This window comes from Gorillibacterium timonense (assembly GCF_001457415.1).
Lineage (GTDB): Bacteria > Bacillota > Bacilli > Paenibacillales > NBRC-103111 > Gorillibacterium > Gorillibacterium timonense.
The window spans coordinates 57,672-288,357 of sequence record NZ_LN881723.1 but is presented as its reverse complement, the minus strand read 5'-3'; the positions used below and the strand labels follow the sequence as shown (position 1 = coordinate 288,357).

Below are 230,686 nucleotides of genomic sequence, written 5' to 3'. Positions count from 1 at the left end.
GGAACCGTAGGCAGGGGCGGAACGGCGACATTGCGTTCGGTCACGGTATAATAATGCTGCGGAACCGGGACAAAATGATGACGGTTGACAATTTCCACCGGATGGATGACCGGTTGCGGACGCGGATGGTAGAAATCACGGACCACCACTTGCGGCTCACAAACAATCGGTGCGAAGCCCAAGCAGCCTTGTGTTGCCAATTCGGGTTTAGACACGGGCATGATCTCCTCTCTGTATTCTGGGTTTCGGGCATTTCCCTATACTCTATGCCCACGGCGACGATTGGGTCTGTACGGATGCCCGGGTACAGCGGCCCTCCGCGCTTTTTTTGCCCGGTTATTTTTTGGCTTTCATCGGAGCTTTCATCAAAAGGAAACGGGCAGATACCGGTGTTCGGTCGACTCTCCCACTCGTACCGTCATCAAGCTCTGTCGGAGTGGAAACGGATTGCTCCAGATTGCTTCGTAATTGGCTGAAGGGTTGTTCACCCAGCTCTCCATGATATGATAGCCGGGCGCGATGACATTGTCGCTTAGGCTTGCAGATACGGTGCTTCCCGGAATCCGGTTTCGGTTCAAGGCGCGGATGATCTCGTCTCCCGGCACTACGCCGACTCCATGGCCGAAGTAATACCCGTTGCCCATATCTACAGCGTTCTCTCCGATCCACCAAGGAGTAAGAGGGGATACGTCGGGATTGTTGAAATAGACGACATCTCCGGGCAATACGTTCGCCGGATCGATTCGCCGCAAGTTCAGATCGCGGTCATAGTTCCAGTCGTATAACGTCAGATTGGCAAAGCGATCGTTGAAGATGGCGTCTCCGACCGTTTCAATGATGGCCCGGTAGAGGACAATCACCATCGCGGTTGCGCATTCGAAGCTGTAGAGATTCCCATTCTGATAGATGTCCCGGATGGCGTCCGCAGGTGAAACATCCGGACGAAGCTCGAAGGCCCCTTTTGGGGTGCGCGTCCAGAACTGAGGATTGCAGGTAGATTGGGCGAAGGTGGAGAACCGCGCGCCGCTGCTCGCAAGAGCGTTCGAGCTGTGCAGAATATTGGCTCGCATGCGGAGCTCGAACAGCAGGGAAGTGGGGGAGGCGAACCGGAAGACGGTCGGGCTTGCCGACATCGTATCGAGGATCATGCGTTCAACGGGGGGAAGTCCAACCGGCGGGGAAACGGGGCTTCCATCCATAAATACAATCATGGGGTATCCCATCCTATCTGGCTGTGATACCCCATGATATGTGCGGAGGAATTCAAGCGTGTTTATCGGGCTAACGAGAAACCCTTATCGTCTCTCATCGTCCAAATAGCCTTTGAAGCAGGCGCGATAACGCATTTCCATGAGGAGCTTGAAGCGGCTGCTCTTGGCTGGTCGCTGCGGTGGAGGTGCCCGAAGCCGCTGCCTCAAGAGCGCGATAGACATCGATTTGTCCATACCCGTAATAATTGTCTTTGCCAGTGTCTCCGATGTCGGCTGCCGTGTTGCGCATGATGTCCATAACTTCCTTGTTGGTCAGCTTCGGATTGACCGACCGGATTAAGGCGGCGAGAGCAGCGACATGGGGACTCGCCATGGATGTGCCGGACAGCGAAGCGTATTGGTTGTTCGTGTAGGTGCTGGCGATATTGACGCCCGGAGCGGCAACGTCAATATAGGAGCCGTAATTGGAGAAGGACGCTTTGTTCCGATTATTGTCCGTCGCCGCGACGGCAAGCACTTCGGAATAAGCGGCCGGATAACCGGGATCTCCCGAATTGTCGTTGCCGCTCGCCGCAACGAGCACGACGTCATGGTTGTAGGCGTATTTCACGGCGTCATGCAGGAAGCTGGACTCGGCATAATTGCCGAGGCTCATATTGATCACCTTGGCGCCGTGGTCGGTCGCCCAGATGACCCCTTCGGCAACGTTGTAGGCATTGCCTGCTCCCGAATTGTCGAGCACCTTGACGGGCATGATCGGGTTGTTCCAGGTCAGGCCGGCAATGCCCATGCTGTTGTTGACGGTTGCCGCGATAATGCCTGCCACATGGCTGCCGTGACCTACATCGTCAAGGGGCTTCTTGGTTGTGTCGATCGCATTGTACCCCGAGATCAGACGATCCTTCAGATCCGGATGAGTCAGATCGGCGCCCGTATCCACGACGGCGACAATCACATCTCCGCTGCCTTTGGACAGCGTCCAGCCCGACTCGGCATTGATGAGCGGCAGGTTCCATTGATACTGGGCGAAAAGGGTATCGTTCGGCTCCCCCTCCGCTTGTTGTTGCGCCAAGGAACGGAAGTTTGCTGCAGGCTTCCGCTCGACAGGCACAACCGCGGATTCATTCGTATTGTACAGGTAGTGGGGTTCCGCATATTCGATATGATGCTTGCGGAAATAGCGGATCATCTGCTTCGTATCCATTTTTTTGGAGGTGAAGACATACGCATAGCCCATCTTCTCATAGGAACTGGCCTGAAGCTCTCGTTGAATCAGCTTCAGCTGTTTCTCCGTAGGGGCTTTCTTGAATTTCACGACGATTTGATTGTTGTAATAATGGCTCTTGCCCTGATTTTCCTCCGGCCCGGAAACTTTGGTTTCCTTCAGGTTGTTCGCATCCGCCGCCTTCATACCAGGCTTGCGGTTGGGATTCGGGTACGTAACGAGGCGCAGGTTCCGCTTGGATTCCGATTCCACCTTGGTCAGAATGTCCTGGCGGATGACCGCGACCAGCCCGTGTCCGTTTTCACCAGGGACCCCCATGACCGCTCGCAAGCCCATGCTGGTTGGCAGCGATGAGGAACGGTATTCGTTTCCGATGTGAATGGCTTGGATCGCTTTCTGAACTTCTGTATGCACCTGCTCGGGATAGTTCTGCAGCTTTATGCCTGCGGTGGAGAGAGCTGCGGAATCCGTCGCGTACCAGGCCAGAGCCTCGAGATGCGGATTGCTTTTGAGCGATCCGGATAGATGCCCAGGCATTTCTGAACGCGTGACGGACTTCATCCCCAAGGCCGTTTTGCGCAGGTCAGTCAGGCACTGATTACGACACAATTCCTCCGTCAGCTGGACATCCTGCTGGACAGTGAGCATTTTGGCCGACTTCTCTTGACTGGCGATCTTCTGATGTGTTTGACCGGCGGAACGGTCCAAGCGGTCATTGCGGGCAACGAGCAACACTCCGGCTAGCACCAGAATGGCTGCGGCCCAGGTCCATTTTCTCACAGGTGTCATTCCTCCGTTTCTTAAATCAGCCTTCAAGCGTTAGGGTTTGGCCGACGAAGCTGTTTTATGCAAAGAGGGACGGGTCTGGGTCCGCCAGCTTCAAGCCTGTTTCAACGGTACCGTTTCGGTTGAAAGTATGATAGGATGAGGAGGAATGAGGGTGGCGACCCACGCCGAGGAGGAACGGAGATGGCAGGCTCTGATGTCAAAAACTTGTGCGAATCCGCGCGCGTAAAGCTGAAGGAAGCAATTTCGAAGATGGAGCTATTCTTGAATCGGAATTCGCTCGAGCAATTGGTCCAGGGAAGCGGAGAAGCCGATCCTGCAATGGAAGACTTCTATCGCGATTATCTTCAGGACACCCGGCATCTGTTGGTCTTCAGCGAAGTGCTTTTTGAAAAGCTGGGGGTTAGCCTGCGCAGGGCACAGTTCCAGGAGGATCATGCCGAACGGAACCTTTATGACGCTTATCACCAATGCGTCAACCGATTCTTTTATCCCAAGAATGAATGCTATTCCGAAGACGGCCGTTACGCTTATACGGGACAAGATGCGATCCGCTTTCGCAAGAAGCCAAACCGCGATGTTCGCAACTTGACTGTGGAGCTCTCCAAAATTTTTGAAGAATTGAGAGAAGAGCTCTCCTACTACGAAACGGATTACATTAACCAGAAACGGATGCAAGGGGAAAAGATTTAAGGGGCGTCGCCAAACCCACAGCCTGAATTCGGGTTTGGAGCCAAGCTCAAGATGGGTCAGGGAAATGCAGGGGGATCAACAAAAAGAGAACCGGATGGAGCGCGGCTCTGGTATCCGGTTCTCTTTTTGTTGCTTCTCTCGCGGCATTCCGCACGGTATAGGACAACGGGGAAGGGGAAAGCTTGTGGTGGGAGGTGAATGACATTGAAGCCGATTGTCAAATGCAGTGTATCCAATTGTCAATACTGGGGACAGAACAACAATTGCCAGGCCGATGCCATCATGATCGAAATCGACAAGCATGCCAACATGAAGTATGACGCGGAATTTGCTGGTGAATCGTTCGACAGCGACCACAAGGACTTGGCTGACAGCAGCGCCAATACCTGCTGCCACACGTTTAAGCCGAAGGAGTAGCAAGCCGGAAAACACACGCTTAGAAGTTAGCCGTTTCCGGTGCCTGCAGGAAAGGGGGAACGTACCGTGGAGGAATGGAGTCCCGATAAAGGAAAGATCCCGGACACCCGGAAGGAATCCCGAAAGCTGGAGGAGTACCAGCGGCTGGAGCAGCGGATGGAAGGCGGGCTAGCTTCCCGGGAGGAAGCGGAATTCTCCGCTGAGCTTGCCGCAGGCGCACCGTTAACCGGTTCACCGGTGGCCATGCGCAAGGAGCTTGGCAGACAATCGGGCTTCTCGACACCTTCTCCGGAGACTTACGGGGCGGAACGCGTTCAGGTAAGAGATGCTGAACAGCAGGAATCCCGCAGTCGAACAGCGGATCTATTGGGATGGAGCGCTTTTGTGCTCGCTCTCTTGTCCCTGTTTGCCCTTCCCGGAATTCTCGGCGCCGCAGCGATTGTGCTTGGTCTTATATCCGTTTATAAGGGGAGCCGATCCCTCGGCGCATGGTCCGTATTGATCGGGATTGTCACAACGGTCACCAATCTGATCCTGATCCCACTACTGGGCTGAACCGAAATCCTGCCGTCATCCCGACTGGGACTTCGGCAGGATTTTCATTTTATAGTGGAAATTCGCGCTGTCCTCGGTGTACAATGACGATAAGTATCGTTTTTTGGAAAGAGGGCGTACTCATGAGCATGGACCCGCGGGTTCTCAGCCAGCTGATTCGCGCGCAATTTCTTGGAACCTCTAGTTGGTGGAATGCGAGCGACAGCTCTTCCTCAACAGGAGAAGGGAATAATCTCTTCAGCAACCTGCTGCAACCGCTGTTAAGCGGCGATAGCACGGGTATGGGAACGTCCAGTTCCTACTCCAATACAATACCGGCGGAATACGCGACCTATTCGACGGGGTATAACGGATTATTAGCTTCTTCCCAATTGTCTGGACAATCTTCCAGCAATCTCGGTTATTCCAGCAATCTCGCCTACTCTGGCTTAGGGTTATCTGCTGCGGCACTCTCGGGTCTATCTGGGGATAATAATTCCGGATATTCGGCGGTCAATGCCCTCTCCCGATTGAGTCAATACGGAATCTCCGGACTGACCGGTTCTTCCGCTTACGATCCCATTATTGCCGAAGCTGCGGGCAAGTACAACGTCTCCGTTCCGTTGATTAAAGCCGTGATCGACCAGGAATCCTCTTATCAGCCTTACGCGGTGTCATCGGCAGGAGCTAAAGGGCTCATGCAGCTGATGGACTCGACCGCTCGGGGACTCGGCGTCACCGATTCCTTCGATCCCGAACAGAATATTCACGGAGGGACACGGTTCCTCTCCGATCTGCTCACGAAATACGGCGGTGACGAAGCCGTGGCGCTCGCAGCATACAATGCCGGACCGGGCCGGCTCGAACGGCTAGGGATAACCAATCGGGCGGAGCTCACCAAGAATTTCCGGTCCTTGCCGCAGGAAACTCAAAGCTATGTCACCACGGTTCTCGGCAAGAAAGCCCAATACGAAGTCTGATTGGGTTGAATTCCAACTATATCCGCACGTAGGGAGAAAAGATCAGAGCCATGATCTTTTTCTTTTTTTTGGAGGGATACGATATGCTTTATTTGGATTATTGCGCCACGACTCCGACTCGTCCGGAAGTCATCCGAACGATTTCAGAGGTGATGGCGAACCATTTCGGCAATCCATCTTCATTGCACCGGCTCGGCTTGGAGGCGGAGCAGCTCGTTGCGAAAGCCCGGCGTGTCGTAGCGGGAACCTTATCCTGCAAACCGCAGGAAGTGATCTTTACGGGCAGCGGCTCGGAAAGCAACAATCTCGCCATCAAGGGAGCCGCTCTTGCTTATCAGGGCCGGGGCAAGCATGTGATCACGAGTCTCATCGAGCATGCTTCGGTGTATGAATCCTATCGTCAATTGGAACGGATGGGCTTTCAGGTGACCTATTTGCCGGTCGATGAGACCGGACAAGTGCGGCCGGAGGATGTGAAAGCGGCGCTCCGTGAGGATACGATTCTGGTCAGCCTGATGTATGTCAACAATGAAATGGGCCGGATTCAGCCCATTGCGGAGATTGGCAGGCTGCTTAAGGAGCGGCCTCGAACCTTGTTTCATGTCGACGCCATTCAGGCGTTCGGCAAGCTGGATTGCACGGTCGGACATCTGCATGTCGATCTGCTCAGCTTGTCTGCTCACAAGTTCGGCGGACCCAAGGGAACGGGCGTCTTGTACCGGCGAGAAGGAGTGGAGCTGGCTCCGCTCATCGCGGGAGGAGGCCAGGAAAACGGCCTTCGCTCCGGTACGGAGAACGTCCCTCTTCTCGTTGGCATGGCGAAAGCTTGTCGACTTGCCGCGGAGGAGCGAGAAGCCACGGTAAGGCAGCTTCGAACGATTCAGCGGCTGCTGCTGGAACGGCTAGCGGCCATACCGAGAGTTTCGCCGACGACTCCGTTGCAGGAGCTGGACGGTTATGCGCCTCAATTGGTTCATATCACCGTACCAGGGATACGACCAGAGGTTGTCGTCCATGCTTTGGAGGAAAGGGATATCTTCATATCCACCCGCTCCGCCTGCTCGTCGGGTCAGGAGGAGCCAAGCCGGGTGCTTCTGGCAATGGGCATGCCCCGTGAGCGGGCGGTTTCCGGGCTCAGGATCAGCTATTCGGCTGCTCATACGGAGGCCGATATGGAACGGTTTGCCGACGAATTGGAGCGAGTATTGGACCGAATCGGGAACGGTCGCTGAAGGTAGCATCAACGAAGGAACTGGAATGAGAGGAAGATGACCGCATGCAAGAGCCGGAAGCCATCATCATCAGGCTGGGGGAATTAACGCTTAAGGGGAAGAATCGCCGCCGGTTTGAGAAGAAAATGATGGAGCAGATCGCAAATTTGATGAAAGCCTATCCCAAGGCGACGACTCACGAGGAATACGCCCGGGTTTATGTGGTATTGAATGGTGAGCCGTATGACGAGATTGCTGCCGGTCTGAATCGCGTCTTCGGCCTGACCTCTTACAGTCCGGCTTTGACAGCCGGCCTCGACCTTGAGGACATCCGCCGACGAGCATTGGAATGGATGAGAGGAAAAACGCCTGCTCCAAAAACCTTCAAGGTTTCGGCCAAGCGTGCGAATAAGGCGTTCCCACATACCTCCCAGGAGATCGGCCATCTGGTCGGAGGCTATATTTTGAGGCAGGAGGATGGGAAGCTTGCGGTGGATGTGCACAAGCCGGATATGGAGGTGAAGATTGACATCCGTCAAAATGAGGCGTTTGTCTTCTCTGACAGCATACCCGGAACGGGTGGTTATCCGGTCGGATCGAACGGCAGAGCCATGCTGATGCTGTCGGGCGGCATCGACAGCCCGGTTGCCGGTTGGCAGTCCATGCGCCGCGGGCTGGAGATTGAAGGTGTGCACTTTCATAGCTATCCGTATACGAGCGAAAGGGCGCAACAGAAGGTCATCGATCTGACCCGGAAGCTCGCCCGATACACCTCGGATCGGATCGTGCTCCATATGGTGCCGTTCACGGAGATTCAGACGAGGCTCAATCAGAGCCGGACCGACTCGCTGCTGATCACGCTGATGAGAAGATCGATGTTTCGCATTACCGAGCAGCTGGCAGCCGAACGGCGAGCCGGTGCGATCGTGACCGGAGAGAGCCTTGGTCAAGTGGCCAGTCAGACGCTTCCGAGCATGCAGGTCATCGGAGACGGCATCCGTTTGCCGATTCTGCGGCCTCTCATCATGTCGGACAAAACCGAGATCATCAAGCAGGCCGAAGCGATCGATACGTTTAACCTGTCCATCCTGCCTTACGAGGACTGCTGCACCTTGTTCGTGCCCAAATCCCCGGCCACCAGCCCGAATCTGAATGTGGTGGAACGCATGGAGAAGTCGCTCGACTTCCTGCCGGAGCTGGAGCGGGAAGCCGTGGAGCGGACCGAGAAGCTGTTCATTCGGGAGCACGATGAAGACAAGTTCGATGAATATTTTTAGGACAAACCGAATAAAACAAAAGAGGAAGAAGGGAGTCGTCCTGCCCGCCGAACTTACATCAGCTTCTTGATCTGTTCGGCCAGGAGGAAGTCCTTGCCGGTAACCCCTCCGGCGGAATCGGTTGAAAGCCGGACAATCTGTTCCTCTGAAAGTGCAGTCATCGGGGCACACCTCTCTTCGATCGAAATGATCTACCCTAATCATTACCCGCAGAAGAGAAAGGGAACCCAGGAGGTGGGCGGATGTTTGGCGAATGGATCGTGCTATTTTTTCAGATCCTGCTGATCAACATCGTGCTGAGCGGAGACAATGCGATCGTGATCGCCATGGCGAGCCGGAATCTTCCGACGCATCAGCAGCGGCGCGCAGTCTGGTGGGGCGCAGTGGGCGCAGTTGGGCTGAGGCTCATTCTGACGGCCATCGCCGTAACGATCCTGCAGTTTCCCCTCATCAAAACGGCTGGTGCGGTCTTGCTCATCGCGATCGCAGTCAAGCTGTTGGCGGACGAAGGAAAGCATGAGCAGGTGAAGGAAGCAGGTACCCTTGGAAAAGCAATTGTTACGATCATCGCTGCCGACTTTGTGATGAGCTTGGACAATGTGTTGGCGGTTGCCGCAGCTGCCGACGGAAACTTCAAGGTCATCATCTTCGGGATCGGGATCAGCATTCCGCTCATTGTCTGGGGGAGCTCCCTTGTGATGAAGCTGCTGCATCAGTTCCCGATTCTCGTCTATATCGGCGCGGGCATACTGGGCTACACCGCTGGCGATATGTTTCTGTCGGACAAGGCCATGGTTCGGCTGCTTCCACTTGGCAGCTGGTCCCCTATCATCCCATACTTCCTCGCTCTATTCGTGGTTGCGGTGGGATGGGTCATGAAGCAAGCACATCGGGAAAAAGCGGCGTAATGTACGCCTTGTGTTCAAAAGACCCCCAAGCCGGCAAGGTGGACGGGGTCTTCTTGTCATGTCGGTATGGGAATAGGGTGCGGGGACCAGGGTTTAGAGTTGAAAGCGTACTGGTACGCTTTCAACCTTGATCCAGTGGATATGAAACGGCGTCAATGGGTATGGGGCCAGGGTGCGGGGACCAGGGTTTAGAGTTGAAAGCGTACTGGTACGCTTTCAACCTTGATCCAGTGGATATGAAACGGCGTCAATGGGTATGGGGCCAGGGTGCGGGGACCAGGGTTTAGAGTTGAAAGCGTACTGGCTATTCGGCTGGTTTTCGTATAAACTGGGAACAAGAAGGAGGAGTTGCTCCAGCGACTCCTGAGGGAATTTTCATTGGAGGATCATTCATGAGAAACGCCAAACTGCCTGCCATCGTCACCATCCTGGCTGTCATCCTGGTGCTCGTGCTGGGGAAACTCGGGGTTATCGGTTTTCTTTTTCGCATCTTGTGGCCTATTCTTCTCCTAGGTCTTGGGATTTTGCTGCATTACGGGTATTATCGCGGCAAGTGGATTGCGGCGGTTCTGCTGCCTGCAGGGATGATCGTCGTCTATGCGGTCCTGTTCATTCTGTGCACGATCTTCGGATGGGGAATCCTTCACGTGATGTGGCCGATCTTTATTCTCGGCGTCGCCGTCGGCTTGTATGAGTGGGCCTCTTGGGGACGCGGGCTCGGATGGGAGAAGGCGCAGCCAGTTGCGCTCTTGCTTGCGGCTTTCTCGGGAGTTTGCCTGATTCTGGCGATCCTGAGCACGAACCTGGTGTTGTTCTGCTTCATCCTTTTGGCTGCTGCGGTGGCTTATATCGCCTTTCGTTATCGGTTTCGATGATTCCTTTTTCTTTTCATTGCATTTTCAAAAATCCTGTTGTAAAATATACTGTAATGTTCAGCGTCGGATGATACCGGCGCTTCTTTTGTGGCTATCCTCAACCCAGAAAGGATCAATCATTTATGCAAGCAAGGGACACCATCCGCAATATCGCAATCATCGCACACGTTGACCACGGAAAGACGACTCTCGTCGACAAGTTGCTGCAGCAATCGGGCACGTTTCGCGAAAACGAGCATGTGCAGGAGAGGGCTCTCGACTCGAACGATCTGGAACGGGAGAGAGGCATCACGATTCTCGCGAAAAACACCGCCATTCACTATAAAAACAATCTGATCAACATCGTCGACACTCCGGGACACGCCGACTTTGGCGGAGAAGTGGAACGCATCATGAAGATGGTCGACGGCGTTCTTCTCGTGGTCGACGCCTTCGAGGGCTGCATGCCGCAGACGAAGTTCGTTCTGCGCAAAGCGCTTGAGCAAAAGCTGAAACCGATCGTTGTCGTCAACAAGATCGACCGTCCGAACGCCCGTCCGGCGGAAGTTGTTGACGAGGTGCTCGATCTCTTCATCGAATTGGAGGCCGATGACGAGCAGTTGGAATTCCCGGTTGTTTATGCATCGGCGCTGCAAGGCACCTCCAGCCTGAATGCCGAGGAGCAGGGAGCCAACATGGAAGCCCTGTATGAAACGATTCTCGACCACATTCCCCATCCGACCGAAAATCCGGATGAGCCGTTGCAATTCCTCGTTACCCTGATGGATTACAACGAATACCAAGGTCGGATCGCCATCGGCCGCATTAACCGAGGAACCGTGAAGCAAGGCCAGACGGTGGCCGTCATGACCCGCGATGGCGGAATCAAGCAAGCGCGGATTGACAAGCTGCTCGGCTTCCAAGGGCTGAAGCGGGTCGAAATCGACGCTGCCGTTGCCGGTGATATCGTCGCTATCTCGGGGATCAAGGACATCAACATCGGGGAAACCATCGCCGATCCAGCGAATCCAGAGGCACTTCCGGTTCTCAAGATCGACGAACCGACGATGCAGATGACGTTCCTCGTCAACAACAGTCCGTTCGCCGGCCGCGAAGGCAAGTGGGTCACCTCGCGGAAGATTCGCGAACGTCTCATGAGCGAGCTGGAGACAGACGTCAGCCTGCGCGTTGAAGAAACCGACAGCCCGGACGTCTTTACGGTATCCGGTCGCGGCGAACTTCACCTCGGCATTCTCATCGAGAATATGCGGCGTGAAGGCTATGAGATGCAAGTTTCCAAACCGGAGGTCATCGTCAAGTTGATCGACGGACAGAAGATGGAGCCGATCGAACGTCTGATCATCGACGTTCCGGAAGAGAGCATGGGCAACGTCATGGAGAGCCTCGGAACTCGCAAGGCGGAAATGATCAACATGGTCAACAACGGCAACGGGCAGGTCCGCCTGGAATTCTTGATTCCGGCTCGCGGCCTGATCGGATACCGGACACATTTCCTGACCTTGACCCGCGGCTACGGCATCATGAACCATGCGTTCGACAGCTACGGTCCCTTCCTCGGAGGGAACGTCGGCGGACGTCATCAAGGCGTGCTCGTAGCGAGCGAATCCGGCGTTTCGACGATGTATGGTATGCTGTCGGTGGAAGATCGCGGCATCCTGTTCGTTCAGCCGGGAACGGAAGTATATGAAGGCATGATCGTCGGGGAGCATACCCGCGACAACGATATCATCGTCAACATCTGCAAGGAAAAGCAGCTGACCAACGTCCGTTCGGCGACCAAGGAGGGCACCGTCACCATGAAGGTTCCGCGCATTTATTCCCTGGAGCAGGCGCTGGAATACTTGAATGATGACGAGTATTGCGAGATCACTCCGAAATCGATCCGCATGCGCAAGAAGGTTCTCGACAAGAACGAACGAGCGCGCTCCGAAAAACAACGCAAGGCAGCAGAGGCGTAAGACATTCGGTTGTCCAGATGAACAGCAAGGAGCGGCGCACAGGAGGCGCCGCTCCTTTTAACATGAGCCGCTTGCTGTCGGCATATGTATAACCAACCATTCTTGGTCGATCGGATGATCGGTCATCTGGGAGATGGAAGGAATGAAGCTTACGGATACTCTATTCCATTGGCTGCAGATCCGGCTTGTGGCGGATTCCCGCCCGGAGGATATCGCGGCAGCGAGGACGGTCGCTTTTTTTGAAGAATTGCTCGCAGCCGATCATCAGGTCGAGGAGATTTCCATAGTGGAGACGGACGCCACCATGGTGCATGTCCGCTATCAGCAGAATGGGCATGCCAAGCGCCAGCTTTATCACCGTGAAGCTGCCGGTCAGCTGTTGAGCGCCCTTGAAGCGGATACCCGGTATGGAGCATAGGGCGTGTTGTCAAACACGCTTTCGTCCATTGGTTCGTCCACCATCTCATGTGCTATACTGATGGTGTAGATCACTTCGTTATGACGAGGAGGAATTCATGCCTATGGCGGAAATGCCGACCGTACTTTCGGAGCACTTGTTCCCGCTCCTGCAGCGAGAGAAGCTAGTCTTGCTGTCAACGGTTGATGCAGAAGGCGGAGGTCCGCACACCAGCGCCATCTCCTGGATATTCGCTCCCGAGCCTGGACGTCTGCGTTTGGCCGTTGATCTGAAATCGAGCATCCTTGCGAATGTGAAAGCCGAACCGCAGGTGACGGCGACCTTCTTCGGCGCTGGGAAAGTAAATGTGATTTACGGCACCGCCCGGGTTGTCCACGAACCGCTGAGCGATCTTCCCTTGAAGCTGGCTTGTATCGAGGTGGAGATCGAGAGCGTCCGGGACGGCCTGTTCCATGGTTCCCGAATTACCGCTGAGCCTGAATACGAGAAGACGTACGATGAACGCGCGGCAAGCAAGCTGGACGACCAGGTATTTGCCGCATTAAAAAAAGCCTAGCTCTGTCGAGCTGGGCTTTTTTGTGCACAAGCTGGGCTGCTGCGGATAAACGGGGGAGCTCGTTCGGCGAATTAGCGGCTTCCGGGACCTTTGGAGGTTCCCTTCAGCTCGACGGCTCCCTTCCCCTGAGCTTCACCGGAAGGGTTGGGCAGCTCGCTTCCCGCTTGATCCTGGGAATGCGTATCCTGGGGAAGCTGAGGAATCAGCCGGCCGAGAATGTCACCAAGCTCGTCCGCGAAAGCGGCGACCGGATGGCCGTTCTGAACCTTGACGCTGATATCTCGGATGCTTTGGGCGAGGTCGAGATCCGCAGTGACCAGCGCATTCGCTCCTTCGGGGTCCTTTTTTAACGTTTCGGCCACGGTATATTTGATCGTGTCGATCCGGGAGCGTTCGAGATTCGCCGGAACGTCGATCCCTACGATAGCCAAATTGCCTAGCGACAGGCAGTACGCGTTATTGACGCTCGGTACGCTTTTGGCCAAGTCGGCGAGGTGAGTCGCTTTTGCGCTATACAAGGGATGGTTGTTAGCGGTATCCGGAAGGGCATATTCCACGGCTCGTCCGGTACGTTCTCCGGCTTGCTTCACTTGATTCTTCACCTGCATGCCTTGCTGCTTCCCCTGTGAGGTGCAGGCGGTAGCAGCTACGAGGACTAGAGCCAGCAGGAGAATGAGGTTCGCGCGCTTTGCTCTCATCATGATCTTCCCTTCGGTATGGGTTGGTTTGTCTTTAGTCTGGCCGCAGAGGAACCATCCTATGTACCGGAGGTCAGCATTAGAGTCCGTTTTCCATACAGCGACACGAGACGGGAGTGGTCACGGGTGAAAAAAATCTTCATACTGGATACCAACGTTCTTCTGCACGATCCGAATGCGCTGTTTGCTTTTGATGACAATGAGGTGATTATACCGGCCGCCGTGCTTCAGGAGATCGATTCCAAGAAAAGGCTAGCGGATGAGATTGGCCGCAACGCCCGCCGGGTGTCCCGGTTCCTGGATGGACTCCGCTCCGACGGAAAGCTTCATGATGGAGTGACGCTGGAGAGCGGCGGCATGCTGAAGGTCGAATTAAATCACAAGAGCTTTCAGAAGCTGCAGGATACCTTCGGGGAGCTAAACAATGACAATCTGATCCTCGCGGTTGCCCTCAATTATCATTTGGAGGAAAAAGATAAAGCGGACCCGAGGCCCGTCGTACTTGTCAGCAAAGATACATTGGTTCGGGTGAAAGCGGATGTGCTTGGAATCCGCTCTGAGGATTACTTGTCCGATCATCTGGTACCCTCCGACTCGGAATTCTACAGCGGCTGCGTGACGCTGCAGGTTCATCCCTCCGTCATCGATGAATTCTATTCGTTTCGGAAGCTGTCGGTCTCTTCCTTAAATTTGCGAACTCCCTTGAATCCGAATGAATTCGTCATTCTGCGAGATGAGCTTGGAACGACCAAGTCGGCTTTGCTAAAGGTCGACCGTGACGGCAAGAAGCTAGAGCCGCTCTACCTGAGCAACGATTCCGTATGGGGGATCGGCGCTCGCAACGCCCAGCAGCGGATGGCGCTGGAGCTTCTGCTGAATGACGATATCCCGCTCGTCACCTTGACTGGCAAGGCGGGAACCGGCAAAACGCTGCTGACTCTGGCAGCCGGTCTGCTCAAAACGGAAGACGAGCACAAATACAAGAAGCTGCTGATCGCGCGTCCCGTCGTTCCGATGGGCAAGGATATCGGTTATCTTCCCGGAGAAAAGGATGAGAAGCTTCGCCCTTGGATGCAGCCGATCTATGACAATCTGGAATATCTCTTCGATACGAAGAAGGCGGGGGACATCGACAAGATTTTGGCCGGAATGGGGAGCATTCAGGTAGAAGCCCTCACGTATATCCGCGGCCGATCGATTCCCGGCCAGTTCATCATCATCGACGAAGCTCAGAACTTGTCCCGCCATGAGGTCAAGACGATTGTTTCCCGTGTCGGAGAAGGCAGTAAGATTGTCCTGCTCGGCGATCCCGCTCAGATCGATCATCCGTATCTGGATGCGAGCAGCAACGGACTTACGCATGTCGTGGAGCGCTTCAAGGATCAAGCGATAAGCGGCCACATCACCCTGGAAAAAGGAGAACGCTCCAGCCTCGCGCAGTTGGCCGCCGATCTGTTGTAACTGGCGGGTTTGAGGGAAGCATTCCCTACCCATATTGCCCTTGCTGCGCGCGATTTGCAGCAAGGGCTTTCGGCATTAGGGGTCGCGTTACGCTCTAGTAAACCGTCATGGTTTCTTCTTACCCATTCCGCCGCTTTTTCTGCTATGATGAAGAGAAACAGACAGTAAAAAGAGACAAGCGAAAAAAGGGCGGAATCGTAAGCTGCAAAGGAGAGCTTTCGTTTGAATAAACGCAAAGGCTTATTTGTTCTTATTATGATTCTCGGATTATCAGTCCTGTTGGTTGGTCAATTTTCCGGAACGAAAGAGAAACGGCCAGTTAAGCTTGCCGGAGCGGAGGAAGAAGGCTTGGCTCCCCAAGGAGTCCGGGAACCCGGCGATGCGGCAACGGAGCTGCGAGTTTCCGTATCCCTTGGTGCGGAAGAATGGGAAAGCTTGCAAGCGCTCACCGATGAGTTTATGCGAACCCATAACGGCATCACGGTTCAGTTGGAGAATGTGCCTGCCGCCGAACGATACACGACTTGGAAAAAAGCCGGCCAATTCGGTACAGGCCCTGATCTCATGCTGCTGGATAACGGCTGGGTGCAGGAATTTGCCGCACTTGGATTTTTGTATCCGGTCAGTGAATTTTATACGACAGACAAGCAATCCCAATACTTGCCGGCAGCCTTGGACCAAGTGAAATGGAACGGGTACCTGTGGGGAGTTCCCAAGGATATCGATCCCTATATTCTGGTATGGAACCGCAGCACCGTGGAGGAGAATGGGTGGAAGAAGGCTCCGACGACGGGAGCGGAGATGATCGAATGGAACCGGAAGCTGATGAATCCCGACAAGGGTACATACGGAATCTACTTTGATCCGAGGGATTACATGTCTCTCTTATCCGTGTTCACTTCTTTTGTGGAGACTCTTCCAGAAGATTCAAACCCGCTGGCGTTGGCGGATGAACCGAATGCCCGCGAGGCGTTGCAGGATTTCCTTGTCCCGCAAAAAGAGGAATGGGACGCTGCACTATTCACTCGAAATTTTCCGTTGAAATCCGATAAATGGGACCCGTGGGCAATGCTTGCGGAAGGCAAGCTGGCCGCAATGGTGACCACAGTGTCGGAATACAGACGGCATTCCAGCTATGGAGTCGAATTATCCAGTCTACCGATGCCGGGCGGGGGAAAGTCCCGGACCGGATCCTGGCTCAAAGGACGGAGCTATTGCCTATCCTCGCATACAGTGAATTCGGCAGCAGCCATGGAGTGGGTGAAGGCCGTTACCGGCTCCGAGGCGGAAACTCGCGAATGGACCGACACAGGCATGCTTCCGGTGCTGCTAAGCAGCTATACCACCGTACCGCTACTGGCGGAGGAGAAATTCAAGTCCTACTCCTGGCTCGTTCAGGAAGGAAGGGCGCTGCCGTTCTCGATCGACTCGGCATCCCGCTCGGAGGCCGTTGTCTCGATGCTCCGCAATCTCGCGGAGGGCAAGCTGACTCTCGACCAGGTCACGAAGAATCTGGTCACTGTATACGAATAAGCAAGAAGCCCGGCTATGCGGCCGGGCTTCTTCTGTCTAGTGCGCCCGGCATGGGCGATAACTAGGTGGTGCAAGTCCACTACAGGCTTGGCAGTAGGAACTGTTAGCTAAAGGCAAGGGTATCGGCCGCGAGGCCGAATCTGAAGGAAGCCGGAGGCAAACCCTCGGTCTGACGAACAGAAATCACATACAAGGCATGGTGAGACGGACGAGCTTGCTAGCCAAAGCAAAGTCCAATACTGCCCGAATCTCATCATGTAAATGTGGCAGATAGATGAGGGGAAAGTTATCGCTCTTACCCGGGGAGGTCTCACAGACGTGGAGTAGGAAAAAAAAAAAAATCCGAAAGACGGAGTAAAGCTTGCTGTGAGAAGTCAGCAGAAGCCATAGTACCGGGAAGTTTTTTTTTTTTCGGGAAGGGCTGAACAATCGTAAGTCTCGAGTACAGTCTGAAAGGAGAATCGATGCGATGAAAGCAGAATACCGAAAGGGCTGCCTGCAGAGAGATAGCGTGGAACGCGAAGGGTATGCAGGAGCGCGGAGTATCGAAACTCGGGAAAGCAGAGAAAGAGACGGTGCAAACGACCTGCTGGAGCGGATACTGGACAGGCATAACCTGAACAGAGCGTACAAGCAGGTCAGAAGCAACCACGGGGCGCCGGGAATAGACGGAATGACCGTCGAAGGGGCACTACCGTGGCTGCAGGAAAACAGAGACGGACTTTTGCAGAGAATCCGGGAAGGAAGCTACAAGCCAAGCCCGGTGCGGCGTAAGGAAATCCCTAAACCAGATGGAAGCGGCGTGCGCAAGCTGGGCATCCCGACCGTCGTGGACCGAGTGATCCAGCAAGCGATCGCCCAGCAGTTGCAACCGATGTTCGAACCGCTCTTCTCAGATGGAAGCTACGGCTATCGTCCGGGACGAAGCGCGCAACAGGCGATTCGAAAAGTAAAAGCCTATGCGGAGCAGGGATACGGCTACGCGGTCGAAATCGACCTTTCGAAATACTTTGACACGTTGAACCATGAGCTCTTACTGAACCTCTTGCGCGAACAAATCCAGGATAACCGCGTCATCGAGCTGATCAAAAAGTACTTGAAAAGCGGAGTCATGGAAAACGGGATACGCCGCGCAACGGAGGAAGGTTCTCCTCAAGGAGGGCCGCTGTCGCCGCTTTTGGCAAACATCTACCTGAACGAATACGATCAGGAGATGGAAAGCCGAGGCGTAACGGTCATCCGTTATGCGGATGATATCGTGGTGCTTGCGAAGAGCAAGCGAGCAGCCATACGGCTGCTGGAAACCAGCCGGGCGTACTTGGAGCAGAAGTTAAAGCTCCAAATGAACACGCAGAAGAGCAGGGTCGTCAGCGTTGTGGCGCAGAAACACTTCAAATTCCTCGGATTTGCGTTGGGAAAGAACGGGAGTGGTGTATACATACGCGTGCACCGTCAGTCCCTCGCCAAGGCAAAGAAGAAGCTGAAAGAGCTAACGAGTCGAAGCCAAGGCAGAAAGGCACGACAGGTCATGGAGAACGTAAAAGTCTACATTCGCGGCTGGATCGGCTATTTCTACGTAGCCGACATGAAACGAATCCTGCAAAGCTGGAATGAATGGCTGCGAAGACGAATGCGCATGTACATCTGGAAGCAGTGGAAGAAGCCGAGAACGAAGGTACAGAACCTGCGAAAGCTAGGGATACCGGGGTGGCAAGCGTACCAATGGGGAAACAGCCGACTGGGCTACTGGCGAATAGCCGGAAGCGCGGTGTTGAATCGCTCTGTAACAAATGAAAAGCTCGCACAGGCAGGGTATTATGACTTCCCTGCCCAGTACGAGCGTCTACGTCTATTGCACTCAAGCGGTTGAACCGCCGTATACCGAACGGTACGTACGGTGGTGTGAGAGGTCGGCTGCTCAACTAATGGGTAGCCTCCTACTCGATTTCAGATGAATGCTTGTATCAAAATTTAATTTGAAAGCGGATGGACAGCAGACCATTGTCCGTTTTTACTTCCTTGGCATAGAGCATAGGGAGTACCAGACCGGGGGAGAAGCTGAGGTCATAGGTTTTCTCCAGGGAACGGTTCGTTGTTTCATCGAGCAGAAAGCCGTTGTATTCAAGTTTATCGACATGGAACTGGAGGCGGTTGGGATCCTCTTCAACCGTATAATGCCCGGTGATGATTGCTTTAAGCTCGCCCTCCTGGCTCTCCGCCTGGAACTGTCCGTCCGCAAAGGTCAGGACGAGATTCCCCAGCTCTGCCTTCTCCTCATGCAGCATACGAGTCAAATCGGCATCGCTGATATCCAGCGATGTGCCTTTGATATAGTGCTTCTCTTTGTCGCTGATGATTTTCTCCGGCAGCTTTTGCATGGCCTCCGACATGGCGCTGAAGTATTGCTGGAAGAGAGGAAGCCCTTTTTCCTTCCAGCTCGCCTGAACGGCGGCCATCTGCTGGGCGAGTACGGCTGCCGCATCGGGATGCTCCTCCAGCTTTCGGTCAATCTCCTCCTGAATGGCGATCATTCTCTCACGCTGGCGGATGAACTCGGCTTTCAGAGAAGCCAGCTCCATTTGAACGAGCTCCAGCTGGCGATGCGATTCCAGAAGCTTGGCGTATTCCTCCCGGTAGCCGACTAGCGCGGTTCGGTCGCTCCGGTACAGATAGGTCAGGTAATCATAGAAGGTGAGCATTTGCGAGAAGGATTTGGCCCGAAACACCAGGAGCCACAGCGACTCCCGATCTCCTTTATAATAGGCGCGCAGCACTTGGCCGAGTCGCTCCCTAGTCCGGTCCACATGGGCTTGCTGTTCTTTCATGTCGGCTTCGGCTTTTCGAAGGGATGCGGAAACCTTTGTTTCTTCTTCGCCGATCCGGGTGATCTCTGCGTCGATCTGAGTGATCGTCAGGCTCTTTTGCAGCAGCTCCCGCATTTCATCGATTTGCAGCTCGGCATGGGCGGCCGACATTCCGCTTATGGTCAGGAAAGCGGTCAGATAAGCCGCGAAGAGCAGCCGGGCCAGTCGCTTCATTCTCGTCCCCCCTGGAAACAGATCCATCTTCTCTCACTATAATACGAACCTGCCAAAGAGAACAGACCTTTCCTCGTCCAATCGGCTCATGCGGTGAGGCGCTGTCCACATAAAAGAGCTCCTCGCCATCGTAACGGGAAGCTCTACAAAAAAAGCTCCCCGCCATTGTGGCGGGAAGCCCGTGTAATCGGCATGCGCCGATTATTTGGTGCTGTTCGATTTGTTTTGCGCTTGCAGCAGCTTCAGAACGTCCTCGAAGGGACGAACGGTTTTTGGTGTTTCTTTTTGGAAGGCGGGAGCCTGATTGAGTCCATCGAACGATTGCGTATAGTGGATATGACGCTCCGCATTCGAGCCTGCGCTGTAATCGATATTCACCGTCTCCTTGCGAATGTAGCCCTGTTCGTCCAGAGTAAACGATAATTCGCCGCCTGTGACCGACCAGGTTCCGCTTGCTCCGGTCTTCAGCTTTTCGGATTGAGCGCTTGACAAGATTCCGTTCGTCTTCCAACCGTCGATGACCGCCGGCAGCTTGGCTTTCAGCTTCTCCGTCACGGCATCGCGATTCTTCTCAGTAACCGCCATGCGGATGACCGTTCCCTCGCCGCCTTCCTTCAAAGCAACGGTCTCCTTGTCCTTCTTAAACCAGGTAGCATCAAAATCTTCCATCAGCTGTTTCACAGACTCGGACATAGCCTTGTTGACGTTTTTGAGTCCGTCGACCGTCTGTGCCTCTTGATTAACTCCCGCCAGCTTGGCCGGATCGAAGGAAAAATATTCACCTGATTTGTTTAACAGCGGGACGCTCATATAGATCAAATTGTCTTTGAAGAGGACAGGCAGGGTGAACGAGGCGGAGGAACCTCCCGGCGTCAGCTTGTAATCAGCCTCCAGTCGAAGCGGATTGGCGGAGGTCAACCCGTTCCAGCTGATTTTGCTCGTGCTGAAGAGCGAGATCAGGGTAGAGGTCGCGGCATTGGCATCTGCTGCCGGGGCAGGCAGCCCCACATTCAGATCGGCTTCGCCAGCGAAAGCATATTGGGTGATTTCTGCTTGCTTGGTCAAAGCATTTGCCACATCATCCTTCCATTTCGGCGGCTTCGTGCAGCCGACTGCGGCAATCGAGAGGGCGAGGACAGCTAGAGCCAAGGCTTGGGTACGAGTCGTTCTTTTCATATCGAAAGGATTCCCCTTCTGGTTGGTTTGGTGGTAAGCTTTTTTTAGGGCTTCTTCCGTACTTACACAGATGTAGCCCCACTAAACAGACGAATTTCATTATAACATAGTTCCATCCGAGAGAGGAGAAATCCCGAATGGAAGATCATGACGAGATCGTACGGGTCATTCGGAGCCGCATGGAGGAGCACGGCAACGGCCGTATATCCTTCCGAGATTACATGGAAATCTGCTTGTATCATCCGCATTTGGGGTATTACATGTCTGATCGGGTAAAGATCGGACGAGAAGGCGATTTCTATACGGCAGCGGATGTCGGCGGAATCATGGCGAAGATCGTTGCGCTTTTTTTTGCCAAGGAAGCGGTGACAGCCCCCCATCTGCGCACCTTCGTGGAGTGGGGCGGAGGCACGGGGCGAACTGCGGGAGCGATACTCGACACATGGAGGAGAGAATGGCCGGAGCTGTACCCGCAATTGAGCTATATCCTCATCGAGAAAAGCCCTTATCATCGCACCGAGCAGATCGAACGGCTAGCGGCCCATGCGGATAGGATTGCCGTAATGTCGGAGCAGGAATGGGAAGAGTGGGGAAGACATAGCGGCATCTTTCATTTCTCGCAAGAGCTGCTCGACGCTTTTCCAATCCATCGATTGGTTTGGGAGAACAAAGAGCTGAAGGAGCTGTTCGTTGAGTGGGATGATACCCGAAGCGGCTTCCGAGAAGTGTATCAGCCTTGCACGAATTCCCTGATTCATGATTATCTTCGGCGGCATGGAATCCGTCTAGCGGAGGGGCAGCAGGTTGAAGTCAATCTCGAAGCCGAACAGTGGCTGATGCAGCGACTCCGTCCACTTGTTGATGGACGAATTCTGACGGTGGATTATGGGGATGAAAGTCGGTTTTTGTATGCGGAGGAACGTCACCTCGGCACCTTGATGGGATACCGGCAGCATCGGGCGATAGAGGATCCCTATCGATTCCCCGGGAGCCAGGATCTTACGGCGCATGTGAATTTCACGGCTTTGCTCCAAGCAGGCGTCACTAGCGGGGCGAGGGAAGCGAAGCTGTGGAACCAGCGAGATTTCTTATTGGAGAATGGAGCTCTCGACTTGCTCTCGGACATCTCCGATCCGGATCCGTTCCATCCTGCCGCGAAGCAAAATCGAGCGGTTCGCCAGTTGCTGCTGGCCGACCGGATGAGCATCGTGTTCAAAGTGCTGTACCAGAGCAAAACGAGCCGATAGGAGTAGCCGATAAGGCAAAATTCTTGAAACGATTCCGTTCCATCCGCATGACGCGGAGAGCGGGTCGTTTCTTTTTATTGGAAAGTTCGCATTTCTTTCCGAGACTTGCTCTTTGTGCGAGGGGGAGGTATGAGAGAAGCCTAACTTGGGAATACCGAATAGTAACAAATAGATTCTATGAACTCTACCATGGGCATAAAGATAAACAAACGGCAGAGTTGCGCCTCATCCGGCCATGCGAAAGGGTACCAATTCCTTTGTTCCATGACCCGTCCATCGGTTGCGGAAGGCTATTATAAACATGTAGGAGGAGTTAGCATGTCAGCAATCAGACAGGATGCATGGACAGAAGAAGATGACCTGATCCTCGCGGAGGTTACCCTTCGTCATATTCGGGAAGGCAGCACCCAGCTCATGGCTTTCGAAGAGGTCGGTGAAAAAATCGGACGAACGGCGGCTGCCTGCGGATTCCGCTGGAACAGCTATGTGCGCAAAAAATATGAAGCTGCCATTCAAATTGCGAAAGCTCAGCGGCAGAAGAGAAATCACTTAAAAAAAGGAGTCGTATCCGTTCCGGCGTTAAGCTCAGTCGCTGTCATGGAACCGGTGGAAAATCTGCTTCCGAAAAGCGAGAGCTACGGAGAGGAAGGAATCACCATCGATTCGGTCATCCGCTTCTTGCGCCATCTGAAAGGCGCTTTTCAAGAGCTGACCCGGCAGACCAAACTGATGGAGCGGGAAGTGCTCGACAATCGGGAAGAATTGCTTAGGCTCCGAGAAGAAAATGCTCGCCTCGGCAAGCAGGTGAACCATGTTGAGACAGATTATCGCGTAGTCAACGACGATTACAAAGCCCTCCTCCAGATTATGGACCGCGCTCGAAAGCTGGCCTTCTTGACGGAGGAAGACGAGGAATCGAAAGCGCGCTTTAAGATGGATGCCAACGGCAACCTGGAACGCATAGAATAGAAGAACGCATAGTGGATGCTTACTGGCAGATTGCTGCCGGCAGGCATCTTTTTTTATTTCGTTCCTTCTATATAATAGAAGAAACGAAAGGATGATTCAGGTGAAGATCGAAGTGATCGGCGGAGGCTCAATCGGCTTACTTCTGGCAGCGAAGCTGGGTCCTCTAAGCAGGCTGAAAATATCGGTGAGAACAGAAGAGCAATCTCGCCGCATCCGTGATGAAGGCATTGGGTATCTCCCAATGGAACGGAATCCGCAAACGGTTCGGGTCGATGACTCTGTTTTTGGACAGCAAGTGGGGCTTACCGATCGCGAAGGCTTCGCAGCGGATTGGATTTTGCTCACCGTGAAGCAAAAGGACATTACACCGGAGTTATGCAAGAAGCTCGCGGTCCGTATGGGGAGGAGTACCCGGTTACTCTGCTTTCAAAACGGGCTTGGCCACGCGGAACGGCTCTCGCAATCGGTTCCTAAGGAGAGAATCTGGCTCGCCGTTACGACGGAAGCAGCTCGAAGAGAATCACAGGCGGTCGTCCGGCATACGGGCGTAGGTTATACTATCCTAGGCAAGGCGTTTCCGGATACGACGTTTGCTGGTGATACCTCAGCAATAGAGGAACTGTCGGCGTTATTGGATGCGGCAGGCTTATCTAATGAAGTAAGACCGAATATTTTTACCTCGGTATGGGAAAAGCTGATTATCAATGCCGTCATTAATCCGTTGACCGCCGTTCTTCGTGTACCGAACGGAATGCTGCTTGAGCATCCAATGCGGCTGGGGCTAATGAAGGAGTTGTATCAGGAGAGTGCTCTGGTGGCAGAAGCATACGGCTATCGTCTGCCCGACAACTTCTGGGAACGAATCGTGAAGGTGTGCCAAGCGACCTCTGCTAACCGTTCTTCCATGCTCCAGGATGTGGAGATGGGAAGAGAAACGGAGATTGCTTGGATAAACGGGGCCATTCTGGAGAAAGCTAGAGAAAAATCCTTAAAACTCCCTGTAACCGAGTCCATAGTCCGGATAATGCAGGCAATTGATCCCTGGAAGAAATCGGATGAGCACGGTGATGCATCACTAGTGTAAAGCTGACACGCGGAGTTATCATAAATGTTTTTTTAAGGGGGTAAAAGAAATATCCATCGAAACAACCTGTAGATTTTATTAACCACTGGTTGTATAATGGGTAACAAGTTGCAGATGAAAACAGGCGAGTTTGTTTCATAGACTCGGGTAAAGGGTAAGCCCTTAGGTCGAGGGAGAGTTCGCCTGGGAGTCATTTTGTACAGAGAAACCATATTGTTGAATGGGGAGGCAATTTAATGAAGATCAACAAGGTTCTGACAACCGCTGTTGCCGTCACTTTGATCGGTGGCGCATTCGCAGGTTGCAGCAGCAAGAAAGAAGAAGGAGCTTCTCCTTCGGAAAGCCCTAGCGCTTCCGCCGCAGCGACGGACAAAGCCAGCACCGCTCCTGCAGCAGGTGAGAAGGCAATCAACATCCTCTTCTCCGCTGAGCCGCCCGATCTGGACAGCTCGAAAGCGACGACCAACGCCGCTTTCACCATGATCAACGCTTTGAACGAAGGCTTGTACCGTCTGGACAAAGACGGCGTAGCGCAACCGGCTCTCGCGGCTGAACTGCCGGCGATTTCCGCTGATGGCTTGACCTACACGATCAAGCTGCGCGACGGTCTGAAGTTCTCTGACGGTTCTCCTCTGACCGCTCAAAACTTTGTTGATGCTTACAAACGTACGGTTGATCCGAACACGAAGGCTCTGTATTCCTTCATGGTAGAATGGATCAAGGGCGGCGCTGCCGTTCACAATGCGAAGACGGATGACGAAATCAAGGCTGCCAAGGACGCGATGGGCGTAAAAGCAATCGATGAGAAGACCCTTGAAATCACCTTGGAAAAACCGATTGCCTTCTTCACGGCTCAGCTTACCTTCCCGCTGTTCTTCCCGCAAGATCAAAAGCTGGTTGAATCCGCTGGCGACGAATATGGCAAAGACCCAGACAAAGTTATCGGCGCTGGTCCTTTCGTCCTGAAGGAATGGAAGCATGAACAATCCCTCACGTTTGTCAAGAACCCGAATTACTGGGACGCTGCTAACGTGAAGCTCGATAAATTCACCGTAACGGTTGTTAAAGACCGCGCAACGGCTGTTAACCTGTTCGAAACGAAGCAAGCCGATCTGACGGACCTTGGCGGCGACTTCGTTCAGAAGTACAAAGGCAAACCGGAAGAACAAATCAAGCGCGAACTGACCAATGCTTACCTGATGCTTGAACAGAAGAAAGCTCCGTTCCTTGCTAACAAGAACATTCGTCAAGCACTGTCCTTGGCTATTGACCGTCAAGCTCATGTTGACATCGTTCTGAAGAACGGTTCTGTACCTTCCACTGGTCTTGTTCCGGTTGGTACCTCTGACGGCAACAACAACGAATTCCGTAAAACCGCTGGCGACACTCAACCGGCATTTGATGCAGCAAAAGCAAAAGAACTGTTTGCAAAAGGTCTGCAAGAGCTTGGCCTGAAAGAACTGCCGGCCTTTAAAGTAACGGCTGACGACACCGAAGGCGCTAAGAAGACCCTTGAGTTCATCCTGGCTCAATGGAAGCAAAACCTGGGCATCACCTCGGCTACCGCTGACCCGGTTCCTCACGAACTTCGTGTAGAACGTCAAGACAACAAGGACTTCGACGTAATCATCGCTCTGTGGGGCGCTGACTACAACGACCCGATGACGTTCATGGATCTGTGGACGACGACCAGCAGCTTCAACACGATGGACTACAGCAACCCGAACTACGACAAGCTGATCGCTGACGCTGGCAACGAAACCGACGCGGCTAAGCGCGCTCAGATCCTCGTAGATGCCGAAAAAGTCCTGATGGACGACATGGGTGTCATTCCGCTGTACTTCCGTACGAAAGTATACGCGTTGAACACCGCTGTACAAGGTCTGTACTTCCCGGCATTCGGAACCGAATGGGAACTGAAATACGTCGATGTTGTGAAATAATCATGAATCTGCCTGCATAATCAGGAAAAGGGGCCGTTCTCGCACCTTAAGAACGGCCCGTTTTTACTGAATCGACCCGAGTTTAAGGGTTTTTCTCTGTTTACTCGCTTCGATCAGACGAGCGGCCCTCACCCGATCAACAGGGGGAAGGAGCCGTTTGCGCGTGTCTATGGCAGCAATCATAATTTTGGCTTAGGTGGTGCCTTATGGTAAAGTTTATTGTTCGCCGATTTCTTTATATGGTTGTCACCCTGTGGGTTATCGTTACCCTGGTGTTCTTCCTGATGAAGAACCTTCCTGGCAATCCGTTCGGCGAAGCATCCATGAAATTGTCTGCGGATGCCAAAAAAATATTGATGGCTCAATATGGATTGGACAAGCCCGTTTGGGAGCAGTATCTCAAGTATATGTGGAATGCCCTTCACGGTGATCTGGGTCGTTCCTATCAATTCCCTACAACTCGGGTAACCGAAAAAATCTCTCAAGCCTTCCCGGCCTCTGCTGAACTCGGCCTGTGGGCCTTGCTAATTGCGGTCATTGTCGGTCTGTTCCTCGGCATTATCGCTTCCTTGAACCATAATAAAGGGCTTGATTACACGGCCATGTTCACCGCTGTTATCGGTGTATCGGTACCTTCGATGGTATTAGGCCCGCTTCTTTCTTACTATGTCGGCGTTAAGTTGAGCGTTCTCGGACTTCCTCCCGGACTGTGGAACGGGCCGGAATATCGGGTACTGCCAGCGATTGCGCTGTCCTTCGGTACAATTGCCGTTTTGGCTCGTCTCATGAGAGCTTCCATGCTGGACGTTCTCAGTCAAGATTATATCAAGACCGCGAAAGCGAAAGGGTTATCGCCGAATGCAACCGTTTGGAAGCATACGATTCGCAATGCGATTATTCCTGTTGTTACGGCTCTTGGAACCATTACGGTCAACCTGATCACCGGTACCCTGATTGTCGAGCAAGTGTTCGCGGTACCTGGTCTCGGCAAGCACTTCGTGCAAGCCATCTATTCCAATGACTACACGATGATCGCGGGACTCACGATCTTCTATTCTGCGATCCTGATGATAGCTTTGTTCATCGTTGACGTGGCATATGGGTTAATTGACCCTCGAATTCGTGTTTCGAAAGGGAGGGCGTAAACGATGCAGCAAATCAGCAAAGATCAATTCCTTCCGGTCGAACGGGAACATCTGGGCACCGAAAAGATTGTTCGTCCCTCTGTAAACTTTTGGGCGGACGCCTGGAGAAGGCTGCGGAAGAACAAGCTCGCCATGGGGGGCTTGATCGTCCTGATCGTCCTCACCTTGATGGCGATCATCGCTCCGTATTTTACGAATCACACGTACGACTTCCAGGATTACAGTAATCTTGACAAATCGCCGAGCAAGCAGTTTTGGTTCGGTACGGATGAATTCGGCCGCGATTTGTGGACGCGTGTTTGGTGGGGAACTCGCATCTCGCTCTTCATCGGCGTGGTTGCAGCTCTCGTTGACCTCGTGATCGGCGTCCTCTATGGCGGCATCTCTGCGTACTTTGGCGGCCGCGTTGACGATATCATGATGCGGATTATGGAAGTTATCTACTCGATTCCTTATCTCCTGGTAACGATTTTGTTGATCATGTATCTGGAGCCGGGGATCACGACGATCATCATCGCGTATTCCATTACCGGTTGGGTAGGGATGGCTCGGTTGGTTCGTGGACAAATTCTGCAAATCAAGGAGCAGGAATTCGTGCTTGCAGCACGGACCCTCGGAGCGAGCCCTTGGCGGATCATCTTGCGTCACTTGATCCCGAATGCTCTCGGGATTATCATTGTTCAAATCACATTTGTCGTCCCCAGCGCGATCTTTACGGAAGCGTTCCTCAGCTTCTTGGGTCTTGGGATTAAAGCGCCTTTGGCATCCCTTGGCGCCTTGATCAGCGACGGGATCAGCGTGCTTCAATTTCATGCCTACCGTTTGATCATACCGACGATTATCTTCAGCTTGATTCTCATGAGCTGCAACCTGCTCGGCGACGGACTGCGCGATGCGCTCGATCCGAAGCTGCGTAAATAAGGGGTGAAAGGAATGGCAACAACCAAAGAAACCAAACGGATTCTGGACGTGGACGACCTGCACGTTTCCTTCAAGACCTATGCGGGTGAAGTACAAGCGGTGCGCGGCGTTACGTTCCATTTGGATAAAGGAGAAGTACTGGCGATTGTCGGCGAATCGGGCTGCGGCAAATCCGTAACGGCTCAAACGATTATGCGCCTTGTACCGGCTCCCCCTAGCTTCATCAAGAATGGCTCCATCGTCTTTGACGAGAAAACCGACATCGTCAAGCTGTCGGAGCGTCAAATGCAAAAGGTGCGCGGCTCGGAAATGGGCATGATCTTCCAAGACCCGATGACTTCGCTGAACCCGACCATGACGGTAGGAAAACAGATCAGTGAAAGCCTGATCAAGCACCAAGGCATGAACAAATCGCAGGCGATGGCCCGTTCTCTGGAAATGCTCCGGCTCGTTGGAATTTCCAATCCAGAAGGCCGCTTGAAGCAGTATCCCCATGAATTGTCCGGCGGGATGCGCCAACGGATCATGATCGCGATCGCTCTCGCCTGTAACCCGAAGCTCTTGATCGCGGATGAACCGACGACGGCTCTCGACGTAACGATCCAAGCTCAAATTATTGAGCTTATGCAGGAACTGAAAGAAAAGACCGAATCCTCCATCATTATGATCACCCATGACCTTGGTGTGGTCGCGGAAATGTCGGATCGCGTTATCGTCATGTATGCGGGCAAGATTGTGGAAGAAGGCACGGTAGACGAAATTTTCTATGAATCTCGTCATCCGTATACCTGGGGTCTCCTGCGCTCCGTTCCTCGTCTGGATGCGGAGAACAAGAGCGATCTGGTTCCAATCCCCGGCACGCCTCCCGATCTGTTCGCGCCTCCCAAAGGCTGCGCGTTTGCCGACCGCTGTCCTTACGCCATGAAAGTATGTTTGGAGAACGATCCAGAAAAATTTGTCATCAAGGGCGAGCATCGTGCCGCTTGTTGGCTCTGCCATCCGGATGCACCGCATGTCGAGCGTCCGGTTGAAACGGGAGGTGCGGTTTAATGGCTGAACAGAAGTATATCCTTGAAGTTCAGGACATGAAAAAGCATTTTGCGATTGGCAACAAAAAGCTGAAGGCTGTCGACGGAATCACCTTCGGTGTTCGCAAGGGAGAAACCCTTGGGATTGTCGGTGAGTCTGGTTGCGGCAAGTCTACCGCCGGCAAGACGATCATCGGTTTGTACGGCATTACCGCCGGCGATGTTCTGTATAACGGCAAGAGCATCAAGAACATGAATCCGAAGGATCGCCGCAATTATACCCGCAGCATGCAGATGGTATTTCAAGATCCGTATGCTTCGCTGAATCCGCGGATGACGGTAGGGGATGTCATTGCCGAAGGCATCGACATTCACGGCTTGGTCAAAAACCGTCGGGAACGCGCGGAACGTGTTCACAGCCTACTGGAAGCGGTTGGCCTCAACTCCGAGCATGCGGGCCGGTTTCCTCATGAATTCTCCGGCGGTCAGCGCCAGCGGATCGGGATCGCCCGTGCGCTCGCCATCGAACCGGAATTCATCGTGGCTGACGAACCGATCTCTGCGCTTGACGTATCCGTTCAAGCTCAAGTTATCAACCTGTTCCAAAAGCTGCAGAAGGAACGCGGCTTGACATACTTGTTCATCGCGCATGACTTGGCGATGGTTAAGCACATCTCGGACCGCATCGGCGTTATGTACCTCGGCAAAATGATGGAGCTTACGACCTCCGCTAAGCTGTACGCCAAACCGCTTCATCCGTATACTCAATCGCTTCTGTCTGCGATTCCGATTCCGGACCCGGAAGTAGAGCGTACTCGGGAACGGATCATCCTTCAGGGCGAAGTTCCGAGCCCGTTGAATCCGCCGAGCGGCTGTCCGTTCCGGACGCGCTGCCCGCATGCGATGGATGTATGCGCCAAGGAAATGCCCCCGATGAAGGAAATTGAAGAAGGCCACTTTGCGGCTTGCTACCTGTACTAATTTCATAAGTTTTTGTTGGGTTTACTAAAACCCGTTTGACCTGCACAGCCAGTTTGACCTTGTTGATTGAACCTTCCCATTTTATAGCCGCCCCAGCCGGGGCGGTTTTTGTTTTTTTTCGAGAAGGAAAACCTAACAGTAAAGACGCACCTCGGAATGATCGAGTGGATCATTCCGAAGGTGCGTCTTTTTGCGAGAAGACACGGCGACTGTGGACTGCAAGGCAAGAGTACAAAGAAGATCCTTGAGAGGGACTGCCAAGCGATCTCTTATTGGATGCGGTACACCCTTGTGGCCGAGAGCTCGCCCAGCACCTGTGTTGTGATTACTTGAAAGCGCGGATCGTCAGCAATCAGCTTTTCAAAGTAAGGCAAGCCTGGTGCGTAAGCGAAGCAGCCTCCTTCTTTGAGGGAATAAAGGATGTTCATATAGGTTTGGGCATAGGCGGTTGCCTGCCCGCTATTCCGCAGATGATGATGGTGAAAATGATTGCTGAACGCCATATGCGAAATGACGGTTCCCCAAGCGGTAGTTCCATAATCGGTGAGTAGCCAGTCTCCATTCAAAATAAACGGATAGCGGCTGATTCCGCGCTCAAGGCCGTAGGCATCGATGTTGCGCCTTCGCAGCGATTGAACAAGATGAGCCTGCGTTCCACAGCCAATATCGAGGATGGGAGTAGCTAGAGCATCCGGTTCACCCAATCCAAGCACCCGCAATTGAAACTCTGCTGTATATTCTGCGTTCATGATTTGCGGAATCAGCGGGCTGCGGCTGTAGGAGCGGAACAGATCGGAGCCGTTGCTTCGAATCAAAAAGGATCGAAGTCGTTGATAGTGATTGCGGAAGCATTCGGTCAACAGGTGCTCCGTCGCAGACGATGAACTCAGGAGCTTGGAGTACATTTCTTGCATGGATTGCCGATACAAGTGCTCCAATTCGTTCTGGCTTTCTGGAGGAAGCTGAATAAACTGGTTCGCTTGAAAGAAGCTCGTCATGCAAGAACGTGCCAGTTTACCGAGCAAGTCTTTGATTTCCCCCGATGTAACGGCAGAACGAATCCATTCGGCCAAGTCGGAACGGTGCTGTTGCACAAAGCTCATGATTTGACGGGTAGGCGACAGCGGCGGACTCCCGTCTTTTTCCAGGTAAAATAGGCTTTTTCGATCATTGTGTGTGAACTGCTGCTCGATCAATTTATCGAAATGCAGTGCCATTTGCATGCAAATCGCCTCCTCGCTTCGGTAGCCATTCGTTACCATATGGGGCGTGAAATGAACTCTTGTGGGCGTATCTAATCAGTGTACCATAAGAACTGGGTTGTGAAAAAAGCCCAGATACCCTAGGACGAAGAGAGTCAAGGCACCACGGCAATTTGGTTGTTTTTTTGCAGAACCGCATGTACAATCAGAATGAACTGCCGACGGCGACCGCGAAGGAGCCGCCGGTTCGAATTGGGGGCTTGTTCATTTTGATATTGGAAACGATCACGCTCGCATCGGGGCAAGCCTTGGCGGAGGAATACCGCCGGGATTACGGACGAGTAAAGGACTTATATGCTTATAATCCTTGGGATTCGGCCGCATGGGAACTCCGGGCGGCAAGGCGGGATGATCGAACGGCTCCTGCTGCAGACCGCAAGCAGGTAGCGGACGCGCTGCTCGCATTCAATAAGAAGATCGGCAATGCGAATGAAGCGATTCGTCAAATCGAAAGGCTGCAGGACCCTCGGGCTTTGGTTTTGACCGGAGGTCAGCAGGCTGGGCTGTTTTCGGGGGAGCTTCTCGTCATCTACAAAGCGGTCACTATTCTCCATGCTGCGCGCGTTGCGGAAGCGAAGCTAAACCGACCGGTTATTCCCGTCTTCTGGATTGCGGGAGAAGACCATGATTTTGATGAAGTGAATCATATTGCTTATCTGAATCCTCGCTTGGAGACGGAGAAGATCGTTTTACCTCAGCCTGGTAAGAATCGGACTTCCGTGAGCCGCACGGTGATTCCGGATTGGGAGCCGGTGCTTCTGGATTTGGAAGCCTCTTTATTGGATACGGAATTCAAGACGGCCCTCATGGAAAAGCTGAAGAAAATCGCCGCCGAATCGCCGACGCTCACCGAATTTTTTGCTCGCATGCTGGCTTGGCAATTTGGTGAACAAGGGTTGGTGCTGCTCGATTCGGACGATCCCGCTCTTCGAGCTTGCGAACGGGATTTTTTCCGGGAGCTGCTCACTCGCCAGCCAGAATTGACGGATGCTCTACTTACCGGTCGGCAAGCGGTGGAACGGCTTGGCTATGCTCCGCAGGCGGATGTGAATCCGGACGGAGCTAATCTGTTCCTTTTCGATGAGGAGACAGGGGACCGTATTCTCCTCTATCGCAAGGATGGACGGTTTACCGACCGCAGAGGAGAACGCTCCTTCACGCTGGAGGAGCTGCTCACCCGTTTGGAGAACTCTCCGCAGGACTTCAGCAACAATGTCCTGACCCGTCCGTTGATGCAGGATTACCTTTTACCGGTGCTCGGATCGGTGCTTGGTCCCGGAGAATTGGCTTATTGGGGACTGACACGGTCCGCTTTCGAAGCGTTCGGGTTGGACATGCCGATCCTCATCCCACGCAAAAGCTTTACCCTGATTGAGGGAACGGTTGCCAAGCACATGCGCTTATACGATTTGTCGCTGGCGGATGTCTTCCAGCGTTTGGAGGAGAGAAAGCAGGCTTGGCTGAAGGAGCAGGATAACCTCGGAATCGAGGAGACATTCGCGCTAGCCAAGGAACGCCTGCGTGAAGACTATCGACCGGTGGTTGAGCTCGTGTCGAGCATCAATCCGGGGATGGCGAAGCTGGCCAGCGTAAATCTGATGAAAATCATGGAACAGGTTGAGTTTCTGGAAGCCCGATCGACGGAAGCCTACCGCTCGCAATTCGATGCTTCGATCCGGCAATGGGACCGCATTGGGATGTCTCTTTATCCCGGCGGGAAGCCGCAAGAGAGGGTCTACAACCTGCTCGCCTATCTCGTCAAATACGGCAATAGCTGGCTCTGGGAGCTGACGGACAACGTCACGGAGGAATGGGGAGAACATCGGGCCGTTTACTTTTAAGAAGGAGGCGAAAGCTTTGACTACCAAAGAAAGAAGCATTATCGCAAATCCCGCCCTCGCGGCGGAAGGTCATCTGAAGATCGATTGGGTGGACGCTCACATGCCGGTGCTGAACCGGATCAAGGAGCAGTTTGTGAAAGAACAGCCGTTTAAAGGGCTGAAGGTCTCCATCTCGCTACATCTGGAAGCAAAGACCGCTTATCTCGCCAAAGTCATTCAAGCTGGAGGAGCGGAAGTGACGATTACGGGCAGCAATCCGCTTTCGACCCAGGATGATGTTTGCGCAGCGCTTGTCGAGGACGGAATCACCGTTTACGCCAAATATAAGCCAAGCCCCGAAGAGTATAAGTCGTTTCTGATCAAGGCGCTGGAAACGGAGCCGGATCTTATCATCGACGACGGATGCGAACTGGTCACTTTGCTGCACACGGAACGCCCCGATCTGCTTAAGACCATTCGCGGCGGAGCCGAGGAGACGACCACCGGGATTATCCGACTGAAGGCACTGGAAAAGGAAGGTTCCTTGAAGATCCCGATGATCGCCGTCAACGACGCTTATTGCAAATACTTGTTTGACAACCGGTACGGAACCGGTCAATCCGTCTTTGACAGCATCAATCGGACAACAAACCTTGTCGTAGCAGGCAAAACCGTGGTTGTCGTTGGCTATGGTTGGTGCGGTAAAGGCGTTGCGATGCGAGCCAAGGGGCTCGGAGCAAACGTCATTGTGACCGAAGTGGATGCGATCAAAGGCGTGGAAGCCTACATGGACGGCTTTGCCATCATGCCGATGGCGGAAGCAGCCAAGCGGGGTGACCTGTTCGTTACGGTAACCGGCAACAAGTCGGTCATCCGCGGCGAGCATTATGAAGTGATGAAAGATGGAGCGCTGCTTGCCAACGCCGGTCACTTTGATGTTGAGGTCAACAAGCCGGAGCTGTTGGCACAATCCGTCTCGAAACGAACGGTTCGCAACAATATTGAGGAGTACAAGCTGAAGGACGGCCGCAAGCTGTATTTGCTGGCGGAGGGACGTCTCGTCAATCTCGGAGCGGGAGACGGACACCCAGCCGAAATTATGGATATGACCTTTGCACTGCAAGCCATGTCTTTGAAATATGTGAATGAACAATACAAGGCGATCGGAAACCGTGTTCTGACGGTGCCCTATGAGCTGGATGAGCAGGTGGCCCGCTTCAAGCTGGAGTCGCTCGGAACCAGCGTCGATACCTTGAGCGAAGAGCAAAAAGCATACCTGCAAAGCTGGCAGTAAATGGATCTCGTTCGAGAATCGAATGGATTTGGTTAACCGTGCAGCTCAAATATGAAATTTATTAAAAAAATCCTGCCGTAGAGGCAGGATTTTTTGCATTCAGTAAGAATAAATATTATAATGCGTGGAGAAAAGTGGGGCAAAGTGGAGGAAAGGGGTGCCTAAATCAATGTTCATGGGGGAACACCAACATAGCATTGATGAAAAAGGCCGCCTCACCATTCCGTCTCGGTTCCGGGATGAGCTTGGAACCACCTTTGTCATTACCCGCGGATTGGATCAGTGTCTGTTCGTCTATCCAATGTCCGAATGGGCAATCCTCGAACAGAAGCTGAAGGCTCTCTCCCTGATGAAGTCGGATGCTCGGGCGTTTACCCGCTTTTTCTTTTCCGGGGCGACTGAATGCGAGCTCGACAAACAGGGAAGGGTAAATTTACCGAAGAACTTAACGGAGCACGCCAAGCTGGACAAGGAATGTGTCGTGATCGGCGTCTCCAATCGGGTGGAAATCTGGAGCAAAGGCGTGTGGGAGGAGTACTCGCATAAATCCGAGGAATCCTTCAACGAGATCGCCGAGAAGCTGGTGGATTTTAATTTCGATCTTTAAAGGCAGTCAGGAGGATTCATGCAGATGTTTCATCATGTAACCGTCATGAAAGAAGAAGCGGTGAAGGGACTTCACATCCGTCCCAATGGGTTTTACGTTGACTGCACGCTTGGCGGAGCCGGGCACAGCGAACGGATCGCCGCCGAGCTCGGACCGGACGGCAGGCTGATCGCTTTCGATCAGGATGAAACGGCGCTTGCTCACGCAAGAGAAAGACTGGCTCCCTACATGGATCGGGTTATGTTGGTGAAAAGCAATTTTCGATACATACGCGAGCAATTGGCCAAGCTTCCGGTTCCTGAGCGAGAAGGCGTTCCGCAGGTGGACGGCATTCTCTACGATCTAGGCGTGTCCTCTCCCCAATTGGATGAAGCCGAGCGTGGATTCAGCTATAACCAAGACGCGGAGCTGGATATGCGGATGGACCGAAGCTCTCCCTTAACGGCTGAGGACATCGTGAATACGTGGGCGGAGAACGAGCTCGCCAAAATCCTTTTTGAATACGGGGAAGAGAAGTTTTCCCGGAGAATTGCTTCCGCTATCTTACGCGAGCGTGCGGTTTCGCCGATTCGGTCTACGGTGCAGTTGGCTGAGATCATCAAGGAAGCCATTCCGGCGGCAGCACGGAGAACCGGGCCCCACCCAGCCAAACGCAGCTTTCAAGCGCTGCGCATCGCGGTTAACGACGAATTGAAGGCGTTTGAGGATTCACTTGAGCAGGCCGTAGAATGTCTCGCTCCTGGAGGAAGGCTGTCCGTCATCACCTTCCATTCTCTGGAGGACCGGATTTGCAAGCAGACATTCGCGAAAATGCTCGGAACTTGTACATGTCCCCCGGATTTTCCTGTCTGTATCTGCGGAAAAAAAGCGAAATTGCGGCTCGTGAACCGCAAGCCGCTGGAAGCAACTAGCGAAGAGCTGGAGCACAACCCGCGCGCGCGATCGGCTAAGCTGAGGGTCGCGGAGAAATTAAACGAAGAGAAGGAGTAGATGATCTTGGCGTATACGTATGGCAACCTGGCGGTAAGAGAAGCGGAACGGCAGCATGAGACGAAGAAGACCCGCAATCGCCCGAATCCGGCTCCGGTCCGCAAAACGCTCAAGCTGTCTGCTCTGGAAAAGCTCGTATACCTTGTAGCATGCTTCGCTCTTATGGGAATGCTTGGCGGCTTGGTTCTGCTCAATTCGCAGCTCTATAACGCCAATCATCATATCTATCAGACGAAGAATGAGATGAAGGAACAAGACGAGAAGAATGCGGAATTGAAGGCCATGCTGTGGACGGTCAAAAATCCGGAGAAGCTCTCTTCGGAAGCGGTCGCCGGAGGTTTTAAACCTGTCAAGGAAGATCAGAAGCCGAGTCAAGACGACAACTCAAAATCGCGTGAGACGGCATCCCGATAGCCGGCGGGGAGAGTGAATAACACCAAATGGATAAAACCTTAAAAATCCGGTCCTTGTTGATCGGAGTCTTTTTTTTCCTGCTGTTTTTCATCGTGGTCGGTCGAATCTACTGGATTCAAGTCGTCGAAGCCGCCGGACTCCGAGAGAAGGCGGAGGAGATGTGGACGTCGGAAGAAATTCTCAAGCCAGTCCGTGGATCGATCACCGACCGCAACGGGCGGACGCTGGCCGAGGAAGCTCCCGCCTACACCGTGGCCCTTAACCCGCAGATCATCCACGATCGCGGAATCGCCAAGGACGTTGCCGAGGGCTTGGCCCAGGTTCTCAAGCAGAAGGACGATGCCACTTATGTAGCGGAACTGGAGGATCGCTTGTACCAGCTCGCCACGAAGAAGCGGCCAGCTCCCAAAGAAGACCAATACGCGATCGAGGTGGAGGTCAAGAAGGAAGGCTGGCAGCTGAACGCCGAAAAGAAGCGCACAGTGGAGGAGTTCATCACCAAGCTGCAGGCGCAATTAAAGGCACAGGGAAAGCTCTATTACAATTCGGTGGGCGTCTATCTGAAAGAAACCGAAAAGCGCTATTATCCGTTCGACCGCTTGGCCTCGCAAATCCTTGGCTATGTCAGCAAAGATGAGGGAAAGGCGGTCATGGGGCTTGAGAAAAGCCTGGATGATCAACTGACCGGAACGCCGGGCAAGCTCGTGAAGGAGAAGGACCTGAAAGGAATTGAGATTCCTGGATCCAAGGCAAGCCTCACGGCTCCTGTCGATGGGAATAACGTGCAGCTGACGATCGACCAGAACATCCAATATTATTTGGAGAAAGAGCTGCGACGCGCACAAGCGGAGTTCAATCCGAAGAGCATGACGGCGATAGCCGTGAATCCGAAGACGATGGAAATTCTCGGCATGGCAAGTACACCGGACTTTGATCCGAACGAGTATTGGCAGTATGATCAAGCCTCATACCGGAACCGAGCCATTGCCGACCAGATTGAACCGGGCTCCACATTTAAGATCGTGACATTGGCCGGAGCGATCGAGCAGGGCTTGTGGAAGCCGCAAGCCATATTCGAGTCGGGTGTCGTCAAATTTAAAGGAATGAAGGAGATCCGTGACCACAATTGGATCGGCTGGGGGCCGATCTCCTTTATGGAAGGCTTGGTCCGTTCCAGTAACGTTCTTTTTTCCAAGCTGGGATATGAAGAACTAGGCAAGGAAAAATTTAAATCCTATGTAGATAAATTTGGCTTCGGTCAGCGGACGGGCATCGACCTGTCCGGAGAAGCGGCGGGTAACACCAACTTCCGCTATGAGTCTGACTATGCGCGGGCTACGTTCGGCCAATCGGTGTCGGTGACCGCACTGCAGCAAGCGGCGGCCTTTGCCGCCATTGCAAACGACGGCAAGCTGATGAAGCCGTATATCATCAAGAAGATCACGGATCCGAAGACAGGTAAAGCGGTCCAAAGCAGCAAGCCGGAGGTGGTGCGGCAGGTTGTCAGCGCGGAGGTGGCTAGGCAGACATCGCTCGCACTCGAGCATGTCATGACGGACGAGCATGCAACCGGGCTTAGCGCCGCGATCAGCGGATACCGGATCGCGGGCAAGACGGGGACAGCGAACATCGTTCCCGAAGGGCAAAAGACTTATGCCGACAACCAATACGTAGTATCCTTCTATGGCTATGCTCCTCTGGAAGATCCGCAAATCCTGATCGGCGTCATTGCAGACCGGCCGCAGATCCCGACCTATCATGAAGGGGGGCTGGTCACCCTGCCTGTCTTCAAGAATGTCATGACTGAAACGCTGGCTTACCTCGGCATTCAATCGGCGGACAGCAAGACGAAGACCACTCAGGCACAGGCGACGGCTTCGGTTCCGGTGCTGACCGGACTCACGGTGAAGGAAGCGAAGGCGAAGCTGACGCAAGCCGGGCTTCATCCCGATGTGCTCGGTTCGGGAGACAAGGTCACGAAGCAGCTTCCCGCTCCGGGAACGGAGGTATCGCTTGGCCGAGGAGTCGTCTTGGTCGCCGGTGCCGTTGGAAATGCGAATGTGCCGGATCTGACGGGGATGTCGCTCCGCGATGCGGTCGAGATCGCCACCCTCCTGCAAATCGAATACAAGGTGCAAGGCGAAGGCTTCGTCGTGGTGCAAAAGGTTACCGGCCAAGGAGCGAAAAAAGTCCTCGAACTCACCCTTAAGCCGTTCAGCGAGCCGGACAGCAGCTCTGCGGCTTCAGCTTCGCCGTCTGGAGGCGAGACGTCGCCTACCCCGAATGGAGCGAACGAAACACCGGCAGGTGAATCGAATACCGGATCGGTTCCGGGCTCCGGTTAAGCGGATTCGAGCTGAGCGGCTCGGACACTGGACGCCATCTCTCATCATTTCGCTGCCGACTTTAGGTCGCTTCCCATCATGGGCATGTGCTGTCCATGAATGCCGACGGGTCGACAGGCTTGTTCTATCCGGCGGTTGTCCCGAATAGTCATGTGAGGAACCATACTTGACGAATTCGGAGGGAACTGCCATGAAGCTGTCATCCGTGACCATGCGCCGCCGGCTCTGGTTCGCCTTGCTGGGCGGAGCTTTTGTCTTCGCGGCGCTGATCTTTCGGCTGGCTTATGTCCAGCTGTGGCTTGGCCCCGAACTGACGGAGAAGGCGGAGGATTCCTGGCGGCGGGAAATCAAGCATGCCGACAAGCGCGGAGAAATTTGGGATCGAAACGGCGTTCGATTGACCTATAACATCAGCTCGCCTTCCATCTTCGCGGTTACCGCACAAGTGGAGGACAAGCGGGCGGCCGCTCAGAAGCTTGCCCCGATTCTCGAGATGCCCGAAGAGAGCATCTACAAGCAGATCAGCGTGAACAAGATGCTGGTCGACATCAAACCCGGCGGGCGCAAGCTGACCGAGGAAAAAGCCAAGCAGGTCCGGGCGCTCAATCTGCCCGGTATTGTCGTAGCGGAGGATAACAAGCGATTTTACCCCTATGGGCAGCTCGCTTCCCATATTCTTGGCTTCACTGGCGGCTACAACCAGGGGCTGACGGGGGTCGAGGCCAAATACGACAAGGAATTGACGGGAGTGAAGGGAAGCGTTTCGTTTCTGTCGGACGCCTCGGGGAAACGGATGCCCGGCTCATCGGAAGAATTCAACGAGCCGAAGGACGGACTCAATCTCCAATTGACGATCGATTACTATCTTCAATCCGTCTTAGAGCGGGAGCTCGACAATACGATGACCCAGACGCAGGCGCAGCAGGCATGGGCGATCATGATGGACCCGAACACGGGGGAAATCCTCGCCATGGGCAATCGCCCCGGCTATGAGCCCGAGAAATTCGGCGAATATCCCGCGGAAGTCTATAACCGCAACCTGCCGATCTGGATGACCTACGAGCCCGGTTCCACCTTCAAGATCATCACCCTCGCCGCCGCGCTTCAGGAGAAGAAGATCACGTTCAACGAGCCGTTCTTCGATTCCGGCAGCGTGAAGGTCGCGGGGGCTACGCTCCATTGCTGGAAGCGAGGAGGCCATGGCAGCGAGACGATGCTTGAGGTGGTGGAGAACTCCTGCAACCCGGGCTTTGTGTTGATGGGACAACGTCTCGGCAAAGAGAAGCTGTTCGATTACATCTCGCGTTTTGGATTCGGCAAAAAAACCGGGATCGACCTGAACGGAGAAGAAAACGGCATCCTGTTCAAGCTTCCGAAGGTCGGACCGGTCGAGCTGGCCACCACCGCTTTCGGACAGGGGGTGTCGGTCACGCCGATCCAGCAGATTGCCGCGGTATCAGCAGCAATCAACGGCGGCAATCTGCTGACACCTCATGTGGTCCGGGCCTGGTATAACCCCGAAACCGGAGAAAAGGTTAACTCCGTTGAACCGGAAGTCAAGCGGCAGGTTATCTCGGAGGAGACCTCCAAGCAGGTTCGCTATGCGCTTGAAAGCGTCGTCGCCAAAGGGACAGGGAAGAACGCATTCCTCGACGGGTATCGCGTCGGAGGCAAGACAGGTACGGCCCAGAAGGTCGTAGGCGGCCGCTATTCGGCCAGCGAGCATATCGTCTCCTTCATCGGCTTTGCACCGGCCGACAACCCGAAGGTGGTCATCTATGCGGCGGTGGATAATCCGCAGGGCGTCCAATTCGGCGGTGTTGTGGCGGCGCCGCTCGTCAAGAATATGCTCGGAGACGCCCTTCGGTACATGGGCGTTCAGCCCAGCAAGGATCAGCTTTCTCGTGAATATACGTATGGAGATGTGAAAACCGTGGAGGTTCCGAATTTGATCGGCAGAACCGTCACAGACATCTTCGAGGATATGCGGTCCGATTTCCGGCTCGTGAAGTCCGGCACCGGTACTGTCGTCACCAATCAGGTGCCGAAGGCGGGCACCCGCGTAGACGAAGGATCGACCATCCGCATCTATCTGACCGAGAGCAAGGCGAAATAGTAGGTTCTCATCCAACCCTTTTGGATGGATAAGTGCTCGTGTCCATGGGATGGGGAAGGAGTGCAGAATCCGCTTTTTTGAAAGGACAACGGACGGAGTAGTCCATTCCGTATGCACAAGTAGGAGGAAGATGAAAGGCCATCTTTCTCTGCGAAAAAAGCGGGGCATCACGGGGGAGAACCGGTTCTCCCCTGTTTCCCTTTCTCACGGAAATCCGCTCAGGCTTAGGGGTTTCTTGTTGATTAAAGCAAGTGTAGAATGGATATAAATGAAGGGACACTCCAGGAAGGAACGAAGAGGCTATGAAAGCAAACCTATCCTATACATATCTAGTGACGAAAGGGGGAAGGCCGGAATGAAACTGAGCGCTTTGGCCTCCCTTTTTCCGCATGCCGAGCTTACAGGTGGTGATCCGGAGATTACCGGGATCGCGACCGATTCGCGCAAGGTCGCCCCGGGTGATCTGTTCGTGTGCCTGCCCGGCTTCACGGTGGACGGTCATGACTATGCCGCACTCGCCATCGAGAGAGGAGCTGCCGCACTCGTTGTCGAGAGGCCGCTCCCCTTATCGATTCCCTCGATCCGGGTGAAGGATTGCCATTATGCCGTTGCAGTGATCAGCAGCCATTATTATGGATACCCGAGCGAGCGTCTGAAGGTCATCGGCGTTACCGGAACGAACGGGAAGACGACCACAACGGCCATCATCGATTCTTTGCTGCGGGCACAGGGACATGGAACCGGCCTCATGGGAACGATCCGGACGGTCATAGCGGGGGAGGTATTTGACACCCCGAATACGACACAGGAAGCCTTCGTGCTGCAAAAGAATTTCAACCGCATGGTGGAAGCGGGAGCGGATTACGGGATCATGGAAGTCTCGAGTCACGCCCTCGATCTCGGGCGGGTCAAAGGTGTTCGTTATCGGACTGCGATTTTTACCAATTTGACCCAGGATCATCTGGATTACCACAAGACGATGGAAAACTATCTCGCAGCCAAGGGGCTGCTCTTTTCGCGGCTCGGGAATGAATTCTCATCCGATCCCGAGCGACGTCAATACGCCGTTCTTAACGCGGACGATCCCGCTTCCGCCGCCTTCGCTGCGATGACGACGGCGCATACACTCACCTATGGCATCGACAACGAATGCGACGTTCGGGCCGAGAACGTCCGGTTGACGAACCGGGGGACGGAATTCCGGCTCGTCTCCTATGCGGGAACATCCGATATCTGCACGAAGCTGGTCGGCAAATTCAATGTCTACAATGCTCTCGCCGCCATCACGGCCGTTCTTCTGGAAGGCGTTCCTCTGGCCAGCATCCGAGAGCACCTGGAAGAAATGCCCCCTGTGGAGGGGCGGATGGAGATGGTCGAGGCAGGGCAGGATTTTCTTGCTCTGGTCGATTATGCGCATTCCCCTGATGGATTGGAGAACGCCCTGGCGGCCATCCGCCAATTCGCGGAGAAGAAGGTCATCACCGTCTTTGGCTGCGGTGGAGACCGGGACCGGACGAAACGGCCGATCATGGGAGAGATTGCCGGTCGCTACAGCGATTACGTGCTGGCTACTTCGGACAATCCGCGCACGGAGGACCCTGCTGCAATTTTGCGGGAAATCGAGGGGGGGCTCTCCCAAACCGGCGCCGGTCATTACGAGATTATCGAGGATCGGCGAGCCGCGATCAAAAAGGCGGTTGAACAGGCAGGCCCTGGCGATGTACTATTGATTGCGGGCAAGGGGCATGAAACCTATCAGGAAATCAATCGAATCCGCCATCATTTCGATGATCGGGAAGAAGTGCGGGACGCGATAAAGGGAGTACGAATCCAATGATTAAAAATTTGCAGCAAATTGCCGAATGGGCGGGAGCTCGACTGGAAGCGGCCGATCCGGAAGCGGGGAGCCTCGTGATCACCTCCGTTTCGACCGATACCCGGACCTTAAAGCCAGGCAGCTTGTTCGTTCCGCTCACGGGCGAGACCTTTGATGGGCACGACTACATCGGGCAAGCTGTGGCGAACGGAGCGGCCGCCTCCTTCTGGCAGGATGGCCGCGAAATTCCGGCAGGCGCTCCGCCTTTGCTCGTGGCGGACGATCCGCTTGCCGCACTTCAGCGCTTGGCACGTGCATATCGGCGTGAGCTTGGTCTGAAGGTCGTTGGCATCACCGGCAGTAACGGAAAGACGACGACGAAGGATTTGACGGCTTCCGCTTTGTCCGCTGCTTTCTCCGTCCATAAGACGCCGGGCAACCTGAACAATCATATCGGCCTGCCGATCACCCTTCTGCAGATTGAAGAAGGGACGGACGTGGCTATTATCGAGATGGGCATGAGCGGGCGAGGCGAAATCGCGCTGCTCACCAGCATCGCCGAACCGAATGTGGCGATCATCACGAACATTGGCGAATCCCATCTGCTTCAGCTCGGAAGCCGAGAGGAGATCGCCCGAGCGAAGACGGAGATTCTATCCGGTCTTGCTCCTGGCGGCTATTTCATCTATAACGGAGATGAGCCGCTGATCGAGCAGGTTCTGCCCGAAATGCCGCAGCCGCAAGGAATGACAACTCTCCGCTTTGGCGCGGGAAGGGAAAATGATCTGTATGCAGCGGAGATTCAGCAGGAGAGCGACGGAAGCCGGTTTCGCATCAACGCTTCGGGCGCACCGGAATTCCGGATTCCGCTCATCGGCCGTCACAACGTGATCAATGCCCTCGCCGCTTATGCGGCTGCGCGTTACCTGGGAGTTTCCGACGAGCAAGTCCGTCAAGGCTTCGCTTCCGCCGCCATTACGGGCATGCGGATCGAGCGGAAGATCGCCGCGTCCGGAGCCGTCATCTTGAACGATGCGTATAATGCCAGTCCCACTTCCACGAAGGCGGCGCTCGCGCTTCTCGCCGAAGCCGTAGGACAGGGGCCGAGCCGCAAAATCGCCGTGCTTGGTGATATGCTGGAACTGGGTAGCCGCGAAGCGGAGTTTCATGCGGAAGTCGGCCATGCCGCGGCAGAGGCGGGTGTGGACCGGTTGTATGTCTACGGCCCGTTATCGGTATCTCTGGCCGAGGCCGCGAAGGCTGGTCTTTCGGAGGAAAGTGTGCTTTATTATACGGATAAAGGAAAGCTGATCGAGGCTTTGCGGGCCGACGTCCGATCTGGCGATGTCGTGCTGATCAAGGCATCGCGCGGCATGCGGCTGGAGGATGCGGCTCAGGCGCTCCTTGCGACTTGATTATCCTTTTCCATATCTCAGCGGTTTGAAAGCACCTGACCCTCCATGGGAAAATGTTTGTCCCACAGGAATGGATCGGCCCGCCGAGGCATATCTGTTGTACTAGAATCGTTCTGCTTGTATCAGAGAAATCGTGAACCTGCTTGCTGTCCATGTTTCTCGTTCAGATGTTCGAAAGTTTGGATAAAGATTCCGCTAACGCCCCGGTTCCAAAAGGAAAGGCTGCTGCGAAAGCTATGGTAGCGCGTTATCGGCCCTTAATTGAATGAAGGTTATCGAATAGGAGTTGTCTACTTTGATGGAGTTGAAAGAAGTTCTTTTTCCTTTGGGCGTGGCTTTCGTGCTCGCGCTGCTCGTAGGTCCGCTGATCATTCCCGTCCTTCGCAAGTTAAAATTCGGTCAACAGATCCGAAATGAAGGGCCGGCTGCCCACCAAAAGAAAAAGGGTACTCCCACCATGGGCGGAATCATTATCTTACTCGCCTTGTCCTTGTCTGCGCTGCGCTTTGGAGAAAAGAACAATGAGCTCATCGTGCTTCTCGTGGCTTCGCTCGGCTTCGGTCTGGTGGGGTTTCTTGACGACTATATCAAGATTGTGTTCAAGCGGTCGCTCGGGCTCACGGCGAAGCAGAAGCTTCTCGGCCAACTGGTGGTCGCAGCGGCCGTCTGCTTCCTGCTGATCCAGAACGGGCATTCCACGGATCTGCCGCTTCCGCTGACGGGGTACAGCCTTCCTCTGGGCTGGCTCTATTATCCACTCATCGTGCTGTTTATGCTGGGGATGACGAACGCGGTCAATTTTACCGACGGCCTGGACGGTCTCCTCTCGGGGACAAGCGCGATTGCGTTCGGCGCCTTCATCATCATCGCCATGAAGTTTCACCACCCGGAGACGGCGATCTTCTCCGCCGCCATGGTGGGGGCCGTGCTCGGCTTCCTCGTCTACAACGCACATCCGGCGAAGGTGTTCATGGGTGACACGGGCTCGCTCGGCATTGGCGGAGGACTTGCCGCTGCCGCGATTCTGACCAAGTCGGAAGTGGTGCTCTTCATCATTGGCGGGATATTCATCATCGAAATTCTGTCTGTGGTCATTCAGGTTGTTTCGTTTAAGACCCGTGGAAAACGGGTATTCAAAATGAGTCCCATCCACCATCATTTCGAGCTGTCCGGATGGTCGGAATGGCGGGTCGTGATCACCTTCTGGGCGGTCGGCTTCCTTCTCGCGGGACTCGGACTCTATCTGATCGAGGTGTTCTAACGGTATGCGGCATCCGAGAGACTACAAAGACAAGGAGGTCGTCATCATCGGTCTTGCCCGGAGCGGCGTAGCGGTAGCTAAGCTGCTTCACGGCTTCGGCGCCAAGGTGACGGTCAACGATAAAAAAACGCTTGAAGAATGCCCGGAGGCGGAGGAACTAACGTCTCTGGGTGTTTCTGTGCTTTGCGGGGGTCATCCGGAGGGCATCATCCACCGCGGAGTCGAGCTCGTCGTTAAGAACCCGGGCATTCCTTACTCCGCGGACCCGATCCGGCAAGCTCTGGAGCTCGGGATTGAAGTAGTGACCGAGGTGGAGGTTGCGTATCAAATCTGTCCAGCTCCCCTTATCGGGATAACCGGGTCCAACGGCAAGACGACCACGACGACTTGGATTCACCGCATGTTGGACAAGGCTGGCATGTCGCCTATTCTCGCGGGCAATATCGGTCGCTCTCTCTGCGATGCTTGCTCGGAGGCGACAGACGATAACTACATGGTGGTGGAGCTGAGCAGCTTTCAGCTGAAGGGAACGAGCTCCTTCCGGCCGCACATCGCCCTTCTGCTGAACGTCTACGAGACGCATCTGGATTATCACGGCTCGATGGAGGACTACGCAGGGTCCAAAGCAAAGCTGTTTGCAAATCAAGGACCGGATGATTTCGCGATCCTGAATTGGGACGATGCTTACTGCCGTTCTCTCATCCCCTGGATTAAAGCTCAGATCGTTCCTTTCTCCATGACCGAGGAGCTTCCTCACGGGCTGTTCCTCAGCCGCAAGGAAGAGCGGGAGTGGATCGCTTGGCGCAGTCTCGACGGTACGGAAACGTTCCTTCTTCCTTCGGCGGAGGTGGGGGTTCCCGGCCGTCACAACATTCAGAATGCGTTAGCTGCCACCGCTGCAGCCCTGTGCGCCGGCGCGCCAGTTGCGGCGGTGATCGCCGCTCTGCGAGAGTTTCGTGGGGTTGAGCATCGGCTTGAGCATGTGCGCGACCTTAATGGAATATCATATGTCAATGGCTCCAAGGCGACGAATCCGGCGGCGACGATCAAGGATCTCGAAGCGTTCGAGGCGGAAGTCATCCTAATTGCAGGCGGGCTTGACCGCGGCATGGAATATGACGATCTGGCTCCTTACTTTCACGACAAGGTGAAGGGGTTGGTTGCCTTGGGGGAAACCAAGAGCAAGCTGCTTCGAGTAGCGAAGGAGGCAGGAGTTCCTGAGTTTCGGTCGGTGGAGACCTCCGATCCCCGGGAGGCCATGGCGGAGGCGGTGCGGTTTGCCGCCGAAATCGCCGTGGCCGGGCAGGTGGTGCTGCTGTCGCCGGCCTGCGCCAGCTGGGATATGTACCGCTCCTTTGAAGAGCGGGGAAGCATGTTTAAGGAGTCCGTGCATACCCTTTAACTAGGGGCATGTCCACAGAGTGATCGGCAGAACGTCCGCCCCTTATATGGATTGGCTAGGGGGACGGAGCATGACTCAACGACGTAAATCGCCGGATCTCATTTTGCTGACGGCCGCGCTCATGATTTTGACCATCGGCGTGTTGATGGTGTACAGCGCAAGCGCCGTTCTATCGTTCCACGATTTTGGAGACCGGCTCTATTACACGAAACGCCAGCTGCTCTTTGCTCTTCTCGGCATAGGTGGAATGTTTGTCACCTCGCGCACTGATTACGCGGTGTGGGGCAAGTGGTCCAAGTGGCTGCTCTTCGCTTGCTTCGGTCTCCTGCTTCTTGTCTTGATCCCCGGTATCGGCGTCGTGCGCGGAGGTGCGCGCAGTTGGCTCGGCATCGGTTCCTTCGGCATTCAGCCTTCGGAATTCATGAAGCTCGGTCTCTTGATCTATCTCTCCAAGCTGCTCGCGTCCGGACGGTTTGACCTGGCGAAATTCTGGAAGGGCTTGGTTCCTCCGCTCCTGCTTGTCGGGCTTGCCTTCGGACTCATCATGCTCCAGCCGGACCTCGGTACCGGCGTCGTGCTCTTCGGAGCAGCCTTGATGGTCATTTACACGGCGGGCGCCCGGATGTTCCATCTTGGGTTGCTCGGTCTCGGCGGACTCGCGGGCTTCGCCGGCCTCATCCTTGCCGCACCGTACCGCCTCAAACGGATCGCCGGGTTCTTGGACCCTTGGTCCGATCCTCTCGGCACGGGCTACCAGATCATCCAGTCGCTGTATGCGATCGGCCCCGGCGGACTCGCCGGGCTCGGCTTCAACCACAGCCTGCAAAAGCACAGCTACCTCCCCGAGCCGCAGACGGACTTCATCTTCTCGATCATCGGAGAAGAGCTCGGCTTTATCGGGGGAGCCTTCGTACTCGGACTCTTCGCCGTGCTGGTCTGGCGGGGCATCCGAACGGCGATGACGGCGTCCGATTCGTTCGGATGCCTGCTCGCCGTCGGTATCACCGGCATGATCGCCGTTCAGGTCATGATCAACATCGGCGTCGTGATCGGCATGTTTCCGGTAACCGGCATCACCCTACCTTTAATCAGCTATGGCGGCTCTTCCCTGACCCTGATGTTGACGGCAATCGGAATTTTGCTTAATATATCCCGACAGGCGAGGTGAACTCATGCGAGTCGTTTTAAGCGGCGGGGGTACCGGAGGGCATGTCTATCCGGCCTTGTCCGTGCTGGAAGAGGTATCCAGGGAAGAACCGGATTCAAGCTTTCTCTATATCGGGACGACGACGGGACTGGAGCGCGGCATTGTAGCCAAAGCTCATCCCGATCTTCGCTTTGAGGCGGTGGAGATCACGGGGTTTCGGCGAAAGCTCAGCTTCGACAATGTCCGAACCGTGGTTCGCTTCATGAAGGCGGCCGGACATTCTCGAATGCTCTTACGCGATTTCCGGCCTGACATCGTCGTGGGCACCGGCGGCTATGTATGCGGGCCGGTTGTGTACGCAGCAGCCAGGCTCGGAATCCCGACGCTCATCCACGAGCAGAATGCGATTCCCGGGCTCACCAACAAATTCCTGAGCCGGTACGCCGATACGGTAGCCGTCAGCTTCCGCGGCTCGGAGAAGAACTTCCCGTCCGCACGCCACGCCGTCTATACGGGGAATCCGCGTGCCACCACCGTGGCTTACGCCAATTCGTTCAACGGTATCCGCTCGCTGGGACTCAAGAAAGGCGATAAGCTGGTTCTGGTGGTAGGAGGGAGCCGAGGAGCGAAGGCGATCAACGAAGCGATGATCGGTTTGGCATCCCGACTGTCACGCACTCCGGGAGTCTATTACCTGTTCGTTACCGGGGAACCTTATTACGAGGAAACCTTGGCCCGGGTACAGGAGCTCATCGGCCCGCTTCCGGAGAGGCTCAAGATGAGGCCGTATTTGCACAATATGCATGAAGTGCTTGCCGCAACCTCGCTCATTGTCAACCGGGCGGGGGCGTCCTTTTTGGCGGAGATCACCGCGCTCGGAATTCCATCCATCCTCATTCCGTCTCCCAATGTGACCAACCATCATCAGGAAGCCAATGCAAGATGGCTGGAGAAGGAAGAAGCCGCGATCCTGCTAGCGGAAAAGGAGCTTAGCGGAGAGAGGCTGGCTCGTGAAATCGAGGCGATCATGGGCAATCCGGCCAAACGGCGCAGAATGGCTGAGAATTCCCGCAAGATCGGGGAGAGCGAGTCGGCGTCGCTCTTTTACCGGGAGATGGTCCGGCTGATCCGCTAACGGGAAGTTTCGTATGGCTTGCGCCTCTCAGACGCTCCGCTTTCGACTGTCTGCTCTCGGCAAGCACAGAAACAGAGCCTCTACAACCAGCAGTTCCTCCTTGCCGCTGACATTGGGGGAGGCTCGCCATCCGGCCCTCCCCGACCGGAACGTCCGAAATTGGACAAGCAGGCCGCAGGCCGTAGGCTTTCATCATTATTTCCGCCGTCCTATGGGCGGCTGTCACACTCTTACGCGTTTCACATACCATACACTATAACCGTGACAAACACCCACATTCCGCCATTCTCGGGGAAGGAGCTTCCGCTTCTTCCGGTGTTTGTTGGAGGAGGTTTCCGATGCAACAGCTCATAGCCGATCTTCAAACGGCAGATGCAGGCGTTATTCTGACCAACGAGCCGCTCAGTGCCCATACGACTTGGAAAATTGGAGGCCCGGCGGATCTCTTGGCTACGGTCCACAACCGGGATCAGCTTGTCCGGCTGATGCAGCTTCTGCATGCCCATGGGACACCTTGGCATGTGCTTGGGCGCGGCTCCAACGTTCTGGTCAGCGACAAGGGGGTGCGTGGAGCGGTCATCAAGCTGGCCGGAGAGCTGGCGGATGCCCGTTTTGAAGACGGGTTGATCCGAGCGGGCGGAGGATATTCCTTCATCAAGCTATCCGTACTGGCTGGCAAGCAAGGACTCACGGGTCTGGAATTTGCCGGCGGAATTCCGGGATCGGTCGGAGGAGCCGTCTACATGAATGCGGGAGCGCATGGCTCGGATGTATCGCGGATTTTGAAAGAAGCGGAAGTTGTGCTTGAGGACGGAGAAGTGGAGGTGTGGACCCGGGAAGACCTGTTGTTCCGCTATCGCCATTCGGTCCTGCAGGAGCGTGCCGGCATCGTGACGGAAGCGGTGTTCGCGCTTGAGCCCGGCGACCGCAAAGAAATCGCAGGAGCGATGGCGACGTATAAGGATCGCAGACTGCGGACTCAACCGCTGCAGCTTCCCTGTGCGGGAAGCACGTTTCGCAATCCGGAAGGCCATCACGCCGCCAAGCTCATCGAAGCGGCCGGCTTGAAAGGGCAACGGGTCGGAGGAGCGGAAGTATCAACCTTGCACGCGAATTTTATCATCAATACCGGTACGGCGACCGCCCAGGATGTTCTCGACTTGATTGACCTGATTCGTACTCGAATAGTTGCCCAATTCGGCGTTGTGCTTACACCAGAGGTTCTCATCATGGGAGAGATGGATTGAGGCTATCGCTTGCCGGTTAGCTGCGAAGCTAACAGGAGGTGAGTCTTTGGAAAAATTGGTGATCGAAGGCGGGAAACCTCTCTCGGGAACCATTCGGATCCAAGGAGCCAAGAATGCCGCGCTTCCCATATTGGCTGCCAGTGTCCTGAGTGATGGGAACCTGATCATCGAGAACGTTCCCGATCTCTTGGATATCCAGGTGATGCTGGATATCTTGACCTCGCTGGGGAGCAGGGCCGTCCTTACCGGACAAAAGGTCCATCTGGATATGAGCCGGCTTCATTCTTCCCATATCCCGGAAGAGCTGATGAAGCAGATGCGTTCGTCCATCTTCCTCATGGGACCGCTGCTCGCCCGATTCGGATCGGTAACGGTCTATCAACCGGGCGGCTGTGCGATTGGAGAGCGCAAGATCAATCTTCATCTCCAAGGATTAGAAGCGCTCGGGGCTGTCATCGAGGAAACGGGCAGCACCATTGTATGCCGAGCGGAGAAGCTCACGGGAGCCGATATTGTCCTTGACTTTCCAAGTGTAGGAGCAACGGAAAATATCATGATGGCCGCCGCAGCCGCTGTGGGCCGCACAACGATTCACAATGCTGCACGCGAGCCGGAGATTCAAGACCTTCAGCATTTTCTGAACGCGATGGGCGCTCGCATTTATGGGGCGGGGACCGATACGATCACCATCGATGGAGTGAGCCGGTTTCATCCTTGCGTCTATCGGATCATTCCGGACCGGATTGCGGCGGGAACCCTTATGGTAGCGGCTGCGGCTACCCGGGGGAACGTGACGCTTGAGCAGGTGAATCCACAGCATTTGACTTCCCTCATTCACGTTCTCAAGCGCGCCGGTGTTCAAATCATCTCTTCCGGTGATATAATGAATATACAATGCCATAACCGTCCGAGAAGGGTGGAACGGATTGTCACATCACCCTATCCTGCGTTTCCGACCGACCTGCAATCCCTCATCATGGTGTTTTTATCCTTGGCCGACGGGCTCAGCATCGTGAAGGAAACCGTCTTTGAAGGCCGCTTCAAGCATGTGGATGAGCTCGGGCGGATGGGGGCGGACATCCGGGTGGATATGAACGCGGCGTACATCAAGGGAGTTCCCCGGTTATACGGAGCGACGGTGGAAGCGACCGATCTTCGAGCGGGAGCCGCACTGGTCATCGCCGGTCTCGCTGCCCACGGCACGACGGTTGTGGAACAAATTCATCATATCGACCGGGGCTATGAGCAGATCGAGAAGATGCTCACCCGGCTTGGAGCGCGGATTCGCCGCAAATCCCCCGAAGGGGAAGAGCTGTCATCTCCACTCGATCGAATCGGATGAGATCTTGAGATTCATTTCAATACACGCGTTGGGTTACGGTTCTGCTGCCCCGATCCTGCACTTGCCGCCTATGGCCAAATGGATCGGGGGGCGGCATGACCCATCCCAAGCAAAGTAGGTGTCTTGCGTTTGCCCAAGGATCAAACCGTCCCCGCACTCAAAGCGGGAAGGCCGAAGAAGCGCGGCAGCCGCAGGCTGATCCTCGTGCTCCTCTTCTTTTTTCTCATTCTATTCGCTTACCTCTTCTTTCAATCCCCACTCGGAAAAATTTCCGAGATTCGCATAACCGGTAACGAGATCGCGGAGCTCTCGCAGCTTGGACAAGCTTCCGGTGTGAAGACGGGGGATTCCTTTTTCCTCGTTAAGGTAGAGGACGTCAAGAAACACCTGCTCACCGTCAAAGCGGTGGAGTCCGTCAAGGTGACGAAGACCTTTCCCGGCCTGCTCAACATTGAAGTGAAGGAATTCCCGAGGGCCGCGTACCAGTTGGGAAAAGACGGGCGACCGGAAGTGGTGTTGGCGGACGGGAACTCTTACGGGCTTAAGGACAAAGCCTTCCCGTCCGATCGGCCGATTCTTACCGGCTGGGAACAAGGGAAGGCGGAATGGAAGGAGCTTGCCAGGGTGCTCGCCGCGATTCCGGAAGAGCAGCTGTCCGACATCTCCGAAATCAAGCCGTATCCCAATGTGTTTTCGGACCGGATCAAGCTGTATACCCGGTCCCGTTTCGAGGTCGTCACACGAATCAGTTTGTTGGAGGAAAAGATTCCCAAACTTTCTTATTACACGAGCGAATTCAAGCGTAAAAATGGGACTACCGGAATCTTGACTTTGCTAGAGCAGGACCGGGGAATCCCGTTTCCGCAGGCGTCTTCATCGCTCGATCCGTGAACTGATTTTTCTGGAAAATGGACTACTCATGAAGCCCAAGAAATGTTAAAATTGTTTTCATGACCCGTCCGGCGGGCATTTGTCGTCCTTAAGGTAGTTCCTAGACGGGAATCGACAGCAAATCGTTAAAAATTATGGTGAATAAAAAAGGGATACCGCGAATCGTGTGGAATAAGTAAAAGGTTACACGGCTCTACATCGCAATTCGCTCAGGGAGGTGCCCCAGATTGGGCGGCAATGATACAATCGTCAGCTTGGATATCGGAACCTCTAAGGTTCGCGCCATCATCGGCGAAGTGAACAACGGTTCCATTCATATAGTCGGCGTTGGCGCGGCGGATTCGGAAGGAATCCGAAAGGGCGCCATCGTTGATATTGACCAAACCGTAGATTCGATCCGCAGCGCGGTCGAGCATGCCGAACGCATGGTCAGTATTCAAATTCATGAAGTCTATGTCGGAATATCGGGCAATCATATTTCTCTTCTCACCAGCCATGGGGTAGTAGCCGTTGCGAACGATGACCGTGAAATCGGCGAAGACGATATCGACCGCGTGCTGCAGGCGGCCAAAGTCATCGCGCTTCCTCCCGAACGGGAAATCATTGCAGTCGTTCCGAAGCAATTCGTAGTCGACGGTCTGGAAGGCATTCAGGATCCCCGCGGGATGATCGGCGTACGCTTGGAAGTGGAAGCGACGATTATCACGGGCGCGAAATCATCCATACATAATTTGCGTCGTGTGGTTGAGAAAGCGGATTTAAAAGTGATCGGTCTGATCCTTATGCCGCTCGCTGCCGGGAACCTGACTCTCTCCAAGGATGAGAAGACCATCGGGACGGTTCTGGTCGATATCGGCGCCGGTTCAACGACGATCGCCATCTTCGAGAACGGAACGATCACCGCTACCTCGACTCTTCCAATCGGGGGAGATTTGATTACGAGCGACATCTCCATCGGCCTCCATACCCAAATGGAGCATGCCGAACGGGTGAAGCTGAAGTTCGGCTGTGCCCAAACGGAGCTTGCCGCAAACGATCAAGTATTTAAGGTTCCGAGAATCGGCAGCAATTCCGAAAAAGAGTTTACACAGGTTGACCTCACCGGGATTATCGAACCTCGTGTTCAAGAAATCTTCCAATTGATTCGCAGCGAAGTATTCCATATGGGATACGGCAACGCTCCTGGAGGCTATGTTCTGACCGGCGGAACGGTTTCCATGCCGGGACTCCTGAGCGTCGCTCAGAAGGAACTCGCCACATCCGTCCGCGTCGCCTCTCCGGAATATATCGGAGTCCGCGACCCTTCTTATACCAGCGGTGTCGGAATCATCACGCAAATGATCAAGACTCACAAGCAACGCGCTACCGTCGGCGGCAGCACCAAATCCGGCGGAGCCAAGAAACAGCAACGAAACGATCAGCCGGGATGGTTCGAACGGTTTAAAAACTGGTTAAGCGAATACATCTGATCGGACTAAACGCCTGGAATCACGAGGCATTGGAACACGACCAGTGAGGAGGATAATAACGTATATGTTTGAATTTGATCTCGATGTTGACCAACTTGCAACCATTAAAGTGATCGGTGTAGGCGGCGGTGGCAGCAATGCCGTCAATCGAATGATCGAAAATGGCATTCAGGGCGTGGAGTTTATTACGGTCAATACCGACGCTCAGGCTCTGAACTTGGCCAAATCGGAACTGAAGCTCAAGATCGGGGAGAAGCTGACTCGCGGACTTGGGGCCGGAGCCAATCCGGACGTAGGCAAGAAAGCAGCCGAAGAATCTCGTGAGGCGATCGTACAAGCCTTGAAGGGTTCGGATCTCGTATTCGTGACCGCAGGGATGGGTGGCGGCACCGGAACGGGTGCCGCTCCGGTGATAGCCGAGATCGCCAGAGAATGTGGAGCCTTGACGGTAGGGGTTGTCACCCGCCCGTTTACCTTCGAAGGCCGCAAGCGTGCGATGCAAGCCGAGCAGGGTATTGCCGCGCTGAAGGAAAAAGTCGATACCTTGATCGTGATCCCGAACGATCGCCTGCTCGAAATTGTCGACAAGAAGACACCGATGGTCGAAGCCTTCCGCGAAGCGGATAATGTTCTTCGCCAAGGGGTGCAGGGTATTTCTGATCTGATCATGGTTCCGGGTCTCATCAACCTGGACTTTGCAGACGTGAAGACGATCATGACTGAACGCGGCTCCGCCCTGATGGGCATCGGGATCGGAACGGGCGAGAACCGTGCGGCCGAAGCAGCGAAGAAGGCGATCATGAGCCCGTTGCTTGAAACCTCCATTGAAGGCGCACGCGGCGTCATCATGAACATCACCGGCGGCTCCAACCTGAGTCTCTATGAAGTCAATGAAGCGGCTGAGATAGTGATCGCGGCTTCCGATCCCGAAGTCAACGTGATCTTCGGTGCGATCATCGACGAGAACCTGAAGGAAGAGATCAAGGTGACGGTCATTGCTACCGGCTTTGAGCACAAAGCACCGAGCATACCGGCTCAGAAACGCCCAGTAACCGGAGCGGAACCGCATTCCTCCGCTGCATCGGCACCGCAAGGTCAGACGACGGACAACCGGATGCCTCCGCTTCGTCCGTTCGGCAGCCAACCGTCCGGAGATCAGCTGGACATTCCGACGTTCCTGCGCCGGAAAAACAAAGAATAGCAATCGTCACGGAGACGACGGGACACCTGATCAAGGCGTAAGCCTTGATCAGGTGTCTTTTTCTATGCCATCGTTCAGGAAGAACCATAATTATGTCGTGCAGGCCTATAATTACATCCACGACTCCAAAGTGGATCATCTTCTATACTTGAAGCAAGGAGTTGAGGAGATGCAGAAAGTCGTCCACCCACAAGGAGCCGCTGAGCTAGAGAGAGCAAGCCGAGGTTTCCTTCGGAAAATCCCGGGAATCGGTCACGAGTTTCGAAAGAACAAAGTGCTATATTCTATGCTCATACCAGGTATCGCTCTGCTGCTCTTGTTCAGTTACCTTCCGATGTTCGGGGTTATCATTGCGTTCAAGGATATGCGGTACGGAGCTACGTTTCTCAAAAGTCTGCAGGACAGCCCCTGGATCGGGCTCGACAATTTCACCTTCTTTACCAGCACACCCGATGCCTGGCGAATTACCCGGAACACGCTTGGTTACAATTTTGTCTTCATCATTCTCGGGCTGATCGTCCCCATTACGATCTCCATCATGCTGTTCGAGCTGCTTCATAAGAAGATGGCCAAGTTCTATCAAAGCGTGATCTTCCTGCCGAACTTCCTATCGTGGGTTGTGGTCAGTTATGTCGTGTATGCGTTCCTTCATCCGACCAGCGGGTTTCTCAATAAGATGATCGAGCTCACGGGAGCGGATGCCATACCCTTCTATCAGGAACCGAAGTATTGGCCGTTCATCTTGGTGTTTATGAATCTCTGGAAGCATGCGGGCTACTCGGTCGTCATTTATCTGGCTGCTTTGTCGGGGATCGATGAGTCTTATTACGAAGCGGCGATGATCGACGGAGCAAGCAAATGGCAGCAGATTCGCAGCATCACTTTACCTCTGCTGGCGCCGATGATCTCCATCTTGACGATCATGGCGGTCGGACGGATTTTCTCAGCGGATTTCGGTCTCTTCTTCAACGTTCCGCTCAATCAAGGCAGCCTGAGAGAGACGACGGAAGTCATTGACACCTACGTCTATCATTCGCTCATGAACAGCGGCGATATCGGGCTCAGCTCCGCCGCGGGCCTCTATCAATCGGTTGTCGGCTTCATTCTGGTGCTGGGAGCGAACCTGTTCGCGAGAAAGATCGACGAAGATTATAAACTATTCTAGGAGATGGAGAACGTGGGATTAACGATATCCAAGAAAATGAACGCTGTCCTTCATCTGCTGCTCATGACGGTCGTCTTGATTTGCATCCTTCCCGTCATTCTCGTGATCTGCGTTTCCTTTACAGATGAGGGGACATTGAGAGAATACGGCTATCAATTTTTTGTCCGGCAGTTCAGTCTATCCTCCTACAAATTTATCTTTCAGGTGGGAGAGGGGATCGTTCAAGCGTACGGCGTCACCATCTTGGTCACGGTGGTTGGAACGTTGCTCAGCCTGCTTATCATCGCTATGTTCGCTTACCCGCTATCCCGGAAGGACTTGAAATACCGCAACAAGTTTATGTTCTTCCTGTTCTTCACGACCTTGTTCAACGGCGGCCTCGTATCCTGGTACCTGATCTGCACCCAATTTCTTCATCTGACCAATACCCTATGGGCGCTCGTCCTGCCTTATGTGATGAACGGCTTCTATGTCATCGTGCTGCGCACCTTTTTCTCCCAGAGCATTCCTGCGGAGCTGATCGAATCGGCCAAGATCGACGGGGCGGGTGAGCTGAGAACCTTCTTTCGGATCGTGCTGCCTCTGTCGCTGCCGGGTCTAGCGACCATCGCCATCTTCGCGGCGGTCGGCTTCTGGAACGATTATTTTCTGCCGCTCATGCTCATAACCGAGCCGCGCCTGTACAACCTGCAATATTTGATCTATCGGGTGATGACCAACATTCAATTCTTATCGGAAAATTCCGATAAATTGACGATGGCTCAAATTTCATATCAAGCTCCGAAGGAAAGCGCACGGATGGCGCTCGCCGTCATCACCATCGGACCGATCGTCGCCGTGTACCCTTGGCTGCAAAAGTATTTTATCAAAGGCCTCACCGTTGGAGCGGTGAAGGGCTGAGCTTTCGGCTTCTGCTATCGATGCGATAAGCACCATATGGAAATGGCTTCTACCGGCTTCATGCCGGGTAAGCATACATGACTTCATCACAACTTAGGGGGAAAACGAAGTGAAGAGCTCGTCTACCAAATTCGCTTGCACGCTGTTAACGCTCACGCTCGTCCTGTCCATGGTCGCCGGTTGCGGCGGCAAATCCGCAAGCAAGGCGTCGGAGCAGCCGAGCGCATCGAGCGGTGCGACAGCAGCGGCAACAGGAGCAACCGGTGTCGATGTATCGAAGCTGAAGCCGTATGAAATCAAATGGGTGATGGTCGGATCGGGTCAGCCCCGCGATACAGCCCGCATCGAAAAGCTTGCAAACGATTACTTAAAGGACAAAATCAACGCCACCATCGATCTCATGGTATTGGATTGGGGCAGCTGGGATGCGAAGACCAACGCGATGTTCTCCACCCGCGAGAAGTTCGATCTCATCTTCTCTCCTTCCTGGTGGGACCATGCCGGCAAAGCGAGAAAGGGGCTCTATTGGCCGATCTCCGAAGAGAACCTGACCCAATATGCTCCAAAGACGAAGGCTTTGTTCAAGCCGGACTTCTGGGAAGCGTCCAAGGTGGACGGCAAGCTATTCGCAATTCCCGGCAACAAGGACCGCGCACATGCCCGAGGTATCGTCTATCGCAAAGACATCGCGGAGAAGCTGAATCTGGATATGAGCGCAGTGAAGAGCTGGGCGGACATGAAGCCGATCTACGCAAAGGTTAAGGAATCCGGGTTGATCGATGGAATAGGCAAGCAGCCTCCGATGTATTCCGGGACCTTCAGCAAAGACAAGGAGCCTTACGAAATTTTGAGCTCGGGTACTCTTCTCGCCATGCCCAAGGACCCGAACGATAACAAGATCGTCTCCCTGTTTAACGAAGCTTACTTTGACGAGTATGCGACGATGATGCGCGACTACTACGATTCCGGTTATACCCGAAAGGATGCGCTGACTTCCCAAGACGACCAAATCAACCTGGGAACGGTGTTCTCAACCGAATTCCAGCTGAAGCCCGGCAAAGCCGACGAGCTTACGCAGGCGATGCATCAGTCCGGGCAGGTGGCGGCGGATGCCAAGTACGACCAAATCTATCTGACGGATTCGTATGTCGGCAACGACGATGTACTCGGCTCATCGCTTGCGATATCCAGCACCTCCGAGGATCCCGAACGAGTGTTGATGTTCTTGGAGCTGTTCTACAACGACAAATACCTGAACAATCTGCTCGTATTCGGTGAGGAAAACGTCGATTACACGAAGATCGATGACAACTTCATCAAGCTGATCCCGAACGCCGGCTATTCTCAAGCGGATGTGGCCTGGGAATACGGAAATCAATATTTGAACTATCTGATGGAAGGGGAAAACCCGGACAAGTGGAAGCTGTTCGACGAGTTCAACGAGACGGCCAAACCGGATAAAACCCTCGGCTTTCAATTTGACTCCTCCCCCGTTAAGCGCGAAATCGCTTCGGTCACGAATGTTTATAAGAACTACGAAGGCTTCTATTGGGGCACGATCGACCCGAAGGAAAAGCTTGCGGAATTCCGTTCCAAGCTGAAGGCGGCCGGTCTCGACAAAGTCATCGCAGAAGCCCAGAAGCAGTGGGATGACTATTCGGCTAAGAAGGGTAAGTAAATCGTGAGCGTCTGAGGAAAGGCAAGGAGACTTGAGTCGGCAGCGCCGTCGCAGGATATCCTTGCCTCCCTGTCCTGTTTGCGATCCACCACTTGCAGAGAGAAGGGAGGAGAGGCGGCGGGCTGTCACGAATACGTTCTTTAACGTGATCAAGAGAGTGTTTTAAACCGGATGCTAGATTGAACCTTGATCGGATGATGACCGTCCTTATCGTTCGTCTCAGCGGTTTGAACACACGCTCAAGCCCAAAGGAGAATGGGTATGCGATTCCATGAGAAGCTTGCCAAGCGAATGGGCTCCATGAAGATGCGTCAAAAGCTGATGCTGAGCTATCTGCTGATCTTTTTGCTGCCGGTAACCGTCATCGGGATCTATCTCGTTCGCAGCATGATAGACGTAGCGCTTGATTACACCATGCAGATTCACCGCAGCAATCTCGTTCAAATGAAGACGAATATCCGCAATGTGATCGATAAGTACGACCTGATCTCCGATGAGATTCTTTTGGATAAGAACTTGCTGGAATTCCTCAACCGGGATTATGCGGACGGAGCATTGACCCTTACGGAACGGTACCAGATGAGCTCTCTAACGGATCAATATTCCGCCAAGCTGATCGTATCCAGTCCGGAAGCTCGCTACCGGATTTATTCCGACGCGGTAAGCGGCTTGTCGTCGCCGCTCTTTTTCCACACCTCGGAAGAGGACCTCAAGTCCGACTGGTACAACGGAATCGTTCAAGCGCAGGGCTACAATGTGCTTGGTCCCGTCTTTTTCAACCAGGATCTGAATCGGCTCGAATTCACGCTTGGGCGGGTTTTGGTATCGGACATCAGCCATGGGGCGACGAATGTCCTTCGCATTGATATCCCGGAGAGCAGTCTCTCAGAATTTATGAAACAGGATCAGGGCAATGAGGAAGTCTACCTGTTCAACGGACAGGATCAACTGATCTCCTCGTCGGCGAACCGTAAATACATCGGCAAACACATGAGCGATATTCCGGGCTTTACCGATCGGATGCATACGGATCAAGGGCAGAAGCAGTCCTATTTGATCGCCGGGCTTGACAACAATCGGGAGCTCAAGGGCTGGAGACTGATCGTTCTTGTGTCGAACGAAAGCATCCTGCAGCAGATGAGTCGGGTGGTCGGCCGGAGCCTGACGGTGTACGTTGTATGCTTCCTAGTGGCCTTCGGGCTCATGCTGTTCTTCTCCAAGACGCTCTCGGAGCGATTAAAGCATTTGGTTCGCCATATGTCCGGCGTGCGGGAAGGCAGAATGGAAGTGACGGTGACGGACCTTCACAATGACGAGATCGGGGAGCTGAACCGGAGCTTCCGCAAGATGGTCGACCGGATCAACACCTTGATCCATGAAGGCTACGAGAAGGAAATCGGCATCAAGACCTTGATGCTGCAAAAAAGGGACGCCGAGCTGCATGCCCTGCAAAGCCAAATCAATCCGCATTTCCTGTTCAACACGATGGATGCGATCCGCATGCACCTCATCAAGAAAGGCGACCGGGAGACAGCCGACATCATCGGAAGCTTCGCCCGCTTGTTCCGAAACAGCCTCGATTGGTCCAGCAATCGGATTCCGCTCCGCCAAGAGCTCAGTTTTGCCGAATCCTACTTGAAGATCATCCAGTTCCGTAGAGGTCTGGAATACGTTATCGAGGTGGATGAACGGCTCTATGAAGTCGAAGTGCCGAAGTTCTCCCTGCAGCCCCTTGTGGAAAATGCCATCCAGCACGGAATCGAACGCGTCAAAACAGCGGGCCGCATCCGAATCACCGGAGTCATCGACGGGGATCGCGCGGTACTGTCCGTCATCGACAACGGGATCGGAATGACCGAAGAGGAGCTCCAACGGGTGCGCGGCAGAATCGAACGGCGTGAGCTTGGAGAGGACGGACGGGGCGTCGGGTTGATCAACGTCGTGGAACGGATCAAATCCTGCTTCGGAGAGGAATACGGGATGGAGCTGGAGAGTCGGCATCGGGAGGAAACCCGGGTGAGCCTTCGGATTCCCTATAGCAGCGGAGGGATGACAGATGTATAACGTTCTCGTTGTGGACGATGAAGAACGGATCACGGAAGGAATGGAGCTGCTGATTGACTGGAAGCAATTCGGTTTCCGAATCATCGGGACCGCCGGGGATGGCTTGACGGCGTTGGATTTCATGCAGAGGAATCCGGTAGACCTTCTGGTGACCGACATTCGCATGCCCGAAATGGACGGGCTTGAGCTCATCAACGCCCTTCGCAGCTCCGGCAGCCGGACGAGAGTGATGATTCTTAGCGGGTATGGTGACTTTCAATATGCCAAGAAGGCGATCGCGTACGGAGTCAACGATTATTTGCTGAAGCCGGTTGAGGTCGATGAGCTCGGTCGCTCGCTGCTGAAGCTGAAGTCGGAGTTGGACGAGGAGCGTAAGCTGCGCTTGGAAGAGCGGCAAACGCGGAATCTCGCTCGGGACAAAGTTCTGTCCGATTATACGGCAGGTGTGCTGAGCTCTTCCGAATTTCAGGGGTATGGCAGCCGTTGGGGAATTGCCTTGGAGGAGGAAGGCATTCGTATCGGCCTCGTAGAACTGACTCTCTTTCAAAAGCTGGCAAGCGACAGCCTGTATGATGCCATGCTGTATCGGTACGGCTTGCGCAACATGCTGGAGGAGACGCTCCAACAGCCGGGGCTTGGTTATGTCTATGAGGAAGCGGAGGGAATGATCGGGATCATCTTCCAGCCGGGGATGGATCAAGAGCGGGCGGAAGCGCTTCTGACCGGAGTTCTCCAAGCTGCCCGGCAATGGTTTCGTCAGGATGTCTTGATCGGAGTCGGTGATCCCGTACCAGTCGATAAGGCTCCCCTCAGCCGTAAACAAGCTTTGTATGTGCTGGAACGGAATGGGTCGCAAGCCCCCATCTGCTTCTATGACTCAAAGAACGGGCCGGATGAGCTCTTCTGGGATGTCCGCTGGAACAGCGATAGGCTGATTCAACGGATGGAGGAAGGCGATCTCGACAAGCTGGAGCAGGAAACCCGCGAGTTTGTCCGCGAGACGGAGACAAGACGTTTGCCGAAGCCGGTCGTGGAAGGCATCGTCTACAGCCTGTTCTCCAAAATCGGGCGTTTGATCAGCCGCTTCGAAGACAATCCCGCTCCCTTTCTCGCCAAGCTGGAACGGGAGTTCGAGGAACAGATCCGCTCCGGGCAGCCTCCTTTTACCGAGTGGTTTGCAGAGGCCATGTGCACAACCGGAAAGCACATATGCCTCCTCGCCAAGCAGAAGGAACCGGATCTCATTCAAGCGATCCTCCACTTCATAAACGGCCATTACTCTGAGAATCTGAGCTTGAAGCAAATCGCCGGGTTGTTCTACATGAACACGGCTTATCTCGGGCAGCTCTTCAAGCAGAAGACGGGGCAAAGCTTCAACGACTACTTGAACAAAACGCGGATATCGGCGGTCAAGAAGGAGCTCATGCAAAACCGGTATGCCGGGATGGAGAGCATCAACCGGGCGGGATTTCAGAATACCGAGCATTTCTACCGGCAGTTCAAACGCTATGAAGGCATCACGTTCAGCGAGTACAAGGATCGGCATCATCATACCACTTAGGAGGTTTCTCGATGAATAAGCGAATTCAACACGTGGTTATCGGAATCCTGATCATTTGCCTGGCGGCGGCCGGTATTCCTTTTGCGGGTGAAAGGGCGGCTGCGGCAGGCGCCTCCTCCGGTGTTTTGGAAGCGGATACATCCTATGAGTGGGGCACCGTACCGATGGGCGGCGGCGGTTATGTCACGGGTATGATCGCTCATCCTGCGGAGCCGGGACTCTATTATATCAAGACCGACGTTGGAGGCATGTACCGGTGGAACGCAGCGGACAGCTCCTGGGTGCCGCTGCTCAATCACGTAACCATGGCGGAGAAAAACCTGTACGGCGTAGACAGCATCGCCATCGACCCGTCCGATCCGGATGTGGTGTATGCCTCCGCCGGTAAATACGATTACTGGACGCCGAGCGATATCCTGAAATCGACGGACCGCGGGGAGACGTGGACCCGCACCGAGCTGAAGAACGGAACCGCGGATGTAAGAATGAACAGCAATGGGGACAACCGGGATGCCGGAGAACGCATCGCCGTCGATCCGAACAACAGCGCGATCGTCTACTTCGGGTCCCGGTTTGACGGGCTTTGGAAAAGCACGACAGCGGCAAGTCCGGGTTCCTGGACGAAGGTGACGGCGTTCCCCTCGACCGGAACGTCGCCTACCGGAATTACTTTCGTCGCGTTTGACAGGGCGTCTGGAACGAGCGGGACAAGCTCGTCTATCCTCTATGCCGCAGCCTGGGACAGCGGGTTATACAAGAGCAGCGATGCGGGTGCCACCTGGACGCTGATGAACGGAAGTCCGGTGAAGCCGATCCGCATCGCAATCGCCCCGGACGGAAGCTTGTATGTGACGCACACCGCAGGGGTGGCCAAGTATTCGGCGTCGACCTCTGCCTGGTCGAACATTACGCCTGCCGCTTCCCCGAACGTCCGATACACGGCGCTTGCTCTCGATCCCACCAATCCGTCCGTCTTGATGACGGCGACCAATAACGGGGGACACAATAACCCGATATACCGCTCAACCGACGGCGGAGCAACCTGGGCGGTCGTCCCGTATCACAAGGACCAGAGCGTTCCTTGGGCTCCGGGCTGGCACTGGTCCTCGGCAACGTCATCCATCGTCATCAATCCGTTTGACTCCAAGCAGGTTTGGTACACCGACTGGTACAATGCTTGGCGAACAGACGATATTACGGCGAGTCCCTCCACCTGGGTCAGCTATCCGAAGGGCCATGAAGAGATTGTAACCGTAAGCAACCTGACCAGTCCACCGAGCGGCAATGTCAAGCTGTTCAGCGGAGTCGCGGACGTCGGCGGCTTCGAGCACACATCTCTGGTGGCTCCTCCGGAGAAAACCTACTACACCAACAGTGGACTGACGTACATGCTGACTACAGGCGTCGACTTCCAGGAATCCAATCCGAACTTCGTCGTCCGGGTCGGAACGAACGGCTGGCAGGGCAGCGGCGACGGCGGATATTCCACCGATCAAGGCCAGACGTACACGAAATTTACCGGTAAGCCCTGGTCCACCGTATCTGGAGGGCGGGTCGCGGTATCCGCCACCAGCGAGACGATCGTGTGGCTTCCGAGGGGGTATGATGCCAAACCGCAGGTATCGACCGATCGGGGCGTAACGTGGACGTCATCGACTGGAGCGCCTTCCGGGGCTGTCGGAGGCGGCTCCAGCATCTTCAAATACAATCAGCCGCTCGCCTCGGACCGAGTGGACGGAGCCAAGTTCTACCTGTACAACAACGGCAAGTTTTACCTCAGCGACGATTCCGGATTGAATTGGTCCCAAGTCAATTCCAGCCTTCCCGTTAACGGAGAGAACCACAATGTTTACGCCGCACCGGGCATAGCTGGGGAGGTCTGGGTCAGTCTGGACCAGCAAGGCCTCTACCGATCCAGCAATGCCGGGACGACCTTCACCAAGCTGAGCGCCGTGAGCCGCGCTTTCCTGTTCGCCTTCGGGAAGAATGCGCCAGGACACTCCAATCCGGCTGTCTATGTCTATGGAACCGTGAACGGGACGGAGGGCATATTCCGCTCCGACGACATGGGGACAAGCTGGGTCAAGATCAGCTCCGATGATTACATTCCGGGCAATGACCCCAATATCATGGGTGCGGATCGGCAAGTGTTCGGACGGGTCTACGTTGGCACCAACGGCTCCGGCATTCTCTATGGCGAACCGGCAGGTTCTTCGGCCGGAGCCGATCGAGAAGCGCCAACCCCGCCGTCCGGTCTGACGGCTATGGCGATCGACGACAAGGAAATCGATCTCGCGTGGGGAGCGTCGACGGATCATGTCGGCATCGAATCGTATACCGTCTACAAGAACAATTCGGAGAAGCTCGGAACCGTTTCGAGCGGAACGTTCAGCTTCAAGGTGACGGGGCTGACCGCGAACACCGCCTACACCTTCACGGTGAAAGCGAAGGATGCCGAGGGACATTTTTCAACGTCCAGCAATCGCTTATCCGTCACAACCAACACGTACCCGAAAGAGCTGATGAAGAATCCGGGGTTCGAAGCGGATCTTACGAGCTGGAGCTTCGCTGCGGACAGCGGCTCCGTGGTCGCAAGCCCGGTTCACGGCGGAGCCAAGGCGCTCAAGGTCGAAGCGGGCAAGGGCGGGCAGCAGGCGGTCACCGGCTTCCAAGCGAACAAAGCCTATACCCTGTCCGCCTGGGGGAAGGCCGGCGCAGCCGGACAATCGACCAGCATTCAGGCTTGGGGTTCCGGCGTCAACAGCTCCTTGACCTTCACTTCCACGGAGTGGGAGTACAAGGAGCTCAAGTTCCTCACCCCTCCCGATATGAGCTGGCTGCAAATCAAGATCTACAACGGTGCAGGAGTCGGCTCGCCGTATTATATCGACGATATTTCCCTGCAGCTCGCGGCGACGGAATTTGAGCTGCCGAGCGTTCCTGCGAATCTTCAAGTCACTCAGCTCACAGATTCCGGCGTTCGCTTGGCTTGGGACGCATCTACAGACAATAGCGGCGTGGAAGGGTACGAAATCTATCAGGACAACATCCGTATCGGCTCCTCTGCGGAACCCTCTTATGCCGTTTCGAATCTGACGGCGAATACGCCCTATACGTTTACAGTCCGGGCAAAGGATACATCGTGGAACCTCTCTGACCCGAGTCAACCGCTTGAAACCGTCACGCTTCCTAGCGGCCCCAATCTGCTGAAAAACTCCGGCTTCGAGTCGGGAGCCAGCAATTGGAGCTTGTCGAATGCAACGGTTGTGGCGGGAGTCTATCATTCCGGCAATGCCTCGCTGCGGGTAAATCCGTCTGCCAATGGGCAGCAGGGGATAAGCAATCTGCTCCCGAACACGACCTATACGCTGAGCGCCTGGGGAAAAGCGACGGTGGGAGGCAGTCCGAACCTGTATGTGCAGGGACTGAGCGTTCCTTCGCTCACCTTTACCGGAGCCGAATTTGAATTCAAGTCGGTTACATTTACGACCTCGGCTGCCGTCTCCTGGATCGGCATCAAGTTTGCCAATGGAGGCTCGGCGGAAGGGTATTTGGACGACGTTCAGCTCATTGTTCAGGACACGACCGCTCCGACTGCTCCCGGAACGCCGTCAGCTTCCGTCCTGCAAGCTGGTTCGGTGCAGGTAGTCTGGTCGGCCGCCTCCGATGCGAACGGGGTCACCCGATATGTCATCTATGACAATGGGCTGGAGATCGGGACTACGAAGACGACTTCCTTCACGGTCTTGGGGCTTTCGCCGGGTTCTCACGTTTTTACAGTCGTTGCACAGGATGCGTCCGGTAATGCGTCGGAATCCAGTGGAACGACAGCTGTTGAGTTGAATTAACGAAATCCAGCTTGCTTGATTAAGATCGATAAACCAACAAGGCTGCCCTTCGTCATCGTTCGTGACGAATCGGCAGCCTTGTTCTTGCTTGGTGGAGCTGGGGAGATGCGTGTGGATAGTCAGGTTCTGAAGCAGCGGTCGGGCGGGCTTTCTGCTTGTATGGCCGGTTATCATCCCAGCAGCTCATCTTCCGAATCTGCACCGGCAGGATAATCCGGCTCCACATACGGTTCCACATACGGCTCACGGTCCTCCTCGTAGTACATCTTCCTCTTCACCTCCTCGAGTGGGTTCATGATCAGGATACCTGGCTTCCGTACGCTGGAGATCAACGGAAGGTCAACCTTATGTCAATTTCGAAGAGCGGAGTCTCGACAAAAAAACAGCCGGACGCGCGGCATATTCAGACAGACTTTGAGGGGGGGCTGGCTTATACTAGGTTCATCCTGCACAGCGGGGAAGGATGGTCGTGGTCGTCTATGTCGATCTGCTTTTCCTGATCAATCTTCTGATTGACGGAGCCTTGCTTCTGGTCACCGCCTGGACCATGAAATCCGCTTATCGGCTTTGGCGCCTGCTAGCGGCTGCCGCACTCGGCGCTTTGTACGTTGTGCTGATCGTCTTCCCAAGCGTTTCCTTCCTCTATTCGTTTGCAGTCAAGGCGATGATTTCGCTTGCGATGATTGGGATCGCATTCGGCTACGGAGGGCTCGGCCGGTACCTCCGTCATCTGGGGACGTTCTATCTGGTGAATTTTGCGGTTGCCGGCGGTGTATTCGCTTTATCCTATGTCATGCTGTCGTCGGATGATCTTATGAACGGCATTTTATTCTCCCGGCTTGGAGGGATGTCGTTCTCATCCGGGCTGCTTGGGGTTTTGCTTTGTTTTTTTCTCTGGTTGTTCTACCGCATCTTTCAGTCCGCGCGAATCCGGCAGCAGGTAGACTCGCATCTAGCAGAAGTTCAGGTCGAGCTCGGCGGGCATTCCTATCGCTGCATGGGGCTGGTGGATACGGGCAATCAGTTGTATGACCCGCTGACGCGCATTCCCGTGATGATCATCGAAGCGGCGGAATGGTCGGAGGTCATCCCCGAAGCCTGGCTGAAGCGAATTCGATCCTCGGAAGCGGACCGGATCATTTCCGCTATCGGAGAAGGCGATTTTCCTTGGCAGGATCGGCTGCGTCTCGTTCCGTATCGCGGCGTGAACCGGGGAACCCAGTTTTTGCTCGCTCTGAAGCCGGATCGAGTTGTCGTGCGCTATCAGGATCAAGATTGGGAGACCGCCCGAGTTCTTGTTGGCTTGGACGGGGGGAAGTTGAGCGCGGACGGCTCTTACCGGGCGATCATTCATCCGATGCTGCTGGAGGCATGAACGATTCGAACGTTGCTCATCCGCTCGATCGGCTCCCGGGTCGGTCGTAACCGAATGCCGGTATGGGGCTGGCATTCATTCCGTACCGCTCATCGCTCCATCCATCACTATTCCATCACTATACTACGGGAGGAAACTGCTATGCTGTTGAAGTGGAAAATGCAGCTGTTGTTGAACTACTACCGTCTTTTGCTGCTGCTCGGATTGAAATCGAATGAAATCTATTATATTGGGGGCAGCGAGGCTTTGCCGCCTCCCTTAACGAGGGAAGAAGAGGAATATTTGCTGCAAAAGCTGCCGAGCGGCGACGCGGCGATCCGCGCCATGCTGATCGAGCGCAACCTGCGGCTTGTCGTTTATATCGCCCGCAAGTTCGAAAATACGGGCATCAACATCGAGGATCTTGTCTCCATCGGCGCGATCGGCTTGATTAAAGCCGTGAATACGTTCGATCCGGAAAAGAAGATCAAGCTTGCCACCTATGCCTCGAGGTGCATCGAGAATGAGATCCTCATGTATCTGCGCCGCAACAGCAAAGTGCGGACGGAGGTTTCGTTCGATGAACCTCTTAATATCGACTGGGACGGCAATGAGCTCCTGCTGTCGGATGTCCTCGGAACGGAGAACGACACCATCTACCGCAACATCGAGGAGCAAGTGGACCGCAAGCTGCTCCACAAAGCGCTTGAGAAGCTTTCGGATCGGGAGCGGACCATCATGGAGCTGCGCTTCGGGCTGACGGACGGAGAAGAGAAGACCCAGAAGGATGTGGCGGATCTGCTCGGCATTTCGCAGTCCTACATTTCCCGCTTGGAGAAACGCATCATCAAGCGGCTGCGCAAGGAATTCAACAAGATGGTATGAAGGAGAAAGCGCCTGGTGATCCGCACCGCCTTTTCACCTGATTTCGTTCGCTTTCCAGAACCTGGATGAACCGCATAAAATGCCCTTCCCGGGAGATACTGAACAGTAATGTTCTCCTTGGGAGGTATTCGCTTATGACCCGCAACAAAGTCGAAATCTGTGGCGTTGACACTTCCAAGCTGCCGGTGCTGACCAATACGGAGATGCGCGAGCTCTTCACCCAGCTGCAAACCCAGAATGACCGGTCTGCCCGGGAAAAGCTGGTGAATGGCAACCTTCGGCTCGTGCTTAGCGTGATTCAACGGTTCAACAACCGCGGCGAATTCGTGGATGATCTGTTCCAGGTCGGCTGCATTGGCTTGATGAAGGCCATCGACAACTTTGACCTCGGACAAAACGTGAAGTTCTCCACCTATGCGGTCCCGATGATCATCGGCGAAATCCGCCGGTATCTGCGAGACAATAACCCGATCCGGGTATCCCGCTCCCTGCGGGATATCGCCTACAAGGCCTTGCAGGTAAGGGACAATCTGACCAACAAAAATTCCCGCGAGCCTTCCGTTTACGAAATATCAGAAGCGCTCAACCTCGCCAAAGAGGATGTCGTATTCGCCCTGGATGCGATCCAGGACCCGGTCTCTTTATTCGAACCCATCTATCATGACGGAGGAGACCCGATCTTTGTCATGGATCAGATCAGTGACGAACGCAACCGGGATGTCACCTGGATTGAGGAAATCGCTCTGAGGGAAGGCATGCACAAGCTGAACGAACGGGAAAAGATGATCCTGTCCATGCGCTATTACGACGGAAAAACCCAGATGGAGGTAGCGGAGGAAATCGGTATTTCGCAAGCCCAAGTGTCGCGTCTTGAGAAGTCGGCCATCTCTCAGATGCAGAAACATGTGAAATCCTAATGCTTCAGCCGCGAAGCGGCGTGAGGAAAACAAGCGGTTCAGGGCGCCAACGCCCGGCTGCTTGTTTTTTCGTTCTGCGACCTGCGACCATCCAATCGGTTGATGGATCACCCGCCTTGGTAAGAAGGTATGTTGTGGTCCGGCGACTGATTCCACCTGGAGCGTGTTTTCCACGCGGATTGCGAATGACGGATGGCGGGTCGAAATGGTTTCTCCTGTTTTTCCCCAAGAAGGCACGACTGGGCTAGCCGGGACATATAGTTAGTAATAACAAGCCCAGTGCAAGGGGAGGCGGAAGTTCGGGTGAAGATATCGGATTTTCAATCCAAGGACGTGATCAACATCGTAGATGGCAAAAAGCTCGGACAAGTCAGCGATTTGGAGCTGGACCTGCGGCACGGCCGAATCGAAGCGGTCGTCGTTCCGAGCCATTCGCGCTTCTTCGGCTTCTTCGGCGGCAATACGGACGTCATCATCCCATGGCGGAACATCGTGAAGATCGGAATGGACGTCATTCTTGTTCGTCTGGACGAACGGATCTATCGGCCGACGGAGGAGGAAGCATCATCCGACTATATCCGTCCCGCTCGTGAAAGAGAGGCTCGAGAACGGGATAACCGGGAGAGGGATAGTCGGAGCCGCGAGATGAGAGAACGGGATACCCGGGAGTAGCAGTCGAGGAAGCAGGCGCTGATGAACCCCGCTTGCTAGTGTGAACGGACCATTTTTTATCGAAGCATCGGGCATTCCCTCTTCTCTTATGGTAAACTTGCAAGAAGGAGGGGAACGATCTTGGAATCCTTTCAGTATGAAGCGGAAGCGGAAGGCCCGGGCTTGTTCCGCGTGAAAAGCTGGATGGATCGTTATCCTCAGCTGACTCTTGGAATGACCTCTCGAATCGGCGGGAAGAGCCGCGAGCCGTTCGGGACACTGAATTGCGGCCTGCATGTAGGGGATCTCCCGGCGGATGTGACCGCGAACCGGACAGCGGTTGCGCAAGCGTTGAACAGCGATTTGGATCATTGGGTATACGGGGAGCAGGTGCATGGAAGCACCGTGGCGTTGGTCGGCCCAACGGATAGGGGAAGGGGAACGCGGGAGCGGGAGACGGAACTGCGCGCTACGGATGCTTTTATTACGAATACGCCTGGCATCGTCTTAGCGGCTTTGTTTGCGGATTGCGTTCCACTCTATTTCTTCGATCCTGTGACCGGCTCGATCGGGCTGGCGCATGCGGGCTGGAAGGGGACGGCGGCATGTATTGCCGCCAAGACTATCGAAGCGATGGAGCACGAGTTCGGATCTTCTCCCAGCGATATCCAAGCGGCGATTGGTCCATCCATCGGAAAATGCTGTTACGAGGTGGATGACGGGGTGATCGGTCCCATCCGCGAAGCGCTTGCCGGACCAGATGGAGACCTGTGCGGGGAAGAATCGGATCGATATTACACGGCTATCGGCAGCGGCAAATACAAGCTGGACTTGCAACAAGTGAACCGACAAATTATGATAAAAGCAGGAATTTTCCCAGCTTCTATCGAAGTCACTGGAAGATGCACAAGCTGTACGACCGACTTGCTATACTCCTATCGCCGAGAAGGCGGCCAAACCGGCCGCATGCAGGCATGGATTGGATTGAAGCCGAGCGGAAGGCCATCATCGGAGGGTTATGAAGGCTCATGTTGAATGAACGAATTGCGGACGTGGAGCGGCGGGTGACGGCGGCATGCGCCAAAGCCGGCCGGAAGCGCGAAGAGGTACAGATCGTTGCGGTCACCAAATATGTTTCTCTGGAGCCTACCCTGGAGATTCTGAATGCCGGATTTCGCCATCTTGGAGAAAATCGCTGGCAGGATGCCAAGGAGAAATGGGAAGCCATTCAGGATCAGGCCATTTGGCACTTCATCGGCCATCTCCAGACGAACAAGGTCAAGGATGTCGTAGGAAGGTTTCCTTATATCCATTCCGTGGACAGGCTTTCTCTCGCGGAGGAGATCAGCCGGAAAGCCGTGGAACGGGAAACAACGGTTAAGGTATTTCTGCAAGTGAACGTATCGGGAGAAGAATCGAAATATGGACTTGCGCCGAAGGAGCTTCTGCCTTTTGCTGAAGGGATTCGGGGGCTGCCGGGCTTGGCTGTACAAGGGCTCATGACGATGGCTCCCTACGAGGCGGAGCCAGAGGAAACCCGTCCGGTCTTCCGGGGTCTGAGAGAATTGCGCGATGAATTGAACCGTGCTGCTGTTTTCCCTTATCCTGTACAAGGACTGTCCATGGGAATGTCCAACGATTTCGAAGTGGCCATTGAAGAAGGAGCGACCCTCGTACGCCTTGGATCGGTGCTCCTTCACAGCCAACCATAAGGAGGTACCGGCATGGGAGTCATGAATCGGGTTCTGAACTTCCTCGGGCTTAAGGAAGAGGAAGAGGGCGCTCAAGACAAAGAATACGACCAAGAAGAGACGGAAGATTTTGAAACCAATCCGTTCGAGCAACGTAAGATCAAAAGTAATGTCGTCAGCATTCATTCGCAAAAGAACGTTCGTGTCGTGCTGAATGAGCCTCACAACTACGACGATACCCAGGAAATCGCCGACCATTTGCGCAACCGGCGACCTGTCATCGTGAACCTGCAGCGAGTCCGTCCCGATCAGGCGATGCGCATTGTCGATTTTCTCAGCGGCACCGTCTATGCGCTGAACGGCAATATCTCCAAAATCGGCCCGCAGATCTTCCTGTGCACGCCCGATTCGGTGGAGATCCAAGGCACGATCAAGGAGATGACCGGAGAAGAACATTATAACTAACAGAGGTGACGGGTTTGGCACTTTACACGATAGTCAATTTGCTGGGCTATGCCTATCAAATCTACAGCTTTCTGATCATCGCCTATATTCTGATGTCTTGGCTCCCGAATGTTCGCGAGAGCCGGGTTGGTGAGATCCTCGGCAAGATCGTCGAGCCTTACTTGAAGCCCTTTCGCAAGCTGATCCCTCCGATCGGAGGCATGATCGATATCTCGCCGATGCTGGCCATCTTCGCGCTTTGGTTCATCTATCAAGGCATAATCGGCATCATCGTCTATATAGCTCGATGGTTGTGATCTTGCTATGACGAGAGACTGGCTGAATCATTTTCATCCCGATGAGCGCGGTTTTGCCGATAAAGCAGAGGAATGGATCGAACGAGCGGCCGAGCGCCATACCGTCAAGGTGACTGATTTTCTCGATCCGCGTCAAGCGGAGATCGTACAGTCGCTGGCGAACCGGTATAGCGGACAAGCCGCTCTTCATTTTAACGGGGGATATCCCGAAGCGGAGCGTAAACGGGCGGTACTTGTACCCGATTATCGGGACCCCGAAGCGGAAGATGCGGGAATCACCATCCTGGCGGTGACCTCGGCCGATGATCGCATCGCTTCCTTAGATCATGGCGATTACATGGGAGCTCTGCTTGGACTTGGCATCAAGCGGGAGAAGGTCGGGGATTTCCATGTCCGGCCTGACGGCTGCCATGTGCTAGTCGCTGCCGAGATCGCTGATTTTCTGAATCTCCAGCTTCGGCAGGTGGGACGAATTCACGTGCTGACGGATATTCTCCCTCTGAATGAGCTGCAGATCGTCCGGACCCAGCTGGAGGAGATGACGCTGTCCGTTGCTTCCATGCGTCTGGATGGCATCGTCAGCGATGTCTGCCGCCTCAGCCGGGCCAAAGCGCAGCTACCGATTCAAGCCGGGCGCTGCCGGGTGAATTGGAAGACGGAAGAGGACCCGAGCAAGCCGCTGAAGGCCGGCGATACGGTTTCCGTGCAAGGCTTCGGACGCTTTCGCATCCTGTCCGCCGAACCGACCAAGAAGGAGCGCTTCCGCGTCAAAGTTGGTAAATTCATTTAATCCCAAAAAAGAACGTCGGTTTATGCAGGAATTGCCCTGTAACCGTCGAATAGTTCTTGTTAACGGATAAGTAGAATTTACCTAAAGTGGAGGTGCGCCAATGCCGCTGTCGCCATTGGACATACATAACAAAGAGTTTAAGACTCGCATCGGACGCGGATACGACCAGGATGAAGTCAACGAGTTTCTGGACCTTGTCATCAAGGATTATGAAGCCATTATCCGGGAGAACAAGGAATTGCATGCGCAGATGGCTAATCTGCAGGAGCGGCTCGATCACTTCCAGAACATTGAGGAGAGCCTAAGCAAGACGATTATCGTCGCCCAGGAAGCTGCCGATGAAGTGAAGACGAATGCGAAGAAGGAAGCGCAGCTCACCATTCGGGAAGCGGAGAAGAATGCCGACCGCATCATCAACGAGGCGCTTGTGAAATCCGGCAAGATCTCGCTTGAGATTGAAGAGCTGAAGAAGCAGGCTTCCATCTATCGGACTCGCTTCCGCACCTTGCTTGAAGCTCAGCTTGAGCTGGTGAGCGGGGACAGCTGGGATGCTCTCGAATCGTCCAACTAAGGCGTGTAACCCTAGCCCTTGCAGGAACATTAGGAACCTCTATTTGATCGTTAAAGCGACCGGTTGCCCGGTCGCTTTTTTGACGTTGGAATCTCTTCTTGAAGCGGAAGTGAGAAGTGAGCGTTGCCGATGCGTTATCGATGCCACACGGCACAGCCGGCAGGTGGAATGGCAAGTCGGTGCAGACCGGGCGTAATCGTGACGACTTCATCCCGTACGAGGTCTCCCATGCAGTTGCGTACTTCCAGACGAATCGGCCCCTCCGAGCCAGAGGTCTCGAAAACCAATCGATCCAGAAGCGTTCCATTGACCACCAAGAGTCGAGGCGGCAGCGGCTCGTCTAGCCGCAGGATGACGTCTTGGTAGAAAGCGGCCAGCAGCTTGTCAGCTGTCCTCGAAACGACAAGGGGGTAAAGAAGCTCCGGGTGCTGCGGCTCCAACCGGCCGTCCAGCAGCACATCGCGGTTCTCTCTCCAGAAACCGAGCCAGAAGGCCAGCATCATCCGATGAGATTCTGGAAGAAGGTCGAGCCGTACGGAGATCTGAGGCACGGAAAACAGGACGTTGAGAAGCTGTAAAGCAGCGCACTCGGGTGTTTCCTCCAGATTCCACATGAGCATATCGGAGTGAACCGCCGTGTTGCCGGCAAGCAACCGCAGATCAATCGTGTGCAGTCGATTCTCGATGCCGTCATACGGACAATCGGCGGCACGGAACATGTTGCCGTATTTACGCATCAGCGGCCCGATGTAATTCTGGCGGAATTCGATCAGAACATCCGGTTTGATCCGGCCAAGGCTTACATGGATCCCCTCGAGCAGGCGTTCGACCGCTTCCGGAACCGACGGTGTATCCTTCCCGTCGCGACCGGCTGAGCTGTTGACAAGTGTGCCGTCCGGCAGGTGATAACCCCCATTTGCCGGTTCCTTGAACATGTCCATGAAGTCCAGCTTGAATCCATCCAGGTTCCAATCGATCAACGCACGTTCGTATAACCGGATGAGGTACTCCCGAACCTCGGGATATCGCGGATCGAGTACGCCCGCTGCCATCGACTCGTTGTAATCGAGCAGCTTATCCCGGAACGCCTCCCAGGCGGCGCTGTTTCTTCCGATGAACGGGACCGAATACCAGAGCAGATAGTTCATTCCGAGCTCATGAACTCGTTCGACATGAGCTCGCATATCGGGAATTTTGTCTGGGCTCACCCGCCAGTCTCCGCAATAGGCATACCCCCGATTCTGATCCGAGGTTTGCCATCCGTCGTCCACGATGACCGATCGACAGCCAAGCTCCTGAGCGAGCTTGCCTTGTTCCTCGACGGCTACCGGAGAGAGCTCCTGATGAAAGCTGTACCAGGTGGAGTACATCGGCTCGCGAGCCGCATCGGGAACGGGAGAGGCTTCGCAGCCCGGCAAGGAGCTCCACCAAGCGCCGACGGAATGAAGAGCGTCCGCATAGGGAACGGTCCGCGTGTCCAAGCGCAGCTCCGCTTCGTAATGCTTCTGTTTTGGTCCGGGTTCCTCGAACAGGATCACGGAGCAATGGAAGTGGGCGGACTCCTCATGGACACCGGCTTGCAGCGTTGTCGAATTCAACACGTCCGAGAAAGCGAAGGTCAGCCGATTCGCTCCTCGATTGTTGAACAAGCAGACAACCGGAGCGGAATAAGCGGCCATCGAAGGAAAGCCGTTTGACCAATCAGGCGGCAGACTGCGGTTGCGGCCCGCAGTTGGATGCCAGAGGCCGTGGATATCCATGGCGGGGAAACTCCACGATAGGCGTAGAGCCGGATAAACCTCGGCTTCTTCGGAACGAAGAGCGATCGAGATCCGATAGACACCGGGTACTTCTTCTTGAGTCGTGATTACCGGATTCAATGAATCGGGCGCACCGGCAAGGTGGACGGATATGCCACCGGCGTCGACGGCTAGTGGCTGGATAGATAAGGACATGGGATATCTCCTCTCCTACTTGGCTCTAGAAACGAAACAGGCTTCCCATTCACTATAAAAAATCGCGGGTAAAGGGAGAAGGCAGGTTTGTGTTGAGTTTGGATAGCTTTGTGTGCGACCGGTCGATTCCACCTGTGCCGCTTCTATACGAAGTCAGCCCCAGAAAAAAGAAGGTTTGAAACCTTTGGACAGCTTGATTATGATTAACCCAAGACGCTTCATCGTTCGGGACGGTTCGCGATCGAATCATTTGTATAAAGGTTCTCAGACATGGAGTACCGGGAGAGGAGAGGCGGCATGGGGGCCTTTACGGAGCATTTTTTGACCAATCGGCTGGAAAAGGGAGTCCGCCTCCTCTATTGCGGCCACGAGGGATGCGAGCCAGGACATGGCTGGGGTCCAGGAATGCGGGGACACTTTTTGCTTCACCATGTCGTGAAAGGGAAGGGAACCATGACGATTCCCGGAATGTGCTCCTCACGCGTTCGGGAAGGGGAAAGCTTCTGCGTCTTTCCCAACCTGCCTGTCTTGTATCGAGCGGATGAAGACGATCCATGGGAATACTACTGGGCGGGGTTCGAAGGAGAACATGTGGAAGACTATTTACGTAGGGCCGGGTTTTCGGAGCGAGCTCCCCTTCTATCCGGCTTGAAGCAGGAAGCTCTCGCCCGATGCTTTGATAAGCTGATCGAACGAAGCGCGGGCCGGCAGCTTGCCGATGAATTAGCTTGCACGGGACTCATGCTGGAACTTCTTGCGCATTATATGGAAAAAGGGGATCAACTCGTTGCCGCTAACCGAAGCGGCTCGACCGACGGCACCAATGGAGAAGAGACGGCGATGGAAGCCGTCAATTTCATCCGAGCCCATTATCAGCGCAAGCTCACGGTTTCGATGCTGGCCCGGCACGTGGGATTGGAGCGCTCCTACTTCACCAAACGGTTTCAGGCATGGGTCGGCGTTCCGCCGTATGAATTCATCACGCGATATCGGCTGGAACAGGCGGTGCACCTGCTGGTTCATACCGACCTGCCGATTGAGACCGTCGCTTATTCGGTCGGGTTTGAGGAGCCTTCGTATTTTGCCAAGCGCTTTTCCGAGCGCCATGGGTCCCCGCCTTCGGTATTTCGCCGGGAGAACCGCTGAGCCTATTGCAAACAAGCTCGCTGAACATGGAGCCTTCGGATCAACGTTCCGGGAGATGACTCCACGGACAGCTTCTCGCCCGTTCATTGACGGCGTTTCCATTATCCGCTATACTCCAAACAGAATCCCATATCGGAAAACGAAGATGGGCACCAGTACGGCGATCATGCAGGGTCAGCGAGTTAGGGAGTGGTGCGAGCCTAACCCCAGGCAGCCGCCGGAATATCCGCCCGGAGCATTCTCTTGAACCACACTTCGAAGTAAAGAGCATCGGCTGATCCCGTTATCGATCTCCAAGCGAATCCAGAGGCTTCTATCGGCCTGCCCGGATTCACGAGGGTGGTACCGCGAGAATCTCTCGCCCCTTGGTGGGCGGGAGTTTTTTTATTTTAATGACCAGGTTTGAGAAAAAGGAGAGAGTGGCGTATGGAATACAATAAAACCCTCAATCTGCCGGAGACGGGGTTCCCGATGCGCGGCAACCTGCCACAGGCGGAGCCGAAGCTGCAGGCTTGGTGGGATGAAGTGGACATCTATCGGCTCGTTCAGGAACGAAACCAGGATCGGCCTACCTATATTTTGCATGACGGTCCCCCGTATGCGAATGGAGACATTCACATCGGGCACGCCTTGAACAAGGTGCTGAAGGATTTTATCGTCCGCTACAAGTCGATGACGGGTTACAACGCCCCTTATGTTCCGGGGTGGGACACCCACGGGCTGCCTATCGAGCAAGCGATAGCCAACAGCGGCAAGGCGGACCGGAAGAAGATGAGCGTCTCCGATTTCCGCGAAGCGTGCAAGGAATACGCTCTCTCCTGGGTTGAACGGCAAAAGGGCCAGTTCCGCCGTCTCGGAATCCGCGGCGATTGGGAGCATCCGTATATCACGCTGAAGCCCGAGTACGAAGCGGCGCAAATTCGCGTATTCGGCGATATGGTCAACAAAGGGTATATCTACAAAGGCCTAAAGCCGGTTTACTGGTCACCATCCTCCGAGAGCGCTTTGGCGGAAGCGGAGATTGAGTACCGCGAGAAGACGTCGCCTTCGATCTACGTGGCTTTCGATGTGAAGAATGGCAAAGGCAAACTGCCGGAGAACACCGCATTCGTGATCTGGACTACCACGCCCTGGACGCTTCCCGCCAACCTGGGCATTTCGCTTCATCCCGATTACGATTATGCAGTAGTCGCAGTCGGCGATAAGCATTATGTGGTGGCGGAAGGGCTGCTCGCTGCCGCCGCCAAAGAAATCGGTTGGAGTGATTATAAGACCGTTGCTCTGCGGAAAGGGAGCGAGCTGGAATATACCGTGTGCCGCCATCCGTTCTATGAACGGGATTCCTTGGTCATCCTGGGCGAGCATGTGACGCTGGAGGCAGGCACGGGCTGCGTTCACACCGCTCCGGGCCATGGCGAGGATGACTTCATCGTCGGGCAAAAGTACCAGATCGGCGTACTCGCTCCCATCGACGATCAAGGGAAGTTCACCAAGGATGCGCCCGGTTATGAGGGAATGTATTACGAGAAAGCGAACGAACCGATCATCGAGCGCCTCGCCGCCTCGGGGCATCTCTTGAAGCAAGGGACCATCGTTCACCAGTACGCACATGACTGGCGTACGAAGAAGCCGGTCATCTACCGCGCAACGGAACAGTGGTTTGCTTCCGTGGCCAAGTTCCGCGATGCGATGCTGGAAGAAATCAAGAAGACTCACTGGACGCCGGAATGGGGAGAAGTGCGGCTGCACAACATGATCGCGGACCGGGGAGACTGGTGCATCTCCCGTCAGCGGGCGTGGGGAGTGCCGATTCCGATCTTCTACTGCACGGCCTGCGGCGAGCCCTATGTGACGGAAGAGACCATCGATCGGGTAGCGAACCGCTTCGCGGAAGAAGGCTCGAACGCATGGTTTACCCGGGAAGCGTCCGAGCTTCTACCGGAAGGCTCCGCTTGTCCGGCTTGCGGCCATACGGATTTCCGCAAGGAGACGGACATCATGGATGTCTGGTTCGATTCCGGCTCAAGTCACGCTGCTGTCCTGAAGCAGCGCCCCGAGTTGGCCTGGCCGGCGGATCTGTACCTGGAAGGCTCCGACCAATACCGCGGCTGGTACAACTCTTCGCTCAGCACCGGAACAGCCGTCTATGGCCAGGCACCGTACAAGGCGATCCTGAGCCACGGCTTTACCCTCGACGGCGAAGGACGCAAGATGTCCAAGTCACTCGGCAACACCATCGACCCGAACCAGGTCGCAGGCAAGCTCGGCGCCGATATCCTCCGCTTGTGGGTAGCCTCAGTGGACTATCAGGCCGATCAGCGTATTTCCGACGGCATCCTGACGCAGACGGCCGAGGTTTATCGCAAGATCCGCAACACGCTGCGGTTTTTGCTCAGCAATCTCGGCGGCTTCGATCCTGCTCACGACTGCGTACCGATCGAGCGGATGAATGAGCTGGACCGCTATGCGCTCATCCGGTTGAATCGGCTCATGGAGCGGGTACGCGCGGCTTATGAAGCGTATGAATTTCATGTCGTCTATCAAGCGGTGCATCACTTCTGCGCCGTGGAGATGAGCGCCTTCTATTTGGACATCACGAAGGACCGCCTCTATGCGAGCGCTCCTGATGACCCAGCGCGCAAGGCGGCTCAAACCGTATTATATAAAGCGCTTGGGGCAATAACTAAATTAATCGCCCCCGTCCTCCCCCATACGGCGGATGAGGTGTGGAAATGGATTCCCGGAGTGGAAGAACTCAGCGTCCAACTGACGGATATGCCTGAGGTGGACACCGGAGTGTATGATCCGGCGCTGGAAGCCCGCTGGGAGGCATTCATCGCCGTGCGTGAAGATGTCTTCCGCGCGTTGGAGGATGCCCGAAACGCCAAGGTGTTCGGCAATTCGCTCAGCGCCGCCGTCCAGCTGTATCCGGATGCCAAGACGCATGAGCTGCTCGCCGGCTTCGATCGGCTCGATCAGCTATTCATCGTATCCGAGGTGACGCTTCATCCGGCAGGAGCAGAGCGGCCCGAGCAAGCGGCCGTGTTCAAAACGTTGGCGGTTGAGGTTACCCCGGCGGACGGAGACAAATGCGAGCGCTGCTGGATCGTGACGCCGGAGGTCGGGACCCATGAAGAACATCCGACACTGTGCTCTCGCTGCCATGATGTGGTAAGCTCCCTCCCGGAAACGGAATAACCCGTTTCGGGAGAAGCTAGAGCCGAGATGCTGGGAGTGATCCGTTTGAAGGAACAACTGGGTGAGTATGACAGGGAAGTGTTGGAGGAAGTCAAACGGAAGATCGATCAGATTGCGGTGGATCTCGAGAGAGTGCAAATCGGTGATTACATTCAACTGATGAACAAGCCGTGGCGGCTGATCTTCAATAACATGCTCGGCGGCATTGCCCGAGGAGTCGGAATCGCCATCGGGTTGACGGTCTTTACGTCGACGATTCTCTATGTTCTGCAGCTGCTCGGAGCGCTGAATCTTCCCGTCATCGGCGATTATATCGCCAAAATCGTGGAGGTTGTTCAGGCGCGATTGGAAACGTGAGAAGCGAAGAGAAGAGCGTCACGCCATCGGTCAAAATGAATAGTCTGTTGAACGAATCATTGATCAGAGGGTTGGATGCCAAAGAGATTCTCTGCCAGAGTATTGGGTAAATTGCCCGGAAGGTATTACTGACAGGTTCGAATGACAAACAAGCCCGGACGCCGCCGTTCCGGGCTTGTTTCCCAATTGCTTCACTTCAGTCCCATTCCGATTGGACTGCATCAGGCTCCAGAAGCGGTTCTCCTTCCTCTTGCTGCATATAATCGCGATACGCTCGGTTGCGGATAACCTGCAGGTTATCGCCATAGATGTCGGTGGCGAGGAAACTCTCCAGATCCTCCACATACCCGACGTTCTCGTCGGCTTCCACAGCCATGTCCGCATAATCGTCCACTTCCGGATTCTCGGCAAACGCGGGGCTGTTGGAGGAGCCCCAACGCTCGACGATCTGCCAAGCGTCTTCGCCGTCAAACTCCGTTTCCTTCGACTTCTCATCGAGGCTGGTCCGACCGAAGGGAGGATCGAGCAGCTCCTCCTCGATGGGTCTGCGATTGGATACTTCCCGCTCCGGTGAATGCTCGTAACAGAAGGAGGTAGCGGGCAGCGCTTCAAGCCGGTCGTAAGGGATCGGTTGTCCGCAGCGAACGCAGGTTCCGTAGGTTCCTTGCTCCATTCGTTCAAGCGCGTCGTTAACCCGGCGGTATTCTTTTTCTGCTTCTTCATTTAAGGCAAGATCCTTGCCTCGTTCAAACATCTCCGTGCCGACATCGGCAGGGTGGTTGTCATAGCTGGACAGCTCGGATGTTCCTTCGGCAAGCGATTCACCGAGTCCGAAGTGGGCGTTCGCGGAGAATCGTTCCTCCAGATCCCGCTTTTCATCCAGCAGCAGCTTGGCAAGCCCGGCATGCTGTTCCGCCGTCAGTGGCTCCATAAGAGCGTTCCTCCTTGACCATGATGAGGTTAGTGTGGTCGGTTTCGGTCGGCTTCATGAGGGGAATGCCTGTGATGAAAGGCAACCATTCCGTTCAGACCGACGCCGCAGGAAGACAAGGGTTTTCAAAAGGAGCAAAAAGCGGATATACTGAAGCGTAGGAAAGTTATAGTAGGAGGGTACTCGGTGATATACTTTTTGCTCACACTGCTCGTCATTGTGCTGGACCAAGCGTCGAAATGGCTAATCGTTCACAATCTCAACTTGTATGACGAGGTGCCGGTCATTGGCGACTTTTTTGTCATCACCTCCCATCGCAACCGGGGTGCGGCGTTCAGCATTTTGCAGGATCAACGGATCTTCTTCATACTGATCACGACCGTCGCGGTCAGCGGCATCGTCTACTACATGACCAGGACGATGAGGCAGAAGCGTTCCCTGCTCACGTGTGGTCTCGGGGTACTGCTCGGCGGCGCTTTGGGGAATTTCATCGATCGACTCCGCCTCGGCGAAGTGGTCGACTTTCTGCAGTTCACCTTCCGGTTTACGTTATTTGGCTTCAAAGTCGATTATACGTTCGCCATCTTCAATATCGCGGATGCCGCGATCACCATCGGCGTCATCCTGATTCTGCTGGATACCTTCCTCGACTGGCGCAAAGAAAGGAAAAACCAAACTCATGTCTCAGAGCTCCCCGGAACCGAAAAAGTTGACTGAAACCGAAGAATGGCAAGCGGAGGCGGAGGCAGCCGGAGAGCGGATCGACAAGCATCTGGTGGATGCTCTCGAAGCCGATGTCTCGCGTTCGCAGGTTCAGCAGTGGATGAAGGACGGACTCGTCCGCATTAACGGCAATGTTGTCAAAGGCAGCTACAAGCTGGCGGAAGGCGACCGGATCGAAGTGACGATTCCGGAGCCGGAGGAACTGGATGTTCTGCCTGAGAATATCCCGCTCGAAATCGTCTACGAGGATTCCGACGTCGTTGTCATCAATAAGCCGCGGGGGCTCGTCGTTCATCCCGCTCCCGGACATGCTTCCGGGACAGTCGTCAATGCCCTGCTGTATCACTGCAAGGATTTGTCCGGCATCAACGGGGTGCTGCGTCCGGGTATCGTTCACCGGATCGACAAGGACACCTCCGGCCTCCTGATGGCGGCGAAGAACGATTTGGCTCATAACTCCCTTGCGGCACAACTGAAAGAGCATACGGTCACTCGCAAATACATTGCCATCGTCCATGGTAATATCCCGCATGACCAGGGGACCATCGACGCACCGATCGGACGGGACGCCGGGGACCGCAAGTTGTTCACCGTTACGCACAAGGGCAGTAAACACGCGGTCACGCATTTTGCCGTCATGGAGCGCCTGGGCAACTTCAGCATGCTGGAGCTCAAGCTGGAGACGGGGAGAACCCACCAGATTCGCGTACACATGAAGTACATTGGACATCCCCTCGTCGGAGACCCGTCTTACGGCAAGCCGAAGGATCACGAGATGCGCGGTCAGGCTCTTCATGCCGCGGTGCTGGGCTTCGTCCATCCCCGTACAGGCGAGTATTTGGAATTCCATTCGCCGTTGCCGGAGGATATGGAGCAGCTGCTTATCCGGCTGAGAAGCAAGAGGTAAGACAGATCAATCCTACAGAAGACGGAACGACCGGGAAAAGGGGAGGCCTGGAGCATGGCAATGGAATCGCTCATCAATCGGCGGGTTAAGGAGATCGAAATCTCCGGTATCCGTAAAATCGCCAATCTTGTCGCAAAGGTGCCGGGTGCGGTAACGCTGACCATCGGCCAGCCGGATTTTCCGACTCCCGGGCATATCCTGGAAGCCGCCAAACGGGCGATTGACGAGAATCGGACCGGCTATACGGCAAATGCCGGCCTGTTGGAGCTGAGGCAGGCGGCTGCGGGATGGGTGCAAGCCAAGTATGGGCAAACCTATGATCCGAACAGCGAAGTGATCGTTACCTTAGGAGCTACGGAGGCGCTGGAGATGGCCTTGCTCACTCTGCTTGAGGAAGGCTCGGAGGTCATTCTTCCCGCTCCGGTGTATCCGGGCTATGAGCCGCTTGTCCGGCTGTGCGGGGGCATTCCCGTTCTGGTGGATACCTCGTCCAGCGGGTTTCGCATCACGGCGGAGCAAATTCGCTCCCATCTGACGGAGAAGACGCGGGTCGTCATTCTCGGCTATCCTTCGAATCCGACAGGCCGCATCCTGGACGCAGAAGGTCTGGCCGAGATCGCAGAGCTTCTGAAGAGCCGCGAGGTTTTCGTCATCTCGGACGAGATTTACTCCGAGCTGGTCTACGAGGGAACCCATCGTTCCATCGCCCTGGAGCCAGGTATGCGGGAGAAGACGATCGTCATCAACGGCTTATCCAAGTCGCATTCCATGACCGGCTGGCGGATTGGCTTCACGTTCGCTCCCGAAGAGATCACGAAGCATATGGTGAAGGTTCATCAGTATCATGTCACCTGCGCCAGCTCGATCAGCCAATACGCTGCGCTCGAAGCGCTGACCGGCGGACCGGACGATGCGCTCCCTATGCGGGAAGAATACCGCAAGCGCCGCGATTACTCGGTGGGCAGGCTGGAAGCGATGGGGATGGAGCTGAACGGAATCCCAGAAGGGGCCTTCTATTTGTTCCCATCGATCCGTCCCTTCGGATTAAGCTCCGAAGCTTTCGCGTACAAGCTCCTGGAAGAGCAGAAGGTCGGCGTCGTTCCGGGAGATGCTTTTTCGCAATATGGGGAAGGGTATATCCGCTTGTCTTACGCCTATTCGATGGCTCAGTTGGAAGAAGCCTTCAACCGCATGGAGCGATTTGTTCAAAGCTTGAAGGGGTAATCGACACTCGTCTACATGAGCTGGCAGTTTAATAAACAAGGGCTGCATTTCTCGATGGAGGAATGCGGTCTTTGTTTATTACGGAGGATTCACATCGTGAATTCGGATTCTCCTCAGCAGATGATTCCCGCGCTTCGACAAGCTGTTGTGATTAGATGTGATTATTGTGATGAAGGGAAGCTATCAGATGAACTGCTTGAACGAACAGACGTTTCCTTTTTTCGGGGTTGGGACTATAATAAAGGAAAGTTTTGCATGACCATTTGGACAGGAGGATCCCCGCATCATGAAACCCGAACTCATCACGGCTTTATCCCTGCTAGCGAATGTCGTCATTCTGGTGCTGGTTCTTCTGCTGCTGGTACGTAAGCCTCCGCGAGATGAAAGCAAGACGGGATTCGCCCTTCTCGAGAAGCAGATCGACCGGCTGCAGAGCAGCTTAAATGAGCAGTTTTCCTTGAACCGCAAGGAGAGCCAAACCTCCGAGAAACGAATTCGGGATGAGCTGTCGACGAAACTGGAGAGCTTTAACGGCACTCTGCTTGCTTTTATGGATAATCTGTCGAGGCTTCAAACGAATCAGCTTGGGTCGACTGAGAACAAGCTGGACAAGCTGCGGGAGACCGTCGAGGCCCGGCTCAAGGATCTTCAGGAAGACAACGGCCGCAAGCTGGAGCAGATGCGGGCTACGGTCGACGAGAAGCTCCACGCTACCTTGGAGCAAAGGCTCGGGGAGTCGTTCAAGCTGGTGAGCGACCGGCTGGAGCAGGTTCATCAGGGGCTCGGCGAGATGCAGGTGCTGGCTTCCGGGGTCGGCGATTTGAAAAAGGTGCTGACCAACGTGAAAACGAGGGGAACGTGGGGAGAAATTCAGCTAGGGAATCTGCTTGAGCAGGTATTCACGCCCGAGCAATATGAGAAGAACGTGGCGACCAAGAAAGGCAGCGCGGATCGGGTGGAATTCGCCATCAAGCTGCCGGCCAAGGACGGAGCGGGGGGAGTCGTTTGGCTTCCCGTCGATTCCAAATTCCCGACGGAGGATTATCAGCGGCTTGTTGACGCCCAGGACGCGGGGGATGCGGCAGCCGCAGAGGTCCATCTGAAGCAGCTGGAGGCGAGATTGAAGGCCGAAGCGAAGGACATCCGGATGAAATACATCGATCCGCCCCATACGACGGATTTCGGTATTCTGTTCCTGCCTGCCGAGGGCTTGTTCGCCGAAGCGCTGCGTCGGCCGGGGCTTAGCGAATGGCTGCAGCGTGAATACCGCGTCGTGCTCACCGGACCGACGACCTTGTCTGCCTTCCTGAACAGCCTGCAGATGGGCTTCCGCACTCTTGCCATCGAGAAGCGGTCGAGTGAAGTTTGGCAGCTGCTCGGTGCGGTGAAGACCGAGTTCGGCACCTTCGGCGACCTGCTGGACAAAACGCACAAGAAGCTTCAAGAGGCGGGCAACACCATCGAAAGCGCGGCGCGCAAGAGCCGCAATATCGAGCGGAAGCTAAACAAGGTGCAGGAGCTTCCGGCCGCGGAGGCGGATGAGCTGCTCAAGCTGGAGGCATAGACCGAAACCACCATGGGGGGTACCCCGACGATAAGGTCGACGCTGGCCTTGATCGCTCGGGCTGAGCGGAATGGTGAGGTGTTATTGAGCCAGCCGATAGTAATGGCTTCATGCTAGTAATGGTCTTCCTCTGATCTACACAAAAAACCGTTTGAGCAACCTGCTGGGTTGACTCAAACGGTTTTCGTTATGTGGATGGTTACCCGGGCTGTCCGCTCTTCCATTCCAGATAGCCGGTCACGGTCTGGATGGCGGTCTCAATGGCACGTTCATCCGGCTCCAGCTTCGCATGATGGAGGCCGTATGGCGAATCGACGCCAAGCCAGAACATGAAGCCGGGGAGCTTCTCGAGGAAGAAGCCGAAATCTTCACCGGTCATCGCTTCTCGGCACTCGATGATCTCAGCGGGGGAATGCTCCTCCGCCCAGTCCATGAATTCCCGGGTCAGCTCCGCATCGTTATCGACCTGCCGATAGGTAGACCCGTAATTCCACTCAGCTCGGCATTCGAATGCGGTCTCTAGCCCGCGGAGCATCGCTTCGATCCGTTCCTTGATCCTCGCCATCGATTCGGCGGACAAGGTGCGGATGGTCCCTTCCAGCCGCGCATGCTCGGCGATGATATTCTGCTTCGTGCCGCCTTCGATCTTTCCGATCGTGATGACAGCCGAATCGATCGGATCTATGTTGCGGGCGATGATCGTTTGCAACTGGCCGACGAGCTGCGCCGCAGCGATCACCATATCGTTGGCCTGATGAGGGCGAGCGGCGTGGCCGCCTGTTCCGTACAGGTCGATGAACAGCTCGGAGGTGTTCGCGAAGAGAATGCCGGGACGGGTGGCGATCACGCCGGCTTTGTATTCGGGAGCTATGTGCAGAGCGATAATCTGCTCCGGCATCAGGTCTTGCAGCTCAGGCGCTTCCAGCATCGGCTTGGCTCCGCCGGGCCCTTCTTCAGCAGGCTGGAACAGCACGATGAGGTCGTCATCCATCGGTTCCATGACGAAGTGAGTCAGGACCCCGAGTCCGATCGCCATATGCATGTCGTGACCGCAGGCATGCATATGGCCGGGATGCTCGGAACGGAAGGGATAGGTCGTATCCTCTTCAATCGGAAGTCCGTCCATATCGGAGCGGAAGCCGAGGCGGCGCTTTGGAGCTTTCCCTTTGACCTTGACGATGATGCCCGTCTTCCAGGTGTGGATGTCCAAGCGCTCCGAAGGAAGCTGCCTTATAGAATCGAGCAAGTAAGCCTGGGTTTTAAACTCTTGAAAGCCGGGCTCCGGAATTCGGTGAAGCTCCCGCCGCGCGGTAACGAAGCGGGATACATCCATGGCCATTCCCATGAGAGGATCAGCCTCCTTTTTACAGCTTGCGGAGCTCCTGCAAAATTTCGGTTTTGGATTTGGTTTTGTCGTCCACTTTCTTGACCACCTTCGCCGGGGCGCCTGCCACGACGCAGAAGGGAGGAACATTCTCGGTGACGACGGAACCAGCGGCTACGACGGAACCTTCGCCGATCTGAACGCCTTCAAGCACAACGGCATTAGCGCCGATCAGCGCATCGTCTCCTACAACGACGGGTTGAGCGGAGGGCGGCTCGATCACGCCAGCCAAAACGGCGCCTGCGCCGATATGGCACATCTTGCCGACTTCCACACGGCCGCCGACGACGGCGTTCATGTCGACCATGGTGCCTTCGCCGATCTTGGCGCCGATGTTGATGACGGCGCCCATCATGATGACGGCGTTGTTGCCGATGGTCGCTTTATCGCGAATATAGGCACCCGGCTCGATGCGGGCATGGATGTTTTTCAGGTCGATCATCGGGATAGCGGAGTTGCGGCGATCATTCTCCAGCACGTAATCTTCAATCCGATCCTTGTGCTCTTCGAGAACAGGGCCGATTGCGCTCCATTCGCCGAACAACACGGCGGTAGGACCGGACACGAATGCCTTCACTTCCGCTCCGAAGTCGATTCCGTCGAGGTTTCCCTTGACATAGACTTTTACCGGAGTCTTCTTGTTGCTGTTTTTAATGTAATCGATGATCTCGTACGTGTTCATTTCTTTCGTTTCACTCATGGATTTCGCTCCTTTGCAATATCCGTGCCATTGGCACGAGGGCTACATCCTTTATAGCATAACCATCCCGCTTCATCAATGCTTGTCCGGGCTGGCCCGGGGGTTGCCTCCCTTGCGGTTGACAATCGCCAGTAGGAGTGTCATAATGTCCAAGAATCCTATAGCGCCTTTAAAATCAGTCCCGTGAGGCTGGCAAGGTGAACGTCTATCGAATACAAGGGCAGAGTGTGCCCGCGTGCGGTCGGTTTAGATCGACTGCTCGCGGAAGCGACTCGGCCTGTTCGACTGAAACCTCTGCCAATCTGCGGCAGAGGTTTTTTATCGTTGCACGAGCCTGATGATGGGCAGGTTATGGGGAAGAGGCGGACACGAACGGTCCGGGCAAAACCGATCGAGGAGGCGGCATACATGCTAACGGTGCAACAAGAGCATGTGCTGATGGATGAAATGGCGATTCGCCGGGCGCTCACCCGGATCGCCCACGAAATTTTGGAACGGAACAAGGGCGTAGACAACTGTATCTTGGCCGGAATTCGGACGAGAGGAATTTACTTGGCGGAACGGATCGCCGCCCGAATGGAAGAGATCGAGGGCGTGAGGATTCCGGTAATCGGCGTGGATACCGCCTCCTTCCGGGATGATCGCGAACGGACAAGCGCGGATAAGGAATGCTTGCTGGAACGAGCGGTCGTGCAAGGTCGCAAAGTGGTGCTGTTTGACGACGTGCTGTATACGGGCCGCACGGTCCGAGCGGCGATGGACGCCGTGATGGCGAGCGGCCGCCCAGAGATGATTCAACTGGCAGTGCTGGTGGATCGCGGGCACCGGGAGCTGCCGATCCGGCCGGATTTCGTCGGGAAGAACGTCCCGACAGCGAAGGCGGAAGAGATTCAGGTGAGGTTGAAGGAAGTCGATGGGGAAGATCTGGTCGCCATTATTCAGAAGTAACATAGACGAAGACATCAATTAAAATAGAACATCGGCAGTAAGCCGAAGAAACGGGGGCAAGGACATGGGATTATGGATCATCAACGGATGGCCGGGAACTGGCGAGAAGGAAGAGCGGCTTCATCTTCTCGTGGAGGAAGGTCGGATCGCGGAACTCGCATCCGGCTCCTCGGAAGCTCTTGACCTCGCAAATCACGAAGTGATCGATGCGGCGGGCAAGCTATTGTCAGCAGGCTTCATCGATATGCATGTCCATCTCCGCGAACCAGGCTTTGAGCACAAGGAGACGATCGCAACGGGAACAAGGTCGGCAGCTCGCGGCGGATTTACTACTGTAGCATGCATGCCCAACACGCGTCCGGTAGCGGATTCTCCGGAAGTCATAGAATCGATTCTTCGCAAAGCGGAGGAAGAAGGCTCCGTTCGGGTTCTGCCCTATGCGAGCATCACCAAGAACGAGCTCGGCCGCGAGCTGACGGACTTTCCGGCATTGAAGAAGGCAGGAGCGGTAGCCTTCACCGATGATGGAGTAGGCGTTCAGAACGCGAAGATGATGAAGGACGCGATGGCGCAGGCGAAGGAATTGGACATGCTGGTGGTGGCTCACTGCGAAGAGGATTCGCTGCTCGAAGGAGCGGCGGTGACAGAAGGCAATTTTGCCCGAAAGCATGGCCTGAAGGGGATTCCGAATGAATCTGAAGCAATTCCGATCAGCCGTGACATTCTGCTTGCCGAATCGACCGGCGCCAAGTACCATGTATGCCATGTCAGCACAGAGCAATCCGTACGAGTAATTCGGGACGCTAAGAAAGCTGGCATTCGGGTAACCGCCGAGGTTTGTCCACACCACTTGCTTTTATCCGATGAAGACATTCCAGGGCTTGATGCCAATTGGAAAATGAACCCTCCTCTCCGTACACCGCGAGATGTACAAGCGGTGATCGAAGGGCTGGAGGACGGAACGATCGATATCCTGGTCACGGATCACGCTCCTCATTCCGCCGAAGAGAAGGCAAAGGGGATGCAGCTCGCTCCCTTCGGAATCGTCGGTCTCGAAACGGCCTTCCCGCTCTTGTACACACACTTTGTGGAGACCGGGCGATGGACGCTTCCCTTCCTTCTGGAGAGAATGACGAGCAAGCCAGCGGATGTATTCGGTCTTTCGTACGGAAGGTTGGAGGTCGGCGCACCCGCCGATCTGACCCTCGTGGATCTGGAGACGGAGCGAGCAGTCGAAACGGAGCAGTTTGCATCCAAGAGCGGAAATACTCCCTTTGGAGGCTGGAAGCTGAAGGGCTGGCCGACGCTCACCGTAGCGAATGGAAGGATCGTCTGGCAGGAGCAAAAATAAGCTTGTTGGTCAAAAAGCCTTGTGGTATATTTATACACGATAGTGTATAAAGAATAGTAGGTGTCCTCTGGGGAAATCGAAAGCGCTCCGGCAAGTACCGAACATGGATTAAAAACGAAAAAGCAAGAGAATCATGCGGTATACAGAGCTGGGCGAGCGGAAGTTCCCCGCAGAAAGCCCTTTATCGAATACACCAAACATGAATAAATATTCAAAGCCGGAAGTGTGGAGGTTTCTTGACGAGACATCCTTGACGACCGGTATCACGAACAGAAGGAGTGGGGATCATGCAGGCAAGGCTGCTGCTGGAGGATGGCACGCTTTTCACGGGCTTGGCGTTTGGTGCAGAGGGAGAGTCAACCGGTGAAGTGGTGTTCAATACGGGAATTACGGGTTACCAGGAGGTACTGTCGGACCCGTCATATTGCGGCCAGATTGTCACCATGACCTATCCGCTGATCGGCAATTATGGGATTACCCGAGACGATTTCGAATCCATCCGGCCCTTTGTCCACGGGTTTGTCGTGCGCGAGCATGAAACGCTCCCCAGCAACTGGAGAGCTCAAGATACGGTTGACCATCTGCTGAAGGAATACGGCATTCCGGGGATCAGCGGCATCGACACGCGGATGCTCACCCGCATCCTGCGCCATCACGGCACGATGCGCGGCGTTTTGGCGACGGGGAATGCGCCACTTGAAGAGCTGAAGGAACGCCTGGAAGCATCTGTACTCATGACCGATCAGGTAAGCCGGGTATCGACCTCGAGCGTTCTTCATATCCCAGGATCGAAGGAACGGATAGCGGTGATCGACTACGGCTCCAAAAGCGGCATCATCCGCGACTTGGTCGCCCGCGGCTGCGATGTAGTCGTTGTTCCTCAGAACACGACCGCCGACGCCATTCGCAAGCTCGACCCGGACGGCATCATGCTGTCCAACGGACCTGGGGACCCGAAGGATGTTCCCCATGCGGTCGAAACCATCCGCAATCTGCTCGGAGAGATTCCGATCTTCGGCATCTGCCTCGGGCATCAGCTGCTGTCGCTCGCTTGTGGAGCCGATACGGAGAAGATGAAATTCGGCCATCGCGGCGGCAATCATCCGGTCAAGGAACTCGCGACTGGACGCTGCTACATCACCTCTCAGAACCATGGGTACACCGTGAAGCCGGAGAGCATCGTCGGGACGAAGCTGGAAATTACCCACATCAACAACAATGACAAAACCGTAGAAGGCGTGAAACATACGGAAGTTCCTGCCTTCTCCGTCCAATACCATCCCGAAGCTTCGCCGGGGCCGCAGGATTCCGGCTATCTCTTCGACCAATTCATCGAGATGATCCGCACGCACAAATTGACGGTCACCAAGCCGTCTCGTCAAGCGGTCATTCACCTCGGTGCCGCTCAAGCCCTTGCGGCCTTGCAGACAACGGAAGCCGCTGCACCGGCGGCACCTGCGAACGAAATGGAACTTGCCGAGAAAGGGGAGCCGGACTATGCCGAAAAATACTGAACTGAAAAAAATCCTCGTGATCGGTTCCGGCCCGATCGTCATCGGCCAAGCCGCCGAATTTGATTATGCCGGTACACAAGCCTGCCAAGCCTTGAAGGAAGAGGGCATGGAGGTCATTCTTATCAACAGCAACCCGGCGACGATCATGACGGATACGAATATGGCCGATAAAGTCTACATCGAGCCAATCACGCTCGATTTCGTCACCCAGATCATTCGCCAGGAGAAGCCGGACGGCCTTCTGCCAACGCTCGGAGGGCAGACCGGCCTCAACATGGCGGTCGAGCTCGCGAGAGCCGGCGTTCTGGAACGCGAGAACGTCAAGCTGCTTGGGACTCAACTCAGCGCCATCGAACAGGCGGAAGACCGCGACTTGTTCCGTGAGCTGATGCGGGAGTTGGAGCAACCGGTTCCGGACAGCGTCATCGTGACGACCGTAACGGACGCCGTCGACTTCGCCAACACCATCGGTTATCCGATCATCGTCCGCCCGGCTTATACGCTCGGAGGAACCGGCGGCGGAATTGCCGCCGACGAGGAAGAACTGAAAGAGATCGTCGCCTCGGGTATCCGCTACAGCCCGATCGGTCAGTGCCTCGTCGAGAAGAGCATCGCCGGTATGAAGGAAGTCGAGTATGAGGTTATGCGGGATGCGGGAGACAACTGCATCGTCGTTTGCAACATGGAGAACTTCGATCCGGTCGGCGTCCATACGGGCGACAGCATCGTCGTGGCACCGAGCCAAACCTTGTCTGACCGGGAATATCAGATGCTGCGCTCCGCATCGCTCAAGATCATCCGCGCGCTCAACATCGAAGGCGGCTGCAACGTCCAATATGCTCTCGATCCCTACAGCTATCAGTATTATGTCATCGAAGTGAATCCGCGGGTAAGCCGTTCGTCTGCCTTGGCCTCCAAGGCGACCGGTTATCCGATCGCCAAGATGGCTGCGAAGATCGCCATCGGCTATACGCTCGACGAAATCATCAACCCGGTAACGGGGCAGACGTATGCCTGCTTCGAGCCGACCCTCGACTACATCGTATCCAAAATCCCGCGTTGGCCGTTCGACAAGTTTACTTCCGCCAACCGCAAGCTGGGAACTCAAATGAAGGCAACCGGCGAAGTGATGGCCATCGGCCGCACCTTCGAGGAATCGCTGCATAAGGCGATTCGCTCTCTCGAAATCGGCGCGCATCGGCTTTACTTGGAGGAAGCATCCGAGCTCGACAATGCGACCCTGCAAGCGCGCCTCGCGAAGCCGGATGACGAACGTCTCTTCCTGATCGCCGAAGCTTACCGCAGAGGCTATACGCTCGAAATGCTCCAGGAGCTGACTCGCATCGACTGGTGGTTCTTGCACAAGCTGCAGGGAATGGTCCAATTCGAGCAGGAGCTGAAGGGAGCAGAGCTTACACCAGAGCTTCTGTATGCCGCGAAGCGCAAAGGCTTCACAGACCGTTCCATTGCGGAAATTCGCCACAAAGCCGGCGCCAGCCTTCCTTACTCGACTGAGAAGGAGATCCGCAGCTACCGCAAAGAGCTGAACCTGAAGCCCGTCTACAAGATGGTCGATACCTGTGCAGCCGAATTCGAAGCCGTTACCCCCTACTACTACTCCTCCTATGAGACAGAGGATGAGGAAGTGAAGACAGCGAAGGAGAAAATCGTCGTTCTCGGCTCCGGTCCGATTCGCATCGGCCAAGGTATCGAATTCGATTACTCCACCGTTCATGCGGTTTGGGCGATTCAAGAGGCCGGCTACGAAGCGGTCATCATCAACAACAACCCGGAGACGGTATCTACCGACTTCAATACCTCAGACCGGTTGTACTTCGAGCCGCTTTTCTTCGAGGATGTCATGAACGTGATCGAACGGGAACAGCCGCTTGGCGTCATCGTGCAGTTCGGCGGACAGACGGCCATCAACCTGGCAGCTCCGCTCTCCGCAGCGGGTGTTCGCATTCTCGGCAGCGACCTCGAAAGCATCGACCAAGCGGAAGACCGCAAGAAATTCGAAGCGCTCCTTAGCGAGCTGAAAGTTCCCCAGCCTCCAGGCGGAACGGTCACTTCCGTGGATGAAGCGGTCGGCACCGCCGCCAAGTACGGCTACCCGGTATTGGTTCGCCCCTCTTATGTGCTGGGCGGTCGGGCGATGGAAATCGTATACTCGGACGCAGACCTGTTAAGCTACATGGAGATGGCCGTCAAGATCAACCCGGAACACCCCGTCCTGATCGACCGCTACATGCTCGGCAAGGAAGTGGAAGTCGATGCCATCTGCGACGGCAAAACGGTGTTGATTCCGGGCATCATGGAGCATGTCGAGAGAGCGGGCGTCCATTCCGGCGACTCGATCGCCGTCTACCCGCCGCAGACGCTATCGGCCGAGATCAAGCAAAAGATCGTCGACACCACCATCAAGATCGCCAAAGCCCTCCGGGTGAGCGGTCTCGTCAATATCCAATACGTCATCTTCCAAGGCGAAGTGTACGTCATCGAAGTGAACCCGCGCTCCTCGCGGACGGTGCCCTTCCTGAGCAAGGTGACGACCATCCCGATGGCGAAGATCGCTACGCAGGTCATTCTCGGCAAGTCGATTACAGAGCTCGGCTACTCGGAAGGGCTCTATCCCGAAGACGATCATGTCTCGGTGAAGGTTCCGGTGTTCTCCTTCGCGAAGCTGCGCCGCGTCGATACGACGCTCGGACCGGAGATGAAATCAACCGGAGAGGTCATGGGCCGCGACCGTAACTATGCGAAAGCTCTCTACAAAGGGCTGGTCGGCTCCGGTATGAAGATTCCGCCGACGGGCTCAATCATCGCGACGGTGGCGGACAAGGACAAGGAAGAAGCCGCCGCGATTCTCAAGGGCTTCGACGAGCTCGGCTACAATATTGTAGCGACCGGCGGCACCGCCAAGGCGCTTGCCGACGCCGGGCTGCGCGTGGCAACCGTCAACAAGCTGAGCGAAGGCACGCCCAACATCCTCGACTTGATCCGGAACGGGCAAGCGCATTTCATCGTCAATACCTTGACGAGAGGCAAAGAGCCGGAGCGCGACGGATTCCGCATCCGCCGAGAAGCCGTAGAGAACGGCGTCGTCTGCATGACCTCTTTGGACACGGTGAAGGCGCTCCTGCATGTGCTGCAGACGATCAACTTCACCTCCCGCTCCATGCCGACGACCGCGGAAGCGACGCCCCGCGACCGGGTACACGTATAAGACAAGAGACGGCCCCTTTCGGTCTGCTCCCGAACCGGCAACGACCCTTCCTCCAGAGCTTGCGAGCTTGGGAGAAGGGTCGTGTCGTGTGAATAAACGCCAAAAGCCCGTAAGTATGAAACTGTGCAGGATACTCTACCGTAAGGAGGAATCAGGTTGTCGATGAACCCTGCTCTAAAAACCGGTTTGCCGAGCAAAGAGGAACTCGCCGGGCGAATCATCGTCGCGATGGATTATCCCGAAGCCGGGCAAGCGGAGTCGCTGCTCTCTGCATTAGAGGGAATTCCTTGTTATTTGAAGGTGGGCATGCAGCTCTTTTATTCGGCTGGACCTGGTTTCGTGGAATCCCTCAAGAAGCGCGGGTATCAAATCTTTCTCGACTTGAAAATGCACGACATTCCCAACACCGTCAAGGGGGGCGCGGAAAGCATTACCCGGCTCGGGGTCGACATGTTTAATGTTCATGCTTCCGGCGGTCTTAAGATGATGGAAGCCGCTATGGAAGGCGTCGACAAGGCTATGACCGGACTTGCAGCTTCCGGCGACGGTGTATCATCCGTTACTAAGAAACCTCTGGTTATCGCGGTAACCCAATTGACGAGTACGGATCAGCAGACGTTGAACCATCAGATCGGGATTCCCGGCTCATTAGAGGATTCGGTTACGCATTATGCCATGCTGACCAAGCAGGCGAAGCTGGACGGTGTTGTGGCTTCTGCTCGTGAGGTGCAAATGATCAAGCAAGCAGCCGGAACTTCCTTCCTCACGGTAACACCGGGAATTCGCCCGGCAGGATCAGATGCAGGCGACCAGTCCCGAATGATGACTCCCGCAGAGGCGCTTGCGGTAGGGACCGATTATATGGTAATCGGACGACCGATCACGGCGCACGCGAATCCGAGACTTGCTCTGGAAACCATTTTGGAGGAGATGCTCAACCATGGCCATGCATAACCTAAGTGAAACCATCGCCGCTTCTCTGCTCGATATTCAAGCGGTTGCCTTGCGGCCCAACGAGCCGTTTACGTGGACCTCGGGATTGAAATCCCCGATCTATTGCGACAACCGGCTGACCATGTCTTACCCGGCGATACGTACGTTGATCGCAGAGGGCTTCGCCGAACTCATCCGCGAACAGTATCCTGACGCTGAAGTCATCGCAGGAACCGCGACTGCCGGTATTCCGCATGCTGCCTGGGTAGCGGACAAGCTTAACCTGCCGATGATCTACATCCGTGACAAAGCGAAAGGCCACGGCAAGCAAAATCAAATCGAAGGCTCGTTGCGACCCGGGCAAAAGGTGGTCGTCATCGAGGACCTGATTTCTACCGGAGGCAGCTCCTTGAAGGCAGCACTCGCCGTGAAGGAAGCTGGTGGAGACGTTCTTTCGGTGCTTGCCATCTTCACTTATGAATTCCCAGCGGCTGCTAAGCTTTTTGCCGAAGCCGACATGCCCATGCAGACGCTAACCACTTATTCGGCTCTGCTCGAAACCGCTCTTGCCCAAGGCTTCATTCAGGAAGAGGATTTGGACAAGCTGAAGGCTTGGCGGGCCAATCCCGCAGAATACGGTAAAAGCCTTTAAACTTCATTGAATATTCCCGTTCATAACGGGACCAAATCCGTCCTCACGACTAACCGTCGGAGGACGGTTTTTGTGTACCGTAACGCATTGAGATCGTGCAAAAAAAGGAAAACCGCAACATTTGTCGAACTCTATGCGTAAGGTAGGAGATGGAGCACCTTTTTCTACCTGTTGATTACAATGAAGAAACGTTCTCCAACCGGTAATGATTGAGGTGCGTTCAGGAATAACCGCGCATTCGAAATGATGCGCAGCAGGAAGGGGAAGTTTGATGAGAGTTCACAGCCGGGAAGTGGGAAATGCCGTTTATCGCAAGCTAGCGGAACGCGGGGTTGAACTGGAAGCGATTGCGGACATTGTGTATGACATGCAATTGCCTTATCATCCGAATCTCAAGATGGAAACCTGCATGGAGAGCGTTCGGGCGGTTCTCTCGAAGAGGGAGCTGCAGCACGCCATTCTGGTCGGAATTGAGCTGGATGTGCTAGCAGAGCAGAACGTGATCTCTGAGCCGCTGTTATCGATTCTTCGCGATGACGAAGGCTTGTTCGGATGCGACGAAACCCTGGCCTTGGGCTCCGTCTTCGGCTACGGAAGCATCGCCGTAACGACCTTCGGCTTTCTAGATAAGCAAAAGATCGGGATCATACGCAAACTGGACAACAAAGCATTCGGTAAGGTGAACACCTTCCTGGACGATTTGGTGGCGGCGATCGCTTCCTCCGCTTCGAGCCGGATCGCCCATCGACAGCGCGATATGGACGAGAAGGTGATGGAGCTGGCGTTGGAAGCGGGTAGTGGTGAGGTTCATCCGCCAGAGGAAACCGAAGTGGTCGCGCTCGATCCCCTTCTCCGCGAAGCAGGCGAGAATGCAGCAAGTTAAAGATTAGAATTGGTAGCGAGATAATGACGCCCTTCCGAAACGGTTAGCCGTTCGAGGGGCGTTTATTTGGCTAACAAGCGTTGGAATGGATTCCCTTACTCCTGGAGAGAGCAACCGCTCGTTTGTGGGTAAGCTACTCGTAAAGAAAATCGGTACGGAGGGAACAGGAAATGAGTATGAATCTAAACATGGATTGGGTGTATTGGGCCAAGCTGTACGATACCAAGTTTCAAGCGGGCTGCCTGGCGAAGCGGATGGAAGAGGACTGGTGGATCTACGGGTACGATTGCCCGCGTAACGTGGAAGTGTACCGTTCCCGCAAGGGAAGGTTTGGCGTGCGCTACATTCCCACCTAAAAGTCTGGAAAATGCTTGACATGAGGAAATTGCTCAGGGTATACTAAATTTTGTGACTGCGTGAAGCAGGTCGTCGACGCGGGGTGGAGCAGCCCGGTAGCTCGTCGGGCTCATAACCCGAAGGCCGCAGGTTCAAATCCTGCCCCCGCAATTTTGTTTCCCTGACAAGAGGGCCCTTAGCTCAGTTGGTTAGAGCGGTCGGCTCATAACCGATTGGTCGCAGGTTCGAGTCCTGCAGGGCCCACCACCTCAACAACCTTGATGAATCAAGGCTTTTTTTATTTTCCGCACCTTTTCATGCTTATTCACGCCTCGAATATCCTCGGAGGAAACCCATCAAAAAATACATTTGGTTAAGGATAGGGCACACATCTGCAAGTGACGCCCAAATTCAAAGGGAGCGGCAGAATGGTTGAATCAGCCTTTTCGATCTGATACGATGAATGGAATTATATGAGAGTTTATCCGAATAGTAATCTATTGTTTGTGGAGGGACTTATGGGAAAATCGTTATCCGAAATGACCTTGGAAGAGCTGTGGCAGTTGTTTCCCATTGTTCTCAAAGAGCATAATCCCATGTACAAAGAGTGGTATTTGGCCGAAAAAGAGGAGATCCTTCGAGCGGTCGGCTCAGCAACGGTGAAACGGATTAACCATATCGGGAGCACTTCTGTCGAAGGACTTGTCGCCAAACCGACCGTGGATATCTTGCTGGAGATTGGTGCTGATTGCGATCTGGAGTCGTTAAAGCAGAACTTGAAGGCGGCTGGATGGACGTGCATGTCTTGGGCGGACGAGCCGGCTATTAGGGCCAGCTTCAATAAAGGTTATACCCCTCAAGGCTTCGCGGAGAAAGTCTACCATTTACATGTTCGTCGATTGGGTGACTGGGATGAACTGTATTTTCGCGATTATCTCCGAGATCATCGGGAGGTAGCCGAGGAATATGAAAGGCTCAAGACAGGTTTAAAAGAGCAGTACGAGCATGACCGAGACGGTTACACCAATGCCAAAACAGATTTTATCAAGGGGCATATGGCCAAAGCCAGAGCAGAGTATCCGGATCGGTATAAGCTATAAAAAATATCAATGCACGAGTGTTGAGCAGGAGGAGGCTCCCTCTGAATGCTAATAACGTCGTGGAGCGATAGCTCGGCAGGGTTGGATTCGACATGCGCTTGCCGCCAAAACAGGAGAACGGGCAGAGAACATCTCTCTGCCCGTTCTTGCTTGAAGCTGAATTACTTTGCCAGCTTGGCGCTTGGCGTATAGTCTGTCGAAAGATAGGTGCTGACCTTCGCAGTCGAGATAACCATCGGATAGAACATATCCGGATCTGGATCAATCAGCCGGTACCGGATCACCGCTTTGCCCCCGCCGGGGAACTCGATACCGGTGATGGCGACGCCGTATCCGGGATGGGGAACCTGGACGGTGAGCGTCACTTTGTTTACGTCGGCGCTGATTTTATCGATCTGAACATCAACCTCGTTCTGAGCCCCCTCAAGCCCGCTTCCCACCTCAGGGGTTAGCGTTTCTTCGGGCTGTGTAGAAGGCTGCTGCTCGCTGTGGCTGGCGACAAAAGCGCGGGCTTCATAGAGCATATCAGCTGCTTCGGAGCGCGTGATGCTGCTTTTCGGCCGGAACTGCTGTTTGGCGTCCAGCTTGGTGATCTTCGTGTTCAGCAGGAACTGGATGCTTCCCGAAGCGTTCGGGTCGATAAAGGACTCATCTGCAACGACGTTATAGAGCAGGATGGTCGGGAAGGTTCCCTTTTGATTGATGGCATTCGCCAGCAGAACAGCAAATTGTTCACGGGTGACCGTGCTCTTCGGATCGACGGCTGCCGGCAGCCCCAAGTTGAACTGGGCGATGATGAAGTCTTGAGCATACCAGGCGTTATCCGGAACCTTGGAATAATAGTCGCTGGCCTTCGGTTCCTTGAAGAATCGAATGTTGTCGATGTTCAGATCAAAGCCTTTTACCAGCAAGCGGATACCTTGTTCGTACGTCAGAACCTCCTTCGGGGCAAACCGGTCGCCATTCATCCCGTTCAGAATCCCCTCCTTTTGCAGAGCGTTGATCTTGGCCTCCGCGGGATCGCCCGCCGTATCGCTAAAAGCCATAGCCACGGAGCCCCACAACAACACGGGCAGTACGACCGCAGCTGAAATCCATTTCCTTTTTGTCTTCATGTCGCAAGCACCTCCACCCCCTCAGACGGGCATCTCTTGGAAAAGGTTGCATCGATTCGTTCGCAAGTTGAATCCGAATGAGTCGAGCCTTATACTTTTGATTAACGCATCTTGAGGAGGGATAACCATGGGAGTACCTTTTGAGTATAAACTTACGCCGAACCGGATCTTACGCGGAACCGTTTATCCAAGTCGAAGAGAGACGAAGGGAATCCTTGTCGTTTGCCACGGCTATAAGGGCTTTAAGGATTGGGGATTCTTCCCGTACATAGGGCAGAAGCTCTCGGAGCGTTATCATGTGATTACTTTTAATTTTACCCACAACGGCATAGGAGAAGACCTGCTCGAATTCACGGAATTGGAAAAATTCGCTGGGAACACCTACTCGCGCGAGCAGGAGGATCTGTCCGTGCTCATCGGGGCTATTCGCCGTGGGGAAACACCGTTAGGTGATACAGGTGGATTATCGGTCTACCTGCTCGGACACAGCCGTGGGGCGGGCGATTGCTTAATCTACGCTCTCGATCATCCTGATGAAATTGCGGGCGTTGTGAGCTGGAATGGAGTGACGAATGTCGATCTCTTCTCGGACAAGGAAAAGGCGGAGATGAAGGAGCGGGGAAGGACCTACATCTTGAACGGGCGTACCAAACAGCAAATGCCGCTCAACCGGGAGATCCTTGATGATTTGGAGGCTAACGCCGAACGGTTCAACATTCTGGGCCGAATCAGTGAACTCCAGCCTCCCGCTGTGTTGATTCAGGGAAAGGATGACGGCGAGCGCTTGCGAAAGGGTTCAGCGGCCTTGACGCAGCTTCGACCGGATATTCCTTGGCTGCAGGTGCCGGGAGGCAATCACACCTTCGGAGCGGTACATCCTTTTCAAGGAACCACTGCGGCATTGGAGGAGGCCATCCGGTTGACTTTAGGCTGGCTGAAGGAGCAAGAAGAGCGGAATGAATAGGAAGAGGCGGTGAATTCCGTATCGGAATGAAAAAGGGCGGGGAGCGAGAGCTTGAAAGAGCTTATCCTGCATAGAGTATAGGGACGGACGGGTTTCTCAATTCGGAATTTCACAAGGAGAGGCAGCAAAAGGCCACTCCGAATTCTGCCAAAGTACCCGTTCCTGTGACTCTAGCAGGAGGAAGTGATGAGCTGTATGGATCAGGACATGCTCACGAGAATGCTGGCTTTTTCGTCCATGCTGTCCGTGTTTGTGATGGCGGCGGTCCAATTGGTTAAGATCTCGTTTCCCCTTCCGAAGAAACGAATCCCGCTCATTGGAGTCTTTCTCGGGATGCTCATCGGCGCGGTAGCCTATCCATTTACAGACCTCACGCTGGTGTTGCGGCTTTGGGCGGGAGCCTTGTCCGGACTCTCGGCAACGGGGTTGTTCGAAGCGGCGTTCAACAAGCCCCGGAACGGAGGAGGAGGGTCCGGTACCAATGGCGACGGACAGCCTCCCGCTTCGGGTTAAGGGATGATGATCTCGACAACCGTTCCATCCGGGTAAGCATCCAATTGATTGCCGATCCAGCTTCCGGCCCCCCGGTTGTCGGCAGGAGGGATATAGGCGATATCGGCACCTTTGCCTCCTTCTTCGCACATGGCCATCGGCCATTCGTCGCGGTCGTAGCCTTTTTTCGTCGGGATGCCGCGCAGCGACTCCGAGCGATTTTCTTCCGCGCCGTCCCGGTCGATGGTGCAGGTGGCCGATTCACCAGAAGCGATGGCATCCTGAATATGCTTCGCCGTCTTCGGGTAGCGGTCCGACGGGAATTCGATTTGGACGACGGCGGTCGGCTCAGGGGTGTTCCAAGGTGAAGGCCAACCATTTGGATATTCCTGCTTCAGATAGAAGAAGAGAAGGAGGGCGATGAGCAAGACAGCAAGCAAAGATAGCAACCGATCCTTCTTGCTTGGGCGGCGTTTTCTGCGTTTACGTGATGGACTCAAGAGATACCTCCGGTTCAGGTAAGGATGATTCGATGCGAATATCTACCCGATTATAGCATTTCGTTATTCCCGCTAAGAAGCAGGAATTTGCCTCGTCTTTGTCGAATATCTGGACTTACCCGATGAATGAGGTGAATCTTCTTGTCTACCAACCTTCCCCACACCTTGCTGCATGACGTGGAATTTGATAACGCGATCTTCTTCCGTCAACGGGTTGCCGTTTACCGCAACGGGGAATGCGTGGAATCGTCCGGAACCATCCAACGATTTACTGCCGACTCTGTAGTCGTCCGATGCATGGACGGGAGTTGCCGGGAGGCTTACTATTTGCGGCGGCTATGTCATTTTTTGATCCGTGGATAGGGCCTCAAAATAATCTTAAAACAAAAGGTTGACTTCTTCTAGCCAAGCTGATATTATATTTTTTGTCGCCGCCGAAGATAAGCGGTAAACAAGATGAATAACCCGTCACATGATCTGTTAGCTCAGTCGGGAGAGCACCATCTTGACAGGGTGGGGGTCAGTGGTTCGAGCCCACTACAGATCATAAAGAAAAACCCTTGATAATCAAGGGTTTTTTGCTTTTTATGGCCAAATATATGCAGCTCAAATAAGCCCGAAAAGGCTAATTGGTGCCGGATTGGTGCCCTGTTGTTGACTAAAGCGTTTTGGATTCCTTTTTGGTGCCGGTTGGTGCCGAGAAGAACATCTCCCCGAAAGCGTCCGCTGTTTCCTTCTGCATGTGCGGCGTGATGTGCGAGTAACGATCCAGCATCTTCACGCTTGACCAGCCCATTCGTTCCGCGATCCGTTTATTGTTCTCCCGCATCTTGAGCAGCATAACCACATGGGAGTGTCGTAGGTCGTGGAAGCGGATCTCCTTCATCAATTCTACCGGCTGGCCTTTGTCTCTTTGCTTCTGCAGCTCTGCGTTCACCTGGTCGATGATTCGATAGAAGGAGCGATTCAGGTTCCGGGGAGAAACGGGTGTACCGTAGGCCGTGCAGATAAGTAGGTCATTCTCCTCGTACACGTCCCGGTGTAGCATCTTCTCTTCCCTTACTCGTCGAATAAGCATGTCCAGTTCCCCGGCCGTCACCTTGTCGATCCCAATGGATCGAATCCCCGAGGCTGTCTTTGCCCCGGCTTCCAGCGTCTTCCCATCGTGGTTCAATATTTGTCGAACAGAGACCATTCGGTTCTTCGTGTCTACGTCCTGGATGCGTAGCCCGAGGATTTCACCTTGCCTCATGCCGGTTGTGATCGCCAGCAGGAAGGCGCAGTAATAGCGGTCATCCTTCGCTGCCTCAAGGAAGAGCTGGGAGTCGGTCTCCGTCCAATACTGCATTTCCTTAGCTTGGGCAGAGGGCCTGTCCACGACAGCAGCAGGGTTCTTGATGATCATGTCCCAACCGGCTGCTTTCTTTAGGCTTTCGTTGATCAAGGTATGAACCTTCTGCAGATTCTCCCCGGACAGGGAACCGGCTTCTAGGATGTCATTGTACAGGTTCTGAATGTGTCGGGGAGTGATCTGCCCCAGCTCCAGGTCTCCCAGCTTCGACAATATGTGATTGTTGATAAGTCCGGCATAGGTGTCCAGCGTGCGTTGCTTAACCTTAGCCTTCTTGTCCCGCAGATAGTCCGCCATGAAGTCCCGGTAAAGCGTTTTGGCGGCGTTCAGATCGAGCCCTTGATTCAGCTGATTTAGCAACTCTCTCTCCGCGTCTAAGGCGTCCTGCTTGATCCGGAAGCCTCTCCGTTTAATCCGCTTGCGTTCCTTCCCATCTCCGATCTCAATCACGAAGTACCAGGGGTTCTTCTTCGCGGTCTTGTCTTTTATTACGGTCATGAAATCTACTCCTTTAGATATTGATATATGAGGCGGGCAAGGGGTTTGTATTCCCTTTGCCCGTTATGTGGGTTGGTGGGGCTGTGGGGGGGCTAGTGGTGATCAAAAAGTTATTTAGCTTTCCTAAACAAAAGAGTGAGCATGTCAACAACAGCTTGTCTGTCCTCTTTTTCTAAAATTGTGCCTTCATACATAAGCTGTCTATTTTCGTCTCCCAACAGTTCGATTAAGTCAATGACCCCGAACGACTGGTATACATGAAGTGAGGTATCAAGCCTGCTTTCAAGGAGTGTTATTGCTTCTCTTCCTCTCTTGAAATTGCCATCCTCATCAGTGACCGTTAGTGTGTTCAGGTTGTCAGTAATTGCTATTGTGAGCCCCTTGTCTATACGTTTTTGTTCAGCCTCTTTTCTTGCTAGAAAGCCAATTGCCTCCTTGCCTTTTAAGATATTCCCTTCATCGTCAGTCACAGATAAATTTTCATCCAGTTTAGAAGCATACCATGCAAGAGCATTAAAATAATCCAAAATCTCTATAAGGTTTTTGTGCTTATCAATGTAATCGTGGAATTCGACAGGAGAATCCAACAAGCCGTTCAATTCTTTCATGCATTCAATGGAGTAATGAAAGAAGTTGTCAGAGGTAACTCCATCGATTGGCTTTTTTTGAAGCTCGTTATTCAATTCAATCATTGCTGAATTAATAAAACGACGATTAGCCATCAAATTTCTATTGATACGTGAAATTCCTTCAAATTGTCTCCCCAGAAAATCCATAAATGATAATTTCTGATTCAATTCATCCATTGATATGTATCCAGCTGTAAACATTAACTCTGTATAGGAAACGCCTAATGGCTCAGCAAGTTTTTTTAGGGTTTCAGGTGAAGGTTTTCCGCCATTAGCACCTCTTTCTCCACGTTCTAATTGAGATAGATAAGAGTAAGAAAACCCAGAAAGCTTACCTAGATCCTTTAGGGTTAACCCTCTTTTTTTTCGGTGAGCTCTTAAAAAATCTCCAAATGTTATGCCGTTTGAAGACAATTTATATCCTCCTCATTAAATGGACTAAGTACATATTACAGCAATTGCACATATAGCGCAATTTGATGTTGCACATAGCACAATCATGCGGTATATTAATTGTGCAGTTAGCGCAATTAACATAGAAGGGGGGGTGCTATGTGAGAATCAAAGCCAAAGACCTTGAACTTCTTAATCGACTTATTATCATGAAAGGCTTCAGCAAAGTTGAGTTCAGCAAGGCAATTGGGATGTCCCAGCCAATGACCATCCAGATCACGAACGGAGACAGGTCTCCGAGTCCCAAAACGGCTAAGAAAATTGCCGATGTTCTGGAACGTGAATGGAATGACATCTTTGAGTTTGAACGGTCTGAACGCTCGGTGAAGCAGGCGATTAACGACTAAGGCGAAATCCGTTCTTTGAAAAGCGAATAGCAATATATACGAAAGCGAAGGAGGAGCTACTACATTGGAACTTATCGCAAAGAAGCCGTTTGGCAGTCTGGATGTTGATGTATGGCAAGGTGAAAGTGGCGAAATGTTTATGACAGCAAAACAGCTTGGAGAAGCAATCGGGTATGCTGACCCACAGAAGGGTATGGACAACCTTGTTGATCGGAATCCGCAGCTTCGTAACAAGGAGTTTTCAGTTACCCTCAAGCTGAGGGGATCTGACGAAAAGCAATATGATACCCGCCTCTTCAACGAGGACGGCATTTACGAAGCGACCATGCTGGCAAGGACGGACCGGGCTTCTCAGTTCCGCTCTTGGATTCGGGGAGTGCTTAAGGACATCCGCAAGACTGGTGGCCATGTGAACAACGACGACCTTTTCCTCGAAACTTATTTGCCGTTTGCTGATGAGCATACCCGGACTATGTTCCGAACGACCTTAGCAACTGTCCGTCAGCAAAATGCTCTCATTCAGGTGCAGCGGCAAGAGATCGATCATAAGGAACATGTCATCATCGGATTGGTGGATGAGATTGACCTCGCCACCAAGCGGCAAATATTGAACCGGGTGGTTAGGAAAGCAGGTGCCGATAAGACCCAGGCCCGATGGAACGAGTTGTACAAGCAGTTTGAAATGAAATATCACCTCAATCTTCAACGAAGGTTGGAGGGCCACAACGAATCCGCGAAGCCCAAGCTGAAGAACCGGCTTGATTATATCGACAAGGTATTAGCGAAGCTCCCGGAACTCTACGAGATCGCCTGCAAGCTGTATGAGGCTGATGTGAAGGAACTGGTGGCCGAGCTTTATAATCTCAGTCGGGCGTAGGCAGGGAGGGAGAACGAGTGGAAACCCGCAAAGACGTTCTTAAGCCCATACGTCACCTGATCCGGGAGCAATGCGCTTCATTCCATGGAGGCTCTAAGTGCTATTCTTGCCCGGATGGACAAACAGCATGCAACTTCTTCCGGGAAGATGGATCGTATCCCGATTTTCTGGCAAAGGGATTGGTTCGCTGCCTGTACTTCGAAGCTAATGTACTGCCGGCCGATCCTGAACTTGAATCAGCATATTGGGGCAAGTCGGCTGAAGGCGCTGGACATGCATCCGGTACTTGTGAGAAGTGCCAGAAGCACTTTGCTAAACGGTCCAATCGCCAGAAATATTGTCCCGATTGTCGGAAGGTTGAAGCGGCAAGGTCCAACCGAGATCGAGCAAGGCGAAAATACTGGTTAGATAAGGGGTAAAACCTAACGGTTTAGGCACTAAAAAAGCCTTATGTATCAAGGGTTTCCAGACTACATTTTTCAAAGTGAAGGTATTTCATCCTTCTTAGCAGTTTTGACATTCTAATGCGTTAGAAATCATTGATTGGAGGTTAGCCATGCAGAACCGCAATCTGAACCGAAATGCCGATATTGTGCCGCTTTATCAAGTTTCTCAACAGCCTACTCAACCGACTGTGGAGGCGCTGCTCCTGCAGGTGATTCAGCTCTTGCAGATTCAACAATCATCCGCAGCGGTTCCAGCACCGCAACCGGCACCGACTCAGGACCCTGTGAAGGACACGTTAACCGTGAAGCAAGCCCTTCAGGAAGTCTTCGGAGGGAAGTTCTCCGAGTATAAATTTCGTTCGATGATCAACCGCGGCGAGGTACCGAGCATTCGGATCGGTTCGAAGATACTCCTGCGTCGAAGTTCTCTTCTCGCATGGATTGAGGAGCAAGAGAGTCAGGGGGCGCACAGGTGATGAAATTTGATCGAAGCTCAACAAAGGCGCTCTTGCGACTCATGGAGCAGCTTGAGTTAAAGGATGAATGCCTTAAGAAATCCGGGGTGACGATTCAATCGTTCGAAGCAGCTCAAGTCGATATCATTCATGCGATTCTCGATGTTAATCGGATTCGCCGGGACGATCCCGCGGTAGATTATTTTACGCATCCGGCCTTCCAGTTTGTATGGCGTCAGATTGGACTTCGTGAAGCATTGGAGGATATGCAGCTGCGGTTCACAGAGCTGCGACAGACGAAAAGCGGGTGAGGTGAGTGAATCACGGTTTTTTTAAGGGGCCAAACAGCTCCTTCGATATCGGCCTAAATGCATACCAGCTATCTGTTTACTTGTATCTAACAAGATGTAGCAATAATGCAAAGGCTGCATTTCCGAGTTATGACAAGATTGCTGAAAAAAGCGGGATGTCACAGAGAAAGGCTAAAGAGGTCGTGAAGGAGTTGGAGGCCTTAGGGTTATTGAATAAGGAGCGGCGATGGGGAGAGAAAGGTAGCCAGAGTAACATTTACATCGTGGTTTCTCCCATGGATATTCCTAAGGCTGGGCCCAAAGAGAGTGCACACGATGCACTAACCCCTGTGCATGACATGCACCCCGGGGGTGCACACGGTGCACAGTATAAAGAACTACTGTATAAAGAACCATCTGATAAAGAAAAAGGATACATCGATCTACCGATCGACGCCCACAGGTTTATTGACATCTACGATGATCACTTTTTCGATTATTTCTTCGCAAAGCACCCAAAGATCAGCCAAGAGCAATACGAGTTTATTATGGACAATCTGGACCGATTGGAAGAATTCAATGTAAGCGAAGAGGATTTCGCTGAAGCCGTAAAGGATCACTTCGCTACATTGCCGGAGACGAATAACGGCTCAATTATCGCCTTCATCCATACGTTTAGGCGGCGATTCGATATTCCCCATACCGGTGAGCCGTATTAGGAGGTACTATGAACCGCGAACAAAAGAAGTCAATCGCCTTTGCCCTGCTCAACTATCGTCTGGCGCTTTCCCTGGGAATGCAGCATTCTTCCTTGGAAGAGATCGGAAGAATGCTTGAAACCCTGTCCGAGAAAGAAAGGTGGCTGGTCGAGGCCCGATATCTCGGAAAGGAAGCGGAATACACGTTCGACAAGGATCTGTATCAAGCAGCCGGCATGAGCGCAATAACCTATTCGAAGCTCCGAGCGAGCGCCTTTACCAAGCTTCAGGGGATCACTGACCTCATCAGCCCTAGCCAGAGATTCGGACAACCTCCAATTCTCAGGGAGAGGGGAGAAGCCCATGACCAGGAATGAGCCGATCACACTGGCAGAGCTTGCCCGCATGTGGTACGACAGGAGCCCGCTGCAGCATCAAATTATCGTTCGCAATATGCGGAAGCAATACACTAAGTCTCTGTGATAGGTGGTCCCCAAAGTGGCGAAAATGCAGCTAGACAAGGCAACCTTCTTACTGGACCGCTACTCACTGATGATGCGGTGTATAGAAGACTTCGAGACGCATTCAGCCGATCTTCAAAAGGCGATTGTCGAAGGGGAAGCAGCCCGGCGAATAAGCCAGGACGACATGCATGCAGACAAGACAGCGAATGCGGTCATCCTGATGGACAAGCAGCGCTGGATCTATTCAGAATACAAACTCGTGACAATGCACATTGCCCGCGCTATCGGATTGGTCATGGATGACGATGCTCGAAAGATTCTCGATCACCGCTATCTGCGAGGGAAAACCGTAAAGGAAGTCCTCCTGTTCTTCTCCGGATCCATGAGCAAGAGTACGGTCGAGCGGAAAATGCGAGAAGGCAAGTCGGCGGTAGCAAGCACATTGAAGCAATGGGAAATCCTTGATCGTCCATGGGACTTGTATTCCTAAACTCGAAAGGAGAAGGGTTACCCCGAGCGTAACCAGTACACCGCATGTTCTGTGTGATTCAGGAGATTACCAACAAGCGCCCGGATCCGAACGGCTGGCATAAGGAGTTACTTCTCGATGAGACGCTTGAGCACTTCGAAGGCAGGATTCGGAAGAAGTACGGCTACCAGTTCAGCTCTGAACGATTCGAGAGGCCCAACCGGACAGCGTACAAAATCGGCATTCATCAGAGCTACCGGGAAGGCGAGCACATCCGTAAGCGACAATGGGCAATCTGCACGATCGGTTATTACGAGCTGCTGACCTTTTCACCGAAGGAGCATGTGGATAAGCAGCATCTGAAGGCCAAGCTGAAGGAAATCGGGATCACCGAAAAACGGCTGTGGGAACTGGTGGATGCCAAGCTTGCTCCAATCGTCCAGGCAATCAAGCTCGAGTTCGAGGCTTCGGAAGAGTTCAAGACTCAGCAAGAGCACAAACGGTTAATTCGAGCATGGCGCATACGAAGAAAACTCTTCGAGAAATCGAACGGTGTGGATGCTTATGAGTTCTGTTACGACTTCCTCAATGAGTCGATGGACCTGAAGTTCGAACATGAACTCAGCATGGCATTCAGAAAACGGAAAGAAGAGGAGGAACTGAAGAGACGCGCTGAAGAGCGGGAACGGATGTATTGGGAGCACTTCAAACGAGAAAGCAGTAACTACAATGGTAACTACGGATTCCCGCCTATCGATAAACCGAGCAGTCGGTTCTCGGAAGCTGAACAAGCACTTCTAAAGAAATTCTACCGGGTATTGGCCCGCTCATTTCATCCGGACTTACCGGGAGGGAGCGAGGAGGCAATGAAACTGGTAAACACGCTAAAGGAGGATTGGGGAATATGAGCACTTCATTCAGCAGACGGGTAGTGACGCTGGTCGTTGAATCCCAACAGGGGGTTGCTGAGTACGCCTGAGAACCAATACAAAGTGCGCCTCCGTTGTGGCGACCGCTTAGTTACGGTGAGCGTATTCACGCCGGACAAAGCAAGCAATGAAGTCATCCTTGCTCAAGCAAAGGTCCGGGGAGTCGAGTTTCTTGCGCAAATCGGCAATAAAGTCGAGGAGAGCGACTTCACCCTTGTCTCCATCCAAGATTGCGGTCCATGGCCGACTTTTTGAGCTCGAGAGCAAGCTTTTAAGAGTAATCAGCCTTAACCTCTAGCGCCGGCACCTCACATCAGCCCAAAAGGCAGCAATCGCCGTAGAGATGCTTCCGTTGCTGGAATCAGAGGCGAAGGAACGTCGGGGGAGGACATTAAAAAAGGGGGCGGCCGCTCCCGATACGGAAAAAATTCCGGAACGGGAGCAAAGCGAATCCCGAGCCCAAGCCGCCAAACTAGCCGGCACCAATGAACGGTATGTGTCCGATGATGATTCCTCGGAAGGATGTGAACACATGTCGATATCATTGATTCTTCAAGTCGCTGAAATCAAATGCAGACTCCTTGAGCTTGCTGCGACCATCACCGAAGACGAGACGTTCCCGCGTGAAGCTATCGTTCTCGATCTTCTCCAAGCCGCTAGCAATGCACAAGCACTGGAAGCGGAACTTGCGCCACAGCTTGATCAAACTATCACGACACTGTTCAAAAAACTGGACACCGAAGGGAGAGCTCTTCATGAATAATCAAATCACCTTGAAGCAAGCCCGTATGAATGTTGGGTACGAAATCCAAGAAGCCGCTAAGAAGTTGGGGGTCAGCACCCGAACCCTTCTCCGCTGGGAGACGGATTCCGGTCCGATGAACTTGATTGAGTTCCACAGGGCAGGCCAACTCTATGGCATCAAGGGCGATCACATCTTCATCGGCAAGGCCGTTGATTGCCCCGCGGCTGGGAATGTACTCGCTAAGGCGATCCGCAAAGCGGCCTCCGTGGAAGCCGGTCAGGTCACCATCAGCACTGAAGCTCTTCTCTCTGAGCTCAAAAGCCTTGGGGTTGATGTTAGTGAAGCCGAGCGCTTCCTGGACTCCTTGGACGAAAAGAAAGACGCCCCCACTATTACGAGTAGTGAAGGCGCCGATTACTAAGAACTCTTCTGCTCATTCATACGGACGCGAAACGGGAAAGTTTCGTCCATCGAACACATTTCTTTTATTGTTATAGCCTATTATTCGTTGAATTTCAATAGGTAACGGCAATAAGTGAAGGGGGTGATGCTTATAAGCTGATGAAACACATTTGAGTGCGGCTGTGGTTCCAATTATGCCTTTATGAGGCTATGAAGTGGAGCACCAGGCGGCTCACGGGTCCTTCCAGGGGTTCGGAATGACTGCGGGTGCGCGTGAGCCCGAAAACCCTGTAGATTTTAATTTGAAAATTTACTTTCGCTTTCGCTTTTGAGTGAAGCAGATGATTAAAACAGGAAAATCCCTTCATTAATGCGCTGTTTTAGGACCGCTGATCAGAAGTGAAAAAGCGAAAGTACACAAAAATCCAAAAGGAAAGTAGGCCAAACCAATGAGTTATCAAAGCGACCGGATCATGTGCGTCGGAATTAACGAGACAGATCGTATTGCCGAGCTGGATGCCATTAAAAAAAGCAACCCTGAGTTCAGCAGCTTGGTGGATCAAGCAATCGCCTCTGGTAAAACGGCAGGCCAACTGGCATTTAGCATTCTGAGAGACCGCTCAGTAGCGCAGAAGCTCGCCGATACGATTGTTGCTGAAATCAATAAAGGACGTACTCCAAGCAGCGATGTAGCCGATCAATCCGTGCATAGCACGTCTGAAAGAACAAAGATGCTAACTGATTTTTTAGTCAATATCATAAATCAAAATCACACTGAACGATAAAATTCTGAAAGGATGAATCCCATGGCTATATTTGATAGCAACAAAGCTAAATTGAAAAAGGGAAAAGCTGATCAGCCGGTTGCCACAACAAAAGTGCAGGAGGTAATTACCGAAACGGCCGAACCTGTGACGCCTCAAATCACTCTGGATGAACTCGTTGATGCATTTCTCAGGAAAACCAAAGCTTGGGAAAATAAAGTTCAAGAGAATCTCGGGAACCTTCGCAATCAGCAAAATTCCTTGAAAGAAAAAATCAACAAGCAAACTCGTACGGCCCTTGAACACGATCTGCAGGACGAAAACGAGGAGGCAGCGAAATATCGGCTTGCCAACAAGGATCTTCGCTTGGAGTTAGAAGAGGTTGAAGCCTCTATTTCGGAATTTGAAAACCACACGGTCGGCAAAGTTGATTTCACCGCTGATATCAAGGTGATCCAAGAAGCGGCGAACAGGGAACTTCACGAAAATATTAAAGCGCAAGAAGCGACTTTTGGGCAGCGGGCAGCGATTGATCTGCAGATCAAAGAGCTTGAAATGAAGAAAAAACAATTGGCTGCAGAAAGAGATCGACTTGACCAATTTGGGCCAGGATATACAGTTTCAAAAATCGTAAGATTCATTTATCCTGCACCTATTCAGAAGCTTTCTTCCTATGATAGAGAAGCCTTTGTCCGTAATTGGATATTTGGCGAGGACATCAGCTATTACCTTCCCAGAGAGGAAAGCGATGAGCCGCGCGATATCCTTACTACGAATTATGAGATACGGCACACTGAGCCGAATTCTGAAATTCAGACGGCAAGGATAAATAGCCAGAAGCAAAGTGCAATCGTACTTCAGGAATGGAAAGAGGTTCATCCAAATGCGGAGATTATTCGATCCTTTTCACCCGATGTGGGCACTTTGGAGATCGTCTATAAGAATAAAGCCTAAGTGTAGATACTTGCAGACAGAGGGGAGATGTTCCCCACTGATCCGAGACCATTACCCCTTAGCCAGTGATCGCCAACAAATCCTAATAACAGAACAGGAGACTTAATCCATGACTAACGAGACCCAAACGAGCGTGACCTATACCCTGCTGCGGCCGATCCAATTCGAAGGTGAGACGGTAACCGAGCTGACGCTCGACTTCGAGAAGCTGACCGGAGCCGACCTGCTCTCGTGCGCTGCTCAGGCTCGATTCATTGCCCCAGAAGAAGGCTCATTTGTGAAAGCCTTGTCGATGCCCTATCAAATTACGGTAACCGCCAAGGCAGCCGGAGTCATTCCTGAACTGATCAAGTCCTTGAAGGCGAAGGACTTCACCAGTCTGCTGCAGAGGGCACAAAATTTTTTACTGCTACAGGAATAGGAGAAGACATTGATCGGGGGATTCGCGAACTCGCGATCCTCCTTTCTTCTATTCCTGGCTCCACCATTGAGTTCTGGTTAGCACAACCGGTTATGGAGTGGACGAAGTGGCATTCAGCATATGACGGAATTAACAAGAATCGTAAGCGGAGATAGAGAGGGGGAAATGAGATGCCACAGGGAAAGACATACTCCACGACATTCGAGCTCGGCGGGAAGATGGATCCGACCTTTAAGCGAGCGTTCGACAGTGCGGAGCGGGCCGCAGATGGAACCGAAAAGGCGTTCCGGGGGCTCGAAAAGAGCGGTAAAGGGGTTCCCTCCGTGTTTTCGAAGGCGTCCGAATCCGCAAAAGGGTTCGGCGATGTCCTAAAGCGTGTTTCGGAGTATTCAGGGGCATTCGCTATTGTCGATACTGTTGCCGACTCGTTTAAGGATATGATTGGCACGGTAGGCGATTTTGACAGCTCCATGAAGCAAATGCAAGCGGCCACCGGTGCCAGCGCTGACGAATTCTCGAAGATGCAGGAAGCGGTAAACAACCTATATCGGCAAGGCCGCGGGGAAAACATCGACGAGCTCACTAAAGCACTCGTCACCACTCGAAACGTAACAAGCCTGACCGGCGAGGAGTTGGAGAAGACCACCAAGAACGCGCTGGCGCTTCAGGATGTGTTCGAGTTCGGTGTTCCTGAATCTGTGAAGGTCACTGAGACGATGATGAAGAACTTCGGCCTCACCTCCGAGCAGGCAATGAACCTGCTTGCCCAGGGAGCTCAGAAGGGCATGGACAAGTCGGGCGACCTGCTAGATACAGCCAACGAGTACAGCGTCTATTTCAAAACGCTGGGCTATTCGGCAGAGGACATGTTTTCGCTTCTCAATACCGGCTTGCAGAATGGCGCGTTCAACCTGGATAAGGTGGGCGATGCTGTCAAGGAGTTCGGCATTCGGATCAAGGACGGCAGCTCCGGCACCAAGACGGCGATGAACGACCTGTTTCAAGCCAAAAATGCTGATGCCTTTATCGCGTCCATGCTTAAGGGCGGGGAGCAGACCAAGGAATATCAGGAGCTTGTCTCCCGCACATCGAAGGCAACGGCTGCCGACTTGATAAAGAACCTCCGCAAGGGCGGGACGCAAGGCGAGAAAGCCTATGCGACCGTTCAGAGTACCATAGCTGACGGGAATAAGATTCTCGATCAGGTCGCTAACGGATCTCTCAAAGGCCGGGACGCAATGGAACTGATCATCTCCGAGCTCAACAAGATACAGGACCCGGTTAAGAAAAGCACCATCGGTGTTTCCCTGTTTGGGACACAATTTGAGGATATGGAATCCAAGGTCGTCGGCTCCCTTGGAACGGTAAACAAGGAGTTCGACAAGACCGCCGGGACGATGGATCAGATCAATGAGACCAATTACGACAACCTCACCCAGGACATCAAGGAGCTGGGGCGGGAGTTCATGCAGGATATTGTCATGCCCATCGGCGATGACTTACTCCCCTACCTTCGTGATTTGACCGAGTGGGCCAGCGAAAACAATGATATCGTGAAACTGATTGCCCTTGGCACACCGGCCGCAATGATCGGGAAGAATGCTGTAGGGGTCGTGAAGAACTTCTCCAAAGTGACAAAGGGAGCTAGCATGCTCGGTGGGGCGGTAGGGATGCTGTCCAATCCATTTGGGATTGCACTCGGAGCGGTTGGCTTGGCTGCAGGCGGAATAATCGCATATAAGAAGCATCAAGAAGCCGTTAGGCAGGACATTATTAACATGGGTCCAAAGCTTGAAGAGGCTGCCGGGAAATACCAACAAGTTGCCGATAAAGCCAGTGCAACGAATGATCTGGTATGGGAATACGATCGCCTTAAACAGGTTGTTGAGAATAATGTGGACCCGACTAGAAATATGGCTGACCAACAATCTCGAATGCGTGAAATTGAAGAGAAGATGCTGGAAATATACCCAGAGCTTATTCGGCAATCTGATCTACAAAACGGGAGTTTCCGCGAGAAGGCTGGTCTAGCGAAACAGGTTGCCGATACGCAACGTGACATGGCTAAACTTGAATTGGATAAGCAAATCGCTGAGGGAAGACGCGATCAGCCCAAACTTGAAAAGGAAATACCGAATTTAGGAAACGAAATAAGCAGTCTATATGAACGAATGATGCTTTGGAAAAGGCTTATGCTCAGATTCTTGATATTGAGAAAAAATACTCTGAAACATCAATGCTTAGTGCGTCCCCCGAAAGGGATAAACAAGTAGACGATCTTGTAAATCAAGCTAACGAAATTGGAAAGACAATAGGCAGACAATTTACTAGTCACCTGGATTTGGCAAGGGGAGTATCATCAGAAATTAACGATGATATGATTAATGCATACTCCAACATCATTTCTAAAAGCGAAGAGTTGGAAAAATCCAAGTCGAGCTACCAAACGCTCTACGATCAGCAAAAAAATCTGATCGAACTGAATCTCGGCGGGAAGATAGAGGACCAACTTGCCAAATACAATACGATGAGCGCAGAACAAAAGGCTCTATTTGATCCTGTTCTTGAACAAGTGCGCAATATGAATCAGGAGTTTGATTTGCTACCAGCCAACAAGAAGATCAATGTGGATGTGGTATGGCAGCAGACAGGGATATTCAAGGATATACCACGGCTTCCGCTTCCTAAGCTGCCGCAATATGCTGAAGGTGGCATAGCGAGTCGCCCTTCGATCTTCGGGGAAGCCGGACCGGAAATGGCGATCCCGCTCAACGATTCTTCCCGGAGCCAATCGCTTTACGAATTAACGGGCCGGTTGCTCGGAATGGAGCGTCCTTCGCAGTCATCGGAGACGATCAATGTAGAGTATCACGCTACGATCAACATAAGCGGGGCTGCCGATAAGGCCACGGTTGAGCAGGCTGTGAAGGCTGGGCATGCCGACTTCAACCGGCAGATGAAAGATTGGTTGCGACAACGGTCGAGAGTGAGCATGAGTTAATGAAGAGGAGCACCTGACGGAAATAATCGTTAGGTGTTCTGTTTTTTATTTTTGAAATTCCTTATACCAGCGCGGATTTATCCAGAATATCGATGAAAATAAAAAAGACCGCCAACCCCATGGTTGCCAATCGTTTTGGTGAAAATCACGTTTTTTATTTTTATCTTCAAGAGGATGAACTGTTCCCAGTTCCCTCTTTAAATTCATCTTGGAACTACTTACCCAATACTTTCCACATCATCCGCCTAATCCTCCACATAACTGAGAGATACACGGAGCGAAGCTGGCTCAATAAAAATCACCCCCTTCTTAGGGTTACCCTCCCCTGACTTTGAATTTCGCGGAAAGCTCCCCTAAACTTCATCCTTTGCTACTGCTGCAACGACTGCCAGTTATGCGAGGTATTTCGATGCTTCGAATTCCATCAGTATCTCGAGTTTGATATTTTCTTTCATGATACTGAAAAGTAGCCGTCCAAGAAGAGGACGGCCAGTAATCATTATCGTTTAGCGAATACAAAATTTTCACTATCGGCGGGATTGTCAACGAAAATAGCTACAGCCAAGCCAACAGCTACGCCGAGCAAGAACCATTGCATAGAGCACCTCCATCATTTTCTCTTTGTTTTTTGGTAAACGCTGATACCGAATAACACGCCTGCCATGAACAAGTCTATGGGAGTCATCTTAGCACCTCACTGTAGTTCTTATGCTGATGAAACCCATTATTTCCACCCCGTCATTAAGTAAACCTCTTGAGGAGCAATAATTTTGGGATCTGCAATTCCCTCGTTAATTAATGTGTTCACTTGGACTCTTGGTGTCGACATTCATCAGATAACATAAACGAAGCACAAGCCTTACTTGACGCCCTACAAGCCTCATAGAGAGGAGCATAGGATACGGTGACCAATCCCATTCCAGATGAGTGCAGGACAAGCGAGGGATGGACGAGGAAAGTCACGGGTCCTTCCAGGGGTTCGGATTGACTGCGGGTGCGCGTGAGCCCGAAAACCCTGTAGATTTTAATTTGAAAATTTACTTCCGCTTCCGCTTTGAATTAACCGAGCCGAGGAGGTTTTTTATTGAGCTTCATTAGAGCGAAAGTGTCAATATCTGAGGCTTAGTGATGAAAAGCGGAAGTAAGCCGTTCCGCAGTTCCGGAAGTGGAAGGGGGATGATTGCCGATCCCGGAAGCTGTTGAACGTCCACCTGCAGGAGATTTCGCTTGTCTCTTCACCGGATTACATGGACACGGCATCTCAAGCGGGCAATATGCGGCCGGAAACGTCCAGGCGAGGAATCCAGCGGCCAGGTATATAAGGGAAGGCATTGAACAAGGTTCGTTTCGATAGTTCTTGAATAGGTAAATAAATCAAGCCTCTGGTCGGTTGGCTGGCAGGATTGCACATTCGGTAACCGAACGAATAATATAGTTGTATAGAAAGGCGGGTTAATATGGACAACTTGTTGAGCACGATCATATTTGTTCTTCCCGGATTCATGATGTATTTTTGGATTCAGATGATGGGAGTTACCCCTGTCGTCAAACATTCAACAATCGAATTTGGTGCATTATCTGCACTTGCTTGGTTCCCTGTCGTTTTCAGCTCTCTGGGAATCATGAATACCTATCTCCAGAAGCCGATTATGACAATTCAAGGGGTAAATGCCGCTTCTTCTGATTTGTCATTTCTCCTTCAGTTTATGGCGATTAGCGTTGCTACAAGCTTTTTTCTGAGCGCTATTTACGTTAAGTTTGGATATCCGCTCCAATTGAACGTAATTAATGCGGTTAGGAATATTATTGGCAAAGCAAAACTAAACAAATCTCCATCAGTATGGGAAGAGGTTTTTAATGTTAACGCTCCAGCAGTTGTTGGTATAACAAAGATTGGATTAAATGAGCCTGAAATGGTGGGTAGTCTCATAAATTTTTCAAGGCCATTTGAAACGAGAAAAGCCATTAAACTTGAATATGTCCAGTATGTCACCATGGTTGTAAAAAAATATGAAGTACCAGTCAGTGAAATATATTCAGATATTGAATCGGGGAACAGCATTTTCATTTATGATTATGGTAAATACCTTGAAGCTGATGAAAAAGAGAGAAAGGAGCCGGAATATATCCAGACTCCTTTGCGGTCATCTACCTCTTGACAGGAGGCTGTGGTACTGATGGCCGTTCGGCAGAGCGTTGTTCATCAGATGACTTCACTGGGGGCGTTGGAATAGAAGGTTTTGAAGCGGAGTCCCCCATTCTAACCGGTTTGGTCATATCAAATCTCCTTTTTGTACGATTAGAATCAAGGAGTCATTTCGACAAAAAGGGAGGTTTTTCCTTCTGATCATCACGAGTACTCACACTTTTGATTATTGCCATCATGCCGTCTGCTGTCAGGCTTTTTCAGTCTGGCTAGTTAAGGGGTAATAACCTTATTAAACTCCCCTATTACATGTTTTGATCCAGCCAGCACTTCATTTAGTACCATATTCACCGACTTATTAAGGGATTCGAAATAATACTCTCTTCTGTATTCACCATCAAATGTGTCCATTTTTTTGATGGAATCTAATGTTCCAGATCCATTAATACTTATTGCTTGTTTAGCTCCAGTTATGGTGACACCTCTTAGTGAGTTCGTTCCAAATGTGGCATGATTAATATGTAGTTGCTCTACAGGTGTTTGAGCAGTAAGGTTTCTGTGTTTATTTTCATTTACCAATTTCGATAAGTCATCCAACCAATTTGTATTATACTTTTGCGCGGAATCAAAGACTTTAATCAAACGGTGGTCAGTTAATCCTCTAAAATTATCAGCGATAGAAACCCTCAAAAGATCAGGTGTATCTTTCTTTGGGAAATACACCCTGCCATATTTACCACTGAGTTCTTTCTTAGTGTACTTTTCTCTACAATAGGTATCAAAAATGTATCCGGCTACATAGTCTAGCGGTGATCTGCAGTTCTCCAAATAATTCTTAATTGATACTTTAAGAAATGGAACTACATCATCATTCTCAAGAGATGCAAGTTCTTTTTCGAGAATTTCATTCATAGATGCTTCGGCAACTTCAAGGCAAGCGCAAGAGTCTTCGTACCATCCCATAGTCATTCCTCCTAAGATATTGTTCATTCTACAAATCAATGAAATAACCTTCATCACAATTTCGTAACCGACCAAGCTCGTAGCGGATATCCGCTACCGTCCCGACTGCATCTGTGTTAGTCTTTTGGCATGCATCCATGCGCTTTTTTCGGTCCAGAGGTATATGACAGCGGCGTCTTTTGAACCATCGTGAATTTCAAGACGGTTCAAAAACTCTCGTTTCTGATCCCCCTCTAACGCGAAGAAGTGTTTGCCTTCGGTGTAACGATCTTTGTTGCTAACCTCAATTTGAAGATCACAAAGGAGCTTCCGCTTTTTTTCACGCTGCGGAGCTAGGAAAATGTAGCACTGCTTGTTACCGCTGTCTGACGACTCATCAATATGATGAATCGACAATCCATCATTTTTCCTGGTCGTCATATTGAACCGTCCGCAATTAGCGTATGGTTCAGGTTATACGGAAATGCGAGGAACCTCAAGAGCAAGGGGGCGTACCTGCTGAAACATACTAAAAGGCGCTTGAAGGTACTGAAACTTACTCCGAACGAGTAAATGATACCGAAAGATGCGGTCAATTACTCATTTAAATGGCGAAGGAAGAAGACTTCCCACCCAAATGAAAAAGCGTCCAACCAAATCGAATATCAGGTCAAAAGTCCACTTGCTATCGATGAGCGCAGCAACAAATAGGAATACCACTATCAGTCCGGTAACAAACTTTAAGCCATTTTGCATAGTTCCACCTCCACGCGAAATAATTCGACAATGAAAAGGGTAATCCTTCCATATTCCGAATCTTGTAATTGGGAGGAGGTGAGACATTGGAAAAGTTTGATCTTGAATTAAAGAAAGTGATAGATCGGCTTGAGGAGCATAGAGAGAAAAAAATGAAATTGATAGAAACCCGAAACTGGGACCAAGACTGGTATCAAAACGCTCAGGGAAGAATCACCGCATTGGATCATGCACTTTCTGAGCTTAATCACTTATGGCTATTCGGTAAGGCAAAATAACAGTCTCGAGAGAAGGGGGCCACTCCATCAGGGGTGGTCTTCCTATATCCAATAAAACTCGGAGCGATCAATAGATTCGGGGAGCGAGAGCATTTCGAAAATTTTCCCGGCTGGCAAAGCGGTAGACGTCTGCCGAAATTGCTCATAAGCTTGAATCATTGCTCTTGCAGTTCTCGGAATGATGTCAACCGATTCAAGCCACGACTCCCATTGCCCATGAGCCAGATCGTTCTCCTTAACATGCTTCAGCCGTTTACCAATCTCGAAGAGCGATTGACCGGCTACTTGCTTGAAATGTTGATTTCGGCTGTGATGAACTGAAGGTTGGTGGATAATGCCAAGCTTCCCGGATGCAACCTATATCGGTGAATTAGGTCATGAGTGGCGATGTCGCCACTGTCGGATGTTGAAAAGGAGAAGATTGTCAGGCAGGCCTATGCTATAATCAAAGAACAATAGAAAGGCTATATGGGCGGTCGGCTAACCTCTCGGAAGGGAGGGATGCCTGTGGAGGTATACCAAGCACTCAGCTTGATGTTCATGTTCGGCATGTTCATTCTGGCGCTGCTAACGTACCTAAACAAAAAGAAATAGGCCGCCCGTGGTAGGGAATCGGCCCATTTCTGCTGACATACCTATTTGAAGCCACCGCCCTTAAGAGCGGCTATTGCCTGGGGAGTCGTGTTAGCGCACGGCTCCTTTAGCATTTTATGCTTCTTTAACTCATATCATACCATATTGTATTGTATTATATAATACGTTTCAATTGGATTCGCAACATAATAGAGTTTAAAGAGGTTTCTACCGCCCAGCGGTAAAAACCTCTTTATCTGCGCCGGGCGCTGAAAACTATTTTTCACCGACCGGCGGTGGAAATTCTTTTTCGTCGCCCGGCAGCGAAAAACGAACTCGAATTCGTATTTTGAAGAAAAAACTCCTTTGCACGATACCCCTGACTTTCGGTCGCTCGGCGACCATAACTCCCGTCAGCGAGGGTGAGTAGGTTTTCACCGGGCTCCGGTAAATACTCGATGGGGTTTTCACCAAGCGTTGGTAAAAAGTTCAGAGGTTTTCATTAACCGTTAATGGAAATTGGACTGCGGTTTTGTCCAACGATTGGACGAAAGGGGTTATTGCCGAACTCCGGCAAAAACACTTTGAGATTTTGCCAAGCGTTAGCAATAATTCGTGTGGGTTTTGTCCGAAGCTCGGATGAAACCACATTGGGAGGGTTTTATCCGCCGGGCGGACAAAAATAGGTTAATGGCGCCGGGCGCCAAAAACTCAGAATGTGGGTTTCGCGTGCAGGGCACGCAAAACACTCGACTATGGCCGTGAGGAAGGTAGTTTCGCGGGAGCTTCCCGCAAAATACCTGATCCCGATCATGTACGAGCGCCGCATAAAAGCTGCTAAAGCAAGGTCGAAGCAATTTCGTACGCCCGGCGTACAAAACTATTTTGCGCGAGTCCACATTATGCTGCGGAGTTTTTGCCGCCGGGTGGCGAAAAGTACTTTTCATTGCCGGGTAATGAAAATTCATGTAACCCTAGGTGACAATAAAACATTTCCACCACGCGGTGACCGAAACTCCTTATCCTTCACTCAGTGAAGAAGAGTTATGTTCACGCGGTGAACGGAAGTCCCATTCTCACGCTTTAGAACACTCATTACCTCAAAGAGGTACAAACACCTTAACCAGTCCGATTCCGGTAAAAATGTGGCCGAGAAGCGGCCTTGTGAAGCCACAGAGGGTGAAGCGTCCTTTATGCCGTAGAAAACGGTAATGTCCTCGCAAGTTGCTGCAGACTTTCTGCTACTCGGTAGCAAAAACCTCTGGGTATCATAAGGGGCTATATTCAACATACATCCATTGTCAGCAGCCGAAGGTGGAAAACCTCAGGATGATGGAATTTCAAACCTCACCGTTGACGATCTCAGAGTAAGAGTAACGCCTGCTATAGCAAGGACTAATACAGTAAAAATTGGTGCCGGAATTGGTGCCGAAAAGAAAATAAAGGCACCAAATTTCAACTAAATAGAACATACATTCGATCTCGAAAAAACCTTATATATCAAGGATTTCTCGAATTCAACTCACTTCAACAACATGTTCCGGGAGTCTTGACAGGGTGGGGGTCAGTGGTTCGAGCCCACTACAGATCACTTGAGAGAAACCCTTGAATCCCTTGTGGATCAAGGGTTTTTTCGTTGATACAGACGGGTACAGGGATGATGAAACAGGGCCTTGATACAGGAGAACAAGGTCATGTTAATAATTGAAATCAATCAGGATAAAGTGAAGCGGTTTTGCCGAGAGAAAGTGGATAAGCTGATTCAAATTGAATAGGAGTATCCATTGGATTATGCAAAGATAATCAGTATGATCAAATAAATGTTAATACGCCCTGACGGCTTCGGCTCTCGATGTGGACTCAAAGCTGAGTATAAGGCGGCGGAAGCGGCGGGAATGAGCATGTCTGCATACATCCAGGAAGCTGTCGCCGAGAAGATGGCTAGGGATTAAGCGCAGAATAACAAGGAGCAGGAGGGATGACCTCTCTGCTCCTTTTTGTAGGGTGAAGGAATAATTTGTATATCTGTCGAATAACGAAATATCATGATTTTGGGGGAGGCCGGCAATGCGTTACCTTTTGTGTTTCATCCCGCCTTTGGCGGTATTATCTTGCGGAAAGATTGGGGCTTTTTTGCTTAATTTGATTCTTACGCTTTTCTTTTATGTTCCCGGAGTCATTCACGCAATTTTGATTGTAAATGAGTATAAGGCAGACAAGAGAAACAAAAAACTCATTAATGCTATACAGAAAACCAGGTATTAACCAGCAATTTCACATTAAACCCATGCCGCTAAGGTGTGGGCTTTTGCATGTTTGTCACGACTTAACGTCTGGACGGAGAGGCTGACCGACGGAATCGAGGCGATGACATGTCTTCGATTATTTCAACAATTATCTGGCACAGAATCTGGACAAGGAAAAGACGGTTCTTCACGACGAGCGGTTGTTTCCAGAAAGAGGATTCTTGTCGTATGATATCGAATCGAATTAAGGACGCCGACAAGTGGCGTCCTGTTTTCTATATCTTTTCCAATGATGGGGTGACATCACTTGGCTTCATTGCTCAAACGCCTTTATTAACTGCTCAGTGGAGATCGAAATCAACTTGAGGATTACTTGACGGAAATATTCGCCCAAGTACTGTCTAAGGAATGGTTGCTGCACGATTTTCTGAAATCCCTAACGGATCTCACAGTGAGCGAAGCAAATATCCGTGAAGTGACGACACAGAAGATATACACCAAGCAGGAGGATCATCAAACGGATAGCAGACCCGACATGATCATCCGTTTCTCTGATGAAGGTAAATCCCATGTGGTGTTTATCGAAAACAAGCTGGGTACCGGCGAAGGATATATCCAATTGAAAAGGTACGCTGATCATCTAAGGAGTTAAAATTCGAGTGGAAAACAAGGGAGATAACCGCAAGCGTATAATGCTGGGACAAGTGAAAGACATAGACGATATTCGTTTGGGCTAGGTGAAGGATGCTAGGATGTCGATAGAATCCGAGTTGATCGGAATTCAGAGAGAATGGGAGAACCAACGAGAATGTCAAACCGAATGATGATCCGCAGCACGGCAGCAAGCAGCGTGAAACGTAAGCTGGTAGCCCTTACAGCCAGCTTGATGGTCGCAGGCTCTCTATTGGCCGCACCGGCCGTTGGAACGGCGATGAATAACAATTCATATACGCCGAGTGGTTGGGCACTGGAGGATGCGAATGAAGCGTTTCAGATCGGCCTCGTCCCGACGGAGCTCTGGAGCAACTTTCAAAGCTCGATTACCCGGGCGGAGCTGAGCCAGGTGATCGTCTGCTTGTACGAGAGGCTGACTGCACATAAAGCCGAGTTGCCCGCAGGCAAACCTTTCAAGGACACGAAAGACCCCTATGTATTGAAGGCATACGCACTGGGTATTGTTGGCGGAACGGGCGGAGGAAATTTTTCTCCACATGTGCTCGTGACACGCGAGCAGTTGGCCGTGATGCTGGATAACACGCTCGTCAAAGCCGGGTTCCAGAATGAATTGAAAGGAGACCAACGCGTCACTTTCGCGGATACGATCAAAATCTCGAGCTGGGCAACCTCTTCGGCAACGAAACTGGCAGCTGCAGGCATCTTAAAAGGAAGCGAATCGAAGAGTGGCTTGCTGTTTCAACCGAAGGCTAATGCATCGCGCGAGCAAATCTTCGTTTTGGCGTACAGGGTGGCGGATCGATTTGGTCCGCGTTACGTCAAGCACGAGGGTGAGCTGCTTACTGCGGTTGAACATCGCGGCAAGTCGATCATCTTTACCGATGACCGGATGAAAATGCTGTATGAAAAAGCCACGGATATCCTTCATCAGATCATCAAGCCGGACATGACCGAGTTCGACAAGGAGCTCGCTATTCACGACTATCTTGTTCTGCATACTGCCTATGATTACGATCACTATTTGACCGATACGGTTCCAGCCGACTCCTACAGTGCGTACGGTGTGCTCTTTAAGGGAACGGCGGTATGTCAAGGCTATGCCAATGCTGCCCAACTGCTGCTGGAGCTCGCGGGCATTGATTCACAGATTGTGTACGGGATGGCGAACGGCGATGGACATGCCTGGAACAAAGTTAACATCGGAGGCGACGATTACAACTTGGATGTCACATGGGACGATCCCGTTCCCGATATCCAGGGACAGACGAATTATGCTTATTTCAATGTAACCGATGAAGAACTCGCCCGCGATCATACTTGGGAGACATCATCCTATCCAGCAGCTTCGGCGACTTCTCTGAATTATTATGTATTCAAGGATTTAGTCGTTCATAGCAAAGAGGAATTGAGAGCAAGACTTACGGATGCAATCGCCAACCGGGTCACGACGCTGACCTTCAAAACCGACTTAGAAGATGATGTAGATCGCGAGTTGGCTAACGTCATCGGTAGTGGAGTCGTATCCAGCATTGGCTGCAACCGCAATTCCGATGTCTATGTGATTCAGTTAAAGTATCGGTAAACGGAAGGATGAGGGGTTTTTGGATTGAAGCGTTTTGAAATTTGGTCAGAGGGGTTTGGGGCTGTCGGTTATTCGACAATGAAACGGATGCAAGAAAGAGTTTCGGCTAGGACCGTGTCACTGATCTGATTTAATCCTACCATTAAGAAAAGAAGGTTGGACGAGCGTATGAAAATGAAGGTGGAACAACCAAAGGTACAGACCGAGAATTTAGATAGGGTACCTTTGGCTTCTCTTGCATCGAAGGAGGAGGTCCATGATAAACAGATTCAAAATGCTGTTTTGGAATACCTGGATGTAAGGAAAGTGTCCCTCGAGCGAACGGTCTTTCGAAATGTGACCATACTGGAATCCTCGTTGGAGCAAGCCGAATGCACCGATGTCATCTTTGAGAAATGCGACTTCTCAAATGTTCATTTCGTGGGTTCGTTCTTTCATCGGGTGATCTTTCGAAACTGTAAGCTGATCGGTACCGATTTCTCGGACAGTCGGCTTCAACATGCTCAATTTCTCGATTGCATAGGAGATTACGCTAACTTTCGTTTTGCAAAGTTTAAGCAGGCTCGCTTTGAGGATTGTTCGTTAAAGGGTTCAGATTATTGCGGCGCGGCTGTCCACAATTTTGAGTGGAATCGATGCAACCTTGATCGGGTCAATTTGTCTCAAGTGAAGCTGAATGGGGTGGATCTGAGCGATTGCCATTTCGATTCCCTAATCGTGAATCCGGAGGATTTGGTTGGCTGTAAGATTGCCGCTCATCAAGCTATGGTATTTGTGGGGCTGCTCGGTATGGTTGTTGAATAGATAGCGGGAATAATCGCGCCGGATCTTAAATACATAATGGATATACAGGGAACGGGAAAGGTTGGTCATGCCCATGTATAATTCTTATCCGCAGACATCGCCTACGAGTAAGAATCCTGCCACTACTCAAACGATCCAATCATCAATGGAGGTAACCGGGGAAGGGACCGTATCAGCGGCTCCCAACAGAGCCATCATTGTTCTAGGCGTCATAACGGAAAATCCAGACCTCTCCACCGCTCAAACTGAAAATGCCGCCGCCGTAACAAAGGTCATTAACGCCTTGTTAGGGCTGCACATTCCGAGAGAACAGATTCAAACGGTCACCTACCGAATCGAAATGCAATACAGCTTTGAGGATGGAACCCAAACGTTTAAGGGCTACCAGGTGACGCATCTGTTACAAATCACATTAGATCGTGTGGAGCAGACGGGGCTTGTTGTCGATACGGCCGTTACGAACGGAGCGAACGTCGTCTCCAGCATCCGGTTCGCCTTATCAAATCCGGATCTTTACTATAACCAAGCACTCTCGATTGCCATCCAAAATGCCGGGATTAAAGCCAGCACCATTGCCAGAACATTAGGCGCAACACTGATTAAAACTCCTGTAAAAATAACGGAAGAACCCGGGGAGATTGAATCTCCAATCCCGATTCGAGCACTCGCAGAAGGCGCAGCCATTCCGACTCCGATCCAACCGGGGGAGTTGGACATTCGTGCCGTCATAAGAGCGAAGTATACCTATTTCTGACTTGTTCTTGAGCAGGAAAACCTCTTCAACCGAGATGGAGTCCAATCCATCTCATTCATCCCCGATTCGAATAGGGAACCGTGAAGGATACGGTAGTTCCTTCACCCACCTGACTGCTGATCGTCAATCCTTGGCCATAGAGCTGCATCAATCTTCGATGGGTGTTAGCCAGTCCGATTCCTCCTTTGCCCTTCAGCTTCGATTCCAGCAAGTTGGCTAGCGTTCCCTGATCCATGCCTTGTCCATTATCCTGTACTTCGATTCGTACCTCATGATTCAGACGAGCGATCCGAATCTGAACCGTGCCGCCTTCCGGGCGATCGAGCAGCCCGTGCTTGACGGCATTCTCAACCAGCGGTTGGATGGAAAGGGGAGGGATCTGGACGCGAATGTCCGGCTCTACCTTCCACACTACGGACAGCCGCTCTGCAAACCGCGTCTGCTCAATTTGTAAATAGGCTTCAACAAGCTTCAATTCATGTGAGAGGGGAACAAGCTGATTGGTATTCTGAAAGTCGAAGCTGATTTGCAGGAAGGAGATGAACGCGCTGACGAGCTCCTGCATCTTTTTGGTATCGATATCACTTAGCGCGAGTATGGAATTTAAGGTGTTGAACAAAAAATGGGGTTGAATCTGCGCTTGCAAATAAGCCGCTTCCATCCGCAGTCGTTCGTTATAGGATTGATTCATGGCAATTAACGCCCGAATGCGGTATTTGAGCTCCATGGCATCGACCGGCTTCGTGACATAATCATTGGCGCCGGAGATAAATCCGGTGTAGATATCCGCAGGCTGACTGCGTGCGGTCAACAGCAGAATCGGAAGCTCGGAGATCGAATACTTCTCCCGGGCTTTTTGCGTAAGTTCATAGCCCGACATCGCCGGCATCATGACATCGGCAATGAGCAAGTCGAACTGTCTTGTGTTCAGCCAATCCAGAGCCTCATGGGCCGAATTCACAGCGGTTAGCGCATAAGGCTCGCTTGTGAGAATGCCGCTGAGCACATTCAGATTAACCGGGTCGTCATCCACCACCAGGATGTTCACCTTGGCGCCCGTCAACAGCGGCGGAATCGATCCGGGGAGCAAGCTTTTTCGGGTATCCTGTTCCGAATAGCCCCACTCTGTCATGTGGGGAAGGGACTCATCTGTCACCGGAATAGATCGTAGAGAGGGCTTCTGCAGGCTCGATAGTCGGCCGACGGCATCGGCGAGCGGCAGATCAAAGCGGAAGACGGAGCCCTTGCCGAGGTCCGATTGGATGGTCAGGCTTCCTCCATGCAGCTCGATCAATTGCCGGCAGATGCTTAAGCCCAGACCAACTCCCCGCCCGTCGCGAATCCCATGCGGTCCTTGCTCGTAGGGGAGGAACACTCGCGCCATGGTCTCTTGGGTCATGCCGACCCCGGTATCGGTTACTTGAATGAAGGCGCGTCCATTCTGTTCTTCAGTCGAAACGGTAATAGACCCTTCTTCGGTGTATTTAAGTGCGTTATGGACCAGGTTTAAGAGAACCTGAACCAGCCTCTTTTCATCGGCAAGAACAAGCGGCATGGATTCCGAGATTGACATGGTTAACTGGATCGGTTTGCCCTCCGTCATATAAGAAAGCATTCCGATCACTCCGGGAACTACTGACTGAATGGAGAGAGGCTCTTGCTGCAAGGTAATGCGATGCTCTTGGAGACGGACAACATCCAGCAGATCACCCAGCATGTGGGACATGCGGCGGGCAACGTTAACCAACAGCTCCATCTCTTTACGGCTGCTTTCGGTGAGCTTGTCTTCCTCTTTGTTCATGACATTCTGTGCAAGATTGAGAATCCCATGAAGCGGCGTTCGCAGCTCATGAGAGGTATTGGCCAGAAACTGATCCTTGAGCTTGTCAGCCTTTTTCAATTGGTCCGCTAGTTCCGTTTTCTCTTGGGCATTGCGAATGTATTTTTTGAACCAAAAAGCTGAAAAGCCTACAATGGCGGCGAGCACATCCAACGGATAGTAGACGAGTACGACCTGCTGGTTCAAATCCCAAACATTCCACATTTGATTCGATAGAATCGCTGCCCCGGATAACAACAGAAAGACGACATCTTTCTCTTCCCGCTTAGTGAGGATCAAGCGCCCCATGCTGTAGATCAACCCGAAATAAGGGATAAGCGCTACCAGTTGAACCAACCCCATGTGATTGGAGGTATTGATCCATGAAGCGGGAGCGATCAACAAAAATCCCGTATAGAGAGAAAGAACCGTTATGTATAGACGCAATCCTTTGTTGATTCCGGCTCCTGAGGTGAACTTTCGAAAGACAAGCAGGATAAGAAGGTTTTGCCATAAGAAAGCAATCAATCGGAATTTTAACGACCCGGTATACGAAATCGGCAACGCCGCAAGCACAAAGCCGTCATTTCGGAACAGAAGGATGATCGTTACGGAGAGGGTCATGAGCCCGAAGAGAAATAATGCGCGTTCTTTGGGGTTGAAAAAGTAAAGGATGCAGGCGTAGAGTCCATGCAGCAGCAGGATGATCGTTGTAAGCAATTGAAAGCCTACGGTATAAAAGTGTGTCCGATCCACAGCCTCTTTGGAGCCAAAATAGACAGGCCCTCCGATGCCGCCCTTGTAGGGATGGTCAAAGTTTGCTGCACGAAGCAGCACTTCGATTTCGGTTGTCCCTTCCGAATAAAAGGGCGCCGTATACGAGGTGGTATTTGGTTTGTATTCCTCGCGATTCTTCGACACTCTTCCATTCTCAGGCAGGGGAGTCCCATTGATCTCTACAGCGGAAGCGGATTGAACCTGTTTGATCCACAGAGAAACCGGCTGCTTAAGCGGATCTACAAGAATGCGCAGCCGATAAGTTCCAAACCCATACGAGGAAGCAGGATCCGGCTTCAGCGCGCGGCTCCAGTCTCCCGGTACCTGAAGCGAGAGGGGAGATTGGGTGGAGGCGGCAAGATCCGAATAGGAGATCCATTGAGAAGGATAGAAGCTCCATTCGCCGTCCAGCTTGACTAATTTGGCCTTTACCAGATCCCGGCCGCGCAAATCTAGCACCCCATTGACGACATGGGCAGGCTCGGCGGTCTGAAAGAGGCTGAACCAAGTGAGACGAAGACCAAAAAGAATGCTGAGAAACAGCAGGATAATAGCGATTTTGGTAAGAGTAGGATTCTTTATCATGACATCATCATACCAAAAAAAATAGATGGACAGGATTTTTTGTCGATGATGCGAGAGAGCTACAAGCTATGAATAGCAAGGCTCTCGATAATCGCACCCGTCAGCATCAACGCGAACCCGGTTATGAGGACAATCGATTCGGATCTCGTCAGGTGAATCTCCCTAAATTTCCGTGTCACGGTCGTTTTGCCGCTCGTCAATATCGTGGCGATGTGGGCGAGAGCACAGGTGATGAGCAACTGCCCCATCATCTCCCAGAGCCCAGCCCTGTGTACGAGATCGAAGGTGCGAGTGATTCGGTTCAGCAGCGGAACGGCTTCGCCTCCCATGGAGAAGGACCAGGTGCCGAGCACCACTCCGTTGATGCAGATCTGGGCAAAGAAGGCAAGGTATCCGATCGAAAGATACTGAGCTTCCGATTCCTTTTTTTGGCCAAAGAGACTTCCGAAACTGATCACCAACACAGAAAGCATATTATATAAGAAAATTTGTAGAGTGAGCACATACGTATTGTTCGAGGTTTCCCAATTCTGCAAAGGGTTTTTGTTTTTCAGAACCCCTTCCGGAAGGATCAAGTGGCTGATGATCATGATCCCAAAAAACAGCACCAGAAAGAATAGGGTTGAAAAAAGTACGCGCCGTAGCAAATTTCTGCTGCTTAGTTGTTCGCGAATAGCTCTCATCACTTTTCCGCCTCCTTATAGCCCCCAAGGAATCAATCGTTACATTTCCTTTTGGAATCGGTTCATCAGATAAAGACCTAAGACATTGTAGAAGAGGAATACGAGCACCACAACCAAGGTAACCCATAAGGGAGCGGATATAAGAATCGTCACGTAGGCGATGCCCATAATCAGCCACTGCGTGATATCACCGGCCTTCGCCTTGGCGCGATTGCGAATGAGGGTATTTCGTTCATCGTGAAATTCGATTTGGGCTTGCTTTTCCAGCTCGGGATTGTTCCGTTCCATCTGCTTCATCCGCAGATTCGAAATGCTCAGCCCAATAAAACCCGAGCCGACTCCGATCAAGCTGCCAGATAGGGGCTTCGTTTCCTCACTGTGTAAAAAGAAGCTGGCCGCAATACAGCAGAGGCCCGCAATCAGCATGACGACATAAAAGGAGCTCCTTCTTTTCATGGTGTTTCCTCCTCATAGATAAAGATTTCTTCAATGGTCATGTCAAAAAAACGTGCAATTTTGAACGCTAGAAGGATAGATGGATTGTATCTCCCATTTTCAAGAGAGCCGATCGTTTGCCGGGATACCTCTAAAGCCGCAGCAAGCTCTTCCTGCTTAATGCCGCGCTCCTTGCGTATTTCCTCCAGTCTGTTCTTCAATAGATCACCTCGTCAGTCGAAATGGAAAGTTTGCTTTCCATAATGAAAATAACAAAGAAGCCGGCTTATGTCAAGCTAGCTTTCCATGGAGAAGCGGTAAGCGAGGAGGGCAAGCAATCCTATCACCACTAGCACCGGAGTCGATTGCCCACTTTCCACAGTCTTTTGCAACTTCCAATTTTTATAAAAAAAGGGCTTGTAGTATGCCCATCCATCGGTATAGTTAGAGGTACGGCGCCGTAATAAAATGAACGGGAGTTTGGAATATGGATCAATTTGTTGTCAACCGAATCGGAAAAGTCCGATCAGACGAAAACGGAATGCGCTTGGAGTTGGAAAAAGCGTATATTCCTGCATTGACGAATTTGGAGGGCTTTGGTTACATTCAAGTGCTTTGGTGGTTTGATCAATGTGACAACAAGGAGGCGCGAGCCAAGCTGGTGGAGCCAAGCCCCTATAAAGGCTCACCGCATAAGCTCGGAACCTTTGCGACGCGTTCTCCGGAGCGGCCGAACCCCCTTGCATTGACCTGCGTGCATGTCACCTATGTGGATATGGCAAACGGAGTCATTGGATTGGCCTATATCGATGCGGAGGACGGCTCGCCGGTGCTGGACATTAAGCCCTATACGCCGAGCCTTGATCGGGTGGAGAAACCCATCGTTCCGGATTGGTGCGCTGACTGGCCGCAAAGTGTGGAAACCTCCGGGGAGTATGACTGGGGGAAGGTCTTTCAGTTCTAAGGCATAAGATTGCTTAAAGCCAAGCTCGAACGTGTCCTTCCACGATTCGAGCTTGTTTTCTTTTCATCCGGCGGTATACTATAAAGTTGAGTGTCCAAACGCGCTCCGAATCGAATTGAGGAGATAAGCTGCATGAAATCGTTGGTTATCATCCCGGCCTATAATGAAGAGAACAGCATTGAGGCCGTGCTTGGCTCTGTGAAGCGATGGCACCCGGACATCGACATTGTGGTCGTGAACGACGGCTCCAAGGACGATACGAGTCGGGTGGCGAAGGCGACCGGGCTTGCCCATGTCGTCGATCTGCCGGTGAATTTGGGCATCGGCGGTGCGGTTCAGACAGGGTATTTGTTTGCGTTCCGGAACGGGTACGATATCGCCATTCAGATCGATGCGGACGGCCAGCATGATCCGGCGGATTTGGAGAAGATCATCGCAGTCGTCGCGAACGGAGAGGCTGCCTGTTGTGTGGGCTCGCGCTTCGTCGAAGAGACGGATTACACCCCGAGCCTCTTTCGAGGCATCGGCATCAATTTCTTCTCCTGGATGATCAAATGGACCGTGGGCAAACGGATCACGGACCCGACGTCGGGCTTCCGCGCGGTCAATCGCGATGTCATCGAGGTGTTCGCTAATTACTATCCCGATGATTATCCAGAGGTAGAGGCGGTCGTCCTGCTCGAACGCATGGGCTTCTCCGTGAAGGAAGCCTCCGTTCAAATGCACAGCCGTGCGGCGGGCAAGTCGTCCATCACCCCGTTCAAGTCGATGTACTATATGATCAAAGTGTCACTGGCCGTCATCATGACACGGATAAGGAATGTGAACTGACGCCATGAATATTTATGTCCTGTCGGTCGTTTTTTGCCTGCTGTTCATCGGCTCCGTGGTCGAAATGATCCGGCGCCGCAAGATCTCTGAGCGCTATTCGCTCCTGTGGTTGATTCTTGGGTTTGTCATGCTGATCTTCAGCGTGTTCCCGAAGCTGCTGAACGGACTAGCTTCCGCTATGGGAATCGTCTATGGAACGTCGCTGCTCTTTTTTATCGGCTTCTTGTTCTCCCTTGTCTTCATTATTCACTTGACGACAGTCATTACCAAGCTCGACCGCAAAATGACGCGGCTAACGCAGGAGGTTGCTCTGCTGAAATCGCAAAGGGAGGAAGCCGGAGATGATCGCCCTGCTGATCGTATTCTGTAATGTCATCCTGCTTGTCAGCGGCCAGACGATGTGGAAATACGCCCTGAACCGCCATCCGCTGCGCTCGGCGGCAGATATTGTTCCACTGCTCACCGATCCGGTCATGCTGGGCGGCTGCGTCCTGTTCGGCGTTGCGACGGTCATCTGGTTCTACGCGCTCAGCCGCTTCGACTTAAGCCGTATCTACCCGCTTCAGTCCATGGCGTATGTGCTTGGTGCCATCTCGGGCGTCGTTCTCTTCCGCGAGTCGATGTCCGCTGCACAATGGATTGGCATCATCCTCATCCTCGGCGGCGCATTTCTTGTCGCGAAGCCCTGATAATTATGATCAAGTTTTCCCGCGGACATACAAAGCTCCCCTCCAGCCGGAATCTACCGGCGGAAGGGGAGCTGTTTTCTACGAAAAAGCGGTTTGATTGTTAACCAGTTAAATGCGTGCGGGAGTGTCTTTCAAAATCAGCTTGGCGCAATAATCAATGACCTCGCTGCGTCGGACGATCCCGATGAAGCGATCCGTGTCGTCGACGACCGCCACGAAGTTCTGGGTTTGGACCAGCTTCAGCAGATCCTCCATGGTCGCATCAATGCGAACAGCTTGATGCTGCAGCCTTAGAGGAACCTCCGACAGCGAGTGACGGTGCGCATTCTCAAAGGTAATCTGAATGTTGTTCTTGAGAAACCAGAGCAGGTCGCCTTCGGTAATCGTTCCTAAATAGCTGCCGTCCTCGTTCAAGACGGGAACGGAGGTGAAACGGTGATGCTCCATCTTCTCAAGTGTTTGCCGGAGTGTCGTATCCGGAGTTAGACAGACGACGTCCCGTTTGGGAAGCAGGAAAAATGCAATATTCATCATTGCGGTAAAACTCCTTTGGAAAGCGAATCAGTGCTCTCCTATTGTACCAAATTCCCGACCACGTTGACAGTCATTCTCCAAATAGAGCGTGTTGCAAACACGTTCTAGCAGAACCCCACTTGATCTGAAAAGGATGAGATACTTATGACCCAGCAGCGAATTACGGTTCATTCCGTGCAAAATGAAGAGGATCTGCAGGCGTGTTTTGCTATCCGCGTTCAGGTATTCGTGGAGGAGCAAAACGTCCCCTCCGATGAAGAAATCGATGAGTTCGACGCATCCTGGGACGCATGCCGCCATTTCCTGGTCAAGGTCGACGGGAAACCCGCCGCGACGGGACGCTACCGCAGCTATAAGGAATCGCCACCGACCGTGAAGCTTCAACGGATCGCCGTTCTTCCTGAATACCGCGGAACCGGACTGGGCCGCGTCCTCATCCTCGCTATGGAGGCAGACGCCAAGAAAGCCGGAGCGGACTATTCGGTTCTCGACGCCCAGTGCCAGGCGGAGCCGTTTTATCGCAAGCTGGGGTACGAAACCGTTTCCCCTGAGACCTTTTTGGATGCGGGAATTCCTCATGTTCGGATGCAGAAGAGGCTGTAAGGCTAACAGTTTATCGGATGGGAGTCAGTCAAACTCATAGGGGACACGCTGACGGAGGAACCGCATCGTCCCGGTGTGGCCGATATAGGACTCTATGTCGTCCTCATAGTGCATCAAATAGATGGCCTTCTGCATCTCCTGCGGAAGGGTCAACAGCTCCTCCAGCGTCGTATGGACGATGCCTGGAGGGGTGAACTGGCACTCGTGAAGCAGGTACCGGCAACTGCGCCCGTAAACCATTTCCTCAAGCAGCGCGCGGTCGAAAACCATGTCCGCGCTGTAAAAGAGCTTGTCCTGAATCACCAGGGAGTAGCTCGGCTTGCCCGGAATATGCCGGGTGGGTAAAGCTTCAATGGTGAAACCGGGCGCCAGCTCGGCCGGCACACGATTCTTCAGGACCGTTACTTCATAATAATCGGTCAGTTTCGTTACCCCGGCTTCCGGGTATTCCAAACCTCCCCGCAAGGTATGCTCCCAGATCGGAGCCTCCAGTTCTTCCGGTACAATCAGCCGGGGCCTCTTGCCGAGCTGAAACTTCATTCGAAAGGTCAGCTCCTCCAGCCCGCCGACATGATCTGTATGCAGATGTGAGATTAGAATCGCGTCGATCTTCCCGAGGTCTACCCCCATTTCATGTAAAGCGCGCGGTGCCGTGATGCCGCAATCCACAAGCAGCGTGAAGCCATTTTCCTCAAACAGTGCATTGTTGTTGTCAAAATGGTTGGCAAAAGCCCCACCCGTACCCAGCATGCGCAGATTCAATGTCATCCATCGGTCCTCCTTTAGCCAATCGGTTGGATTTCCTCTAGAGCGTGCTTTGATTTTGGATTCCGCCTCATTTCAGGCGAATTCCCTATCCGCTGCGTTCGTCCAAACGGTTTGAATTACGCATTAAGTGTAGCATGAGAGGGGTCAACCACCAAGGGGAGCTTCCTTCTTTCCCGTGAACAGGGACATTCGCCCAGTCTGGTTCATATGGTATACGGAGAACCCGGATTCGGCGGAAGCAGCCGGACGGGAAGGAGGATGAACGATGGCCAAAGCGGCAGCGAAAAAGAAGGAACCCTTGTCGTCCCATGACAAAAATCGCTACAACATGAAGGTGGTGTCGTCCGATACATGCCAAGTATGCAAGCAGCAATGTCCCCGCGGCATCCGCTACTTGGAGCATATGGCGAAGCCGGGGGCGGTCGGTCACGGAGTGCCTTGTATCTTGACGCAGGGGAGAGCGTATAAGTGATGCGTCAGCCGCGGAGGTGGCCTTTCTTTCCGGAAGCATTCCGGGTTATAATGAGATGTATTCTCATTTAGGAGGGGAGCTCCGATGTCTCTGCGATTAAATGTTCATCTTCTTCCGCTGATCGTATCGGCGTTATTCGCTTTATCGGTCATCGGCATACGGCTGAAGGCTGCCGGACGTCCCACCTCCGAGCGTAAGATCATCATTCCGCCACTCGGCATGAGCACCGGCTTTGCGATGTTCATTTTTCCATTCATGCGCATCCCGTTCACATGGGGGCTCTTGGCTTTTCTGGCGGGAGCTCTGTTCTTTTCCTATCCGCTGATTCGCACATCGAAGTTTGAAGCTATTGAGGGGCACATCTACTTGAAGCGCTCCAAAGCCTTTATTGTGATCCTGCTTGTGCTGCTCGTGATTCGGCTGATCCTTCACGATTATGTGGAGCAGTACGTCAGTTTGGGACAAACGGGCGCTTTGTTCTTCCTGCTTGCATTCGGCATGCTTCTCCCTTGGCGGCTGGCTATGCTGGTACAATACCGAAAGGCCGCCCGCACCCTGGTGTCTGATGGGCAAGTGGCAACCGACTAACCGTTCTTTATCAAAAAAGGAAAACCGTCCCTGGCCTTCAAATTGCTATGGGGTTCACCCGAAAATCCGCGTCCCTGCATCATTTTTTTTGATGACGCTTCGCAACTCCGCAACCGCAGCGGAGTATATACTATCAGATTCTACCGATTTGATGGAGGGGAAAGACACGATGAAGGCCAAGCGGTTACTTGTCCTATTAACAACCTTCTCGTTGCTGTTCGGAGCCAGCGTTTATGCGGAATCCCAGTGGGGCGACTATGAAGGTTTTTCTAAAGTGAAAATGCGTTTGGACGGAAATGATGTGAAGGTGGGGGAGAATGACGCTCCCGCGATTTTAATGAAAGAAAAGGCGATGCTTCCCTTGCGTTATGTAGCAGAATCCTTGCATACACTCGTCAAGTGGGACAGCACGACGAAGACGGTAGACATGAACCGTCCCGACGTGCACATGGTCTTCGCTCAGGATGTAGCGGAGGACCTCACTACGATCCGCAAGCCCTTTTCACGGGTTGCGCAAGGTCGTTCCGGAGATTTCTTCGTCTTTATTGATGCGGACAACATCAAGTTGCCGGTCGAAGGCTTCAAGATTACGGTTTATTCGCCTAGTGGCGAAGTGGTTGCGACCAGTCCGGTCGAAGTGCCGCCGAAGACGGACGATTCCTTCTGGTACCTGTGGAAGGTCAACGTAAACTTTGCCAAAAAGGGAGATTACGTGGTCAAATTCGCATTCCTGTATAAGGGTGAATTTACGGTCGTCTCGGAGAAGACCATCACATCGAGTTAATCGAAGAGGATAGCACCGTGCCGTTCGCAAGAACGGCATTTCTTTTTGGGGAATACTTGTGGTAAGATACTCGAGTATCGAAACACTTTTAGCAGAAACGAGGAGATATCGTGAGCGAACATAAACATGAGGGTTGCGGCTGCGGTCACGACCACGATCACGACCATGAACACGAACACGAGGCTGTATTCCTGGTGACGGACGACGAAGGCAAAGAGCATGAGATGGTCATGGTCTTCCAATTCGAATCCGAGGACCAGGCTTATGCCGTCCTTCTGGACCGCAACGATCCCGAAGCGGACGGAATCATCTTCCGCATCGAGGAAGAGAACGAGGAAGCCTTCCTCGTCAGCATCGAGGACGATGAAGAATGGCAGCGTGTTGTCGCTGTCTATAACGATCTTGCCGCCCAAGAAGCCGAATAAGCCTAACCTCGATCCTGTGATCGCGTTTTCGTGGCCCCCCCTTGGTTAGGGGGGGTCTTGTTTTGCTGGAATGTCGGTAGGAGCTTGTTAAGGCCAGTACGCCTTCATCCCGAATCGAGTGGTCATGATTTGGCGTCGATTGAGAGGAGAAAGGGTGCGGAAATCATAGATTTGATTTGTAAGCGTTTTAGAGGAACTCGCTAGAATCAGGAATAGGCCGAGGGTTAGGGCTTACCTGCGGTAGGAGGGGCGAATCGCAAGTATGCTGGAGTTCCGTAATGTCTACAAGACGATTAATGGGGTTGATCTAAAGGATTTGTGCCTGCATGTGGCGGAAGGGCAACGGCTAAGCCTTGAATGTGATCATGCGATGAGCGATCTTCTGGTCCGCCTCATTCTAGGAAACGAACTGCAAAACCGCGGGAGCATCTTGCTCTCCGGCCTGGATAATCGGGATTTCCTTCAGCGGTACAAGGGGAGAGTTGGAGTCATTTTTCGAGAGGACGGCTTCTATTCGAAGATGACGGTGGGAGCCTATGCCAAGTTCTTTGCCGAGCTTTCAGGATCATCCGCGAACTACCGGGAAATCTTGGCGAAGCTCGCTCTGCTGGACAGCGCGAAAACCAAAATCCACGAGTTGAATCACGGTCAGCGGAAGCGGCTTGCGCTCGCCCGAGAGCGAATCAAGCGGCCCTCTCTGCTGCTCTTTCAGGAACCTAATCTCAACATGGACCGGGAAAACATGGCGATTCTGCTGGAAAACCTGGAGCAGCTCTCACAAGAGGGAACCTGTGTGGTGAACATGTCGGTGTTTTTTCGGGATACGTTGCTCATGGGCGGACAATCCTACCGCCTCGACGACAATGGGCTGGTCGAGCTGCAGACCGGATTGGAGGATGCTCCTCTGGAACAGGGACCGCCGCCTGCAGGTGTCGCAGCCGAACCCACTCCTCCGATATACCGGATCGAGAAGATCCCTGCCCGGCTGGAGGACCGCATTCTACTGTTCGATCCGATGGAGATCGACTATGTCGAAAGCGAAGCCGGTTTCAGCGCGCTCAGTGTCCGAGGCGACCGTTTTCCCTGTGCGCTCTCGATGGCGGAGCTGGAGGAGCGTCTGCGGCATTTCGGCTTCTTCCGCTGTCATCGTTCTTATCTGGTCAATCTCCAGCGATTGAAGGAGGTTGTCACCTTCACCCGCAACAGCTATAGCTTGAGCCTCGACGATCGCAACAAGAGCTCGATTCCTCTCTCGAAGGGACGCCTCGATGAATTGAAGGAGATTCTCAAGCTTTAAGCAGACTTCATTCAGCGGAGAATCAGCTTCGTTCCCGGTGTCTTATGCTCCATTCGAAGGCCTCATGACTCTTTTTACCCGCTTTTTGACTCCGTTCACTGTAAATGTGTGGCGCTCCGCTCAAGCCCCTGCCATACTGGGATCAGCGGCCGGACACCGGCCAAGTACGAAGGAATGGGGGCACAAGGATGAGTGCGATCTTATCCATGCAAGCCGTTCGCAAGGAGTTTAAAACCCATGTCGCCTTGCAGAACGTAACTTTTCAGGTGAAGGAAGGCGAGATCTTCGGCTTTCTCGGACCGAGTGGCGCGGGCAAAACGACCACCATCAAGCTTCTGACCGGACAGCTTCGCGCGACCTCGGGAGAGGTCCAAGTCATAGGCGAACGCGAGGAGGGGAGCATCCGGCGGCTGTCGAGCCGGATCGGGCTGTTGTCCGATACGAGCGGTTTGTATGAGCGAATGAGCGTCTTTGACAACCTGGCCTTGTTCGCGGACATTCACGGCGTGAACCGAAGTGAGATTCCCGAGCTGCTGGAGAAGGTCGGCATGGCCGAGCATATGAAGCAGGAAGCCAAGAAGCTGTCCCGGGGCATGAAGCAGCGCTTGATGCTTGCAAGGAGCATTCTTCATAAACCGGCGCTTCTGTTTCTCGATGAACCGACCTCCTCGCTCGATCCGGGTAATACCCTGGAGATTCACAAACTGCTCCGCAAGCTGAACAAGGAAGGCACGACCATCTTCCTGACTACGCATAACATGGAAGAAGCCGACAAGCTCTGCGATCGTGTGGCGTTTCTGAATGCTGGCGAAGTAGTCGAACTGGGCGTCCCCGGTGAGCTGAAGCTCAAGTATTCGGATCGTTCCGTCAAGGTTGTCCTGGACGGAATACCGGAGCCGATCTACATTCCGAGCAATGCGGAGGGCGGAAGCAAGCTGCAAGACTGGATGGCATCTGGCAAGGTTAAGGCCGTCCATTCAATGGAGCCGAACCTTGAAACCATCTTCCTGAATCTGACGGGGAGGGAACTGTAATGGAATGCTCAGCAAGACATGTCCGTGCGTTATTGAAAAAGGAACTGAAAGATTTCGGCAAGAACCTCAACGTGATGTTCATGTGCGTGCTGCCGCTTCTTTTTGCCTGGCTGTATTCCATGATTTACAATGATGCTTTTCCGAAGGCGGATCTTCTCGTCATGTGTGTGGGGATGAGCCTCACGCTGGTCACCTGCTTCGTCATCGCGATGTTGATCGCGGAGGAGAAGGAAAAGCAGACGCTGCGAACGCTGATGCTGTCCGCAATTTCACCGCTGGAATTCTTCCTAGGTAAGGGACTCTTCACTCTTCTGGTCTCGACGATTCTGAACAGCCTGATTTTCTTCATCATCGGAATAGAAACGCGGGTATATGGGCTGTTCCTGATCGTAACCGTCCTGGTGTGTCTGTCGATGGTGGCGATTGGGGCGATCATCGGACTGGTCGCACCGAATCAGATGGCAACGGGGGTCGTCGGCATGCCGATCCTGCTCGTCTTCTTAATGGTTCCGATGTTCGCAGAGATGAATGCGGTGATGGGCAAGATCGCCTGGCTCCTGCCAAACTATCACATGAATGTTTTGATACGGCAGATGATCGAGAGCGGCGGGATCGGCAGCGACGGGCTGCAACGGATAGGGGGCATCGTGCTCTGGATCTTCATTAGTGCGGGGATCTTTGCACTCATTTACCGCCGCAATGGGTTGGATGATTGACCGGCAGGCTGAGAGATAACCGGTGAACAGAAAAATAGGATCAAAGAAAAGGCGATTCCAAAACCACGGCTGACGTGGAGAGGAAAGCGCCTTTTTGCATAGCCGTTCATTTCGAATTCGAAGACCAGGCTTACGCCGTCCTTCACTTTTGTCGCAGAAGCCAGGCTGGTGAATTCGGCGAACTCATCGGAACAGGTGACGGACTCGTTTCATAAACAAATCAAGCACCTGATGGTTCGCGTTCTCGAGGGTGCGGACCCCATAGAGATAATGCTTTCTCAAATCGGGAATGTTGAGCGGGATCATCACGATGTCCATGCTATCTTGCATCCACGGGTAGCCCTTGATCGTATAGTCGGTTGCGATGGTTACCGCGATGTTTTCCTTCACAGCCTTGTAGATCGCTTCGACTTGGTTGGTTTTGAACAGGATATCGAGCGGTTCTCCGAACACGGAAACCAGTTTGGTAATGTATTTGTCGTCGTACAGAACGAAGCTGTACGGAAGGAGTTCAGTGGGGGACACGCTTTGTTTAGCGGCAAGGGGGGAGCTCTTGCTGACACCGATGACGATGTCCCCCTCCATGATTTCGTCAAAATGAAGATTTGGGTATTTTTGGTTCACGTTTGATAGCAGGATTAATGCGGCATCAAGGCTGCCGTTCGTGACCTCATGAATGAGTTCGACAGTGGGGCTTTCGATGATTTCCAGCTGTAGATTGGGAAACTCCTTCTTCATTTGAGTCAGTACTTCAACCAAAAGTGTGATCGGCCCAGGAATCGTACCGATGCGGATTTTCGCATTATTGATCTGATTGTAGTTCTGCGCTTCGGTTCGTAGCTCCTGAACTTCTTTTAGAATAATTTTGGCTTTTTGGATGATCATTTCCCCTTCGGGGGTTTGGACTGCGCCGCTTCTGGAGCGGACAAAGATTTTCATGTTGAGTTCTTGCTCCAATAAGGTGATGGCACGGCTGACCCCGGCGACGGTCATCAAGCGCGCTTCGGCGGTACGCGTGAGCGAACCGGTTTTGGCGACCTCGACGATGCATTCAAGCTGTTCCAGATTCAATGGGGCATGCCTCCGTTTTAGTTGATTTTTTGTTAATCAAACTTGAAAATGCTTTAATTTAATTAACTAATAATATATGTTAAGATGGGCCACGGGTCAATAAGCTGTCACTGCTTACGATAAAATGACCGAATGACTAAAATAGTCAATCATGCATGGGTTGGGAAGGGGGGATTCCTGGCAGCTATCGAAGTGATGAGACGGAAGGTTATTTCTATAGAACAGAGAGAAAAGGAGTGAAATCATGCGCGGATTAACGGTTTTTTTTCATGATTTCAAGCAGATGCTGCGGAAGCCGGTCATGATGATTACGCTTCTTGTTATCGCGTTTCTACCGATATTATACAGCGGTGTTATGTTAAAAGGAGCCTGGGACCCTTACGGGAAACTGGACCAGCTCCCCATCGCCGTCGTCAATCTCGACACGGGGGCGGATTTTGAAGGGGAATCGCTGCAGATCGGCAAGGATTTGATAGAGGAACTGCAAAAGAGTAAAACGTTCGACTGGTCTTTTGTGAGCGAAGCGCAAGCTAAGGATGGCATTACCCGAAACCATTATTATATGACGATCACCATACCGAAGGATTTCTCTCAAAAAGCGACGACGCTGATGGGAGAACATCCGGAGCAGGCGGAAATCCTATATGAGCCGAATTGGGACAGCAATTATGTTGCCGCCCAGATCGGCACGAATGGCGTCAAAGAGATCAAAGCAAGCATCTCTGCGAAAATCACCGAATCCTATACCCGCAGCATGTTTGCCCAATTCCAAAAAGTCTCCAGCGGGCTGGGAGAAGCAGGTGATGGAGCTCAAAAACTGAACGATGGCGCCGATAAGGTGGAGAAAGGCCTACTGACACTCTCGTCCAATATGAGCAAGCTTACGGACGGAACCTTGCAGGTGAAGGATGGCTTGAAGCCTCTGGAGCAGGGAGCCGCTCAGTTGAATTCCGGTGCGATTTCCTTGTCCACCGGCGCTGCTTCCTTGGCCGACGGACTGAAGCAGCTCGCTTCGGCACAAACCCGCTTGGAGCACGGAACAACGGGCTCCAAACAAGGAGCAAATCAACTGAAAAATGGACTGCAAGCTTCTGTGGAAGGCAGCAAGAATCTCGTTTCCGGGCTTGAAGCTTCATCGGAGGGGGCTGTTAAGCTGAGCTCCGGACTGAATGCATCGACAACGGCGAGTTCACAAGTAGCGGACGGCGCGCAGAAGGTCGCCTACGGGTTGAAGAAGCTCGTCGAGTCCAATCCCCAGTTGGCGCAAAGCCCGCAGGTGCAGCAATTGGTTGATGCCAGCGAACAGGTTGCTCAAGGCAGCGAAAAGCTGATAGCGGGTCAGCAGCAATTGGCGGATGGCAGCAAAACACTGACCACCGGCCAGCAGCAGCTGCTCGAAGGAAGCCGTCAGCTGGAGCAGGGGCAGCAGCAGCTTTTGCAAGGGGCCGAGAAGCTTGCTGCGGGTCAGGACGAATTGAGAAGCGGCATGCAGCAATTCGGAGTTAAGCTGACCGAAGCTGCAGCGGGCGGCTCGCAGGTGGCGGCCGGAGCCAGCCGCGTGAATGAAGGCGCAGCTCGCCTTCAGGGGGGCTTTGCCCAACTGCAGAGCGGCGTCGGCAACTTGGCGGACGGCTCGCAGATGCTTGAGAGCGGAGCTGATCAGCTGCAGAATGGCGCTGCTCAAGTGACCGATGGCTTGGGGCAGTTGGTCGAGAAATTAAACGACGCGGGAAGCCGAGCAGCTTCCATGACCGATGACGATTCCACCGTAACGATGTTCGCTCAGCCGGTGAAGCTCACGGAAAACACGGATCGCAAGGTCAGCGTGTACGGACTCGGAATCGCTCCTTATTTCCTGTCCATGTCGCTCTTCGTCGGGGGTCTTGTGCTCACGGTTGTGGTTCCGCCGCGCAAATCGAACGCTCTCGGAGCCAGTTCCTTCGGCAGGTTCCTTAGCCGCACGCTCACATTCCTGATCATGGGCTTGGCTCAATCGCTGATCGCCAGCCTTATCCTTCTGTACGGATTCGGCATCGAGGTTCAGAGTGTCCCGCTGTTCCTGCTGTTCACTAGTATGACCAGTCTGACCTTCCTGATGATCATTCAGGCGATTGTCACTTGGCTGGATCAGCCGGGACGTTTCGTGGTGATTATCCTGATGATCCTTCAGTTGACCTCCAGCGCCGGAACCTTCCCACGGGAGCTGCTGCCCGGATGGATGCGGAGCTTGAATCCGTTCTTGCCGATGACGCACAGCATCAAGGGCTTTAAGGCGGTCATTTTGAGCGGTGATTTTAGCTTGATGTGGACACAGGTCGGTATCCTTGCCTGCTACGCGCTACCGTTCCTCCTATTGACGCTTCTGTACTTTGTGCGTCCGGGTGATCAAGACGACGCGCGGGAGGATAACGTGGTGCCAGCTTGATTCGAGGAGTTATGGAGATTGTTGATTTACAAATGAAATAGGATGATGAGCGTGTAAATATAAGGAAGCCTCCCATCGATGGCACCCGACAGGGGTGGATGGGAGGCTTTTGGATGATATTCTGCTGCGGCGAACACGCATGGATCGCAGGAGAACCCTGTTGAATCAGGGGCTCCGTCATCGGTATCATTTACGAGGATTGAAATACATGACCCGTCCGTTCATCAGATGCACTTCGGCCTTCAGCCGCTTGCCCAGGTACTTGCTCAGCTCGTTGGCTTTGCCTTTGTCTCCGTGGGTGGAGCCTTCGGGGAGCAGGATGCGAATATGAACGCGTCTCTCGTCTCCAATGGTACGGGCTCCTAGACCGATGTGCAGCTTCCGGTAGGAGGGAAGCGAGCCGGTTAGGGTGAGCCAGCCTTCTGTGGGACCGATCTCCAGCGAATACGGAAAAGCGGCCTCCGCATAGCCCCAGCCGAGCTGCCTGCCGGCCTCCGCAAGCTGTTCCCGGTAATGGTTGAGGATATCAAGCAGTTCCTCCAACGATAGAGCGGAAGTGGAAGAGCCTTCCACCAATTCAACATAAGCATTTTGTGCCAACGGGAACACCTGCCTTCGTCAAAATGGAGGGTACCCCTTCATCCTATCAGAAGTTGACGATTTCCGGTAGGCGATCCAGGCAGTGAATCGGCTTTTCCTCGTGGATGGCTCTGTCTCCCAGAATCGTAACCTCCAATGCCCGGTAAAAATCACGGAGCATCGGTTTCGGATCAAGCTGCTCCTCGATCATACGGAGCAGGTAATCGAATTGAAGATCGGTCGGTTTGGCCTCAAAGGGAATGTTGATTTCTTCGGTGCGCCCATCCGAATAGTGAACCTCGACCAGATTGCCAAGCTCGGGAGTCGCACGGTGAGACTGGTAGGTGATCCGAATGCGCCCAAGCGGGCCGACGAATTCCTTCAGGTTATCGGTCGCCATTGTGTGGCCCCACCCGGCTTCGTAAAAGCCGACTGAGCCGTCGGACAGCTTGAGAGAGATCATTCCGTAATTGTAGGAGCCAACCGGAATATCCGGGTCGAGTCTTTGGCCGAAGCCGCTGACGGACAGCACCTCGGCTCCGGTAAACCAGCGCATGACATCCACGTAATGAACGCCGCAATCGACGATGGGGGATACCTCATGCAGCAAGGCGAGGTGGGAGTTCCAGGTCGCAGCGGGGTTCTTGATCTGGGACATGCGCATGACGATCGGGCCGCCGATTGCTCCGCTATGAATGAGGTCTCGGACAAACTGGTACGTTGTATTGTGGCGCAGGATATGGCCGATAAGCAGCTTGGAGCGGGAAGACGAACCGAGGCGAACCATTTCGGCCGCTTCTTGCAAGCTTCCTGCCATCGGTTTCTCGCAGAGGACATGCTTTCCGGCGGCCAGGCATTCGCGGGTAAGCACCAGATGGGAGGAAGGATATGTGGCGATGATGACGATGTCAACGTCACTGCGCGTCAGGTAACACCTGTAATCGGTTCCCCAGGATTCAGCCTCGTAGCGGTCAGCGAATCGGTTGGCTTTCTCAGCCATGAGATCAACAACCCCTACAAGACGTACGCGCGGATGAGCGTGTAGGGTATCCAAATGCGTGGCTCCCATCGAGCCACAGCCGATCAGTACGACCCCGTATGCTTTCATCATAAAGTTCCTTCCACGATTGAGAATTGGCGAAGCATTCCGCATAACTCGTAAGAGTCTGTTATAGGATCTTGGTATGCGGAACGGAGTAATTCCTCTTGTAGCTAAATTATAGAGCTGTGGATTAGGAAAAGGTATTATCAATCTGGTCGACTTTGTATTCGATTTTGGCATGTTGAATCGTCGGAGGGATTGCGAAATGCTAAAAACCCCAGGCGGGGTGCCCGGGGCGAGAATGAAGGATGAAGGTAGGACTCCGATAAGAGCTAAGAGCTAGGTCTGCCAGGAGCGATAATCAGAAGATGGCCTGGGTTTCGACAATGACCTTCACATTCTGAACGGTGCGATCCTCCGGACCTTTGACAGGCAGGCCGACTTCGACATGCTCGGTGATGTAGTCGATATTCTCCTGAGAGATCACTTCTCCTGGGAGAAGGATCGGGATGCCCGGCGGATAGACATAGATAAATTCCGCGATGATTCGTCCAGCCGATTCCTTGAAGGAAACAACCTCGGTATCTCCGTAGAAAGCGTCGCGCGGAGTGAGCGACAATTGCGGAATGTCAGGAACGGTCACGACAAGTTCGTTGGCGGTCTTGATGTTGTAGTTGAGCTCGGACATGTGACGCAGGGCGTCTACGAGCAGGTTAACGCTGTCTTCGGTATCGCCTGGGGTAATCAGGCACAGAATGTTGTACATGTCGCTGAGCTCGACTTCGATGTTGTAATGCTCCCTAAGCCAATTCTCGGCATCGTATCCGGTGATGCCCAGGTGGCGGACCAGGATATTGACCTTCATCGGGTCGAAGTCGAAGGTCGCCTCCGTCCCGAGAATTTCTTCGCCGAAGCAGTAAAGACCGGGAATTTCATTAATGCTCTTGCGGGCATACTGCGCCATGCGAATGGCGCGATCCGCCATCTCCTGGCCGTTAATCGCAAGATTGCGGCGAGCCGCATCTAGAGAAGCAAGCAGAATATAAGAGGTTGAAGTCGTTGTCAGCATGCTCATGATCGTCTGGATGCGCTTCGGATTGATGCGCGGACCTTGAACGTTGAGGACGGAGCTTTGGGTCATGCTTCCGCCAAGCTTGTGAATGCTGGTGGCTGCCATGTCCGCTCCCGCCTCCATGGCGGAGATCGGAAGGTCGTCATGAAAGGGCAGGAGAGCCCCGTGAGCTTCATCGACGAGTACGACCATGTTGTAGCTGTGAACCAGATCGACAATTTCTTTCAAATCGGCGCAAACGCCGTAATAAGTCGGATTGATGACGAGAACCGCTTTGGCGTCCGGGTGAGCCTTCAAGGCTTTCTTCACCGAACGGGTGGTCACGCCGTGGTCGATCCCAAGATTGGTATCGCGGACCGGAGACAGGAAGATCGGCTTAATGCCGGCGAAGATGATCGCGGACATGACCGACTTGTGAATGTTCCGAGGGACTATGATCTTATCGCCTTCAGAGCAGGTCGACATGATCATAGTCATGATCGCTCCGCTTGTTCCCTGAACGAAGAAAAACGTTTGATCGGCGCGAAAGGTCTCTGCGGCAAGCTGTTGGGCTTCCGCAATGATGGCTGTCGGCTGATGCAGATCATCCAGCGGGGCGATGTTGATGAGATCTATGGACAAGGCATTACTGCCGATGAATTCTCTGAATTCGGGATCCATCCCTACCCCTTTTTTGTGTCCGGGAATGTGAAAAGGAACGGGGTTGCTGTCCGCATGATTTCGAAGAGCGGTCAGCAGCGGAGTACTGCGTTGATCCATGTCAGTCATCTCATCCTTTCTCTGGGCAGGGATAATCCGGCTTCTAGTGCGGCTGCCCGGTTTATGGTTAGCGGCCAAACAAAAAGAGTATAGCAGAACCGCGCCAGGAATCAAGAACATATTTTAGGGAAACGAAAAAAAGGCGCAGCCCAAAAAGGCTGCTTCCCGCATGGAGCAATCGCGCAAAAGCGGCCTTAGGTTCCTTTATTTTTTCATACCGTTCAAGATGAACTGAATACAGCGCTCGATCTCGGCTTCATCGTCCCAATCTCCATCGGGGAGGATCAGCAGACGCGTAGCCACGAAACCGATAAAGACCGACAACCATAATCGGATGATCGTCGCGGGAGGAAGCGGCGCCAACTCGCCCTTGGCCTGAAAATGAAGGACGGTGGTCGTCAGGCGATCCCCCACGTGTTGGGTAACCGTCTTCATGAACTGCTCCCGAAGCTCCGCTTGAAACGGAAGCTCCTGTAACAGAATGCGAATGACGGAGAGGTGCTTGCGCGCAAATGCATACCGGTTCATCAAGACCGAACGCAGGAAGTCTTCGAAATGATCGTAAGTCTTATCGAGTACGTGAACGAAATCTTGAATCGCGATGGGATGCAAGAGCCGCATCAGCAGTGGAGTGGTAATCGACAAGAGCAGGTCTTTCTTTGTCTTGTAATGGCGGAAGATGGTTCCTTCCGCTACTCCCGCTCTCTGGGCGATCTCGCTGGTGGACGCTGCAGCAAAGCCTTTTTCCAGGAAAATGTCGATGGCGCTCTCCAGAATTCGCTGCTGCTTCTCCGTCATCTTCTTCGGAGAGTCGCTCGTCAGCTCTTTCATGAGGGGAGAGAGCTCGCTTTGGTCAGGCGAATTCGGTTCCATATCATCACCTCAAGTTTGTCGATGTTTGCGGAGTGCGAGTACATTGAGGAGCATGAAAGCTAGCGAGAGGCCAGCTAAGACATAGGCGTCCATTGCGATGGAGCTCCAGCCCTGGCCTCTGATCATGATGCTTCTTAAGGCGTCTGCTCCGTATTTGAGCGGCATGATGTTGCTCAGCCAGCGCAGCCAGGGAGCCATCGTATCCAGATCGAACAAGCCGGAGAAGAAAACCTGGGGAACGATGATAATCGGGATGAACTGGATCATCTGGAACTCGTTCGCGGCATAGGAAGAAAGCAGGATTCCAAGCGTTAGCGCCGTTAAAGTCAAAAGAAGGGTGATGAGCAGAAGATAGCCGTATGAACCGTTCATCATTAAGCCGAGCACTTTGACGCTGTAGCCTACGATGAATATGGACTGCAGGGCGGTGAAGATCCCAAATCCGAGAGTGTAGCCTACCACGATCTCACCTTTGCGGAGTGGCGAGGCGAGAAGCCGCTCCAAGGTTCCTCCGGTGCGTTCCCGCAGGAAGGAAATGCCGGCGATCAGGAAGACCAGGAAGAAGGCGATCACACCGACCAGAACCGGTCCGAAGCTGTCAAAGGCGACCATCTCTTCAGAGCCGTGAAGGTAGCTGACCGTGGGAGCCGAGGTTGCATTCTGCGGTTGAAAGGTTTGCATGGTTTTCTGCACGAGCATCAGGACCGCTTTGTTCTTGGTCGGGTCGCTGCCCTCCAGCTGAATGTTCGGAGTGGTACCTTCTAGCTGGACGAGGGCGTCCAGATCTCCGCGCTGGAGTGCATCCTCCGCATCGGCAGAGGAATAGCTCTGAACCTCGGCGCCTGCATCGGTGAGCTTCTCCGAGAACGCGGTCGGCACGTCAACAAGCCCGAGCTTCGGCTTATAGGTGTCGCCGTTGAAGATGAAAGAGACCAAGGTCATGATCAGGAGCGGAGCAATAAACATAAGGGCCAACGTGCGGCGATCATGCAGTAGCTGGCGGACGATGCGCAGAACAAGGGCGCGGATTCTCATACGGCGGCACCTCCGTAATGCAGGAAGGCTTCTTCAATCGTCGTCGTACCTGAGCTCTCCATGAGCTCCTGTGAAGAGCCCATGGCAATCAAGGAACCGTCCCGAATCATCGCAAGCCGATCGCATTTATCCGCTTCGTCCATCACATGAGTCGTCACGACGATGGTTGTTCCCGACTTTTTCAAGGCATGCAACTCCTGCCAGATCGATTGTCGAAGGACCGGATCGATGCCGACAGTCGGTTCATCCAGAATGAGAACGGCGGGACGGTGAATCAGGGCGATGGCGAGAGATAACCTTCGGCGCATGCCGCCGGAGTAAGCGGCTGCCGGCTTGTTTAGATCGGCGGTGAGGTTGACGAGCTCCATCACTTCCTCGATGCGCCTTCGCCGCACGGAACCGGACATTCCGAACAAGGAGGCGAAGAACTCCAGGTTTTCTTTCCCGGACAGCTCCATATAGAGAGCGTCGGATTGCGCCATGTACCCGATATTCTTGAACATGGACAGTTTGGGCATCCTCTCACCGAGGAGATGGATTTCGCCTGTCGTAGCCGTATCAATGCCAGTCATCATACGGACGAGGGTTGTCTTGCCTGATCCCGACGGGCCGAGCAGACCGAAGATTTCCGCTTGCTTGATCGCTAGATGGATGCCGCGCAGTACTTCCTTTTTGCCGAAGCTCTTGGTGACCCCCTCAACTTGAATCGCTGGCTGTGGAGAACTTTCTGTGAGATTGCTCAAGCTTCTCACTCCCTTTTCCAGTTGTCGCTGCTGGTTACTTCTGCAGTCTATCATGAATAAACGAGAAATAAAAGTGAGTAATCACTCATTTTGTATTTTTTTCACAATCTCTCATTTCGATGGGAATAGAATCGGAAAATCGGTCAAAGCTTAAGAGTATAGAGGGGGCAAGCCTCTAGCAAATGGTCAAAAATCTAAGTTGCTAAAACCCTCGATTCATAATAAACTGTAAGAAATCAATGAATTGTCAGAACATTCAGATTTAAAAGTAGACAAAGAATCACATTTTGCGAATCCATGGGAGGGATTGCCGTGAACAAAAGTCATGAAGTGGAGTACTGCAACTTGGATGTGCGCTTTGACCGCCGGCTAATCCGTAATTTTATCAAGGACCTGATCCAGGAAGGCTACTCCCTCTATTGGAATGAAAGCGACCGCGAATTCGCCATCTCCATTCGTTCAGGACGAAAGCTGGTCAAACTGCAATTTCAACGAATCGGAGATCGTTTCAAAATCGTCGGCAACTACATTCTGAGGGATGAGAAGCTGGCAGAACTGATGGAGAAGCTGATTAACGATACACGGGGGCATGCCGTGGTCAAGCGGTTCAAGGACCGGCAAATCGTCATTGAGAACATCATGTTCGGGGAGATCATCCGAATGGTGGAGATCAATGGCGTTGAACGGAAGATCCTGTATGAGCGGGAACCACTCATCACCGGAGAAGAAGTATCAGCCGCCATCAAGTCCCGGCGGATTGAAGACCGCATTCCAGTATTGCGCTTGGAGATGGATTATGAGCTTGCCGTGCTGGCGGATGCTCTGGCAGCGGAAGACAGCCTGAAGATCGAAGCTGGCAAACGGCGGCTTGAAGAGCTCCGGCAGGAAATGATTACGGTAGAGATGTAAGGCAGCGAAGCCTTTAACGGATTCGAAGCCCGCAGCCGCGTAGAAAACCGCGCGGACTGCCGGGCTTTTTTCATGGTGAGCGCACGAGTACGCTGTCAACTCTACTCGCACGAGTATGACGCGACGCCAATTGGCATGGGAAGAGAGGAGGAGGCCACCGTTTTCGTGTTGACCGCGTACGAGTTGGTATCCCGTCCAGAGCTGTGATATCATGATGGGGAGAAATCGGGCAATACATAGGAAAGGGAATGGCATGAATAATCTGAAGCGCTATGTCATTGCAGCAGATATGGGGACGACTAGCGTCAAGACTCTTCTTGTTGACCGGCAAGGAACCGTCGTGCATGCTCATTCGGTGTTTTACCCCATGAGTACGCCTTCTCCAGAAATAGCGGAGCAAGATCCGGACCAGATGGCGGACGCCGTGCTTGAAGGCATTCGACAGCTGCTTCTCGAGTCTAACGCGAACGCGGATGAGATACTCTGCGTCTCCTTCAGCGCCGCGATGCATAGTCTATTGGCTGTGGATGACGAAGGAGCACCGCTCACACCGCTGATCACGTGGGCGGACAACCGAAGCGCAGCATACGCAGAAGAGCTCAAACGTTCCGGCCGCGGCAAAGAAATCTACGAACGGACCGGTACGCCGATCCACCCCATGTCCCCGTTAGTTAAGCTGCTTTGGCTGAGGGAGCATGAACCGGAGGTATTTGCCAAAGCCGGTAAATTTATCGGGATCAAGGAATATGTCTTCTTCCGGTTATTCGGAAGCTATGTTGTCGATCACTCGTCGGCAAGCGCGACCGGCCTTCTTCATATGCATACGTTAACCTGGGACAGCCTCGCCTTATCCACGGCAGGAATCGGAGAGGATCGCCTCTCTAAGCCTGTTAGCGCAAGCCACAGGGAAGTCGGATTGCCGCTCTGGGCGGTTCAGAGGACGGGGCTCGCTGCAGACACTCCATTTGTTATCGGAGCTGCAGACGGCCCGCTCGCCAATCTCGGGGCGGGAGCGGTTGTCCCGGGCTCCTGGGCGCTCACCGTTGGGACGAGTGGAGCTGTACGGACAACCGTCAGCGCGCCGCTCGCCGATCCAATGAGCCGGCTGTTCTGCTATGCGCTAGCGGACGGCCTGTGGACGGTGGGCGGGGCGATCAATAACGGCGGAATCCTGTTCCGCTGGACGCGAGATGTCTTGGCTACACAAGAGGCGGAGGAAGGCCTCCGCAGGGGAATGGACCCCTACGATTACTTGACCGAGCTTGCCCATGAAGTTCCGCCGGGGTCGGATGGGCTGATCTTCCTGCCGTACCTGCTTGGAGAGCGGTCGCCATACTGGAATTCCAACGCCCGCGGCGTGTTCTTCGGCTTGTCCATGAGCCACAGCAAGAATCACATGATTCGAGCGGTCATGGAAGGCGTCGTCTATGGCCTTCATTCGGTAGCGGCGGCGCTTGAGGAATTGACCGGGAGCGCTACGGAAGTTCGAGCTTCCGGAGGCTTCGCCCGGTCACCGCTCTGGAGGCAAATGCTGGCGGATGTTCTCGGCAAATCGGTTCATGTGATGGACAGCGTGGAAAGCTCCGGAGTGGGGGCCGCTTATCTGGGTTTGTGGGCGATGGGGGAGGTACCCGATCTGACGGGCATTCGCGACTGGACGCGGGTACAAGACTCGCATAGTCCGGACCCGGCGACCGGGGAACTATACCGGGAGTTGACCGACCAGTTCGACCGGTTGTATGAAAGGCTTGCTCCGGAATTTGACGTTATCGCACAGTTTCAGGCAAGATAGAGTCAATAAAGTCGATCAGAAAGGATGAGACAATTATGGCAGACAGCAAGCAACAGATCGGAGTCGTCGGATTGGCCGTCATGGGCCGAAATCTGGCGCTGAATATTGAAAGCAGAGGGTTCACGGTTTCGGTATACAACCGTTCCAAGGATAAGACGATCGAGCTGTTGGAGGACGCAAAAGGGAAAAACCTCGTCGGTACCTACAGCATGGAGGAATTCGTGGAATCGCTGGAACGCCCCCGCAAAATTCTCTTGATGGTAAAAGCCGGAACGGCAACCGACGCGACCATCGATCAGCTCGTTCCTCATCTGGAGGAAGGGGACATTCTTATCGACGGCGGCAACTCGTTCTTCCCGGATACCCAGCGCCGTAACCGCGAGCTGGAAGGCCGCGGCATCCGCTTCATCGGCACCGGTGTATCTGGCGGCGAAGAAGGCGCCCTGAAAGGGCCGTCGATCATGCCCGGCGGACAAAAGGATGCCTATGAGCTCGTAGAACCGATTCTGACGGCCATTTCGGCGAAGGTCGGAGGAGATCCCTGCTGCACCTACATCGGCCCGGACGGCGCCGGCCACTACGTGAAGATGGTTCATAACGGCATCGAATATGGTGACATGCAGCTGATCTCCGAAGCTTATCATCTGCTGCGGGACGTTCTTGATGTCGATGCGGAAGAGCTGCATCAGATTTTCACAGAATGGAACACGGGAGAGCTCGACAGCTACCTGATCGAAATCACCGCCGACATCTTCTCGCGCAAGGACCCGGAGACGGGCAAACCGATGGTGGATGTCATCCTCGACACCGCCGGCCAAAAGGGAACGGGCAAATGGACGAGCCAAAGCTCGCTTGATCTCGGAGTGCCGCTGTCCATCATCACCGAATCCGTGTTCGCCCGGTTCATCTCTGCCATGAAAGCGGAGCGCGTCGCGGCAAGCAAGGTTCTGAACGGACCGGCGAAGGCTCCCTTCGAAGGGGATCGCGCACAATTCATCGAAGCGGTGCGCAAAGCGCTTTACGCGAGCAAGGTTTGCTCTTATGCCCAAGGCTTTGCTCAAATGCGCCAGGCTTCGGAAGAATACAACTGGGATCTGCGGTACGGCGATATTGCCATGATCTTCCGCGGCGGCTGCATCATCCGCGCCCGCTTCCTGCAAAATATCAAGGATGCTTACGACCGTGACGCAAACCTGAAGAATCTGCTGTTGGATTCCTACTTCAAGGGTGTAGTCGAAAGCTATCAAGGCGCTTGGCGTACGGTTGTGGCGACGGCGGTTACCCGCGGAGTGCCGGTGCCTGCATTCGCATCTGCGCTGTCCTACTACGACAGCTACCGGACCGAACGCCTTCCGGCCAACCTGCTGCAAGCGCAGCGCGATTATTTCGGCGCTCATACCTTCGAGCGCGTCGACAAGGAAGGGTTCTTCCACCACAACTGGCTGGAGGATGCGGAATAAGACGTTTGCAGATCGAACATTACCGATCCGCATCCCGCATTCCGTGCGAAGCTTCCCGAAGCAGCGCTTTCCACTCCTTCTGCTCCATTCCCTTGCCGCTGGCCGGATGAAGGAGCAGAAGAGAAAGCTCGGCAAGGGCATAGTAGTTTCTCATGAGGCGCGGCCGAGGGAGTTCCGGAAGACGGACATTTCCTTCGGCCGCTTTTTGTTTCAGGGCATGGATTGCCCAGATGACATCATCGCGGCATAGCGGATACCCCGGGTCAAGCAGCTCTTCCAGCGTCCGGGACTTGTCGGGTTGAAGAGTCATAAGGAAACCTCCGATTTAGTCTTACTACAACCATACGGCGGGAATCGCCGTTTCATGCAGGGCGTGTCCGGTTTTCTTCCTGACCGGCATGAGCGGGTTCACAAAACCGTTGCCATCCTCCCGGTTTGCTGTGGTAAGATAGTGCTTAAACGCAGAAGTGCAGCGGGGTGAAACGGATTAGCGATGAACGGGAATAATATTGTACTCGTCGGTTTTATGGGAACGGGAAAATCAACGGTCGGGCAGCTGCTGGCCGAACGGTTGGAGCATGAATACTTCGATTCCGATCGCGAGGTGGAGCGCTCGTGCGGGATGACCATCCCCGAGCTTTTTGCCGCGAAGGGAGAACCCTATTTTCGTGAGATGGAAACGGAGGCGCTTCAGCGCATTCTGGGGGGTTCCGGCCGAGTCGTGTCGACTGGCGGCGGGTCTGTCTTATTGAAGAAGAATCGGCGTCTGATGCAGGAACGAAGCTTCGTCATTGAGCTGTGCGCTTCGGAAGAAACGATCGTCAGCCGGGTGGAGAAGTTCGAGAATCGTCCTCTTCTGGCCGGCAACGTGAAGGAGCGGGTGGCTGCCTTGAAGAGAGAGAGAGCAGGCGCTTACACCTTCGCTCATTATCATTTGGATACGGATGGGCTCCATCCACGAGAAGCAGTTGAGGTCATTCGGGATTGGCTGATCTCAAGCGGTTATAACGAGGGGAGACGGTTGAGTCAATGAAGGCGATTGTGAAGCCCGCAGCAAGACTTGAAGGAGAGATTCAAGCTCTTTCATCGAAAAACTATACGACGAGATATTTGCTCGTCGGAGCTTTGTCCGAAGGAACCAGTACGATCTGGTATCCGGCTCACAGCGAGGACAGCGACGCCATGCGCCGCTGCATCCGCGATCTGGGTGCGGAGCTGGAGGAAGACGAGGAGAAACTGACCATCCGCGGCTTCGGACGGTCACCGCGCGATGTGCGCGAGCTGAACGTCGGCAACGCGGGAGCGGTCCTGCGGTTTTTGATGGGCATTGCGTCCTTCTGTCCGGAAGTTACCTTTGTGAACACCTATCCCGATTCGCTCGGCAAACGCCCCCACGATGATTTAATCGATTCTCTACGACAGATAGGCGTTGAGGTGGAGGACAACGGCGGCAAGCTCCCCATCACCCTTCGGGGAGGCAATCCGCGCGGCGGCCGAATAACGGTATCTGGAGCGGTAAGCTCGCAATTCCTTAGTGCTTTGTTGTTCACGGCTCCGCTGCTAGCGGAAGACAGCGAGATTCAGGTGCTGGACGATTTGAAATCCAAGATCATCGTCGGACAGACGCTTGAAGTATTGGAGCAGGCAGGGATTCAAATTGAAGCCTCCGCTGATCTGATGCATTTCCGAATCCCGGGAGGCCAGCATTACAAGGCTCAGGATTACTATGTGCAGGGCGATTATCCGGGATCTGCGGCCATCCTGGCGGCGGCGGCGGTGGTTCCTTCGGATGTGAAGGTACTGCGCTTGTCCGAGACGAGCCGACAGGGCGAGCGCGAGGTCGTCGATGTTCTGAAGGCCATGAACGTGCCTCTGACGCATGAGAACGGAGTTGTCCATGTTCAGGGAAATGGCCGTTTGACGGCGGGCGAATTCGACGGAGACGGCTTCACGGACGGGGTGCTCGCCATGGTCGCCGCTGCAGCCTTCGCCGAGGGCACGTCCCGCTTCTATAATGTGGAGAACCTCCGGTATAAGGAATGCGACCGGATCAGCGATTTCGTCCGGGAGCTGCGCAAGGCGGGCGTTCAAGCGGAGGAGCGGCAAAGTGAAATCATCATTCACGGAAGCCCCCAAGGCGTGGAAGGCGGAGCCGAGATCGACGCACACTATGACCATCGGGTCATCATGGCGCTCACGGTGGTTGGGCTGCGTTCCCGCCAAGGGCTTGTCATTCGCGATGCGCAGCATGTGGCGAAATCGTATCCGGGCTATTTCAAGCATCTCCTTGCGCTTGGAGCCGACATTACGTTTGTGGAGGAATAAATATGTCATTTGAGAATCCATCCCGCGAGACCATCAAAAAGCTGCTTGAGGAAGCGGGCAACATCGCTGTCGTCGGCTTGTCCGACAAACCAGACCGCACTTCTTACATGGTCGCTCATGCCATGCAGTCGAGAGGGTACCGCATCATTCCGGTAAACCCGGCGGCCGACAGCATCCTTGGGGAAACCTGCTATCCGAGTCTTCTGGATATTCCCGAGCCCGTCAGCATCGTCAATGTTTTTCGGCGTAGCGACCAAGTGGTTCCGATTGCGGAGCAAGCCGTCAAGATCGGAGCCAAGGTGTTTTGGCTGCAGCAGGGGATTGTGAACGAGGAAGCGGCCCGCATCTGCGAAGAGAACGGTATTGTGGTCATCATGGACCGCTGCATCAAGGTGGAGGAAGCCGTAACAAAACCGGTGCGACCCTCCTGATTTCCCATCGAAGACCTAATGTAAAACGCTCCTTACGGGTTCAGACTAGTACTGGCTTCTTGCGGCGAATGCAGAACGCGGCGGAAGACCGAATCCTTAAGGAGGTTTGGCATGCAGAACAACCCGAATTTCCACAAGAGCAATTATCGCGGTAACCAGCCTGGTCATGATTCTTATTTGAGATCCGATTCCAAAACCCCGTCTTCGAAGCCAGTCTTCGAGCCTACGGGTCCGGTTCAGTCTTTCTATAACAAACCGAAAAAAGGTGCTTCCTACTCCAGCTCGGTCCAGTCGTTCCACACCGCGAGCTACAAGGGTGACCAACCCGGTCATGACGCGTACCTGCATTCCGACGCTTCAAGCCCGGCACAAGCTTACAGTGCCGGAAACAGCTATTCCGCCAACTCGGTTCAGTCGTTCCACACCGCGAGCTACAAAGGCGACCAACCGGGCCATGACGCCTATCTGCGTTCCGACGCTTCAAGCCCGGCGCAATCGGCCTACGGAAGCGGAAGCAGCTATGCAAGCTCGACCCAGTCGTTCCACACGGCGAGCTACAAGGGCGACCAGCCCGGCCATGACAGCTACCTGAGGGATGAAGCGATGGCTTCGGCTTCAGCAGCTGTAAGCTCTGCGGTGAGCGCAAGCTCGTTCCACACGGCGAGCTACAAGGGCGACCAACCGGGTCATGACAGCTACCTGCGTGAGGAGTCCGCAGCCACTTCCATTCAATAAACTTTGATGCCATAATCGCCATCATCGGCTACCTTGTAGGTAAGCAAAGCTCCGCCGTCCTCGGACAGGCGGAGCTTTGTCGTTAGGAAATCTTTTCGTGGATCTGGGATATACTTGTGCTTGGATCGATCAACAGCGAGGATGAGATGTGCTTGATCGGTTGGAGTACGCCTTACTGCCTTACTGGACCGCTTAAAGAATGACGGTTATGATAAGGTTGACATCAAGTAGAGGAGGAGGAAGAGAAATGGAGCTTCTCGAAAAAAACGTATTGGCATTCTGTGATACGGATTTTGAGGATTTGGAGATGTGGTATCCGGTCCTCCGCCTTCGCGAAGCGGGCGCGACTGTGACGATAGCCGGCCCTGAAGCAGGCAAGGTGTACAAAGGAAAGTACGGAGTTCCCTTGGAATCTGATATCTCTTATGCGGACGTGAATTCAAGCCGTTTTGACGGCCTTTATGTACCGGGAGGCTGGGCGCCGGATAAGATGCGCCGCGACGCGGATGTCCTCAAGCTGACCCGGGAGTTTCATGAGGCTAGCAAGCCGATCGGGCAAATCTGCCATGCTGGCTGGGTACTGGCCTCCGCAAAGATCGTGAAGGGCTACACCATGACATCTACTCCGGGAATCAAGGACGATCTTGAAAACGCCGGTGCGATCTGGGTGGACGAGGAAGTGGTGGTGGACCGAAACCTCGTTTCCGGACGGCGGCCACCGGATCTGCCGGCTTTCATGAGAGAGTTGATAAATCTGTTGAAATCGTAGTAGAAAGGTAGCAGCGGTTTTCGCCGATTGGCTGGGCGGGAACCGCTTTTTCATGACGACAGACCGCCAAGTTTATTTCGGAATTATTTTCACCGAAATAAGGACGATGTATCGTGCGGAAGGTACGAATGGAGGAGCGCCTTTACAAAAATCGGGACAACCCTTACCATACAGGATGGGGAAAGGAGAGACGCTCATGAATTGGATGGGAAGCCTGCAGCAGTTGGGACGCTCCCTCATGATGCCCATCATGGTGCTGCCGGTGGCAGCGATCTTGATCAGGCTCGGCAGTTTGCCTTGGGATCAGGCAAACCTCGGAGAAGTGGGAGACATCCTGTCGTTTGCCGGCCAATCGATTTTTACCTATCTGCCCTTCATCTTCGCGGTGGGGGTCGCACTTGGCCTTGCGGAGAATTCCGTTATCGCGGGCATGACCTCACTGAGCAGTTATTACCTGTTCAATCAGATCTCTCTCCGCTATATCGGTCCCGACTTTCAGTTCGGCATTACGGGAGGCGTCGTCATTGCCATCCTCACCGCTCTGTCTTACCATCGGTTGAAGAACGTTCAGCTGCCTGAGTATATTCAATTCTTTGGCGGTGTTCGGCTCGTCCCTCTGTTTATGGGATTTGTCACCTTGATCGTATCCTTGGTCACGGTTAAAATTGGACCTTTCGTTCGCGACGGCATGGCCTCTTTAGCCCAGTTCCTGCTTGATATGGGCGGTTTCGGCGCCTTCTTGTACGGGGTTGCCCACCGTCTTCTCGTGCCGTCCGGGCTTCACCATATCTTGAATAATGTGTATTGGTTTCAATTGGGCTCTTACCAGCGTCCCGACGGCAGCTATGTCTTCGGAGACCTGCCACGATTTTTCGCCGGTGACCCGACGGCCGGCGGCTATATGGCCGGACTGTATCCAATCATGATGTTTGCTCTCCCGGCAATCGCATTCGCGATCATCCATGAAGCCCGTGAAGATTTGAAGCCCAAAATTCGTAAGACCTTTCTCGTGGCGGCGCTTGCCTGCTTCCTGACAGGAGTGTCGGAGCCGATCGAATTCGCTTTTCTCTTCGCATCACCGTATCTATTCGGCATTCACGCCGTCCTCTCGGGGCTTGCGATGTGGCTGACCTATTCGCTGGGCATACACCATGGTTTTTCCTATTCGGCGGGCTTTATTGATTACATCATCAACTTCAACCTCTCCACGCACGGAATTTGGCTGATTCCGATCGGCCTCATCTATGGCTATGTATATTACCGCCTCTTCTGTTGGGCGATCCGCCGCTTTCGCATACCGACACCCGGGCGCGAGGAAGGCTCTCAGCTCGAAGAGTGGGCGGGCGATATTCCGTATCGGTCACCCTTGATTCTGGAAGCGCTCGGTGGCAAAAACAACATCAAAACCATCGAAGCCTGCGTAACCCGGCTTCGCCTCACGTTGGACAATGACAAGCTGCTCGATATAGCCGCCCTGAAAAACCTGGGAGCCGCCGGGGTCATCCGGCTGGGCGCCGGCAACGTGCAGGTCGTGTTCGGCACTTACTCCGATATGATCAAAGAGCAGATCGTCAAGCTCACGCGCAAGGAGATCAAGCAGGTGGCGTTTCATTCCCCGATGTCGGGCCGGATGATTCCGCTCGAAGAGGTGCCCGATCCCATCTTCGCTCAAGGCCTGGTTGGCAATGGTGTTGCTTTTATACCCGACCGCGGGGAGATGGTGTCTCCGGTCACGGGTAAGATCGTCCATGTTCATCCATCCAAGCATGCCATCGGAATTGAAACGGCGGAGGGGCTGCAGGTTCTGCTACACATGGGGATCGACACCTCCCAGCTGCAAAACTGCTTCACGGTCTATGTGAAGGAAGGCGATGAGGTGAAGCCCGGTCAGCTTCTTGCCCATTTCCAATATGAGAAGGTGAGAAAGCTGAGCAAATCGCTTGCCACCCCGATGGTCATCACCAATGCGGATATGGTGAAAACCTGGAGCTATGCTCCGTTTAAAGCAGTTAAAAAAGGTCAGGCATCTGTGCTCTCCGTACTGCTCAAAGAAGATGCCGTGGAAGGGGGAAAGCGATCTTGAATAAGGAAATTGGCGTTTCTCCAGGAATTGCCATTGGCCGAGCCTTTGTATTGCCTTCTTCCGTCTGCGAGATTCCGGAGCGGATGATGGGAGATGCCGATTTGACGGAGGAACTGGACAAGCTGATCGCGGGGATCCGTAGCAGCAAATCGGAGCTGGAATCAATTCGATCCGATATCCGAGAACTGATTGGCGAGGATGAGGCCGGGATCTTCAATGCTCATTTGGCTATCCTGGAAGATCCGATTTTTCAGAATGAGGTCCGGGAGATCATGAGGCTGCGTTCCATCGGAGCCGAGCTTGCCGTTCAGGAAGCCACCGATAAATTCGCCAGCATGTTCGATCTTCTTGATGACGATTATATGAAGGAGCGGGCCGACGATATTCGGGATGTAGGCAATCGCCTCTTGAAGCATCTTCTCGGAGAATCGGAGGAAGTGGAGTCCGCCATTCCTCTGGAAGCACCTTATATCCTGGTTGCCAAAGAAGTGACGCCCTCCGGCTTCGTGAAGCTGGGTCCGAGCAATCTGCTCGGGATCGTCACCGTCATGGGCGGAAGAACCTCGCATACGGCCATCATGGCTCGTGCGATGGGCATTCCAATGGTATCGGGACTGGACAGCAAGCTGCAGCGTTCGATTCAGACGGGGGATCTCCTCATCGTGGACGGAGATGCGGAGCGCGTTTGGGTCAACCCCGACAGCAGCATCGTCGAGGAGTATCAGCACCGCAAGGAGGAGCTGGAGAAGGAGCGTCATTCGCTCCAGGGCATCGTCTCCTTTCCTCCCGTCACGAAGGATGGCCGGCGGCTGGAGATTCTCGCCAACATCAGCTCTCTGAATGAGCTGGATCGATCGATTCAGGAAGGCATTCCCGGCGTCGGGTTGTTTCGTACGGAATTTCTGTTCATGGACCGCAGCGCGGTACCGAGCGAAGAGGAGCAATACCGCATCTACCGGGAAGCGGTGGTGCGGCACGGAGGGAATCCCCTCGTCTTCCGAGCGCTCGATATCGGCGGCGACAAGGCGATCAGCTACATCGCGCTCCCCGAGGAGGATAATCCTTCTCTCGGTCTCCGAGCGGTGCGGATCTTGCTCGCTCGCAAGGACCTGTTCCGGATTCAGCTGCGAGCCATCCTGCGCGCGGGGGCGCATGGCCCCATCCGCCTGCTATTGCCGATGGTCGGCTCTCTCGACGAGCTGAGAGAGGCGAGAGACGTCATCGAAGAGGTGAAGCAAGAGCTGCATGAGGAACAAATCCCGTTTGATGGGGACATCCCGGTCGGCATCATGATCGAAGTTCCCGCAGCGGCGCTGCTCGCCGATCTTCTTGCCCAGGAAGTGGATTTCTTCAGCATCGGCACGAACGATCTCGTTCAATATGTACTGGCCGTGGACCGGATGAACGAAGCGGTCGCGCCACTATACGAGCCTTATCATCCTGCTGTGCTGCGTCTGATCCGCAATACGGCGCAAGCGGCTTCCGATGCGGGCATTCCTGTCGGCGTTTGCGGGGAGATGGCAGGCGATCCGCTCGCCCTTCCGATCTGGCTGGGTCTTGGCATCCGGGAGATCAGCATGTCGGTTCAATCCTGTCTACCCGTGAAGAAGGCGCTTCTCGATTGTGTTGCCGCCCGCTGTGAGGAAGTTTTGACGGACGCCCTTCGCTGCAAGACGGCGGCAGAAGTCCGGCAGAAGCTATCGCTCGCCTGGGAGCAGCCGAGACAACCCCTTACGGAGGAGGCGCCGACATGAAGAAGAACAAGCTGCAAAAAACCATTATCCCCCTGCTGTTACGGTTCGGGCCTTGTCTTGTGGTCATGGCGGCGATCTTTTTCTTCTCTTCCCGCACGGGTGACGAACTTTCCAGCTGGCTGCCCTTTTTCGATAAAATCTTTCCGGGTATGCAGTCGTTTGACTGGGGCCACTTCTTTGCCTATTTTGCGCTCGGTCTCGCTTTTGTCTGGGCGGTTTCAAATGGCACCTTCACGGTGTGGGAGAGGCTGCTGGCGGTGCTGCTATGCGTCCTCTACGGCTTGACAGATGAGTACCATCAGCAGTTCGTACCGGGTCGTTCTCCTGACTGGCATGACATCCGCAATGACGGCATCGGTGCGATTTTGGCCATGCTGCTCCTGTCCGTTCCCGGTGCTCGGAAGCTCGCGTCGCGCCTCAAAGCTGCCATCAAATTCCGCTCCTGATCAAGCAGGATTCTACGGTTGCGGGTCGAAATGGTAGAGGGTAACGAAGCAGAGCGATACGACCCGGGAGTGGTAAACATGGATAAAAGATGCAGCTGTGGACATCAGATGGAGTTGAAGTTAAGTACGGTTGTTTTCAAGAAAAACGCAGAAATTGAAAACGTACCGGTGCTGATCTGCGACACCTGCAATCACAGTGAAATTTTTCCTCCGGTGAAGCCTTGCTTGGTCAGTCTGCTGGGGCGATTGAAAGCTCTCCTTCCGGAAAAGATCCATCTGCGCTTCGACGAGCGGAATGAAATTGCCCGCATCATACAGCTTCAACAGAAGCAAGAGGCTGGAGTCGAAGGCGTGCGAAGACTGATTGAGGAACGGATCAATGAGCTTTTGGATATGCTCTTGCTGGCCCGTTCGCTGGAGGATCAGGAGTGGGTCGACGACATTCAGCAAAAGCTGGTTCAACTGACAGACAAGACGCTTGCCGCCGTGATCATCTCTTTCAGCCGAAACCGAATAAACCGGTGAGGAAAGCAGCCGATTAGAGGGAATTCGCTGCGGATTTTCGGCAAGGCACGGCCGAATCGTTGCGAAATCCCTTTTTTTGTCGTATCATTACGATAATATAGGTCGAAATGAACCAAATTATATAGAGTAATGGAGCGAAGAAACGTGACCGTAACGATCTATGATGTAGCCCGCGAAGCGGGAGTGTCCATGGCAACGGTTTCCAGGGTTGTGAACAACAACCCGAATGTGAAGCCACAGACCCGCAAGAAGGTCTTTGAAGCAATCGAACGGCTCGGCTATCGCCCCAATGCAGTGGCGCGTGGCCTGGCTAGTAAGAAAACGACTACGGTAGGCGTTGTCATCCCGGATATTTCGAACAATCTCTTTGCTGATGTTGCACGGGGAATTGAAGATATCGCCAATATGTATCACTACAACATCATTCTCTGCAATGCCGACAAGAAGAAGGAGAAGGAAGTCCGCGTGATCAACACGCTTCTGGAGAAGCAGGTGGACGGGCTCCTGTTCATGGGCGGGACGGTAACGGACGAGCATCGGGAAGCGTTCAATACGGCCAATGTGCCGATCGTGCTTTGCGCCACGTCCGATGACAAGGGCATCCTCCCCGAAGTGGACATCGACCACGAAGCGGCCGCTTTTGACGCCGTAAACGTGCTTATCGCCGCAGGGCATCGCAAGATCGCGATGATCAGCGGTACGCTTCAGGACCCGGCTCTCGGCTTTGCCCGTTATCAAGGGTACAAGAGAGCGTTGGAGCAGGCCGGTATCCCTGTTCAAGAGAGCTATGTGCGGGCGGGCAACTACCGGTACGAATCCGGATTTGAAGCGATGGGATACTTCCTTAGTTTGGCCGATCGGCCGACGGCGATCTTCTCCGCGACGGACGAGATGGCAATCGGCGCCATCCATCGGATTCAAGACGAAGGTCTTCGCGTTCCGCAGGATTTCTCCATCATCGGCGTAGACAACTCCCGGATGGCCTCCATGGTCCGCCCAACGCTTTCTACGGCGGCCCAACCGATGTACGACATCGGTGCGGTATCGATGCGGCTGTTGACCAAGCTTATGAACAAGGAAAGCGTGGAGCAAACGAAGTATGTGCTCCCTCACGAGATCATTACCCGCAAATCGGTGGCTCAGTTAAGCTGAGCCTTCTTTTTTTGGAGGACACGACGAGTGGATATGATGAAATACGGCTTAATTGGTGCAATGGATGAAGAAGTTACTTTTTTTCATGAGCATTTGAAGGATACAAGCGTCACCCGCTATGCAGGGATCACCTTCTACGAAGGGCGCTTTCAAGGAAAACAGGTAGTCCTCTGCAAGTGTGGAGTGGGGAAGGTAAACGCGGCGATTTGTACGCAGGTGCTGATCGATCGGTACGCAGTAAAAACCATTCTGTTTACAGGAGTGGCAGGTGCGCTGGCCCCCGATCTGGAGGTCGGAGATGTCGTTGTCTCCGTCGAATGCATGCAGCATGATATGGATGTGAGTCCGCTTGGTTACCCGAGAGGCATTATTCCCTATCAAGAGCTCTCGATATTTCCTGCCGATAAGCAGCTCGTTCAAGTCGCTCTGGAGGTCGGAGAAGAACGATTCCATCGCCGGATCAAGAGCGGCCGGATTTTGTCTGGTGATCAATTCGTCGCGAACAGGGATACGGTGGAGAACCTCCATCGCGAGATGAACGGAATCTGTGCCGAGATGGAAGGCGCCAGTGTCGCTCAGGTGTGTGCCATGAACGGCATACCGTATATCGTGATTCGCTCCATGTCGGACAAAGCAGACGGATCGGCTCCGGACAATTACGCCGCCTTCACTCAGAAGGCGGCGAAGAATTCTTATCAGATGATCGAGGGGCTTCTGGGGAGGCTTTAAGCACTCGATCTCCTCTGTATTCTCATAGTTAACCGATTAGCCGTCAGATTGCGGGAAGCGCAACCTGGCGGCTTATTTTTATGAACGCCCATCCTTACCTGTGAACTAGGAGGATACCCTAACGAGGGCTATCGAATGTCAACTGGTTGACAAAAGCAATGAGCGGGGCGACTTTTCGACTGGCGGAAATGTTCGAGGATGAGATCATGACAACTCCCGTGTTGGCCGCAACACGTAATGAGCTCCCTTTGAAGTTAGGCAAAATAGCAAAGGAGCGGAGGACGCATTGGGGTACCTTAATCCTCCTTCATCTCCGGTAACTCTACAAAGGAATGCGGTGGTGGTGGGCCTGTGTTTGGGGCCTGCTCCTTGTCGTGAGTGTGGTGTCTCCCAATGATTGGTCGACGATCCTGATGTTTCTCTGGCCCGTTCTTCTGTGGGGGAGACTCGGAAGCCTTCCTTACCTGTACCAAGCTTCGGAATTGGTCCTCTATTCGCCCTACATGCTGAAGCGCTACGTCTTGTCTTCGTTCTTGGCTGGATTTGTCCTGGTTTTTCCTTCAGCTCTTGGGCTACTGATCCAAGGAGCAAAGAAGCTCATAAGGGCTAGCGATCTTTTTGGCATAATCAAAACAAAGCCCTTCCATCTTCCTACATGGAAGGGAAGGGCTGAGGAGTTGCTTACTCTGCCTAAAGCTTTGATGAACATCGTTTCTCTACTTGATAATCGTGCTTTATTGAACCGTTGTAATGACAGAGGGATCGGATTCTCCGTTCTCGTTCACGGCGGTAAGATAAAAGCTGCCGCTTCCCAGCCCGGTAATGTAGAGAATTTCGGTCTGCCGCGTGTTCGCCTTCCATTCAAACGGCCCTTCCGGAGTTGCCGCATAATACAACCGGTATTCGGTAATGTTCTGCTCGCTTGGGTTAGCGGTCCAGGTCAGATGGATGCCGGCTGCCTCACGGACAGCGGTGATGCCGCTTGGAGCGGTAGGCACCTGAGCAGGCTGAGGCGTCGCCGATGAATCCGGATTGGTTGATTCACCCGGTCCTGGTGTTGGCGTTACCGTATCACCGGGATCGGGGATGGTGCTGCCGCCCGGCAGAACGACCGTACTCGGCTCGGACTCCTTGCCGACTACATCCACCGCCGTCACATAATAAGCCGAGAGTGCGCCAGGGGCTGTAACCGTAAAGACGGCTGGAGCTCCGGCAAGCACGACATTGCCGGTGATCTGCTGATAGCTCGTCATGTCCGCAGCCCGATAAATGCGGTATCCGACGACATCGGTGCTGGTGCTCGGTGTAAAGGTGATCTTGGCGGATGCGATGCCGCCGGTCATCGCCAGTCCGGTAGGCGGCGCCGGATTCTGTCCGTCGTCGGTTCGGGGATCGACTTCCTGCGGAGCATCCATGTCGGCATCAACTGGAATGTACCGTTCGATCGGCTTGCGATCCTTCGCCGAAACCTTCGCCATCAGCTCGGAGATTCGCTTGAGCAATGCGCTGATCGACTCTTTGCGCTTGATCCCGAGCTTTTCCGTCAGAAATTCCTCGGGAGTTTCCGGCTTGGCGACGTAGTTGACGCCATTGTACACAATCGTCTTAATCGGGACGAGAACGTCATCTTCGTCCTGTGGAATATACTTCACGTTGAACAAATCGGTGGTGAGCTTGCCGGCTTTGACCACCTCTTCGTTGGGAATCTTGCCGGAAAGTGTGGACACCGTCATCTTCGTCAGCCCCTTCGGCTGCGTGAAGGTCTTGTTGGGGAAGAGATCGGGTTTCTTATTCATGACTTCATCCATGACGAGTGCCCAAATCTGCTTGGCTCGTTCGGTGCCACCGGTTTTCTTGCTCAGCTTGTATTTCTGGTCGTCGTACCCAACCCAGACGCCTAAGGTGATGTCCGGCGTATATCCCATGTACCAAGCGTCTCCGTCATCCTGGGTCGAACCCGTCTTACCGGAGGTAGCGACTTCTCCATAGTGCTTGAACAGAGTTTTGATCGATTTAGCCGTTCCGTCTGTGATGACGGTGCGGAGCATATCCGTCATGAGATAGGCGGTCTGCTCGGAATAAACGCGCTTCGGCTCCACCGTGTGTTCGTAGATCGTGTTGCCTTCGGCATCTACAATCTTGCGAATCATATAAGCATCCAAAAATTCGCCGCCGTTCGGGATGGAAGAGTACGCGTTGGTCATCTCCTCGACGGTGACCCCATGAGCCAAGCCGCCGATAACGCCTGTTTGCGCGCTATAATCCGAATCGGTCAAGGAATTGATGCCGAGTTCCTTCGCAAAGTTCCAGGCTTCCTGAATGCCTACATCATTTAAGAATAGCTTGATTGCCGGAATGTTATAGGACTGGTTCAAGGCTACGCGGGCGGTTACCAGCCCGTGGAACTTGTGGTCCCAGTTCTCGGGAATATGGAATCCTTTCTGGTAATCCTTCAAGATAACAGGAATGTCGTCGATGACTCCGGCCGGTTGAATCGCGCCTTTCTCCAAAGCGGGCAAATACGCGGCGATCGGCTTCATGGTCGAGCCCGGTTGACGCTCGGCCTGCATGGCGTGATTGTACTGTTCGCGGTCGTAGCCGCGGCCTTCAATCATGCCGAGAATGGCGCCGTTCTTGTTGTTGAGCAAGACAGCTCCAACCTGCTCATACCCCTTTTCCTTGTCATAGGGGGTGAAGTTCTCATCATTCTTGCCAATGACTTGCATGGAGTCGTAGATTTGCTTGTTGATGGTGGTGTAGACCTTGTACCCGCCTCGCTGGAGGTTGATTTCCTCTTCCTTCAGCGCTTCGCTGTACAGGTCGGGATTGGTCTCCTTGTCGATATCGGGATGATGAATCGACACGAGAATGTCCATCGCTTTCTTTTCCGCTTCGATCATCAGGAACGGATAGGTGTTGTACGCCTTCTCCTTGGTGGGAGCCAGCGATTTGCGGATGTCGAAGGCGAGCGCCTCTTTATATTCCGCATCGGTGATGTACTGGTTCTCCAACATTTTCCCAAGCACGAGCTTTTGCCGATCGATCGCGTCCTTGATGCGCTCCTCGTTGGGCTTGCCCTTGCTGTTGTAGTTGGAGAAGTTGTTCGGCTGCTGGGGAATCCCGGCCAAGTACGCGAATTGTGCTATGTTCAGCTTGTGAAGATCATTCACGTTAAAGATGCCTTTGGCTGCCGTCTTAATCCCATAGAGATTGTAGCCATTAGACCCGTTCCCGTAAGGGACCTTATTGAGATAGGCCGTAAGAATCTCATCCTTCGACATATGGCGCTCCAGACGGAGGGCCAATACCATCTCCTTGATCTTGCGGGTGATGTCCCGGTCGAGGTTCAGAAACACGCGGCGGGCAAGCTGCTGCGTGATGGTGCTTCCTCCGGTCTGCACGGATTCGTTCAGAACCTGCTGCTTCACGGCGCGCAGAGAACCGCTCAAATCGACACCATGATGTGTCATGAAATCTTTGTCCTCAATCGCCAGGACGGCTTCTTGCATTTTGAGCGGGATATCGCTGAAGCTGGCGATCTGCCGGTCTTCCTCGGTGCGAAGCTGGCCGATGACCGAATCGTCGCTGAAGTAAACGTAGCCGGTGATCGCATCCTCGCTCATCTTTTTCATGATCTCATCGTGGCTGCGAACCGGTTCGTCCTTCAGGACGGCGGATACATATCCGTACACGGCTCCTCCTCCGAGAAACCCTGCCAGCAGTAGGACCACGAAGGTCCATTTAAACGTTACCCAGATGGCTTTCCCGGTCAGACGCAGACCCCTTACGAAGCGGGAAGAGCCGTTTTCTCTATTCTTGCTCATGCATGACCTCCTTAACTCCACCGTCCATTATAACACAGTTGTAGCGGGTGAACAGGTGGATTGACTTGCGGCGCAGGATATGATATAACTAACAACAATTCGAATACCGATAAAGCGTTGATGGATCGGGGAGACCCGACTAGGCATTCCGAGCATTGCTCCAGAGAGCCGGTGGTTGGTGTGAACCGGTGCAAGCGGATAAGCCGAAGTACAATCCGGAGCGGACAAAGGGAACGAGCAGGGATTCAGCATGGCTGGTCTTCTGTTCCAGTAGCTTCTGTCCGGGGCAATCCCGTTATTCCTTGATGGAGTGAAAGCGGCGTTTCATCGCTGCTTTTCAATCGTCGCTTCCCCCTATGGGTGCGAGGGTTGAATAAATGAGGGTGGTACCGCGAGTCAGAGTCTTCTCGCCCCTTTTTGGGGAGGAAGGCTCTTTTTGTGCTTACCCAAAAGACGCGGAAGAACGGAAAAAGTTTCGTTTTTTTGGGGAGATGCATAAGGTTTTGACACCATTTTTTTGAAAGGGGCAGCCATTGTGACAAACATCTTGCAGGATCTGGAATACAGAGGAATCATCTACCAGACGGCGAATCGAGAAGAGCTGGAGAAAAAGCTGGAAAACGAGAGGGTCACGCTGTATATCGGCTTTGATCCGACAGCGGACAGCCTGCATATCGGCCATCTGCTTCCGATTCTCACGCTACGGCGCTTTCAGCAGGCCGGGCATCTTCCGATCGCACTGGTCGGAGGCGGCACCGGGATGATCGGCGATCCGAGCGGTCGTTCGACCGAACGTGTCCTCAACTCCGTTGAGGTGGTGCAGGGCTTCACCGAGACCATCCGAAACCAGCTGTCTCGCTTCCTGGACTTTTCGGAGAACCGGGAGAACCCCGCGCGGATCGTGAACAACTACGATTGGCTCGGTTCGATTTCTCTGATCGAGTTCCTTCGCGACATCGGCAAAAACTTTACAGTGAATTACATGCTGGCGAAGGATTCCGTCGATTCGCGGATGGCGAACGGCATCTCGTTCACAGAATTCAGCTACATGATTATGCAGGCCTACGACTTTTACCAGTTGAACGAAAGGATGGGCTGCAGCCTGCAGCTTGGCGGAAGCGATCAATGGGGCAACATTACCGCCGGGCTTGATCTGATCTCCAAGCAATCAGGCAATCAGGTCTTCGGCATTACGATGCCGCTCATCACCAAGAGCGACGGAACCAAGTTTGGTAAATCGGCCGGCAACGCAGTATGGCTGGACCCGGAGAAGACGTCTCCGTACCAGTTCTATCAGTTCTGGGTCAACACCGATGACCTCGACGTGATCAAGTTCCTGAAGTACTTCACCTTCTTGCCCGCGGAAGAAATTACACGCCTCGAAGCAGCCGTGTCTAGCGAGCCGGAAAAACGGGAAGCGCAAAAGGTTCTGGCAGCGGAAATGACCAAGCTCGTTCACGGAGAGGGAGCACTGGAGAGCGCCATCCGCATCACGCAGGCGCTGTTTAGCGGCAGCGTTAACGAGCTGAGCAAAGCGGAAGTGGAGGAAGCGTTCAAGGATGTACCTTCCACGACCATCAACGACCCGGAAATGGCTTTGACCGATCTTCTCCTGGAAGTGAAAGCGGCCCCGTCGAAACGGCAGGCGCGTCAAGATATCGAAAGCGGAGCGGTGACGGTAAACGGCACGAAAGTGACGCGGGTTGAAGCCAAAGCGTCAGAGCTCGGTCGGATTGGCGACGTGTACCTGATCCTTCGTCGAGGCAAGAAGAATTACTTCCTCGTCCGTTTTACCGAATAACGGTTATCGGTTTGAAATTCGAGAATAAAAGACTTGGCCATCGGCCAAGTCTTTTTTGTACCGCTTAGTTTCTCAGGATGTGATCCATAAATCCTTGCCTGCTTCTTTCGCCATGAAACGGAGCGGTGCTGAGGAAATAAAAAAAGCATGGAGGCGGGCAACTCTCGTTGCGCCACTTCCATGCTTTTGCTTGAAGCGGATAAGGAGCCGAAGATTAACGGCTGTAGAATTCGCCCAAGCCAAAAACCCCAGTAGTAAAGCGGTCTCGCGGGTTCTCACGACCCATTAGCCCCAACATTAGCCCCACTTAGACTGTCGCTGAAAGCGGATACTGCCCTTACCTCAAATTCCTTGAATGAGTGAGCATAGACTCTAAGGATCATGTCCGGTGTGTTGCCGAGCCGATCAGCAATGGTTTGCACGGGAATGCCTTGATTAATTAACAGTGTTGCATGCGTGTGCCTGAGTCCATGAGCGGTTATAGGCTCAATCTTAACGCCAAGTTTCTTCAACCTACTGAATACACGCTTGAAAGAGTAGAATACCATGTTGTCGGCTATGGGCTGCCCATCTTGGAATGAAATAAAGACAAAATCATTCGCCTTGTCTAGTTTCATCCCGTAAGAGAACTTGGTTTCGACACACCATTTTTGATAGGTGGCCAACTGCTTGATCAAAATCGCATCGATCGGAATGGTGCGGTAGCTACGTCTTGTCTTAGGCGTCCGGTAGCCGTGCTTGTCTCTGGTGGCTTCGATCGTCAGTGTAGATTGCTCGAAATCGACGTTCTTCCACTTGAGTGCCATCGCCTCGCCTCTACGTACACCCGAATAAGCTAGGAGAAGCATTAGCGTATAATTGGTGATGTTCTCTTGCTCCGCAGCTTTCAAAAACACAATCAATTCTTGCGCGGTCAGGACGTTATCCAGATCATCGTCGACTTCAAGGTTGATCTTACTGAAACGATTACGAGGAATGATTTCATCTTCGACAGCGGCATTGATCGCGATCTTGAACAAGCGATGGAACAAGGCTACTGAGCGCGGTTTGTATTTCGCTTGGAGTGGTTTGATATAAGCCCGAATGTACGTGGTCTTTTCCAGCTCTCTCAGCTTGTACTTACCGAGCAACGGCTTCATTTGATGTTCGATTGCATTCTTCCGTTGCAGCCTGGATGTGACTTCCCAGCCATCACTATAAGTCTCATACCAGATGTCCAGCCACTTTTCGACAGTCAGCTGACTGTGCTCGACCTGCTTTACCTGCCCTCGCATTAAAGCCGCTTTGACCTCGATCAACGCCTTCAGCGCGTCCTTTTCCGTCAAGAATGAACTTTGCTTCTTTTCTTTTCGCTTGCCAGCACCGTCATAGTACTTGTGCCGATACATGAAGCGCTTCTCGCCGTTTTCTAAAAAATAATAGTAAATCTCGTCATCAGTCTTCGTCTTGTTCAGTTTCATATTTACCATCCCTTTTGTGCGTGGGTAGACGCTTAGACGGATGGGCAACGTCTGAAAAAAAGAACATATGTTCTGTTTTGATCTATAAGTAAACCGCCTCTCAGCGGGGAAGCGCAGAAAGTTAAGATATGATTTTTACTTCAAGTGGGTCGAAATAGATCGTATGCCAATCATCGGCCATTACGGACAGACCGTACTTTTCGGCATACCGGTCAATGGCCGCTTGCAAGAATTCTTCCGTCACACCCAGATACTCGGCCAGTTCATAGCGCCCAGCGACGTGAGCATAGTGGGCCTGTACGATCTGATCTAAAGGGAGTATACACTGATATGCCCATTGCCTGGCACGAAGTTCTTGCTTACGGTTTCGGATGTCTGATTGGTCTAGGATGTTGCCGGAGCTGGTATAGTAATGGCCTAACTCTTCGGCAAGGACACAAGCTTTTTCGATAGAAGTAGGAATGCGACTATCTAGTAGAATGATGCCGTCCCCGTAAAAGCCCTTGTTCCTACCCCGCAATGTTCTTACCAAAATATCTACGCCCGCTAATCGGGCTGACTCGCATAGGTGGTCGAAGCTAAGAGGCATCGCGTCACTCCCTGTTCTTCTTGAGCTGTCTTTTCAGTTTCAGTATCTCCTTGAACTCTTCGATATCCTTGATTTCTTCTTCTGTCCAGTCTTCGCCGTCGTGGTGGGCGGCGATAGTCCCTGGCTCGAAAGAAAGATTGTACTCCTTAATCAAATCTCCGAGTAAAAGATCCCCATTCTCGTGAAACTCTGCAACAGTCATATCGGCTATATTTCCGTACTCTGAGTGAGAGATTATTACCGATTTGAAGTAAGGGCCGTCATCAATTTCAACATGCAAACCGTATCGGGAGAATTCATAAATTAACTGATCTACCGACTTTAAAATCCTTGGCATCTTTTTTATAGAGCCCGTTACTAAAATGTAATCTACAGTGACTCCGAAAAAATCAGCAACCTTTTTTAACTTTTCCACTGCGGGTGAACTTTTTTCCCATTTGTAGATTGTCCCATTCCCGAAACCTAACTCTTTTTCAAGCTTGAAGATGGAAATACCCCTATCCTTGCATAAACTCTGAATTACTTCTAACAACTGAATAACCTCCAAAAGTAATTTATTTAGAAAATAATCAGAATCAGCGTTGACACTATGAATATTTTCAGATAAACTACAGTCAACAGCTTAATCAACAGCGGAGAAGGCAATAAAAAACCAGAGGTCACATGACCTGCTTCTAAAAATCGTTCCCCAACGACGTTTATTTGATTATGCCTTCTTTATGATATTAGAATATTTTCGGTCCCTTGTCAACGATTAAGCTGTTATTTTTACAAATTTCTGTAAAGGAGTGATTGTCAGTGGCGCATTATACAGAGTTCGGGGCGGAAGCACGGAAGATTATGCTTCGGCGCAACATCAAGGTGAAGGACGTGGCCGAAGAACTTGGAGTGACAAGTTCCTATGTGTCCGATATTTTCAGGGGCTTGCGCCCCGGGGAAAAACAAAAGCCGCGTATCGCGAAAATGCTGAATATGGAAGGCGAGGCGGAATGAGTCAACTCGTGTTCATTGAAAACTAAACAGGGGGAGGTGGTGAGTGAGGTGATCCCCGCCGAGATCAAAGTAAATCTTGATTCAAAAGCGATTCAAGATTATGTGCAGCAGGAGTTACAGAAGCATGTGCATCAACAATTGCTGCTGGTTGATATTAACCGGCTGAGCGAACTGACATCGATGTCGGTGAGATATTTGGAAGACGATATCCTATCCGATCCAAGGGTACAGATGCATGAACGTAAGAAAAATCGAAAACGTTGGTGGGTTGCGAAACCAACATTCGATGCGATCTTGGAAATCGTTGACGGATGGTAATAAAAAGCGTGGGTAGACGCGATTTTCATATCTGTAAGCACGACCTATCGAAAGAAGCAACTCTAATGAAAGTCATGCTTACGCCAGATCGAATACAACGAAGCCGGTAAGGACTTTCTTCTCCAGTACGTGAAAACCTGGCAGGCTGAGGCTAACGTGTCGCATGAAGTAGAAACTTACATTCTATGAAGGGAGGTGAGAGCTTTGAACATAACCGGACAAGTCTGGCTGCAGCTTACAAAGGAAGAGCGCATGGTCTGCCTGACCTTCGCAGCTTGGGAAAATGCAAAACGGCCCAATCGGACCGCCATCCGATAGAGCCGCACATTGAAAAATCTCTTTGAACTCATTCTACCACAATTCGAGGAGGAAGAACATGAAAGGTTTTAAGGCGTTTGACAAAGGTCTGGTTTGCCGGGGTTATCAATACCGCGAGAACGAGGTATTCGAAGAGAACGTGTCCCCCGAAGTATGCAGCCAAGGGTTCCACTTCTGCGCGGACCCGATGGACGTCCTCGAATACTATCCGCTGATCGATGATAACGGCAATGTGCCGGACTTCGCGGAAGTCGAAGCTCTCGGACCGGTTCATACCGAAGGGAACAAGTCGGCTACCAACAAAATCAAGATCGGAGCGAAGCTGGGGCTTCCAGGCTTCGTGAAAGCAAGCTTCGACTTCCTTTGGGAGAAATGTTCCTCCAATCCCTCTGAGCCCGATCCCGGACACCGCGCCCAGCTCGCCAGCAGCGGAGACAGCGCCCAGCTCGCCAGCAGCGGAGACAGCGCCCGGCTCGCCAGCAGCGGACACCGCGCCCAGCTCGCCAGCAGCGGAGACAGCGCCCAGCTCGATCTGCAAGGATCTGATTCTGTTGGAGCGGCTGTTGGGATCGGAACGAATCGCATTCGCGGTAAGGTCGGGAGCTGGATCACCCTTGCAGAGTGGGTTTGGGATAGCGAAAAGGACGTATATGTTCCGCATTGTGTGAAGTCCGCGCAGATCGACGGTGAGATCATCAAGGCCGATACCTGGTACACGCTAAAAGACAGCGAGTTCATGGAGGTGGACATCTGATGAAGGCTACTGGCATTGTTCGCCGCATTGATGATCTTGGCCGTGTGGTTATCCCGAAGGAAATTCGCTCCACGATGGGTATCACTGAGGGCGAACCACTGGAAATCTTCGTGGACGGCGACCGAATCATTTTCCGCAAATATACTCCGGGCTGCGTGCTGTGTGGTAGCACGGAACAGCTTCAATCTGTAAGCGGCAAGCTCATCTGTCGGCAATGTGTACTCGGTATCGCTTTGGTGGCTAAACATGCGTGATCTACAAGCTGATCTGGCGATCTGCGAGGCAGCGACGCCGGGACCGATTCAAATGAAGCCTTGTGCTTGCGGTCGATGTAATCAGTTTCTTCTTTCAATTACTCATGCCGATGGCCGCTTTGATCCTGAGAACGCGAAATTTATAGTCGAAGCTCGTGAAGGATGGCCGGAGGCGATCCAGCGAGCCCTGAAAGCAGAAGCCGAAGTAGTCACACTCACCAACCAGCTCTACAACTGTGGGAAAGCCGTCTTCGAGCGAGACCAGGCTAGGCAAGAACGTGATAATGCCGAGGATAAAGTGGACAGGCTCGAGGACGAGCTCCGCATGCTCCAGGATGCACTCAATCAAAGGTATCAACCCTAAAGGAGGACTCATACATGTCTGTACAGATCAACATCACCGGCGAGGACGCCGGACAAGCCCTGCAAGACCTTGCTACTCTTTCCGCTGCTCTTGGATCGCCCAAAGGAGTCGTTGCGGTTCCCGAACAGCCGGAAGCCCCGAAGGCGACTCGCACCCGTAAGCCCGCCACGGCCAAGCCCACCGAGCAAACGGCCGCTGAGTCGGAAAAGCCCGATGAAGCTGAGGAAGATTTCCCCGATACCACATCGGATGAGGAAGTGCCGGACGATGTGAAGCTACGGGCTGCGGCATCGGAAGCGGCCTCTCGCGCAGGGAAGGCGCCGGTTAAGGCTCTGCTGGACAAATACGGTGTGCCCAATGTCACCGCGCTGCCCGACGATAAGCGGGTGCAGTTCCTGCGGGACTTGGAGGGGCTCGAATGACGGCTCCTGCACACGCCGAAAGAGCTCATGCCCTGCTTGGAGCGTCCAAGGCAAGCCAGTGGATCAATTGTCCGCCGAGCGCTCGTCTGCAGGATGGAGTCCCGGACAAACGGAGCGAATATGCTAACGAGGGCACCGCTGCGCACGAGCTGTCCGAGCTGATCCTTCAGCGACGGCTGACGCTCTGCAACCAAGCGGAACGCAAGCGCCTCGATAAGGCTATCGCCGATTTCCAGACGACAAGCACCTACTACGGCTCTGAGATGGGTGAAGCTGTCGGCTACTACGTCGAGGTGGTCGAGGAGCGCTTCATGGAGTCCAAGGCGCGCAGCTCCGACGCTGTCATCCTATTTGAGGAACGTCTTGACTTCACGGAATGGGTTCCGGATGGATACGGGACCGGCGACGTCGTCTTGATCGCTGACGGAGTCATGGAAGTGATTGATCTCAAGTACGGCAAGGGTGTGCCGGTCAGTGCGATCGGCAACCCTCAAATTCGGCTGTATGCCCTCGGCGCCTTGTCCGGTTATAGCTTCCTGTACGACATCCGGGAAGTCCGCATGACAATCGTTCAACCTCGTTTGGACAGTATCTCGACGGATACGATGTCTGTGGACGAGCTCCTGGCATGGGCTGAGGAGGTTGTCCAGCCGGCTGCGGCACTGGCCGATGCCGGTGAAGGGGAGTTCAAGGCAGGCGATCATTGCCGCTTCTGCAAGGTCAAGGGAAGTTGCCGGGCTCGAGCTGACGCCAACATGGCTGCCGTGTCCTACGAGTTCAAGAATCCCGCGCTTCTCACTTTGGAAGAAGTCGGTCAGATCTTAGCCATTACCGAACAACTTCAAGCTTGGGCAAAGGACGTCCAGGATCATGCATTCGATCAGGCCGTTGCTGGCCACGTTGTCCCGGGATGGAAGTTGGTCGAGGGACGGAGCAATCGAGCCATAGTCGACAAGGAAGTCGCTGAGAAGAAGCTGGAGGAAGCAAAAATCGAGTCCGACAAGTTCCTTAAGCCGCGGGAGCTGCTGGGGATCGGAGAACTCGAGAAACGAGTCGGGAAGAAGGAGCTCGCCGCGCTCATCGGGGATCTTATCGTGAAACCTGCTGGTAAGCCCGTGCTGGTAGTGGAGACCGATCATCGGCCCGCAATCAACAGCGTCGAGAACGACTTCGCCAACGAAGAATTCTAAATCAAAGGAGAACTGATCTATTATGGCAAACGACAATCAATCTACTAAGCTGATCACGGGAAAGGTGCGGCTCAGCTACGCAAATGTATGGGAACCGAAGGCTGATGACAACGGAGTTCTTTGGCACAGCGTTTCCGTCCTGATCCCGAAGAGCGACAAGGAAACGCTCCGCAAATATAAGGCCGTTGTCGACGCGCTCAAGAAGCAAGCTGAAGCGAAGTATGGCGGCAAGCTGCCGGCTAAATTCCATCTTCCGCTCCGGGACGGCGACGAAGAGAAGCCGGACGATGAAGCCTATGCGGGTCACTACTTCTTCAATGCGAAGAGAAAGAACCGCCCCGGGATCTCGAAGCCGGTTGGCAAAGACGGCAGCGGAAAGACCAAGTTCCAGGACATTACCGATACGACGGAAGTTTACTCCGGATGCTATGCAAAGGTTTCGATCAACTTCTACCTCTTCGATACGAAGGGGAACAAAGGGATCGCGGCTGGGCTTAACAACATCGTCAAGGTGCAAGACGGTGACTTCCTGGGAGGCCGTAGCAGCGTGAACGACGACTTCGCCAGTGAGGATTTCGAGGATGTCGAAGACATCAGCGACGATGATTTCCTGAACTAATCCATCAATGGAAGAGGATTCGCTTTTGCATGGGGTCCTCTTTCTTTATCTCAAAAATCGGGAGGACTCATAGATATGAACCTGAATGAAATGTCCATCAAAGAGCTGAACGCACTCTGCGAAGCAGCCCATGCGAATGCCATCAATAAAGGGTGGTACGAAGAGCCCCGGACCTTCGGCGAGATCATCGCACTTTGCCATTCCGAGCTCTCTGAAGCGTTGGAAGATCACCGTAACGGACGCGGACTCACGGAGATCTACTATGAAGGCGAGAAGCCTTGCGGCATCCCGACGGAGTTGGCAGACGTGCTGATCCGAATCTTCGACTTCTGTGGTCACGTCTGCATCGATCTGGAGGAAGCAGTTTACGAGAAGATGGCTTACAACGCCACTCGCTCCCACAAACACGGGGGCAAGATCATATGACCGTTCTGCAAATCGATATCGAAACCTACTCCAGTATCGATTTGGCGGATAGCGGCGTTCACCGCTATGTGGAAGCTCCTGACTTCGAGATCCTGTTGTTCGCTTTTGCTTTCGATGACGATCCCGTGGAGGTCATCGACCTGACCGACTTTCAGGACATTCCGAAGGATGTACTGGCCGCTCTGCGCGGTGATGTCATCAAGACAGCCTGGAACGCAGGCTTCGAGCGAACGGCCATCACCCGGCAGTTTGGATTTGACTGTCTGCCGCAGTTCTGGCGCTGCTCAATGGCTCATTCCTATACGCTGGGCTTGCCGGGTTCACTGGACAAAGCCGCGAAGGCGCTGGGGCTCGGGGAAGAGGCGCAGAAGGACGCCAAGGGTAAGGCGCTGATCAAGTATTTCAGCGTGCCCTGCAAGCCGACACAGGTCAACGGGAGCCGTACCCGCAACCACCCGCATCACGATCCGGGTCGATGGCAGCAGTACATTGACTACAATCGGCAGGACGTGGTGGTGGAACGTGCGGTAAGGCAGAAGTTGGAGCGATATCCGGTTCCTGATCGGGAGTGGCGCATCTGGGCGCTGGACCAGCAGATCAATGACTACGGTATCGGGGTGGACCGGACGTTCGTCGGCAATGCCATCTCCTGCTCACAGCAATACACGGAGCGGCTGCTGGTCGAGGCTAAAGAGCTGACCGGTGTTGATAACCCGAACAGCCTGCCACAGCTTAAGGAATGGTTCGCTGATCAGGGATTGGTGGTAGAGTCGCTGACTAAAGACACAATGCCCGAGCTGCTGGACGCGGCGCCGAATGAGGAGACCAAGCGCATGCTGGAGATTCGGTCAGAGATGGGAAAAACCTCTGTCGGCAAATACGACGCTATGCAGCTCGGCACCTGCGACGATGGTAGGGTTCGAGGGATTCTGCAATACTGCGGTGCAAGCCGGACTTGGCGCTGGGCTGGTCGGCGGGTGCAGATGCACAACCTGCCTCAGAACCACCTGGAGGATCTTGCAGCCGCACGGAATGTTCTCGCTTCTGGCGACTATGAGCTGCTTGAAATGCTGTACGGTGCTCCTCCATTCGTGCTGTCGGAGCTGATCCGCACCGCGCTGATCCCGTCACCAGGTAATCGGTTCATCGTCGCTGACTTCAGCGCGATCGAGGCTCGCGTCATCGCCTGGCTGGCTGATGAGCAGTGGGTACTGGACGTATTCCAGGGACACGGCAAGATATATGAAGCTACGGCATCCCGTATGTTCGGGATCCCGATGGAGACGATCGTCAAAGGGCATGAGAACTACAAGTATCGTGCTTCTGGCAAGGTTGCGACGCTCGCCTGTGGATTCGGCGGAGGCGCGGCGGCGATGGAGAAGATGGACAAGAAGAAGGAGATCGCCGCAGAACAGTACGATCCGCTCGTTCGGCAGTGGCGTGAAGCTAATCCGAAGATTAAGCGTCTCTGGTACCGCGCAGAGGAAGCGGCCATCGAAGCGGTGCAGACGAAAGGGACCGTCAAGCTGGCTCACGGTGTCCAGTATCGATATTCCAAGGGTGTCCTTTTCGCTGATCTGCCGAGCGGGCACAGCCTTTCGTACCCGTCACCGGAGATCAAGCCAGATCCGAAGTTCGGCAAAGACGGGCTGATGTTCAAGGCACCGGAGAAGACCGGCAAGATGGCCACTCAGCGGACATGGGGCGGAACGCTCGTCGAAAATCTGGTCCAAGGGATCGCCCGGGACTGTCTCGCTGAGAACCTTATGAGACTAGATGAAGCCGGATACCCTATCGTTCTCCATGTTCACGACGAAGCGATTCTGGATGTGCCGATCGGCATCAGCTCAGTGGAGGAAGTAACAGAGATCATGGGGCAGGAGATATCCTGGGCGCCGGGATTGCCGCTCAAGGCAGCTGGCTTTGAATGTGAATTCTATCAAAAGGACTGATGAATATGGACGATCCGGTAAACCACCCGGACCACTATACCAAAGGTGGCATCGAATGCATCGACGCCATCGAGGCAGCCACGACCGGCTTACAAGGCGCGGAGGCGTACAACACCGGTCAGGTAATCAAATACATCTGGCGGTGGAAGTGGAAAAACGGCATCGAGGACTTGGAGAAGGCTCGCTGGTACCTCGATCGGTTGATTGGAGGCATCAAAGATGACGGTACAGAACCAACTGTGGAAAAGCATCGTGGAATGCCGCAAAGTATACGCCGATCTTGACGATTCTGCTTTCGTGAAGTGGTACAGCAAGCACTTCAAGGTAAGTAGGAAGACTGTGGAGCATGTCCTGGAACGGGAGGCGAAAAAGCATGCTGCGAGCACTGACAACTGAGGAAAAGGCTCAGAGCCAAGCGACGATGAAGCGGGCAAATGCGGAGCTGGCTAATCGTCGGAAGGTACTGGTGCAAAAACTGCGGAAACTCAATCCCGATACGGCATCACTTCGCAAGTTGGAGGAGGACCTAATTACAATTCGGGATGTGAAGGGGCTTCCGGTCATAATCCGCAAAGGGACTGAGATCATCCTCAACTATGAGATGTTCGCCAGACTCCTCCGGACATTGAAGCGTCGACCGCTCACCATTCGGATCGACCCCGGGCGGATGTCAATAGACTTCAGTGGGCACACCGACGGTAGTATACGGCTCTACGAACTCCCGGTATATCAGCGAGAGCTGCTTCTGGATCTGCCTATCATTACCCTTGAAGAGGGGGACTAAATGAGCCAAATGATCGATTACAGCGAATTCATTCAAGAGAAGCGATTCATCCATCCATCCACCGGACTCACACTGGATCGGGCGGAATTGAATCCTGGACTGTTCGACTTCCAGAAGGATCTCGTTCATTGGGCGCTCCGCCGAGGTCGAGCAGCGGTCTTCGCTGGCACCGGACTCGGCAAGAGCCGCATGCAGATTGAGTGGGCTCAGCAGGTTCACCTGCACACTGGCGGTGACGTGCTTCTTCTAGCGCCTTTGGCGGTTGCAGCGCAGACGGTTCGAGAGGGAGCAGAGATGGGCTATACGATCCATCTCTGCCGCTCCCAGGACGATGTGCAACCCGGTCTTAATATTACCAATTATGAGATGCTTCACAAGTTCGAGCCTATCCTATTCGAAGGTGTTGTTCTGGACGAGTCTTCCATCCTTAAATCCTTCACGGGCAAGGTGCGGACGGATCTCATTGAATCCTTCTCATACACTCCCTACCGACTGGCATGCACGGCGACGCCGGCTCCGAATGACTACATGGAGCTCGGCAACCATGCGGAGTTCCTGGGCGTGATGAGCCGGTCGGAGATGCTCTCCATGTACTTCGTTCATGATGGTGGCGATACGTCCAAATGGCGACTGAAGGGACATGCGGAAGCCGTGTTCTGGGAGTGGGTAGCCAGCTGGGGCGTGGTGCTCGAAAAACCATCCGATCTCGGCTATGAGGACGGCGCATATATCCTTCCGCCACTTACGATCAACGATCAGGTGATTGAGGTGGAAGGAGATCCCGCCAAAACGCTATCCGAACGGCAGAAAGCTCGGCGAGACACCATTCATGATCGGGTGGCCGCTTGCGCGGATTTGGTCAATGGAAGCGACAAACCTTTTCTCGTCTGGTGCGATCTGAATGCTGAGTCGGAGCTGCTTACCGCAGCGATCCCGGGAGCGATAGAAGTCAAGGGCTCCGATAAACCCGCGCACAAGGAGCAGGCTGCTATCGACTTCCGAGAAGGTCGCATTCGGGTGCTCGTCACCAAACCCATGATCTACGGTTGGGGGCTCAACTGGCAGCATTGCGCGGACATGGCATTCGTGGGGTTATCGGACAGCTTCGAGCAGGTATTCCAAGCAATCCGGCGATGCTACCGATTCGGACAGACGGAGCCGGTCAATGTTCACATGATCACGTCCTCCCGGGAGGGGGCGACGGCCGACAATATCCGCCGCAAAGAAGAAGACTTCCGGAAGATGGTCGCGGAGATGGTCAAATACACCCAGAAGATCACATCGGCCAGTATCAGGGCTACTGAGCGGCAAGTTACCGTTTATCAGCCGGCTCGCCCGATGACGATCCCGAGATGGTTAAGGAGTGAGACGCTTGCAGGTTAATACGATTGAGGAGACCGTCACGGAAGACTTTGCACTCTACAACGGCGACTGCGTGGAGGTTACTCGAGGAATTCCGGATAACAGCATTCATTATTCCATCTTCTCACCGCCGTTCTCTTCATTATATACGTACTCTAATTCGGAACGGGATATGGGCAACAGCGCGAATGATACGGAGTTCTACAAACACTTCGGATTCTTAGTCAAAGAGTTGTTCCGGATCACGATGCCTGGTCGATTGGTCTCCTTCCATTGCATGGACATCCCGGCTATGAAGTCCCGGGACGGTTTCATCGGGATCAAGGACTTCCCGGCGCAACTGCGGGAAACCTTCGAAGGTGAAGGCTTCATCTACCATTCTCGGGTGACAATCTGGAAAGATCCACTGGTCGAGGCTACCCGCACGAAGGCAATAGGGCTGCTTCACAAGCAGTTGACCAAGGACTCGGCCATGTGCCGGCAGGGGCTTCCTGATTACGTACTGACTTTCCGCAAACCCGGTAATAACCCGGAACCGATCGCTCACCCAGACGGGCTCTCTCAGTTTTTTGGCGACGGTGAACCGACTGCTCCTAAAAAGGAGCCCGATCTGAAGGATAGCCGGGTTCACAAGGATATTTCAATGGCAAAGGAAGACCCGGTATACTCCCATCAGGTATGGCGCCGGTATGCCTCGCCTGTCTGGATGGATATTCGTCAGAGCAACACACTGCAGTATCGGAGTGCACGGGAAGAGAAGGACGAGAAGCACATCTGCCCGCTGCAACTGGACGTAATCGCTCGGTGCGTGGAGCTTTGGAGCAATTCGGGAGACATCGTGTTCAGCCCATTCGCAGGCATTGGGTCGGAGGGATACCAGTCGATCAAGATGGGCCGACGCTTCGTCGGGGTTGAGCTGAAGGAGAGTTATTATCGAGCGGCTGCTTCCAATCTTCAAATGGCTGCTGATGAAGTTTTCGATGAAATGCTGAGGTGATCAGGATGCACGAACTAGACATATCGCTCGGGAAGCACCGCACGGATATGAGCTGGAAGCCGGAATACTGGACTTGGGAAGAGTTCGTGGAGCGGCTGCGGAAGGTGCGGCGGACAGCAGAGACAATGGCGCAATACGACAAGATGAAGGTGCCGGCGCGTGGCAAGGCGAAGGATGGGCCGGCGTTCGTCGGCGGGCTGATCCGGGGAGGTCGCCGGAAGAAGGAGAACGTCGACACTCGCAGCTTAATCACGCTCGACGCTGACTTCGCCGATGACGGGTTCTTGTTCGCGGTCGAGCTCATTCTGGGTGGCCGGGCGTATGCCGTCTATTCGACGCACAGTCACCGGCCACAGAAGCCGAAGTTCCGGCTCATCATCCCAATGGACCGGGCAATGAGCCCGGACGAGTACGCTGCAGTCAGTCGGATGCTTGCTCAGCAGATCGGTATCTCCTACTTCGATAAAACAACCTTCGACGTCCACCGGCTCATGTACTGGCCGAGCTGTTCCAAAGACGGCGAGCCTTTTCTGGAAGTCGCTGAAGGGGATGCCCTCACGGTTGACGACGTGCTGGCACTTTATGAGGATTGGCAGGATGTGGCCGCCTGGCCACGTCACCCTGAGGAGACCCGGGCGCTTCGGAACGTTGCTTCCAAGGCACAAGATCCTCGTGAGAAGTTCGGAACAATCGGCCAATTCTGCCGAACATTTTCGATTGAAGAAGGCATAGAGACCTTCCTGTCTGAGGTGTACACGACAGGCACAATGCCTAACCGCTACACCTACACCCGCGGCTCCTCTGCAAACGGCTTAGAGATCTACCCGGATCAGGATCTGGCCTATTCGCACCAGGACAGCGACCCGGTCAGCGATGGCCGGACATACAACCTGTTTGACCTGGTGCGGGTTCACAAGTTCGGGCACCTGGATGAGCGGGTGAAGGACTTCACTCCTGACGCCAAAAAGCCGAGTCACTTGGCAACAGAGCACTGGGCGAGCAGTCTGCCGGAAGTCAAACGGGCATCTGGGGCTGAACTGCAGGCGGATTTCGCGGACGTAGATTTCGACGACGCCGAAGACCCGGAGGATGACTCATGGGTCGAGAAGCTCGAGCGGCATCACAAGACTAATGCACTGCTTCCTACGGCCGGCAACGTGGAGCTGATCCTGTCCCACGGTGTTTGGCGAGGCATCCTCGCTTACGACGCTTTTGGTAATGCGGAGGTCATTCGGCGCCCGTTACCGTGGCGAGAGATGGAGCGTCAAGGGCGAGCCTATGAGCCTTGGCTGGGGGCAGATGATAAGCGGCTCCAGCACTGGTTCAGCAAGGCTCATGAGATTAACGGGGGGAAGACCATTCAGAACGCCTTCACGGAGGTTGTTCACCGCAACACCTTCCACCCGATCAAGGCCTATCTGGAATCAACGACATGGGACGGCATCCCGAGAGCGGAGCGGCTATTCCCGGTCTACCTTGGAGCTTCTGACACTCACTATGTCCGTCAGGTGACCCGCAAGATGCTGCTGGCTGCTGTTACGCGGCTCTATCGTCCTGGGTGCAAGTTTGACCAAATGCTCGTTCTGGTCGGCCCGCAGGGGGCGGGTAAAAGTTCAATTCTAGCTAAGCTAGGCCGGGAGTGGTTCAGTGATTCCCTGCGGACGTTCGAGAATAAGGAAGCTGGAGAGCATCTGCAGAGCGGGTGGATCTTCGAGATTGGTGAGTTGTCAGCCATGAAGAAGACGGAGGTCGAGGAGGTCAAAGCGTTTCTGTCCAAGACGGAGGACCGTTACCGGGTGGCCTACGATCGCCAAGTGACCGAGTTTCCGCGGAAGTGCATCTTCTTCGGGACGACCAATACGAAGGGGTTCTTGCGAGACACGACCGGAAATCGCCGCTTTTGGCCTGTAGAGGTTGTCCCGGAGCATGCGGAGCGCAGCCATTGGGAGGATTTGACCGATTCAGAGGTAAGCCAGATCTGGGCTGAGGTGTTGAGCTGGTTCAAGGCGGGGGAAACCCTACAGCTGGATGACGAAATCCGTTTGGAAGCGGAGCGCCGGCAGGCTGCACATATGGAGAGCGATCCCCGGGAAGGGCTTATCCAAGAATGGCTGGAGAGCGAGGAGCCGGACGACATGGACCGACCGTCAGGCAATCTCCGGCAGCGCGTGTGTGCGGCTCAGATATGGGTGGAATGTCTCGGTAAGAAGAAAGGGGACATGAAGCCTTGGGAGGCAAAAGAGGTCTGTGACATCATGCGGAAGATGCCGGGATGGCATGAAGGAAAGAGCCGTTTACGCATCCTTGGATATGGTCAACAGACCGTTTTTGAGCGAAGCAGTGAGCCCTAATTTTACTGCATCAGCACTGCTTCAACTGCTTCACCTACTGATACAGTTGACGCAGTAAATGAAGCAGTAAAAATTAGTTCACTGTATCAGCAAAAAGCCAGTCATACCAATGGTTTGAACCAGGTTGAAGCAGTTGAAGCAGTAATTTCCCTTCTATATAAATAAATAAAATTAACCTATACGTAACCATACCTATATGTAGGTTAAACGCACATATCATACGCATACGCGTATTGAGTGCTTCAACTGCACAGGAGGAATATCATGCAGGAAAGTCAACTGGAACGAAAAGCCCGCCTTGCGGTCGAGCGTGTTGGTGGGAAGATGCCGAAGTGGGTCAGTCCCGGGAACCGCGGGGTACCTGATCGACTGGCAATTTTCCCGAATGGCTTGACTGTCTACGTCGAGATGAAGGCGCCAGGTAAACCGCTAGAACCTCTTCAGCGGAAGTGGCGGAAGGATCTGCTGGCGCTAGGGCACCGACATTATAAGATCGACAGCGAAGCTGACATTGAGCGACTCATACAGGAGGCGATGGTGGAATGAGATTCATCCCCCACCAGTACCAAGCCTACGCCACGCAGCGAATCCTGGACACGCCTTATCTTGGCTTGTTCTTGGAGATGGGCTTAGGCAAAACAGTATCCACCCTGACCGCGATCGATCAATTGCTGAATGACTACTTTGACGCTGAACGGGTGCTTGTGATTGCCCCGCTTCGTGTGGCCGATGACACGTGGGCCCGCGAGATTCACAAATGGGACCACTTAACGCATTTGCGAATCAGTAAGGTTTTGGGTAGCGCTGACCAGCGGCGCCGAGCGCTTAAAGCTGATGCCGACATCTGGATCATCAACCGGGAGAATGTGGAGTGGCTGGTCGGAGAGTACGGCAGCAAGTGGCCGTTTGATACCGTCGTGATTGACGAATTATCCAGCTTCAAGAATCACCAGTCCAAGCGCTTCAAGGCATTGCGGCGAGTCCGTCCCATGATCAAACGACTGATCGGGTTGACTGGCACCCCGGCACCTAATAGCCTGATGGACCTCTGGGCGCCGGTATATCTGCTGGATCAAGGCGATCGTCTGGGTAAGACCATTACGGGATATCGAGACCGGTATTTCCTACCGGGCGAGCGGAGCGGCCATGTGGTCTACAACTGGAAGCAGAAAAAGGAGTCCGAAGAACGGGTCTACGAGGCGATCGGCGATATCGCGGTATCCATGAAAGCAGAAGATTGGCTAGAGTTGCCTGAACGGATTGACCGGAATGTTCCCGTTCGGCTTACTGGCAAAGCGGCTGAGCTTTACAAGAAGCTGGAGAAGGAGCTTTTGATCGAATACGCGGATGCCGATGTGGTAGCCCAAACGGCTGCCGTCTTGAGTAACAAGCTTCTGCAGATGGCGAGCGGTGCCGTGTATGACGAGGATCGGGGCGTTAAGCTTATCCACGATGCGAAGCTAGATGCGTTGGAGGACCTCATCGAGGCGGCACAGGGCAAGCCCGTTATGGTGTTTTACAACTTTCAGCATAGCCTGAGCCGGATTCAAGCCCGATTCCCGCAAGCGCAGATTCTGCGAAAAGGTAAGGACGGCAACGAGGACATCAGAGCATGGAACAATGACGGGATCCCGCTGCTTCTGCTGCATCCGAAGAGCGCCGGACACGGACTCAACTTGCAGGAGTCGAGCTGCCGAACGGTTGTGTGGTTCGACCAGATATGGAGTCTGGAGGAAGACCAACAAGCCAATGCCCGCGTACATCGGCAGGGTGTCCGACATAACATCGTCGTCATTCGCTTGGTGGCTGAAGGCACGATGGACGAAGAAGCTGTCGAGGCACTGGGACGGAAGGCCGCTGGACAAGAAGCCCTGATGCAGGCAGTTAAAGCGAGAATAGAGAGGGTGAGAGGATGAACCGCGACGAGAAAAGGCATTATTTTCAGCGGTTTAAGAAAATGACCGCCAATCAGTTCTGGGCTGAAATGGATATTCTGCATTCCCGTGCTTATGGAATGGCCCAGAAGCATTACGAGGAGGCTATGGACATCAAGCTGACCCCGAAGCAGAAGGCAGCCGTCGTGACCAAGGCGCACGAGATCCGTGAGCTTTGGGACGGCATGAGGGAGATAGCCGTCGAGGCAACAGAGGACGAGCAGTTCATACCGGAGGAGGTGAAGAAAGCATGATGAAAGTAATCTACTGGATTTTTTCGAGGTGGCACCTGTACCGGGGCGTGGCTTATGCTTACCCAGTGAGCCGATACCACTTTGAACGGTACGAGCATTACAACCAGCTTCGCCGCGGAGAGTCGCCTCGGATCGCGCGAACTGATCTCTGGAGACGAAGGGGTGGGCACTGATGACAGAACAAGCGGTAATCGCCAAGCTTCAGGATTACAAGCGCATCGTCGGGCGTATCCGCGTCCTGGAGCGGCATCACGTTGGCATGGGCTACACCGTCAATGCGATCGCCCACGATGATCAGCTGCAGGAGCTTCACCGGCAACTGCGGGGGATGCCGAGCTATATGTATCTGTCGGCACGCGAACAGGAGTTGGAGACCACGGCGCACGCTTACCTGGCCCGGTACCCTTCCGGGATCAGGAGCCAGTACCACGAGGTGGCCAGGTTGCAGGGAGACGATGCAGAGGATGAGCAACGCCTGCAGGAGCTCACCTGTAAGATCGCCAAGGTGCTGGAGGCCAGGTTGGGAGCTGTGCCGGCTGATGGGATCGATGCGGTTCTGGAGCGGATCTGCGAGCTTCAAGAACTCGAGGCCGAGAGGGATTACATCGACAATGCCTTAACCGTGCTTGAGGAGATGCACCCGGGCTATGGCCGGTTGCTGCGAATGCGGTACGTTGAGGACAAGCCAGTTAATTTTTCCGCAGATGAGCTTAATGTATCAGTGATGACTTTTCATAGGTGGAAGGTTCAAGCAGTGCAAGAATTAGGGTCACTGTTACAAGGTCGATAGAATCATGATAGACTCGCGTGACAAAAGGCCAGTTTCAAACGTGCTAAAATGCTACTATGAACATCGTGTAAGTAAGCGCTGATCTTGCGGGTACTCCTCCTTTTCGCCGTCCTTCGGGGCGGCTTTCTTCTTCTCTACACTGGTTCGGGAGGAAATTCCTTCCTGGTGTCGAATAGGTACTAATAATTCGACAAGAGGATGGGGATACAATGCCTACAAAAGCTATTACTTTTGATTTCTTTACTTTCAAAAGCCAAACCAGCGATGCTTTGGAACAAGCACTGATCAAAGAATTAGCTACCAGGAAATTAGGCAATTTTAATAACGTAAAAGTTGTCGATTTCTATGCGCGGATTCGTGAGATTGCAAATGAGAATGATCTTTGGATTTGCAACGCCGAAAAAGTTAACGTTCTTGATGAGGCGTATATCGGTGATTTACAGGGCTCTCGTGAAGCGTTAGCACAGCAAGATGACCAAGGTCCAATTTTCGATACGATTTTTTTGTATAATCCTAAAAACCAAGTTATAGCATTACAAAGAAATCGATCAGGACTTGGAATGAACACTTTTATTAGCTATCTATGCAAATTGACTTCCTGTGACGATGTTGAACTAGAGGTCATCATCGACCCAAATACGTTGATCAAACTCAATAAAATGTCATTGGTCAAAAGCATTGAATATAAGATTTCTCGACCGACAAACTTTACGTTTGCCAGAGGTGCAAAAAGAGGACTAAGCGGAGATATTGATTTTTTGCGTTTTTTTCAAGGAGACAGTTTAAAAGTAGTTATTGGTTCTGATAAAGGAAATAAGCTTGGGAAACCAGCGATTTTATCAAAAGTGAAAAATTTGCTTACTAACTCCCAGAGCATCGAGAAATTAAATGTGAGCGGCCAAATTGAAGGAGACATGGAAACGATTGATCTTATTAAGCAAAGGATAATTTTTACGAAAAAGAAATACTTGAAAAAACATAAGAAATTAACTGTGGATATGATTATGGAGACTGTTAAAGAAGCGTATAATTACCACAAGACAAACTTAAACCGAATGTACATTAACAGAGACGAATAATGGAGGGGGGAGAGGTGGTATTATGGGACGCATTCTCGAAAAAACGTTACCTTACCTAATCGGAGCGATCCCACCAATTCTGGTTATTTATTACGGTATCTATCCATCCTATTTTGTTAACTTTAAAGACATTATGAACTCAACAATAAGTATGGGGTCAATTGCAGTTGGGTTTTTGGCTGCAGCAATCACACTGTTGCCATCGCTTAACCAGAACCCATTTGTCATTGCGCTAAAACAAATAGGTGCCTATGAGAAGCTAATGAGCTATTTGATTAGTGCGATTATCTTTCTCTTTTTGATCTCACTGTTATCCATCTTCGGGCTTTTAATTGACACGTCCTTCAACAAAGATGTAGGTCACATTTTTTTAATCGGATGGTCGTTTGTTTTTAGTGTTGCGATACTAACGACAATAAGGGTAATATTCTCGTTTCTCAAATTTTTAATAGCATCACAAAAATGATAAATCAATCGATTGTGCCACTCGAGACTGAGTGGCACTTTATTTTTCGTGAAAGGAGGCCGTCTGCATGGCCTTGACGGCGAAACAAAAGGCATTTGTCGCTGAATACCTTGTCGATTTGAACGCCACGCAGGCGGCCATTCGAGCAGGATACAGCGCTAGGAATGCGGATAAGATCGGTCCAGAGCTGCTAGGGAAAACTAGGGTGGCTGAGGCCATCCAAGAGGCGATGTCCAAGCGCGAGCAACGGACAGAGATCACCCAGGACATGGTTCTCCGTGAGTTGGCAAAGATCGGGTTCAGCGATATGCGGACATACACCAAATGGAGTAATCGCGGTATCGCTCTGATTGACTCCGATTCGCTGGCGCCTGAACAATCGGCATGTGTGGCTGAGGTGACTCAGACGATTACGGAGTCTGGGGGCAGCATCAAGTTCAAGCTGCACGATAAGGTGTCCGCATTGGAGAAGATTGGTCGCCACCTTGGCATGTTCAAGGACAAAGTGGAGCTGACAGGGGATGACGGTGGGCCTTTGCAGGTGCTGTTCAGCGACAAGATGCGGCCTCCCGAGTAACTGGCTCGCCAAATCAGGATTTTGACGTCATGTATAAATACTTGACACATCGATTTTCGCCGAATTAGACCGTGAGCGGTGATTTTGCCGTTTTCAACGGTCTTTTTTCATGCCGATTTTCGCCTTCATGGGCCGCATACGCTGAAAATGCCAATCTTCGTTATTCTCTCGTTTTCGCTGTTTAGCTATGCCGTCCATTTTCGCTAGAAAGGAGCGTCCAGATGCCTAAAGTTGTCATTCCTTACGAACCGCAGCCGCGTCAGCAGCTGTACCACCAGACTATATGCATCGACGAACTTCTCTACGGTGGAGCGGCAGGTGGCGGTAAGTCAGAAGCAACGATATGGGACGCGCTCATGTATGCCATGACGTACCCAGAAAGTCGGCAGATCATCTTCCGCCGAACCTTCCCAGACCTTCAGCGGTCGATCATTGCGAGGACTCTGGTCGCTTACCCGAAAGCGCTCGGTAAGTACAACCAATCGAAACATGAATGGATCTTCGTGAATGGATCGGTGGTGGAACTCGCCTACTTTGACTCGGATTCGCACAAGCCGAACTACGACGGAGCTGAGTACGACGTTATCCGTTGGGAGGAGCTGACCCACTTCGAGGAGGGATGGTACACCTTCATGCTGTCACGCCTTCGTGGTTCCAAGCCCTATCCCCGTTACATCAAGAGCACGACGAACCCCGGGAATGTTGGTCACGCCTGGGTGAAGAAGCGCTTCATCGACATTGGAGAGTGGGAGAAGGTCCATCATGTACATGAAACTGATGAGACAGGTAGCCCTCTCTTTCATCCCGACACTGGAGCTCCGATCATTTCCCGCCGAGTGTTCATTCCGGCACGAGTCCAGGACAATCCTGCCTTGCTCCGGGCAGATCCGAATTACATCGTCCGCCTTATGCAGCTTTCGGAACAAGAGCGAAAACAGAAGCTAGATGGAGACTGGGATACATTTGCGGGTCAGTTCTTCGGTGAGTTCTCCCGTGCGATGCACGTCGTGAAGCCTTTCCGAATCCCGCGCGAATGGCGACGATTTAGGATGATGGATGAGGGCTACAATGACCCCTTTGTCTGCTTGTGGGGCGCACTGGACCGGTCCGGTAACCTGTACATCTACCGGGAGTTCATCCGCTCGAAGCTGCTCTCCAGTGAGCAGGCCGCACATACCAAGCGGCTGACGGGCGCTGAGCAAATCGACTACACCGTGGGCGATACAAGCTTCTGGAATAAGTCCAAGACTTCAGGCGAGGCGCCGTTCGAGGTCTTTGTCAAAGCGGGAATCCCCATGATCCAGGCGACCAAGGAACGCGTCAATGGCTGGAAGCGGGTGCGTGAATGGCTTCATCCGGTCGATGTAGTCGATCCGGTCACCGGTGAGACGCACAAGGAAGCGCGGTTGAGGATCTTTGACACCTGCACGGGCCTGATTGAAGCGCTCCCGTCCATGGTGACGGACGAGCACAACCCCGAGGACGTGGCAGCTCATCCTCTCGACCATGCACCTGATGCACTCCGGTATGGGCTGATGAGTCGACCAGCTCCTGCTATCGTGACGGAGGAGAGTAAGCCGGTTCCATTCCCGTTCAAGACTGAGGATGATGACTACGAAAGCGAGGGGGCGATCATGACGTGGTAGAAAAGCGTGTTAGGTTTGGCGGCTGGCGTGAATACGACAAGGAGCCGACAGCCGCAGAGCAGATGGAAGCCGTAGTAGTTCTTCGAGAGGAAGCTAACCAATTCATCGAAGATAACGGTTGGAAAGATAAACAGTTCCACTTCACGATCATCAAAAACAAACCACATTCCCCGCTGAACAAGTGGACGATGGCCCTGCGAGCAGATGAGGTGTTGACATGACAGCCGTAGTGATCATATTGGCATTATGTGTCCCGCTGTCCACTGCGATTGCGGGCTTTTTGGCGTTCAAAGGCGTGCAGCTTGGGCTCAGGTGGCGCATTGAGACTGACCGTGACCAGGTTCCTACGATGGAGCCGACCCTTCCGCAGTTGGTTAAGCCGCCGGAGCCTACTCCCGCCGGGCTAACCCCCGATTTGATAAGCGAATGGCTGAATGGCCCGAAGGAGGATGATCGCAATGAAGGACGAGATCGCGGGCCAGATTGAGGAGCAATACCGTGCAGGACTCTCGTATATGCGTCAGATGGGTTATCTGATCAAGTGGCCGGAGTGCGAGCGGTTCAAAGCTGGCGACCAGTGGCCGAAAGCCACCAAGGCAACCGCAAACCTTCCCCGCCCGGTGTTCAATATCGCGCGTTATATCAGCAATCACAAGGTCAGCTCGGTAATGAACGAGAATGTGAAGATGCTCTACTCCGCATCTGAATCGGGTCCTGAAGACGATCCTGCTTCCCAACTTGCCGAGGAAGCCGCGGACAAGTACACCAAGAACGCGGACGTAACCTGGGATCGGGTGAAGCAGGATGAGCTCAACGAGGAGGCCTTGGAGTCGGGGTCAACGACGGGAACCGGCATCTGGCACTACTACTGGGATGTGTCGCAGAAAGGCGGCAAGATCCGCCCATGGATTGGCGATATGGTCGGTGAGGTGCTGGATCCGATCAATGTGTTCTGGGGTAACCCCCAGGAGAGGAGGGTGCAGCGGCAGCCGTACGTGATCATCTCGCTTCGTGATACGGTTGCATCGATTCGTAAAGAGGCGCAGCAGAATGGCGTATCAGTTGAGAAGCGGAACCTGATCACACCTGATAAGGATGTTCAGGATGAAGGCTACGACCAGGCGAAGGTCGAGGTCCGGGACACCGACAAGGCTACGGTGCTGCTGAAGTACTGGCGAGCAGATGACGGGCTGATCCACTTCATGAAGGTCTGTTCTTCCGTTGTGGTGAAGCCTGACACTTCCACCGGCATGGAGCTGTACCCGCTTGTTGTCATGCAATGGGAGCGCCGGCGGAAGTCGATTCACGGAGTGGGCGACATTGAGGGGATTATCCCCAACCAAAAGGCCATCAACGTGCTGATCGCCATGGAGATTCTGAGCGTGCAGCTCACTGGATGGCCGAAGATGCTGGTGAATCGTAATGTCGTGGATCCCGCCAAAGTGAATAACGAGCCTGGCGGCATGATCGTTGACAGCAGCCCGCCAGGACAGGGGGATGGCGTGAAGTATCTGAACCCCGGGAACGTCTCCCCGTTGGCAAATGCGCTGGTGGAGCAGTTGGTCGATTACACCAAGATGCTGTCCAGCGCCCAGGATGCCGCTACAGGCGACATGAGCAAGGGGCAGCTTAACGCGACGGCCATCATGCTGTTGCAGAAAGCGGCTGGGGTGCCGATCGAATCTATCAAAAAACGTTTCTATCGGGCCATGGAGGACGTAGGTCAGATCTGGGCGGAGTTCTGGAGGGTGAAGTTCAACACGACACGCAGCGTGATGTTCAAGGACGATGACGGGCAGGAGATCCCGGACACCTTCAACGGCAGTGCTTACCGGGATGCTGAGCTCAATCTGAAAGTCGATATCGGTCCGTCCTCCCAGTACAGTGAAGAGCTCATGATGGCGTCGTTGGACAAACTCTTCGATGGTCAGCATATCAGCCTGGAAGACTACTTGGAGTTTGCTCCGAAAAACGTCGTTCCCTTCAAAGATCGCTTGCTGAAGCGGATCGAACAGGCGAAGCAGGAACAGGCGCAGATGCAAGCCAACATGCCGCCTGACCAACAACAGCAAGATCAGATGCAGCAGCAGATCGCCATGAAGCAGATGGACCACCAGCACCAACTGGAACTCCAGCAGCAGAAAGGGCAGATCGAGCTGCAGAAAGCCGCAATGTCGGGCCGTCAGTGAGAATCTGTCGGCCTATTCCTATTATTCGGGGCCAACCATAGCCCAAGGAGGATTTACCTATGCCTGAAGAAGTGGCCAACCAGAGCCAAGAGCAAGCTGCGCCCGAAACGGCGACGAATGAACAACCCGCAGGCGCGTCCACTACCCAGGAACAGCCTAAGGGCATAACCGTGAAGTACAACAAGGAAGACCGCTTCATCCCCGAAGAGGAAGCTCCGACGTGGATCCAAAAAGGGCTCAACTACGACAAGGTGTCGGAACGAGCGAAGGAAGCGGAGAAGTACCAGCAGAACCTCGACCGTATCGCCAAGTTCTATGGCTTCGATAGCCATGACAAGTACATGGACGCCCTGAATGAAGCGGAGCAGCAGCGGCAGATCGAGGAAGAAGCGCGTCGGCTTGGCGTGGATGAGCAGGTGGTGCTCCAGCACCTGAAACCGCTCCAGGACAAGGTCGCTGGCTTTGAGCAGGAGCAGCGTCGACTGGAGCAGGAACGAGCAAGTCTCGAAGTGGAGAAGGACCTGACCACGCTTCGTGCCAAGTACCCGGACTGGGACAAGTACCAGGACGCGACGTTCGAGCTTGCGATCCAGCAGGGGTATCGCCTGGAGGATGCCTATCGGCTTGCGAGTTATGAGGACAAGATGTCCAGTGCTGCCCAGAAGGCTGAAGCGGAGACGGTTCGCAAGCTGCAGGAGAATGCCCAGGCTTCCACCGGATCAGCAGCGGCAGGGGCAGAGCATAACGGCAAATTTGAGACCCTCTCGAAGGCGGACAAACTCCGTATGATCGAGGAGGTCAAGCAAGGCAAACGCACATCATTCGATTAAGGAGATGATTTCAAGTGGCAACGAATGTACAATCCTACAACGCCGGTACCGGCGTGAACCAACTGCCCGCTGAAAACGCAACGTTTTACCAAACGGCCATGCTCGAGCGGCTGACGCCGGAACTCTTCTACATGAAGTACGGCGACAAGAAAAACATCCCGAAGCGTAAGGGAGCTACGGCACAATGGCGCCGACTGAACAGTCTGGCTGTATCGACCACCGCTCTGACCGAGGGCGTGACGCCAGATGGAGTGGATTTCTCCATCACGCCGGTGACGGCCACCGTAAAGGAGTACGGAAACTGGACCAAAATTTCCGAGTTTTTGGATCTCGTCGGGCTCGACCCGCTCCTCACGGAGACGTCGGAGCTCATGGGAGAAAACGCCGGTGAGTCTATCGACATCATCGTGCGCGATATTATCCAAGCCGGGACCAACGTTCTCTATGCCAATGGCAAGGCTTCTCGCGCTACCGTAGCCGCTACGGACACGATCACTGCCGCCGACATTTTGCGCGCGCGGAAGATTATGAAGAAGAACAAGGTCAAGACGATCAAATTGCCCGATGGCTCGACGGGCTACCTGATGTTTGTTTCGCCGGACGTGGCGACGGATCTCATGAAGACGCAGGAATGGAAGGACCAGAACACCTATGTCAGCACTGATAATCGCAAAGACGGCATGGTGGGCAAGTTGTATGGGGTCTATTTCATGGAGGCGGTCAATTCCGGTATCGCGGCGGCGGCTGGAGCAACAGGGGCGGACGTCCATCTGAACGTTATGATCGGCCGCGGTGCTTACGGCGTACCGGACATCGAGGGCTCCAGCAAGCCGGAGATCATCGTCCACGAAGCGGGCTCGGCTGGTACGGCGGACCCGTTGAATCAATTTAACACGGTCGCCTGGAAAAATGCCTTCACTGCAGTACGCATCCAGGAACTCGCCATCTTGCGTTATGAGTGCGGCGCAACGGCATAACCATCGGGGCCTTCGGGCCCCTCACCCAATAAGGAGGATTGATTTCAATGGCAACCCCCAAGGACAAGCTTGACCCGCAAGAGATGAGCTTCAAACAATACCTTGACTCCCGCCCGAAAGTGAAGATCGAAATCCCGGAGGATCCGAATAACCCCGGCGACGTCGTGCCGGTGGCAATCAACGGCGTAATCTACGCCATCCCCGTCGGCCAGGAGTTTGAAGTTCCTGATCTGATCTATAACGTGTGGAAAGAATCGCATGAGAAGACCAAGGCGGCCAATAAGAAGATCAAGATCACGGAGCTGAAAGAGCTGCAGATCATCGGATAAGCCCCCATGCGGGGCTTTTTCCGCATAAAGGAGGGAGTTTATGAACGTAGGGGATATCATCAGCGAAGTTCGGGAGCTGTTGCCCAACTCGCTCAGTGATGCGAGCTTAATCCGCAAAATGAACAACCTGCAAAATCAGCTCTACCGTAACGAGTTCCGGCGTACAGCGCTTACGCAATACGATATCCTCGCCAATGTGCCGGCCTATCCGTTGGGTTTTTCGAGCAATAAAGTAAAGGATCTGCTCGTGAATGGCGAGGAATACAGGTACAAGGACACGCAGGGGGAAGGGGCAAGCCGGTTTTACTATTTCATCGGCGACGATGTTGGACTGTACCCGGTGCCGGATACGGATATATCGGGCGGTTTGCTCGTTTTCCATGACGCTGAGCCAGATCAGTTGACCGCTACAAGCCAAATCCCCGATCTGGACAAGGATTTCCACATGCTGCTTGTCTATGGCACGTGCGTACAGATCGCTGAGGCGATGCTAGCTACCGAGCTTATCAACGGATTCACCGGGAAATACAACGATCTGCTAGGGTCTCTGCTGACGTCACAGCGTGTTCCGGACTTTCCGCGCATTCAGAACTTGTACGAGGGGTTGATGTGATGCAAGCAAGTCAGTTTATCGCTGCTGGGCAGCTTAGCGCTGAGGTTAATAAGCGAGTTTGGGAAGGCATGGGGTACAATGCATCAGCTTTTGGCGTTGTTCCTGGACCTGCTGATGTGACATCTGTTATGCAGGCGCTTGTTAACAAGGCACAGGCAGACGGTATTAAGACGATCATCATGCCTCCTGGGCAGTACAATGTGACAGCTCTAGCTAATACAGAGGGTATTACCTTCATTGGCGACAATGCCTCATTCACTGGCGGTTATATCGGAACGGTTTTATCACTCGGATCTATCCCCGAACAGTTGGTCGATGTTGTTCAAGGTATGGTTAACTCAAAGTATATGTCTGTTTATTTTTGTGATAATGCATGGAGGCAAGAGATTGATTATTTCACTAGATTTGCCGAGCATTCCTTTAATTCAGGATTCAAAGAAATAAATATCCTCATACATGTAAAGTCTGATGGTTCCACTGACGAAGACATTTCAAAATTTAGTCAGTATGATGAAATCGCTAATGATATAGGAATTCCCATCACTTGTTTGAAAGTCCATGGATTATACAGTAATCCTAATTATCTTACGAGGACGTATCAGGCTCTTAATAATCTAAGCAAAATCAATACTGTCTTTGTGCTCAATGAACAGTTTTCTTCGGTGTACGGACATGGATTGGATTACCCTAGTCAAATCAAAAGTAACTACCAAAATGTGAAGAAGGTAGGCTGTACCGTTGACTACGGTACAGCGTTTAAGAGTTGGATTCCTGCTGTTGCTGGAGAACTAGCAGCAATCCAAGCAGCGTATGACGTATTAGGTGTGCATATGTATCCAAGTTGTGGATGTTTCAGCGAGGTAAAACAAACCACTTATGATCAATGCCTTCAGGCATTTAATAATTTACTATTAACGATTCCATGGGAGAAAGAGATATGGGTAACTGAATCAGGTGTTCTCCCATTTTGGCAATTTTTAGAGTTGCCCGAGAACTATAACTTAAGTAATTTAACCGATACCACTCGAACCATTGACCCTCAACGGTTATTTTACCGGGCATTGTTTAATAGCGATTTTGCAAATCGAGCTAGGGTGATCATTCCGTGGTATACAGAAAGTTGGATGTATGAGGATACTGTTGGTATGTGGGATGTTATAAAAAATATCATCACAAACAAGTAAGGGGGTGGGCAGAGAGATGTTGAAAATGGCAAAACAAAGCCCTGCTACGGGGGGATTTCGACTAGCTAGGATACAATACAATAGTCCTCTACGTAATCAAAACCTTTATTTTTCGCACCGATACGATATAAAATTAATCAAACAACATATATACACCCCCGGTCCATATAAGGACAGTTATTGTAAGCTATTTTGTTCAACTCACGGTGTAATTGCTGAAATAACTGATAACGATTTTTATGTGTACGACAGCGGTAGTTTCATAGATATTTGCGTTAATGTCCCTGATAACTTCAGCCGTATTGTTGTAGAAATTGAAACGAATGAACCTGGAAGTGTTTCGCTGAAATGTGACAGTTTTTCATTGACTGGCCTTACAAGGCTGATCGTTCCCAACCCTGTGATAAACTCTATGTATAATAAGTTGAACGGAAAAACGTACTCATATTATCAAGATTTCTCTGTAACGACTACGCTAAAGCTCAATAATATCGACACATTTCAATTGTCAATTGGTGGTGACATCGCTGTTATTTCAGGAAATGCAGTTGTAAAATCCCCTACCAATTGGACACTCACAAAAGGCACAGATATTACCGTAATCGGTGAATTGATCGGGAGTAATTATTCAGTAATAACTCCATCAAATTATAGAGGAACTGTAGTTTTATACTAATTAATAAAAGGAGGGTAATCATGAAACCGTGGCCAAACATCCGCAGCCGCACACCTGCTGTTCAACGTGAATTCCGTGGTGTCGATCGGCGGGATCCGTTCTCGCTCAATGCGGCTCTATCGCCTGATTCTCTCAACACCTCATCGCTCTCATACCCAAGTCTCTCTGTGCGCCCAGGATACACTGTCCTGGGTGCTTCTTATGGGCGCGTGTTGGGATTGGGATCGTGGAAAGAGACTGAGCTTCACGCGGTATTCGCTGATGGCACCTGGCGCAAATGGACTGGATCATCGTGGTCAGCAGCGCTTAAGAGCGGATTGTCCACCACAGAGCAGGCATCGTTTACAAACCTCAAGGGCGGTCTTTCCAGCATATCGCTGTTCATGACCAACGGTGTCGATGGGCTGCTCTACTACGATGGCTCAACGGTGCAGACGGTCAGCACAGCCCCGTCCGGAATCAACTATGTCGAGACGCATGTCGACCGTTTGTGGGGAGCGGTGGAGAACCGGCTCTACTGTTCTGCCTACCGCGATGCGACCAACTGGACAGTGATCAACCAAGACGACGCCGATCCGTTTGACACGGAAGTGGAGACGCCGAACGGTGAGGTAATCGACGGCATTGTGGCATCCAGCGATACCCTGATCGTCACCAAGAGATCGAGCATCCATAAGCTGATGGGCTATGCGGCCTCGGACTTCACCTTGCGCCGGGTGACGCGGGAAGTCGGCTTTCTCGGCAACAACACGGCGACGATCATCCGGGACGTGATCTATATGCTCGATGAGCGCGGCATATACGATTACTACGGCGCCACAAGCCCGGATAATAGCTTCTCTCTCGGGGTGCAGGATTGCATCGACCGGATCAAACGGTCGTCAATGTCGTCCTCCTGCGTAGGCACAGACGGACAGCGGTTGTACGTGTCTATCCCTATCAGCTCCTCAAGCGCACCGGATACGGTGCTTGTCTACGACTTCGACGCTAAGTCGTGGGACGTATGGGGTGGCTTCTCCATCACCTGCTTCGCAAAGATGGGGAACACGCTCTACGCCGGGGACGCACAGGGGCGGGTGCTTCAGATGGGCGGACCGAACGATAACGGGACAGCGATCTCCTGGTATCGCACATCAGTACCGTACACAGCCGAGAGCATGGCACAACATATCCGCATACCTCGTATGTGGTTTACGGTGGAGTTGCCCGCGGTAAGCTCCCTGAGTGTGTATCTGTCCAAGTCCGATCAGGGAGACGCTGACTGGCAACTGGCCGCGACGTTCACGGCAGGCGCTTTGTCCACCACTCCGATTTATGTGCCCACGTCCATGCTTGTCGGGGCGCAGTGGTACCGCTACAAGCTGGCCGGAGTCGGCCCGTGTAAGGTGAAGGAGTTCGCGGTCGAACAGCACAACATGCCGATACGATAAGGAGGAATCACAATGCCACTTATAGAAATGCCGGTTCCGAAGCGTAACCCGAGCATCGAGGAATTAGCCCAAACTGTAGGGAAAGGCTTCGAGCAACTCGCATACGTGCTAAACGGGTTTCTCGGAAGCATGAACATCAAGGAGTTGACAGCGGATAAGGTCAAGACAGGTACACTTCTAGCCGCGTTGGTGACCATACAGGGGGCGCTCGCAAACGGTGGATACATTCAGTTCGATGAAAATGGCATGACCATCAACGACGGAACCAAAGATACGTTCCGTGTGGGGCTTGATGGCAAGCCGGTCATGACAGGCGGTATCGTGCAATCGAGCGCTAGCGGGTATCCGAGGTTGGAGTTTAATTCGGAGGATGCTCTCTTGAATGCAGCAAGGGCTATCGACAAATTTATTAAAATCATATCATCTGATGGTGATACCGGAGCTCCGGCGTTGCAGATTAGGGATGGATCATTAGGTGTTTTACAGTTCATGGACTCCATTGGACGGTATCACATTCTCTGCATTCCTGGTACCAAATACATGATCGAGTCGTATTCTGAAATTATATTGGCAGCACCAATGGTAGAGGTTCCGGACTGGACGAGCTTTCGGAGGTATGATACAGGCGAAAACCTGGGGGCAGCTCTTAACTCTAAGGCAGATGCATTCACTGGATTTACCGGAACGCTATACATGGCCACTACTGCTGGAGGGCCGGCAAACGTGGCAAAAACATTTGTGAACGGTATCCTCGTATCTTGATTATTTGCTATACTGGAAGAAAACGGGGAAAAGGTGATCTTCCATGAAAAAGCTCATTGTTGGGTTTATGACTGGAGCTGTTTTTGCGACAGCGGTAAGCGCAGGAGCAGCATCGATCGTTCCGATCGGGAAAAAGATTGATAGTAGCTATAAGGTAACGGTAGATGGGGCACAGTTGCCGAATCAAGCAATCGTCGTTGAAGGAAAGTCATACATTCCAACGACCGATGTTGGCACCGCTACCGGGAAAAAGGTGTCATTCAGCGCGAAGGAGGGAATAATATTGACGAGCACACCGGAGGCAGTAACAACGGCTGAACCAGTTGAATCAGCTATCCCAGAAGCAACTCCTTCTCCAAGCAGCACTCTTTACACAAAGGAAGAAAAGGAACTGAGAGCCTTACAAGACAAAGTTGGTCGTCTTGAAGGCGAAGTGATGATGTTGAATATGTTCATCCGCGACGAAAAAGACCCGGCCAAGAAAGCCGAGTACGAAAAGCAGAAGGCAGACAAGCTAAAGGAACTCGAAGAAGCGAAAGCCCAGCTTGCGGCGCTGCAGAGTCCTTCTCCTACACCGTAACAGCATATCCTTTACTACCCGACGTCCTCCTATGAGGGCGTTTTTATTTTTCACAAGAAAGGAGCAAGGACATGGCCACTCTTACGACAAACCCGACCCTAAAGACCGCGAGCACATTTCGAGCGCCACAGGGTCAAGTCGGCATCCGCGACTGGCTCAAGGGACAAGGGTATGGAGACACCGACATCACGTACAAAAACGGCGTCGTGTCGCTTAAAGGTAAGGCGTTCACGAGCGCGAACCCGCTGGCCGATCAGCGGACATACGATACCGCCGAGAACCTGCAGAAGGCTCTTGGTGCGTACCGCACGAACGAATACGGCAACCAGGCGGACTCCACAATGAAGACGATCGGCGAGAAGGTGAACGCTGAGCCCTACCAGTTCAAGGGGTATCAGCCCTTCTCCTACAATTCCGACACCGATCCGACAGCACAGGCGATCAAGGCAAAGTATCAACAGGATGCCGGGCGAGCTTCTAATAACGCTATGGTATCGATGGGATCACGAGGGATCGGCAATAGCTCGGCCACAACTGACCGAGTGGCACAGATTCAGCAGCAGGCGGCGACGGACTACAATGCGACAGCGCTCCCTCAGCTTGAGCAGAACGCCTTCCAGCGCTATGCAGCTGATCGGGGATACGATCTTGATCTCCAAAACGCCAACTACGGGGCACAGCGTAACCAGTTGAGCGACCTGAATTCCTATGCGACAGCTCTCAGCAACCTGCGTCAGCAAGGGCTGGACAATGCTTATCGGGATGAGACGATGACATATCAGCAGGGGCGCGATAAGGTTGCCGATAGCCAATGGGAGCGTCAGTTCGCCTCCCAGAACGACCAGTGGAAGCAACAATTTGCACGCCAGGGAGAGCAGTGGCTCAAGGAGTTTAATGAGAATGCTCGCCAGTACAATCAGAACTATGCCCTCCAGAAGCTGGCCCAGGACCACAACATGTCCATGGATCAGGCACAGCTCGCGATTAGCCGCATGAATGCGAATCTGAATCAGCAGCAGTTCAACTGGTCAACAGATCCGAATAACCCGGACAACCAGTATAAAAATGCTCAAATCGCAAACAGCCAATACGATAACCTCTATAAGACGTGGCAGGCTACGGGCGTAGCACCTTCCGGTCTGCAAGCGCTGGGGGTTCAGCCCGGGACCGCGTGGCGCGATTTGTCACCTTCCGATGCGATCCAGCAGCTCAGCAAGAGCCAGTTCATCACAACATCTACCGATCCGATGACAGGTCAGTCGCAGACTAGTGTGACGGATCCGACTGGGCTCGCCCGGGCTATTCTGAGCATGCCGAATATGACGGACGCCCAGGTGGATCAGATCGCGAGCTACTTCGGTGTGGACCTTTCGAAACTGGGAAACTGAGTAGCCCCGGGGGCACCGGGGCATACACCAACTACTACAAGGCAGCATCAGACGCTAAGTCGAACCCGATGGGCTATGCAACAGCGAACTCTGCCGTTTCTTCGGCACTCAACCAGTTAGGGCTACCCGCCAGTTGGTTGCAGCCTACGATGGAACTCGTCGCTCGTGAGAGCAGCTTTAACGCATCCGCCAAGAACCCCAAGTCCTCCGCGAGAGGGCTTTTTCAATTTCTGGACTCCACTAGGCAGACATATGGCGGTAGTACTGTAAACTGGAATGATCCATATCAGCAGACCCTTGCGGGGCTCCGATACATCAAGGACCGGTATGGTACGCCGGAGAAGGCGCTGCAGTTCTGGGACAAAAACAACTGGTATTAGTGAGGTGAGAGCATGAGCAAGTATGATGCGCTTCGCAAATCGTTCGGGCTCACCGAAGATGAAAAGAAGGAAAGCAAATACGACAGCATGCGGCGAAGCATGGGCCTGCTCCCGGATCTGAATGCTGGCCAGGTGGATCCGATGAAAGCGAAGGCAAAAGAGATCGGGAGCATATCAGAATCCCCGATTATGCGTTCGGTGAAAACTCCATCCCTTCCTAGCTCAGTTCCGTCTTCTGCCGTAGCCCAGCCGGTGGATATTACTCAATCTCCGTTACCTGCGGGGAGACTACCGGACATCAAGCCGACAAAGAAGTCAATCGGTAAGCGAATCCTGGACACGATCCAATACCCATTCGATAAGGCAGCGGAGCTCCTTGCTCCGTCTGCCCCTTTCTTGGATGGCCAAGCCGATGAGTATGGCGCGACCAACCCCCGTGACCGACTGGTGGCACAGCACGCTGAAGCAGGGAGATCGACCACAGGGAACAAGACGCTGGATAAGGTCGGAGATGTCCTCGGTACTGTTGGGGCGTTCGTCGCAAACCCCGCTAAAGTTCCCTCTCTCGGCCAGATCGCTGAGCTGCCGGGTATCGCTAACTTGTCTTCTCGGGCGGGTGCTGCGGTGTCCAGTCCGGTAGCGAGCCGAGCGGCTTCGGTGGCGACTCGTGAAGGGCTGACCGGCGCGGCACAGGGAGCGCAGTACGGGCTTCAGACGGGTAATGGTGATCTGCGCGACGCCGCTCGTGAAGCTGCATTCGGACTTGTGGGTGGAGCGGCATTGGGGGGCGTCGGTGGGGCGCTTGCACAAAAACTCGGTCCGAAGCTAAGCGCCGCGCTTGAGTCCTTCCGGCAGCGCTCCAGTGGCGTATCAGCTGATGCGGAATCACAAGTCCAGGGGCTATTGCAGGCGGCGAATAAGCCTTACGGAACGCTTAGGAGCGCACCTTCAGACGTATATCTTAACCGGGCGATGTCGGAGCTTCAGCCTCTTGTCTCTGAACGAATGACCCCGCCGCTGGAAAACCCGAACGAGCTGGCCAAATGGCTGAAGCCTTACCTCGGGGATGACGTCAGCTTGAACGAGATCCGTAAGCTTCCCTATGACGATATGTCCGAGCTGGCCGGAGAGGTACAGCGGAATCTGAAGACCTATGACGTGGCGAACCAAGTGGCACGAGAGCGGGGAATCGATCTGGATGGGCTACTGAACGGCAAGCAGCCGACCAACTTAAACGCCCAGATTGAGCGAAACCGAATGGGTCAAGCAGCTGGCGCTATCGATGCCCCTCAGATCACACCGGCTAGAGCGGTGCCGAAGGATTACACCCCATCTTCTTCTGCAGCTAAGTCGGCGGCGGAAGCTACGCCCGCCGAGACGATGAAGGGAAATTGGTTCACGAACCTGTTCGGATCGAAGGGTGTCGGCATATCGGCTGTTAGCGACTCACAGCGATTAAGCAAAGGGCCGCTAACGACGGAAGACCAGATCGTTTCCCGCAGCATCAAACGGGACGTCCAAGGAACGAAAGTCCAACTCGCGGCGAGCGGGCGGGCGCTATATCAGAACCTTGTCGATCGGCTTGACCCGCTGAAGCGCATCAGCGCGGAAGCCTATGACACAGCAATGGATTCGAGCCGTGCGAACAACATCGCCAACACGATCATCAAGGACAAGTTCGTCAATCCCGAAGGGGAGGTCATTGGTGAAAGTCTTTCCGGCATCTTCCGGAAGGTCGCCCGTGGGGAGGACAAACCCTTCATCGACTACCTCACGCTCCGGCATGCGGTTACCCGGATGGAGCGCGGAGAGCAGGTCTACGCGGATAATCTGGGCATGACGGTAGACGGTGTAAAGGATAAGCTGGCGCAGCTCGATAAGCGGTACCCGGGATTCTCTGAGATTGCTAAAGAGTGGGACGGCTTTAACGACAACGTGTTGCAGACGTTCGGGGTTGATGAAGGGCTTATCTCCCCTGAGGCATACGCTGCTATGCGGGAGAAGAATCCGAACTACTCCCCGATGCGCCGGCAGTTCCTCCAGTCCGAGAAACCGGGACGGACGTATCTGGCCAAGTCGGCGAAAAGCTCGTTCAGCGGACAGAACGCGCCAATTAAGGAAGTCAGCCCAACGGGGTCAGCTCGTCGCATCGTGGACCCGAGAAAGACCACGGTCGAAGCCGTAGGAGCATGGGCAAATGCCGCCATGCGAAACCGTACCATGCAGTCTGTTGTTGATGCGGTGAAGCGCGATCCGGAAGCGTTCGCCGGTGTGGTAGAGATTGTCGCCAAGCCAAAGTCGATGGCAAGCCTGGAAGACGTACTGACCAAGGGAGGAGCAGACGACTTCTTAGAATCCCTGGATGCCGACTTCAAGGATCTATTCAAAACGAGCCGCGTCGACGGTGACAACGTCGTGCGGGCAATGGTGGACGGTCAGCCGGTATACATGAAGGTGCACGACCCTGAACTCATTAAGACGCTTGTCGGTATGGGGCCGCAATCCTCGAATGCGCTGATCGATGTACTAAGCCTGTTCTCGAATGCGACGAAACGAGGGGCAACCGGCCTGCTCGCTCCTGTGTTTGCCGTCAAGGGGGCAACGATGGACCTTGTGCAGGGAGCGATCCAAAGCCGCAATCCGGTCAAGCAAACGGCATACACGGTGTATGCTCTTCTGTCGGGCATCGGCGACCGGCTGCGCATCCCAGGCTTACGCAATCTGGCTGAGGAGTATAGGCGCGCTGGGGGCGAGTATTCGGCTGCATTGAAAGGTGATCGAGCCCTCGACAAGAGCATTGACAGCATGACCCGTTATCCACTCCTTGCTCCGCAGAGCGTCAAGAAGGGGGTCATCGGTACTGTAGCCGCGCCATTCAAAGCGCTCGAAGCCGTAGGCAACGTTACGGAGAACGCGCCGCGCATGGCTGCCTATAAGGTTGAGCTCAATCGGCTTGGTGGAGAAAGGACGCCAGATAATGTCCGGCAGGCCATGAACCAGGCGCGGGAGATCACGACGAACTTCAGCCGGCGCGGGGCAATGTCGAGGGATCTAGAAGCCTTCGTCCCCTATAATAACGCCGCTGTGCAGGGGACCTACCGCGTGCTGAAAGGCTTGAAGGATCGTCCGGTGCAGACCGTAGCTGCCATTGGCGCGCTGTCCGTGCTCCCCAAGGTTTACGAGTACATGCAGTTTGCTGATGATCCTGAATATCAATCGCTTCCAGCTCGGGAGCGCTACCGGTTTTTGATTGTCAGTAAGAATGCGGACGGAACGTTCGTGAAAATTCCGATGGAGCCCGCCTATAACAGCTTCGGGGAGCTCACCGTCGAGTCGTTGCGAAAGTGGAAGGATCAAGACCCGACAGCCTTCAAAGGAGCGGCCGATGCTCTGGCGAACGCCTGGACGCCTCCTCTACTTACAGGAGCGCTACAGGGAGCAACAACCGACGGGAGCCTGGAAACTGGCGTAAAAGGAGCCTTCAACTCTACGGTGTTTGCCCCGCTCGTAGCAATTTCCGGTAACCAGAGCTTCACCGGGGCGCCGATCGTGTCCAAGGCAGTTGCTGACCGCAGTCCGAAGTATCAGTCCGATGAACGAACCAGCAGCATCGCGATGTGGATCGGGGAGCAGACAAATATGTCGCCGATGAAGGTGGACTACATGATCCGTGCTTACGGCGGGGACGCGGCGCGGCTTACCCTCCCATTGACATCTCAAGTCGGCGCTGGGAACGTGCGGAATACCCTTCTGCGAAACTTCATCGTGGATCCTGCCTTCTCGAACACTCTGACGAACGACTTCTATGACGCCAAGACAAAGCTTAACCAGGCTTACCGTGATTACACGGAAGCGGGAGTTCAACTGCCTACCTGGTACAACGAGAATCTACGAAAGGCGCTCAACTCGACCGCAAATGGCTCCATCTTGAAGCGACTGGCTACGCTGAAGGCTCGGAAGAACCTGGTCAATGCGGACAAGTCGCTCACGGCTGAACAGCGAACAGATAAGCTTCGAGAGATTCAGACACAAACGAATCAGATCTATATCGATATCAACTCCGCGCTGAGTCAGGCGGGAGTTATCAAGTAATGGGCCTTCGGAGCAATCCGAGGGCTCAACTCATTTTAGGAGGGATCTTCATGAAAGCTCAACTCATTTCATCGTCCGTCGGAGCCGTCGTGCTACCCGTGCTCACCTACTTTTATGGATCGGGAGATGCGGTTGTCGCATCGATGGTAGCTCTTCTTTTCTTCATCTGTATGGATTGGCTCAGCGGAATCCGGGCCGCGAAGAAAGACAACACTTACGCAAGCAAATACGGCATCGACGGAGTGTTTCGGACATTCTTCTTGCTCCTGTTGCCAGCAGGAGGCCATCTGCTCGATGCGGTCATGCGCTCGCCGGGGGTTATCTACGGGATGATGGTCGCCGGACTACTCTACCATATTATCCAGAGCATGACAGCCAATGCCGTTCGGGCAGGTTGGGCGGACTGGATGCCAGTCGCAGTTCTCGACTGGATCCTCAAGTGGGTGGGGTCAGAGCTCGAAAAAAAGATGCAACGCGCAGAGAGCAGAAAGGTAGGTGAACAGTGATGATAATCAAGGGAATCGATTGCGGATCTCCGTTGACGGAAGCCAAGGCCGCAGCATTCAAACGAGATGGAGTTTCCTTCGTCGGACGTTACCTTACTCCAGACTCATGGAAGACGCTGAATAAGACGGAGGCAGATATGCTCAAAGCAACCGGACTCCAGATCCTATCCGTCTTCCAGCGTACAGCAGACCGGGTTAAAGGCGGCGCTGCATTCGGGACAGCTGATGGAGCCGCTGCACTTGCTCAGGCACGCACGATCGGACAGCCCTCGGGGACGGCGATCTATTATGCTGTGGACTACGATGCACCCGCGCGCGATTACGACACCGTTGAGGCGTATCTTCGAGCAGCAGCCGAGCAGATGCCGGGATACAAGCTGGGGGTATACGGGAAGCATGCCGTTGTGGAAGAGATGGCGAAGCGCATTCCTGGTATTTACTGCTGGCAGACCTACGCATGGAGTCGGAGCCGGGTTTCTGATCAAGCTGCAGTATATCAGCGGCTCAATGATGTGACAGTTAACGGCCACAATATCGACTGGAATGATCAATATAAGGAAGCGGGGCTCTGGCCGGCGCAACAGCCGCAGCCGATCACGACGAAGGAGGGAAAGCCAGCAATGAAAGTTGAAGACGCAAACAAGATCACGGGACTTTTGGGTAAGGTTTGGTTTCTGTTGCAGGAAGCAGGTGCCAGTAAAGCCGAGCTCAACGAGATCGGTCGGCTTGCCGATGAGGTCCGGGTAGCAGCTGGGTTGTCAAAGAAAAATTCTTGATGCTATAATCAAACCAACAGATCCCGTCCGCACCTCTCAACGATGTGTAACAGGACGGGCCTACATAAAAGCAGAAGCCCCGCTCTCCAACTAAGGAGGGCGGGGCTTTTTTGTCACTCCTCGATCTCAGCGCAGTACACTGCATAGCGTCTACCCACATAATGTTTAGCCCCAATCGGCCCCAATTAGCCCCAAATCGGCTCATTTTAATGCACTATCCTGCATTTTTCCTTTACACGAAAAAACCCCGGAAGCCCCGTAATATAGGGCATTTCGGGGTTTTGTTGAGGCTTGTTTGCGAACAACCGTTCTTAACGGCTGTAGAATTCGACGATTTGCTTTTCGTCGATCTCTTGGGAGAGCTCGGCGCGTTCCGGAAGGCGAACGAATTTGCCTTCCATCGCTTGCTCGTTGAAGTCCAGGTATTGCGGAATGTGGTGGCGTCCGGCGATCGCGTCCTTGATGGAAGCCATGGTGCGGCTTCTTTCACGCAGACCGATGATGTCGCCAACGCTGACCATATAGGAAGCGATGTTGACTTTCTTGCCGTTTACCGTTACGTGGCCGTGGGAGACGAGCTGGCGTGCGCCGGCGCGGGAGTTAGCCCAGCCAAGGCGGTAGACGAGGTTGTCCAGACGGCTTTCGAGCAGGATCATGAAGTTTTCACCGGAGATCCCTTTCATCTTGGACGCTTTATCGAACAGGTTGCGGAATTGTTTTTCGTTCAACCCGTACATGTGACGGAGTTTTTGCTTTTCTTGAAGCTGTTGGCCATAACCGCTGATCTTGCGGCGTTGGTTGTTGCCATGTTGGCCAGGAGGGAATGCGCGTTTTGCAAGTTCTTTGCCAGATCCGCTCAGGGAAATACCGAGGCGGCGGCTTAATTTGAATTTAGGTCCGGTGTAACGAGCCATGTATCAATTGCTCCTTCAACTCATAATTTTGTCTTGTTCGGTTCGAAACAAATAAGGCGTTGGTTCCGAGTGCCCGACTTTGCCATCGAAGTCACCTTCCCGACAGGGGAGTTCAGCCGCTGCCCCATCGGCGACAAAATCAGTGAGGGTGAACACTCCGTACTCAACAGAACGTATAAACGTTCAAACATCAATTTATTTTAGTGGATCACATAGGTGTCTGTCAAGGTCCAAGCTCCTTGGAAGCACCAAAAAAAATGTTGACAGGAAATCGAACAGGGATTAAAAATAGCGGGTCATGGAAAAAAATGCGTCTCTCAACTCGTGCGTTTACGGGACAATCATAGTATGATGGAAACAGCGACGTGGAAAGAGGAGAAGCTTTCTATGGAAGACGATTTCTGCTTGACGATAAGTGACAGGTCGGGTCCGGGAGGGAATGGTTCGTGGAACCCCCTTCCGACCATTACAATAGCTGTGGAAGACTTGGCTGACGCTCATATCGAGCGGATCTGGATCGAAGGGTTTCATCGCTGGGTGGAGCATTCCGCTTCGAGCGATCCCGCTTTTCGAGGCTGGCTGATGCTGGCGGCTCCTGGAGGAGAGCCCTTGTCCCTATGCGTGATCGACGGATTGCCGGTTTTTTATGCCCCATCCGAGGCCTGGATGCTCGAATCCGCCGGAGAAGCCATGGATTTGGCCCTATCCGCCGGACAGAGCAGGCGGCTTGTCGTGAGTGCAAGCTTATCCGCTCTGCCTGTTCAAGACAGAACGGGGGCACTCGCCGCCGTGATCGGAGCTCATTCGGCAGCAGATTCGAAGGGTAGCTTTTTGACGCGAATGGCATCCTTGTTTCCGTTGTTCATCCAACTGGAATCGGAACGGCTGCGAAATCTCCTCTTGACGGAACAGCTTGAACGAGAGGAATCGTTATTTTTGCGCAAGGAAACCTTGTACCGCTCGATTGAAAAGCTGTTTTCTCTGATCGATGTGGAGAGGGTTTTATCGGAGGCGATTTTTCAAATTCAAGAAATGTTTCCGGAATCGGATATCGATCTGCTGCTCTGTCAGGACGAATCGGGGATCGGGCTTCCGGTGAAGCCGTTAAATATTTTCGATGTGAACAACGAGCTGTGTATGCATGCCTTCATGGAAGGAAAGGTGATACCCGCTGCCAGCACGGTTTCGGGGTTCTACCCGGAGATCGCGGCGCCACTTATCGGCAAGCAGGGTGCTTACGGAGTGCTGCACCTTCGGGCAAAGGCGACTCTATTTACCTCGGAGGATTGCGAGGTGGTAGGCGCCATCTCCACAGCCGCTGGAACGGCATTCGAGAATGGCAAGCTCTATGAACAGTCGAATATCCTGGTCAACGAACTGAGGCTGATCAATGAGCTGACCAAGCGGCTCAATCAGAGCCTTCGGCTCGGGGAAATTTTTGATTATGCCATGTCCGAGCTCCTTCATATCTTCGATGCGGACTATTGCTGCATTCTTCAGGAGAATCCGGGACAGGATAACCTGTTGGTGCGGGTATGCAATCTCCCGGAGATGACCGGCGAACTGATTCCGAGAGGCGAGGGCTATTCAGGCGTCGTCTTCCAGACCAAGGAACCGGTTATCGAATCCGATTATGCCAAAAGCCCACCGATCCGCTCGGAGCTGATGGAAATGACTGGCTGCCGCTCGCTGATCGCATCCCCCATCTTTATGAACGGCGAAGTCGTAGGCGTCATTCTCGTCACCCACCGCAACCCTTATTTCTTCACCTACGAAAATTACAAGCTGCTGTCGGTATTGGCCGGTCCCATCGGCCTTGCCATCGCCAACGCCTCCCTGCATGCGGAAGTTCGCCGGATGGTAATCACGGACAACTTGACGGGCTTGTTCACCCGGAAATTCCTCGACGATCAGGTGAGCCAGCATCAGGAGGCGGACAAATGCGGGTCACTCATCGTGGTGGACATCGACGATTTCAAGCGGGTCAACGACACGCTCGGCCACCAGATTGGGGATAAGGTGCTGATCCAGGTCAGCGAGATCACTCGTTCCTGCATCCGTGAATCGGATATCGCCGCTCGGTGGGGAGGAGAGGAGCTTGCGATCTATCTGCCTCATGTTGCGGTGGAGCAGGCCATGAATGTAGCGGAGAGAATTCGGAATCGGGTGAACGCCGAGACGAATCCGGGCGTGACGGTATCCTGCGGGGTGTCGGATTGGTCCATAACCGACGAGAAGGTCAGTGTGGAGCTGCTCTTCTACCGTTCTGACATGGCCTTGTACAAAGCGAAGAGAGCCGGCAAGAACCAGATCAAGACCGGCTGAACCTCTTTTTCGATCAAGCGGAAAACTACATAAAAAAATCCAGGTTGCGCTTACAGGCACATCCAAGGTATCATGAGGGTAGCACCTACATAACAGGTTATCATAAAGTCCAAATGGAGGGATTGCCATGACCAACAATGCTGCTATTGTTGAAATTTCCCAAACCGCTAACCAATTCCGTTCTTCGATCGTTCTTCAATACGACAACAAGTATATCGATGTGAAGAGCATTCTGGGTCTCTTTACCACTCTCGTGGGCGGCGGCCAATATGAGCTGCATGTTCACGGTTCGGATGCGGCGGAAGCCAAGAAAGCGATGGCGGAAGTTTTTGCGAAGCACAACTTGAGCATCAAAGTCGTAGAAGAGTAGGCGTACCGCTGAAAAAGGCTGAAACCTTCGGGTTTCGGCCTTTTCTTTTTTCGGACGAGAACCTGGCGGCTTGGGTGGGTCTGTCCCGCTTCTCTTGTATAATCTCATCGTTTCGACTAATATAGTACTATGTAACGCTTTTTACGGACGGGGGGGAACCTGATGTCATCGGATCTGCTGCTGAACATAAACGAGAGAGCCTTAACGCTTCTTCAGGAGGATGCGGATAAGATTGAGAAGCTTATCGAGATTCAGATGGAGAATCTGACCACCCGTAAGTGTCCCCTCTATGAGGAAGTGCTTGACACCCAGATGTATGGGCTGTCGCGGGAAGTGGATTTTGCCGTCCGTGCCGGGCTGATCTCTGAATTGGCGGGTCGCAATCTCCTGAGCAAGCTGGAGAGAAATTTGGCGAATTTGTACGAAGCGCTAAGCGTTTCGGAATAGCCGGATTGGATTTCGAAGCGCAGCAGCCGGTCTGGCTCGCTGCCTTTTTTGCTTGTAGGAACGAAGAAGCCGCTCCGGGCGTGTCCGGAAGCGGCTTCTTTTGCCATGACGGCGGATATGTAGGGCGGATTACAGGAAGAAGAAGGCTAATCCAAGAATGATGTAGACCGCTAGGAGCAGGACACCCTCATACCAATGAGTCTTGCCGTCGCGGGAGATCGAAATGGCGATGAGCGCGGCTACTCCGATGGCGGCGAGTTCATACAGGCTGAAGACCAGATCCATCTCTTGCCCCATGAAAAAGCTGACGAAGACCAGCACGGGAGCGACGAATAGCGCGATCTGAAGGCTGCTTCCGACGGCGATTTCGACCGAAGCGCCGATCTTGTTCTTCAGGGCCAGCATGATGGCGGCCGAGTGCTCTGCTGCATTGCCGATGATCGCGATGAGGAAGGCGCCGACAAAAAGCTCGGACAGGCTGAAGCGTTCGGTGACGGCTTCGACGTTGCCGACCAACCATTCGCTGACCAAAGCGACGAGTGCGGTAGCTAGGACGAGAAAGAAGATCGACTTGCCCTTTGACCACTTCGCTTCTCCATGCTCAATCTGTTCCTCGGCCAAAATGTTCTTATGCGTAATCATCGAAAAGTACAGCCAGAGGAAGTAGCAGATGATCAGGATTCCGGCGACGACGAGGCTGAACTCGTTCATGTGAATGCCGGTGATGTCCTTGTGGAAGATGGCGGGCATGAACAGGGCGATGACGGCGAGCAGCATGAGAGAAGAATTGTGGGAAGCCATGTTTTCATTAAAACGCTGCTCTTTGAATTTCAAACCGCCGATCAGAACGCTGGCGCCGAGAACAAGCAGCAGATTCCCGATGATGGAGCCCGTAATGCTTGCCTTCACGACCTCAAACAGCTCCGGTTTTCCGTTCACCGCATCCTTGATCAGGATGATGGCGATGATGAGCTCCGCCGCGTTGCCGAACGTGGCATTCAGGAAGCCTCCCGCTCGGTCGCCCGCGTAATGGGCGACGCTTTCCGTCGCCTGGCCCAGGAAGCCGGCGACGAAGATGATGGCCACGCAGGCGAGAAGAAATTGTAAAGTCGTGTTCCATGCGGCAAAATGCGCGATGCCGCTGATGACGAAGCTGACGATAAGCCCCGCCGTAAATGCATGTTTCTTAGCTACTGCCAAGTGGGTCACCTCATCCGAATTCTACAAAATTATCGCACATGTAGAATCATTCTAATACAATCCACGGCTGGGAGCAATTACCGATCCGTTAATTGTGCAAGAAGGAGTTACTTGGCAGCGCTTCATTGACTGAGCGGCGCTTGAATCATTATAATGTGGGTAAGGGAAGGGAGTGAGCTGTATGGAGAATACGGAACAAACAGGATTCATCCGGATATCCGATGATGTCGTCTCCACGATCGCCGGGATGGCAGCCATCGACACACCGGGAATTTCCGCCATGTCGGGCGGGATCTCGGAGGGGCTGGCCAAGCGTCTTAGCGGAAGGAACGTACAAAAGGGTGTTTCAGTGGAAGTGGGGCAATTGGAAGCGGCTGTCGATTTAAGAGTCATCGTTCAATACGGATGGCGTTTCCATGAAGTATGCCGGAACCTGCAGCTCAACGTGCGGGAAGCGGTGGAGAATATGACGGGACTTCGCGTTGTGGAAGTGAACGTCAAGGTTGAAGGCGTCTCGATGAAGGACCGGGAAGAGGAAGTTCCCGAGGAGACTCTCCGCTTAAAGTGATCGGTAAAGAAGCTTTATCTGGTCCAGAGATAGAGGATCGCCAGAGCATAAAGAAAGGAACGGCTGAGGAGCGATGTCCCTCGTCCGTTCCTTTTTGATTCGTGCGCTTACGATGAAACGTGTCGGAGAGCGGGCGTCTTCGCCTTGCTCTTGGCGCTGACGGTCTGTTCGCGGGAGATGCCCAGCACGATGCCAAGGGACATCAAGGTGACGAGAATCGAAGAGCCCCCATAGCTGATCAACGGCAAGGTAACGCCTGTCATGGGGATGGTATTGGTGACGCCAAGCAGGTTGATCAAAGCCTGGATGCCCATCATCATCATGATGCCGACTCCCGAAAGAGAAGCAAATTTATCGGGGTTGCGCAGCGAGATGAGGATGCCTCTCCAGATAAACGCGACATAGACAAGAAGGAACAGGGCTGCCTTGAGAAAGCCGAGCTCTTCGCCGATGATGGCGAAGATGAAGTCGCTGTAGGACTGCGTGAGAAAGTGCTGCTTCTGGATGCTGTTGCCGATGCCCGTTCCTGTGAATCCGCCATGACCGAAAGCATACAGGGAGTTGATCATCTGGTAACCGGATTTGAGCGGGTCGATCCAAGGATCGCGCAGGGTATGAAACCGCTCCAGCCGGTAATTGCCTTTTTCCGGGTGAAGCAGTGAAGGCAGAAACATATAGAACGTCATCACGACTCCGGCGATTCCGCCTATCGTGAATAGATGCTTGTTCCGCATGCCGCCGGCCCACAAAACGGCAAAAGCCCCGAGGATGAGGATGGCGGCCGAACCAAAGTCAGGCTGCAGAAGAATGAGCCCGCTCGTGATTCCCACGATGACGAGACAAGGAAAGAGCCCCTTCTTGAACTGCTTCAACTTGTCTCCCTTGTTGGTAATGACAACGGCCAAATAGAGAACGATGGCGAGCTTGGCGAGCTCAGATGGCTGCAGGTTGAATAGACCGAGGTCGATCCAGCTTCGCGCTCCGAATTTCTCGTCCCCGTTCCCGATCAGCAGGACCAGCATGAGCAAGCCGATCGTTCCGATCCAGAAGAGGAAAACGAGCTTCCGCAGCTTGGTATAAGACAGATTCATAAAAAAGATCATGAGCACAAACCCAAGAATGACGGCAATGGCCTGCTTGATTGTGTAGTATAAGGAATCGCCGTTTCGTTCGAAGGTGGAGACCATGGAACTGGCACTATAGACCATCAGCAGCCCGAAGGCGGTAAGGGCAACGGTGAGAAACAGAAACAAGTAATCGGGTGGATTGCGCTTCGGACGTTTTGCCATGAACGGCCTCCTTTCAATGGTAATGATAGACGCTTTGCCTACGAACCGCAAGCTTCTTCCCGTAAAGGAATTGGAGTATCTGCAAACACTAGCGTTCTCGAAAGAGAGATGGAGGAGACCATAGCGAGAGAGTTTATGTTACACTGGAAAGCAAAGCGATGCAGGAGGTTGCTCAGCATGTGGAACGCACTTAAAACGAAAGTGTCCGAACGGTACCCGGAGATGGTCAAGTGGCGCAGGCATCTGCATCAAAACCCGGAATTGTCGTACCGGGAATCCGCCACTTCGGGCTTTATCGCAGATACGCTCAAGAGCTTCGGCTTGGATGTGGCGACAGGAATCGGCGGGTACGGGGTAACGGCCTTGATCCGGGGCGGTCGTCCGGGGCCAACGGTAGCTCTGCGCGCGGATATGGATGCGCTGCCGATTCAAGACGGCAAAGCATGCAGCTATGCTTCTCGCGTGCCGGGAGTCATGCATGCCTGCGGCCATGACGGCCACACGGCGGCTCTGCTCGGCACCGGCAAGCTGCTTGCCGAGATGAGCGAGCAGCTCTCGGGGAACGTGCTGCTGATCTTCCAGCCTGCCGAAGAGGTCGCGCCGGGAGGAGCTCAAGCGATGATTCGGGACGGAGTATTGGAAGGGGTAGATGAGATCTATGGCGTTCATCTCTGGACACCCTTGCCTTCCGGAATCGTGGCCACCTGCAGCGGTCCGATGATGGCCTCTGTGGATGATTTTGATTTGGAGATCCGCGGCAAAGGCGGTCATGGCGGCATGCCGCATGAAACGGTGGACAGCCTCGTGGTCGGTGCTCATCTCGTGGTGAACCTTCAGACGGTGATCAGCCGCAATCTGAATCCGATCAAGCCGGGAGTGGTGACGGTGGCGGCGCTTCAATCGGGCAACAGCTACAATGTGATTCCGGATAAGGCTTATCTGAAGGGGACTGTCCGCACCTTCGATCCGATCACCCGGAAGCTCGCCCGGGAACGGATCGAGGCGATCATCAGCGGCACCTGCTCCATGTTTGGCGCAGAACATACCTTGAATTACAAAGTTGGGTATCCACCGGTCGTGAACAGCCCAGCGGAGACCGAGCGTCTGCAAAATGTCTTACGCGGTGTCCTTGGAACGGAGGCGGTTCGCGAAGCTGAGATGAATATGCCGGCGGAGGACTTTTCTTATTATCTGGAGCGGGTTCCCGGCTGCTTCCTCTTTGTGGGGGCAGGCGGCGAAGGAGCGGAATATCCCCATCATCATCCGATGTTCGATCTCCGCGAGGAGGCGATCGGGCAAGCCGCGCTCGTCTTGGCTTCGGCGGCGATCAGCCGCTTGAACGGTTCTGCGGCATCGAAAGCGATCTGATCCGGCTGTCTTGTACGTGGCTGCCCTGTCCTTCATAACCCCTGTGCGACTAAAGCGCAGGGGTTTTCCCTTTTTCACCAAGATAAGACGAACTTCCTACCGTTGTGCAGGAGAGGAAAGCACCGTCTTCCTATAGACGACAAGATGCTGGTTTTTTATAGTTAAATCGAGCCGAACACCGGTCCGTCGAACCGTTTGTTGGATTTCGGTCATCTCCCGCACAACGAAAAGGAGGAAGCCACAGTTGGCAGCATGGCGACAAATAAGAGTTTGTTTTCTTATCGGGGTGATTATTCCCCTTCTCCTTGTTCCATTCTTCACATACCCTACGACTGCTGAAGCGAAAAGCACGGTTATCTATACGTGGCCGACCGTCCCCTCCGGGACGATTGGCATGACCAGGCCCGACATTCAAATGAAAATGAGCTACTCCGGATTGGAACTGAGCGGATACAGCATGAGCTTGAACAAGAAAAAGGTCGCCGCCTCGTATAACCGGAAGACCGAATCGTTTACGTATACACCATCCTCAGATTTGGCTCCGGGGAAGCATGAGGTCAGCCTAAAGATTGAGTTCAAGGGATATACCCCCAAAACCTACAATTGGAGCTTTACGGTGAAACCGAACGCGGTTGCGGCGGCATCAGCGGATGATTCTAGCCAAAAGGAAGCGCTGAAGGCGATCAACAGCCTTCGCAAAAGTGCGGGGCTCTCTCCGGTCGTTCTGAACGAAAAGCTGAATTTAACCGCGTCCACACATGCCAAATACCAGTCGGTCCATGGTGTCCTGTCGCATTTAGAGACGCCGGGCAAGAAGGGTTTCACCGGCCGGAGCTTGGCTGAACGAGCTTCCTATTTTGGCTATTCGTCCAATCGAATTTATGAAGATATCAGCATGCAGTCGGACACATCGGCGGCTAAAACCGTATCCGACCTGTATGATGCTCCGTATCACCGGATCCCGTTTCTCGATCCGGATTTGAAGGAAATCGGTTACGGTCGATCCGGGTCGTATCATGTTCTACTGTTCGGAGCAGGGGAGAGCAAGACGGCTCCCGTCCCGGTAGTCTCCCCTGTTGGTGAGAGCGTGCCAGCCTCCTGGAACGGCCATGAATCCCCCGATCCCCTCCGGATTCATACCGGGATCTCTTATCCGATCGGCTATCCGATCATGGCCGGCGTCTACGGATATGGAATCACCAAGGTGGTTCCGGTGGAAGGAAGCCTGATCGAGAAGTCCACAAGCAAGCGAGTCTCCCTGCAGACGAATGGAGCAGACAAGGACAGCCACTTGTCCCGAGAGGTGCTGTACCTGCCTGCCACCCCCTTGAAGGCGGGAACCGTGTATCAAATGAAGGTCGTGATGAAGGCTTACTTGTCTGACGGAAGCAGCAAGCTGTATTCAAAGCAGTGGACGTTTCAAACGAAAGGAACCGGCACGGGAGCTGCGAAGGCTGCGAAGTGACGCGGCTCACGACGATCTAGACGGGTGCGTAAACGCACAAGGTCGGACATACGGATATAAGGACATACGGACATGCCCTCGGGCATGAACAAAGAGGCATAGAAGAGAGCGCTTTGGCTTTTTTAAGAGCGGGTTAGCAATCACCCTCTACGAATGCCCGAAGCGCTCTTTTTGGCTGGTGGCGGCGATTTGGCGAGCGGATTCCTTCCGTGGCACGCGAACGGACTCCGGCAATCGTGTTGGAAATCTCCCCCTTTGGAAATAATGAGAGAGATATCCCCAAACGTGATGCGAAGGAGGGAGCCTGTATATGGAAGCTCCGCTTCTCGTGAAGGCCGATCGGAGCCTATTGCTCGATATGAGCCATCCCGATGCCGCCAGTCTTCGAACGATGCTGGGCAACTGCGCGGAACTGATCAAAAACCCCGGCCGGCTCTATCTGTACCGGCTTACCGCCTGTTCTCTGTGGGGAGCGGCCGCTCAAGGGCTGCGCTCCGATGATGTTCTGCGCTTTCTTGAGACGCATTCCCGTCATGAGCTGTTTGATTCGGTCCAGGCTTTTGTTCGGAGAGAAATGGACCGATACGGCCGGCTTCGGCTGCTCCTTCAGGAAGGACGGCTGATCCTGGCGGCAGAGGAAGAAGGCTGGCTGCGCCGAGTGCTTGCTCTGCCGGACATGAGCCCCCTTCTCCTGCCACTCGACGACAGGCATGCGGAAGTACCGGCGGACAAGCGCGGGATCGTGAAGCGGGAGTTGACCCGTCTCGGCTATCCGGTTGTGGATGAAGCGGGCTTTCATGCAGGAGAGCCGGTTCTCATGCGACTTGAGACAAGCCGTGAGGAAGGATTCGCCCTCCGGACTTATCAGGCGGAGGCGGTACAAGCCTTCAGCAGGGAAGGCAGCCGTCATGGCGGCAGCGGAGTGATCGTGCTGCCCTGCGGAGCCGGAAAGACAGTAGTCGGGATCGCGGTCATGGCTAGGCTCGGTTGCGCCACCCTCATCCTGACTCCGAATGTCGCATCGATTCGGCAATGGAAGAGAGAACTCCTCGCTCGGACGAACCTATCTGAGGAGCTGATTGGTGAATACAGCGGGGAGCGAAAGGATGTCCGACCGGTCACGCTCGCCACCTATCAAATCTTGACCCACCGGAAGAACAAGGATGCCCCTTTTTGTCATATGCAGCTGTTTAAGGAGCGCGACTGGGGGCTCATCATCTACGACGAAGTCCATTTACTTCCCGCACCTGTCTTTCGGGTTACCGCGGATATCCAAGCGACGCGTCGACTTGGTCTCACGGCTACCTTGCTTCGGGAAGACGGCTGCGAAGAGGATGTCTTCTCCTTGATCGGCCCTAAGCTCTATGAGCAGCCATGGAGGGAGCTGGAACAAAGCGGCCATCTGGCTAAGCTTGAGGCCTGCGAAATCCGCATTCCGCTTGAGGGGGACGTCCGAAGCGCATATGAAGAAGCCAAGCCGCGGGCCCGGTTTCGCATCGCCTCGGAAAATCCGCAGAAGCTCAAGGCGGCGGAAGCCCTGCTGCGAAAGCACGAAGGCGAGCCGACGCTTGTCATCGGCCACTTCCTTTCTCAGCTCCGAACGGTAGCGCACTTGACGGGTAGTCCACTGATCACCGGTTCGACGCCGCACGAAGAGAGGGAGCGGCTCTATGGGGATTTCCGGGAAGGTCGGACGAAGAGACTCGTCGTCTCCAGGGTAGCCAATTTTGCCATCGATCTCCCGGAGGCTCAGGTGGCCATCGAATTATCAGGAAGCTACGGATCGAGGCAGGAGGAGACGCAGCGGATCGGTCGCATCATCCGACCGAAGCGGAACGGGAGTGGAGCCCGCTTCTATACGCTGGTTAGCGAAGATACGATTGAATTGACCTTTGCCCAAAAGAGGAGGCTTTTTCTTGCCGGTCAGGGCTATCAGTACCACGTTGTCGAACAGGCTGAGTGGGAGGAGGAAGAGGGATCGTGCAATCGCGAATAGCGGGCAGGGAGCGCGGCGGACTCGCGGAACGGCTACGCAATTGGATTGCCGGTAAGTATGCCGACCTTCCTTTCGCTTGGAGGGATCTGGAGCAGGGTGGAACGGCGGCGGGTTTCTCGGGCGCTGAACTGGCTTGCGGATTGTCTCTTCTTCGCTTGTCCGGGCAAATGCATGTCGAAAGAAGCCGGGAAGGGAACATTCACTATGTCTTGACCAAAGAAGCCGTAGTCGGCTATCAAGAATCCAAGCTTCTACAGAAGGCGGCTGGAGCGACTTGCGACGGGAAGGATGGAGCATTGGCGGGGAAAGTCGAAGAAGAACGAAAGGGCAGAGCCTTGGAAGAGGAAGCAGACGATGACCGGGACTTGGACGGCTGGCCCGAGGACGGACGCGCGGCTTGGCTATTCTTTCGCTTCCTTCGTGAAATCGGAATGAACCGTCTGCGCGTGGAGCGACCTGAGGAGTGGACGGAAGCGTTGCTTCGGCGATACCAGCGTGCTGCGTTCGGGAGTGCCGGAAGATCCACCCGCTCCGATGGTTTGGCTCCGCATGAAGCGGAACGTCTTGCTGGAACGCAGGAGGTTCTTGCGTTTATTGCTGCGGCTGCAGATAAGCTAGGTTTCATCCGCTGGGAGAAGCGCGAATGGCGACTGCAGCCGGATCGCTTGAGCTGTTGGTTTCGTCTTCCACCGCATGCGATGGATAGGAAGCTATACGAGCTCTGGATAGACTGCGGCACAGCGAAGATCGCTGCCTTGCGTCATACCATTCTGCTATATGACAGGCTTCCCCACGGCAGTCGAATAACCGGCGAGGAGACCCTTCTGTTTGAAGAGGCTGCCGCGAACTTGGAGATGTCGGTCAGCGATCTCGTGAAAGACAAGATCCTTACTCCGCTTTGTCACCTCGGGTGGGCTGGCCGAATAGGAGAGACTTTTCAGTTGAATCTTCCGAATCTCGCCCAATCCTTCCAGGGGGCGCTTCGACGGCCTTTCAGGGAAGCGGTGGAGGAAAGAAGGACAGAATGGTACGTACAACCGGATCTGGAGATTATCCCGGTGGAGAGTCTCGATTATGCGCCGTTCTGGGAGTTGGCTCACTATGCAGAGCCCCCGGACGTCCGCTTGGCGGGAACGTGGCTTCTGACGGAGAAGAGCTGGCGACTTGCCGTCCGGCGAGGTGGACGTCTTCCCGCTGCCTTGGCGTTGCTCGAACGGTTCAGCTTGAACGGCATACCGGAAGCGGTTCGCGGACAACTGGCCGATTGGGAGCGTTTGGCACGGGCTGCCGCAGTCGGTCAGGGGAGCAAGGCGGCCTGCTCGGCATCATCTCCAACGGTTCCTGAGCGTTTCGAATCGACTTACCCGCAGCTGCCGCTCTGCGAGGAGGTTGTAGAAGGCCCAACCGAATTCCGTAAGCTGGACGATGCGAAGGAGAACTGCCGCGAGGAGCGTATCCCCGGTCCTGATGAGCTGTTTCCAGGTTGGAGGGATATCCCGACTGCTTGGCATCGGGAATGCCGCTCTTATCATCGGTCGACGGCATTGGCGCTCGTCACCCAAGCTGTTAAATGGAAGACGCATCTTCTCGTTTCAGGGAAGGACGAAATCGTTATTGTGGCGCCATCAGCGGTCCATGAGGAGGAAGGTCTCCTCGTGCTTGTCGGCAGAGTGGAGGCGGGGGAGCGGCGGCTGAGGCTGGAGCCGGGGTGCCGTTTCCAGATCCAGTTACCGGATGCGGGCGTTTCGTGGTATGATAGAAAGAAGTTTATCGATTTACACCATTGATAAATCATTCCATTCATTCCAGAAGGAGAGGATAAGAGACGTCATGAATGTTATGGCAGAATTGGATCGGTCTGATCTGCTTGGGAGAGCGTACGAGCTTGGCGATTTGATCAATTCTTCCGCCGAGATGGCGGATTATCTATATTGGAAAGAACAAATGAGCGGGGATTCCGCAGCGGATGCGGCCATTAAGGCGTTCCAGAGAAAAAAAGATCTATTCGAGGAGTGCATGCGGTTCGGCCATTTTCATCCCAGCTATCACAAAGCGCTCGATGAAGCAGAAGTGGCCCGCCAGGAGCTGGATGCGGTGGAAAGCATCCGCAGCTTCAAGCAGGCCGAAGCTCATTTGGACGATCTGCTGCACACGGTAGCCGAGCTTATCGCCCGGTCCGTATCGGAATCAGTGAAAGTCCCGAGAGATGGGGATGACGCAGGCGGCGGCTGCTCGAGCGGCGGTTGTTCTTCCGGCGGCTCCTGCAGCGGCAATTGCGGCTGATCCGCATCACACTACCGGCGGCTTACGAACGCACCATTGTAAAATCCGGGACGATCTCTCCGACGACGGTTCCCTGCCAATTGAGAAGAGCAGGTCGATGGAAGTCGGCCAGCTTGCCAGCTTCGTCGGCGGAGAGCCAGCCCAGCTGAAGCAAAGCTTCGGTTACAGCCGGGTACAGAGCGCGCACGCCTCCATCGCCGATCTTGACGGCGAGTCCGCAGCCGGTTCCGGGCATCGCGACCGCAAAGACTCCGTCGGCGCCTAGCTTGCCGATGAGCTTCCCGCTCGTCGCACGGATGAGCTGCGTGTCAAACCGGTCGTCTCCCGCCAGGCATTCCGGGTTCTCGCGGATCGCGCCGACGATACGGCGGCAGGCATTCGCCCGGACGGGCTCAAGGTCATCCGGCGTTCCCAATCGGGCGTAGGCTAGAGCGAGTGAGGCGAGCGGCAAGCCGAACACCGGCACGCCGCATCCGTCCGTGCCGAGGCGAATCCGGTCAGCGGGAATGCCGCTCATGGAGCTTATCGCCGCCAGCATCCGCTGTTGAACAGGATGACGGACGGACATATAATCTTCAACGGGTGCGCCGATCGCTTTAGCAAGCGCGAGCATACCGGAGTGCTTGCCTGAGCAGTTGTTGTGGAGGGCCGTCGGCTTGATCCCGGCTGCTTTCATCGCTTCGGCCGTCGGCTTATGGTACGGGTCGTGAGCACCGCATTTCAATGCGGAAGCATCGAGTCCAAGCTTCGCGAGAATCCCGGCCGCCAGCGTTACGTGCCGTTCTTCCCCGTTATGGGAGGCCGCAACGAGAGCCAGCTCCGCATCTGTCAAGCCGAAGGTTTCCATGGCGCCGGATTCCACCAGCGGAATGGCCTGAAGCGGCTTGGCGGAAGAGCGGGCATAAATCCATCTTTCCGCATCTCCGCATGATGCGACGTTACTTTCGTCCAATTTTACGGCGGCAATATGAACAAAGTGTTCACTTTCGACCATTCCGCCCCGATATACTGTAATAACAGGCTGTTTGTTCATGATCATTTCCTCCACTTAACGAGAAGCCGCAGGGCAGGTCGTTCCTATTTATAAGTAAGTTCACGGACAGCACATTGAGCAAGGGGGATTTCCATGTTTACCGATCGCAGCGGTCTAATCGTCTGGGTGAGCGATGTCAAGCCCGCGAAGAACCTCGAGAAATACGGCTCGGTCCATTATATCTCAAAAAGAATGAATTATGTAGCGATGTACGTTCATACGGAGAAACTGGAGGAAGCCATGCGCCTCATTCAACGACTTCCCTATGTCAAGAAGGTCGAAAAGTCGATGCGCAAGGAAATCAAAACGGAGTACGACAAGAACATGCCGGACAAAACTCGCTTTTATTCGCTCTAATTCCATATCTTTTGACAAACAGAAATGGAAAAATCTTATCAATTGAAGTAAAATAGACGAAAGGCGTAGTCGAGAAGTCCTGCCTAAAAACCGGGAGGAACGCATGAAAGACTCAGGCATGAGCCGCTATAATACCTATGAGCCGTTCTACGTCGAACTGGGTGACAAGAAGATTGCCGACATTGTGATTACACATCATGCCCGGATGCGTTGGACAGACCGTGTGGAACAGGATAAGACCGGATTTTCTGATATTTGCTCGTTTTTATGGGAGCGCTTGAAGGCCTCTCAGATCAAGCCCTATTATAAAAAAGAAGAAGAAGTCTTCCTCGTGGATGACGATCTGGTCATGGTTGTGGAATTCGGGGTCCTGGAGAAGGAAACCGACATTGCCGGCAATCCCCTGCACAAGATGATTGTCGTCACCTTTCTTGGGCGTATGTCCGAAATGATCGAGCTCAGGGATTTGAAATCGTATTATTCCTGGCTGCGCCATTCTCGCCGCATGACGCTCATCCGCAACAGCCGCAAGCGCAAATAGCGCGGGGTTTCTTCTAGGTGGAAAAAATTGGCATGGCGCGCTCTTCCGGGAGCGCGTTTCTTGTTCGTGTTCATCCATACATGGTATAATCAGGGAGCGGGTGATGCGTATGGCACTCAGTTTTCATATGCTGCACATTTTTTACACGGTTGCCGAAAAAGGCACCTTTTCCGCAGCGGCACAATCCTTACATATGACTCAACCGGGCGTCACCATGCAGATTCAAGCTCTGGAGGATCATTTCGGTACGAAGATGTTCCGCCGCATGCCGAAGGCCGTCGAGCTGACCGATGCCGGGCTTGCCCTCTTGCCGTATGCGCGCCAGATGGTAGAGCTGATGGCGCAAACCGAACGGGAAATGTCCCGCTTTACCCGCGAACTGGGAGGGAGATTGGAGCTTGGAACGAGCCTCACCATCGGGGAGTACATTCTTCCTCGCTTGATCGGCCCCTTCAATCGGGAGTTCCCCCACATTACCGTCAGCATGAAAGTGATGAACACCGCGCAGATCATGGAGGGGGTGTTGGCTCACAGCCTCACCTTCGGACTGGTGGAAGCGGGAATCGAGCATCCCGATTTGGTGGTGGAGCCTTTGCTCCATGACGAGCTGAAGCTTGTTTTGCCGGCGGGACACGAGCTTTTACACCAGGAGCGGATTACGGTGGACGATTTGTCTCGCTACCCGTTTATCATGAGAGAGAGGGGCTCCGGGACCCGCAGAATTGTGGAGGAAGCCTTGCAGCGCGGGGGCCATTCTCCTTCAGAGCTGCGCATCGCCATGGATCTCGGCAGTACCGGTGCGATTAAATCGGCTGTGGAGGCCGGTCTCGGGTTGTCGATTCTTTCGGGGTCCACCGTCAAGCATGAGGTTGCGCTTGGTGTATTGGAGCTTCGGGAGATCGAGGGAATCCGTTTTGAGCGCAGCTTCTCTTCCGTGTACCACCGCACGGCTCTTTTGCCGCTTCCAGCGGTGACCTTCATGACTTTTATCCGTGACAAGGAATTATCTCAGTGGCTGACGTGATACTAACCGACACAGTAGAGGAGTGAATGTTGTGGCTGTCTCCGGCTTCGCAGATCTGCATACCCACACCACCGCATCCGACGGCCTTCACGCTCCGGAGGATAATGTTCGCATGGCCAAGGAGGCCGGTCTCGCAGCTGTCGCCATCACGGATCATGACACACTCGCCGGTCTCGATTCCGCTATCCGAGAAGGCGCCAAGCTTGGAATCACGGTCGTTCCCGGAGTCGAAATCAGCACCGTTGCGAACGGCCAAGATATCCACGTGTTGGGGTATTATATGAACCGGAACGATCCGCTGTTCCTGGAGCGGCTCGCCGAGCTTCGTTCCGTGCGCGACCGAAGGAACGAGATGATGCTGGCCAAGCTGAACGAGCTGGGAATCCCCATCAAGCTGGAAGAAATCGCCGAGATCAAGGCGAAGAAAAGCGGGGATAAGCCGGGTGAGACCATCGGGCGTCCGCATATCGCCGATTGGCTCATCCAGCATGGCTACGTTTCGTCGCTGCGAGAAGCATTTGATCGCTATCTGGGCAAAGGTGGACAAGCTTACGTCAATCCGCCTCGCATCCATCCGACACAAGCGATTGTATGGATTCATGAAGCGGGAGGGAGCGCCGTGCTTGCCCATCCCGGCCTCTATGGAGAGGACGAGCTCGTTCGTGAATTGATTCAAGCAGGGTTGGACGGAATTGAAGCTTACCATTCCGATCATGGGCTGGAGCAGGAGGAGGCCTACCGCCGCATGGCGGAGGAAGCAGGACTCTTCGTGACGGGTGGATCCGATTTTCACGGAACAAGACAAGGCGATACGTTTCACGGACCCATCGGCAACCGCCGGGTGGGCATCGAAGTGCTAGAGCGATTACAGGATAGAGGGAGAGGAAACCGTATATGAAAATCCGTAAAGCTATCATTCCGGCTGCCGGTCTGGGGACCCGTTTTCTGCCAGCCACCAAAGCGCAGCCGAAGGAAATGCTGCCCATCGTAGACAAGCCGGCGATCCAGTACATCGTCGAGGAAGCGATCGCTTCCGGCATCGAGGATGTCATCATCGTCACAGGCCGCAACAAACGCGCCATTGAAGATCACTTTGACAAATCGATGGAATTGGAGCGTGTCCTCGAATCGAAGAAATCCCATGAACTGCTTCAGGTGGTTCAGGATGTATCGAATATGGTGGATGTCTACTACGTCCGTCAAAAGGAACCGCTTGGTCTCGGTCACGCGGTCTATACCGCCCGCAAATTCATCGGCAACGAACCCTTCGCGCTGTTGCTTGGGGACGATATCATTCAATCCGATCCTCCTTGCTTGAAGAGAATGATCGACATCTACGAGAAGGAAGAAACGTCCGTTATTGCCGTACAGGAGGTACCTTGGAACGACGTTAACAAATACGGGATCGTATCCCTTGGCGAGGATGGCCGCATCGACGATCTTGTCGAGAAGCCGGAAGTGGGTTCGGCGCCCTCCAACTTGGCTGTCATCGGCCGCTATGTCATCGAGCCGCAAATCTTTGACATTCTCGAGAACCAAGAGCCCGGCCGCGGCGGAGAAATCCAGTTGACGGACGCGCTGCGCGTTCTCAACCGCCAGCATCGGATGACCACCTACAAGCAGGAAGGCCGCCGGTTTGACGTAGGAGACAAGCTCGGTTACATCGAAGCGACCATCGAGATGGCGTTGGCTCGTCCCGATCTCGGTCCGGAAGTGCGGGAATACATCCGCAAGATAGCTGCCAATTTATAGAATAGACAAGAAGAGTGAAGAAACCTCGCTGGCTGATGGGAGCAATTGCGACCTTAGCTGGCGGGGCTTTTTGTATGGTGGGAGAACCCGCTTGTCAGGGAAGGATTGACAAATGAGCGATGATGGATTAAATTAAACATGTTTAAAATATGTTTAATTGAAAAGAGAAGATACCATGTCCAGAAAATCCGATGAAGTCAAGAAGGCGCTCCTGGATGCGACGGTCGCCCTGCTGCATGAAACGCAGGATGCGGCGCTGCTGACGGTCCGCCAAATTGCGGACCGAGCTCAGGTGAACATTGCCATGATCAACTATTATTTCACATCCAAGGATGAGCTGGTGAATCAAGCGATCGACCTTGTTTTGAAGGATGCCGTGGAGCAATGGCTTACCGTCAAAGAGGAAGATGTCGACCCAACCACGCGGCTGATCAACATGCTTAAACAGATGGCCGACATGGTCATTCAATATTATGGCTATACGAAGCTGTCCGTCACTTATCAGCTGGTGAAGGGCGATATGAGCGTTCCGCTGTATTTGCTGCCGCTGCTGAAAGAAATTTATCCCGACAGAAAGGGGGAAGAAGAGCTCCGACTCGCCGCGTTTGTACTGATCACAAGCACGCAGGCGATGTTGTGCAGACATGAAGAGTTTTATAAGTATTCCGGGTTTAACGCATTTGACAAGAAGCAACGCGATTCTGCCATTGAGCTGTTGATCCATCAAATCATGAAAGGGATGGAACGATGAAGACCTTCACGATCATTCTCGGAGCGGGAGCCATTCTCTTGCTGTTGTCGACTCTTCTGTGCGGGTTTTGGATTGCGAATCAAAATCTCACGGGAGCGGATTTGAAATCCGCACTTTCGTTTCACAAGAAACTCGGGATTACCGCCAGTCTCGTTTCGATTGCCGCCATTTTGCTGATGATTTTTAAGTATGTGAAATAGGTAACGGATTTACTCGACCTGCCATCAGAGAGAGAGCCACACCCTTAAGCACTTTGCTATTTGGAGCGCAGATGCCCCAAAAGGCTGTTTCCGCCGCTGGATTGCGTGCGAAATGGCCTTTTTCTATGGAAGTGATGAGGTTTTTATACAACCTGAGCTTTTGGGGTAAAGAAGGTATACGAAAGTTATTGTGATTCCAAAATAAAGGGAAATCTGTCCTTCATATCTTTTTCACCCGATGCAAATCAGTTCTTCACAACTTCGGTTTACAATGATAGCAAAAGGAGGAGAGAAAAATGAAGAAACGTTGGATTACACTCGGGGCATTGGTGCTGGCGACGGGGATCGGGACGGCCGGCGCTTATGCCGCGTCTACTGACGGCAATTCGAGTGTAGACACAGGCAAAGATTTTTTTGAGCGGATGCTTCCTTTCGCAAAGCAGATGCATCCCGGCCTAACTGATCAGCAAATCGAGGGGATGTACAAGAGCTGTCGCAATAGCGCGGGAAGTGGCGCAG

At 53.4% G+C, this 230,686-nt stretch carries 224 protein-coding genes, 3 tRNA genes, 1 pseudogene and 1 other annotated feature (2 of these 229 only partly in view); of the genes and pseudogenes, 187 read left to right on the top strand and 41 right to left on the bottom strand.

What is annotated here, in order from left to right:
* The 3 genes from BN2684_RS09145 to BN2684_RS09135 all read right to left on the bottom strand — a co-directional run.
* Positions 1 to 215, bottom strand: partial view of a hypothetical protein gene (locus BN2684_RS09145; protein WP_187385763.1) — the 5' portion only. The gene continues 79 nt to the left of window position 1, outside the view; only the first 215 of its 294 coding nucleotides appear in the window; the start codon lies at positions 213 to 215; its stop codon lies beyond the left edge, outside the window.
* 150 nt (positions 216 to 365) lie between these two features.
* On the bottom strand, positions 366 to 1,211 hold the full coding sequence (locus BN2684_RS09140) for a protein-glutamine gamma-glutamyltransferase (RefSeq protein WP_058301867.1): 846 nt from the start codon (positions 1,209 to 1,211) through the stop codon (positions 366 to 368).
* Between the two features lie 94 nt (positions 1,212 to 1,305).
* Positions 1,306 to 3,216, bottom strand: coding sequence for a S8 family peptidase (locus BN2684_RS09135; protein WP_234340205.1), 1,911 nt, complete (start codon positions 3,214 to 3,216; stop codon positions 1,306 to 1,308).
* A gap of 189 nt (positions 3,217 to 3,405) precedes the next feature.
* On the opposite strand from BN2684_RS09135, the gene BN2684_RS09130 reads away from it, so the two are divergent.
* From BN2684_RS09130 to thiI, 6 genes are all read left to right on the top strand, one after another.
* A complete protein-coding gene (locus BN2684_RS09130) occupies positions 3,406 to 3,915 on the top strand; it encodes a DUF3907 family protein (RefSeq protein WP_058301866.1) in 510 nt (169 codons plus the stop codon).
* 198 nt (positions 3,916 to 4,113) lie between these two features.
* Entirely contained in the window at positions 4,114 to 4,332 is a 219-nt protein-coding gene (locus tag BN2684_RS09125; RefSeq protein ID WP_058301865.1) for a DUF1540 domain-containing protein, read from the top strand.
* Positions 4,333 to 4,398: 66 nt separating this feature from the next.
* Entirely contained in the window at positions 4,399 to 4,887 is a 489-nt protein-coding gene (locus tag BN2684_RS09120) for a hypothetical protein (RefSeq protein ID WP_058301864.1), read from the top strand.
* Between the two features lie 122 nt (positions 4,888 to 5,009).
* Entirely contained in the window at positions 5,010 to 5,846 is an 837-nt protein-coding gene (locus BN2684_RS09115; protein WP_082651850.1) for a lytic transglycosylase domain-containing protein, read from the top strand.
* Between the two features lie 83 nt (positions 5,847 to 5,929).
* Complete coding sequence (locus BN2684_RS09110) at positions 5,930 to 7,078, top strand: cysteine desulfurase family protein (RefSeq protein WP_058302518.1); 1,149 nt, start codon at positions 5,930 to 5,932, stop codon at positions 7,076 to 7,078.
* A gap of 44 nt (positions 7,079 to 7,122) precedes the next feature.
* Positions 7,123 to 8,334: a tRNA uracil 4-sulfurtransferase ThiI gene (thiI, locus tag BN2684_RS09105; RefSeq protein ID WP_058301863.1), complete on the top strand. Its 1,212-nt coding sequence runs from the start codon at positions 7,123 to 7,125 to the stop codon at positions 8,332 to 8,334.
* Positions 8,335 to 8,387: 53 nt separating this feature from the next.
* On the opposite strand, the gene BN2684_RS24245 is transcribed toward thiI, so the two are convergent.
* Positions 8,388 to 8,495: a 4a-hydroxytetrahydrobiopterin dehydratase family protein gene (locus BN2684_RS24245; protein WP_108722180.1), complete on the bottom strand. Its 108-nt coding sequence runs from the start codon at positions 8,493 to 8,495 to the stop codon at positions 8,388 to 8,390.
* Positions 8,496 to 8,576: 81 nt separating this feature from the next.
* Here BN2684_RS24245 and BN2684_RS09100 point away from each other — a divergent pair, with 81 nt between their 5' ends.
* The 5 genes from BN2684_RS09100 (at position 8,577) to BN2684_RS09080 (ending at position 13,049) form a co-directional block, all read left to right on the top strand.
* A complete protein-coding gene (locus BN2684_RS09100; RefSeq protein WP_058301862.1) occupies positions 8,577 to 9,242 on the top strand; it encodes a TerC family protein in 666 nt (221 codons plus the stop codon).
* A 392-nt stretch (positions 9,243 to 9,634) separates the two neighbouring features.
* On the top strand, positions 9,635 to 10,117 hold the full coding sequence (locus BN2684_RS09095; protein WP_058301861.1) for a hypothetical protein: 483 nt from the start codon (positions 9,635 to 9,637) through the stop codon (positions 10,115 to 10,117).
* A gap of 122 nt (positions 10,118 to 10,239) precedes the next feature.
* Positions 10,240 to 12,075, top strand: a complete 1,836-nt coding sequence (gene typA, locus BN2684_RS09090) for a translational GTPase TypA (protein WP_058301860.1) — start codon at positions 10,240 to 10,242, stop codon at positions 12,073 to 12,075.
* Positions 12,076 to 12,217: 142 nt separating this feature from the next.
* Entirely contained in the window at positions 12,218 to 12,493 is a 276-nt protein-coding gene (locus tag BN2684_RS09085; RefSeq protein WP_058301859.1) for a hypothetical protein, read from the top strand.
* Between the two features lie 97 nt (positions 12,494 to 12,590).
* Positions 12,591 to 13,049, top strand: a complete 459-nt coding sequence (locus BN2684_RS09080; RefSeq protein WP_316245510.1) for a pyridoxamine 5'-phosphate oxidase family protein — start codon at positions 12,591 to 12,593, stop codon at positions 13,047 to 13,049.
* A gap of 71 nt (positions 13,050 to 13,120) precedes the next feature.
* On the opposite strand, the gene BN2684_RS09075 is transcribed toward BN2684_RS09080, so the two are convergent.
* Positions 13,121 to 13,750 carry a YhcN/YlaJ family sporulation lipoprotein gene (locus BN2684_RS09075; RefSeq protein WP_058301857.1) on the bottom strand — a complete coding sequence of 210 codons (630 nt, stop codon included), beginning with the start codon at positions 13,748 to 13,750 and terminating at the stop codon, positions 13,121 to 13,123.
* 123 nt (positions 13,751 to 13,873) lie between these two features.
* Between BN2684_RS09075 and BN2684_RS09070 the strand changes: the two genes are divergently transcribed.
* The 3 genes from BN2684_RS09070 to ltrA all read left to right on the top strand — a co-directional run bounded on the left by BN2684_RS09070 (position 13,874) and on the right by ltrA (position 18,611).
* Complete coding sequence (locus tag BN2684_RS09070; protein WP_058301856.1) at positions 13,874 to 15,208, top strand: PhoH family protein; 1,335 nt, start codon at positions 13,874 to 13,876, stop codon at positions 15,206 to 15,208.
* A 222-nt stretch (positions 15,209 to 15,430) separates the two neighbouring features.
* Positions 15,431 to 16,741: a sugar ABC transporter substrate-binding protein gene (locus tag BN2684_RS09065; protein WP_058301855.1), complete on the top strand. Its 1,311-nt coding sequence runs from the start codon at positions 15,431 to 15,433 to the stop codon at positions 16,739 to 16,741.
* 469 nt (positions 16,742 to 17,210) lie between these two features.
* Entirely contained in the window at positions 17,211 to 18,611 is a 1,401-nt protein-coding gene (ltrA, locus tag BN2684_RS09060) for a group II intron reverse transcriptase/maturase (protein ID WP_058301854.1), read from the top strand.
* Between the two features lie 94 nt (positions 18,612 to 18,705).
* On the opposite strand, the gene BN2684_RS09055 is transcribed toward ltrA, so the two are convergent.
* Together BN2684_RS09055 and BN2684_RS09050 are read right to left on the bottom strand one after the other, a co-directional pair.
* Positions 18,706 to 19,779, bottom strand: coding sequence for a hypothetical protein (locus BN2684_RS09055; RefSeq protein WP_058301853.1), 1,074 nt, complete (start codon positions 19,777 to 19,779; stop codon positions 18,706 to 18,708).
* 201 nt (positions 19,780 to 19,980) lie between these two features.
* Positions 19,981 to 20,955 (bottom strand): hypothetical protein, encoded by a 975-nt coding sequence (locus tag BN2684_RS09050; protein WP_058301852.1) that lies wholly within the window; start codon positions 20,953 to 20,955, stop codon positions 19,981 to 19,983.
* A gap of 137 nt (positions 20,956 to 21,092) precedes the next feature.
* On the opposite strand from BN2684_RS09050, the gene BN2684_RS09045 reads away from it, so the two are divergent.
* The 8 genes from BN2684_RS09045 (at position 21,093) to BN2684_RS09010 (ending at position 30,273) form a co-directional block, all read left to right on the top strand.
* A complete protein-coding gene (locus BN2684_RS09045) occupies positions 21,093 to 22,202 on the top strand; it encodes a class I SAM-dependent methyltransferase (protein ID WP_058301851.1) in 1,110 nt (369 codons plus the stop codon).
* Between the two features lie 318 nt (positions 22,203 to 22,520).
* Positions 22,521 to 23,171: an RsfA family transcriptional regulator gene (locus BN2684_RS09040; protein WP_058301850.1), complete on the top strand. Its 651-nt coding sequence runs from the start codon at positions 22,521 to 22,523 to the stop codon at positions 23,169 to 23,171.
* Positions 23,172 to 23,262: 91 nt separating this feature from the next.
* Positions 23,263 to 24,255, top strand: coding sequence for a ketopantoate reductase family protein (locus BN2684_RS09035; RefSeq protein ID WP_058301849.1), 993 nt, complete (start codon positions 23,263 to 23,265; stop codon positions 24,253 to 24,255).
* Positions 24,256 to 24,491: 236 nt separating this feature from the next.
* The gene (locus tag BN2684_RS09030) at positions 24,492 to 26,198 is read left to right on the top strand and encodes a peptide ABC transporter substrate-binding protein (protein WP_058301848.1); all 1,707 of its coding nucleotides are present in this window, start codon (positions 24,492 to 24,494) and stop codon (positions 26,196 to 26,198) included.
* 206 nt (positions 26,199 to 26,404) lie between these two features.
* The gene (locus BN2684_RS09025; RefSeq protein ID WP_058301847.1) at positions 26,405 to 27,343 is read left to right on the top strand and encodes an ABC transporter permease; all 939 of its coding nucleotides are present in this window, start codon (positions 26,405 to 26,407) and stop codon (positions 27,341 to 27,343) included.
* Between the two features lie 3 nt (positions 27,344 to 27,346).
* Complete coding sequence (locus BN2684_RS09020; protein ID WP_058301846.1) at positions 27,347 to 28,264, top strand: ABC transporter permease; 918 nt, start codon at positions 27,347 to 27,349, stop codon at positions 28,262 to 28,264.
* A gap of 12 nt (positions 28,265 to 28,276) precedes the next feature.
* Entirely contained in the window at positions 28,277 to 29,314 is a 1,038-nt protein-coding gene (locus BN2684_RS09015) for an ABC transporter ATP-binding protein (RefSeq protein ID WP_058301845.1), read from the top strand.
* A complete protein-coding gene (locus BN2684_RS09010) occupies positions 29,314 to 30,273 on the top strand; it encodes an ABC transporter ATP-binding protein (protein ID WP_058301844.1) in 960 nt (319 codons plus the stop codon). Before BN2684_RS09015 ends, BN2684_RS09010 begins: the two co-directional genes overlap by 1 nt.
* A 269-nt stretch (positions 30,274 to 30,542) precedes the next feature.
* Here the strand turns inward: BN2684_RS09010 and BN2684_RS09005 are convergent, their stop codons facing one another.
* Positions 30,543 to 31,496 (bottom strand): hypothetical protein, encoded by a 954-nt coding sequence (locus BN2684_RS09005; RefSeq protein WP_058301843.1) that lies wholly within the window; start codon positions 31,494 to 31,496, stop codon positions 30,543 to 30,545.
* 176 nt (positions 31,497 to 31,672) lie between these two features.
* On the opposite strand from BN2684_RS09005, the gene bshC reads away from it, so the two are divergent.
* The 34 genes and pseudogenes from bshC (at position 31,673) to BN2684_RS08835 (ending at position 74,283) form a co-directional block, all read left to right on the top strand.
* Positions 31,673 to 33,376 (top strand): bacillithiol biosynthesis cysteine-adding enzyme BshC, encoded by a 1,704-nt coding sequence (gene bshC, locus BN2684_RS09000; protein ID WP_082651929.1) that lies wholly within the window; start codon positions 31,673 to 31,675, stop codon positions 33,374 to 33,376.
* 16 nt (positions 33,377 to 33,392) lie between these two features.
* Positions 33,393 to 34,649, top strand: coding sequence for an adenosylhomocysteinase (locus tag BN2684_RS08995; RefSeq protein WP_058301842.1), 1,257 nt, complete (start codon positions 33,393 to 33,395; stop codon positions 34,647 to 34,649).
* A gap of 169 nt (positions 34,650 to 34,818) precedes the next feature.
* Positions 34,819 to 35,256, top strand: a complete 438-nt coding sequence (mraZ, locus tag BN2684_RS08990; RefSeq protein WP_058301841.1) for a division/cell wall cluster transcriptional repressor MraZ — start codon at positions 34,819 to 34,821, stop codon at positions 35,254 to 35,256.
* A 24-nt stretch (positions 35,257 to 35,280) separates the two neighbouring features.
* On the top strand, positions 35,281 to 36,246 hold the full coding sequence (rsmH, locus tag BN2684_RS08985) for a 16S rRNA (cytosine(1402)-N(4))-methyltransferase RsmH (protein WP_058301840.1): 966 nt from the start codon (positions 35,281 to 35,283) through the stop codon (positions 36,244 to 36,246).
* 6 nt (positions 36,247 to 36,252) lie between these two features.
* The gene (locus tag BN2684_RS08980) at positions 36,253 to 36,660 is read left to right on the top strand and encodes a hypothetical protein (protein ID WP_148449930.1); all 408 of its coding nucleotides are present in this window, start codon (positions 36,253 to 36,255) and stop codon (positions 36,658 to 36,660) included.
* A gap of 26 nt (positions 36,661 to 36,686) precedes the next feature.
* Positions 36,687 to 39,005, top strand: coding sequence for a penicillin-binding transpeptidase domain-containing protein (locus BN2684_RS08975; protein ID WP_058301838.1), 2,319 nt, complete (start codon positions 36,687 to 36,689; stop codon positions 39,003 to 39,005).
* Between the two features lie 190 nt (positions 39,006 to 39,195).
* Positions 39,196 to 41,121: a stage V sporulation protein D gene (locus BN2684_RS08970; protein ID WP_058301837.1), complete on the top strand. Its 1,926-nt coding sequence runs from the start codon at positions 39,196 to 39,198 to the stop codon at positions 41,119 to 41,121.
* Positions 41,122 to 41,476: 355 nt separating this feature from the next.
* Positions 41,477 to 42,958, top strand: a complete 1,482-nt coding sequence (locus BN2684_RS08965) for a UDP-N-acetylmuramoyl-L-alanyl-D-glutamate--2,6-diaminopimelate ligase (RefSeq protein ID WP_058301836.1) — start codon at positions 41,477 to 41,479, stop codon at positions 42,956 to 42,958.
* A complete protein-coding gene (locus BN2684_RS08960; protein ID WP_058301835.1) occupies positions 42,955 to 44,352 on the top strand; it encodes a UDP-N-acetylmuramoyl-tripeptide--D-alanyl-D-alanine ligase in 1,398 nt (465 codons plus the stop codon). Before BN2684_RS08965 ends, BN2684_RS08960 begins: the two co-directional genes overlap by 4 nt.
* Before the next feature lie 298 nt (positions 44,353 to 44,650).
* The gene (mraY, locus tag BN2684_RS08955) at positions 44,651 to 45,613 is read left to right on the top strand and encodes a phospho-N-acetylmuramoyl-pentapeptide-transferase (protein WP_058301834.1); all 963 of its coding nucleotides are present in this window, start codon (positions 44,651 to 44,653) and stop codon (positions 45,611 to 45,613) included.
* A 4-nt stretch (positions 45,614 to 45,617) separates the two neighbouring features.
* The gene (gene murD, locus BN2684_RS08950) at positions 45,618 to 47,015 is read left to right on the top strand and encodes a UDP-N-acetylmuramoyl-L-alanine--D-glutamate ligase (RefSeq protein ID WP_058301833.1); all 1,398 of its coding nucleotides are present in this window, start codon (positions 45,618 to 45,620) and stop codon (positions 47,013 to 47,015) included.
* A 70-nt stretch (positions 47,016 to 47,085) separates the two neighbouring features.
* Positions 47,086 to 48,183, top strand: coding sequence for a stage V sporulation protein E (gene spoVE / locus BN2684_RS08945; RefSeq protein WP_058301832.1), 1,098 nt, complete (start codon positions 47,086 to 47,088; stop codon positions 48,181 to 48,183).
* A gap of 4 nt (positions 48,184 to 48,187) precedes the next feature.
* Positions 48,188 to 49,297, top strand: a complete 1,110-nt coding sequence (gene murG / locus BN2684_RS08940; protein WP_058301831.1) for an undecaprenyldiphospho-muramoylpentapeptide beta-N-acetylglucosaminyltransferase — start codon at positions 48,188 to 48,190, stop codon at positions 49,295 to 49,297.
* Between the two features lie 338 nt (positions 49,298 to 49,635).
* Positions 49,636 to 50,544, top strand: a complete 909-nt coding sequence (murB, locus tag BN2684_RS08935; protein WP_058301830.1) for a UDP-N-acetylmuramate dehydrogenase — start codon at positions 49,636 to 49,638, stop codon at positions 50,542 to 50,544.
* 46 nt (positions 50,545 to 50,590) lie between these two features.
* Positions 50,591 to 51,886, top strand: a complete 1,296-nt coding sequence (gene murA, locus BN2684_RS08930; RefSeq protein ID WP_058301829.1) for a UDP-N-acetylglucosamine 1-carboxyvinyltransferase — start codon at positions 50,591 to 50,593, stop codon at positions 51,884 to 51,886.
* Between the two features lie 129 nt (positions 51,887 to 52,015).
* Positions 52,016 to 52,777 (top strand): cell division protein FtsQ/DivIB, encoded by a 762-nt coding sequence (locus BN2684_RS08925; RefSeq protein ID WP_058301828.1) that lies wholly within the window; start codon positions 52,016 to 52,018, stop codon positions 52,775 to 52,777.
* Positions 52,778 to 53,004: 227 nt separating this feature from the next.
* Positions 53,005 to 54,246 carry a cell division protein FtsA gene (gene ftsA / locus BN2684_RS08920; protein WP_058301827.1) on the top strand — a complete coding sequence of 414 codons (1,242 nt, stop codon included), beginning with the start codon at positions 53,005 to 53,007 and terminating at the stop codon, positions 54,244 to 54,246.
* A gap of 64 nt (positions 54,247 to 54,310) precedes the next feature.
* Entirely contained in the window at positions 54,311 to 55,447 is a 1,137-nt protein-coding gene (ftsZ, locus tag BN2684_RS08915; RefSeq protein ID WP_058301826.1) for a cell division protein FtsZ, read from the top strand.
* 169 nt (positions 55,448 to 55,616) lie between these two features.
* Complete coding sequence (locus tag BN2684_RS08910; protein ID WP_082651928.1) at positions 55,617 to 56,612, top strand: ABC transporter permease; 996 nt, start codon at positions 55,617 to 55,619, stop codon at positions 56,610 to 56,612.
* A 12-nt stretch (positions 56,613 to 56,624) separates the two neighbouring features.
* Positions 56,625 to 57,512 carry a carbohydrate ABC transporter permease gene (locus tag BN2684_RS08905; RefSeq protein ID WP_392389004.1) on the top strand — a complete coding sequence of 296 codons (888 nt, stop codon included), beginning with the start codon at positions 56,625 to 56,627 and terminating at the stop codon, positions 57,510 to 57,512.
* 109 nt (positions 57,513 to 57,621) lie between these two features.
* Complete coding sequence (locus BN2684_RS08900) at positions 57,622 to 59,190, top strand: ABC transporter substrate-binding protein (protein ID WP_058301824.1); 1,569 nt, start codon at positions 57,622 to 57,624, stop codon at positions 59,188 to 59,190.
* A gap of 261 nt (positions 59,191 to 59,451) precedes the next feature.
* Positions 59,452 to 61,254, top strand: a complete 1,803-nt coding sequence (locus tag BN2684_RS08895) for a sensor histidine kinase (RefSeq protein ID WP_058301823.1) — start codon at positions 59,452 to 59,454, stop codon at positions 61,252 to 61,254.
* The gene (locus tag BN2684_RS08890; protein ID WP_058301822.1) at positions 61,247 to 62,815 is read left to right on the top strand and encodes a response regulator transcription factor; all 1,569 of its coding nucleotides are present in this window, start codon (positions 61,247 to 61,249) and stop codon (positions 62,813 to 62,815) included. The genes BN2684_RS08895 and BN2684_RS08890 overlap by 8 nt, the downstream gene beginning before the upstream one ends.
* Positions 62,816 to 62,826: 11 nt before the next feature.
* The gene (locus BN2684_RS08885) at positions 62,827 to 66,663 is read left to right on the top strand and encodes a fibronectin type III domain-containing protein (protein WP_058301821.1); all 3,837 of its coding nucleotides are present in this window, start codon (positions 62,827 to 62,829) and stop codon (positions 66,661 to 66,663) included.
* Between the two features lie 463 nt (positions 66,664 to 67,126).
* Positions 67,127 to 68,038, top strand: coding sequence for a sigma-E processing peptidase SpoIIGA (gene spoIIGA / locus BN2684_RS08880; RefSeq protein ID WP_316245509.1), 912 nt, complete (start codon positions 67,127 to 67,129; stop codon positions 68,036 to 68,038).
* A gap of 141 nt (positions 68,039 to 68,179) precedes the next feature.
* A complete protein-coding gene (gene sigE, locus BN2684_RS08875; protein ID WP_058301819.1) occupies positions 68,180 to 68,902 on the top strand; it encodes an RNA polymerase sporulation sigma factor SigE in 723 nt (240 codons plus the stop codon).
* 134 nt (positions 68,903 to 69,036) lie between these two features.
* On the top strand, positions 69,037 to 69,819 hold the full coding sequence (gene sigG / locus BN2684_RS08870) for an RNA polymerase sporulation sigma factor SigG (RefSeq protein ID WP_058301818.1): 783 nt from the start codon (positions 69,037 to 69,039) through the stop codon (positions 69,817 to 69,819).
* A gap of 303 nt (positions 69,820 to 70,122) precedes the next feature.
* Positions 70,123 to 70,389, top strand: a pseudogene (locus BN2684_RS08865) (YlmC/YmxH family sporulation protein); the annotation flags it as partial.
* Between the two features lie 222 nt (positions 70,390 to 70,611).
* The gene (pgeF, locus tag BN2684_RS08860; RefSeq protein ID WP_058301817.1) at positions 70,612 to 71,505 is read left to right on the top strand and encodes a peptidoglycan editing factor PgeF; all 894 of its coding nucleotides are present in this window, start codon (positions 70,612 to 70,614) and stop codon (positions 71,503 to 71,505) included.
* Positions 71,499 to 72,182: a YggS family pyridoxal phosphate-dependent enzyme gene (locus BN2684_RS08855; RefSeq protein WP_058301816.1), complete on the top strand. Its 684-nt coding sequence runs from the start codon at positions 71,499 to 71,501 to the stop codon at positions 72,180 to 72,182. The genes pgeF and BN2684_RS08855 overlap by 7 nt, the downstream gene beginning before the upstream one ends.
* Positions 72,183 to 72,194: 12 nt before the next feature.
* Positions 72,195 to 72,626, top strand: a complete 432-nt coding sequence (locus BN2684_RS08850; protein ID WP_058301815.1) for a cell division protein SepF — start codon at positions 72,195 to 72,197, stop codon at positions 72,624 to 72,626.
* A 14-nt stretch (positions 72,627 to 72,640) separates the two neighbouring features.
* Complete coding sequence (locus tag BN2684_RS08845) at positions 72,641 to 72,922, top strand: YggT family protein (RefSeq protein ID WP_058302515.1); 282 nt, start codon at positions 72,641 to 72,643, stop codon at positions 72,920 to 72,922.
* Between the two features lie 7 nt (positions 72,923 to 72,929).
* Positions 72,930 to 73,712 carry a YlmH family RNA-binding protein gene (locus BN2684_RS08840; RefSeq protein ID WP_058301814.1) on the top strand — a complete coding sequence of 261 codons (783 nt, stop codon included), beginning with the start codon at positions 72,930 to 72,932 and terminating at the stop codon, positions 73,710 to 73,712.
* 100 nt (positions 73,713 to 73,812) lie between these two features.
* Positions 73,813 to 74,283, top strand: a complete 471-nt coding sequence (locus tag BN2684_RS08835; protein WP_058301813.1) for a DivIVA domain-containing protein — start codon at positions 73,813 to 73,815, stop codon at positions 74,281 to 74,283.
* A 134-nt stretch (positions 74,284 to 74,417) separates the two neighbouring features.
* Here BN2684_RS08835 and BN2684_RS08830 read toward each other — a convergent pair whose 3' ends face one another.
* Positions 74,418 to 76,238, bottom strand: coding sequence for a glycoside hydrolase family 36 protein (locus BN2684_RS08830; protein WP_058301812.1), 1,821 nt, complete (start codon positions 76,236 to 76,238; stop codon positions 74,418 to 74,420).
* 297 nt (positions 76,239 to 76,535) lie between these two features.
* On the opposite strand from BN2684_RS08830, the gene BN2684_RS08825 reads away from it, so the two are divergent.
* From BN2684_RS08825 to BN2684_RS08815, 3 genes are all read left to right on the top strand, one after another.
* Positions 76,536 to 77,384, top strand: a complete 849-nt coding sequence (locus BN2684_RS08825; protein WP_058301811.1) for an AraC family transcriptional regulator — start codon at positions 76,536 to 76,538, stop codon at positions 77,382 to 77,384.
* A gap of 133 nt (positions 77,385 to 77,517) precedes the next feature.
* Positions 77,518 to 77,753: a binding site (T-box leader), on the top strand.
* A gap of 57 nt (positions 77,754 to 77,810) precedes the next feature.
* Positions 77,811 to 80,582: an isoleucine--tRNA ligase gene (gene ileS / locus BN2684_RS08820; RefSeq protein ID WP_058301810.1), complete on the top strand. Its 2,772-nt coding sequence runs from the start codon at positions 77,811 to 77,813 to the stop codon at positions 80,580 to 80,582.
* Positions 80,583 to 80,627: 45 nt separating this feature from the next.
* Positions 80,628 to 80,939, top strand: coding sequence for a DUF5665 domain-containing protein (locus tag BN2684_RS08815; RefSeq protein ID WP_234340204.1), 312 nt, complete (start codon positions 80,628 to 80,630; stop codon positions 80,937 to 80,939).
* Positions 80,940 to 81,135: 196 nt separating this feature from the next.
* Here the strand turns inward: BN2684_RS08815 and BN2684_RS08810 are convergent, their stop codons facing one another.
* Complete coding sequence (locus BN2684_RS08810) at positions 81,136 to 81,870, bottom strand: TraR/DksA C4-type zinc finger protein (protein WP_058301808.1); 735 nt, start codon at positions 81,868 to 81,870, stop codon at positions 81,136 to 81,138.
* A gap of 186 nt (positions 81,871 to 82,056) precedes the next feature.
* On the opposite strand from BN2684_RS08810, the gene lspA reads away from it, so the two are divergent.
* The 4 genes from lspA (at position 82,057) to BN2684_RS08790 (ending at position 86,288) form a co-directional block, all read left to right on the top strand.
* Entirely contained in the window at positions 82,057 to 82,587 is a 531-nt protein-coding gene (lspA, locus tag BN2684_RS08805) for a signal peptidase II (protein ID WP_058301807.1), read from the top strand.
* Positions 82,550 to 83,500, top strand: coding sequence for an RluA family pseudouridine synthase (locus BN2684_RS08800; RefSeq protein WP_058301806.1), 951 nt, complete (start codon positions 82,550 to 82,552; stop codon positions 83,498 to 83,500). The genes lspA and BN2684_RS08800 overlap by 38 nt, the downstream gene beginning before the upstream one ends.
* Before the next feature lie 60 nt (positions 83,501 to 83,560).
* A complete protein-coding gene (locus tag BN2684_RS08795) occupies positions 83,561 to 84,724 on the top strand; it encodes an aminotransferase A (protein ID WP_058302514.1) in 1,164 nt (387 codons plus the stop codon).
* Positions 84,725 to 85,010: 286 nt separating this feature from the next.
* Positions 85,011 to 86,288, top strand: a complete 1,278-nt coding sequence (locus tag BN2684_RS08790; protein ID WP_058301805.1) for a DNA recombination protein RmuC — start codon at positions 85,011 to 85,013, stop codon at positions 86,286 to 86,288.
* Positions 86,289 to 86,487: 199 nt separating this feature from the next.
* Here BN2684_RS08790 and BN2684_RS08785 read toward each other — a convergent pair whose 3' ends face one another.
* Positions 86,488 to 87,633: an N-acetyldiaminopimelate deacetylase gene (locus BN2684_RS08785; RefSeq protein ID WP_082651845.1), complete on the bottom strand. Its 1,146-nt coding sequence runs from the start codon at positions 87,631 to 87,633 to the stop codon at positions 86,488 to 86,490.
* A 19-nt stretch (positions 87,634 to 87,652) separates the two neighbouring features.
* Entirely contained in the window at positions 87,653 to 88,372 is a 720-nt protein-coding gene (gene dapD / locus BN2684_RS08780; protein WP_058301804.1) for a 2,3,4,5-tetrahydropyridine-2,6-dicarboxylate N-acetyltransferase, read from the bottom strand.
* Between the two features lie 408 nt (positions 88,373 to 88,780).
* Between dapD and pyrR the strand changes: the two genes are divergently transcribed.
* From pyrR to BN2684_RS08725, 11 genes are all read left to right on the top strand, one after another.
* The gene (gene pyrR, locus BN2684_RS08775) at positions 88,781 to 89,320 is read left to right on the top strand and encodes a bifunctional pyr operon transcriptional regulator/uracil phosphoribosyltransferase PyrR (RefSeq protein ID WP_058301803.1); all 540 of its coding nucleotides are present in this window, start codon (positions 88,781 to 88,783) and stop codon (positions 89,318 to 89,320) included.
* A 64-nt stretch (positions 89,321 to 89,384) separates the two neighbouring features.
* Positions 89,385 to 90,671 carry a dihydroorotase gene (locus tag BN2684_RS08770; RefSeq protein ID WP_058301802.1) on the top strand — a complete coding sequence of 429 codons (1,287 nt, stop codon included), beginning with the start codon at positions 89,385 to 89,387 and terminating at the stop codon, positions 90,669 to 90,671.
* 287 nt (positions 90,672 to 90,958) lie between these two features.
* Positions 90,959 to 92,185, top strand: coding sequence for a glutamine-hydrolyzing carbamoyl-phosphate synthase small subunit (gene carA / locus BN2684_RS08765; RefSeq protein WP_058301801.1), 1,227 nt, complete (start codon positions 90,959 to 90,961; stop codon positions 92,183 to 92,185).
* The gene (gene carB / locus BN2684_RS08760) at positions 92,169 to 95,411 is read left to right on the top strand and encodes a carbamoyl-phosphate synthase large subunit (protein ID WP_058301800.1); all 3,243 of its coding nucleotides are present in this window, start codon (positions 92,169 to 92,171) and stop codon (positions 95,409 to 95,411) included. The genes carA and carB overlap by 17 nt, the downstream gene beginning before the upstream one ends.
* Before the next feature lie 162 nt (positions 95,412 to 95,573).
* Complete coding sequence (gene pyrF, locus BN2684_RS08755) at positions 95,574 to 96,365, top strand: orotidine-5'-phosphate decarboxylase (protein WP_058302512.1); 792 nt, start codon at positions 95,574 to 95,576, stop codon at positions 96,363 to 96,365.
* Positions 96,352 to 96,996 (top strand): orotate phosphoribosyltransferase, encoded by a 645-nt coding sequence (gene pyrE, locus BN2684_RS08750; RefSeq protein ID WP_058301799.1) that lies wholly within the window; start codon positions 96,352 to 96,354, stop codon positions 96,994 to 96,996. Before pyrF ends, pyrE begins: the two co-directional genes overlap by 14 nt.
* 271 nt (positions 96,997 to 97,267) lie before the next feature.
* Entirely contained in the window at positions 97,268 to 97,879 is a 612-nt protein-coding gene (locus tag BN2684_RS08745) for a phosphatidylglycerophosphatase A family protein (RefSeq protein WP_082651844.1), read from the top strand.
* A 170-nt stretch (positions 97,880 to 98,049) separates the two neighbouring features.
* Positions 98,050 to 98,235, top strand: a complete 186-nt coding sequence (locus BN2684_RS08740) for a hypothetical protein (protein WP_058301798.1) — start codon at positions 98,050 to 98,052, stop codon at positions 98,233 to 98,235.
* A 77-nt stretch (positions 98,236 to 98,312) separates the two neighbouring features.
* Positions 98,313 to 98,386, top strand: a tRNA-Met gene (locus tag BN2684_RS08735).
* A gap of 19 nt (positions 98,387 to 98,405) precedes the next feature.
* Positions 98,406 to 98,482, top strand: a tRNA-Ile gene (locus tag BN2684_RS08730).
* Positions 98,483 to 98,733: 251 nt separating this feature from the next.
* Positions 98,734 to 99,315 (top strand): GrpB family protein, encoded by a 582-nt coding sequence (locus BN2684_RS08725; protein WP_058301797.1) that lies wholly within the window; start codon positions 98,734 to 98,736, stop codon positions 99,313 to 99,315.
* Positions 99,316 to 99,476: 161 nt separating this feature from the next.
* On the opposite strand, the gene BN2684_RS08720 is transcribed toward BN2684_RS08725, so the two are convergent.
* On the bottom strand, positions 99,477 to 100,430 hold the full coding sequence (locus tag BN2684_RS08720; RefSeq protein WP_058301796.1) for an S-layer homology domain-containing protein: 954 nt from the start codon (positions 100,428 to 100,430) through the stop codon (positions 99,477 to 99,479).
* A gap of 127 nt (positions 100,431 to 100,557) precedes the next feature.
* Here BN2684_RS08720 and BN2684_RS08715 point away from each other — a divergent pair, with 127 nt between their 5' ends.
* Positions 100,558 to 101,394 carry an alpha/beta hydrolase family protein gene (locus BN2684_RS08715; RefSeq protein ID WP_058301795.1) on the top strand — a complete coding sequence of 279 codons (837 nt, stop codon included), beginning with the start codon at positions 100,558 to 100,560 and terminating at the stop codon, positions 101,392 to 101,394.
* 195 nt (positions 101,395 to 101,589) lie between these two features.
* Positions 101,590 to 101,907, top strand: coding sequence for a holin (locus tag BN2684_RS08710; protein ID WP_058301794.1), 318 nt, complete (start codon positions 101,590 to 101,592; stop codon positions 101,905 to 101,907).
* Here BN2684_RS08710 and BN2684_RS08705 read toward each other — a convergent pair.
* Positions 101,904 to 102,386: a NucA/NucB deoxyribonuclease domain-containing protein gene (locus tag BN2684_RS08705; RefSeq protein WP_187385762.1), complete on the bottom strand. Its 483-nt coding sequence runs from the start codon at positions 102,384 to 102,386 to the stop codon at positions 101,904 to 101,906. The genes BN2684_RS08710 and BN2684_RS08705 overlap by 4 nt on opposite strands.
* Before the next feature lie 141 nt (positions 102,387 to 102,527).
* On the opposite strand from BN2684_RS08705, the gene BN2684_RS24470 reads away from it, so the two are divergent.
* Complete coding sequence (locus BN2684_RS24470) at positions 102,528 to 102,749, top strand: hypothetical protein (RefSeq protein WP_148449928.1); 222 nt, start codon at positions 102,528 to 102,530, stop codon at positions 102,747 to 102,749.
* Positions 102,750 to 102,860: 111 nt separating this feature from the next.
* Positions 102,861 to 102,933, top strand: a tRNA-Val gene (locus BN2684_RS08700).
* Between the two features lie 111 nt (positions 102,934 to 103,044).
* Here the strand turns inward: BN2684_RS08700 and BN2684_RS08695 are convergent.
* The gene (locus tag BN2684_RS08695; protein WP_058301792.1) at positions 103,045 to 104,235 is read right to left on the bottom strand and encodes a site-specific integrase; all 1,191 of its coding nucleotides are present in this window, start codon (positions 104,233 to 104,235) and stop codon (positions 103,045 to 103,047) included.
* Between the two features lie 110 nt (positions 104,236 to 104,345).
* On the bottom strand, positions 104,346 to 105,278 hold the full coding sequence (locus BN2684_RS08690; RefSeq protein ID WP_058301791.1) for a helix-turn-helix domain-containing protein: 933 nt from the start codon (positions 105,276 to 105,278) through the stop codon (positions 104,346 to 104,348).
* A gap of 140 nt (positions 105,279 to 105,418) precedes the next feature.
* On the opposite strand from BN2684_RS08690, the gene BN2684_RS08685 reads away from it, so the two are divergent.
* From BN2684_RS08685 to BN2684_RS08600, 17 genes are all read left to right on the top strand, one after another.
* Positions 105,419 to 105,664 carry a helix-turn-helix transcriptional regulator gene (locus tag BN2684_RS08685; protein ID WP_234340203.1) on the top strand — a complete coding sequence of 82 codons (246 nt, stop codon included), beginning with the start codon at positions 105,419 to 105,421 and terminating at the stop codon, positions 105,662 to 105,664.
* A 64-nt stretch (positions 105,665 to 105,728) separates the two neighbouring features.
* Positions 105,729 to 106,541 carry a BRO family protein gene (locus tag BN2684_RS08680; protein ID WP_058301790.1) on the top strand — a complete coding sequence of 271 codons (813 nt, stop codon included), beginning with the start codon at positions 105,729 to 105,731 and terminating at the stop codon, positions 106,539 to 106,541.
* A gap of 556 nt (positions 106,542 to 107,097) precedes the next feature.
* Positions 107,098 to 107,463: a helix-turn-helix domain-containing protein gene (locus BN2684_RS08670; RefSeq protein WP_058301788.1), complete on the top strand. Its 366-nt coding sequence runs from the start codon at positions 107,098 to 107,100 to the stop codon at positions 107,461 to 107,463.
* Positions 107,463 to 107,753 (top strand): hypothetical protein, encoded by a 291-nt coding sequence (locus tag BN2684_RS08665; RefSeq protein ID WP_058301787.1) that lies wholly within the window; start codon positions 107,463 to 107,465, stop codon positions 107,751 to 107,753. The genes BN2684_RS08670 and BN2684_RS08665 overlap by 1 nt, the downstream gene beginning before the upstream one ends.
* A 5-nt stretch (positions 107,754 to 107,758) precedes the next feature.
* Complete coding sequence (locus BN2684_RS08660; RefSeq protein ID WP_058301786.1) at positions 107,759 to 108,451, top strand: helix-turn-helix domain-containing protein; 693 nt, start codon at positions 107,759 to 107,761, stop codon at positions 108,449 to 108,451.
* Between the two features lie 8 nt (positions 108,452 to 108,459).
* A complete protein-coding gene (locus tag BN2684_RS08655; protein ID WP_058301785.1) occupies positions 108,460 to 108,807 on the top strand; it encodes a hypothetical protein in 348 nt (115 codons plus the stop codon).
* Between the two features lie 121 nt (positions 108,808 to 108,928).
* Positions 108,929 to 109,384: a hypothetical protein gene (locus BN2684_RS08650; RefSeq protein ID WP_058301784.1), complete on the top strand. Its 456-nt coding sequence runs from the start codon at positions 108,929 to 108,931 to the stop codon at positions 109,382 to 109,384.
* A gap of 53 nt (positions 109,385 to 109,437) precedes the next feature.
* Positions 109,438 to 110,271 (top strand): hypothetical protein, encoded by an 834-nt coding sequence (locus BN2684_RS08645; RefSeq protein ID WP_148449926.1) that lies wholly within the window; start codon positions 109,438 to 109,440, stop codon positions 110,269 to 110,271.
* A 54-nt stretch (positions 110,272 to 110,325) separates the two neighbouring features.
* Positions 110,326 to 110,547: a hypothetical protein gene (locus BN2684_RS08640; RefSeq protein ID WP_148449924.1), complete on the top strand. Its 222-nt coding sequence runs from the start codon at positions 110,326 to 110,328 to the stop codon at positions 110,545 to 110,547.
* Between the two features lie 88 nt (positions 110,548 to 110,635).
* Positions 110,636 to 111,055, top strand: coding sequence for a hypothetical protein (locus BN2684_RS08635; protein ID WP_058301781.1), 420 nt, complete (start codon positions 110,636 to 110,638; stop codon positions 111,053 to 111,055).
* Positions 111,048 to 111,458, top strand: a complete 411-nt coding sequence (locus BN2684_RS24240) for a helix-turn-helix domain-containing protein (RefSeq protein ID WP_058301780.1) — start codon at positions 111,048 to 111,050, stop codon at positions 111,456 to 111,458. The genes BN2684_RS08635 and BN2684_RS24240 overlap by 8 nt, the downstream gene beginning before the upstream one ends.
* 430 nt (positions 111,459 to 111,888) lie before the next feature.
* On the top strand, positions 111,889 to 112,224 hold the full coding sequence (locus BN2684_RS08625; RefSeq protein ID WP_058301779.1) for a hypothetical protein: 336 nt from the start codon (positions 111,889 to 111,891) through the stop codon (positions 112,222 to 112,224).
* Between the two features lie 21 nt (positions 112,225 to 112,245).
* Positions 112,246 to 113,157: a hypothetical protein gene (locus BN2684_RS08620; protein ID WP_058301778.1), complete on the top strand. Its 912-nt coding sequence runs from the start codon at positions 112,246 to 112,248 to the stop codon at positions 113,155 to 113,157.
* A 109-nt stretch (positions 113,158 to 113,266) separates the two neighbouring features.
* Positions 113,267 to 113,578, top strand: a complete 312-nt coding sequence (locus BN2684_RS08615; RefSeq protein ID WP_058301777.1) for a phage tail assembly protein — start codon at positions 113,267 to 113,269, stop codon at positions 113,576 to 113,578.
* A 323-nt stretch (positions 113,579 to 113,901) separates the two neighbouring features.
* Entirely contained in the window at positions 113,902 to 115,851 is a 1,950-nt protein-coding gene (locus BN2684_RS08610) for a phage tail tape measure protein (protein ID WP_159065774.1), read from the top strand.
* Positions 115,758 to 116,579, top strand: coding sequence for a hypothetical protein (locus BN2684_RS08605; protein WP_148449922.1), 822 nt, complete (start codon positions 115,758 to 115,760; stop codon positions 116,577 to 116,579). Before BN2684_RS08610 ends, BN2684_RS08605 begins: the two co-directional genes overlap by 94 nt.
* 1,457 nt (positions 116,580 to 118,036) lie before the next feature.
* Complete coding sequence (locus tag BN2684_RS08600) at positions 118,037 to 118,738, top strand: hypothetical protein (RefSeq protein WP_058301774.1); 702 nt, start codon at positions 118,037 to 118,039, stop codon at positions 118,736 to 118,738.
* A 260-nt stretch (positions 118,739 to 118,998) separates the two neighbouring features.
* Here the strand turns inward: BN2684_RS08600 and BN2684_RS08595 are convergent, their stop codons facing one another.
* Positions 118,999 to 119,688 carry a hypothetical protein gene (locus BN2684_RS08595; RefSeq protein ID WP_058301773.1) on the bottom strand — a complete coding sequence of 230 codons (690 nt, stop codon included), beginning with the start codon at positions 119,686 to 119,688 and terminating at the stop codon, positions 118,999 to 119,001.
* A 93-nt stretch (positions 119,689 to 119,781) separates the two neighbouring features.
* Positions 119,782 to 120,108 carry an ORF6N domain-containing protein gene (locus BN2684_RS08590; protein WP_148449920.1) on the bottom strand — a complete coding sequence of 109 codons (327 nt, stop codon included), beginning with the start codon at positions 120,106 to 120,108 and terminating at the stop codon, positions 119,782 to 119,784.
* A 401-nt stretch (positions 120,109 to 120,509) separates the two neighbouring features.
* Here BN2684_RS08590 and BN2684_RS08585 point away from each other — a divergent pair, with 401 nt between their 5' ends.
* A complete protein-coding gene (locus tag BN2684_RS08585; protein ID WP_058301771.1) occupies positions 120,510 to 120,701 on the top strand; it encodes a hypothetical protein in 192 nt (63 codons plus the stop codon).
* Between the two features lie 42 nt (positions 120,702 to 120,743).
* On the opposite strand, the gene BN2684_RS23860 is transcribed toward BN2684_RS08585, so the two are convergent.
* On the bottom strand, positions 120,744 to 120,950 hold the full coding sequence (locus BN2684_RS23860; RefSeq protein ID WP_234340227.1) for a DUF3102 domain-containing protein: 207 nt from the start codon (positions 120,948 to 120,950) through the stop codon (positions 120,744 to 120,746).
* Positions 120,951 to 121,169: 219 nt separating this feature from the next.
* On the opposite strand from BN2684_RS23860, the gene BN2684_RS25170 reads away from it, so the two are divergent.
* The 6 genes from BN2684_RS25170 to BN2684_RS08555 all read left to right on the top strand — a co-directional run bounded on the left by BN2684_RS25170 (position 121,170) and on the right by BN2684_RS08555 (position 127,335).
* Positions 121,170 to 121,295 carry a putative holin-like toxin gene (locus tag BN2684_RS25170; RefSeq protein ID WP_316245508.1) on the top strand — a complete coding sequence of 42 codons (126 nt, stop codon included), beginning with the start codon at positions 121,170 to 121,172 and terminating at the stop codon, positions 121,293 to 121,295.
* A 2,046-nt stretch (positions 121,296 to 123,341) separates the two neighbouring features.
* The gene (locus BN2684_RS08575) at positions 123,342 to 123,539 is read left to right on the top strand and encodes a YqaE/Pmp3 family membrane protein (protein ID WP_058301769.1); all 198 of its coding nucleotides are present in this window, start codon (positions 123,342 to 123,344) and stop codon (positions 123,537 to 123,539) included.
* A gap of 354 nt (positions 123,540 to 123,893) precedes the next feature.
* Positions 123,894 to 124,172 carry a PD-(D/E)XK nuclease family protein gene (locus BN2684_RS08570; RefSeq protein WP_058301768.1) on the top strand — a complete coding sequence of 93 codons (279 nt, stop codon included), beginning with the start codon at positions 123,894 to 123,896 and terminating at the stop codon, positions 124,170 to 124,172.
* Positions 124,173 to 124,328: 156 nt separating this feature from the next.
* Entirely contained in the window at positions 124,329 to 125,777 is a 1,449-nt protein-coding gene (locus BN2684_RS08565; RefSeq protein WP_058301767.1) for an S-layer homology domain-containing protein, read from the top strand.
* 306 nt (positions 125,778 to 126,083) lie between these two features.
* The gene (locus BN2684_RS08560) at positions 126,084 to 126,581 is read left to right on the top strand and encodes a pentapeptide repeat-containing protein (RefSeq protein ID WP_234340202.1); all 498 of its coding nucleotides are present in this window, start codon (positions 126,084 to 126,086) and stop codon (positions 126,579 to 126,581) included.
* A gap of 67 nt (positions 126,582 to 126,648) precedes the next feature.
* The gene (locus BN2684_RS08555; protein ID WP_234340201.1) at positions 126,649 to 127,335 is read left to right on the top strand and encodes an SIMPL domain-containing protein; all 687 of its coding nucleotides are present in this window, start codon (positions 126,649 to 126,651) and stop codon (positions 127,333 to 127,335) included.
* A 55-nt stretch (positions 127,336 to 127,390) separates the two neighbouring features.
* On the opposite strand, the gene BN2684_RS08550 is transcribed toward BN2684_RS08555, so the two are convergent.
* The 4 genes from BN2684_RS08550 to BN2684_RS08535 are packed head-to-tail and all read right to left on the bottom strand — an operon-like array spanning position 127,391 to position 131,855.
* Positions 127,391 to 130,516 (bottom strand): hybrid sensor histidine kinase/response regulator, encoded by a 3,126-nt coding sequence (locus BN2684_RS08550; RefSeq protein WP_058301765.1) that lies wholly within the window; start codon positions 130,514 to 130,516, stop codon positions 127,391 to 127,393.
* Between the two features lie 59 nt (positions 130,517 to 130,575).
* A complete protein-coding gene (locus BN2684_RS08545) occupies positions 130,576 to 131,199 on the bottom strand; it encodes a hypothetical protein (RefSeq protein ID WP_058301764.1) in 624 nt (207 codons plus the stop codon).
* A 39-nt stretch (positions 131,200 to 131,238) separates the two neighbouring features.
* Complete coding sequence (locus tag BN2684_RS08540; RefSeq protein ID WP_058301763.1) at positions 131,239 to 131,655, bottom strand: DUF2178 domain-containing protein; 417 nt, start codon at positions 131,653 to 131,655, stop codon at positions 131,239 to 131,241.
* Positions 131,652 to 131,855 (bottom strand): helix-turn-helix transcriptional regulator, encoded by a 204-nt coding sequence (locus BN2684_RS08535; RefSeq protein ID WP_058301762.1) that lies wholly within the window; start codon positions 131,853 to 131,855, stop codon positions 131,652 to 131,654. Before BN2684_RS08535 ends, BN2684_RS08540 begins: the two co-directional genes overlap by 4 nt.
* A gap of 266 nt (positions 131,856 to 132,121) precedes the next feature.
* Here BN2684_RS08535 and BN2684_RS08530 point away from each other — a divergent pair, with 266 nt between their 5' ends.
* The 4 genes from BN2684_RS08530 to BN2684_RS08515 all read left to right on the top strand — a co-directional run bounded on the left by BN2684_RS08530 (position 132,122) and on the right by BN2684_RS08515 (position 134,118).
* Positions 132,122 to 132,598 (top strand): SAM-dependent methyltransferase, encoded by a 477-nt coding sequence (locus BN2684_RS08530; protein WP_058301761.1) that lies wholly within the window; start codon positions 132,122 to 132,124, stop codon positions 132,596 to 132,598.
* A gap of 132 nt (positions 132,599 to 132,730) precedes the next feature.
* Positions 132,731 to 133,429, top strand: a complete 699-nt coding sequence (locus BN2684_RS08525; RefSeq protein ID WP_058301760.1) for a glycosyltransferase family 2 protein — start codon at positions 132,731 to 132,733, stop codon at positions 133,427 to 133,429.
* A gap of 4 nt (positions 133,430 to 133,433) precedes the next feature.
* Positions 133,434 to 133,799 carry a DUF2304 domain-containing protein gene (locus tag BN2684_RS08520; RefSeq protein WP_058301759.1) on the top strand — a complete coding sequence of 122 codons (366 nt, stop codon included), beginning with the start codon at positions 133,434 to 133,436 and terminating at the stop codon, positions 133,797 to 133,799.
* Positions 133,771 to 134,118: an EamA family transporter gene (locus tag BN2684_RS08515; RefSeq protein ID WP_058301758.1), complete on the top strand. Its 348-nt coding sequence runs from the start codon at positions 133,771 to 133,773 to the stop codon at positions 134,116 to 134,118. The genes BN2684_RS08520 and BN2684_RS08515 overlap by 29 nt, the downstream gene beginning before the upstream one ends.
* Positions 134,119 to 134,226: 108 nt before the next feature.
* On the opposite strand, the gene BN2684_RS08510 is transcribed toward BN2684_RS08515, so the two are convergent.
* Positions 134,227 to 134,649: a CBS domain-containing protein gene (locus tag BN2684_RS08510; RefSeq protein WP_058302509.1), complete on the bottom strand. Its 423-nt coding sequence runs from the start codon at positions 134,647 to 134,649 to the stop codon at positions 134,227 to 134,229.
* A gap of 147 nt (positions 134,650 to 134,796) precedes the next feature.
* Between BN2684_RS08510 and BN2684_RS08505 the strand changes: the two genes are divergently transcribed.
* A complete protein-coding gene (locus BN2684_RS08505; protein ID WP_058301757.1) occupies positions 134,797 to 135,255 on the top strand; it encodes a GNAT family N-acetyltransferase in 459 nt (152 codons plus the stop codon).
* A gap of 24 nt (positions 135,256 to 135,279) precedes the next feature.
* On the opposite strand, the gene BN2684_RS08500 is transcribed toward BN2684_RS08505, so the two are convergent.
* The gene (locus BN2684_RS08500) at positions 135,280 to 136,023 is read right to left on the bottom strand and encodes an MBL fold metallo-hydrolase (protein ID WP_058301756.1); all 744 of its coding nucleotides are present in this window, start codon (positions 136,021 to 136,023) and stop codon (positions 135,280 to 135,282) included.
* A 265-nt stretch (positions 136,024 to 136,288) separates the two neighbouring features.
* Here BN2684_RS08500 and BN2684_RS08495 point away from each other — a divergent pair, with 265 nt between their 5' ends.
* The 7 genes from BN2684_RS08495 (at position 136,289) to BN2684_RS08465 (ending at position 141,339) form a co-directional block, all read left to right on the top strand.
* Entirely contained in the window at positions 136,289 to 136,495 is a 207-nt protein-coding gene (locus BN2684_RS08495) for a hypothetical protein (protein ID WP_058301755.1), read from the top strand.
* An 84-nt stretch (positions 136,496 to 136,579) separates the two neighbouring features.
* Positions 136,580 to 137,083 carry a CcdC family protein gene (locus BN2684_RS08490; protein ID WP_058301754.1) on the top strand — a complete coding sequence of 168 codons (504 nt, stop codon included), beginning with the start codon at positions 136,580 to 136,582 and terminating at the stop codon, positions 137,081 to 137,083.
* Between the two features lie 169 nt (positions 137,084 to 137,252).
* On the top strand, positions 137,253 to 137,867 hold the full coding sequence (locus tag BN2684_RS08485) for a stalk domain-containing protein (RefSeq protein WP_058301753.1): 615 nt from the start codon (positions 137,253 to 137,255) through the stop codon (positions 137,865 to 137,867).
* Positions 137,868 to 137,977: 110 nt separating this feature from the next.
* Entirely contained in the window at positions 137,978 to 138,292 is a 315-nt protein-coding gene (locus BN2684_RS08480; protein WP_058301752.1) for a DUF1292 domain-containing protein, read from the top strand.
* Positions 138,293 to 138,554: 262 nt separating this feature from the next.
* Complete coding sequence (locus BN2684_RS08475) at positions 138,555 to 139,589, top strand: LytTR family transcriptional regulator DNA-binding domain-containing protein (protein WP_058301751.1); 1,035 nt, start codon at positions 138,555 to 138,557, stop codon at positions 139,587 to 139,589.
* Positions 139,590 to 139,777: 188 nt separating this feature from the next.
* A complete protein-coding gene (locus BN2684_RS08470) occupies positions 139,778 to 140,623 on the top strand; it encodes an ABC transporter ATP-binding protein (protein ID WP_058301750.1) in 846 nt (281 codons plus the stop codon).
* On the top strand, positions 140,623 to 141,339 hold the full coding sequence (locus BN2684_RS08465) for an ABC transporter permease (protein ID WP_058301749.1): 717 nt from the start codon (positions 140,623 to 140,625) through the stop codon (positions 141,337 to 141,339). Before BN2684_RS08470 ends, BN2684_RS08465 begins: the two co-directional genes overlap by 1 nt.
* A 183-nt stretch (positions 141,340 to 141,522) precedes the next feature.
* On the opposite strand, the gene BN2684_RS08460 is transcribed toward BN2684_RS08465, so the two are convergent.
* The gene (locus BN2684_RS08460) at positions 141,523 to 142,410 is read right to left on the bottom strand and encodes a LysR family transcriptional regulator (RefSeq protein ID WP_058301748.1); all 888 of its coding nucleotides are present in this window, start codon (positions 142,408 to 142,410) and stop codon (positions 141,523 to 141,525) included.
* 244 nt (positions 142,411 to 142,654) lie between these two features.
* On the opposite strand from BN2684_RS08460, the gene BN2684_RS08455 reads away from it, so the two are divergent.
* Positions 142,655 to 144,835 (top strand): YhgE/Pip family protein, encoded by a 2,181-nt coding sequence (locus BN2684_RS08455; protein ID WP_058301747.1) that lies wholly within the window; start codon positions 142,655 to 142,657, stop codon positions 144,833 to 144,835.
* A gap of 186 nt (positions 144,836 to 145,021) precedes the next feature.
* Here BN2684_RS08455 and BN2684_RS08450 read toward each other — a convergent pair whose 3' ends face one another.
* From BN2684_RS08450 to BN2684_RS08425, 6 genes are all read right to left on the bottom strand, one after another.
* A complete protein-coding gene (locus BN2684_RS08450; RefSeq protein ID WP_316245507.1) occupies positions 145,022 to 145,444 on the bottom strand; it encodes a DUF1885 family protein in 423 nt (140 codons plus the stop codon).
* 37 nt (positions 145,445 to 145,481) lie between these two features.
* Complete coding sequence (locus BN2684_RS08445) at positions 145,482 to 146,525, bottom strand: Gfo/Idh/MocA family protein (RefSeq protein WP_058301745.1); 1,044 nt, start codon at positions 146,523 to 146,525, stop codon at positions 145,482 to 145,484.
* Between the two features lie 292 nt (positions 146,526 to 146,817).
* Entirely contained in the window at positions 146,818 to 148,287 is a 1,470-nt protein-coding gene (locus BN2684_RS08440; protein ID WP_187385761.1) for an aminotransferase class I/II-fold pyridoxal phosphate-dependent enzyme, read from the bottom strand.
* Positions 148,288 to 148,491: 204 nt separating this feature from the next.
* Complete coding sequence (locus BN2684_RS08435; protein WP_082651838.1) at positions 148,492 to 149,160, bottom strand: TetR/AcrR family transcriptional regulator; 669 nt, start codon at positions 149,158 to 149,160, stop codon at positions 148,492 to 148,494.
* Between the two features lie 9 nt (positions 149,161 to 149,169).
* A complete protein-coding gene (locus BN2684_RS08430; protein ID WP_058301743.1) occupies positions 149,170 to 150,195 on the bottom strand; it encodes an ABC transporter permease in 1,026 nt (341 codons plus the stop codon).
* The gene (locus BN2684_RS08425; RefSeq protein WP_234340200.1) at positions 150,192 to 150,938 is read right to left on the bottom strand and encodes an ABC transporter ATP-binding protein; all 747 of its coding nucleotides are present in this window, start codon (positions 150,936 to 150,938) and stop codon (positions 150,192 to 150,194) included. The genes BN2684_RS08430 and BN2684_RS08425 overlap by 4 nt, the downstream gene beginning before the upstream one ends.
* Positions 150,939 to 151,250: 312 nt before the next feature.
* On the opposite strand from BN2684_RS08425, the gene BN2684_RS08420 reads away from it, so the two are divergent.
* From BN2684_RS08420 to gndA, 3 genes are all read left to right on the top strand, one after another.
* Entirely contained in the window at positions 151,251 to 151,847 is a 597-nt protein-coding gene (locus BN2684_RS08420; protein ID WP_058301742.1) for a hypothetical protein, read from the top strand.
* A 253-nt stretch (positions 151,848 to 152,100) separates the two neighbouring features.
* Positions 152,101 to 153,639: a gluconokinase gene (locus tag BN2684_RS08415; RefSeq protein ID WP_058301741.1), complete on the top strand. Its 1,539-nt coding sequence runs from the start codon at positions 152,101 to 152,103 to the stop codon at positions 153,637 to 153,639.
* Between the two features lie 35 nt (positions 153,640 to 153,674).
* Positions 153,675 to 155,099: an NADP-dependent phosphogluconate dehydrogenase gene (gene gndA / locus BN2684_RS08410; RefSeq protein ID WP_058301740.1), complete on the top strand. Its 1,425-nt coding sequence runs from the start codon at positions 153,675 to 153,677 to the stop codon at positions 155,097 to 155,099.
* A gap of 19 nt (positions 155,100 to 155,118) precedes the next feature.
* Here gndA and BN2684_RS08405 read toward each other — a convergent pair whose 3' ends face one another.
* Complete coding sequence (locus tag BN2684_RS08405; protein WP_058301739.1) at positions 155,119 to 155,409, bottom strand: hypothetical protein; 291 nt, start codon at positions 155,407 to 155,409, stop codon at positions 155,119 to 155,121.
* A gap of 183 nt (positions 155,410 to 155,592) precedes the next feature.
* Between BN2684_RS08405 and BN2684_RS08400 the strand changes: the two genes are divergently transcribed.
* From BN2684_RS08400 to BN2684_RS08350, 11 genes are all read left to right on the top strand, one after another.
* Entirely contained in the window at positions 155,593 to 156,132 is a 540-nt protein-coding gene (locus BN2684_RS08400) for a shikimate kinase (RefSeq protein WP_058301738.1), read from the top strand.
* Positions 156,129 to 157,424: a 3-phosphoshikimate 1-carboxyvinyltransferase gene (aroA, locus tag BN2684_RS08395; RefSeq protein ID WP_058301737.1), complete on the top strand. Its 1,296-nt coding sequence runs from the start codon at positions 156,129 to 156,131 to the stop codon at positions 157,422 to 157,424. The genes BN2684_RS08400 and aroA overlap by 4 nt, the downstream gene beginning before the upstream one ends.
* Positions 157,425 to 157,426: 2 nt before the next feature.
* Complete coding sequence (locus BN2684_RS08390; RefSeq protein ID WP_058301736.1) at positions 157,427 to 157,855, top strand: CoA-binding protein; 429 nt, start codon at positions 157,427 to 157,429, stop codon at positions 157,853 to 157,855.
* Between the two features lie 111 nt (positions 157,856 to 157,966).
* On the top strand, positions 157,967 to 158,590 hold the full coding sequence (locus BN2684_RS08385; RefSeq protein WP_058301735.1) for a hypothetical protein: 624 nt from the start codon (positions 157,967 to 157,969) through the stop codon (positions 158,588 to 158,590).
* 247 nt (positions 158,591 to 158,837) lie between these two features.
* Positions 158,838 to 159,359, top strand: coding sequence for a type 1 glutamine amidotransferase domain-containing protein (locus BN2684_RS08380; protein WP_058301734.1), 522 nt, complete (start codon positions 158,838 to 158,840; stop codon positions 159,357 to 159,359).
* A gap of 196 nt (positions 159,360 to 159,555) precedes the next feature.
* Positions 159,556 to 161,442 carry a glucose PTS transporter subunit IIA gene (locus tag BN2684_RS08375; protein ID WP_058301733.1) on the top strand — a complete coding sequence of 629 codons (1,887 nt, stop codon included), beginning with the start codon at positions 159,556 to 159,558 and terminating at the stop codon, positions 161,440 to 161,442.
* Positions 161,439 to 163,196 carry a phosphoenolpyruvate--protein phosphotransferase gene (ptsP, locus tag BN2684_RS08370; RefSeq protein WP_058301732.1) on the top strand — a complete coding sequence of 586 codons (1,758 nt, stop codon included), beginning with the start codon at positions 161,439 to 161,441 and terminating at the stop codon, positions 163,194 to 163,196. Before BN2684_RS08375 ends, ptsP begins: the two co-directional genes overlap by 4 nt.
* Positions 163,193 to 163,642 (top strand): VanZ family protein, encoded by a 450-nt coding sequence (locus tag BN2684_RS08365; protein ID WP_058301731.1) that lies wholly within the window; start codon positions 163,193 to 163,195, stop codon positions 163,640 to 163,642. Before ptsP ends, BN2684_RS08365 begins: the two co-directional genes overlap by 4 nt.
* Positions 163,643 to 163,720: 78 nt before the next feature.
* On the top strand, positions 163,721 to 164,167 hold the full coding sequence (locus tag BN2684_RS08360) for a hypothetical protein (RefSeq protein ID WP_058301730.1): 447 nt from the start codon (positions 163,721 to 163,723) through the stop codon (positions 164,165 to 164,167).
* 144 nt (positions 164,168 to 164,311) lie between these two features.
* Entirely contained in the window at positions 164,312 to 165,319 is a 1,008-nt protein-coding gene (ccpA, locus tag BN2684_RS08355; protein WP_058301729.1) for a catabolite control protein A, read from the top strand.
* Positions 165,320 to 165,355: 36 nt separating this feature from the next.
* The gene (locus BN2684_RS08350; protein WP_058302506.1) at positions 165,356 to 166,048 is read left to right on the top strand and encodes a 5'-methylthioadenosine/adenosylhomocysteine nucleosidase; all 693 of its coding nucleotides are present in this window, start codon (positions 165,356 to 165,358) and stop codon (positions 166,046 to 166,048) included.
* Between the two features lie 734 nt (positions 166,049 to 166,782).
* On the opposite strand, the gene BN2684_RS08345 is transcribed toward BN2684_RS08350, so the two are convergent.
* Positions 166,783 to 169,872: a transglycosylase domain-containing protein gene (locus BN2684_RS08345; protein ID WP_058301728.1), complete on the bottom strand. Its 3,090-nt coding sequence runs from the start codon at positions 169,870 to 169,872 to the stop codon at positions 166,783 to 166,785.
* 535 nt (positions 169,873 to 170,407) lie between these two features.
* Between BN2684_RS08345 and tyrS the strand changes: the two genes are divergently transcribed.
* Positions 170,408 to 171,673 (top strand): tyrosine--tRNA ligase, encoded by a 1,266-nt coding sequence (gene tyrS / locus BN2684_RS08340; protein ID WP_058302505.1) that lies wholly within the window; start codon positions 170,408 to 170,410, stop codon positions 171,671 to 171,673.
* A 275-nt stretch (positions 171,674 to 171,948) separates the two neighbouring features.
* Here tyrS and BN2684_RS08335 read toward each other — a convergent pair whose 3' ends face one another.
* The 3 genes from BN2684_RS08335 to BN2684_RS24720 all read right to left on the bottom strand — a co-directional run bounded on the left by BN2684_RS08335 (position 171,949) and on the right by BN2684_RS24720 (position 174,254).
* Complete coding sequence (locus tag BN2684_RS08335) at positions 171,949 to 173,133, bottom strand: tyrosine-type recombinase/integrase (RefSeq protein WP_058301727.1); 1,185 nt, start codon at positions 173,131 to 173,133, stop codon at positions 171,949 to 171,951.
* A gap of 121 nt (positions 173,134 to 173,254) precedes the next feature.
* Positions 173,255 to 173,665: an ImmA/IrrE family metallo-endopeptidase gene (locus BN2684_RS08330; RefSeq protein ID WP_234340199.1), complete on the bottom strand. Its 411-nt coding sequence runs from the start codon at positions 173,663 to 173,665 to the stop codon at positions 173,255 to 173,257.
* A 61-nt stretch (positions 173,666 to 173,726) separates the two neighbouring features.
* Positions 173,727 to 174,254, bottom strand: coding sequence for a helix-turn-helix domain-containing protein (locus BN2684_RS24720; protein ID WP_058301725.1), 528 nt, complete (start codon positions 174,252 to 174,254; stop codon positions 173,727 to 173,729).
* 266 nt (positions 174,255 to 174,520) lie between these two features.
* On the opposite strand from BN2684_RS24720, the gene BN2684_RS08320 reads away from it, so the two are divergent.
* The 40 genes from BN2684_RS08320 (at position 174,521) to BN2684_RS08125 (ending at position 210,284) form a co-directional block, all read left to right on the top strand.
* Positions 174,521 to 174,715, top strand: a complete 195-nt coding sequence (locus BN2684_RS08320; RefSeq protein WP_058301724.1) for a helix-turn-helix domain-containing protein — start codon at positions 174,521 to 174,523, stop codon at positions 174,713 to 174,715.
* Between the two features lie 39 nt (positions 174,716 to 174,754).
* Positions 174,755 to 175,033 (top strand): hypothetical protein, encoded by a 279-nt coding sequence (locus BN2684_RS08315; protein ID WP_234340198.1) that lies wholly within the window; start codon positions 174,755 to 174,757, stop codon positions 175,031 to 175,033.
* Between the two features lie 376 nt (positions 175,034 to 175,409).
* The gene (locus tag BN2684_RS08310) at positions 175,410 to 176,105 is read left to right on the top strand and encodes a DUF7666 domain-containing protein (RefSeq protein WP_058301722.1); all 696 of its coding nucleotides are present in this window, start codon (positions 175,410 to 175,412) and stop codon (positions 176,103 to 176,105) included.
* The gene (locus BN2684_RS08305; RefSeq protein WP_058301721.1) at positions 176,105 to 176,359 is read left to right on the top strand and encodes an AbrB/MazE/SpoVT family DNA-binding domain-containing protein; all 255 of its coding nucleotides are present in this window, start codon (positions 176,105 to 176,107) and stop codon (positions 176,357 to 176,359) included. Before BN2684_RS08310 ends, BN2684_RS08305 begins: the two co-directional genes overlap by 1 nt.
* Positions 176,352 to 176,723 (top strand): hypothetical protein, encoded by a 372-nt coding sequence (locus BN2684_RS08300; protein ID WP_058301720.1) that lies wholly within the window; start codon positions 176,352 to 176,354, stop codon positions 176,721 to 176,723. Before BN2684_RS08305 ends, BN2684_RS08300 begins: the two co-directional genes overlap by 8 nt.
* Positions 176,724 to 176,737: 14 nt before the next feature.
* Positions 176,738 to 177,145, top strand: coding sequence for a hypothetical protein (locus tag BN2684_RS08295; protein ID WP_058301719.1), 408 nt, complete (start codon positions 176,738 to 176,740; stop codon positions 177,143 to 177,145).
* On the top strand, positions 177,142 to 178,335 hold the full coding sequence (locus BN2684_RS08290) for a DUF2800 domain-containing protein (RefSeq protein ID WP_058301718.1): 1,194 nt from the start codon (positions 177,142 to 177,144) through the stop codon (positions 178,333 to 178,335). Before BN2684_RS08295 ends, BN2684_RS08290 begins: the two co-directional genes overlap by 4 nt.
* Positions 178,336 to 178,357: 22 nt before the next feature.
* The gene (locus BN2684_RS08285; RefSeq protein WP_058301717.1) at positions 178,358 to 178,954 is read left to right on the top strand and encodes a DUF2815 family protein; all 597 of its coding nucleotides are present in this window, start codon (positions 178,358 to 178,360) and stop codon (positions 178,952 to 178,954) included.
* A gap of 75 nt (positions 178,955 to 179,029) precedes the next feature.
* Complete coding sequence (locus tag BN2684_RS08280; protein WP_058301716.1) at positions 179,030 to 179,380, top strand: nucleoside triphosphate pyrophosphohydrolase family protein; 351 nt, start codon at positions 179,030 to 179,032, stop codon at positions 179,378 to 179,380.
* On the top strand, positions 179,377 to 181,332 hold the full coding sequence (locus tag BN2684_RS08275; protein WP_058301715.1) for a DNA polymerase: 1,956 nt from the start codon (positions 179,377 to 179,379) through the stop codon (positions 181,330 to 181,332). Before BN2684_RS08280 ends, BN2684_RS08275 begins: the two co-directional genes overlap by 4 nt.
* Positions 181,333 to 181,337: 5 nt before the next feature.
* Positions 181,338 to 181,616 (top strand): DUF3310 domain-containing protein, encoded by a 279-nt coding sequence (locus BN2684_RS08270; RefSeq protein ID WP_199825309.1) that lies wholly within the window; start codon positions 181,338 to 181,340, stop codon positions 181,614 to 181,616.
* Positions 181,617 to 181,705: 89 nt separating this feature from the next.
* Positions 181,706 to 182,116: a hypothetical protein gene (locus BN2684_RS08265; RefSeq protein ID WP_058301713.1), complete on the top strand. Its 411-nt coding sequence runs from the start codon at positions 181,706 to 181,708 to the stop codon at positions 182,114 to 182,116.
* A complete protein-coding gene (locus tag BN2684_RS08260; RefSeq protein ID WP_234340197.1) occupies positions 182,117 to 183,499 on the top strand; it encodes a DEAD/DEAH box helicase in 1,383 nt (460 codons plus the stop codon).
* Positions 183,489 to 184,475, top strand: coding sequence for a DNA-methyltransferase (locus BN2684_RS08255; protein ID WP_058301712.1), 987 nt, complete (start codon positions 183,489 to 183,491; stop codon positions 184,473 to 184,475). The genes BN2684_RS08260 and BN2684_RS08255 overlap by 11 nt, the downstream gene beginning before the upstream one ends.
* Before the next feature lie 5 nt (positions 184,476 to 184,480).
* The gene (locus BN2684_RS08250; protein WP_058301711.1) at positions 184,481 to 186,826 is read left to right on the top strand and encodes a virulence-associated E family protein; all 2,346 of its coding nucleotides are present in this window, start codon (positions 184,481 to 184,483) and stop codon (positions 186,824 to 186,826) included.
* Positions 186,827 to 187,090: 264 nt separating this feature from the next.
* A complete protein-coding gene (locus BN2684_RS08245) occupies positions 187,091 to 187,372 on the top strand; it encodes a VRR-NUC domain-containing protein (protein WP_058301710.1) in 282 nt (93 codons plus the stop codon).
* Positions 187,369 to 188,742 carry an SNF2-related protein gene (locus tag BN2684_RS08240; protein ID WP_058301709.1) on the top strand — a complete coding sequence of 458 codons (1,374 nt, stop codon included), beginning with the start codon at positions 187,369 to 187,371 and terminating at the stop codon, positions 188,740 to 188,742. The genes BN2684_RS08245 and BN2684_RS08240 overlap by 4 nt, the downstream gene beginning before the upstream one ends.
* Positions 188,739 to 189,014: a hypothetical protein gene (locus BN2684_RS08235; protein ID WP_058301708.1), complete on the top strand. Its 276-nt coding sequence runs from the start codon at positions 188,739 to 188,741 to the stop codon at positions 189,012 to 189,014. Before BN2684_RS08240 ends, BN2684_RS08235 begins: the two co-directional genes overlap by 4 nt.
* A gap of 172 nt (positions 189,015 to 189,186) precedes the next feature.
* On the top strand, positions 189,187 to 189,804 hold the full coding sequence (locus BN2684_RS08230; protein WP_058301707.1) for a hypothetical protein: 618 nt from the start codon (positions 189,187 to 189,189) through the stop codon (positions 189,802 to 189,804).
* Between the two features lie 209 nt (positions 189,805 to 190,013).
* Positions 190,014 to 190,883, top strand: a complete 870-nt coding sequence (locus BN2684_RS08225) for a DUF6731 family protein (RefSeq protein ID WP_058301706.1) — start codon at positions 190,014 to 190,016, stop codon at positions 190,881 to 190,883.
* A 22-nt stretch (positions 190,884 to 190,905) separates the two neighbouring features.
* Positions 190,906 to 191,349 carry a hypothetical protein gene (locus BN2684_RS08220; protein WP_058301705.1) on the top strand — a complete coding sequence of 148 codons (444 nt, stop codon included), beginning with the start codon at positions 190,906 to 190,908 and terminating at the stop codon, positions 191,347 to 191,349.
* Positions 191,350 to 191,416: 67 nt separating this feature from the next.
* The gene (locus BN2684_RS08215) at positions 191,417 to 191,926 is read left to right on the top strand and encodes a terminase small subunit (RefSeq protein ID WP_058301704.1); all 510 of its coding nucleotides are present in this window, start codon (positions 191,417 to 191,419) and stop codon (positions 191,924 to 191,926) included.
* Positions 191,927 to 192,147: 221 nt separating this feature from the next.
* Positions 192,148 to 193,572 carry a terminase large subunit domain-containing protein gene (locus BN2684_RS08210; RefSeq protein ID WP_058301703.1) on the top strand — a complete coding sequence of 475 codons (1,425 nt, stop codon included), beginning with the start codon at positions 192,148 to 192,150 and terminating at the stop codon, positions 193,570 to 193,572.
* Positions 193,566 to 193,793, top strand: coding sequence for a hypothetical protein (locus BN2684_RS08205; protein ID WP_058301702.1), 228 nt, complete (start codon positions 193,566 to 193,568; stop codon positions 193,791 to 193,793). The genes BN2684_RS08210 and BN2684_RS08205 overlap by 7 nt, the downstream gene beginning before the upstream one ends.
* Positions 193,790 to 194,059 (top strand): hypothetical protein, encoded by a 270-nt coding sequence (locus BN2684_RS08200; RefSeq protein ID WP_058301701.1) that lies wholly within the window; start codon positions 193,790 to 193,792, stop codon positions 194,057 to 194,059. The genes BN2684_RS08205 and BN2684_RS08200 overlap by 4 nt, the downstream gene beginning before the upstream one ends.
* The gene (locus BN2684_RS08195; RefSeq protein WP_058301700.1) at positions 194,031 to 195,761 is read left to right on the top strand and encodes a portal protein; all 1,731 of its coding nucleotides are present in this window, start codon (positions 194,031 to 194,033) and stop codon (positions 195,759 to 195,761) included. Before BN2684_RS08200 ends, BN2684_RS08195 begins: the two co-directional genes overlap by 29 nt.
* Positions 195,762 to 195,820: 59 nt before the next feature.
* Positions 195,821 to 196,591 (top strand): hypothetical protein, encoded by a 771-nt coding sequence (locus tag BN2684_RS08190; protein ID WP_058301699.1) that lies wholly within the window; start codon positions 195,821 to 195,823, stop codon positions 196,589 to 196,591.
* A gap of 14 nt (positions 196,592 to 196,605) precedes the next feature.
* Positions 196,606 to 197,568 (top strand): N4-gp56 family major capsid protein, encoded by a 963-nt coding sequence (locus BN2684_RS08185; protein ID WP_058301698.1) that lies wholly within the window; start codon positions 196,606 to 196,608, stop codon positions 197,566 to 197,568.
* Positions 197,569 to 197,615: 47 nt separating this feature from the next.
* On the top strand, positions 197,616 to 197,897 hold the full coding sequence (locus BN2684_RS08180; protein WP_058301697.1) for a hypothetical protein: 282 nt from the start codon (positions 197,616 to 197,618) through the stop codon (positions 197,895 to 197,897).
* A gap of 40 nt (positions 197,898 to 197,937) precedes the next feature.
* Positions 197,938 to 198,510, top strand: coding sequence for a phage adaptor protein (locus BN2684_RS08175; protein ID WP_058301696.1), 573 nt, complete (start codon positions 197,938 to 197,940; stop codon positions 198,508 to 198,510).
* Entirely contained in the window at positions 198,510 to 199,694 is a 1,185-nt protein-coding gene (locus BN2684_RS08170) for a hypothetical protein (RefSeq protein WP_058301695.1), read from the top strand. Before BN2684_RS08175 ends, BN2684_RS08170 begins: the two co-directional genes overlap by 1 nt.
* A 16-nt stretch (positions 199,695 to 199,710) precedes the next feature.
* Positions 199,711 to 200,370 carry a hypothetical protein gene (locus BN2684_RS08165; RefSeq protein WP_058301694.1) on the top strand — a complete coding sequence of 220 codons (660 nt, stop codon included), beginning with the start codon at positions 199,711 to 199,713 and terminating at the stop codon, positions 200,368 to 200,370.
* 20 nt (positions 200,371 to 200,390) lie between these two features.
* The gene (locus BN2684_RS08160) at positions 200,391 to 201,800 is read left to right on the top strand and encodes a hypothetical protein (RefSeq protein WP_148449915.1); all 1,410 of its coding nucleotides are present in this window, start codon (positions 200,391 to 200,393) and stop codon (positions 201,798 to 201,800) included.
* A 12-nt stretch (positions 201,801 to 201,812) separates the two neighbouring features.
* Complete coding sequence (locus BN2684_RS08155; RefSeq protein ID WP_058301692.1) at positions 201,813 to 202,562, top strand: hypothetical protein; 750 nt, start codon at positions 201,813 to 201,815, stop codon at positions 202,560 to 202,562.
* Between the two features lie 43 nt (positions 202,563 to 202,605).
* Positions 202,606 to 203,142: a DUF4200 domain-containing protein gene (locus BN2684_RS08150; RefSeq protein ID WP_058301691.1), complete on the top strand. Its 537-nt coding sequence runs from the start codon at positions 202,606 to 202,608 to the stop codon at positions 203,140 to 203,142.
* 71 nt (positions 203,143 to 203,213) lie between these two features.
* Positions 203,214 to 204,530, top strand: coding sequence for a hypothetical protein (locus BN2684_RS08145; protein WP_058301690.1), 1,317 nt, complete (start codon positions 203,214 to 203,216; stop codon positions 204,528 to 204,530).
* A gap of 149 nt (positions 204,531 to 204,679) precedes the next feature.
* Positions 204,680 to 204,910 (top strand): aggregation-promoting factor C-terminal-like domain-containing protein, encoded by a 231-nt coding sequence (locus BN2684_RS08140; RefSeq protein ID WP_058301689.1) that lies wholly within the window; start codon positions 204,680 to 204,682, stop codon positions 204,908 to 204,910.
* Between the two features lie 12 nt (positions 204,911 to 204,922).
* The gene (locus BN2684_RS08135; RefSeq protein ID WP_058301688.1) at positions 204,923 to 209,002 is read left to right on the top strand and encodes an LPD38 domain-containing protein; all 4,080 of its coding nucleotides are present in this window, start codon (positions 204,923 to 204,925) and stop codon (positions 209,000 to 209,002) included.
* Between the two features lie 50 nt (positions 209,003 to 209,052).
* Positions 209,053 to 209,508 carry a phage holin family protein gene (locus BN2684_RS08130; RefSeq protein WP_058301687.1) on the top strand — a complete coding sequence of 152 codons (456 nt, stop codon included), beginning with the start codon at positions 209,053 to 209,055 and terminating at the stop codon, positions 209,506 to 209,508.
* Positions 209,508 to 210,284: a glycoside hydrolase domain-containing protein gene (locus BN2684_RS08125; RefSeq protein ID WP_058301686.1), complete on the top strand. Its 777-nt coding sequence runs from the start codon at positions 209,508 to 209,510 to the stop codon at positions 210,282 to 210,284. Before BN2684_RS08130 ends, BN2684_RS08125 begins: the two co-directional genes overlap by 1 nt.
* A gap of 311 nt (positions 210,285 to 210,595) precedes the next feature.
* Here the strand turns inward: BN2684_RS08125 and rpsD are convergent, their stop codons facing one another.
* Positions 210,596 to 211,198 (bottom strand): 30S ribosomal protein S4, encoded by a 603-nt coding sequence (gene rpsD, locus BN2684_RS08120; protein WP_058301685.1) that lies wholly within the window; start codon positions 211,196 to 211,198, stop codon positions 210,596 to 210,598.
* Between the two features lie 387 nt (positions 211,199 to 211,585).
* Here rpsD and BN2684_RS08115 point away from each other — a divergent pair, with 387 nt between their 5' ends.
* The 3 genes from BN2684_RS08115 (at position 211,586) to BN2684_RS08105 (ending at position 214,340) form a co-directional block, all read left to right on the top strand.
* Positions 211,586 to 213,523, top strand: a complete 1,938-nt coding sequence (locus BN2684_RS08115) for a sensor domain-containing diguanylate cyclase (RefSeq protein ID WP_058301684.1) — start codon at positions 211,586 to 211,588, stop codon at positions 213,521 to 213,523.
* 127 nt (positions 213,524 to 213,650) lie between these two features.
* A complete protein-coding gene (locus BN2684_RS08110) occupies positions 213,651 to 213,893 on the top strand; it encodes an HPr family phosphocarrier protein (RefSeq protein ID WP_058301683.1) in 243 nt (80 codons plus the stop codon).
* Positions 213,894 to 214,055: 162 nt separating this feature from the next.
* Positions 214,056 to 214,340: an Fpa/YlaN family protein gene (locus tag BN2684_RS08105; protein ID WP_058301682.1), complete on the top strand. Its 285-nt coding sequence runs from the start codon at positions 214,056 to 214,058 to the stop codon at positions 214,338 to 214,340.
* Positions 214,341 to 214,469: 129 nt separating this feature from the next.
* On the opposite strand, the gene cax is transcribed toward BN2684_RS08105, so the two are convergent.
* Positions 214,470 to 215,540 (bottom strand): calcium/proton exchanger, encoded by a 1,071-nt coding sequence (gene cax / locus BN2684_RS08100; protein WP_058301681.1) that lies wholly within the window; start codon positions 215,538 to 215,540, stop codon positions 214,470 to 214,472.
* 181 nt (positions 215,541 to 215,721) lie between these two features.
* On the opposite strand from cax, the gene BN2684_RS08095 reads away from it, so the two are divergent.
* Entirely contained in the window at positions 215,722 to 216,108 is a 387-nt protein-coding gene (locus tag BN2684_RS08095; protein ID WP_058301680.1) for an Asp23/Gls24 family envelope stress response protein, read from the top strand.
* Positions 216,109 to 216,215: 107 nt separating this feature from the next.
* Here BN2684_RS08095 and ftsW read toward each other — a convergent pair whose 3' ends face one another.
* On the bottom strand, positions 216,216 to 217,397 hold the full coding sequence (ftsW, locus tag BN2684_RS08090; RefSeq protein ID WP_058301679.1) for a putative lipid II flippase FtsW: 1,182 nt from the start codon (positions 217,395 to 217,397) through the stop codon (positions 216,216 to 216,218).
* 177 nt (positions 217,398 to 217,574) lie between these two features.
* On the opposite strand from ftsW, the gene BN2684_RS08085 reads away from it, so the two are divergent.
* The 5 genes from BN2684_RS08085 to BN2684_RS08065 all read left to right on the top strand — a co-directional run bounded on the left by BN2684_RS08085 (position 217,575) and on the right by BN2684_RS08065 (position 224,509).
* Positions 217,575 to 218,765, top strand: a complete 1,191-nt coding sequence (locus BN2684_RS08085; protein WP_058301678.1) for a M20 family metallopeptidase — start codon at positions 217,575 to 217,577, stop codon at positions 218,763 to 218,765.
* A 394-nt stretch (positions 218,766 to 219,159) separates the two neighbouring features.
* Complete coding sequence (locus BN2684_RS08080; protein ID WP_148449914.1) at positions 219,160 to 220,230, top strand: CAP domain-containing protein; 1,071 nt, start codon at positions 219,160 to 219,162, stop codon at positions 220,228 to 220,230.
* Positions 220,231 to 220,540: 310 nt separating this feature from the next.
* The gene (locus tag BN2684_RS08075) at positions 220,541 to 222,226 is read left to right on the top strand and encodes a DNA repair helicase XPB (protein WP_058301676.1); all 1,686 of its coding nucleotides are present in this window, start codon (positions 220,541 to 220,543) and stop codon (positions 222,224 to 222,226) included.
* On the top strand, positions 222,211 to 224,013 hold the full coding sequence (locus BN2684_RS08070) for a hypothetical protein (RefSeq protein ID WP_058301675.1): 1,803 nt from the start codon (positions 222,211 to 222,213) through the stop codon (positions 224,011 to 224,013). Before BN2684_RS08075 ends, BN2684_RS08070 begins: the two co-directional genes overlap by 16 nt.
* Positions 224,014 to 224,056: 43 nt before the next feature.
* A complete protein-coding gene (locus tag BN2684_RS08065) occupies positions 224,057 to 224,509 on the top strand; it encodes a YlbF/YmcA family competence regulator (RefSeq protein ID WP_058301674.1) in 453 nt (150 codons plus the stop codon).
* Positions 224,510 to 224,531: 22 nt separating this feature from the next.
* Here BN2684_RS08065 and BN2684_RS08060 read toward each other — a convergent pair whose 3' ends face one another.
* On the bottom strand, positions 224,532 to 225,542 hold the full coding sequence (locus tag BN2684_RS08060) for an asparaginase (protein ID WP_108722178.1): 1,011 nt from the start codon (positions 225,540 to 225,542) through the stop codon (positions 224,532 to 224,534).
* Between the two features lie 93 nt (positions 225,543 to 225,635).
* On the opposite strand from BN2684_RS08060, the gene BN2684_RS08055 reads away from it, so the two are divergent.
* The 8 genes from BN2684_RS08055 to BN2684_RS08020 all read left to right on the top strand — a co-directional run.
* Positions 225,636 to 225,899 carry a YlbG family protein gene (locus BN2684_RS08055; RefSeq protein ID WP_058301672.1) on the top strand — a complete coding sequence of 88 codons (264 nt, stop codon included), beginning with the start codon at positions 225,636 to 225,638 and terminating at the stop codon, positions 225,897 to 225,899.
* A 103-nt stretch (positions 225,900 to 226,002) separates the two neighbouring features.
* Positions 226,003 to 226,440 (top strand): hypothetical protein, encoded by a 438-nt coding sequence (locus BN2684_RS08050; RefSeq protein WP_058301671.1) that lies wholly within the window; start codon positions 226,003 to 226,005, stop codon positions 226,438 to 226,440.
* Positions 226,441 to 226,549: 109 nt separating this feature from the next.
* Complete coding sequence (locus BN2684_RS08045) at positions 226,550 to 227,464, top strand: LysR family transcriptional regulator (protein WP_058301670.1); 915 nt, start codon at positions 226,550 to 226,552, stop codon at positions 227,462 to 227,464.
* A 31-nt stretch (positions 227,465 to 227,495) separates the two neighbouring features.
* Positions 227,496 to 228,362, top strand: coding sequence for a PHP domain-containing protein (locus BN2684_RS08040; RefSeq protein WP_187385760.1), 867 nt, complete (start codon positions 227,496 to 227,498; stop codon positions 228,360 to 228,362).
* The gene (galU, locus tag BN2684_RS08035; RefSeq protein WP_058301668.1) at positions 228,359 to 229,216 is read left to right on the top strand and encodes a UTP--glucose-1-phosphate uridylyltransferase GalU; all 858 of its coding nucleotides are present in this window, start codon (positions 228,359 to 228,361) and stop codon (positions 229,214 to 229,216) included. The genes BN2684_RS08040 and galU overlap by 4 nt, the downstream gene beginning before the upstream one ends.
* 175 nt (positions 229,217 to 229,391) lie before the next feature.
* Entirely contained in the window at positions 229,392 to 229,967 is a 576-nt protein-coding gene (locus BN2684_RS08030) for a TetR/AcrR family transcriptional regulator (protein WP_058301667.1), read from the top strand.
* Positions 229,964 to 230,167, top strand: a complete 204-nt coding sequence (locus BN2684_RS08025; protein ID WP_058301666.1) for a hypothetical protein — start codon at positions 229,964 to 229,966, stop codon at positions 230,165 to 230,167. The genes BN2684_RS08030 and BN2684_RS08025 overlap by 4 nt, the downstream gene beginning before the upstream one ends.
* A 296-nt stretch (positions 230,168 to 230,463) precedes the next feature.
* On the top strand, positions 230,464 to 230,686 hold the 5' portion of the coding sequence (locus BN2684_RS08020) for a hypothetical protein (RefSeq protein ID WP_058301665.1). It continues 56 nt past the right edge of the window; only the first 223 of its 279 coding nucleotides appear in the window; it begins with the start codon at positions 230,464 to 230,466; the stop codon falls past the right edge of the window.

Coding starts and splice junctions, on each gene's coding strand:
- sigE (WP_058301819.1), top strand. CDS start 68,180: ATGCTGTTGAAGTGGAAAATGCAGCTGTTGTTGAACTACTACCGTCTT.
- BN2684_RS08085 (WP_058301678.1), top strand. CDS start 217,575: ATGTGGAACGCACTTAAAACGAAAGTGTCCGAACGGTACCCGGAGATG.
- gndA (WP_058301740.1), top strand. CDS start 153,675: ATGGCAGACAGCAAGCAACAGATCGGAGTCGTCGGATTGGCCGTCATG.
- pyrR (WP_058301803.1), top strand. CDS start 88,781: ATGCTAACGGTGCAACAAGAGCATGTGCTGATGGATGAAATGGCGATT.
- BN2684_RS08470 (WP_058301750.1), top strand. CDS start 139,778: ATGAGTGCGATCTTATCCATGCAAGCCGTTCGCAAGGAGTTTAAAACC.
- BN2684_RS08380 (WP_058301734.1), top strand. CDS start 158,838: ATGGAGCTTCTCGAAAAAAACGTATTGGCATTCTGTGATACGGATTTT.
- BN2684_RS24240 (WP_058301780.1), top strand. CDS start 111,048: ATGAATAATCAAATCACCTTGAAGCAAGCCCGTATGAATGTTGGGTAC.
- BN2684_RS09140 (WP_058301867.1), bottom strand. CDS start 1,211: ATGATTGTATTTATGGATGGAAGCCCCGTTTCCCCGCCGGTTGGACTT.
- BN2684_RS08275 (WP_058301715.1), top strand. CDS start 179,377: ATGACCGTTCTGCAAATCGATATCGAAACCTACTCCAGTATCGATTTG.
- BN2684_RS08575 (WP_058301769.1), top strand. CDS start 123,342: ATGCGTTACCTTTTGTGTTTCATCCCGCCTTTGGCGGTATTATCTTGC.
- BN2684_RS09075 (WP_058301857.1), bottom strand. CDS start 13,750: ATGATGAGAGCAAAGCGCGCGAACCTCATTCTCCTGCTGGCTCTAGTC.
- BN2684_RS08975 (WP_058301838.1), top strand. CDS start 36,687: ATGGATAAAACCTTAAAAATCCGGTCCTTGTTGATCGGAGTCTTTTTT.
- BN2684_RS08215 (WP_058301704.1), top strand. CDS start 191,417: ATGGCCTTGACGGCGAAACAAAAGGCATTTGTCGCTGAATACCTTGTC.
- BN2684_RS08190 (WP_058301699.1), top strand. CDS start 195,821: ATGCCTGAAGAAGTGGCCAACCAGAGCCAAGAGCAAGCTGCGCCCGAA.
- BN2684_RS08295 (WP_058301719.1), top strand. CDS start 176,738: ATGTCTGTACAGATCAACATCACCGGCGAGGACGCCGGACAAGCCCTG.
- BN2684_RS08365 (WP_058301731.1), top strand. CDS start 163,193: ATGAAGAAGAACAAGCTGCAAAAAACCATTATCCCCCTGCTGTTACGG.
- BN2684_RS08840 (WP_058301814.1), top strand. CDS start 72,930: ATGACGAGAGACTGGCTGAATCATTTTCATCCCGATGAGCGCGGTTTT.
- BN2684_RS08490 (WP_058301754.1), top strand. CDS start 136,580: ATGTCTCTGCGATTAAATGTTCATCTTCTTCCGCTGATCGTATCGGCG.
- carA (WP_058301801.1), top strand. CDS start 90,959: ATGCAGGCAAGGCTGCTGCTGGAGGATGGCACGCTTTTCACGGGCTTG.
- rpsD (WP_058301685.1), bottom strand. CDS start 211,198: ATGGCTCGTTACACCGGACCTAAATTCAAATTAAGCCGCCGCCTCGGT.
- BN2684_RS08300 (WP_058301720.1), top strand. CDS start 176,352: ATGCGTGATCTACAAGCTGATCTGGCGATCTGCGAGGCAGCGACGCCG.
- BN2684_RS08400 (WP_058301738.1), top strand. CDS start 155,593: ATGAACGGGAATAATATTGTACTCGTCGGTTTTATGGGAACGGGAAAA.
- BN2684_RS08335 (WP_058301727.1), bottom strand. CDS start 173,133: ATGAAACTGAACAAGACGAAGACTGATGACGAGATTTACTATTATTTT.
- BN2684_RS08960 (WP_058301835.1), top strand. CDS start 42,955: ATGATTAAAAATTTGCAGCAAATTGCCGAATGGGCGGGAGCTCGACTG.
- BN2684_RS08590 (WP_148449920.1), bottom strand. CDS start 120,108: ATGACGACCAGGAAAAATGATGGATTGTCGATTCATCATATTGATGAG.
- BN2684_RS08110 (WP_058301683.1), top strand. CDS start 213,651: ATGACCAACAATGCTGCTATTGTTGAAATTTCCCAAACCGCTAACCAA.
- BN2684_RS08495 (WP_058301755.1), top strand. CDS start 136,289: ATGGCCAAAGCGGCAGCGAAAAAGAAGGAACCCTTGTCGTCCCATGAC.
- BN2684_RS08065 (WP_058301674.1), top strand. CDS start 224,057: ATGAATGTTATGGCAGAATTGGATCGGTCTGATCTGCTTGGGAGAGCG.
- BN2684_RS08060 (WP_108722178.1), bottom strand. CDS start 225,542: ATGAACAAACAGCCTGTTATTACAGTATATCGGGGCGGAATGGTCGAA.
- BN2684_RS08625 (WP_058301779.1), top strand. CDS start 111,889: ATGAGTTATCAAAGCGACCGGATCATGTGCGTCGGAATTAACGAGACA.
- BN2684_RS08465 (WP_058301749.1), top strand. CDS start 140,623: ATGGAATGCTCAGCAAGACATGTCCGTGCGTTATTGAAAAAGGAACTG.
- BN2684_RS08795 (WP_058302514.1), top strand. CDS start 83,561: ATGGAATCGCTCATCAATCGGCGGGTTAAGGAGATCGAAATCTCCGGT.
- mraY (WP_058301834.1), top strand. CDS start 44,651: ATGGAGTTGAAAGAAGTTCTTTTTCCTTTGGGCGTGGCTTTCGTGCTC.
- BN2684_RS08260 (WP_234340197.1), top strand. CDS start 182,117: ATGAGCCAAATGATCGATTACAGCGAATTCATTCAAGAGAAGCGATTC.
- BN2684_RS08440 (WP_187385761.1), bottom strand. CDS start 148,287: ATGGATCAACGCAGTACTCCGCTGCTGACCGCTCTTCGAAATCATGCG.
- BN2684_RS08240 (WP_058301709.1), top strand. CDS start 187,369: ATGAGATTCATCCCCCACCAGTACCAAGCCTACGCCACGCAGCGAATC.
- pyrF (WP_058302512.1), top strand. CDS start 95,574: ATGAACCCTGCTCTAAAAACCGGTTTGCCGAGCAAAGAGGAACTCGCC.
- BN2684_RS08525 (WP_058301760.1), top strand. CDS start 132,731: ATGAAATCGTTGGTTATCATCCCGGCCTATAATGAAGAGAACAGCATT.
- BN2684_RS08180 (WP_058301697.1), top strand. CDS start 197,616: ATGGCAACCCCCAAGGACAAGCTTGACCCGCAAGAGATGAGCTTCAAA.
- BN2684_RS09080 (WP_316245510.1), top strand. CDS start 12,591: ATGCCTATGGCGGAAATGCCGACCGTACTTTCGGAGCACTTGTTCCCG.
- BN2684_RS09110 (WP_058302518.1), top strand. CDS start 5,930: ATGCTTTATTTGGATTATTGCGCCACGACTCCGACTCGTCCGGAAGTC.
- BN2684_RS08830 (WP_058301812.1), bottom strand. CDS start 76,238: ATGTCCTTATCTATCCAGCCACTAGCCGTCGACGCCGGTGGCATATCC.
- BN2684_RS08245 (WP_058301710.1), top strand. CDS start 187,091: ATGCAGGAAAGTCAACTGGAACGAAAAGCCCGCCTTGCGGTCGAGCGT.
- BN2684_RS08855 (WP_058301816.1), top strand. CDS start 71,499: ATGTTGAATGAACGAATTGCGGACGTGGAGCGGCGGGTGACGGCGGCA.
- BN2684_RS08075 (WP_058301676.1), top strand. CDS start 220,541: ATGGAAGCTCCGCTTCTCGTGAAGGCCGATCGGAGCCTATTGCTCGAT.
- BN2684_RS08270 (WP_199825309.1), top strand. CDS start 181,338: ATGGACGATCCGGTAAACCACCCGGACCACTATACCAAAGGTGGCATC.
- BN2684_RS08785 (WP_082651845.1), bottom strand. CDS start 87,633: ATGGGAATGGCCATGGATGTATCCCGCTTCGTTACCGCGCGGCGGGAG.
- BN2684_RS25170 (WP_316245508.1), top strand. CDS start 121,170: ATGGGCGGTCGGCTAACCTCTCGGAAGGGAGGGATGCCTGTGGAGGTA.
- BN2684_RS08250 (WP_058301711.1), top strand. CDS start 184,481: ATGCACGAACTAGACATATCGCTCGGGAAGCACCGCACGGATATGAGC.
- BN2684_RS08835 (WP_058301813.1), top strand. CDS start 73,813: ATGCCGCTGTCGCCATTGGACATACATAACAAAGAGTTTAAGACTCGC.
- BN2684_RS08405 (WP_058301739.1), bottom strand. CDS start 155,409: ATGACTCTTCAACCCGACAAGTCCCGGACGCTGGAAGAGCTGCTTGAC.
- BN2684_RS08520 (WP_058301759.1), top strand. CDS start 133,434: ATGAATATTTATGTCCTGTCGGTCGTTTTTTGCCTGCTGTTCATCGGC.
- BN2684_RS08620 (WP_058301778.1), top strand. CDS start 112,246: ATGGCTATATTTGATAGCAACAAAGCTAAATTGAAAAAGGGAAAAGCT.
- dapD (WP_058301804.1), bottom strand. CDS start 88,372: ATGAGTGAAACGAAAGAAATGAACACGTACGAGATCATCGATTACATT.
- BN2684_RS09030 (WP_058301848.1), top strand. CDS start 24,492: ATGAAGATCAACAAGGTTCTGACAACCGCTGTTGCCGTCACTTTGATC.
- BN2684_RS08350 (WP_058302506.1), top strand. CDS start 165,356: ATGAAATACGGCTTAATTGGTGCAATGGATGAAGAAGTTACTTTTTTT.
- BN2684_RS08415 (WP_058301741.1), top strand. CDS start 152,101: ATGAATAATCTGAAGCGCTATGTCATTGCAGCAGATATGGGGACGACT.
- BN2684_RS08720 (WP_058301796.1), bottom strand. CDS start 100,430: ATGAAGACAAAAAGGAAATGGATTTCAGCTGCGGTCGTACTGCCCGTG.
- BN2684_RS08710 (WP_058301794.1), top strand. CDS start 101,590: ATGGATCAGGACATGCTCACGAGAATGCTGGCTTTTTCGTCCATGCTG.
- BN2684_RS09095 (WP_058301861.1), top strand. CDS start 9,635: ATGAGAAACGCCAAACTGCCTGCCATCGTCACCATCCTGGCTGTCATC.
- bshC (WP_082651929.1), top strand. CDS start 31,673: ATGTACAATCAGAATGAACTGCCGACGGCGACCGCGAAGGAGCCGCCG.
- BN2684_RS08970 (WP_058301837.1), top strand. CDS start 39,196: ATGAAGCTGTCATCCGTGACCATGCGCCGCCGGCTCTGGTTCGCCTTG.
- aroA (WP_058301737.1), top strand. CDS start 156,129: ATGAAGGCGATTGTGAAGCCCGCAGCAAGACTTGAAGGAGAGATTCAA.
- BN2684_RS08800 (WP_058301806.1), top strand. CDS start 82,550: ATGTCTCAGAGCTCCCCGGAACCGAAAAAGTTGACTGAAACCGAAGAA.
- BN2684_RS08030 (WP_058301667.1), top strand. CDS start 229,392: ATGTCCAGAAAATCCGATGAAGTCAAGAAGGCGCTCCTGGATGCGACG.
- BN2684_RS08360 (WP_058301730.1), top strand. CDS start 163,721: ATGGATAAAAGATGCAGCTGTGGACATCAGATGGAGTTGAAGTTAAGT.
- BN2684_RS09040 (WP_058301850.1), top strand. CDS start 22,521: ATGTCAGCAATCAGACAGGATGCATGGACAGAAGAAGATGACCTGATC.
- BN2684_RS08850 (WP_058301815.1), top strand. CDS start 72,195: ATGGGAGTCATGAATCGGGTTCTGAACTTCCTCGGGCTTAAGGAAGAG.
- BN2684_RS08965 (WP_058301836.1), top strand. CDS start 41,477: ATGAAACTGAGCGCTTTGGCCTCCCTTTTTCCGCATGCCGAGCTTACA.
- pyrE (WP_058301799.1), top strand. CDS start 96,352: ATGGCCATGCATAACCTAAGTGAAACCATCGCCGCTTCTCTGCTCGAT.
- BN2684_RS08160 (WP_148449915.1), top strand. CDS start 200,391: ATGAAACCGTGGCCAAACATCCGCAGCCGCACACCTGCTGTTCAACGT.
- BN2684_RS08210 (WP_058301703.1), top strand. CDS start 192,148: ATGCCTAAAGTTGTCATTCCTTACGAACCGCAGCCGCGTCAGCAGCTG.
- BN2684_RS08145 (WP_058301690.1), top strand. CDS start 203,214: ATGGCCACTCTTACGACAAACCCGACCCTAAAGACCGCGAGCACATTT.
- BN2684_RS09085 (WP_058301859.1), top strand. CDS start 12,218: ATGAAGCTTACGGATACTCTATTCCATTGGCTGCAGATCCGGCTTGTG.
- BN2684_RS08500 (WP_058301756.1), bottom strand. CDS start 136,023: ATGACATTGAATCTGCGCATGCTGGGTACGGGTGGGGCTTTTGCCAAC.
- BN2684_RS08390 (WP_058301736.1), top strand. CDS start 157,427: ATGTCATTTGAGAATCCATCCCGCGAGACCATCAAAAAGCTGCTTGAG.
- BN2684_RS08695 (WP_058301792.1), bottom strand. CDS start 104,235: ATGACCGTAATAAAAGACAAGACCGCGAAGAAGAACCCCTGGTACTTC.
- BN2684_RS08135 (WP_058301688.1), top strand. CDS start 204,923: ATGAGCAAGTATGATGCGCTTCGCAAATCGTTCGGGCTCACCGAAGAT.
- BN2684_RS08140 (WP_058301689.1), top strand. CDS start 204,680: ATGGAACTCGTCGCTCGTGAGAGCAGCTTTAACGCATCCGCCAAGAAC.
- BN2684_RS09025 (WP_058301847.1), top strand. CDS start 26,405: ATGGTAAAGTTTATTGTTCGCCGATTTCTTTATATGGTTGTCACCCTG.
- BN2684_RS08715 (WP_058301795.1), top strand. CDS start 100,558: ATGGGAGTACCTTTTGAGTATAAACTTACGCCGAACCGGATCTTACGC.
- BN2684_RS08655 (WP_058301785.1), top strand. CDS start 108,460: ATGAACCGCGAACAAAAGAAGTCAATCGCCTTTGCCCTGCTCAACTAT.
- BN2684_RS09010 (WP_058301844.1), top strand. CDS start 29,314: ATGGCTGAACAGAAGTATATCCTTGAAGTTCAGGACATGAAAAAGCAT.
- BN2684_RS08505 (WP_058301757.1), top strand. CDS start 134,797: ATGACCCAGCAGCGAATTACGGTTCATTCCGTGCAAAATGAAGAGGAT.
- BN2684_RS08890 (WP_058301822.1), top strand. CDS start 61,247: ATGTATAACGTTCTCGTTGTGGACGATGAAGAACGGATCACGGAAGGA.
- rsmH (WP_058301840.1), top strand. CDS start 35,281: ATGTTTCATCATGTAACCGTCATGAAAGAAGAAGCGGTGAAGGGACTT.
- BN2684_RS09125 (WP_058301865.1), top strand. CDS start 4,114: ATGACATTGAAGCCGATTGTCAAATGCAGTGTATCCAATTGTCAATAC.
- BN2684_RS08595 (WP_058301773.1), bottom strand. CDS start 119,688: ATGGGATGGTACGAAGACTCTTGCGCTTGCCTTGAAGTTGCCGAAGCA.
- BN2684_RS08385 (WP_058301735.1), top strand. CDS start 157,967: ATGCAGAACAACCCGAATTTCCACAAGAGCAATTATCGCGGTAACCAG.
- BN2684_RS08530 (WP_058301761.1), top strand. CDS start 132,122: ATGGATCAATTTGTTGTCAACCGAATCGGAAAAGTCCGATCAGACGAA.
- BN2684_RS08740 (WP_058301798.1), top strand. CDS start 98,050: ATGAGTATGAATCTAAACATGGATTGGGTGTATTGGGCCAAGCTGTAC.
- BN2684_RS09100 (WP_058301862.1), top strand. CDS start 8,577: ATGTTTGGCGAATGGATCGTGCTATTTTTTCAGATCCTGCTGATCAAC.
- BN2684_RS08050 (WP_058301671.1), top strand. CDS start 226,003: ATGAAAGACTCAGGCATGAGCCGCTATAATACCTATGAGCCGTTCTAC.
- BN2684_RS09055 (WP_058301853.1), bottom strand. CDS start 19,779: ATGAAGCGACTGGCCCGGCTGCTCTTCGCGGCTTATCTGACCGCTTTC.
- BN2684_RS08150 (WP_058301691.1), top strand. CDS start 202,606: ATGAAAAAGCTCATTGTTGGGTTTATGACTGGAGCTGTTTTTGCGACA.
- BN2684_RS08375 (WP_058301733.1), top strand. CDS start 159,556: ATGAATTGGATGGGAAGCCTGCAGCAGTTGGGACGCTCCCTCATGATG.
- BN2684_RS08615 (WP_058301777.1), top strand. CDS start 113,267: ATGACTAACGAGACCCAAACGAGCGTGACCTATACCCTGCTGCGGCCG.
- murG (WP_058301831.1), top strand. CDS start 48,188: ATGCGAGTCGTTTTAAGCGGCGGGGGTACCGGAGGGCATGTCTATCCG.
- BN2684_RS08565 (WP_058301767.1), top strand. CDS start 124,329: ATGTCAAACCGAATGATGATCCGCAGCACGGCAGCAAGCAGCGTGAAA.
- BN2684_RS09015 (WP_058301845.1), top strand. CDS start 28,277: ATGGCAACAACCAAAGAAACCAAACGGATTCTGGACGTGGACGACCTG.
- BN2684_RS09115 (WP_082651850.1), top strand. CDS start 5,010: ATGAGCATGGACCCGCGGGTTCTCAGCCAGCTGATTCGCGCGCAATTT.
- thiI (WP_058301863.1), top strand. CDS start 7,123: ATGCAAGAGCCGGAAGCCATCATCATCAGGCTGGGGGAATTAACGCTT.
- BN2684_RS09050 (WP_058301852.1), bottom strand. CDS start 20,955: ATGAAAAGAACGACTCGTACCCAAGCCTTGGCTCTAGCTGTCCTCGCC.
- BN2684_RS08895 (WP_058301823.1), top strand. CDS start 59,452: ATGCGATTCCATGAGAAGCTTGCCAAGCGAATGGGCTCCATGAAGATG.
- BN2684_RS09045 (WP_058301851.1), top strand. CDS start 21,093: ATGGAAGATCATGACGAGATCGTACGGGTCATTCGGAGCCGCATGGAG.
- BN2684_RS08545 (WP_058301764.1), bottom strand. CDS start 131,199: ATGAGAGCTATTCGCGAACAACTAAGCAGCAGAAATTTGCTACGGCGC.
- BN2684_RS09020 (WP_058301846.1), top strand. CDS start 27,347: ATGCAGCAAATCAGCAAAGATCAATTCCTTCCGGTCGAACGGGAACAT.
- BN2684_RS08265 (WP_058301713.1), top strand. CDS start 181,706: ATGCTGCGAGCACTGACAACTGAGGAAAAGGCTCAGAGCCAAGCGACG.
- BN2684_RS08770 (WP_058301802.1), top strand. CDS start 89,385: ATGGGATTATGGATCATCAACGGATGGCCGGGAACTGGCGAGAAGGAA.
- BN2684_RS08515 (WP_058301758.1), top strand. CDS start 133,771: ATGATCGCCCTGCTGATCGTATTCTGTAATGTCATCCTGCTTGTCAGC.
- sigG (WP_058301818.1), top strand. CDS start 69,037: ATGACCCGCAACAAAGTCGAAATCTGTGGCGTTGACACTTCCAAGCTG.
- BN2684_RS08825 (WP_058301811.1), top strand. CDS start 76,536: ATGGGGGCCTTTACGGAGCATTTTTTGACCAATCGGCTGGAAAAGGGA.
- BN2684_RS08885 (WP_058301821.1), top strand. CDS start 62,827: ATGAATAAGCGAATTCAACACGTGGTTATCGGAATCCTGATCATTTGC.
- BN2684_RS08485 (WP_058301753.1), top strand. CDS start 137,253: ATGAAGGCCAAGCGGTTACTTGTCCTATTAACAACCTTCTCGTTGCTG.
- BN2684_RS08220 (WP_058301705.1), top strand. CDS start 190,906: ATGGGACGCATTCTCGAAAAAACGTTACCTTACCTAATCGGAGCGATC.
- BN2684_RS08665 (WP_058301787.1), top strand. CDS start 107,463: ATGAAATTTGATCGAAGCTCAACAAAGGCGCTCTTGCGACTCATGGAG.
- BN2684_RS08280 (WP_058301716.1), top strand. CDS start 179,030: ATGAACCTGAATGAAATGTCCATCAAAGAGCTGAACGCACTCTGCGAA.
- BN2684_RS08540 (WP_058301763.1), bottom strand. CDS start 131,655: ATGAAAAGAAGGAGCTCCTTTTATGTCGTCATGCTGATTGCGGGCCTC.
- BN2684_RS08200 (WP_058301701.1), top strand. CDS start 193,790: ATGACAGCCGTAGTGATCATATTGGCATTATGTGTCCCGCTGTCCACT.
- BN2684_RS08025 (WP_058301666.1), top strand. CDS start 229,964: ATGAAGACCTTCACGATCATTCTCGGAGCGGGAGCCATTCTCTTGCTG.
- BN2684_RS08170 (WP_058301695.1), top strand. CDS start 198,510: ATGCAAGCAAGTCAGTTTATCGCTGCTGGGCAGCTTAGCGCTGAGGTT.
- BN2684_RS08550 (WP_058301765.1), bottom strand. CDS start 130,516: ATGATAAAGAATCCTACTCTTACCAAAATCGCTATTATCCTGCTGTTT.
- BN2684_RS08045 (WP_058301670.1), top strand. CDS start 226,550: ATGGCACTCAGTTTTCATATGCTGCACATTTTTTACACGGTTGCCGAA.
- BN2684_RS08230 (WP_058301707.1), top strand. CDS start 189,187: ATGACAGAACAAGCGGTAATCGCCAAGCTTCAGGATTACAAGCGCATC.
- BN2684_RS08600 (WP_058301774.1), top strand. CDS start 118,037: ATGGACAACTTGTTGAGCACGATCATATTTGTTCTTCCCGGATTCATG.
- BN2684_RS08635 (WP_058301781.1), top strand. CDS start 110,636: ATGCTTCCGTTGCTGGAATCAGAGGCGAAGGAACGTCGGGGGAGGACA.
- carB (WP_058301800.1), top strand. CDS start 92,169: ATGCCGAAAAATACTGAACTGAAAAAAATCCTCGTGATCGGTTCCGGC.
- galU (WP_058301668.1), top strand. CDS start 228,359: ATGAAAATCCGTAAAGCTATCATTCCGGCTGCCGGTCTGGGGACCCGT.
- BN2684_RS09130 (WP_058301866.1), top strand. CDS start 3,406: ATGGCAGGCTCTGATGTCAAAAACTTGTGCGAATCCGCGCGCGTAAAG.
- BN2684_RS08745 (WP_082651844.1), top strand. CDS start 97,268: ATGAGAGTTCACAGCCGGGAAGTGGGAAATGCCGTTTATCGCAAGCTA.
- BN2684_RS08475 (WP_058301751.1), top strand. CDS start 138,555: ATGCTGGAGTTCCGTAATGTCTACAAGACGATTAATGGGGTTGATCTA.
- BN2684_RS08130 (WP_058301687.1), top strand. CDS start 209,053: ATGAAAGCTCAACTCATTTCATCGTCCGTCGGAGCCGTCGTGCTACCC.
- BN2684_RS08235 (WP_058301708.1), top strand. CDS start 188,739: ATGAACCGCGACGAGAAAAGGCATTATTTTCAGCGGTTTAAGAAAATG.
- BN2684_RS08080 (WP_148449914.1), top strand. CDS start 219,160: ATGACCAGGCCCGACATTCAAATGAAAATGAGCTACTCCGGATTGGAA.
- ileS (WP_058301810.1), top strand. CDS start 77,811: ATGGAATACAATAAAACCCTCAATCTGCCGGAGACGGGGTTCCCGATG.
- BN2684_RS08430 (WP_058301743.1), bottom strand. CDS start 150,195: ATGAGAATCCGCGCCCTTGTTCTGCGCATCGTCCGCCAGCTACTGCAT.
- BN2684_RS08285 (WP_058301717.1), top strand. CDS start 178,358: ATGGCAAACGACAATCAATCTACTAAGCTGATCACGGGAAAGGTGCGG.
- ftsZ (WP_058301826.1), top strand. CDS start 54,311: ATGTTTGAATTTGATCTCGATGTTGACCAACTTGCAACCATTAAAGTG.
- BN2684_RS09035 (WP_058301849.1), top strand. CDS start 23,263: ATGATTCAGGTGAAGATCGAAGTGATCGGCGGAGGCTCAATCGGCTTA.
- BN2684_RS08155 (WP_058301692.1), top strand. CDS start 201,813: ATGCCACTTATAGAAATGCCGGTTCCGAAGCGTAACCCGAGCATCGAG.
- murD (WP_058301833.1), top strand. CDS start 45,618: ATGCGGCATCCGAGAGACTACAAAGACAAGGAGGTCGTCATCATCGGT.
- BN2684_RS08115 (WP_058301684.1), top strand. CDS start 211,586: ATGGAAGACGATTTCTGCTTGACGATAAGTGACAGGTCGGGTCCGGGA.
- BN2684_RS08445 (WP_058301745.1), bottom strand. CDS start 146,525: ATGATGAAAGCATACGGGGTCGTACTGATCGGCTGTGGCTCGATGGGA.
- BN2684_RS08055 (WP_058301672.1), top strand. CDS start 225,636: ATGTTTACCGATCGCAGCGGTCTAATCGTCTGGGTGAGCGATGTCAAG.
- BN2684_RS08165 (WP_058301694.1), top strand. CDS start 199,711: ATGTTGAAAATGGCAAAACAAAGCCCTGCTACGGGGGGATTTCGACTA.
- BN2684_RS08290 (WP_058301718.1), top strand. CDS start 177,142: ATGACGGCTCCTGCACACGCCGAAAGAGCTCATGCCCTGCTTGGAGCG.
- BN2684_RS08455 (WP_058301747.1), top strand. CDS start 142,655: ATGCGCGGATTAACGGTTTTTTTTCATGATTTCAAGCAGATGCTGCGG.
- BN2684_RS08810 (WP_058301808.1), bottom strand. CDS start 81,870: ATGGAGCCACTGACGGCGGAACAGCATGCCGGGCTTGCCAAGCTGCTG.
- mraZ (WP_058301841.1), top strand. CDS start 34,819: ATGTTCATGGGGGAACACCAACATAGCATTGATGAAAAAGGCCGCCTC.
- BN2684_RS08345 (WP_058301728.1), bottom strand. CDS start 169,872: ATGAGCAAGAATAGAGAAAACGGCTCTTCCCGCTTCGTAAGGGGTCTG.
- BN2684_RS08195 (WP_058301700.1), top strand. CDS start 194,031: ATGAAGGACGAGATCGCGGGCCAGATTGAGGAGCAATACCGTGCAGGA.
- typA (WP_058301860.1), top strand. CDS start 10,240: ATGCAAGCAAGGGACACCATCCGCAATATCGCAATCATCGCACACGTT.
- BN2684_RS24245 (WP_108722180.1), bottom strand. CDS start 8,495: ATGACTGCACTTTCAGAGGAACAGATTGTCCGGCTTTCAACCGATTCC.
- BN2684_RS08225 (WP_058301706.1), top strand. CDS start 190,014: ATGCCTACAAAAGCTATTACTTTTGATTTCTTTACTTTCAAAAGCCAA.
- BN2684_RS08435 (WP_082651838.1), bottom strand. CDS start 149,160: ATGGAACCGAATTCGCCTGACCAAAGCGAGCTCTCTCCCCTCATGAAA.
- BN2684_RS08910 (WP_082651928.1), top strand. CDS start 55,617: ATGCAGAAAGTCGTCCACCCACAAGGAGCCGCTGAGCTAGAGAGAGCA.
- BN2684_RS08175 (WP_058301696.1), top strand. CDS start 197,938: ATGAACGTAGGGGATATCATCAGCGAAGTTCGGGAGCTGTTGCCCAAC.
- BN2684_RS08670 (WP_058301788.1), top strand. CDS start 107,098: ATGCAGAACCGCAATCTGAACCGAAATGCCGATATTGTGCCGCTTTAT.
- BN2684_RS08095 (WP_058301680.1), top strand. CDS start 215,722: ATGGAGAATACGGAACAAACAGGATTCATCCGGATATCCGATGATGTC.
- BN2684_RS08555 (WP_234340201.1), top strand. CDS start 126,649: ATGCCCATGTATAATTCTTATCCGCAGACATCGCCTACGAGTAAGAAT.
- BN2684_RS08105 (WP_058301682.1), top strand. CDS start 214,056: ATGTCATCGGATCTGCTGCTGAACATAAACGAGAGAGCCTTAACGCTT.
- BN2684_RS08305 (WP_058301721.1), top strand. CDS start 176,105: ATGAAGGCTACTGGCATTGTTCGCCGCATTGATGATCTTGGCCGTGTG.
- BN2684_RS08510 (WP_058302509.1), bottom strand. CDS start 134,649: ATGAATATTGCATTTTTCCTGCTTCCCAAACGGGACGTCGTCTGTCTA.
- murB (WP_058301830.1), top strand. CDS start 49,636: ATGCAACAGCTCATAGCCGATCTTCAAACGGCAGATGCAGGCGTTATT.
- BN2684_RS09005 (WP_058301843.1), bottom strand. CDS start 31,496: ATGCAAATGGCACTGCATTTCGATAAATTGATCGAGCAGCAGTTCACA.
- ltrA (WP_058301854.1), top strand. CDS start 17,211: ATGAAAGCAGAATACCGAAAGGGCTGCCTGCAGAGAGATAGCGTGGAA.
- BN2684_RS08790 (WP_058301805.1), top strand. CDS start 85,011: ATGAAACCCGAACTCATCACGGCTTTATCCCTGCTAGCGAATGTCGTC.
- spoVE (WP_058301832.1), top strand. CDS start 47,086: ATGACTCAACGACGTAAATCGCCGGATCTCATTTTGCTGACGGCCGCG.
- spoIIGA (WP_316245509.1), top strand. CDS start 67,127: ATGGTCGTGGTCGTCTATGTCGATCTGCTTTTCCTGATCAATCTTCTG.
- BN2684_RS08125 (WP_058301686.1), top strand. CDS start 209,508: ATGATAATCAAGGGAATCGATTGCGGATCTCCGTTGACGGAAGCCAAG.
- ftsW (WP_058301679.1), bottom strand. CDS start 217,397: ATGGCAAAACGTCCGAAGCGCAATCCACCCGATTACTTGTTTCTGTTT.
- BN2684_RS08725 (WP_058301797.1), top strand. CDS start 98,734: ATGGGAAAATCGTTATCCGAAATGACCTTGGAAGAGCTGTGGCAGTTG.
- BN2684_RS08310 (WP_058301722.1), top strand. CDS start 175,410: ATGAAAGGTTTTAAGGCGTTTGACAAAGGTCTGGTTTGCCGGGGTTAT.